Origin of the sequence: Enterococcus sp. 9D6_DIV0238, from assembly GCF_002174455.2 — a bacterium.
Classification (GTDB): Bacteria; Bacillota; Bacilli; order Lactobacillales; family Enterococcaceae; genus Enterococcus_L; species Enterococcus_L dunnyi.
This window is the reverse complement of the sequence record NZ_CP147246.1, coordinates 1,397,229-1,627,914: the sequence shown is the minus strand read 5'-3', so window position 1 is coordinate 1,627,914 and position 230,686 is coordinate 1,397,229. Positions and strand designations below refer to the sequence as shown.

The window sequence follows — 230,686 nt, the reverse complement described above, 5'->3', positions numbered from 1 at the left end:
TATGCAGTTCATTTCCTTGAATTTTGATTCTTTTTTTCGTATCGATTGTTAGTCCATACTTTGTTAATTCTTTTTTTAAGTATAAAAGTTCTCTTCTTAATGAAGAATATGTCAAATAAAACTGATCTGCAACCTCAGACATATCCCCTAAAGTATCCGAGAACATTCCTTCAATCAATTTAAAGCGAATAGACTCCTTCAAATAAAATAGAAGAACAAACTGTAGCGAAAAATCTTCAACGATGTTTAAATAATAGGTTTTATTATTATCATTGTAAGTCAACTGAATTTTATCCTCACATTCAAACACTCTGAAATCCTCTTCGATCAATTTTATAGAGCGTTTCAGAGTTCCTAGCGAGATATCCAATTCTTCCAAAATTTTGTCTTGTGTAGCGTAATAATCCGCGGAATTGTTGAGTAACTCAAGAATACGATATTTTTTTTGTAATGCATTATCAAGGAATTGATTCATAAATACACACGTAAATCCTTTCTTTATTAGTATATTAGTTATAACTGATAAAAGTATAGATTTTTTCTAAAAAATAACATGCGCAATGCAAAAAACGAAAAAAAACGATGATGTAAGCGATAATATTTAATTTCAAAAAAATAATAAACTATTTTTTAAGGTCGTTTTATTAAAAATAATATTTATTTATAGAAAATGGTACTGTTTTAAATACTATATTACCGCTGTTTTTTCAAAAAAACAAATGTTGTTTATATAAAAATGAAAAAATATACCCTTGAAAGTCGCTATACTAGTTTTTGCAGCAAGTTGGAAGTTCTTGCCGCAGATACTTTTCTAAAGTTTAAAGAGAACAGCATCTGACATGTTGTTCTCTGCTTTTCAAAAGTAATTGATAAAACTTTCAAATAAAATCTCAAAGGAGCAACAAAGAAATGAAATTAAACAAACTACACCTAGTTAGCGGTGTCGCTTTAGCTGCGATCGCAGTATCAGCCGTAACACCAGCATTTGCAGCAGAAGAAGTAGGCGGACAAACAAATTCTCAAGGAACGATCACTTTCAGCGAAGATGGCGATGGTGGAGAAGAAGGCGGCGGCGGTGGAATCATCGACCCGGTTGACCCAGAAAATCCAGACATTGAAGAGCCAGGCGGCGGCGGAAATGGTGGCGGAGACATGGAAGGTCCACTAACGATCGATTTCGTATCAGGTATTGACTTTGGTAACCGTAAAATCTCAGGTAGTACTCAAAAGTATTATGCAAAATATAATGGATCAGTAAACTCTGAAGCAGAAACTGTCTACTTACCAACATTTGTTCAAGTAACAGATAACCGCGGTAAAAATGACGGATGGAAATTAGAAGTTTCAAATACACAATTTGTAGATGCAGACACAAACGAAGAATTAGCAGGAGCTGTTTTGACTCTTGGATCAGATAACCAAGTATTTACACAAAACGACAATGGCGCTTCTTCAAAAGTAGCTGCAAAAGGGAACATCAAATTAGATGGACAAGGAAAAGATCAAACGATCGTAACACCAGCAACAGATAAAGGTATGGGTGTGAACAGTATTGCATTCGGTACTGAAGAATATGGTACAGCTACTGACACAAACAGCGCTGTAACATTAGAAGTTCCTGGTAAAGCTAAGAAAAATGAAGATGCAACATACGTATCAGAATTAACTTGGACATTATCTCAAACAGAAGTATAAAAATAAAAAATATATTTTAATAGTAGAAAGAGGCAATCAAATTGAAAATGACTAAACAAAAATTAATCAGCAGCCTTGCACTAAGCGCATTAGTATTAGGTATTGCAACTCCTGCATTAGCAGATGAAGCTACATCAAACGCAACTGTAACATTCGTCGAAGATGAAGGCCCAACAGATCCAGGTAACCCAGGTGAGCCTGATCCAGATCCAGATCCAGGTGAACCAGATCCAGAACCAGGTGGAGGTGGCGGTGAAAACGGCCCGTTGAGAATCGACTATGTTTCTCACATGCAGTTCGGAGAACAAAAAATTTCAGGTAGCACAAAAGCTTACCACCCACTATTAGCAAAATGGAACTACGAAGAAGGATCTGTATACATCCCTCAATTTATCCAAATCACTGATAACCGTGGAACAAATGACGGTTGGGATCTACAAGTAGAACGTACTGAATTCCATACAGCTGATGACGATATCTTAGCAGGAGCAGAACTTAAAATCACAAACGGTGAAGTCGTAAATATGGGCGATGCACCATCATCTGCAACACCAGCAACAGTAAATAAAACAGTAACAATTCCAGTAGGTAGTGCAGCGAAAGTAATGGCTGCAAAGGAAGACCAAGGGATGGCAACATGGTCGTATTCTTTTGGTGAACCTAAAGATAGAAATGAAGCTTCAAAAGATCCAAAAGAAGAAAACCAAGATGTTACTTTATCAGTACCAGGAACATCTAAGAAAATTGCAAATGCAGAGTACTCTTCTGAGTTAACTTGGACTTTAGTAGCCAGCGAAGCTTAATTGTCATATTTGCGAAGATATGGCAGAGTGGGAAACTTTGAACAGTATTTACTTGAAGGTCTCATATTGAAGAAAACGTTAAGTAATCTGATATAACCAAGTAAGCACTTGATACTGTGACAGCTCTTTCAGTGGTAGACAGAATGAATCCTATGAATATAGTATTCATTCTGTGTCTATCACGTATTCAAAATTTTAGAAAAAAGAGACACGACTGTCATAGCCTTATGCAAATACAAGAAAAGAGGAAAGAAACAAAATGAAAAGTATCATGATCAAACAAAAACTGCTTAGATTAATAACAGTAACTTCCATTATAATTGTAGTCAGCTGCCAATTTTTATTTGGCGCAACTAGTGCTTTAGCAGAAAATATGAGTTTTGCTGTCACACCTGAAATTCCCCAAAATCAGAAAGATAGAAGTAAAACATATTTCGACTTAGAGATGAAACCAGATCAAAAACAAACGCTCGATATAACCTTAAAAAACAATACAGATAAAGAACTGACCGTTGAAGTCAATGCGAATACAGCTTTTACAAACGACAACGGTGTAGCAGACTATAGTCAGTCTGACCGGACAGATTATGATAGTACATTGAAAACTCCATTTTCTACTATTGTAAAACCGCAGCAAAAAGAGATCAAATTACCTGCGAATGGACAAGCGGTTTCTAAAATCGATATCACTATGCCTAAAGAAGAATATGATGGATTGATCTTAGGTGGATTACATTTTAGCGAAAAACAGGAAGAAACAGAAGACACCAGCGAAGGCGGTGTCCAAATTAAAAATAAATTTGCGTATGTCGTCGGTGTATCTTTACGAGAAAACAGCAATGAAGTAAAGACACATTTAGAATTGAATGACATTGAACCAACTCAAGTAAACTATCGTAATTTTGTACAGGCTAATTTGCAAAATACAGAAGCAGAAATCGTAAAAGATTTAAACGTGGATGCTCGTGTATATACTGAAAAAGGCAAAGAAGTACTGCATGAAACGAAAAAAGAAGATATGAGAATGGTCCCTAACTCTAATTTTAATTTTCCTATTTCATGGGACAATAAAGAATTCAAAGCAGGAACCTATCGACTTGAAATGGATGCAACAGGTGATGGAGAAGACTATCACTGGGTAAAATATTTTACTATTGATAATAAAGAAGCGAAAAAACTAAACGAAGCTGCAGTTGAATTGGATAAAGAGTCTAAACTTTGGTTGTACATTCTTATAGCTGCGATCGTTATTATTCTTCTTTTGATACTTTTGATTATATTTGTTTTACATAAAAAGAAAAAAGAAGAAAAAGAGCCAAGCAAAAAGGGAAATGGAACAAAAAACAAAAGCAAGAAAACCAATAAAAAAAGCGCAACACCCAACAAGAAAAAAAGCAAATCCCAAAAAGGATCTAACGATACTAAATAATGAGGAAATAAGTAAATAGTCTGATGGACTATTGGAAAAGCGAGGCGGCGGATAAATGAAGAAAAGACTTTTAGTAAAAGTTAGCTGTGCAGTATTAGTTTCAGCGGCTTTAATGCCAATGTCACAGGTGTTAGCAAAAACTGACACGTTCACATCCGATGAAATAACTGAACACTATAAAAGTAAAAATCTTACAACCTCCGAAGAACAAGAAGATGATGTACTTGAATCCTCAGAAACAGAAAATGAAGAAACACAAGCAACGACAGATGCTGAATTAGATGAGGAAATAAATTTAGATGATAATTCTACACGACTGTTAACAGATTTTGGTGAAGAATATACAAGAGATAAATTTAATATAGATAGTTCATTTGAAACATTGACACCAGGAACGACAAAAGATGGGTTTATTACAGCGGAAAGCGGTGTTATGTTTGGGTTCCGTGGAATGATGGACCGTTCAAGAGCCGGTGTACAGACTTCTGGTACGTATTCACATGGTTATTTAGAGCCGATCATCTTAAAAAAAGGGTCCTCAGCAACTGCTGATAGATCCTATGTATATAATAATAGCTATTACTTTACTGCTCAGAGTATCAATCCCTATGTGAATGGTACACGGATCAATAAAGGTTCAAATAATGCGATCATTGGTCTAGGAAATAGTGGGATCACTCGTTATTCTTATCAAAAAGATAAAGAGATCCACTTTTTCAAAAAAGATAGCGAAGACAGTAATGTCGGTGAACTGAGAGCAGTGATGTATACGGAAGATGGTTTTGATATCGAGTTTTCATTGGTATTAGATAAAGCTAAAGGTGTATCTAGTCAAAGATGGAAATTCATCAACAATCGTGATGAAGATATCGATTTTGGTGTAATGGAGTATGTGGATACCTTTGTAGATAGTGACTCTGTACCGATCTATTCGCTAGGTGGGGATAAAGGATTCTATATGCAAGTTAAAGGGAAAGAACAATTCAATGTTATCCTGCAAGATAAGAACAATGAATGGATCAGTGACTATACGCACTACATTCCAGGGATGATCACAGGATCTACTTCTGGCGGCTACACAAGTGTTCGTTACAATAACGCATTTGGAGATGATTTTTCAAAACCTGGATATGAAGGTAGAGATTGGGCTAGAAACCAACAAATGATTCCTGGTCGAGATTCTGGGTATCAGTTGGGAACAGATGTTAAGACCTTGAAACCTGGTGAATCGATGACAACAGGTGCTGACTATTATTATGGTGATGCGAAAACTGAACCAGAGCTTGATGCAGATACGGATGAGCATATCTTCTATGATACAGCTAGTACTGTGGCTGATATCCACTATGAATTAGACGATATTGAAGGCGATCATGACAAGCTTTATATCAAATACAATGATGAGGAAGCTGAATTGGTTGAAGAAGTCGATCTAGATGAGACGCATCATACCTCAGGCAATATTAAATTAGATCAGTCTCGTCTACATTTGGGAGACAATACTGTAGAGTTATATTCTGAAAATAACCTAGAAGTTAAGTCAAATGTAGTCTCCTTAGATGAAGAGATTCGTCACTTAGAAGCAACACCGGAAATTACGAAAGTAAAACAGAATGAAGCACTTGATTTGACGTCGTTTGGTGAAATCATCAAAGAGCATAATACGATCCATGATCCTGTATTAAGTTATGGTGCTGATGGCCCTGCAGATACATCAAATATTGGCTTTAAATGGTCAGATGTCATTCTAGCAGATTCTAAAACACCAGATATCGATAAGATCGATCTAAAAGTTCCAACAAATATTTATAACAAGAATACGGAGTTTTTCGATCTTGAACTGGTTGCGATCGATGCAATCGATGTGGAATTGACTGCAACAGAAGTAAGAGCTTGTGAAAACGAAGCAGCATTATTGAAGCTGATTCAAGAAAAAGCAGAATTAAAAGCTTGGAATATGGATGATGGAACAGATCCCTCAGCAGCTGTAACAAGTACAACGACAAAAGCAGAAGAAGGCACTTATAAGGCTGTCATTACAGCAAAAAGTAAAGAAAATAAAGAAGTGAAACGTGAAATAAATGTTCACGTGACTGAGGATGTAGCACAGGAACTTGCTATCGTAGATGTCCCTGCTAACATCATATTTGAAAAGAGTGCGATCAATTCTTCTACTATGTATGTAAATAAAGAAGATAATGTAGACATTTTATTGAATACCTCTTTAGAAGTTGACTGGCTATTGACTGTAAATGCAGAGAATTTCAAAAATTCTGATGGTGAAGAAGTAAAAGATATCTTGATCAATAAACGAAATGGATTAGAAGAAATTGTTTCTCCAACAAACAGCTCGATCGTTATGGAGGGCTCAGCGGCAGATGCATCCTCAAACTATGAAATAATGATGTCTAAAGATGATGGGTTATTATTGAAAGTCAGACCTGGGCAAGTAAAATCAAAAAATTATACATCTGTTGTAACGTGGACATTGACAAGTGATCCTACAAGATAAGGAGGAAGTTTAAATGTATAAGTACAAAAAAAGAGTTATTTCGTTTTTGTTGTGTTTAGGCATGATTGCTTGTTTCAATAGCTTTAATCAGCCCGTTTATGCTTCCAACTATACAACGAACGGTGTGGTAGAATTCACGAAGACAACGGAAACGACAGATACAACAGACACAACAGATACAAGTGAAAATGAAAACGGCCAAAAGCCTTCTGAAAGCAAAGAATCAGAAGTAGATGGAACTTCTTCCAGTAAAAAGCCAGTAGGTAAACTACCTTCAACAGGTGAAATCATTTCTAAGCTGTCTACCGTAGGAATCGGTCTGCTTATCGTTCTATTTTGTTTATTCCTTCTAGGACAAACAAGGAGGAAAAAACATGAAAAATAAACAACGAATTATTTTAGGAGCAGCATTGATTGCTGTCGGTACATCGATCAGCAGCAATGTTTGGGCTGAAGATGGAGGCCAAACCAATTCGGATGCATTTTTACGCTATGAAAAAAATCTTTCTGTCGTTGAACCAGTAGATCCTATTGATCCCCCCAATGTCATAGATCCAGGTGAAGAAAAACCAGGGACAGAAGGACCTCTAAGCATCGATTATGCATCTGATTGGAATTTTTCTAGTCATGAGTCAAGCGATAAAAGTGAACATTATTACGCAATGAAAGATAACGTCCGTCTGGTAGATGGAGAAGAAAAAGAAGTACCGAACTTTTTCCAAGTAACTGATAACAGTGGTAAAAATGCGGGCTGGACATTATACATTCAGCAAAACGGTCAATTTAAAACAGAAAATAGCTCTTTAAAAGGTGCTCAAATCGTTTTACAAACGCCGGAAATTTTTACGATCGGTGATGGAGAAGAACCTGCAACAAAAGGAACGATTCAATTGGATCCTAGCGGTCAGTTAAGTCCATTACTTGTGGCATCGGAAAATGAGGGGACTGGCACGTGGATTGGCATGTTTGGCAGTGAAGAAACTGCTGATACTGCGATCCAACTAAAAGTCCCTGAAAAAGCAGCCAAAGAAGAAGGGAAATATACGACTTCTTTTACATGGACACTAGCAACTGGTGAAATATAAAAAGTATTAAATTTTATAAAATAGTAATAACAACAGGTTAGCAAAGTCAAAGAAAAATATTGTTCATTCTTTTAGAAAAAGACCCGTTTCAAGCATCCTATTCGTCGTATGAAGTGTTAAGATAGCAAGTATTTTCTTTGATCATAAGCTTCAACCAGAAGGATTTACTATTTGTACTAAAATTGCAGAGGTCAACTTTTGATCTGATCAAGTATCTTGATAAAAAAGGAGATAGTTACCTCTGCCTTCACCACTGATTCGTTTTTAAAGGGACCTGCACCTAACGTATACGTTAGGTGCAGGTCCCTTTAAAAATTACTGAAATAGTTTATTTCTTCCCAAGTTATCGCTTCATTTCAATTCTTTTGACATTCCAAAGCGCTATACTCAAGAAAAAAATACTTGATAAAAGTAAAATACTGATTGGAACCAACACCTCGTGAGAATAGTTCATGATGATTCCTAACTCCTCTTTAACAGCCTGTGTGACTTCAGAAGAATCAGCTGCAAATGCATTTTCAGTCAAAATACGTCGAATCAAAACGATTCCGCTGGTCAAAGGAAAATATTGAATCACCGTTCTTGTTGCTTCCGGCAGACTTCCGATAGGTACATAACAACCCGTTAAAAAGCCGAGCAAGGGACCTATTATTGAGGTCATCGTGGAAAAGGTATCGATTCGTTTGAAAAAGCTGGCAACAAAAAACATAAATGCAGATGAACATAAAACAGTTAAAAAACCAGCTAAGATCAGCAAGATAAATTGTGGTAAAGACAACCAAGTACCGTTTGAAATAAAAACGATATAACACTCAGCCACGATGATCACTGCCAGTGTAATGATCGTAGAGATCAAGAAGGTGCTAAGGAAATAGCCGAGCATGATTTTACTTTTAGCGATTGGCGAGATCATGAAGTCGGTATAAACATTTCGTTCTTTATCTCGAATCAGCTGACTGACAGAGCCTAATGTAGAGCTAGCAGAAGCAATTCCGGTCACACCGGCTAACATCCAGGTGTCGATCACTAATTGCGGGTCGGATAACATCGATAATTGTTTGACGATACTGTCACCAAGCAAAAAGACATATAAACCGATCATGATCAAGGCGCCGATAAATGACCCTACCACTGCTTGTTTATTTTTAAAAAATAAGGCTAATCCTCTATACACTAATGCGTTCATAAATCTTTCGCTCCTTTTTGATGATCGATAGAAAAACATCTTCCAATGTATTGCATCGATAGGTCATTTTCAAATTTTCTGGTGTGTCATAGGCCACGGACTGTCCTTCTGCCAGCATTAAAATCATATTTGAATCTCTGGCTTCTTCCATATAGTGTGTGGTCAATACAACGGTCATTTGGTATTTTTCTTTCAACTGATGGATCAATGTCCACATATCTGCGCGTGAGATGATATCTAATCCAGTTGTCGGTTCATCTAGAAACAATAACTTCGGAGTGTTTAGCAACGCTCTGGCAATATCCACTTTCCGTCGTTCTCCTCCTGATAGTACCCCGTAGCGCTTACTTAACAAATGGGTGCCTTGGACATCCTGAAGTTTTTCTTCTGCTAATTTTTTTGCTTCCTTCCAATTTTGAGTATAAAAATAAGCTCTCATCACCAAATTTTCTTTTACAGATAATTCTGCATCTAAGATGCTATTTTGAAAAACAACAGAAATCAGTGATTTGTGTTCGAATGAGTCTGTCGTTAGCGCTTTTCCATCAAGAGTTATATCTCCAGTATCTGCTTTTATCAGACCTAAAATCAATGAGATCAATGTTGATTTTCCAGCTCCGTTTGGTCCAAGGATTGAAAATAATTCCCCTTTTTTAATAGAAAACGAGAGAGATTTCAATGCTTCATGCTGCTCATATTTTTTTCCGAGGTTTGTTACTTTAACTAAGTCATCCATTGTTTCGCTCCTTTTTACTTTTGTTGATAAATCAACTATAACGATTTATTTTTAGGAGAACAATCGTATTTGACTAAGTGGTCTGAAATCGAAACTAAGTGGTAAAAAAAGAGGCTGAGACAAAAGTGTTTAGCTCCGAGAAATAAGAAGGAATTCACGAAAATTACTCTACAAATTTTTGTGAATTTCGGCTTATTTCCGAAGGGGCTACTTTTTTCTCGCCGTTTATTTCGCTCTCTTCCGTTTTTGGATAAATTCATTGATCTCATCTGCCTGTTTCCGATCATTACTATACATAATAAATCGAATAAAGAAATAGATCAGAAAAACGATCATGAAATTCAATAACAAACCAACTGTTCCAAGTTGCCAATGTAATAGCATATTTGCAAGCGCTATTTGCAGACAGATGATCAGTAAGTAAAGACTTTGATGGAAAAGAATACGACGACTGGAATATTTTTCATTATCTTCAATTAGAAAGTGTAATAAACCTGAAATTGCTGAAATCAGCAGCATATATGCAAGGGAATGAGTTAAAGCCTCTGTCTGAAGAAATAAATTGATGATCACCAAGGTCGTAAAAATCAATGAAGTCAAGCGAAAACTTTCTTTTAAATATTCTTTTATACGCATCTCAACGCTCCATTCCTAAGCCTTTTTTTAATTCTGGGACATATTTTCTTGATATAGCGACTTTTTCACCATTTACCAATAACGCTTCAAAACGTCCGCTGAGTAGTGGGGCGATCGCTTTGATCGATTCAATATTCAAAAGCATCGATTTAGAAACGCGAATAAAATCAAAGTAAGTCAGCTTCTCCTCAAGCTGATATAGCTTATCTGCGTTTTGATAGACTTGTTTTTCAGTATAAAGAAAACTTTTTTTGTCGACGACTTCAATATAAAAAATATCTGCAAAAGGAATTTTATAGATCGTATTTTCAACTTCACCGATCAAAAATTGTTCGTCTTCTTTCAATATACCAATGACTTTTTCTATAGTGGGAGATAATTGATGTATTTTAAATGCAGCCTGTTCCTCGGTGTGTAGATCAATGATTTCGATGGTCGTTTTCACACTAATATCCTTTCCTACATATTATTTAGGACTATTATAGCATAGGAATCAAGAGGTGCTAAAAAGAGGAAGAGATCATTTGATACAGTACAAATGCCGTAGTAAACTATAAGTAGAAAGAAGGGATCAGTGTATGAAGATCACACAATTATCTATCGACACGTTAGAACGAGCGCAGGAAAGGTTTGAAGAAACCTTGGATCAAATGAATGTAAATGAAGCCAATACGATGCCTCAACCATTGATCAAATCAGTCACTTGGCTTATCTGGCATACCGCACGTGAGCTGGATTATCAGATTTCTGAGTTAAATAGAACAGACCCTTTATGGCTGAGCGCTGGCTGGAGTGAACGGTTTGCTCTAGATTTACCTGATGATACAGAAGATTGGTGCCATACCCCTGAGGAGGCAGCGAAAGTAGTCGTAAAAGATAAACAGCTGTTGATCGACTATTTGCATGCAAGTATTGCTTTGACCAATAAATATTTAGAAACGTTGGAAGAAGATAAGCTGAGTGAGATCATTGATGAAAACTGGACTCCGCCAGTAACACGCCAAGTACGAATAGTTTCTGCAATCGACGATGCGGTCATGCACTCAGGTCAAGCTGTCTACACAAGAAGATTAGTGATTGGAAAATAGAGAAAAGCGAAGCATTAAGAAATATGCTCGTTTTTGATCGATAGTCAAATTTACAAGAGGTTGAGACAGAAGTGCTTATTTCCGACCTTCAAAGCTTAGGGCTTTAGCCCTTAGCATTTGATGAGATCGGAGTGCAACGTAGTGGGATTGCTTCTGCTCTCACCGTTTATCCGGAGTACAGGTTTCAGGGATTTGACTCGCAGAGTTTTGTCCCAGTCACCCTCTTTTTTGTGGAGAATAACATAAAGCTTTGTTAGTAGAATCAAGTTTTACATAGATTTTCAGAAAATCAGCTTGACCTTCACTAGGAGTTTATCGTAGAATAGTTAGTCAGCGAACTATTAAGGCGGTGAAGAAATCATGAGCAGGAAAACGGCGCTTAAAGTAAAAATCGTATCAAATGAGCTGAATAGAAAAGTGGCTGAAATTCTGAAAGAAGACGGTGAGCCTTCATCCGGGATCCAAATGCGGATTCTGAATTTTATTCATCGGAAAAATTGTAAATCAGCAGCAGTCTATCAAAAAGATGTTGAGCAGGAATTCGATATTCGCAGATCGACAGTGAGCGGGATCTTACAAAGATTGGAAAAACGAGGAATGATCGAACGTCAATCCTGTAAAGAAGATAATCGTTTGAAGGCGATTTTTCTGACAGCGGCTGGTGAGCAGAAAGTCAGGGAGAATATTGATAAATTGGAAAGTTTTGATGCTCGCTTGATCAACGATATTCCAACAGAAGAATTGGATGTATTTTTTCATGTATTGGAAAAACTGTCAGAAAACAGTAAAAATATCAAAATAGATAAGGGAGGCAATTGACTGTATGATAAAAAAATTACTTGCTAATGTTGGTGAGTACAAAAAAGAAAGTATCATCACGCCGATCTATGTGACTGGAGAAGTTGCATTAGATATTATTATTCCATTGATCATGGCAATGATGATCGATAATGGCATCGAAAAAGGCGATACAAAAGCGATTTTGATGTATGGTGGATTATTATTTATTTGTGCGATCATTGCGTTATTCTTTGGTGCAATGTCCGGTCGCTATGCGGCGGTCGCTTCTGCTGGGTTTGCAAAAAATTTGCGGGATAATTTATTCTCTAAAGTTCAGGCATTTTCATTCTCAAATATTGATCGTTTTTCAACGTCAAGTTTGATCACACGAATGACGACAGATGTGACTAATATTCAAAATGCCTATCAAATGATCATCCGTTTGCTTGTGCGCAGCCCACTGATTTTCTTTTTCTCTTTATTGATGGCATTTAAAATCAATGGTGATTTATCAGTGATTTATTTGGCAGTCGTACCATTTTTAATGATCGGGTTAGGACTGGTGATCTATTTTGCCCATCCGATTTTTGAAAAAGTTTTTCGGATCTATGATCGGTTAAATAATGTTGTACAAGAAAATCTTCAAGGGATCAGAGTGGTCAAGTCCTATGTTAGAGAAGATTTTGAAGATGAAAAGTTTAAAACAGTTTCAAAAGATATTTATAAAAATTTCTCACGTGCACAAAGTATCGTGGCATTCAATAATCCGATATTGCAGTCAGCAGTCTATACGTGTATGCTGCTTATTTCTTGGCTGGGCGCAAAGTTTGTCGTTGGCGGAACATTGACGACGGGTGAATTAGTTAGTATGTTTACCTATACGATGCAGATTTTGATGAGCTTAAACATGCTTTCTATGGTTTTTGTCATGGTCATCATTGCGCGAACATCCGCAGAGCGTGTCACAGAGGTCCTATCTGAGGAAAGCGATCTGAAAAATAACGAGCATCCATTATACGACGTGCCAAACGGAAGTGTGACCTTTAAGGATGTTTGTTTTAGTTATGCCAATGATCCTGAAAAGCTTGCACTGAAGCATGCAGATATGTCGATCAAATCAGGCGAGGTGATTGGTATTGTCGGTGGAACAGGAAGCTCAAAATCAACCTTGGTCCAACTGATCCCAAGACTTTATGATGTGACAGAAGGTCTAGTCGAAGTCGGCGGTCATGACGTTCGCGATTATGATTTGAAGACACTTCGAGATCAGGTTAGTATGGTGCTGCAAAATAATGTGTTGTTTACAGGGACTATCAAGGAAAATCTGCGTTGGGGGAATGAAGACGCAACGGATGAAGATTTGATCCGTGTGTGTAAGATTGCTCAGGCGGATAGTTTCATTCAAGAATTTCCCGATAAATACGATACGATGATTTCTCAAGGCGGAAATAACGTTTCTGGCGGTCAAAAACAACGGCTGTGTATTGCAAGAGCGCTGCTGAAGCAGCCTAAAATTTTGATCATGGACGATTCTACTAGTGCAGTCGATACCAAAACGGATCGTTTGATTCGTGAAGGGATGAGACAGGAGATTCCTGGAACAACGACCTTTATTATCGGTCAAAGAGTTTCTTCCGTTCAAGATTCAGACCGGATCATCGTGATGGATAAAGGTCTTATCGATGCAATCGGTACACATGAAGAGTTGCTAGAATCGAATCCGATCTATCAGGAAGTCTATGAATCGCAACAGAAAGGATTTGGTGAAGACGATGAGTAATGAGCCTAAAAAAGGTGTCCGCGGGCCCCAAAATCCTTTGAAAACCTTGAATCGTTTATTTTCTTATATGCTACAGAAATATAAAGGGTTATTAGTTTTAGTTATCTTCTTTATTTTGTTGAGTACGTATGCGAATGTTCGCGGCTCGCTCTTCCTTCAAGTCGTGATCGATGATCATATTACGCCGTTGTTAGGACAAAGCGATCCTAATTTTTCAGGACTATTGAAAGCAATCACAACGATGGCTTTGATTTATGGCATGGGGATTTTAAGTAATCTGTTTTACAATTTGATCATGGTGCGGATCAGCGAGGGGACACAAAAAGAAATTCGTGACCAAATGTTTACCCATATGGAAACCTTGCCGATCGGTTATTTTGATTCAAATTCTGATGGTGATATCATGAGTCATTATACAAATGATACAGATACACTGCGTCAAATGATCTCTCAAAGTATCCCTAATTTGTTAGCAGCAGCAGTCAGCTTTATCAGTGTATTTATTGCTATGTTTACGATCAGTGTGCCATTGACGTTGATCGTGATTGTTTCTGTAGGCATCATGATTTTTACGATTCGGATGATTGCAGGGAAAAGCGGGAAGTATTTTGGCAAGCAGCAAAAAGATTTAGGATCAGTCAACGGTTACATCGAAGAAATGATGCATGGACAAAAAGTGGTTAAAATTTTTAATCATGAACCAAAAGTGATCGAAGAATTTACAGCACTGAACGAATCACTTCGCCAAAGTGCAACACAAGCGAATAAATACGCCAACAGCTTGATGCCGATCATGATGAACCTGTTGAACATCCAGTATGTGTTGTTAGCGATCATCGGTGGATTATTTTCTGTTTATGGCATTTCAGGGCTAACGATCGGTATGATCGCTTCTTTCTTGCAATTGAGCCGTTCGCTAAATATGCCGATCAGTCAGGTGTCACAGCAAATCAACTTTGTGATCATGGCATTAGCGGGTGCGGATCGGATTTTCCGATTGATCGATGAGAAACCAGAAGTAGACGAAGGGTATGTCACGCTAGTCAATGTGACGAAAGAAAATGGTCAGCTAGTAGAAAATGAGCAACGGACAGGGATCTGGGCTTGGAAACATCCGCACGAAGATGGTTCTGTGACTTATACTGAGCTAACAGGTGATGTTCGTTTTGAAGATGTTTCGTTTGGCTATACCGAAAATAAGAAGGTACTAAAAGATATCCAATTATATGCTGAACCTGGCCAAAAAGTTGCTTTTGTTGGTGCAACAGGAGCTGGTAAAACAACCATCACAAATTTGATCAATCGTTTTTATGATATTCAAGAAGGTAAGATTCGTTATGATGGTATCAATGTGAAGAAAATCAAAAAACATTCGTTAAGAAGATCATTGGGCATTGTATTACAGGATACGCATCTATTTACAGGGACGATCATGGAAAATATTCGTTATGGAAATTTAGGTGCATCGGATGAAGAAGTCATTCAAGCAGCACAGTTAGCGAATGCAGAAGCGTTTATCAATAATTTGCCGGATAAATACAATACAGTGATCACAGGAGACGGAGAAGGGCTATCTCAAGGTCAACGTCAACTGTTAGCGATCGCCAGAGCCGCCATTGCTGATCCGCCGGTCATGATCATGGATGAAGCGACATCTAGTATCGATACGAGAACGGAAAAGCATGTTCAAGCGGGGATGGATCGATTGATGGAAGGCAGAACAGTTTTCGTTATCGCTCACAGATTATCAACGATTCAAAACTCAGATGTGATCATGGTAATGGATCATGGACGAATCATTGAAAGAGGAAATCATGAGGATCTCTTAGCTGAAAAAGGTGTTTATTATCAGTTGTATACAGGCAAAGTTGAATTAGATTAATAGTAAGAAAAGGCTGAGACAAAAGTGTTTAGCTCCGAGAAATAAGAAGGAGCTGCTTTTTTCTCGCCGTTTATTCGGGTTTAGAGAGCGAAACAAAACTGCTTTTTAGTTTTGTCCCGCTCTCGTTCTTTTTTTGAAATATACGACTAGCTGTTGTTTTCTAAAATAGACTATGCTACCGTAATGAAAGGGTATTCATTTTTGAGATTTACTCTAATAAAGAAAAAGGGGGAGTCGTTTGGTACAGTACTGAACGCATAAAAAATGAAAAAGTATTTAAGCATGGGAATAACTATTTTACTTGGGATGGGATTTTTAGCTGGCTGTTCTTCAGAAAATAAGGATACTGCAAGTAGTGGAGAAAAACAGGAGACCAATGAAAAAACAGTAACGATTTTAGGAACGTCTGATATCCATGGGCGCTATATGGCTTGGGATTATGCGACAGACGTTGAAAATAAAATCGGAAGTTTTGCCCAAATTGGAACGATCGTAAAGGAAATCAGAGCGAAAAACGACAATGTATTATTAGTTGATGCTGGTGACTTGATCCAGGATAATTCAGCAGAGCTATATAAAGACGATGAGCCGCATCCAGCAACAGAGGTCTTGAAGGCATTGGATTATGATGTTTGGACAATGGGCAATCATGAGTTTGACTACGGGTTTGGTGTATTGGATAAGATCACTGATCAATTCGAAGGTGGTGTCTTAGCTGGGAATGTCGCATTAGAGGATGGAACGCCGTATTATGATGCATATAAAATCGTGGAACAAGACGGTGTCAAGATCGGATTTATCGGTATGACAACTCCGATGGTCGCAGAATTTAAAAAGGATACGGATATTTTTGACGGGAAAAAATTGACAGATCCAGTAGAAGAAACGAAAAAAGCTGTAAAAGATCTGAAAAAGAAGGTCGATGTTCTTGTCGGTGTTGTTCATATGGGTATCGATAATGAAAATGATGTGCACAACACAGGAGTTGCTGATATGGCAGAAGCGGTACCAGAATTGGACGTTGTTTTTGCAGGACATATGCACACGTTGGTTGAAGAAGAGTTTATCAATGATGTTTTGATCGTTGAACCGGATAAATACGGACGATATGTTTCTCGGGTGGATATCGACTTAGTAAAAAAAGGTGACAGCTATGAAGTGAAGAAAAAAGCTGGTTCAGCGATCGAAGTAGCCAGCTATGAAGAAGATCAGGAGATCAATGATCTTTTAAAAGCTTCTCATGAAAAAGCCAGAAAAGATGCTAATACAGTGCTGGGTGAACTAACCGGAATGGATTTAGTGCCAAAAGATGAGATCAAAGGTATTTCTTCTGCACAAATCCAAGAAACGCCATTGGTCAATTTCTTTGGCGAAGTGATGCTTCATTATAGTCAAAATGCGGATGTTGTTGCATTTCAGATCGATACAGACACGCCTTCTCTAGATATGGGAGAGATCAAGAAAAAAGATATTGCCCGAAATTATCAATTTACAGATGGCGAAGTGACTGTCTATGATATTACAGGGAAAGATTTAAAGGATTATATGGAGTGGGGAGCAGATTATTACAATCAAACAAAACCAGGAGATGTAACGGTCAGCTATAATATTGAACGCCGTTCCAGCAAATATAATACAAATGATCGTTTCTACAATGTAAAATACGATATCGATCTATCCAAAAAAGCGGGCGAACGTATTACTAATTTGCGAAGACTCGATGAAACGCCGATCACAGATGGAGAAAACTTAAAAATTGGCATGAATCAATACCGAATGAACTTTTTAGTTTCAGAGGATGGACCTTTGGCTGGACGTAAATTCAAAGAAGGCTACTCCACGTTTTCGCAAGAGGCATTTGGTGAAAAAGAAGGACGAATTCGTGAACTGGCTGCTCGTTACATCAAAGAAGAAAAAAATGGCGTGTATGAAGGGAAACTTTTAAATAATTGGCGCATTGTTGGTGTGGATACAGAAGCGCCTGAAAGAAAAGCAGTCGTGGAGTTGATCAATGCTGAAATAGTAGAATTGCCTAGCGAAGAGGGTGTGGCGAATATTGCGTCGATCAATATATCTGAGCCGGTGACGGATAAAGAGATCCAAGAGCTGACGAAAAAAGCTGGTCTGGATACCAAAGATACTGAAGGGATCAAAACAACAGGGGAGCTTTATCAAAAAATCAATGAACTACGAAAAAAATAGGTAGCTAAAAAGATGAGACGAACATCGTTTAGGTTCGAGCTGGAAGTTTTTCATATTACTCGGTACTTGCGAAATTTCCGAAGTGTCTATCTGGTTATCGTTTTTTAGTAAAAATTAGTGTCCGAGACAAAGCTTTTTTTCGTTTTGTTTCGGATACTTTTTTGTCTCTTAGTTCAAATTGTTTCAGTATTTGTTCTGTGATAGTATAAGTTGATACTTCTGATGAAGAGTAGATTGAGTAAGGAGAGCGAAATACGATGATGAGGAATATAAAATTAACGATCGAATATGATGGTGCTAGGTATCTTGGCTGGCAGCGTCTCGGGAATTCTGATAAAACGATTCAAGGCAAGATCGAACACGTATTGAAACAGATGACAGGAGAAGAAATAGAGATCATCGGCTCGGGGAGAACCGATGCAGGAACGCATGCACATGGACAAGTGGCCAATTTTAAATCAAACACTGCAATGGATCCAAAGGAGATCATAGAGTTCGTAAATCGTTATCTTCCTAGAGATATCGTTGTGAAAATGGTAGAGGATGTGCCTGAGCGATTTCATGCTCGATATAATGCGGTTGGGAAAAAATACAGCTATTATGTATGGAATGAGTCTATTCCAACAGCATTTGAACGGAACTATAGTTTTCAATTTCCACAACAACTAGACATTGATTTAATGAATGAAGCCTGCCAAAAATTGATTGGAAAACATGATTTTATCGGTTTTTCAGCTCTAAAGAAAACAAAAAAATCTACTGTTCGAACAATCGATGAGCTATCGATCGAACGTGAAGGCCAGTTGCTTCATTTTACATTTGTCGGCGATGGATTTCTGTATAAGATGGTTCGGATCATCATGGGAACACTTTTGGAGATCGGCAGTGGAAAGAGGTCTATCACAACGATCGACGACATATTTGAGCAAAAAGTTCGAAGCGAAGCAGGCGAAACAGTGCCGGCGCAAGGACTTTTTCTTGATGAGGTGTATTATTAAGAAAGTCACGTGTTTAGTTTGAGCAAGTAATATGGACCTAATAACTAAAAGAATTTAAACATAAACTCAGAATGAAATGAACAGCACAGGTTATAAAATAAATTGATGGCTGGAAAATTTGCCAATAAATGACCCCAAAGTTGAAAGATGGACAAGTAACGGTTATTTAGTTTTCTTTATACTTAAGTTTTTACAGGATATGGGCTGGCTAATAATTTTGTGTTATACTAGAAGTTATGTTATTTATTTAAAGTCTATAATGTAAAAAAGGAAGAGTTTATGATTAAAAACAAATCTACAAAGTTCAATTACTTACCGATAATTGTGGCCTGTTTGTTTATGGTGGTTCAACGAGTGTTACGTTCAGCAATAGAAATTCCTGAATATTCGGGGTATGTGACACGGTTCTATTTATATCAAATCGTGAATGCGATTGTGATGGTAGGGATCAATATTTTTCCTATCTATTTAGGATTTTATGCGCAGAAATTTAAAGAAAAGAACATTTTTAGGAAATTGAGCCATTATTTGCTACTGTATATACTAACATCATTAGTGATCAATGTTTTTTTCTTCTTCTTGCAAAATTCACTTAATATACGGGATTATTGGATGATTCTTTTTCCAATCAGTCAAAATAATTTCGGCTACAGTGTATCTTGTGTGCTTATATTGCTATTTTTACCTGTGCTTATCTCCTGGCTGGATCAAACGTCAGAACAAACACTCAAAATAAGTGTGTTGTTTACTTCTTTTTTGTTTGTGGTGTTACCAACCTTATTTAGTAAAGACTTATGGGGATTCCAAGAAGGGAAGAGCATTCTGTGGGTCTTATATCTTGTTTTGATCGGCTATTTTTTAAAACGGATGAAAGTACTTCAAAAAGTTCGTTTTCCTTTGATCCATTTGATAGTCAGTGTGGTATTTTTGGTCAGTACTATTTTTATTATGGCTGTAGTCTCCTTACAAATGAGAAATGATGTGTCGACTGCAACTCGTTTTTGTGTGCCGTTTTCTCTGTTTGCTATGTACTATACAGTCAGTTTATTCCTTAGTCTGGAGAGTCGGAAATATTTGAGGTTGAATGTTTCAACGGACATGATTGCTGCAACATTGATCAGTAACCAACTGGCGATCAATGTTCCTTTAGTTCCTTATATTATTTCTACGTATTATCGAAAATCTTATCCAGATTCTGGAGCACAATGGCTGAAATCACTAGTGATGTATATCATTCTTTGGTTTGGTGCGTCAGTTATGTTGACCTTTGGTAATATTTTGATTCAAAAAACAAAGAGTTTCACTTTCATTGCTCGGAAATTGGCGGTTGAATCACCGAAAGATCTGCAGCGTAAGCTTTTAAGTGTATGTCAATGGCTAAAAAGGAAACAGCGTCTCCTCTTTACTGCGATGTTTTTTTATGTGTTCACGATCATCCAAATGCTTTTGATTTCAGAGACGCAATTGAGCATCAGTGTTTCTGATACTGCAAATGCGTATGGGTTTATTCTGCTGAAAAGACAAGCACCGATTTTTTTAAATGTTTTGATCATCATGATGTTTTTCATGTTCTTATTGATAGTCACGAACAAATTTTGGCATTCATTTATCCTAACTGTGATTATTGATTTAGTGATCACGATTTCGAATTATTTAAAGATTGCGTTGCGGGAAGAACCAGTGCTGCCTTCTGATTTAAAGCTTTTGTCAGGAATAAATGAAATTATCGATATGGTCAACCCAATCATCATTTTTGCTGGGGTAGCTGTGATCATCTTATTGGCAATTTCCAGCTATGTATTAGAACGTAGAGCAAAACGTTTATATAATTTAAAAATCAGCTGGAAAAAAAGAGGCATTGGATTGACAGTTATTGTACTGTTCTTTTCAAGTTTGTTTTTTGTAAATCATAAAAATTCTCCGTCTTATTTATTTTTTAATCTGTTTAGAGTCAATCGTTATTTCTATAATCAAAAATTAGGCGCCCAAATCAATGGACCAATCGTCCAATTTTTGAACAATATCGATGTATTAGTGATGGATGAGCCGGCAGGTTACTCAGAAGAAAAAATCAAGGAAATCATGAAAAAGTATGATAAAGAAGCAGAGACCATCAATAAAGATCGAGTGGACTGGGCTGAAAATGAAACGGTGATCTTCAATCTTAGTGAAAGTTTTAGTGATCCTAAACGAGTCCCTAACCTGACGATCGATAATGATCCTATGCCGTATGTTCGACAGCTGATGAAAGAAACGACGAGCGGGTTGATGTTGTCTAATGGATATGGTGGAGGCACTGCAAATATGGAATGGGGAGCATTGACAAGTCTTGATATAAGTAATCTTTCCCCTACATTACCTACACCTTATACTCAATTAGTAGAAAAACAGATGATTTCACCAAACATCACGAATTTATTTGAAGACAATATAGCAATCCATCCCTATGTTGCTACTCTTTATAATCGTAAAAATGTCTTTGAAAAATTTGGTTTCGATACCTTTTATTATGTAGATGGACCGGATGAATTAAAATACCAAGATAAAATAGACGATAATATCTATATCTCCGATTTTTCAGCCTATAATGAAACGCTGGATAAATTGAAGGCTAACCTTGATACGACACAGTTCATTCAATTATCTACAATGCAAAATCACATGCCCTATAAAGATTATTATCAAGAGAATAATTTTTCATTTAGCGGGAATGCAGTGGTGAGAGACCGACAATCCGAGCTGAATACTTATATGCAGGGAATGTATTATACGGATGAAGCAGTTCGTTACTTTATCGAAGAATTGGACAAAATAGAAAAACCGATCACATTTGTCTTTTATGGCGATCATTTACCTTCTCTTTACAGCGGGAATAATATGGGGAAATATGGTTTAGTTCAGCATGAAACGGATTACTTTATTTATAGTAATCGCTATAGCCGCGAGCGCAGTCAGAAGTTGAATAAGAAAATTGTTGCTCCTTACAATTTTTCAGCATTGGCATTAGAGCAAGCTGATATTAAAATCACCCCATTTTATGCATTGATGACAAAGTTGACTAATGAAGTGTTAGCTTCAACGACAGATCCGTCTGCTAGTATTTCAAATAACTATAATGGTCAAAAGATCTTTGTGACCGATACTAATGAAACATTATCTGAAACTGACTTATCAAGTAAGCAAAAAGAATTGCTGGATGAGTACCGTTTGATACAGTATGATTTGACTGCGGGTGAAGAGTACGCTGCTGAATGGGCAAGTCAATCAGTTATAGACCGATAATGTTTGTACCATTTATTTGTTTTAAACGACTGGATCGTCACTCGTAGAGTTATGGACCAGTCGTTTTTTGTGACTAAGACAGGTGGATATATGCGTGAATAGTTTGTTATTAGGACACATTTTTTTCAGGAAGCCCTGAAATTATCGACCGTTATAAGTAACTCCTCTACGTATAATAAAAGTATCAAGAAAAGCAGGAGGAGTAATTTATGAACTGGTACAAACAAACAACACAGCAGATAATGACACAAACAGAAACGACTCGCAATGGCCTTTCACAACTAGAAAGAAAGAGACGTCTGTCAACGGATGGTTATAATAAAATAGAAGAAACACAAACAGTAAAACCATGGCAAAAATTTTTAAAACATTATACAGATCTATTGATGCTTGTGTTGACAGCCGCCGCTATCTTGAAATTTATGACGGGTGATTTTGTTGAAGGGATGATCATTTTCCTCGTCGTATTGATCAATGGCTTTGTCAGCTACTGGCAAGAGCGTAAAGCAGAAGAATCACTGGATGGACTGAAGCAAATGATGGGACAAGACGCCGTCATCCTTTCAGAAGGAACAAAAACTCAGATTTCAGCAGAAGAACTAGTCCAAGGAGATATTGTTGCTTTAAAAGCAGGAGATGTCGTACCGGCAGATATAAGACTATTTGAAGTGCATGATCTTTTGATCGAAGAATCGATTTTGACAGGTGAATCAGAAGCAGCAGAGAAGAATACAGAAGTTTTAGCAAAAGAAGCACCAGCAGGAGATCAAAAAAATATGGCTTTTTCCGGAACGTTGGTTCAATCCGGTTCAGCCTTAGGAATCGTTGTCGCAACTGGCGATGCAACTGAAATTGGTAAAATCAACCATGCGCTGCAATCAGTCAAGCAGCAAACAACACCCTTAGTGAAAAAAATGCACCAGCTAAACAAGCAGATTTTTAAAGGAATCATGCTCCTGATCGTTTTCCTTCTATTCTTCACGACCTTCCGTCATGGAATGGAGTGGAATCTGATATTTTCAGCAATGATCGCTTTGATCGTTGCGATGATTCCAGAAGGATTGCCAGCAGTTTTGACAATGATCTTATCAATGGGCGTAAAAGAAATGGCTGATGAAAATGCTATTATCAAAAATATGCCCTCTGTTGAAACATTAGGTGCGATGACTGTCATCTGTTCTGATAAAACAGGAACGTTGACAGAAAATAAAATGACCGTTGTAGACTTAGCAACAGATGAGCCGCAAATGATCGAAGAAATCATGAACAACTGTCAGGAATTAAAATTAAAAGATCATCAGTCTGCAAGCGAGCTGCAGGGGAATCCAACTGAATTAGCGCTGCTTCATTACGTGGAAGATGCTGATTTAAAACTAAAACCAGTTATTGGGAAAATTCCATTTAGTTCCAGCTATAAATATATGGCAACTTTACATCCGGAAGCACAAGGAGCGGTTATCTTTGTAAAGGGAGCTCCGGAAGTCCTGATGGAAAAATCAAATTTATCTGAAACACAACAAATCAGCTGGCAAAGACAAGCTTCCGCACTGGGCAAAAAAGGTCAAAGAGTGCTTGGGTTTGCTTATAAGCAAGTAGCGTCACAACAGGAACTGACACATGAGATGCTGTCAGAGTTGACGTTTGCAGGCTTAGCCGGCATCATCGATCCACCGAAAAAGAGCGCGATTCAAGCAGTCAAAGAATCACAAGAAGCAGGGATCGCGGTAAAAATGATCACAGGAGATCATAAAGAAACAGCTAAAGCGATCGGCGAGCAAATTGGCTTGAAGCACACTGCAAAGGTATTAGAAGGTGTGGATATCGACCAGTTGACAGAGGAAGAGCTAGCATTTCAAGTACAACAAGTCGATGTCTTTGCCAGAACAACACCAGAGCACAAATTAAGAATCGTAACAGCTTTACAAAATAATGGAGAAATTGTCGGGATGACAGGAGATGGTGTCAACGATGCTCCTGCATTGAAAAAAGCGGATATCGGTATTGCCATGGGAATCAAAGGCAGTGAAGTGAGTAAGCAAGCGGCAGATATGGTTTTAGCAGATGATAATTTCCATACGATCGCTAAGGCGGTAAAAGAAGGTAGACGGATTTTTGATAATCTAAAGAAAACGATCAATTTCTTTTTACCTACAGCGTTGGCGCAAGGCTTGATCGTTGTATGGGCACTTATGGCGAATCAGCCATTGCCATTGACTCCTGTTCAAATTTTATGGGTCAACATGGTAACGACGATCACTTTGTCTTATGCTCTAGGCTTTGAAAAAGCAAGTGCAGATACAATGAAAAGACCGCCAAGAGAGACGAACGAAGGGATTTTATCCGGCTATAGTATGTTTAGAATCGTCTATGTTTCATTGCTCATCATGATCCCTGCGTACTTGTTAGCAATGAGCTTTGATGGACAAGCGTTACAGCAAACAATGCTTTTACAAAACATTGTTTTAGCACAAGCAGCATATATGATCAATTGTAGAGAGTTGGTAAATCCATCGTTAAACAAAGGGTTGCTACAAAATAGAGCGTTATTTGTATCATTAGGGATTTTACTTTTGCTACAAACAGCAGTCGTCTTTTTACCTATCGCACAACAATTGATCGGAACAGTTGGACTTAGTATGGCGCAACAAATCGTTATTTTAGGAAATGTGTTCTTGTTGTTCTTAGCAGTAGAGGTTGAAAAAAGAATCACTAGACATTTGAGAAGTAAAAAAGAAAAAGCAACCAGCGACATTTGCCGCTAGTCACTACTTTAAAGGTACGGATCTAAAGTGAGCTCCTTCAATTGATGGAGCTCATTTTTTGTTGGGATCGAAGAGATATAGAAAACAGGATGAGCGACCTGTTCCAACGGGAAATTAGAAACAAGAAGATCCGTCTCATTTAATTGGATTTGCGCTAACTCAGTCCATTCAATTGCCTTTAATATTACGCGGTTACCAAGATAATCGGCCAATTCCTGCTGCAAAAAAGCTTTCCAGGCTGGCTCGCCTTGGTAAATAAAATAAATAGTCAGCATATGAGGCTGCAAAGAAAAAATCGCTTGCTGCTCCAGTAAACTTGCTAAATTGAAAAAATAATCTGGATAATGGATCGCCGCCTCTGAACCTAGAATAGCTAACAATTGTTGATTTCTCGTATTAAAATCCAGCCATTGATTCTGTCTACTCATAATCAATTCTTGATATTCCAGTTGAAACATTTCAGATAAAACAGGAGATTCAATATATTTGATCAGTAACAAAACTAAATTAGATGCTAATGGTGTGGCAGTTAATCTTGGCAGCTCGATTTCTTCAGCTAAATGGGCAACAAATGATTGTACAGCTGTTTCGAGTGAACCATACTGTTGATTAAAAACATTCTTTAATTGCGTACCGTAGTGATTATCATAGTTCCAGCTTTCTAAAAAGCAGAAAAAGGCAAAGAATATTTCTTCTCCTTGTAAATAAATCCCTTCTTTAGCATACAAATACTCTAAGTGGGGAGCATACAAAGCGAACAGTGCATCTGATTGCTCAAATGGAAATGTTTCGATACGGCAATTCGCTTTGATACGAATCGTATTGATAAAAAACCAACAGGCACCAAAAATTTGTTCAGTATCGACAGAAATCGACGAGCGGTTGATTTTTTTTAGAAACAGGAAATAATGCTCTTCATGAATCGCATAATCTGTGAAAAAATAATTATTGTGGGTAAAAGGAACGAGCAGCCGATGATAAAAAATCCGTATGGCACTTTCTTCACCCAATAACTGGGCGCTGGAAGCAGTCAATTTGATTTCGATATGATAGGATTTTAGCTGCTTGTTGATTTTTTTTGTATGGCGTTTCAAGGTTTCCAACGAAACACCACTATTTTGCAGAAACACAGGAGTCACCAATTCTTTAGTGAAAAATAGTTCTTTGACTAGTTGGACACTGACAGACTGGTCTAAAAATAGTTCCCATATATCATTCGTCAGTGCATTGCTGGCGTTCACCAAACGAATACCAGAGCTGTCCGTTTCGATCGACCAACCCAATGGAAGCTGCTCACGGATCAATTGTAAATCTGAAAAAATCGTTCGTTCTGTTGTGCCTATAGTAGCTGACAGATTTTTTGCGGTAATGGTTTGCTGATTCAACAACTGCTCCAATAATAGGATCTGCCGTTGAATATCTTTTTCTGTAATGATTTTTTTTAGCATTGAATACATAGTGAGACCCTCCAGAATTCAAGTATCTTTGATCCGAGGTGACATCAAATCAACGACCAATACGTTATTATAATACGGAAGTTAACCAGTTGTCTAAATGTTTAAGTACCTTTTGTACCTGACTGTCCTGTGAAAGCTTAAGAAAATCATGCTCCAGATAGTAAACAGGTTCAAATCTGCTATTAGGAATCGTTTTTCCAAGTAGCTTGCTATAGCGAAACGGGATTTCTTCATCCGAACTACTGGCGCTGCTGAAACAAGGAGGAAATGTCTGCAACGTTTCTTTTGTGATGGCGAACTCATGGATAGTTTCCTCATTTATGCCATAAAATTTACTGATCATTTGCTTTTGAACAGCATAGTGATAAAGAAGATATCTATTCAAAAAAGGATCATCCCAGACATTCTCCTTTTGATCCACTTGTTGGATTTCTTTTTCAGAAATGGTTTGCTCGATTAAATGACGTGGTGTATCAATAAATGATAGGTCTGTATATCCGTAAAAATTGACCAAAAAATCAGGTCTAGGTAATAGTCCCCGCTTAACTAATTGCAACATCAAAAAACTGCCTGCCGAACGTCCGCAAAAACCAAAGGGACGAGACTGGATCACTTCGTCTTTCAATAGTCCAATGGTTTCTTCAAGTGCAGTCAAGATATTTGGTAAGCTTGTATTTGGTGCAAGTAAATAATCAACGGCGATCACTTGAAAGCCGTTTTTTAAAAAGACTTGTTTTAACTCTTCTGTTAGATCAGCTTTCGTACCGTAGATGAGGCCACCGCCGTGAAAGTAAATGATCGCTTTTTTTGGTTCGATGCTTTCTGGCAGATAAATATCTACAGCTGCGCCATTAGCTAATTGGCGTGTTTTTTTCATGGGCTTTTCTCCTCATTTTGATAATATATGTGCCGATCTCATAATTCAATAGCTGCAAGGGATTAGAAAAATCGATCGCCAGCAGTTGCTCGGCTTTATTTAACCGGTAACGGATCGTTTTCGAATGTAAAAACATCGCTTCGGCTGTTTGTTTGTAGTTACGTTCATTTCTTAGAAATTGGTAAAAGGTCTCAAAAAGATCGTAATTGCTATTCGCTAGCTGCTGCAAGGATTCAGGAACAAACGTATCCATTTCATTTAGCTGTTCATTTTGGATAAAGTAACGGAAAATGCCGATATCCGCTAAACTAACGATCGCATCACTGTAAAATTCTTCGTTGAACCGTAAAATATCTAAGCATTCCATCAAGATTTCTTTGATTTCATGTTTGGGTTTTACATTACTGATCGCCAAAGAAAGATCAGGATTTGATTCTAGTGTTTTCGCTAAAAGATGTTCGACCTGTTCCTTAGTGATGCTGCCGTTTGCTCCATCAAAATTAAAAAGAACGACGGAATAACTATGCTGATCGAAAAAAATAGAGCGGACTTTCAGTGAGCGTAATAAGGAAAGGACTTTTTCTTTGATCAGCTGGATCGTTGTTGAGCGAGTTGAAAAAGCAACAGCCTGATAGGAGGGAAATAAACTCATATTGGCTTCCAACAGTAAGCTCTCCAATTCATCTGGGTTAGCAGGTGTATTTTGTAGAATCGCATCCGCTAAATTATTTAAACGAGTATACCGTTCTTTTTTCAATAAACGTTCTGTATTGAATTTTTCCTGCAGCACATCGATCGTATTTTCGATAATTACAAGGTCAGTTTCTTTGATCTCAGGTTCATTTAAATAAACCAATAATAAACAATTGGATGAATAGCTGTTAAAAATACTGACTTCAAGTGCTTGCTGTGTTTTGACACTTGATTGCGAATAAAGCTGTAAAAGAGAGTAATCATTTTTAGTGAACTCACCATTTGTGACAGCTTCACGCGATAAGACGATCCCGTCTTTTGCTTGTTCCCCAAAGTTGATTTCGATATGCTTATCGATCAATTTCAAGCTGCAGGGACTACCGATGATCTGATAAAATTCCTGCATGATCGCTTCAAGTGAGGGAAAGCTTTTTTCCAGCTTCGTGAACCGCTGCCGTACTTCGTAATACGTGCGCAAAATATGCGTCTGATGATTAAGTAAAGGTTCATAAATGGTCAATAAGATTTTTTCATAACTAACTTCCTGAGAAATTTTGATCAATGGGATTTGATATTTGAAACATAAATCAATAAACCAAACAGGGATCATTGTAATGAAACGATCCATTTTGACGACTAAACCACTCACACCTATGACTTGCATCTTTGAAAAAAATTCTTCTAATAATTCATTTGATTGTCCGTTGAATGCGTAAAAAGAAGTTAGGATCAGCTGATTTTTCTTACTCCACTGCTCGATATCGATAGCTTCAAGAACCATCGCTGACTCCACTTCATTTTCCAGACCGATCTCTTTCGTTAAAATTTTACTCGTTTTTAAGTCTCCGATCGACAAAAGTTCCTTCAATTTCATTAAAATCACCTTTTTCCCCTATATGGATAAAAATTATATCATTTTTTTAGAATATTGTCCGATGAAAACACATTCATTTTTGGATTACAATAAAAATGTATTAATGAGATAGGAGGATACATATGTTAAACACAGTGATTTTAAAGAATAATTACCAAGATTCCATTAACTTGATGTTGTTGACCAACCAAATTAATGCGCTTTCTGCTGTCAAAATGAGTCAACTGATGATGGGGACAGATGCCAATAAAGACATTTTACTAAACACAGCACTTCTGACAGATGAAGCAAAGGCTGCTTCACCAAATGATCTGATGATCGTTGTCGATAGTGATGAACCGACGATCATAGATCAAGTATTGCCTGAGGTCGATAAATTTTTAAGTGATCTATCCTCAAAGGGTGCAGATGAAAAAGACCATGCGTCAACCTCATGGAAAGAAGCACTGGAAGAATTACCGGATGCTAATATGGCATTATTCAGTATTCCAGGAGAATATGGTGCCGCTGAGATGGAAACCGCTTTAAAGAATGGACTGCATGTCTTTTCATTTACGGACAACATCCCAGTTGAAGATGAAGTGAAATTAAAAAAATTAGCACATGAAAAAGGCCTGTTGATGATGGGACCAGATTGTGGCACTGGAATCATTTCAAGTATTCCGATCGCGTTCACAAATGTTATCACGCCAGGAAATATTGGTGTAGTTGGCGCTTCCGGAACAGGAATCCAAGAAGTAACAACGATCATCGATCGTTTAGGCGGCGGTGTTGTACATGCTATCGGTACTGGCGGACGTGATCTGAGCGATAAAGTCGGGGCAGTGACAATGAAAGATGCTATTGTTGCATTAGAAAACCACGAACCAACAGATGTGATCTGTGTTATCTCTAAACCACCTGCAAAAGAAGTACGTGACGAAGTTGTTCAACTATTACAAAGCATATCAAAACCAGTTGTAGCGATCTTCTTAGGTGAAAAACCAACAGCTCATGAAGGCAAAGTTTATTTAGCTCATACATTAGAAGAAACAGCCCAAATCGCTGTTGATCTAGCTAATGATACAGCGATCAAAGCCAATTACTTTGAAGAAATCGAAATGCCGAAAGTTCGTGCATTAAGTGAAGAAAAAGTCATCACTGGTTTGTATTCTGGCGGTACCTTAGCGGCTGAAGCTGGTATGTTGATCTCAGAAGCATTAGGTTTAGACGGCTTAGTGAAAAAAGAAGGTTATGTCTTAAAATCACACGGCTACGATGTGATCGACCTAGGCGATGATATTTATACACAAGGCAAACCACATCCAATGATCGACCCAGAAGTCCGCATCAAAAAAATCCGTGAGTATGCAGAAGACCAAAAAACTGGCGTGATCTTACTTGATTTCGTTCTTGGCTATGGCGCTCACGAAGATATGGTCGGCGCTTTACTTCCTGTCATCAAAGAAGAGCAAGCAAAAGCTGCTGCAAATGGACGTGAATTGTATTTTGTTGCAACTGTTGTAGGCACAAACAATGATCCTCAAAACTATGCACAAGCAGTGAATCAACTAAAAGAAAACAACGTGTTAGTTGCACCAAGTAACGCTAAAGCTGTTCGTCTTGCTTTAGGCTTAAAAGGCATCTCATTGTCAGAAGCAGAAAAAGCAGTTGTTTCTTATCAAGGTGAAACGATCACTGTTCCAGCTGTAAGTGAAAAAGTCATGGAACTATTGAATACAAAACCTAGAATCATCAATGTCGGCTTACAAAGTTTCAATGAATCGATTCAAAAATTCGACGGTAAATCTGAACAATTCAACTGGAAACCAAGAGCTAACGGCAATAAGAAAATGATCAAAATTTTAAATGCTTTAGAAGATCATGCAGAAGAAATCGATCGTGAAAACCAAAAAGTGATCGAAAAAATCAAAAATGCTCAACCATTCCTGACAGATGTTGTTTTAGCGAAAACAGTGATTCCAGAACTGAATGAATCACAAAAAACGATCTTACATGCTGGACCTCCGATCGAGTGGCAAGCAATGACGGGTCCTATGAAAGGTGCTGTGGTCGGTGCAGCAATTTTTGAAGGCTGGGCAGCGAATGAAGCCGAAGTTAGTCAAATGATCAAAAACAATGAGATCCGCTTTATCCCTTGTCATCATGTGAACGCCGTAGGACCAATGGGCGGGATCACATCAGCAAATATGCCGGTCTTTGTCGTGGAAAACCGCTTAGATGGCACACGCGGCTACTGTACAATGAATGAAGGTATCGGAAAAGTCTTGCGTTTTGGCGCCTTCTCAGAAGAAGTGATCACACGATTGAACTGGCTGCGTGATGTCTTAGGACCAACACTTTCAAAAGCGTTGAATAAAAGTGAAGATGGCATCAACCTAAGCGTATTGATCGCTCGTTCGATCACGATGGGAGATGAATTCCATCAACGGAACTTTGCAGCATCATTGAATTTCTTACGTGAAATCGCTCCTTATATCATCTTGGTCGATATGGATGTTCAAGACCGCTTTGATGTCATGAAATTCTTGGCAGATACAGATCAGTTCTTCTTGAATATCATGATGGCAGCAGGTAAAACGATCGTTGATACAGCAAGAAAAGAAGCTAAAGGTACGATCGTAACGACACTTGCTAGAAATGGTGTGGATTTTGGAGTTCGTATTGCTGAAACAAATGATGAATGGTTTACTGCACCGGTGAATTTACCAAAAGGTTTATATTTCACTGGATTTACAGAAGAAGACGGCAACCCTGATATGGGTGACAGTGCGATCACAGAAACAGTCGGAGTTGGTGGTATGGCAATGGTTGCAGCGCCTGGTGTTACTCGTTTCGTTGGTGCAGGAGGTTTCCAAGATGCGCTTGAGACATCAAATGAAATGGCAAAAATCAGCGATACACACAATCCAACCTGGACGATTCCAACCTGGGATTTCCAAGGAACTTGCTTAGGGATTGATATTCGTAAAGTCGTTGAAACAGGGATCACACCAGTGATCAATACAGGGATCGCACATAAAGATGCCGGTGTTGGCCAAATCGGTGCAGGAACTGTCCGCGCACCTCTCGCTTGTTTTGAAAAAGCATTAGAAGCGTATGCAAAAGAGTTAGGTATCACAGTCGACTGATAAGGAGGAAGAAAACGTGCTGAACGTGATTGCTTTAGGTGGAAACGCTATTTTAGATAAAATTCCGACAGATGAAGGACAACGTGAGGTTGTTAGAAACGTAGCGACTGAGATCGCTTCATTCATCAAACAAGGAGAACAAGTTGTCTTGTGTCACGGAAATGGACCGCAAGTGGGGAACTTGCTGATCCAGCAAAAAATGGGTGATTCTGAAAAAACACCGATGATGAAACTAGATACAAATGTTGCGATGACCGAAGGCAGTATTGGCTATTGGATCCAACAAGAGCTTCAAAATGAATTAAAGAAACAAGGGGTAGAAAAAAGTGTTGTCAGTGTTGTGACGCAAGTAGAAGTGGATAAAAACGACCCGTCATTTACGACACCAACAAAACCGATCGGGCCTTTTTATACAAAAGAGGAAGCAGATGAAAAAGTGAAGAAAGGAGAAGGCATTTACGCAGAAGATTCTGGGCGCGGCTACCGTAAGGTGATCGCGTCTCCAGAACCAAAACGAATCATCGAAAAAGAAGCAATCCAGTCATTGATCGCAGCAGATGTTATTACCGTTTGTGTCGGCGGCGGCGGTGTTCCCGTTGTTTCTGATGAAAAAGGAATGTTGGCTGGAGCAGAGGCCGTGATCGACAAAGATTTGTCTGCTCAAAAATTAGCTGAGGAAATTGGAGCAGAGCGTTTGATTGTTTTGACAGGTGTTGATAACATCTATGTGAACTTCAATCAACCAAATCAAAAGAAATTGGAAACACTGACGGTTTCAGAAGCACAGCAGTACATTTCAGAAGGCCAGTTTCCAGCTGGAAGCATGTTGCCGAAAGTAGAGTCAGCGATTGGCTTTGTCAAAGATCGAAAAGACAGAGAAGTCGTCATCACCTCTATCGAAAACCTTGGGAACATTCCAAAAGGCTACGGAACAAAAATCGTTTGTTAACTAAAAAGAACAAGAAGGAGTAGAACGATGAACATACGAAAGAAAATGATGTTTCTTTTATTCTCGATTTTTATTGGGGGATTATCGGGAATCAGTGCGTACGCGGCAGAAATGGATAAAGTCGTAGCACCAACAGGATTTAAAGCTATTTTAGTATTGATACCATTGATTTTAGTGCTAGTATTATTGTTCAAAAAAGTGGATATGATCATTGCCGGTTTAGTTGCCGGGATTTTAGCTATGATCATTGGCGGGATCAGTCTGGCAGACGCCAATACTCAATTGCTGGAGACGATTCCATCTATGTTGAGTATTACTGTACCGATCATCAACTCAGCTGTTGCGATGGCTGTATTTAAAGCCGGTAGTTATTCAGCAGCCTTGACCTTAGCAAAACGCGGAACAAAAGGAAAAGTAGAATATGTTTCAGCGTTTATCGTTATTCTATTAGCAGCAGCAACCTATATGTCAGGGATCGGCGGCGGAAGTGCAATGGTCATTGCGCCGTTAGCCTTTGCAGCAGTGGGTGTTGTACCTGAGCTGATTGCAGCGATGTCATTAGCTGCGGCAGTATCGTTTACAACTTCGCCAGCTTCTCTAGAATCAAGTATTGTGTCAAAATTAGGGGATGTCAGCGTGGCTTCTTATGTGTCACAAATGCGTCCATTCTGGTTATTATTTGTTGTTTTAGCGATCGTTTTAGCCTTTTGGGGTACGAAACATCGTAATATCGGCTTTAAAGAGTCAGAAGATGATGAGTATGAACAAAAAAGTAATGGTGAGTTGTTCAAAATCACCTTACCAGCTATTTTCTTATTATTCGCTGTAATTTTTGGTCCTGTTGTGAATGACTTGATCGGCTTTGCTTTCTTTACACCGCTTGTTTATATGGTGTTGACATTGGCCTTGGTTTACTTATGTACAAACTTTACGATGAATCAGTCTGTCGAAGCCATGGTCGATGGTTCAACGTATATTTTGACTCGTTTATTCCAAGTTGGGATTTTCTTAGCCTTCATCAATGTGATCGCTCAAACAGGAACCTTTGCTGTCATTGCAGGAGTTGCTCAAAATGCACCTGAGTTTATCGTAGTGCCAGTAGCGATCTTAACAGGTATCTTGATCGGAATTCCGGCAGGAGCTTATGTTGGTTCGGTATTGACATTAGTCTTACCAGTTGCTGTGTCATTAGGCTTCCCGCCATTAGCGCTAGGTTTTGTGACGGTAGGTGTCGGTTTAGGCAGTCAAATGAGTTTCGTAAACATTACGATGCAGGCATTGTCTTCTGGTTTCCAAATCCCGATTTTAGATGTGGTAAAAGGAAATGTGAAATGGTTGAGTCTTGCATCAGTTATTCTATTAGTTATTGGTTTTATTTTTGGATAAACAAAATAAGGAGTGGAAAAAATGGATTTATTGATCAAACAAGCACGTATTAAAGATGGCGAAGCGTTACAAGATGTAGCGATCGACAATGGAAAAATCGTTGAAATTGCCCCTGAAATTACTGGAGATGCCAAAGAAGTGATCGAAGCAGATGGTCGAGTGTTGATTCCTGGTTTAGTGGAAAGTCATATACATTTGGACAAAGCCTTGATCGCAGATAGAGAACCAAACAAATCTGGTACCTTACAGGAAGCCATTCAAGTAACGGCTAAATTGAAACCGACCTTTACCGAAGAAGACATTTACAGTCGTGCCAAACAAGCATTAGAAATGATCATCAGCCATGGGGCAACAGCAGTTAGAACCCATGCAGAATTTGATCCGGCACAAGGCTTTACAGGTTTTAATACGATCATGAAATTGAAAGAAGAATACAAAGACTTGATCGATATGCAAGTAGTCGCATTCCCGCAAGAAGGGATTTTCAAAGCACCAGGAACTGAAAAAATGATGTATGAAGCAATGGAAATGGGTGCAGACGTTGTTGGAGGAATCCCTTATAATGATGCACCAGCGAATGAACATATCGACTTGATTTTTGAGATCGCTAAGAAGTATGATAAAGATATCGATCTACACCAAGATTTTGCAGATGAAGCAGATAATACGTCAATCGAATATCTATGCGAAAAAACTATCAAAGAGGGCTACGAAGGTCGTGTATCAGTTGGACATTTGACTGCTCTTCATGCGATGGAGCCAGAACAATTAGCTAAAGTGATCGATCTAATGGTCAAAGCGCAAATCAACGTGATGCCATTACCTGCTACAGATCTGCACTTAGGTGCACGAAATGATCAATACAATGTTCGTCGTGCAGTCACACCGATTCGTAAATTACGTGATGCAGGTGTGAATGTAGCTTTAGCAACCAACAATATCCGCAACGGCTTTACACCATACGGCAATGGCGACTTGATCCAAATCGCTATGTTGGCTGTTCCAGTGGGACACCTTGGCGGAGCAGATGACTTGCCAACCGTTTTACCGATGATCACTGAAAACCCTGCAAAAGCATTAGGCTTGAAAGATTATGGTTTAGCAGTCGGCAAAAAAGCAGATTTAGTATTATTAGATACAAAAGCAGTAGCAACTGCCTTGATCGATTTCCCAGAACGTTCTTACGTGATCAAAAACGGTAAGGTGACAGTGAAAGTCGATAAGAAAGTCAATATTTTAAGATAATAGTTGAAAGAAAGAGGCTAGGAGTAAGACAAAACTAAAAATCAGTTTTGTTTCGCTCTCTAAACCCGAATCAACGGCGAGAAAAAAGTAGCTCCCTCGGAAATAAGCTGGAATTCACAAAAATTTGTAGAACAATTTTCGTGAATTCCTTCTTATTGCTGTAAAACACAACGAAGAATAAGTTGATGTTGCACAGTACCTACTCGGTTCTCGGAGCTAAACACTTTTGTCTCAGCTTCTAGGCTCACTCTTTCTTTTTTTTTAAAGAAGGTGAAGTAAATGCAAGAACAAACAAGTATCAGTACATATTTAGCTACATTGAATGTATTTGGAAAAATGGGCAAGATCCATAGTGTTTTTGACCGTTCATTCAATATAGCTGTAAATGATCGTTTGATCAATGTCACAGCGACGGAAAATTTTTTATCCAGCTTTGGCTTGAAATTATCGACGACTAATTTTGACCAGCTTCAACCGTATTGTCAACAAGGAAATCTAGTCAAATTGACGCGTGATTCGTTGACTGTATACAGCAAGTATGGGATTCAAACGATTCAGTTGGCACCATATAATCAAGTAGAGTTGAAAATTCAGCCGATTTCTTACCAGATCGAGGAACTTCAAAAGTTGCAGGAACTACTTGAAATAAGAAATCTAGAGGCAACTATTGGCTTGTCGATAGGCGTCAAAGAAGTAGGCTATTTTTCACGACTAGCGTCCAATCAAGTAGCAGATTGGGTGCAGATCGTCACCTATTTGATTGGACGAGGCAAAGGCTTGACGCCTAGTGGAGATGATATTTTATTAGGGTATTTATTTATGCTGAAAACTTATAAACACCCTGATGCTTCGATAGTTGCAGAGCAGATAAAGAGGCATATAAAAGCTACAACGAGCATTAGTGAAAACTATTTTTACGCATTGCTTGATAACTATGTGAGCTCAGTCGTGATGGATGTCTGGAGAGCATTAGATAGAAACGAATCAATGGAGCAATTGGCAGCAAAAATCGACCGACTGTTAGAAGTTGGTCATACTTCAGGGCATGATATGTGCTACGGTATTTTGTTGGGGGCAAAAGCAGTAATAAAAGAGCAAGTTCAGTAAGAGAAGGAATGTCTTCTCGTTTACTGGCTTGTTTTATTATTTGGCGAGACATAGTAGAAGATAGTCTAGCTATATTCTAAGTAAGCTGGTTGTATGGTAAACTAATATATAGAGTTGCTATTTTATCCTTTATGAAAGGAAAATAAAACGTGGGAAAAATATATTTGTTTATAGGAGGCCTCATTATTATGAGTGGATTAACTGGATGTGAGACCAAAGATAAAGCAGAAATCGAACGAAGTTTTGATAAAGTACTGGCAATGTATCCAACGCCTAATTTAGAAGATTTTTATGATATGGAAGGTTACCGAGATGGTGAGTTTGATGAGAATGATAAAGGAGTTTGGGTATTAAACTCAGATATGTCGCAAAGTGAATCAAAAGATGGGAATCTTAATACGGAAGGAATGCGAATTAGGATTAATAGAAATACACAAGAAATAAATGGATATTATTATGTTTCTATTACGCCGAATATTCTTGGGGAAAAGAGTAAAACCATAAAATATCCGATAGTCTATAGTGAAAAAGGTTTTCAATTAAAAGAAGAAACGGAAGATAAAAAGCTTAAAGAAAAAATAGAACAATTCCAATTTTTTGTTCAGTATGGAAACTTTAATAAGTTGACCACATATAAGAATATCAGAAAAATGTACAATCCAGAAGTTCCAATGTACGAGTTAGAGTATCAGTTAACAAATGAGGATAAGAATGTTAAAACATTAAGAGAAAGATATGATATACCAACGGATAAAGCTCCTATACTGTTCCTAAAGGGACTAGGAAATTTAAATGGAAGTGTAGTGGGATACAAGCAATTAGAGTTTAGATTTGATAAAGAGTTGAGTATCTATTTTTCTGATTTTATTGATTTCCAACCTTCATCAATGGAGGAGATAAGCGATGAGTAATTATGAAATTAAAGATAAAGGGATCAATAAGGACAGTGAGGCTACCAGTGCAGTGTCTACAATCTCTTATGAAATTGAAAATGCCTTGATAAATAAGACATCCGCCAGAGATATAAATAAACAATTAGAAACTTTACAAGGCAACAATAAATTCCCTTCCAATCTTCAATTCATTGACGCATTCTACGGTCCTAAAACCAGTTCAAGTGGCGCCGCCTTCTTAGATAACAACACTGGCAAAGTCATCGTTGGTTTTGCTGGAACAAAATGGTAGGGTTGAATGATGTCGAACAGTGAGGCAGTATTGCTCTCGTTTAAAGAAGCAAAAGTTGTATTCCAAGTGTTCTATTTGTATGTTAAACTAATAAATGAAATGTTTATTTTATCCTTTACGGAAGGAAATTCAATCATGAAAAAATTATATTTGTTTATAGGAGGACTCATTATTATGAGTGGAATAACTGGGTGCCAAACAAAAAATAAAGCAGAAATCGAACAAAGTTTTGATAAAGTACTGGCAATGTATCCAACACCTAATTTAGAAGATTTTTATGATATGGAAGGTTACCGAGATGGTGAGTTTGATGAGAATGATAAAGGAGTTTGGCTTTTACATTCTAGTATGTCTATCAGTACATCAGAAGATTCAGGGTTAGCCACTGAAGGTATGTTGTTGCGTATGAATAGAAATAACAGAAAAGCCAAAGGATACTATTATACAACAACATATTGGAATGATTTAAGCAAACCTAAAGGTGAAAAGAGATACCCTGTCATTTATGATAATGAAGGGTTTCGATTATTAGAAGATATAAGTGATACTAAGCTAAAAGAAAAGATTATGAATTTTCAATTTTTTGTTCAATACGGGAATTTCAAGAAGTTAGATTCATATGAAAATATCAGAAAAATGTATAATCCAGAAGTTCCAATGTATGAACTAGAATATCAGTTAACGAATGAGGATCAGAACGTTAAAGCATTAAGAGAACGATATGATATTCCAACAGAGGAAGCACCTATCTTGTTATTAAAAGGAAGAGGGGACTTGCAGGGTAGTTCTGTAGGCTATAAGGAATTAGAATTCACATTTGATAAAAAAATAGATGTTTTTTTTGATGATTCTATCGATTTTCAGCCTTTATCACAGGAGGATGTTATAAATGAGTAATTATGAAATTCAAGATAAAGGACTTGGTAAAAATAGTGAAGCAACAAGTGCTGTATCAACTATTTCTTATGAAGTGGAGAACGCATTAGTTCATGATGTTTCATCAAAAAAGATTAGTAAGCAAATTGAAAATTTACAAAAAAAGGATAAATTTCCGTCTAATTTAACCTATGTGGATTCATTCTACGATCCTAAAACCAGCTCAAGCGGAGCCGCTTTTTTAGATAACAACACTGGCAAAGTCATCGTTGGTTTTGCTGGAACAAACTGGGATAATGGCAAACTAGAAGGGTTAAAAGATGTCGGACAGTGGGGCAATATTGCGACTACAGCCAATAGTCCAACCTCGTCTTATTTTAATGCAAGCAATGATTTTATGAATGGTCTAAAGAGTAAAGGCTATGAAGTAGATACGGTGACAGGACATTCATTAGGAGGGCGAAATGGTGCAATCATAGGGATGTCACATGGTGTGCCGAATATTGTTCTATATAACGCTGCACCCCTAATGAATAGTCTACTGCGTATACCAACGCCCAATAATATAGCTAATGTCAATGAACTGAAAAACATGATAAAGCTCTACGACGGAAATTTAATTTATTTTGTCTCAGAAAAGGACCCCTTGAATTTGGCAGCAGGTATTGGGAATACTAGCCTTTACCCAGGAAAAATCTATGTCATGAAAAATGGCAAAGCACATGATGTGACTGGCTTTTTAACTAAAAAAGAACAAGAATTTATTCGTGAGCATACGCCAGATATCAATAAAGTTGCTCTTGCTGTAAAAAAAGTACACGATAATACCAGTAAAAAATTAAATGATCTCGTAAATTTACGCCTAAAATTACTGAAAAGCGGAGGTGGACTATCTGCTTCAGAGGAGATTTATTTGGATGCTTCAGAAGCCTTGATTCTAACGCAAGGGATGAATGAGACACTTCAAATTGAAATTAGTGATATCAAAAAAATGTACAAAGAAGCAGGAAATGATGCAGACGAGCTATGGACAGATACCCTAAAAACAGGTGATTCTGTGGGGACGACATTATCTCAAGGAGAAGTACTAGGTGCGCTAAATGCTGGTGGGTCGACAGAAACCTTTATACGAACTGAACCAAAACAGGAGTATGAACAAAAAGTATCAGAATTATCTTCCTTACAACAAGAGTACCAAGAATTTATCGGACAAATAAAGACAGCGATCAGTCAACAGCTAGAAACAGACCAAAAACTAGCCCAGCAAATAGGAGGTCGCTAATTCGTGGAAAAAACATACATACAGAAGTTAGAAACGTTGGAATCAGAGTACGAAACGACCCAACGAATGATAGAAGATGAAATAGAAGAAGCTTTTTATGAAAAGCAACAATTTGCTCGATCATTAGAAAGCGTATTAGAAAATTATCGTTATCATTATCAACAAGCAAATTTCAGTGAATCCATAAATATGAGTGCTGTCTACAATTTATTGGAGCAATGTAAAGAAGATGGGGACATGATCGTAAATCAAACCATAAAAGAACTGGAATATGAGCAGGAAGAAAATAAGTTGAATCATCGAAAAGAAAGCCGAAAAATTGAAGATGAACTCACCCTTTTAAAAGAAAAAGAGAGAGGAAATGACTATGAGCAATGAAAAATTGAAACTGGAGTTGGAAAGATTAAAAAAGCAAATGGAGAAAACGATGATCAGTGTATTTGTTGCACCACCCAGTGTTCAAACAGCAAACACAAGAAAAGAAATTGTTAAAAGTATGGGACAATCACGAATGGAACGCTTAAAAAGTAGTAGCACCAGCTATATGTCAAACTTCCAATCCTCTGCTAAAGGAGCTTGGGTGACGAAAGCCAAATCTACATTTGAAAATACTTCCCAAAAATTGAATAATATAACAATAGATTAAAGTAAAAAAATGACTACAGATAGATCAATGCACATATAAGAGATACAACAAGTAGTAGTGAGAACTATTTTTATGCATCTGTTGATGATATCTGGAAAGATCTGGAAAGATTTGGAATGAAATGAACGACCGAATCGATTGGAAGAAAAAATCGATCGGCTGTTAGAAATTGGTCATACTTCAGGGCATGATATGTGCTACGGTATTTTGTTGGGGCAAAAGCGGTAATAAAAGAGCAAGTTCAGTAAGAGAAGGAATGTCTTTTCGTTTACTGGCTTGTTTTTTATTTTCGATTAAGTAAGCGACAAATTGATCATAAATGTAGAACGATCGATAGTATATATATTATATTTATATAAAAATAATTTAAAGATATATTTTAAGACGATTTCTTTATGATATAATTAGATTATATTATGTTGGGAGTTGGTATGTTTATGAAAAAAATGAGTAAGTATTTTTGTCTTGTAGGTTTGTTGTTTGTTGCATGTACATTATTCATTCCAGGTAGTGCTTCTGCTAAAAATGAAAACGTTTCATATTTGCAAGTACCTGCTGAACTGAGTATGCAGGAGTCATCATTAGTGAAGCCAGATTCGTTTAGACTAGGGCTGGATGACTATGTGACGGGGATCATAGATAGTTCTATCAAGAAAGTGGTTCTATATGTCAATGATCAAATGATCAGAAATGGCGCGGTTTATTCAGATGGCACCTTTGATATTGAAGCTGGTGATGCGATCACTAAAATGAGTGACAAAGTAGAGGTTGTTGGATTAGATAGAAAAAACGTTGAACTTGACCGACAAATTGTTTCGATCGAGCAGTCGAAGATCAATTTTTACGTTGATTATTTTACGCTCTTTGATAAGGAAATAAAGGGTAGTGCAGATAGTCAGGTTGGGGTTGTCAGTCTTCTTGTGAACGATGAACTGATTCGCTCGGTTGCAGTAAATGCAGACGATACTTTTGAAATCCCTGTGGAAGTAGGCGAAATCATTGAAACAGAGGACATCGTTGAAGTTGTTGGTTCAAATAGTGGGAAAGAGTTGGTTCGAGTAACTGTACCCGTGAACCCATTATATCTGGAGGCTGAGATTACTGATTTTATTTTAGGTCAAGACAATAACATAGTTGGGTATGTGTCTGAAGATAGTTCTTATCCAAAAGCTAAACAAGTTCAATTGTATGTCAACAGAAAGCGTTATGGTAAGGCAGCGCTCACCAACGACGGGCAATTTTCTGTTAATACTGAAAGAAATATTACAAATCCAAATGATACAGTGGTGATTGCAGTATTGGATGAAGACGGTCAGGAACTTGGCCGATTCCCTGTTAAGATCTTAGGTTATTTTGGGGATGTTAAATGGTCGTGGGATGAGGAAGAGCAATCTGTTACTTTTGAGGGAGGTACATTCCCAGCGACGAATCAAGAATTTAATATTTCCAGAGAAATTGGTTCAAGTAATCGTATCACTGAAATCAAGAAACTTATCTTTACAGATGCTGTTGAAGCAGATAGAGAATCCTCTTATCTATTTTATGGGCTAGATCGTTTAGAGACGTTTGAAGGTCTAGATTATCTTGATGTGTCTAGTGTTGAAAATATGGCTTATATGTTTAGCTTTGTCAGTGTTCCAGAGTTAGATCTTAGCAATTGGGACACGCGAAATGTTCAATCGATGGAAAGAATGTTTAATTCTTCTCGTTCAATCACACATCTAGAACTGGGTGATTTTAATACTAGTAATGTGACAAACATGAGCGGAATGTTTTCAACACTTAACAAGATCACTGATTTAGATCTTTCATTCTTTGATACAAGTCAGGTGACAGATATGAATCATATGTTTCAGGATATGACCTCTTTGACAAATTTGAATTTGGCTGGATTTGATACAAGTCAGGTGACAAATATGAATGGAATGTTTGGAGGAATGATTCGTATTTCCAAACTGGAGGTCAATCATTTTGATACTAGTAAGGTCACAGATATGGCTTACATGTTTCATCGGACAGCTCCTTTAAAAGAGTTAAACTTAAGTAACTTTGATACAAGTCAAGTAACGCGAATGGATTATATGTTCGCTTGTAAAAATAGCAACCATCAGAATTTGGAAAGTCAGATGACGTCTCTTGATATCAGTAATTTTGATACGAGTAATGTTAAATCGATGAACTCGATGTTTGCCAAACTTCTGAAGTTGGAGCAATTGGACATCAGTCATTTTAATACCAGTAATGTCACAGACATGGCTTATATGTTCTACGAATTGGATAACTTGAAAGAACTGGATGTTAGTAAATTTGATACAAGTAATGTTACTGATATGACGGGGATGTTTTTGAGTCCTTTCCAAAATAGTATTACAAAAAAGAATGCGATAGAAACATTAAACATCTCAGGATTCAATACGAGTAATGTGACAAAAATGGGTGGAATCTTCTCTGGTTTGACCTCTTTGAAAGAACTGGATGTTCGTCATTTTGATACAAGCAAGGTGACTCTGATGAACAGCATGTTTTATAACTTGAAAGACTTGAAAACGATTGATTTAAGTAATTTTGATACTAGAAATGCTACCAATATGACTGGTATGTTCGAATACACCACTAATTTGGATACAATGGTTTTAGGCCCGAATACTATTTTTCAAAACACTGTAAAATTACCTGAGAAAACAACTTCTCCATATACTGGGAAATGGACGGGGCCAAGTATCAGCGGAACACATCCGGTTGAATACGATTCTTCCTTGTCTCTTGTAAACGAGTATGATGGGGCGCTGCCTGGCACATATATTAGAGAAGTACAGTAATTAAACCACTCCTTTGAACCTATTTGGATTCAAGGGAGTGTTTTGTTTGTATAGGCTACTAACAGACTTGAATAGAGCGATGCTGACCGTCATAATGAAGCGCTATAATAACAAAATATTCAAGAACAGGTTGCAACCTATAGAATCAAATCATTCAGCGAGGCTATATTCAAAATTTTAACTTAAAATAGATACTACTTCTTTAGATTGAAATTGAACAAAACTAACAAAGGAAAAGGAGTTTCAATAGATTGAGAAAACAGAAAGTTATTAGTAAAAACCTTCGATAGATAACACAAAAAAGAATAAAAAAATCACGGCGTAAAGTTATAAGGATTCGTCTTCGTCGTACTGATATTATCTCTGATTTTTTTGATCGATTCAATATTCTGATCATAATTATGATGCATAACATTGGTATATAAAATGTCCATCACTGTCAAATAGCTGATCCGCGAGGCGAGTGATTCTGTTCTAAATAAGGTTTCCTCTGTTAAAACAATGATTGCTTGATTTGCTAAAGTAACTAGCTCGGAACCGCTATTACCTGTTAAAACAATGATCTTTGCTGAGGTTTTTTTGATTTGTCGAGCGAGATTGACGGATTCTTTGGTTTGGCCGGAATGAGAAAAAATAAACACACAATCTTCACTGGTTAGCTTAGTAACGAAACTGAGCTGCATGTGGTAGTCAAAAATATAATTACAGCGGTATTTTGTTCGGATAAATTTGTGGAAGCTGTCAAAAGCGACGATCGATGAGCCTCCCAGACCAAAAAAATGTAAGGTTTTAGCGGAATAAATAATCGTCAATACACGGTCTAACAGTTCCTCTGTCAAAAAGTGAGTGGAATTGCTTAATGAGTAGATATTGGACTGAATAACTTTTTTTGCGATATCGATGCTGGAATCTTCAGGCAGGATATCATCTGCACCGGTATTGATATTTAAATTTTGAAAAGCAGGCTGATAATTCGAATTGCGTGCAATATCAATTTTAAAATCTTGAAAGCCATTGTAGCCGATTTTTTTTACGAATTGATAAATAGATGACTGTGAAACTTCAATATCATTTGCCATATCTTCTAATGTTTTCCTTGAAAGCATTTCGTCAGAATGGACAAAATAGTGAGCAATTTTCTGTTCCGTTTCACTTAGATTACCTTTTTTTAACCGTATTCTCTGATCTAGATAATGATTTTTCATAATAACCTCCATCTATAGTTCGATCTAATGATATATAATAATCAAGTTTGAGCAAAAGAAATGACCAATTAAGCGCTTTCTGTTTATTTTAGCTCATTTCGACGAAAAAAGTGTGACTAATTCTTAGACATCATTATAGAGAATAAAAATGTAAAAAACAATTTTTATTTTTTTAGAAAATTATTATAGAAAAACACGATGTTATCTGGATTCTTCGGTGCTTCTTTTCTGATAATGAAGAAGAGAAATTTCCAATATTTATTTTAGTTCAGAGAGTCAAATGTGATATCTAATGTGCTTTGAATGGAGAGAAAAATCATTCATTAACTAGAATGAAGATTCATTTTCATAAGGTTTACACAAATGAATGAATACGCTTTCAAACCCGTTTAGATGAAAGGTTTTATCATTAAAATAAAAAATATTTTTTATTTGTTGCAAACCTTTACATAATTTTTTTTAAGAAGTACTATTTAGGTGTTCAGTACGGAAAATAAAAACGTTTAACTGAATACGCTTTGTTTCAAAAACTATCGATAGTAAAAAGCGTGCTTATTTATCCAAAAGAAAGCAGTTGATACAGTACAGTGAATACTGTAGAAGCTGTAAAAGGAGTGAGAGCATGTCAAAGTTTACGGTTGCAATTGTTAATTCCAGTAGTTTTGGAAAAGTTTTTCCAGATCATATCAAGCGTTTAGAAGCAATTGGCAAGGTTGAATATGTAACAGTCGATTCTGAAATTTCTGGTCGTGAATTAGCAAAGGTTCTTCAAGGATTCAATGTTATTATTGCTAGTGTTACCCCATTTTTTACAGAGGAATTTTTTGAACATAAAGATGAGCTATTATTGATTTCCAGACATGGCATCGGCTATAACAACATAGATATTGCTGCGGCAGAAAAGCATCATACGATTGTTTCGATCATTCCTGCATTAGTCGAACGTGATGCAGTAGCCGAAAATAATGTGACGAATTTGATGACGATTTTACGACGAACGGTGGAAGCGGATCTAAGCGTTAGGGAAGATCTATGGGAGAATCGGGCACGATTTGTCGGACGGACATTGTTTAACAAAACGGTCGGTGTGATCGGAGTGGGGAATACGGGCAGTGCAGTGGTTGAAATCGTCAGGAATGGTTTTCGTTGTGAAGTGCTAGCATATGATCCATACAAATCAGAGCGACATGTTCAAAGCTATGGCGCTAAAAAAGTTGAACTTGAAGAGCTTTTGACATCTGCAGATATCATTTGTTTATGCGCGAACCTCACGGAGGATAATTATCATATGATTTCATATAAAGAAATCGAAAAAATGAAAGACAATGTATATATATCAAATAGCGCAAGAGGAGCTTTAGTTGATGAAGACGCGATTGTAAACGGTTTAAAAAGTGGGAAGATCGCCGGCTTTGCCACCGATGTTTTAGAAGAAGAACCAGGGCGTAAAGATCATCCCTATTTAATGTTGGAAAATGTTGTCATGACGCCGCATACCTCTGCGTATACGATGGAATGTCTTGAAGCGATGGGCGAAAAATGTGTACGGGATGTTGAAGATGTTGCAGCAGGCAGATTACCGGAACGAACTGTTCAAGCACACAGCCATGTGACTGTTTAATGAATAGGAGTGAATAAGATGTTAAATGATCTAAAGGTAAAAGTTGGTCCGCAGTTTTACGAATATCATGAAGATGCAATTGAAAAAGTATCAGATGTGTTGGAAGAATATGAGGCTAAAAAGATTTTGATCGTTCACGGAACGGTTTCATGGGAAAAAGCGAAAACCTATCTGAGCTTTGTTGAGCGTGCGAAGTATGCGTTTACCTATCATCGATATTCAGGAGAATGCAGTTATTATAGTGCTAATAGGATCGTAGAGTTGTCGAAAGCTGCTGATATTGATTTTATCATTGGAGTAGGCGGGGGAAAGTTGGCAGATTTAGTAGGGTATGCAGCACATCTACTCGATCTTGATTTTGGCTTGATCCCTACGTTGGCAAGTAATTGCGCGCCGTGGACACCGCTATCTGTTATGTATAAAGAATCTGGAGAAGCAGAGGGAAAAACAGAACACTATTTAAGACAAGCGGCATTTTTGATTACTGATCCAAGATTAGTGATTGATGCTCCTGTCGATTATTTTATCGCTGGATTAGCAGATACGTTAGCCAAGTGGTATGAATCAGACGCGATTTTACAGCAGGAGCATTTGAGAAATGAGCCTTTTTTACAGCTTGCAGCTTTCACAGCAAAATTGTGTAAAGAGGCTATCATGCAGGATTCGGTCAAGGCGATCGAAGACATGAAGCAAGGCGTTCTTTCAGAAGAATTTGTTCACTTATCAGAAATCATTTTTGCAGTAGCTGGAATGGTTGGCGGGTTAGGTGATAAATATGCTAGAAATGCAGCGGCGCATGCAATGCATGACGGTATGAGCAAATATATTCCTGAAAGTCATCCGTTTTTACATGGTGAAAAAGTCGCCTATGGGATCTTTTATCAATTGGCATTAGAAGAGAAATGGCACCTGATCGATCAACTGCTGCCGTTTTATCAAGCATTGGAACTACCAGTATCTTTACAGCAAATGGGCATTTATCCTGAGGAAAGTGTGATCGATGAGATTATTGAATTTATTGATTCTAAGGAAAAGGTTCATCTGATTCCTGTAACGACCACTCGATCTTCATTGAAAAATGCATTGCTGTCGCTGGAAGAATATATAAAAGAAAAAAGGGAATAGAAGGAGGACATATGGAAACATTAAGTGTGATGCAAAGTTTCTTGATCGCATTGTGGACAGCGGCGGTCATGTCAAGATGGTTAGGGGGAGGAGCGACTCTTACCTTACGATTCTCGCCTTTGATGACAGGGCTGATCGTTGGGTTAGTGATGGGAGATGTTGCGCAGGCAATGATCGTAACAGCAGCTTTGCAAATGATTTATATGGGTGTTTTCTCACCAGGAGGGTCAATGCCGGCAGAGCCGTCTATTGCAGCGGCAATCGCTGTTCCAGTCGCATTGTTAGGAAATTTGACACCTGAAGCAGCGATCGCTGTGGCAGTTCCTGTTGGTTTGTTGGGCAGTTATTTGTATCAATTTAGATTCTTTATTAATACATTTTTAGGGAAATATACGGATAAAGCAGTAGAAGACTTAAATCCTAAAGCCATTTCCCGCTCAGTGATCATGTATCCGACGATTGCGTCATTTATTCTATTCGTACCATTAGTTTTTGTTGCACTTTACTTTGGCGCTCCTGTGATCGCTGATGTGATCACTGCGCTTGAAGGTACTGTCGTGATCCACGTATTAGAAGTTGTCGGCGGCGGTTTAGCGGCTATTGGTATTGCGACGACGATTTATGTCATTGGACGCAAAGATTATATGGTCTTTTTCTTTCTGGCTTATTTCATCAGCATCGTATTCAAATCCTTGGAAGTTACAATGGTGACTTATGCGATTTTCGGCGTATTGATCGCACTGATTTTTGTTCAATCTCAAAAAGGTAAGAATGCACCAGTTGCTCAAAGCAGTAATGGAGAAGCAGCAACTTTTTCAGATTACGATGATGACGATTACGATGATGGATTCTAATGGAAATAGGAGGGAATAAAATGACAGAGATCAACAAAAGTACAAATCTTGCGCCTGAGGAAATCACGAAAAAGGATGTAACGAAAGCGTATCTTAGATGGCACTTTGCCAACGAAATTCCCCATTCTTTTGAACGCTATCTAGCACCTTCGCTGCTTTATGCGATGATGCCGATTTTACGGAAGCTTTATAAAGATGAGGATAAATTAAAAGCAGCCTATAAAAGACAACTGCTCTTTTTCAATACACAATTAAGCTGGGGCGGCGGTGTCATTACTGGACTGATGTCTTCCATGGAGCAACAGCGTGCACAAGAAGAACATGAGGGCACGGAAATTTTGATGCAGGATGATTTGATGTATAACACGAAAGCAGGGCTGATGGGGGCACTTGCTGGGATCGGGGATGCCATTGATTCAGGAACAGTGCAATACATTTTTATTGCTATAGCGGTGCCGTGGGCTGAACAAGGGAGTGCGCTTGGCGCATTGTTCCCATTTGTAGCATTTGCTTTGTATCAAGCGATCCTAGGTGTTTTCTTTGCACGTCAGGCCTTCAGTATGGGACGTAATGCAACAGGTTTGATGCAAAGTTCAGGCGTTCAAAATGCGATCGAAACCTTATCAGTACTGGGACTATTTATGATGGGAATCCTAGCTGGAAATTATGTCAAAGTATCCTCTGCACTGCAATTTAAGATTTCAGGACGAGAATTTGTCATACAGGATATCTTAGATCAGATCGTTCCGGGAATTTTGCCGCTTGCAGTGGTGATGGGCGTTTACTGGTTCTACACGAAAAAAGGATTAAAAGTGACACAAGCCCTACTGTGGCTGACAGGAATCCTGATCGTGTTGGCTGCTATTGGGATCTTATAAAACAAGAAGAGGATGTGAATAGAGATGGGTGTTATCAATTTAGCTCGTGTAGATGAGCGCTTGATTCATGGACAAGTCATGATGACGTTATCACAAAAGAGCGGTGTAAATTCGATTTTTGTGGTGGATGATGTGGTTGCGAAAGATAAATTTATGCGTGAATTATATAAAAGTGCTGGGGGACGAACTGGACAAAAAACGATCGTCATTACACCAGATAAAGCCAAATTTTATTGGGATGAGTATAATTTTAAAGAATATAACTGCATTTTGATCACGAAAACGATCAGTGTGATTTATGATCTAGTCACACATGGCGTACCAATGAAGGAATTGAATATTGGTGGGATTGCTCAAAAAGATCCAGAAAAAGATTTATTAGTCACAAAATCCGTGTATCTGAATCGATCGGATGCAGAAAAATTAAAAGACTTGAATGAAAATTACGGTGTGGAAGATATCTATTTTCAAGCTACACCCTCAGCACCTAAATCAATGCTGAAGGAAGTTCTGGCAAAATTTAATTTATAAAAAAAGATCAACGAGTCAAGATAGGATGGGAAGTGAATCATAAGATGGAACGAAACGATCAGCTGGAAGACTGGATTTTTCACTATCAGCACCTTAATAAAGTTAGACGGACAAAAAAGCAAAAGCAACGTTTTTTAGCTACATTAGTCACAGATATCGCTAAGCTGCGTGAAGATATTCAGGTGATCGAATATCAGCAAAAAAAACAGTATATTTCCAGCAATGTCTACGTTGGAAATATTGAAACAGCCAATCGGATCATTTGTACCTATTATGATACACCACTCAGAAGTTTTGGCTCTTATCAGCTATTTGATCGGACCAAACAAAGACAGGCAACCGTTCGTTTCATTCTAGTCAGCTTGTCTTTGTTTTTACTTCTTGGGCTGGTCGCTACAGTCGTTTATATGAATAGCATGACAGAAGCATTTCATTTAGGAAAACTTTCTACATGGGCGGCGATCCTGTGTTATGGCCTTTACTTTTTTCTGTTTAGTAAACTTGCCAAAGGACTCTCTAGTCGAAAAAACGCGGTTCGAAATACATCTTCTATTTTGGCATTAGTAAGTCTGATTGCTGCACACACGAATTCTAAAACGGCATTTGCCTTTTTAGATGAAGGTTGTTTTGGTGATCAAGGATTAACTTTGCTGAAAGAAACGTGTCGATCTTCAGCGCAGATTTATTATTTAGATTGTGTCGGCAGTCAGGAAGAGCTTCATTTTATTGGTCAGCGAGTCACTGAAAAAGCAGAGCAGTCATTTATCACTCACCAAGGCAGTGATCCTAAAATCAGTTACATTTTCGGAGCCAAAGTAAGTGAAACGGAGCAAGGGAAAAGGTATTTTCTTGAGAAAGCTACATTGAATCAAAAGGGAATCGATCGAAATAAACTAAAACAACTCAAGGATTTTTTTACGAACTAAAGCAAAAAATCCTTTTTGAAAGGAGCCAAAAGAATGCTTGGAATCGTTATTGCGTCACATGGTGCGCTAAGCACTGGTTTAAAAGATGCGGCTGAAGTAATCATGGGAGCTACTGAAAATATTGCTACAGTCAGCTTGAATCAAGGAGAAGACATTCAAAAACTTGGAGAAAAAATCAAACAGGCGATACAGCTTGTTGATCAAGGAAATGGCGTTGTTGTCTTCGTTGATTTAGTGAGTGCGAGCCCGTACAATCAGGCACTGCTTACGATCAGAGAATTAGAAAAGGAAATGCAGGAAAAAGTCTATATCGTCAGCGGGGCTAATTTGCCGATGCTGCTTGAAACCATCAATCATCAGTTACTAGAGACGCCGATCGAACAGGTTCCGGAAACAGTCATTACACAAGGTGAAAATGGGTTAGGGATTTGGCATGTTTCGATGATTGAAACAAAAGCCGATGATGATGACGATGAGTTTTAATCAAATAAAAAGTCAAAAGAGTGGGAGATGAGGCACCATGAAGTGGGGATTTAGATGGTATGGTGAAAAAAAAGACACGATACCACTGCAGCATGTGACGCAAATTCCAGGAATCAACGGAATTGTAGGGACACTGTTAAATAAACTGCCGGGAGATGTGTGGGCGGTCGATGAGATTCAGGAGTTGAAAAATTCTGTAGAAACAGGCGGATTAGAGTTACTAGGCATCGAAAGTGTTGCGATCCATGATTCGATCAAGGCTGGCACGGCTGATCGAGATCAGTATATCGAAAATTATATCGAGACGATTCGTAATCTTTCTAAATGCGGCATAAAAATGGTTTGCTACAGTTTTAAACCGATTTTTGGCTGGGCAAAAACCTCTTTAGCCTATGAAAATAGCGATGGTAGTTTTTCTCTTGTTTATGATCAGGCTGTGGTCGATGGAATGGAGCCAAGTGAGATGTATAAGCTCATCCATAGCCAGTCAAAGGGCTTTAGTTTACCTGGCTGGGAAGAAGAACGGCTAAAGAAATTTGATGGACTGGTCAAAATTTATGAGGGTGTGACAGAAGAAGATTTATTTGAAAATCTAAAATACTTCCTGTTGAAAGTGATCCCTGTTTGTGAAGAGGCAGATGTCAGGTTAGCGATTCATCCGGACGATCCACCTTGGGAGATTTTCGGGTTTCCGCGTATTACCAAGAATTTATCAGATCTAAAAAGAATTATGGATATCATAGATTCTCCGTACAATGGAGTCACGTTTTGCACGGGTTCTTTAGGCGCGGATCCAAACAATGATTTGGTTGAGATGATCCATCAAGTTGGGCATCGAATCAATTTTGTTCATTTTCGTAATGTTGGCTTTATGGGTGAAAAGAAATTCAAAGAAACCGCACATTTAAGTACAGAAGGCTCGCTGGATATGTATGCAATCATGAAGGCACTAGTAGAGGTTGGTTTTGATGGTGTCATTCGGCCGGATCATGGACGAACCATATGGGGTGAAATTGCAATGCCGGGATATGGCTTATATGATCGGGCATTAGGAATCAGCTATTTACAAGGATTGCATGAGGCAATCATCAAAAATGAGCGTAATTAAGACAATGAAAGGGGCGGGCAAGTGGATAAAAGCATAACACAAGAGGTGTATCAACAATTAGCGAAAACGAAACTGCTGCCGCTGTATACGGCAACAGACAGTCGTTATTTGACAAAACTGGAAGAGATTTTACTTCAAAATGATATTCGTCTGATTGAAGTTACGTTTCGAAGTCAGCTGGCATCAGAAGCAATCCAAACTTTAGCAGCATCTGGAAAGTTGATTGTGGGAGCGGGAACCGTTCGAACGCTCGAGCAAGCCAAAATAGCAGTTGCAAGTGGAGCAAAGTTCATTGTTTCACCCGCTATCGTTCCAGAGGTGATCGAGTATTGTTTACAAGAAGACATTCCCGTATTTCCGGGAACGGCTACTCCAGGAGATATTCAAAAAGCCTCAGAGTATGGTCTTAAGACCGTTAAATTTTTCCCAGCGGATGTTTATGGCGGTCTTCATGCGATCAAGGCGTTGAGTGGTCCGTTTTATGATATGACCTTTTTACCAACCGGCGGTATCGACAAGCACAATGTTCTTGAATACATTGCAAATGAGCATATCGTGGCTGTGGGTGGTTCATTTATTATCTCTGAACAATGCATAAAACAAGATGATGGTGTGACAGCGAATAATGAACTAAAGGCTCTAGTACAGAAAATAGCTGCAACTAAAAAATAAAAACCTGATTAAAATAAGACATAGAAAAGAGTTTGGGAGCAAAGTGTTTATCTCCTTTTGAAATAAGCTAGTCGTTAATTCTTAGAGTGCGAAACAAAACTGATTTTTAGGTTTGTCCGCACTCTTTTTTTGTCTGTGATTAAGCGTTACTTTCATTGGAAGTTTGGGTATAATTGTCAGTAAGATCAGACAGAAATATGGGATAAAGGAAAAGGAGTAGAGCAAATGAAAAAGATTGCTTTGGGCGTTGTACTGCTGTTATTGGTTACGGGCTGTTCCGGCGGTAATGAGTCAAGTAAAGGAAAAACAAACGAAACAATGAGCAGTATGAAAGCGTCGGCCTACGATTCAGCACTTGCGAAAGGAAAAGAAGCCTTGATCGAAAAGGATATGTCCAAGGCACAAGCATCATTTCAATTAGCGCTGGAGTATAAAAAGGAGAAAGAAGCACAAGCCTTACTGAAACAGGTGATTCTCTATAAAGAAGCAACTGAATCAAAAGAGAAAAAAGAATACGCAGCATCCTTAGAAAAATTAGCAGAGTTAAGTGAGATAAAAGGCGGATCAACGCTGTTCAAATCTTATATTCAGGAAATGATCAAAGAACTAGCTAAAGAAAATACTTACCCGATCGAATACAAGAAAAAAGAAGAAACAAAAGAAACAACTGAAAAAGTACAGGAGTCATCAAGTATAGAAGAAACACCGAAAGTAGAGGCAAATTCTGAACCCAATATACCTTGGAATCAAGAGAAGCGGACAGAACTAGTGCAGTTCATGGCTGGTTGGGGTCAAAGTATGGATCAGTCTTATATAGAATATTCACCTAATATGCAGGTAAATTGGTATGGAATCAATTTTCCAAGTACATTTGCCAACAACAATATTGCTGTCAACGGCAGTCGAGCAGCTGTTCAATGGTCGGATAGCGGTCTCACAGATAATGTATACAATGTTGTAGCGATATACTCAGATATGGGAACGACAGGAGCGACGATGAATAACCATCTGTATCTCTTTACGATTTTCAACGGTCAGCCAATAGTCTTGATTACACAACAAAATCAAGGGAATGCTGAGAATCTAGTTTATTTTACCACGACCCAAAACGCAGACTTGAATAGTGGGTTTGCTCAGATCGTCGGTGGATGAGCGTTTTTTAACAGGTGAGTGACAAAAGGAAGATGGGTGGGATAATAATGAGTCTTTTAAAAAAATATGGCTGGTATTTTCTGCTATTGGGCGTGATCAGTGATTTCTTAACACCCTATATTTTAGGTTTATTTTATCCAAAAATGAATCAGCTAACGATGGTGATCAGTGTTTTTGGCGATGTGAACAGTCCAGTTCGCCAAGCGTTTTTAGTTTGGTCAGTGATTTCCGGGATGTTTTTTGTTTTGGCATTGCCGGCAATCTATCAGAGATTTTCTGAGATCTCTCAGCCATTAGCACTTATAGTGACTGGTGCAGTAGGATTTTATGGAGTAGGCGATTGTATTTTTACTGGGTTGTTTAGTATAGATACGGAAAAAAGCGCTTGGACGTTTTCAACGTGGGTTCATAATATAGGTTCTGGGTTGGGGTATGCTGGGTTCTTATTGTTTCCTCTTTTTTTGATTCTTGCTTATAGAAAGCAAGGCAACAAAAAGCTTGTTCATTATTATTCATTTTTACTTGGACTCAGTTTACTCAGTGCAGGGATTTATGGCCTTGCACGAATACCTGCTATCAATGAATTACCATTGTTGAATAAAATTGGTCTGTGCCAGCGAATTAGTTTCATTTTCAATTATCTACCATTAGCTATTTTGTCTATTCAGCAAATAAGAGACACTAAAGAAAAAGGAGAGTAAGAAAAGATGTCAGAGCGTCAATTAAAGAACACATGGAACAAGCGTTGGGGAATTATTAGCGTACTCAGTATCGCTATACTTGGGATAGCTGCTGGGTGTCAGAATCAAAAAGTGGATCAAGTAACGAAAGAAACAGCAAGTAGTGAAAATAGTACAGTTAACTCTCAAAGCACTACTCAAACATCCAGCAGTTCATCTAGTACCTCTGCGGAATCTACCTCTACATTGGAAAGCTCAGAGCAGACAAGTGAAACAACGATGGCAGCTTCTGAAACGTCTGCACCAGTAGAGGAGCAGGCAAGTCAACCAGAGATCATAGAGAATCCTGTTACAGAAGAAGAGGTGACTGCATTTTATTCGAAATACAATCGATCAGATTATGCCCGCGCATTAGAGTTGGTTACAAGACTTTATGGATTCGATCCGGAAAGTGTGGAGGACCAACAATATATCCATGGAAATCTAATGACAATAGGACAACCAGTGCCAAACGGAGAATTTCCAGAAACTTCGACGGGAAGCGTGATGGGCGGAATGGCAGGAAGCTTAGTCTATAAAGGAAGTCCAGAATATGACGACCAGATGGGGACTAATTTTAGCGGTCAATATCCAGAAAATATTTTTGCAAAGGCGTATTAAAAGTACAAGTAGCTATTTTTAAATCTATTAATTATCTTTTTTTTATAATTATGTTTTATTTTAAGATACGGTTTGATATAATGAAGTCTGGAATTAAAATTTAAGGAGGAACAAATGAAAAAAATTCTAGGGGTTATATCAGTATTTGTAATGTTGTTGGTTTTAGTAGCATGTGGAGGAAAAGCGGAAACGACGACGTTCACGCAATCACCTGTAGCTGGAACAGAAGTATCGATCATTGTTGAACACAAAGGCGACAAGATCACTGGAGCATCAGCAAAAGCTGTCTTTGACAATGAAAAGCTGATGATCACAGATGAAGCCGCTTCTGAACAAGTGGTAGAAGCGTTTAAATCTTCTTCAAACTTAGAAGATGTGAAAGTGAAATACTCTAAAAAAGAGACAGTGATCACCTACGATGCACCTGCTGGCAGCGTAAAATCAGGAACTAGCTTCAAAGCTGGTGAAAAAGAATTAACTGACATGGGCTTTGAGAAAAAATAGTCCTAAAATTGGTCAAAATATCGAAGAACCAGAGAGCCGTTTAGGCTCTCTGGTTCTTTTTTTGAGGATGATATAGGAAAAAAATAAATCTCATACTATCGTTCTAATGTTCGTCTTTCTTTTATTTTATACTTTTATATTTACTTATTCTTTCGTTTATTATATGATTAAACACGTTGTGTAATTCATAAAATGCATTTTTTACGAACATTTTATTGTTCAGATTTTTTAGGAGGATACGAATGAAAGAGAAAATTGTTTCCTATTTTGAGATTGAAAAATTAAATACAAGTGTTAAGCGTGAAGTATTGGCTGGATTTACGACATTTATTTCAATGGCTTATATCTTGTTTGTCAATCCGACCGTTTTAGGCGCTTCTGGTATGGATGAAGGAGCAGTATTTACTGCAACAGCTTTAGCTAGTGCTTTGGGGTGTATCTTGATGGGGATAGTAGCACGTTATCCAATAGCAACAGCTCCAGCACTTGGGATCAATGCGTTCTTTTCTTATTCTGTTTGTGTAGGAATGGGGATTCCTTGGGAAACAGCTTTAGCTGGTGTTTTTGTGGCATCACTGATTTTTATTTTGATTACAGTATTTAAATTACGTGAGCTGATCATTGATGCGATACCAGCAGATTTAAAACATGCCATTTCTGGTGGTATCGGCTTATTCATTGCGTTTCTTGGACTAAGTGAAGGCGGGATCATCGTGTCGAACGAATCGACGCTTGTTGCGTTAGGACCATTGAATATAGGAACGACTTGGCTGACGATTTTTGGTTTGGTTGTAACGGCGGTATTATTAGTTCGCCGTGTACCTGGCGGTATTTTTATCGGAATGGCAGCAACAACGATTTTAGGACTAATAACAGGTTTGATCCAAATGCCTGATAAACTGGTTTCAGGCGCACCTAGCTTAAAACCAACATTTTTAGTAGCTTTAAAGCATGTAGGTGATATTAATTCGATTCAATTGTGGGTCGTTGTTTTGACGTTTTTACTGGTTACTTTTTTTGATACAGCAGGTACACTTGTTGGATTGGCTAATCAGGCTGGTTTTATGAAAGACAACAAAATGCCTAGAGTAGGGAAAGCCTTAGCTGCAGATTCTACTGCGATGCTGGCAGGTTCGCTTTTGGGGACTTCTCCAGTAGGTGCTTATGTTGAGTCCTCTGCTGGTATTGCTGTAGGCGGACGTTCAGGACTGACAGCCGTAACAACAGGGTTATTATTTATCGTGGGGTTATTTTTCTCACCATTGCTTTCAGTCGTGACCTCACAAGTAACTGCTCCAGCGCTGATCGTAGTGGGGGTTTTGATGGCTCAATCACTAAGTCAAATCAAATGGAAAGAAATGGAAATAGCGATTCCTTCCTTCTTGATCTTGTTGGGAATGCCCCTGACTTATAGCATTTCAGACGGGATCGCATTAGGGTTCATTTTTTACCCGATCACAATGATCGCTGCAAAACGCGGGAAAGAAGTTTCTCCGATCATGTATGCGTTGTTCTTTGTTTTTATTGGGTTTATGTGGATTTTGAATGTGAAATAATAGTAAAAAGTCTGAGGCGAGACTGGGACCTAACTCTACGAGTTACTTCCAGTCTCTTTCAACCTTACTCTGACTTTTAATCTTTGACTTTTTAGACAAAAACAAGCAGAATAGGTTGTATTGAAAACTTTGAGTAAGGAGGGATTACATGGAAACATCATTGATTTCTCAATGGCTGGATGAACGTGAGAAACAGTCTATAGCTGAAAAGCAGTTAGAGGAATTGTTAAAAAGGACCAACCATCTAACGCTTAGTGAATATTACGCGTTATATCAGCTAAATCGACATGGTAGTCGTATGCGCCAAAATGATTTAGGGAATTATTTATGTTTAAGTCAAAGTGCCTTGTCTCGTCTGATCGATCGGCTGGAGCAAAAAGAACCACAATTGATTGGAAAAAAGACCTGTACAGATGATAAACGTGGGGTATACATAGGAATAACAACTGCTGGGAAAAAACTTCTAACGTCGATCGAAAAGGATGTAGATGTTATTTTGAAGGAGTATTTCAGTTAGGAGACAAAACACTTGCATTTTAGTCTCCGTTCTTTTATTATAAATACATGCATGTGCATACAACTTTTTTAAGAGGAGAGAGAACAATGAATCATTTAGACGAAAAATTAACATTTAAACGAGGATTAACTTTAAAAAATAGAATCGTTATCGCCCCTATGACAACGAAAATGTCTTTTTTCGATGGAGTCGTTACAAATGATGAAATCGACTATTATGCATTACGTTCGGGTGAAGCCGGTGCGTTTATAACAGCGGCAGCTAATGTTCATGAAGGTGGTAAAGGCTGGGATGGTGAATTAGGTGTATATGATGATCGCTTTATTCCTGGTTTATCAAAATTAGCGGCAGCAATCAAAAAGAATGGAACCAAAGCTATTTTACAAATTTTTCACGGCGGTCGCATGACCGATTCTAAAGTACTACAAGGTGTTCAACCGGTGGCGCCAAGTGCAATCCCAGCAGAAAGACCAAATGCTGAAACACCAAGAGCTTTGGAAGAAGCGGAAATCTATGACATTTTAGAAGGATTTAAAAAAGCAACTGAGCGGGCTATCAAAGCAGGCTTTGATGGCGTGGAGATCCATGGAGCGAATACCTATTTGATTCAACAATTCTTTTCTCCTCATTCTAATCGACGGACAGATGATTGGGGCGGTTCATTAGAAAAACGGTTCAAATTTATCAATGAATTAGTAGATGGTGTGACTTCTGTTGTGGATCGATCAGGTGTCAAGGACTTTATTGTCGGCTATCGTTTTTCACCGGAAGAATATGAAGAGCCTGGCATTCGTTTAAGTGATACACTTTATTTAGTCGATCGATTAGCTGATAAACCGCTAGATTATTTACATATGTCAAGCAATGATTATAAAAAAGTTTCTGTTAGTGAAGAGTTCAAGGAAAAGACGATTCTGACTTATATCAAAGAAAGAGTCGGAGACCGAGTACCATTGATCGTAGCAGGTGATATTCGGACAAGAAAAGATGTTGAAACGGTATTAGAAACAACAGACTTAGTTGCTGTTGGTCGTGCTATTTTGATCGATCCGCATTGGACGCAAAAAATATTGGACGACAAAGAATCATTGATTCGAACAGAATTATTTCACTATGATCGAGAAGAATTAAGAATCAGCAATGGTGTCTGGGGCTTTTTACAAATGATGATGCCAGAACGATTGAAATAACAAGAAGATAAGACAAAGACGTTTAGGCTTGAGCGATCAGAATAAAAAAATTGCCGAAGAACCTGATTTTGTGCCGACATTTATTAAGAACCAGTGTCCGAACAAAACTGTTTTCTAGTTTTGTTCGGACACTTTTTTATAGAAAAAATAGATGAATCCATCAAGTTGAAGCAAAAATCAGTTGAGTATTTAAGCGTTTTCTAGTACAATTTATATATAAAGAAAAATATTTTTGTTGGCTAAAAAAATATTAGGAGGTACAGTGAGATGAGCAAAAACTATTTAAATTATGTCGGTGAAATCATTACAGATGTTGAATATCATGGCTTAGGAGAGCCAAAAGACTTTTTAGAAGTTCATATGGATGTTGAATTACCCTTTAGATTGTATTGTAGAACAGACGAGAAAGATTGGGAAGAAGTGACAGAAGCGCAGCGGCTTGAGTTGATCAGCCAATTAGAGGATACGAAATCCAAGTATTCTAAAAGTGATTATCGTTACTATACAATGGATTTTTATTTAGCAAGTTTAGGCGGATTATGATAGGATTTGGATGAAAGCGTTTTATAATTTGTCTATAATAAGAAAAACTGTGTCGTTGATTCATGGAATCAGCTGCGCAGTTTTTTTTACTTCGTAAGGGATTTTTTTATCCGTAATTTTTTTAGTACTTGATTTAGCGTGAAAAAATCGTCAACAGAAAGGGTCGAATCAATATAGAGCACTTCTTTTTCCGCTAAGTCGATATTTTGAATCCTTGGCATCGAGCTGGTAATAATAACTAAATCACTTGGTTGATCACTTTGTGTATTAAATGAAATATTATACCAATTCGTAAACATGTTACTGATCGTATCCTTTATGATCTTTTCTGAAAAATCAGGTAGATCACTTTCGAAGTAAATACGAATCACAGGCTCAAAAACAGTCAAAGATCCAAAGGTTGAAAAGAGTAGTATATACCGCATATGCAATGTATCTTTTTCCTGAAACAAGGACAGGTCAGTTGTTTTAGCCAGCTCATCAATGAATGCATAAAGCTTTTTGGAAAGTGTTGGGAAGCTTTCTTTGGCCTCCTGATTGATATCGACACCGCTGATCCCTAGTTTGAAACTCTTGAATATGTCTGCAAATAGATGACTGGATAAAAGAAAGCCATATGTTTTTTGTTTTGTACGTTCATCTAGTGTGAAACCAAAGTATTCTTGCACTCTAGAGAAAAAAAGCTCTGTAGCTAGAAATGCTTGAGTCTGATTGTTTTGGTGTGCGGCAATGATTTGTGAACTGACCTCATTGAAATCGTAGGTTTTCACGAAAGTTTGAAGAATCAAATAAAAGAAATTGAGCTCATCCTTCGGCAAAAAATAATCTTGTAGAACTTTTCCTGAATCAAAAGGAGCATTCGTTGGAATATAAGGATCCCAACTTTTTTGCCAAGTTATCGAGTTTCCCAAGTGATAACGGATGATTGTGATCGTAAAAATATAGGTCAGCAGTCGTTTATCTGTTTCATTGATCGAAGCTCCGCTTATTCCGTGATGCGTCAAAAATGCATCGATCGTTTTTACGATCTTCTTTTCATCAATAGTTGGAAATGGCCAAGTATTTCCTTTGTACGTGATCCAAAAAGCCATCAGTGAATACATCCGTATTTGAGCTTCATCACCTGTTAGTACATAGTTATTATTCTTATAGGCAATCGAAATATCATGCTCAGCGACAATAGATTTAAAGGTTCGAATTTTTCTGCGGATCGTTGATTCGCTAATAAAAAGCTCTTGTTCTAATTGGGCCAAACTACAAGGCTGATTAAAAAATAGGCGTTTCATCAATTTGACCGCCAAAGTGTTTTCTATAATAAATAATTTGAATTTCACTAAAGAAAGTTCATCTTTCTTTTCCAAAAAAATGCCTTTGCTTTTATTGATATGGATAGTGATGCCGTCATTAAAGCTGATTGCATCTGAATCAAGTTCTTTACAATATTTTAAAATGGTCTTTTTTTCGATCGAAATCATCATAGAGAGATTTTCCGAACTAAACCAGGTCGAGGCGTTACCGATAATTGTTAAAAGTTCCAGTTTGATTCGTGTTCCGTTATCAAAAATAGGTGAATGATTCAAAGGTATTTCCTCTTTTCAGTTAATTATGTTTGGTAATGCTACAGTATAATGAAATTTTTCATTTTAGCAAGTAAAACAGGTTAAGATCAAAATGTTCGTTTAATCAACTGTCATTTTTGACCTCCATTGTACGATGCTATCTCCTATAATGAGTTTGTGAAAATGAGAGAAGTGGAGGAGCAGAAATGAGTAAAAAAAGACGTTTCTATACAAAAGTATTTACCAAACAAACATGCTTAATGATTGCAGTTATAGGTTCTTTATTTTATAGTACGCATCATTTAGCAAAAGAAATGGAAAATTCACAAACAAACGAAAAAAAATTAAATGAGACAGCAAAAGAGCAAAACGATTTTCAACCAACAGCTAAATCCATTCTAGAAAAACAAGATGATTCGATTCCTTATGCAAATTTGAATACAGGTTTCAGAGATTCATTTCAAGAATTGAGTGCTAATGAAGATGTATTACATATTCAAACAAAAGGAAAATCTTCATTCAGTGCAGGTGTCAGTGCGCAATACAAGCAAGAGATCTTTTTGGACAAAGAAATCACCGCTGAGTTTTTTAGCACGCCCGGATTTGAAAAATATATTCGTGGAACAGTCACGCGTCCCAGTGGTTTAGGAAGTGCAAAAAAATCCATCGAAAAGGATGTCTGGGGGAAAAAAGTATCATTATTTAATTCTGAGACGATGAATTACGAAGAAGACGGAAAGAAAATCGTGTATAAAACACCGAATTATACAACTAGCTTAAGCTCTGTAACGATCGAAACAGATCTATTCATCGATTTAGGAAAATGGCGTAAAGAGACAGGCCGTCTAGTAGAAAGAGAAAATGATTATGTCATTCGCTCACGCACCAGCTCTGCAGACTGGTTGACGATTGGCGGCAAAGGCTCGATCGTTTCTGTCGTCAGCGGAGAAAGCATTCTAGATTCGTGGATCGAAAATCCTGTCGAAGAGACAACTTTATATCGATTGGAAGAAGAGCCAGCTTATTTTTATGGGAATGGACTACAAGATGAGCGCAATGAGCATCCTACAACCTATTCTGTCGAATTGCTAGTAAATGGCGAAGTATATAAAGAGCTAGCGATGAAAGAAGATGGCAGCTGGGAATTCGATTTTGGTGACTATCTAGCAGATAACGATGTGGTTTCTGCTAAAGTCAAAGGAGTAGAAAAAAATACGAATGGCAATGGCATCATCAATGTAAAATACTCAGATGAGCGATTTGCTGTGAATGAAACAGACATCATTTCATGGGAAGATTGGGAAGTGGCTGCACCAGTAATCAATCAAGCGCATGAAGATGAGTTTATTATTCAAGGCTCAACACCAAGCCAAAATCATCAATTGAATCGGTCGTACAAATTGCTTGTAACCCTTAATGGAAAAACAATTTACGAAAAAGAAAACCTCAAAGATGACACAGATATTTTGATTCCTTATATAAAAGGATTATCGAAAGGAGACAAGGTCGAAGCAACGATCATCGGCTTTGAAGAAGGGAAAGCAGAGAAGACAAGTGCTGTAACAGAAATGATCGTAGGGTCAGAAAATGAGGACGACTATGATGAGTGGGAAGTTTTTGCGCCAGTGCTAGCAAACGCAACACTCCATGAAAATGCAACGAAGATCAAAGGGCAGGTGCCGGTACAAAATCGTACAGCTCAGCGTTATTATGATTTATTGATCTATGTGAATGATGAACTAGTTTCTGAACAGTCCGCAATCGATGTTTATTTAAAACCATATGTATTTGAGACAAGTGTACGATCATTGAATGTAGATGATAAAGTAATCGCTAAAGTGGTTGGACATCAAGATGATAAAGACGATAAATCAGCCGAAACAGAGGCAGTTATAGTTGATAGTACGGATTACCAAAAATGGCAGGTCAATGCACCGATTTTAAATGAAGTAACGGATACTGACCGCGTGCTGACAGGCGAAATTGGTGAACAAGATAGAAGCTATGAACGTACCTATAAACTTGAAACCAAGATCAATGGTGAAAGGTTATCCGAAATCGACGTCGAGCCTGGACAAAAGTTTGAAGTAGAATTACCAGCAGATGTAAAGCTTGCAGCCGGGGATGAAATTACAGCTACCGTGATAGGTAAACAGCCGCAAAGAGCAGATAAGTCTAGCGATACAACTACTCAGATCGTTGAGGATGCAACACATTATGAGGAATGGATCGTAAATGAAGCTACGCTTGAAACGATATATGAACATGAGCATCAATTAAAAGGCCATATTTCTCTACAAGACACAGAATTTGGTCGGACCTATGATTTACTAGCAAGAGTCAATGGAATAGAAGTAGCATCAAGTACTGTCTTTTCTAATACGGATTATTCATTGACACTGGCAGACGAGGTCGATCTAAAAGAAAATGATGTTGTGACGGTTCAAATCATCGGGCATCAAAAAGATATGGCAGATAAGACAAGTGAGCAGACAGAGTTGACTGTAGCAAAAAAAGAGTATCCGACAACATCAAAATTTGAACGAGGATATTGGGAAGATTATGGACTAGTCTACGAAGGCCTTGTTGAAAATGACGGATGGGATCTATCGGATTCTACACGTATCACTAAGACTGTCAGCTTAGTCGAAGCTGATTCAGGAAATAGAATCGAAGGCATTACTGCCCAAAATACAGATTGGTATCAATCTGGTAGATACAATGGGTATCAATTCATTATCGATAACGATATTCTTGGCCAAATGTCACAAGGTAGATATACCCTTTATATGACAGTAATGCTGGACGGTATAACACTTGATGAAACAGAATTAACGTTAGACCAAAAGATTTCCCGGATGGGTGCGATTCATGATGATTATGCTGAGTTGGAACAAGTTGTGATCAAAGGAAATATCGTAAAACCGGAAGTTTGGAATCAGCGACCAAGTATTTCGATCATCAAAAATGAGAACACAGATATCGAACTACTCAATAAGTATTGGAATAAACAAAATCAGCTGGTATTTGAAGGGTATTTCAAAACGGAGCTGGATTTCAGTAAGACTGAAAAACAGCTAGAAATCATGGATAAATCAGGAACAGTCGTGTATAAAAAAGAAGCACTTTCCGCAGCTCCGACTTCTTGGGGCTTACCAACAGGCGTTACCGATGATGTGTCATTTCAAGCGATCATCCCTCAGGAATTCACTGATCAAGCAAGTTATTCTTATCGAGTGATCGTTGAGGATCAAGAAGGCAACCGATTACTTCATTCAGCGATCGATTAAAAGAACAAAGCTCATGTTGTTAGTACTGGTTTATTCAATTGAACGTGAATCAGGTCAGCTTTTTCAAAGACAGTGCACTGATGCAGTGAAAAAAGCTGTCCTAATTCACGTTCATAGTGATCAGTAAACAATCGAACCATCGATTGTTAGTAAGCTGTCAAATGAGTTTAAAAAAGAAAGGAGCAACCATGTTTACTTTACCCAATTACTTATTTTTACCATTAAAATGGGTATGCCTCGTTCTAGTGTTCATTGTTTTTATGAACTTGATTTACTTTACCTGTTTGTCCTTTTTTGGTCTAAAAAAACCTAAAAGAGATTATCCGATCGTACCAGATCAGAAAAAATTTGTTTTTGTTGTTCCGGCCCATAATGAAGAAGCTGTGATCGCTCAAACGATCGAAAGTATGCTGCAGCAAAATTACGCCAAAGAACTATTTGATATTGTGATCATCGCTGACAATTGTACAGATCAAACGGCGGATATCGTCAAAGCTTACGGCAATGTAGGACTTCTCGAAAATCAATCCGCAGTAGATGAGCCGAGAGGGAAGCCGCATGCAATTGCAAAATACATTGAGACAGGTCATTGGAGAAAGTATGATCATATGGCTTTCATCGATGCAGACAATATTGTCAGTAGAAATTTTTTAAGAGAAATGAACAGCCAATTAACAGCACATCCAGAGTTTTCCGTGATCCAAGGATATCTTGGCATCAAAAATGTAGCCACTTCATTGACCGCATCGGGCTATGCTGCTGTTTACTTTATAACCAATCGAGCAGTGCAGTATGCGAATTATCGTTTAGGCTGGAATGCAGCGATCGGTGGGACTGGTTTTGTTTTGGACACAGGCTATCTAGCAGAAAGAGGCTGGAATCCTCGAAGTTATACAGAAGATTTTGAATTACAGGTAGAATTGTCGATGGCTGGCAGACGCAGCGGTTGGAATCATTTTGCCGTTGTTTATGATGAAAAACCTAATTCGTTTAAGGCGAGCCACACTCAGCGTACACGTTGGGCGCAAGGTCATTGGTTTGTTGCTTTTTCGACAACACTGAAGCAACTTGGAACGATCGTAAAACCGGCTTCTCTGACAGAGTTATTGAGCAAAATAGAAACACTGTTTTATTCATATTCCATGGTTCGACCAGTTGCCTTCTTATTTATAGGATTAGCAGTGTGTATCGATCACCGTTTGATCGGCTATCTTCCCCATTTATTATCGCTGCTTTATTTTTGGTTGACGATCGAATGTTTTAATTTTTTGATCATTCCATGTACCTATTTTTTTCAAGAAGCTAAACCTTATTTCAAACAGAAAAAGACGTTACTGGCTAAATGTCAGCTTCTTTTCAGATTAGTTGTCGGTTTCATTTGGAATTCTGTAACCTATATGCTTGCACAAGTTGTCGGCTTTTGTACATGGTTCAGACCACAGAATAATTGGAAAAAAACAGTGCACACAATGAATGTAGATGAGTCATTAGAAAAGGAGTGGTAAATATGAAAGCTATTTCTTCCCCAAAGAATAAGTTGAATGTACTATTTATCGGTACGATCACAGTCGTTTTAGTTTTTTTCTTTTTGACGGTTTAAAGGTAAAGTAACTAGTATTTTTGAATGATGTACAAAGTGTTTTGAATAGAGAGAGGAAAAATGAGTGCTCTTACTACTATGTATGGTCGTTGGATCAAGTGTATTATTTTTTAAGAATCAATCAATTTTTTATAGAATCCTCAAAGATATCATATTTGCAGCAATTTTGAGTTTACTGTTCATTTGTTTACTTGACTATCAAGCAGATTTACTTCATTTTTCAAAGAATGGCAACTCTTTATCTGCTCTCATTGATTCTTTACAAGAACAGCATGTGATTGATGAAAGAATGAGCGTTGATCGTTTATTAAAGTCGATCAATATATGAGAGTGATAGAGAAAAAATAATTTCTAGTGATTATAAAAAATAAATCTAATTCTATCACAAAAAGACAGCCGTTTTCTGAGCGGTTGTCTTTTTGTGTTTAAAATCCAGTATAAAAGTAAAAAACTATTCAAGTCATGGGGAGACAACGAATATAATGCGCTAATTTTTACCATTTTTGATGAATATTACTAGATTGAATTTGATAGAATTTAAGTGGAGATCACTGTACTGATGTAGTGTTTCTCTTTTTTAGACGGTATCAAACCTGATTGTTCTGCGCTAAACGGAATGTGCTGTAAGAAAGTCAAGAATAAAGCAGCTAAAAAGGGGAATGATAAAAGATGATTTTAGTGAAACGGATTGTGCGTTCTATCGTCGTTTTTTTTAAAAAAAACAAACTTGTCGGTCAGGTGGTAAAAAGTCTGATATTTACTGTGTTACTTCTATTTTTATTGGGTGGACTAATATATTTTCAAGTGAGTCTGTTGAGTCATCCAAGTGAGCTTGACCAGACTCCTAAAGAGGAGGATGTGTTATTCCAATCGACTGATTTTACTGAAGTTGATCGGCAGTTATTGCTCGAGACGAAGAGAGTTCAGGGGGAAGGAACGAACCTAAGTAGTTTTTTGAAGCAGATAGAAAACTGTATCGACAACTTAGAAATTTTTTTCAATGGTTATTTTCTGCCTATTAAATAGAAAGTTGAGAGGAGAGAGTAGGATGGTAAAATTAAAAGTAATGGTTGCTTTCAGTTCAAAAGCAGAAGCACTCAAACTGCTGCCTGTAGTCAGCGAGATGAAAAAATACCCAGAGGACTTTTTATCTGTTGTTATTACAGCTAGTTCGCCAAAAGAAGAGTTGAAACAGATAATGGACTATTTTTCTGTAGTTCCTGAGTATGAGCTATTGATCGAAGATGATGAAACACGTATGCAAAATGTTTCAACTGTTTTGTCCAAGTTCGCGCCGATTTTGATAAAAGAGCAACCGGATGTCCTGTTGATCAACGGTGAAACGACAACAACGATGGGCATGAGTTTAGCAGCTTTCTATCATAAGATCAGAGTAGGACATGTTGGCGCCGGTCTTAGAACTTGGCAGAAGTATATGCCGTTTCCAGAGGAGATCAATCGCCAGTTGACAGATGTTTTGACCGATTTTTATTTTGTGTCAACGGACATGAATCGCTACAATTTACTTTTAGAAAATCATGAAGACTCAGCGATTTTTATTACGGGCAATACTGCCGCTGCTTTAGCAGAGCAACAGAGTCCAACTGACTTTCATCATCCGATCGTAGAAAATATAAAAATCAAGGGGAAAAAAATTCTTCTATTCACAATGGATGAAAAAGAAAATTTAGGAAAGCCTATGGAACGGACGTTTAAAGGAATCAGACAAATTGCAGAACAATATAGTGAACTGCTGGAAGTCATTTTTCCACTGCCTCTTGATTCCTTTGCACAAGAAAGAGCCAAGCATTTTTTTGCAAATATAGACAATGTTCATTTATTTACTCCGCTGGAAGTTAAGTTTCATTATTATTTGATGGCCAATGCGTACATCATTATCACAGATTCTGGTACTATTCAGGAGGTTGCTCCAACACTTAGCGTACCAGTTCTTGTTTTACGAGATATAACAGAACGGCCGGAAGGTATTAAATTGGGTGCTTCAAAACTGATTGGAACAAGTACTGCAGATGTCAGAAGGGAATTACAATTTTTGCTTGATCATCCGTTTGAATATCAAAAAATGGCGGAAGTGCTCAATCCTTATGGGGATAAACGGGGAGCAGAGAGGATCATCAATATTTTAAAGCGTAAAATTTAGCTCAGATAAAAAATGGAATGAGAGCAGTATAAAACTTTCCCAGTCTAGCATTCATTTTGATTGCTTTTATCCTTGAGGACACTATAATAATGATGAAACCTATTATAGTGTGATTGATGGAGGAAACAGCATGGAAGAAGAACGATTTAGTATTACTTTACCTGAAAAAGTAGTCAAAGAATTTCAATTACAAGAAGAGTCAGATGTAACATTGAGAATCGACGAACAAAAAATTTTGATTGAGCCGACGGTAAAAGCGGCAGGGAATCAAATGATTTCGCTTCGCTGGTTTTTGATCCCAACGCTAATTACAAGTCTGCTCTTTTTTATTTATTTCTTTATTTCGAATACGACTCAAATTGCATTAGTTGGTCCTTATTCTATTGCAAACTTTATTCTTTCCCTAGGTGTAGCGAGTGGTGTGATCAGCTTTTTAGTATTTTTTATAAAAGGCAAACGGAATCAGGTTGCAACAAAATCTAAGAATATCTATTGGCGTAATTTTCCAGCAATTTTATTATCTTTTATTGTTATTCTAGTATTTTCATTATTGTTTTTTTTCAAAGTGATCGGACTGGTTTTTATTGGTGCTACTTTTGATAAATATACGGCAACGATGATTTTTCTTGTTTTTGTCGGGATGGTCAACTACTTTATGATCTATTCCGCTTTGTCTATTACTCTTTCTAAACTAACCAATCTGCTGATTTTTGTAATTGTTGGCGGGGTGCTGCTTGCGATGATCACGAATCGTGATCATCAATGGTGGCAGTATAATTTTAGTTTTTTAGGAACGATGGAAGCGACAAAGCGTTGGCAGTTTAATGTTACATTGATGTTTTCAGCGCTATTGATGGTCGCTTTGATCGATACATTATTTGTTGAATTACAAAAAGCGATTCCCCACAGCAAGCGTCTAACTATTTTACGAATTCTTTTGACATTGACTGCGTTAGATCTTGGCGCCGTAGGATTATTTCCGTATACTGAAACAGGTCCTTTCCAAGGGGTTCATAATCAAGTAGCTGGCTATCTTGTGTATTTGATCATCATTTTGATTATCGGTATCAAGTGGCTGCTGCCAAGTGTCTCAAAAGAATTTCTTACATTTTCTTATTTGATCGTAGCTGTCTTAGTAGTTGTCTGTGTATTGTTTCAAGGGATGCATTATCTATCACTTACGGCTTTTGAGTTATTAGCATTTATGATCGCATTCAGTTGGATCGTATTGCTCCTTCAAAATCTACAGAAAATGGTCAGAAATAGCAACAATATCTTTACTATCAAAATCAAGCGGCAAACAGAAAAGTTATCTGAGGATTCTAATTCTTAATAAGCGGTGCCCAAAAGTCAGAGCCTTCAACAATTTAGCAAAAAAGAACCATACACTTTTTCGTATGGTTCTTTTTTGCTAATCGCTCGAATTTAAGTAGCTTTTATCTCATCCTCTTTCCAAGTAGCGGGACATCAGCTCCATATGATGCATCACCGCTGCTTTTCGCATAACGCCCATTCCAGGAAATTTTTCTGCAGAAAAAGCGTCGAGAAGCAGTGTGAATCCTAACGTTGTCTCTCCGCCGCATAATTGTTCTTTCCAACGAAGCAGTTGCTCCATGAGGTCAAAAAATTGTTCTTTTTGAGAAAACTCTTCATTAGTCGATAGAAAGTGGTGAATCCTCAGCACTTCTTTTTCAAAATAAACCAAATGCAAACTTAAATACTTTGACGGATAACTTTGTTCATAGTAAATTCGACTGTCGATTGAAAAGTCACTAAAACCGTCAAATCCTCTTTTACGGAAGGTCAAGTGAGTGGTCGAAAATAATTCATCTGGACATTCTTGGTAAAATTCTGATCGAGGTAGACGGGTATAAACATCTTGAGAAAGAATCTTGGGTCCCTGAATTTTTTGCAGCAGCCGGAATTCTTCTGGAATCAAGACAGGAATCTGATTGTTTTGCCAGTCACTATCAAGGATAGGCGCTGCTCGCTCGGCGATGAACAACTCAGCACTATGTTGAAATGTCTCGATTGGCTGGTCGATAATTGAAGCTTTAGGTGCAGAAAGGGTATCCAAATACTCCGCACCTGTTAGTGTTAAAAAATCACCAGCTTGAGGATTCTGAACGATAAAAAACGGATGCTTCTTTTTTTGGATTTCTACCAAAAATTTTTTTAAAGTTGCCGAATTTTTGACTGGATCGATGATCGGCACAATTTTTTTTGAGAGTCGTTGATCGATCAAAAGAGTTGTGAGAGCGAGTAGATCAAATTGTTTGCCACGAAAATAAGGATAATACATCATTGTTCCTCCAATAGACGCTGCTCTAATTGAAAATAAGCTGCTCGAGTTGCCTCTAATTCTTCTTTTAATGCTTCAATTGCCTGATTAGAAATATCCTCTGAAAAACGATCATAAAAATTTATTCTCCCGCCAAAAAGATCATAGTCGGGTTGCCTTTTTTTCAACTCTTTGTATAATTGATCAGTTGAGAAAACGCGAAGCCCTCTAGCGGTCTGTTTCGCTTTGCCGACTTCTCTCGCCTGTGCTGTGATCAGACGGAAGAGTAGTTCTTGTTCGGTCACAAGAAGTTCTTGTCTTTGCGGCTTTTTTTCAATTGTAAAATATCCTGGAAGTACCTGTTCTTCAGCGGAACTATATGGATGATAAATCATTGCTCCGATCGATTTTGGAATCTCTGTTTTGACTTTTTCAAAAAGTGCTTCTGGCAAGACGAAATAGTTGTAGTGACCGATAAAGGACAGCTTTGCTTTTGAACGAAAGTCTGCCTTGCTCGCTTTTAACTCGTAGCAACGCCATTCGAATTGTTTATCTGATGAAAGGCGGCAGCTAAGGGTATCGACGATTCCTTGATCATCAGGCATAGTCACCTCTTCTACGACGACGTCGCCGTTTTCCCGGCAATAATAATATAAGGTTTCTTCCATTTGAATGGTTAAAGATGTTTTCATGGGTGCTCCTTTAGTACTTTTCTACTACTATAAAACATATGTTCGTTTATTTAAAGTGTTTTATTCACTTTTTTGAAAATCAAGATTGATTTTTATTTTTGATATTTTAAATAAAATAACGATTTTTTTTATATAAAAATAAGAGGGGTACAATTTGCAGCTATGTTTTATCGCTTGTACACTAGTTTTTTTGCTATAAATGTGATTTTATGTGTTTTTTATTTTCGTTAAAATATAAAAAAATAATCATAAAAAAAGATAGGAGAGGATATGATAAGTATATATCCATTTAAGAGAAGGAGTATTTATCAATGAAAAAACGTACACTGCACCTATTTATGCTTGTTCTATTATTCACACAAAGTGTTGGACCTGCACTGCCGGTTTTAGCCGTAACAAAAGAGCAAACAGAAATATCTGTTCAAAACGATCAGTCAGATGATACAACTGAGTCTAGTGATCTCGATGGACTTACTGAGAAAAATACGGAACAGTCTTTAGCAGAGACTGTGGATGGTACAAATCCTGTTGAACCGAAACCGATCTTACCAGAAGAGAATCCTTCGGCAACAACTTTAGAAACAGAACAGCCAGAAGATATCATAAATAAAAGTAGAGCTGCTGAAACTTATGAAGAAAAACAAATTGAAGATGAGATTTTGACTGGAATGACTGTGACAGATATGGACGGGAATGAATATAGCCAAACTCATCCAAATCGAGTATTGAATACAACTCCTGTCACTGCCAAATTGAATTTTGTCGTTGAAGATAAAGATTACGCACCAGGATCTATTTATAAAGTCGGCTTGCCAGAAGGACTAGGATATTCGGATGTTAGTGGTGAAGTCGCAAATGTAGGGGCTAAATGGTCAGTAGACGCGCAAAATAAAACGTTATCGATCACATTTGAACAAAGAGTTACGAATACACAATTTAATTTAGATTTAAAAAGCTATGTTTTCTCAGCACAAAATCCGTTAGTCACAGTAGAAACACCAGGACAGATAAAGAATCATTATGCTTTTGACTTATATGAAAACGTTTCGCCGATTAGTTATGAACAAAGTCATAACAACTATGGATTAGCCGGGACTGTCTATTATAACTTAGACCGAACGCTATCCGGCAGTCAAACACTAGAATTATCAATGACAGATACACCGGGCGCTGTTTTTACAAATTCTTCACAAGAACCGCTGCAGGTTTATTCTTATGATGTAGCAGTCGATGGAACGGTCCTTCCGGAAACAAAACAACTACTGCAAAAAGATGTAGAGTATACAGTTGGGGCAGATGATCTATACCAAACGAGTGTTACGATCTCGAATATGGATCAGCAAAAAGCGTATGCTTTAGTCATTGTACGTGACCTAGCATTGGAAAGTGTGTCGAATTACAGTTATAGTTTTTACAATCAGTATCCAACCACCAAAATAGGCTCCGTTCGCTTACAGCAAACGAATGCGGTCAGAGGAGGCTTTGAATTTACTGCAAAATCAAGTACAAGCCAAAAGATGGTCAAAGAAGGCACTTTAGGTCACCTACAGGGAGCTAATTTTTATGCGAAAGAAGATTACTATGTTTATATCTACAACTTACCTACGAAAACAAAGGTAGGTCAACAAATCGTCTTAGAAAGTAAAAATGGGCAAAATATTGGGGAGTACAAGTTTTCAACCAGAACAGCCGATTATCAGCCAGTATCGATCAATGATTTTTTTGATGTACGCAAAGAAAATAATCGATTAGTTTTGACCGCAACCAAGGAAAGTGTTTTGACGATTGAGGCAAGCACACTAAAAATTCCTTTTGAACAAAAGGATATCGACTTAGCGATCAGTACGCCTGTTGTAGCAGCGAATAAAGAAATCATGCTGATGTCAGATCAGTTTGTTCAACCCTTATCGATTATCAATCCTAATAATGCTGAAACTGCTTGGGGAAATTTTGATGGAAATGGCGCCTATATGAGTGGTACGACTGTGGGCATTCAAGGCAGTCAAAGTGAACCGATCGAAAATTTAGTTATCGATGTTGAACATCCGGAGTATTTGCAATTAAGAGCACCTAAAGAAATCTTTCCTTATTATCATTTAAATATCGATTATACAGTGGAGAAAACAGCAACTGGTTCAGTAGTCAAATTTACAACACCGATCACGCGTGTCCTCAATTTTGATTTGGGTTTTAATTATGTTCCAGACAGCTTAGCCAAAAATGTTGCGATCCCGATAGATACGATTCCAGTAAGTTTAGGTGCAACTGGGCTTGAAACAGTACACACGACAGTTAAGACCAATCGGAAAATCTATTCAGAGCGAACGCTTCAAGCAAGTAAAAATCAATTTTTGGTCAATGCTAGAAATGATTCCTTTGACTCTTTGGTCGTCACAACTAAAGTTCCTGTTGGAGCAGATGTTGTCTATTCCATTTATGATGTATCGAATGATCAAGTAGAGTCGATCTATCCACAGTACTGGGATCGCGGGCAATATTCAGATCGACCTTTATCTACGAAGGATGAGGCTTATCCAGAAATCGAATTTGATGAAAGCAATAACACGTATACATTTGATTTCGGTAAGACCTCCAAACGCTATATCATCGACTATCAATATGCGAATGGCTGGATCGACACAAACACGATCAATGTGACAGGCAGCACAATTGAGCCTTTATACAATAATCAACTTATGTCTGCGACAGTGTCTGTAAAAAATGAAGGAACAGAAATTTTATCCGCAACGCAAACGAGTCATGATACACTGAAAAATGTTACAAAAAATGAAGTGAAAACAAAAAATATTGATGATCAAACAAGGAAAGTCAAAAACCCAACCTTTGATATTACCACCAAAGGAACAACAAATGCAGCGATCGATCTACATTCGATTTCGGTAGAGGGTGTACCGAGCGATGCATACGAGGTTGAATCAACAAATACTGGTGTCCAACTTATTTTTACTGATTATACTTTGACGAAAGATATTACGATCACATTCAATACGATCTCGAAAAACGCTGGACAAATCTCCATTCAAACAATCATAAAATCGGATAACTTACAGCAAATGGCTGAAACACGCAGAACCGTTGAGACTGCTCCTATAGTGTTGAAATTTTCTGATGGTGATGCAGAAGGCGTTGTCTTTTTAACGAAAGCAAGTTTCCATACATTCAAAGAAATGCAGCCGGATGAAAATGTTCCTGATGTTCAATTTGAATTAACAGACAATGTTACTGGCAATCAATCAGAGTTTCGTACTGATGAAAATGCTATGTACACTTTTGATGGTATTATGTCAGGCGACTATACACTAAAAGCGACAAAGGTTCCAGAAGGTTATACGATCGCTGAAGAGTACCTTAACGGGAAAACGATCAAATTATTAAAAGAGTCGAACCGATTTGATATTCCGCTAAAAGAGAAAATCGATCAAACAGACATAGAAGTCAAAGACTCAACGATTTCAGTAGGAGCTTCGTGGGAGCCGATCGATAATTTTGTTAGTGCGGTAGATAGTAATGGCTCACCCGTCGACTTTGAACAAATTGTCGTTACAGGAGCAGTCGATACTAGTACAGTTGGAAAGTATGAAGTAACGTATAAAAATCAAGGAAAAGAAGCAGTCGCTATTATTTCAGTGATTGCAGAACAAGCAACATTAAAGGTGAAAGATTCAACGATCTATATGGGCGATTCATGGCAGGCAGCTGATAACTTTATCTCAGCAACAGATGAAGCAGGGAAAGAAATACCGTTTCAAGAAATAGAGGTATCCGGAATGGTGGATACGAATAAAGCAGGTGTCTATGATGTTACTTACAGCACACCAAGCTTAACCCAAACGGCTAAAATCACTGTTCTAGCAGATCAAACAAGTATTGATGCTAAAAACTCAACGATTTATGTCGGTACGTCTTGGCAAGCAGCTGATAACTTTTTAAGTGCCACTGATCGGACAGGAAAAGCACTAAGCATCGATCAAATAACGACTAAAGGAACGGTTGATACGACAACACCAGGTGCCTATGATGTAACGTATCAAAATGGTGCAAAGGAAACAACTATTACCGTTTTTGTGGTAACAGATCAGGCGACATTAGCAGTGAAAGATTCGACGATTTATGTGGGGGATTCATGGCAGGCAGCCGATAACTTTATCTCAGCGACAAATGGAAAAGGCGTGACGATTCAGTTGCAGGAGATTGATGTTCTTGGAGCCGTTGATACAACAAAAGCGGGTATTTACGAAGTGACATATAGCTTTGAAACACAAAAAGCAATCGCAAAAATCACTGTGAAAGAAGATCTGTCTACTTTAGTTGTGAAAGATTCAACGATTTATGTTGGTGATTCGTGGCAGGCAAGTGATAATTTTGTATCAGCAACAGATAGAGAAGGTAGAGCGATTTCCTTTGATAAAGTCAACGTTATTGGAACAGTCGATACCAAAAAGAAAGGTGAAACAACTGTAACGTACACAACAAAGGCCGATTCAAAAACAGAAACGCAAACAAGTGAAAGGTCAGTTTCAAATGCTGATAACGCAACTGATAAACAGTTGATAGCAAAAGCAAAAATCACCGTACGAGAAAAAACGACGGTCAAACAAGAAAAATCAAAACAGAATCAAACGCAAAATCGTCAAAACACCTATCCTAAAACAGGTGAAACACTTAATCGATCATTCTATCCATTAGGACTCAGTATCATTCTTTTTGCTGGTATATGGAGAACGATCGTCTTCAAAAGAAAAAGACCAGATTGACTGTAAAACGTGAACTAAAAGAAGAATCAAGATTTTTTCACGCAATTGATAATTAGCGTATAGTAAGCTTTAAGGAGGCTGTGCCGTAAGTGAAAAATAGAACACTCATACTTGGAACAGCCTTACTTGTTTCGGCAGCACTATTAGCGAAGGTTGAGACTTTTTACGGTGCTGAAGCCTCCACTTCAGGCAAATATAAAATGAGCTATGAAGTGGATGGACAAATCAAAACAGTAACGATCGAAGTCAAACCAAATCAAACAGAACTAAACGTAAAAGATATTGTTGTGAAACTAGGCGGTAAATGGTCGCCAGAAGATAATATCGTTTTTCTGAAAGATAAAGCGGGTGAGCCTTTAGCGCTTGAAAAAGTTACGATCAAAAATAACGTGGATATGCAGCGTGCTGGTGTTTATTTTGTAAAATTCTCATACGGCACGTATCATTCGATAGCAAAGGTAGTTGTCCAAGAGCTGCCTGACTTTTTACACCAAGAGAAAATGATGATCGATCATTCCCCAAATGATGATAAAGTAAAAATAGTGCTCAACGATGAGCTGTTAGAAAAAGAATCGTCCCCGAAAAAGGTCAGTATTTCAGGTGGAGCAGACTTGTCAGTCTTTACAAGTTTTGGAAGCATGCTAAGCTTTTTATCGGGTACACTTTTGTATGGAACAAGGAGAGAGTAAATGGATTTCTTGTTATTAGATGATCGCGCAAATTTAAAGCTGGCAATTCTTCGCCTGTTAGAACAACAATATTCCTTTTCAGAACGAAAGGATCGTTTATGTGAACGACTGGGTATTTCTCAGTATCTTCTAGAACGCAGTATGCTGGAGATCAATGAAGATCTGAAAAGATTTGGATTAATAGAAGCGATGGAAGTCATCGAGCAAAACAATGAAATCATACTTTTCCAAAGTGTCAAAATATCGTCAAGTATTGTTGAAGAATACTATTTGAAACATTCGCTAGAGTTTACACTTTTAAAAACGATCTTTTTTCACCAGTTCACTTCTATCAAAAAATACGGTGAAGAGCACGGGATGAGCCGAACGCTCGTCTATAAGATCGTGGATCGTATTAGAAAAGAACTTGAGCAATATGATATAAAGCTATCAAAAAATTTTCAGCTAGTTGGAAATGAACTGCACATACGTCAGTATTTTACGATGCTTTATTATAGAATTTATAAGGATTCAGACGAGTTATATAGTCAGTTGGATATCTTAGCTGTCAATGATCTTTTTGCAAAGCTTAAAACGACCTACGAGGAAATCAATTCATTTTATTTGTTTCGACATTATTTATTGATCATGTTAGAACGGATCAAGAGAAAGCAGCGTTATTTTTTATCAGCGAATGATTTGGAACCGCTAGCTAGTCAAAAAAATCAGAGTTGCCAAATCATCGATCATTGGACAAAGCAAACGATCAGTGGAACGAAAAAAGAACTTGAGATCGAAGTGACGGGCATCTTGAGCAATCTGTCTATTTATCGAAAAGAATTTTGTGACTTAGATCAGCCCGCGGTAAAAACATATCTCCTCCAGTTGAAAAAAGTATTTCAAGGGTTTCCGATGTTGAAGGGTTTAGAGCCAAACTTCTGTGCAGAAGTGAACCGTATTCTTTATCGACACCTGCTGATCACTCCTTTGATCGATATTACTTTACGTGTAATGGATCTAGATTTTTTTCATGAGCGTTACCCAGTGATTTTTGAACGATGTCGCCAGTTTATTTGCCAGCTACCTGAAAAGGAATTTCGATTCAGCAAAAAATCTTTGTTCTTCAATTTGCTGCTTGTGGTTTCTCAGCAATACGATAAAGAAAATGAAAAACATCCAATCAATGTACATGTGAATTTTACGCAAGGAGAAAAATACAACCAGTTTATCAAAGAGCAAATCAAAATATTCGATTCATTCAACATTCAATTCCATTCAACAGTCCGTCCTGATACAGATTTGATCGTTTCCGATTATTTGCTTAATACAGCTTTTTCGGCAAGAAAACTGATTTGGCTGGCTCCACCAAGAGCTAGTGATTGGCGGAATTTTGGCAATGAAATCGTAGCGATCAATAAGAACTTGCAAGTAATGAAACGAAGGAATGAGTAAGCGGAAATAAGAGACTGGGACATAACTCTACGAGTTACGTCCCAGTCCTTTTTAAAATGAATAAACGGTGGAAGCGGAAGCAACTACTACACTACACTTCGTTTCGATCTCATTAACTTCTACGCATGAAACATGCTAAAGTTAAAGGCCTTCGCTTCGATCACATCAGCTAACGCATACAGTTTCACTATTGTTGCAAGAACAAAGTGAAGCTAGCAAAATTCTAAGTGTTAAAGCACTAAGATTTGAAGGCTTCGGAAATAAGCTGAAATTGCTGTAAAACACAACGAAGAATGAGTTGATGTTACACAGTACCTACTTGGTTCTCGGAGTTGAACACTTCTGTCCCTTTTAGCTCTGCATTTTATATGTGCTTGAATATGTGTTAATTGATCTTACCACTGAAATATCTGTAAAAGGTATCTATATTTTTTGCGAAGAACTGTTCATTATGAGTAGGCTTTTAATGATAGTACAAGCATCGATACCTAGACGGTTCCTGATGTGTTGGGAAGTAGGCACTACTTTTCAACAGATGGCTTCGTTGTATATGATTATCTTTGAAAAAAATTATCTGATAAAGTAGGCAGTGGTTTGAGTGATAAGCGCATTTTTTTGATTACCGCTAAAGAGAACCATTACAGCAAAATAAATTTTTTGGTTGTTTTTTGTCGAAAGCACACCATGAGCAGCACCTTCTTTTCCGTGAGTTACGATAGATTGGATTTCAAGTGTGCGAATGGGTTCATGTCTTTTTTGAGTGTAGTCAATAAAGGACTCAATGCCAATCAACGTTATACTCCCAGGTAAAACAAAGCAAAACTGTTGATCGAGGAGTAAAGAGAGAGCTTTTGGCTTTTCAGCAACAGCAGCGATCAAGAAATCTCGGATCATCCGCCTTTTTGGTGAATTATCACAATTTAGCTGGCACAGTACGGTAATATCTTTCGGCTGAGCTGTATCGACTGTTATTGGCGCAAATGCCAATCCATGTTCAGCTAAGGCTTCTTCTAAAAGTGTGATGGCTTTAGGTCCAACACCATGCATGCTTAAAAGCGACTTTTTATCGAATTGACTAAGTTGTTCTAAACGGGTGATGCCGGCAGAAGAAAGTGCATTCGTGGCTGGTTTTCCGATTTTTGGCAGTATTGTCAAAGTTACGACCTCCCTTTTTCTTTAGTTTAGATTGATTGCTTGTGAAATGCAATCGTATCAAATCAAACAGCGCCCAACGCCAGTTGACTATTTTTTTTCAAAATGGTAGAGTATCTTCTGAGGAAGGTGTTACACATGTACGTTTTATATATATCAACTCTTTGCTCCCTACAACTTATTTTGATGAAGTGTTGTATGGAGCTTAATCGAAAAGCAAGCAGTGCTTTTCATATTCATCAGTAAATTTTGTATAACTACAAGTTGATTGGCGCTGCCGTTTTTTGAAAAAATGGTTCAGTTGTCATTCTATTTTTAGTGTACACATTTACTGAAGAATATATAGATTAAAAGACCCAGGACATTTCTGTCTTTGGGTCTTTTTTGTATGTTCTTTAGTAAAAATGACAAGAAAGAGGAAAAAATAATGGAATTATTACAAGTAACAGATTTAACCTATGCTGTACCAGATAAACAATTATATGAAAATAGCTCATTTACCTTGCAAAGCGGTGAACATATGGGAATCGTTGGAAAAAATGGTGCTGGGAAAAGTACCTTATTGAAGATTCTTTTGGGTAGTGTTTTACCTGACGAAGGGTCCATTGTATGGAATCCCAATGCGACTCTAGGCTATCTCGATCAATATGCGAATATGGACGAAGCCTTGACGATCCACGAATTTTTAAGTTCTGCCTATCAGGAGCTTTATACAACGGAAAAAGAAATGCTTAAATTATATGAGACATACGGAGAAACTGGAGAGGATCAATTATTGGAACGCGCGGCAGCTTATCAGGAAAGACTGGAAATCAGCGGTTTTTACGAAGTTGAAAATGAGATCAATAAAGCGATCACAGGACTTGGAATCAGTAATGGAGAAGCTGTAAAACAGTTAGCTGCATTAAGTCGCGGAGATAAAATCAAAGTAATACTTGCTAAACTTCTTTTGGAAAAACCGTCTGTTTTGATTTTAGATGAACCGACTAACTATTTGGATCAGGAGCACATCGATTGGCTGACAGACTATATGAAAGCTTTTGAAAATGCGTTTATCATCGTTTCTCATGATACAGAATTTCTTAGCAAAATAGCTACATGCATTTGTGATATCGATTTTGGAGAAATCAAAAAATATCATAGTGATTATGCTGATTTCTTAAAACAAAAAGCTCATTTTACAGAAGCTTATCAAAGTCAATTTGATGCCCAACAAAGAAAAATCAAGGAGACGGAAGCCTTTATCCAAAAAAATATTGCTGGAATCAAAACTAAAATGGCTCAGGGCAGAAGAAAGCATTTAGAGCGGATGGATCGATTGAAAGAGCCCGAAAAAACAATACCAGCTAATTTCACCTTTAAAAGTGCACCGCAAAGCTCTCCGAATGCTTTAACTATTGAAGGACTAGCTATCGGATACGATAAACAATTGCTTTCAGCGTTTGACCTACAGGTGAAAAAAGGAGAAAAACTTGTTATCACAGGGGCTGATGGATCAGGGAAAACAGCGTTGCTTAAAACTCTATTAGGTCAACTCCCTGCACTAGCTGGTCAAAGTCATTTTTCTCCTCAAGTAAAGGTTGGGTATCATTCACAGGAAATCGAATGGGAAAATACGGAATGGACACCGATCGAAACGTTGGCGAATAAATATACTAGACTCACTTATGAGGATGTCCGCAGAGAACTTGCAAAGTGCGGGATCAAACGCGAGCTTGCAGATAAAAATCTTTACATGTTGAGCGGTGGTGAACAGTCTAAAGTAAAACTGTGTGATCTAACAATGCAGCCAAGCAATTTTCTGATACTGGATGAGCCGACAAATCATTTAGATGTGGATTCAAGAAAAGCACTTCAAATAGCACTGAAGAATTTTAAAGGCAGCGTTCTATTCGTTTCAAATGATGAACAATTCTATACACCGATCGTTGATAAGATTTTTGTATTGGAGGATCAAAAACTGCTGCAGCAATAACTCATATACAAGAATCAAGACTAAACGAAGTAAAACCAGCATGAAACCCGTGTGCAATGTTCCGTTGCACACGGGTTTATTATATACTGGAAACAAGCAACGAAAGGGTGCATCAGATTTTATAGACAAAAGAAAGGAGGACGCTTATAGTGAGCTTAGCCGTAGGCAAACAAATCAAAAAATTTCGTCAAGAACGTCATTTATCTCAACAAGATTTAGCCGATCATTTAATGATTTCACGTCAGACGATTTCAAAATGGGAGTTAGGGAAAAGTTTACCTGACTTAGAAAATGTGATTCGATTAGCTGAATATTTTGATGTGAGCGTAGATGTTTTGATCGGCTATAAAAAATCGGGATTCTTAACGTCATTGTTTCAAGGACGAAAAGGAAAGGAACTGACCAAAATGGCAAAAGATATCGAACAAAACAAAACTGCTTTTTACAGTGCATATGCTAAGGAAATCGATTCTTTATTCACAGAAGGAAAACGAGTCAACACCTTCCTAAAATTGGATGAAGCGATGTATCCTGAGGTGACCTTTTCAAGATGGGCGGGGAATGCTAATTGTCTTTGCAGTGTGAGCAAAGGCGAAGTTACGATCGATCAAATCGGACGCTTTATAGGACTAGTCAATCTGCCTATTGAAAAACGAATCGCTGAGTTTCCTATAACGGACATTAAAGAAATCACTATCCACTTTGCGAAATATTATCGTCATCTCGGCGGTGACTTCATGACATTGATCGATTTAGTAACAGAGGAAAACGTTTATTTTTTCTGGGTAAATTCATTGAAAGCAGCGCATGCTATCTATCATTACCCACCATTTTCTTCAACAAAGATTCAAGTGATGGAGGACTTTGAAGCGGCTCTAGCACTTGCAGATGAACAAGCAGCGTTTGAAGCATTACGTGAACAAGAAGCACTCATTCCACTATTTTACGGACAACAGCAGTGAAAGGCTATTATCAGATGAAAAAAAAATACACCTACCATACAAACAGAGCGTTTGATTTTAAGAAAATTTACGGAAGCAGATGTAGCTGATCTGTTTGCAATTTATAGCGATCAAGCAGTCAATACGTACTTGCCGTGGTTTCCATTAGCTACGTTGGAAGAAGCAAACACCTTTTATGATACGAATTATCGTCAGGCGTACCAAAAGCAGCAAGGCTATCGCTATGCAATTTGTTTAAAGGCGTATGATCAGCCGATCGGTTATGTAAATGTGAGCCTGGATGACAGTTATGATTTTGGCTATGGGTTGCGAAAAGAGTTTTGGCATAAAGGGATTGTGACAGAAGCAGGCCAAGCAGTGATCGAACAACTTAGAAAAGATGGAATTCCTTATATAACCGCAACTCATGACGTTGCTAATCCCCGCAGTGGTGAAGTGATGAAACGGTTAGGAATGACCTATCAGTATTCCTATGAAGAACAATGGCAGCCAAAGAATCGACTAGTAACATTCAAAATGTATCAGCTTAATCTTGATGAATATCAGGAACGCGTATACCAAAAGTACTGGACTTGTTCCTCTGTGCATTTTGTTGAAGAAAGTCTGTAAAACGGAAAAAATCAAAAAAAAAACGTAGAAATGCTTTATACGCATCTCTACGTTTTTTTCTAATATAGGACTTTTTATACAGAGAAAATTCAGACTTTGTACTGATAAAATGTAAATAATGCTTTGCTATACTTGAGGAAAGAAGTGAAAAAAAGGATGTGGGGGTGAAAAAGATCGAACAGACAATCAAAAAAACACGGGAAATGACTGCTGGAATCGATGTGATCAAATATGCTGCGGCGGTCTTAGTGATTTGTTTTCATTGTGAACGTGTATTTCAAGAGCCAGAACTGAATTTTTTATTCAAGAATGTGTTATGTCGAATTGCTGTTCCTTTCTTTTTGATCTCTACCAGCTACTTTGTGCGTAGAGGACAAACAAGCTCAAAGGGATATACGAAGCATTATGTGAGGTCCCTGATAAAATCTTATTTATTTTGGAGCTTGATTTATTTGCCGATCGGCTTTATATGGATTCAGCAAAGCTATTCTCTGAGCCCTAGTTTATATCCAGTCGCTTTGATCGTTGGACTTTTTTATACAGGAACATACTACCATCTCTGGTATATTCCAGCAGCTATTTTTGCCATTATTATGGTTCAATGGTTAGTGAAACGAGTAGGTTATCCATTTTTGTTGGGTTTAGCAGGGTTATTATATAGTTTTGGTTCATTGGAAACGTATTATGGCTATATTGGAAACGGGCAGCTTAAAGCCTTTTTTGATCGGTATTTACAACTATTTATCACAACAAGAAATGGCTTGTTCTTCGCATTGATTTTTGTTACGATCGGCTTTTTTATCTGGGATTATAAAGAGAAGCTTGTGAAGTATGAGAAGTTTAGTGATCGCTTACTTTTGATTGCCGCTTGTCTTTTACTGACAGAAGGAGTAGTCGTTTATCAAAATATTGGGATCGATAAGAACTTTTTGTTTAGCCTGATACCATTTACTGGACTGCTTTTTTGGAAGAGTTTATCCATTGAAGTGAGCAAGCAGTTAAATGTCAGACGCTTGCGGGAGTTGGGAAAATTTTATTTCTTTATCCATCCTCTATGTATTTTATGGGCGGGAAGTCTTGTAAAGAATCATGAATTTTTTAACAATAATTGGGCGCAGTTGATCACTGTGCTTGTGATGACGCATATTTTAAGTTCTTTGATCATTTCGATGATCGAATATCCGCCGATGGCTTATGTTGAATTATGGCGCAGAATAAAATTAACACACTTTACTCTAGTAGCATAAAAGAAAGAGAGCAGAGAAATCACTTGTTGAGTGGTATTCTGTGCTCTTTTTCCATGTAAGAGCGAATAAACGGTGAAAAAATTAAGTTAGGTGAACGCCTTTATCGACGTAAATAATATCGCCTACGATACCAGCGGCAAGTTCACTGACTAGAAAAGCACACGTATTTCCTACTTCTTCGATCGTTACGCCGGCTTTATCAGGTGTGCGGTCTTCTGATAGCTTGATCAACTGATCGTAATCTTTGACACCTGTTACAGCTAGCGTCTTGATTGCTCCAGCGGAAATCCCATTGACACGAATTTTATCTGCGGCAAATTCATAAGCTAAATATTTTACAGCAGTCTCTAAAGAAGCTTTAGCGATACCCATCATATTATAGTTTGGAATCGCTCTTTCAGAGCCTAAATAAGTCATTGTTACGATGCCAGAGCCTGGATTTAGCATGGGTTTTGCATAGTGAGCCACCGCTAATAATGAATAGCTGCTGATATCTTGTGCCAATAAATACCCGGAACGACTGATGTCACTGACGTTTCCGTCTAGTTCTTCTTTGTTGGCAAAAGCGATAGCATGAACTAAACCGTCGATTTTATCGTATTTTTCTTGGATCGTTTTGAATGCTTGCGCAATCGATTCGTCAGAAGCAACATCACATTCTACAAGTAAATCAGTTGGCTCTGCTAATTTTAGTAGTTGTTTTTTCATGCGCTCGTTTTGATAAGTATAGATAACGTCGGCGCCTTGCTCTTTTAATGCTTTCGCACAGCCCCAGGCAATACTTTTTTTGTTTGCGACACCCATTACGACGACTTTCTTATCTTTTAGAAACATATTGTTTTTTCCCCTTTAATAATTATTTTAGTGTGTGAAAAATAGTTTAACAACTTAATAAAATCTCAACATCTGATTTTATTTAGGTTGACGGATAAAAATGCAACTGGTATTATCTGTGTGAGAATGATAATATAATTCTCTAATTGATAATCACAACCAAACAGACATTTTATCGATGTCTGAATTATTAACTAAAATACTTTGAAAGTCAAACTATTTTACTTAATTTTAAACAAAAAAGTATTGGTTAAGCAAGTTTTTTTTAATTTGAACATCAAAATATCGATGGAGGTGCAAGATGAAGCGCGTAGTTATAACAGGGATGGGAGCAGTGACTCCTTTAGGAAATACGGTCAAAGAATATTGGCAAAATCTAGTCAACGGCAAGTTAGGGATCGGAAAAATCACTAAATTTGATTCAGAGGATACCGGTGTTGCTTTAGCTGGAGAAGTGAAAGAGTTTGATCCAAGTAACGTGCTCGATCGCAAGGAGCAAAAACGAATGGACCTATTCTCTCAATATGGATTGGTTGCAGCTTTGGAAGCATGGGAAATGAGTGGCTTGACTTACGATTCAATCGATCCTAAGCGGTTTGGCGTAATCGTCGGCAGCGGGATAGGCGGGATGACGACCTTGCAGGATCAGGTTCGGGTAATGGACAAAAAAGGAGCAAAGAGAGTAACACCGTTTTTCGTTCCAATGGTCATCGCTAATATGGCTTCAGGAAATATTTCGATCAAATTAGGGGCAAAAGGCCCCTCACAAACGATCGTAACGGCTTGTGCATCTGCAACAAATGCAATCGGTGAAGCATTCCGTACGATCAAATATGGCTTAGCTGATGTTATGATCACAGGTGGAACTGAAGCGACGATTTGTGAAATCGGTATTGCTGGTTTTGCGGCGTTGAGTGCGTTGAATACAACAGATGATCCAGCGCGGGCTTCGATCCCGTTTGATAAAGAAAGACATGGTTTTGTCATGGGTGAAGGTGCAGGTATGTTGATGCTGGAAGAGCTGGAGCATGCAAAAAAACGAGGAGCAGTGATTTTAGGTGAAGTTGTCGGCTATGGCAGTAATTGTGATGCCAGCCATATGACAGCACCATTGAAAGATGGTAGTGGCGCTGCTGATGCTATTGAACTAGCACTGGCAGAAGCTCAAATCGATGCGTCATCTGTAGGTTATATCAACGCACATGGAACATCGACACCGGCAAATGATGCAGCAGAAACAGCTGCTATCAAACGTGTCTTTGGCGATAAAGCGTATCATATTCCAATTTCCAGCACAAAAAGTATGACAGGACACTTATTAGGAGCTGCTGGCGGAATCGAAGCAATCGCTTGTGTGAAAACTTTGCAGGAAGGCATCGCTCATCCGACAACAGGATACAAAACAGCTGATCCGGAATGTGATTTAGATTACCTAACAGATGGTTCACGCGCTGTTCAAGCAGAATATGCTATCAGTAATTCATTTGGCTTTGGTGGACATAATGGTGTTATTTGTATGAAGAAATGGGAGGAAGACGAACAATGACAAGAATCATGAATGCAACTGAAATTATGGAAATGATCCCAAATCGCTACCCAATTTGTTTTATCGATTATGTGGATGAAATTATTCCAGAGAAAAAAATCATCGCAACGAAAAATGTGACGATCAATGAAGAATTTTTCCAAGGACATTTCCCTGGTAACCCAACAATGCCAGGTGTTTTGATCATCGAAGCATTAGCACAAGTAGGATCGATCTTGATTCTAAAAATGGAACAATTCCAAGGTGAAACAGCGTACATCGGTGGAATCAATAAAGCAAAATTCCGTCAAAAAGTTGTGCCGGGCGATGTGTTGAAGCTGCACTTTGAAATCGTGAAAATCAGAGATTATGTAGGAATCGGAAAAGCGACCGCATATGTAGAGGACAAAAAAGTTTGTGAATGTGAATTGACATTCATCGTAGGTAGATAATTAGCGAAGTAGTAGAAAAAGATACTCGTTTTTAAAAGGACTGAGTCGTAGCTCGTAGAGTTATGTCTCAGTCCTTTTTTCAGCGATGAAGCTCGTATAATTTTAAAGCTAGCTGTAAAGCAAAGGTATTTTTTTCTTGCTCCAAATCGACAGGTAAAAGACTTTTGATCTTATCGATTCGATATAAGAGTGTATTTCGATGGATAAACAATGCTCTAGAAGTCGTTGCGATATTTAAATGATGAGCCAAATAAGCTTTTAGAGTTGGTGTGAAGCTTGTATTATTTTTTTGATCATAAGCTAATAAAGGCTGCAGATAATGGGTATAGAATTTTTTTCCCTGTTCTTTTGAAATAGAATCCACTAAAAAAGAATCAAAATAGAAATCGTTGAAAAAATAGATTTTCTCTTCTTTTTCGTCATCCTCAAGTAAGTGGATGACTTTTTTTGCTTCCTCAAAACTTTGAGAAAGTTCTAAAATCGGCAAAGTTGAACCGATAGTACAAAAAATGGTTTGCTCTGTTTTGCCCAGTTGCTCCAAATATATTCGAATTCTTTCTGCTGTATCAGAGACTTCATTATACGTTTTGACAGTGCTAAGGATCGGTTCTGTTCCTAAAAGCATGACAAGCTGATTTTTTCGGCTGAAAACATGCAGGTTTGGAAAACGATTGGCTATATAAGTGGTCAGAGAAGAAAGCACGCTTTTCATTAGTCGATCTTCTGTCTGCTTTTTCTGGATCAATGAGGTTCCTTGATTCTCGATCGTTTGGATCGAAAAGATCAAAACAGTGTAGTTTAAAGCTGGATCAAGCGTTGAATCGTAGGCTGCTAATGTATCCAAATCTTTGATTTGACCAGATAATAGCTGATCGAAAAAGTCTCGTCGAATTCTATTTTCTGTCCGTTCGATTTCAAATAGCCGCATTTGCTCTAATGCAAAAGCCATCGACCCATTTTCTAAAGCAACATAATCAAGATCGGTCAGTGCTTCATCAATTTGACAAACAAGAATAAATCCATAGTGGATCGTATCAAAATAGACAGGCATGATGACCCAAGCGTATTCTGTCCCGTTAAACAGTGTTGATCTTGTAAAGGGTTTTTGAATTCGTTCAAAATTAGTTGGTAAATCGGAGAAGATCGTGATAGGAAAGCTAAAGCTGTCACCTGTTTTTCTAAGTGTTTCTTTGATAATGGGTACTTTTTGATCGCTGACAGCTATAACAGTCCAATCTATATCGACCAAAACGGTTGGGTTATGAACCATTTGAGCCAGACCAGCGGCAATTTTTTTCATTCCTCCGCCATGCAAAGAAATTTCAAAAAACTGTGAGTGAATATCCAGAGAAGCTTGATTTAATTCGTTCACGCGTCCGGAAATTTCTGCCATGACGATGTTCATGATTTTTGAAAACGCGATCCCATAAGGAATTTCAATAAGAGGCAAAGATAATTCATCAGCAAGCGCTCGCATTGATTCAGGGATTCCTTTTAAATAAATATGAGGTTTAATGCAAATTGCCGAACAGTTGATTTCCTTGAAGCGCTGAATAAATCTACGCTGTGTCTCTATATTTTCACTAAAAAAGTAACCAGAGGTAATCAAGAGTTCGCCAGCAGATAACCAGTCAGAAGCATCTGGATTGTCTAAAATGTTGACACCGGTGATTTTATTTTCAAGTCCTTTTTCTCCAGCAACTAAATTGAATGTCTTGAATTGAGGTAATGCTAAGAAATTTTTGACGGTTAACACGAAGACACCTACTTTCATTATCTAAGAATGACTAGTTTAACTATACGGTACTTAGTTAAAGTATACAACTTTAAGCGATGATATTCAGATGATTTGCCTGTTTTTGAAAAGGCTTACTTCGTGTAAATTTAATCATGTAAAGAAGAGTTATTCAAGGAGGTGGAAAAGATGCGAACGTATAAAAGTCTTTCTATTGCTCAATACTTTCTATCAGAGCTTCAAGAAAAGCAATGGACCGGAACGATCCATAGTACATTTGCACGGACAATAAATATTATTGATGGTTCTGGTACATTATATACGATTGCCACAGCTGAATTGGATGATGCACCAAATACGATACGTGTCGCTGATTTTTTTTACGACCAGCTACAAATACCTTTGAATACACCTGTTTTTGTACAGCATGACCAGTTGATCATTGAGGATGTTGCTGCGATAGAGATAGACGAGGTAGAGAAGTGGAAATACCCGGAAATTTTCTTTCCTTCAAAAAAGGCTTACCAAGAGCTAGAGCGCCGCATTCAAAAGGTCGATCAGTGGTTAGGGCAAATCGATAGTAAGGGTGGCTATTTATTGAATCATACTCAGACTACAGCTTATGAAAAAATGATGCATACGATGCTTCGGAAGGAAACGGGTCATCTGCTTAACTATTTAAAAGAGAAACAGCTGTTTCAAGCAATGACGCAATTAAACCGAGTAATTGGGTTAGGACCGGGATTGACCCCTTCAGGCGATGACTTTTTAGTTGGATTGGCACTTATTTTTACCACAACCGATTATCCGTATCATTCATTGAAACAATGGCTGATCAATTGTCGTCAAGAGTTGAAAAAGCGAACGAATGTCATTAGTTTTTCTACACTTGATTGGGCAATCAAAGGTGAGGCGCGCGAGCGCTTGGGTGTTTTCTTAAATGAATTATTTTATGGTGAGGATGAAACGTTACTCAAAGAAAAAATGCTGCAAGTTTTAGCTATCGGCTCGACTTCTGGTGGAGATATCCTTTCAGGAATGTTGGCAGGAGTGGAGTTTACGTTGGAAAAACAGAGATAGACGGGGGGATTGCTGAGAAACACAGTGAATAAAATGAACTGATGTTGAACAGTACAAGACTTTCAAAGAAAGTGTTGATCATTTGTATTATCTAGTTGCACAAATCAATCCTTAGGAAAATAGATAAATCGTCAATGAGACAAAAAACGTCTCAAAGTCAATTTCCTAATTTTCTACAGGATTAAACGATTTGTTCCGCATTTATCGTTATCCAGCTGCACAGGCTAGCCTTTCGGGAAAAAGATAAAAATAGAGTGAGGCAGAAAGCGCCTCAATCGATTTTTCCTATTTTCCAGTCAAGGCTAAACGACCTGTTCCGCTTTTGCTGAGAAACACAGTGAATAAAATGAACCGATGTTGAACAGTACAAGACTTTCGTAAGAAAGTGTTGATCATTTGTATTATCCAGCTGCACAGGTCAGCCTTTCGGGAAAAAGATAAAAATAGAGTGAGGCAGAAAGCGCCTCAATCGATTTTTCCTATTTTCCAGTCAAGGTTGAACGAGCCTGTTCCGCTTTTAATGTTATCCAGCTGCACAGGTCAGCCTTTCGGGAAAAAGATAAAAATGAATTGCGGCAAAAAGCACCACATTTCATTTTTCCTATTTTCCAGTCAAGGCTAGACGAGCCTGTTCCGCTTTTAAATTAAGGAGGAATTTTTATGTCAATCAGTATCAAGATTCAACCGAATACCTATATTGATTCTGTTTCGTTGATGGCTTTGTCTACTAGAGCGAATCAATTGACGGGTGTAGATCAGGCAATCATTGCAATGGCTACAGAGATGAATAAAGAAGTGATGAAAAATGTTGGTTTGTTTACAACGGAGATTGAACAGGCACAGACGAGCGATTTGGTGATTGCTGTTGAAGCAGATAATTCAATGGATTCAGAAGAGCTGTTCAAAGAAATCGAACAGTTGATGACAGAGAAAAAGGAAAAAGGTACTAGTCGATCTGCTGAGCAGTATACAACGATTGAGACAGCAAAAAAGGCGATACCTGAAGCTAATTTAGCCGTGATTTCAGTCAATGGTCAGTATGCAGCTAGAGAAGCTAGAAAAGCATTGGCGAATGATCTACACGTTATGATGTTTAGTGATAACGTAAGTGTGCAAGAAGAAATTCAATTGAAAGATTTAGCTCATGAAAAAGGCTTGCTGATGATGGGACCTGATTGTGGGACAGCGATCATCAATAATGTAGGACTCTGCTTTGCGAATAAAGTGCGTAAGGGCAGTATTGGTATCGTTGGGGCTTCCGGCACTGGAAGTCAGGAAATCAGCGTCCGCATCCACGAGTTTGGCGAAGGTGTTTCACAATTGATCGGAACCGGTGGACGAGATTTAAGTGAGGCAGTCGGTGGGCGAATGATGCTGGATGCGATCGATGCGTTAGAGGCAGATCCGGATACAAAGGTGATCGTATTGATTTCTAAGCCGCCTGCAAAAATAGTCGAAGAAAAAATTTTGGCACGAGTTAGACAATCAACAAAGCCAGTGGTCATTTGGTTTATTGGCAGTGAGCCACGTCCGAATGAAGAAGGGATTTATTTTGAGAAAATGTCTAAAGCTGCAGCATTAAGAGCGGTCACTCTTGCTGGGATCGATAAAAATAGTCTAGATGTTCATCCATTGAATCTCCCATTGATCGATGAGGTTCGGGCAAAATTAAATCCAGAGCAACGCTACATTCGCGGTTTATTTACTGGCGGAACCCTTTGTGATGAAGCCATGTTTACCGCAAAAGAACGTTTTTCAGATGTTTACAGCAATATCGCAACGGATGCTGAGCACCTACTTCATTTTGGTGAACCTAGTCAGGCCCATACATTTATCGATTTTGGCGCAGATGAGTTTACAAACGGCAAGCCGCATCCAATGATCGATCCATCAAACCGAATCGCTCGTTTTGTTGAAGAAGCGGTCGATCCAGCAGTTGGGGTTATCTTGATGGACTTTGTTCTAGGATATGGCTCACATGCTGATCCAGTCGGTGTAATGGTACCTTATATGAAAGAAGCAAAAGAAAAAGCAGCAGCAGAAGGCCGTCATTTAGAAATCATTGGTTATGTGCTGGGAACAGATTTAGATAAACAGGATATCAATGAACAAGTCGAAAAATTGACAGCAATTGGTGCAACATATGCCAGCAGCAGTCAAAATGCCGGATTGTTGGCAAGAGAATTTGTCGTGAAAGGGGCAGAATGACCATGAGTAAAATTACTGAGCTATTTCAAGAAGAGCCTGTGATCATTGATTTAGGGATCGAAGCATTTCAAGAGGAGTTGACTGAGCAGCACGTAGAGGCTAACTATCTAAATTGGGCACCTCCTGGTCAAGGAAAAGCCACTATCTTGGCGGCGCTAGAAAAAATCGAAACACCCGAAAATCTCGAAAAAATCAAAAGGGCCAATGAAGAAGCTGTGAATCGAATCATTTCTTCACAAATTTCATTGATAGGGTATGATCAAGCAATCAATGTTGTACCAGGAATGACGAAGAATATGATTTTACATGCTGGACCGCCCATTACTTGGGAAAAAATGAATGGTCCGATGAAAGGTGCGGTCAAAGGTGCGCTAGTCTTTGAAGGTTTAGCAAAAGATTTAGACGATGCCGAACGTGTGGCAGCTTCTGGTGAAATCATTTTTTCTCCTTGTCATGAGCACCAATGTGTAGGCTCGATGGCTGGCGTGACTTCTGCTTCTATGTACATGCATATTGTTGAAAATAAAACGTACGGAAATTTAGCGTTCACTAATTTAAGTGAACAAATGTCTAAAATTTTACGGATGGGTGCCAATGACGAAAGTGTGATCGAACGTCTGATTTGGATGAGAGATACATTTGGTCCGATCTTAAGAGATGCGATGAAGTTGTGTAAGGAAGGAATCGATTTGAAATTGATGCTGGCACAAGCATTGCATATGGGCGATGAATGCCATAATCGTAATAATGCTGGAACAACATTGTTGATTCAAGCATTGACGCCGTATATTATTCAAACAGATCATACGATCGAAGAAATGAAGGAAGTGTTCGATTTTGTTGCCAGCAGTGATTATTTCTCAGGTCCAACGTGGATGGCAATGTGTAAAGCTGCCTTGGATTCTGCTGTCGGTATTCCTTACAGCACAGTAGTAACGACGATGGCTCGAAATGGAACAGAATTTGGGATTCATATTAGTGGAATCGAAGGGAATCCATGGTTTGTAGGCCCTTCTCAAAAAGTGATCGGTCCGATGTTTGCCGGCTATAAACCAGAAGATGCTGGGTTGGATATTGGCGATAGTGCTATCACAGAAACTTATGGTATCGGCGGCTTTGCGATGGCGGCAGCTCCAGCGATCGTAGCCTTAGTTGGTGGAACGATCGAAGATGCATTACGTTTTTCTGTTGAGATGCAGGGAATCACAACCGCTGAAAATCCTAACATTACAATTCCAACACTTGATTTTATGGGCGTTCCTTCCGGCATCGACAGCCTAAAAGTGATCCAAACCAACACTTTGCCGATCATCAATACAGCAATTGCTCATAAAGAAGCAGGAATCGGAATGATCGGTGCGGGTATCACACATCCGCCAATGGAAGCATTTGAAAAAGCGATCATCGCGTTTAGTGAACAATTATAAAACCGAAAGGAGTGAGCAAAATGGATGTGGTAAAAACAGACCGTTCTTTACTTGAAGCGATCTCCGCTGCTGAAATTGAACGTGTGCATGAATTGCTTAAAGAAGGAGCAGAAGTCTCTATGACGGATGAAGCAGGACGATCCCCTTTGATGATGGCTGTTCAGCAAAATAATCTAGCGCTAGTAAAGGAATTACTTCGTTTCCATGCGGATGTGAATCAAAAAGATAATACCAGCCTTTCGCCGTTCATTTGTGCAGCAGCGAATGGATTTGATGACATTGTTTATGAATTGCTTCAAGCAGGAGCAGATTTACCATCAGTGAATCGTTTTGGCGGGACAGCCTTGCTTCCTTCTAGTGAAAAAGGTTATCTGAAAACCGTTCAGCTCTGTCTAGCAGCAGGAGTACCAGTCGATCATGTCAATCGATTGAGTTGGTCAGCGTTATTAGAAGCGACGATTTTAGGAGATGGTGGACGCTTATATCGCGATGTTATTCGAGAACTAGTTCAGCATCAGGCGGATGTGAGCCAAACAGATGATTCAGGAAAAAATGCCCTTGACTACGCAAGGGAGTCAGGAAACGAGCAACTAATTGCGATTCTCGAAAAAAAAGAAGTCGAAGCACCGTTTTTCCAAAGAGTTCGCAGTCTTTTAAGAGAAGATGCCGTTATACAAGTTTTAGATTTACTTGAAAAACAAAATCAGACGAATATAGATGTGCTCTATTATTTAGGGTACACTCATCAACGGTCAAAAGATTACCAGAAAGCAATCGGATATTATAAAAAAGGCTGGCAGCAGGAGGCGGAGTTTGCTTTTTATCTAGCCAATACATTTCGTATGATGGGAGAAACAGAACAAGCATTAAAAGTATACGATCAAGCAATCAAAACGGATCAAGGATTCTTTTATCGCTACCACAAATCAAATTTTTTAAGAGAATTAGGACGTCATGAAGCAGCGGTCGAATTGATGGATGATTTATTAAAAGACTATCCAGATCGAGTGGATTTTTATTTTCACAAAGCAAACAGCTTGCGCAGTCTAAATCGCCATCAAGAAGCGATCGAAGCGATGGACAAAGCCATTCAGTTAAACCCAGACAACCCATTATTTTCAGAGCACAAAACACAGTCACTTCAATTTCTAAAAAACTAAAGAAACGTATTGGAGGAAAAGACAATGGAATCAGTAGAGAAACAAACGATCGACACTGCACCTACCTATTCTGCAGAATTACTGCCAAAAACAGGAGCCGACAAAAACTGGGGCATTTTTAATTATGTCACATTATGGATGGGTGCCGTTCACAATATACTTTCTTATATGACAGTCGCGGGATTTTTCCTACTTGGATTAAATACGAAGCAAGTCTTAGCTGCCGTAATGTTATCTGCTGTGATCGTTTCTGTATTTTATGTGTTGAATGGTGTTGCCTCTGCTAAATATGGATTGCCGTTTCCTATACTGCTGCGTTCTGTATTTGGCGTAAAAGGTGCGATCATCCCATCCTTATGTAGAGGCTTGATTGCGGGTGTTGTTTTCTTTGGCACGCAAAGTGTGGTAAGTGCCCAATCGCTGGATGTTTTGTTCAGTCGAATCATTCCTAATTATATGAATATTGGTGGCGGGATGACGATTTTAGGGATGCCGGCGCCAACGATGCTGAGCTATCTGATCATTTGGTGTGTAACTGTTGCTTTATTTTTAGGAGGAACAAAAGTTTTGGATAAATTTGGCAATTGGTCTTCACCGATCGTCTATGTCTTTATCGTTGGAGCAGCGATTTGGACGATTCAAATTGCCGGTGGTTTTGGTCCAATCTTAGCTTACACACCAGCTAACGCGACGAATAGTCCGATCGTATTTATTGCCTGTGTGAGTGCTTTAGTGTCAAATTGGGCTGGTCCGATCGTAAATATCGGTGACTTTACTCAAAAAGCAAAAACACCAAAAGCGATGATCATCGGTTTACCATTAGGCTTTATCTTGTCTTATATATTATTTGCTATCACATGTGTGGGTCTGATCGCAGGAACGCAAATCGCATTTGGTGAACCGATTTTCAATATCGTAAATGCCTTTGATAAAATCAATAATACGTTTGCTGTTTTCGTTTTGATTCTAGCACTAAATATGGGCGCGTTAGCATTCGTTGTATTTGGGAATTTATTTCCAGCGGGGCTGCAGATGTCATCATTGTTTCCAAAAGTCTTGGATGTCAAAAAGGCTGGTGTATTGACTGCGATTATTGGTACAATGATCTTACCTTGGAAGTTGGTAGAAAATGCATCGACGTTATTCTATTTCTACAGTTTCATCGGCTCTATGTTTGGCCCAATTGCAGGAATCATGCTCGCCAGCTTTTATATTGAGCATAAACAAGTGATCGATTTAGAGAATATCTATGTAGAAGACGGCGATATGGGTGAGTTCAAATCAGGATATAATAAGAAAGCGATGATGACTTTAGGGATCAGTTTTGTCATAACGATGTCCGGCGCTTTTTTGCAATCGGTTCCATTTTTAAAGACGATCAATGACTTTGCTTTCTTCTCAGGATTGATCTTTTCATTTGTCGTCTATAGCGTGTTAAGTAAAGTCATGAAACAAACGAATTAGTATTGGAGGAGAAAATGATGAATTTTATGAAGCTGGCAGCAGAAGCTACTGTTTCAGGGATGGAAAAGAAATATGGTGGGCCGTTTGGTGCTACATTAGTTCGAAATGGAGAAGTGATCGTATCAGTCAGTAATACGATGATGAAAGATAAAGATCCATCTGCACACGCGGAAATGATTGCTGTGCGGGAAGCTTGTAAAAAGCTGGATACGATGGATTTATCTGATTGTGAAATCTACGCAACTTGTGAACCTTGCCCTATGTGTGTCGGTGCGATCATGTGGGCGGGGATCAAAACAGTCTATTATTCAAATACAAGAGAAGATGCTGCAAAACATGGTTTTTCAGATATGCATTTACGACATTATTTAGATGGATCAGATCAAACACCGCTTTCAATGATCCATACAGGCAGCTGTCCTGAATGTGATGAATTGTGGCAAACTTTTGATCAAATTTCTAAAAAATCAGAATAAATATGGTCATTTGAAAGAGCTGGTTGCTAAGAGACGATCGGCTCTTTTGTGTTGAATGAGAAAATAGGCAGATTTTTTCTATATTTAAAATGTAATCCTATTATTAATGAAAAAAATACCCCTCTTTTTGTGTTAAACTAGTGGTAACTAATAAAAAGGAGAAAATTATGGGGATCAATAGTAGTTTATCGATCCCTGGTGGTGTATCTGCACAAATCAGTAAAGCAGCAAGCGGATTGTCTTCAGTCAATGCGGTAATGTCTATGGCAGAGCGCACGTCTGTCAGTGGCAACACGAACGCAAAGAATAGCTTAACAAGCGTACATAGTAGAGGGCAACGATTATCGAATGCAATCGCTCGTGATGGAAATAATATTCATTCCGTGGCTAAAGAATTTGCGGCAATCGATCAAAAGATAAATGCCAGTATGACAAACCTCTTTAACTGAGTAACGTTCAAATGAAACAGGTAAATAGAGAAGCGATGATCCAACTGGAACTCGCACAACTGGATTTAGAACAAGAAAGCAATCAAAGAGAACTGAGAAAGCTGGCTGAAGCTGAATATGACTATGGTGAGATCCAAAACTTGGAACAGCGATTTTACCAGAAATTGATGGAAGCGAATCAAGGGGCAGAAAAGCAACATTACTTTGTCGAGTTAGAAGCTGAAGCACGCTCACTACAACAAAAGCAACGCCTGCAAGTCGAGGGACGATCAGAAGAACTTTTAACAGAACATAAGAATCTCGCTGATAAAGAAAATCAACTGTATTTGGAAAGAAAGCAGTTGCTTGATCAGGAAGTGGGGGCGGACGAATGGGAGTAGATTTTTTTGTTGGCGAAGTCAACAGTCAAAGTGCTGCTGCGAAACAGATGGCCGCTCAGTATGTCCAGTTTAGTGGTGTTCTAAAAGATAGTGTCAGCCATTTTATGAGTGCGCCTTTATCCGGTAAAACGTATGATTCTGCGAAGAAATATTTTTCTGCAGTTTATCCAACCTTAGCCAGTGGATTTATCCTGGTGTGTGAAGCATTGATTGAAGCACACAGTAAGTTTCCGGAAGAGTTTCAATCACAAGTCGATACCTGCGATGTGATCGAGGAGCAACTGAAGGCAGTGATCGCACAAGGCAATTTGACCTTACAAAGTATGGCTCAACGAATGGATAAAGAGAAAGAACCCAATCAAGGATTGGAACAACGCTACATGCATGTACAGGCAGCTATCAGAGAAAGTGAAGAAAAGCTTCAGAAGCTCTATGCTTTTCATGCCAGTTCCCCAGGTCTTTTCGCTGATTTTGAAGCACAGTTGGCCAACTTTGATGCTGGATTAACTGAAGTCGAAAAAGGTGCTGCATGGAATGCTGCTTCCGGAACATTTGATCTAGGAAGAATGAATATGTCTTGGGCAAAGCCAATCAGCCGTGCTTGGGAGAAGAGACAGAAAAAGATCGAAGCAAAAACTAAGGACATTGAACTTGAAAATGAGAAAATCGGGTACCAGTTTGATGAATCAGGCAACTTGATCGGTGTCTTCGTTAACGGCGAGTTTGATCCAAAGCGCACACGGGAAATACAAGGTATGATCCAGTTACAAGATATACAAGGGTTAAAAGGTCTTGGATCAGGCTTTCTTGATCAATGGGCAAATAACAATGGCAAATCGATTTTAAATGAATTGTTCGGTGAGCGACAGGTTAATCCTCATTTATCTAATACAAGCGGTTATGCCAACGGCCAGATGTTGGCAGACTTATTCTCACTTGCTCAAGGTGGTGCGGAGTTTGTAGGTGGATTTCTTTGGATGTTTGGCGGAACGGCAGGCAGCATAGCCACTTCACCCGTTACTGGAGGAGCAAGTGCAGCAGCTATACCAGCAATTAATACAAGCGGTTTGGCTATATCTGGGCATGGCGCTGGAGTATTGACAAGTGCATTTGGAAATCTGCATAATGGAAAGTATCAAGGAAACTCTAACGCAATCACAAACATGAAGGAATTTTTTGAAACAGAATTTGGATCTTCAATTAAAAATAAGGTTTCTAAAACTAAAAAGAATTATGATGGACAACAAGTTTATAAAGCTGATAAAAAGATATCGGAAAACCTTAGGAAGAACGATCAATTTTATTTAGATGGCCAGCATAAAGATCATTTAGAAGTATTTGATAAGCAAGGCAACTTCAGGTTTGTCTTAAATCTTGATGGATCTATAAATGGAGCAAAAACGGCGAAAGCTGCGAAGCAAGGGAGGAGAATTCCATGACACTTTCCAAAGATCTAGCGAAGGTCATTAGTGAGCTAAAAAGAATAAATGAGGTTTATGATAATACATTGTTTACAACCTCTAGTTTAGAGGAAGTAGATGAAAATTCAGCTAATTTGGAGTCTGAACTGAATAGACTTCCTGAAACATTGAATAAGCTTGAAAAGCACACAACCAAAGATGCCGAAGAATTAGTTGCCCTTTTTATGGAAGTATATGCTGACTTAACATATATTCTCGATAATGTCAGCGAAACAAAAGAATTTTTAGTTAGTAGCTTTTCGAATATGGAAGATGTATACAAAGAGGAAACAGGAAAAAGCTTTTGAGAGAAACACAAACTTTAAATCCTCACTGATTCTGTATTAGACTTTTGAGCCAATATTTTAGCAAATCGCCCCTCCTGCTTGTAGAATCATGATAAGTTATTCTGCAGACAGGAAGGTTTTTGTTTGGTCCAACAGACTCTAAAGAGATCGAGGAGATTATCAGGAAAATAGAAGCAAAGAACCAGGAGATCAAGATTGGAGAAATATTTCCAACAAACATAGTCCCTTTACTAGTCCGCACATCTGATCACGATATCGATGTTGAAGCAATGGCTTAGGGCTTTCATGGGTTCAAAAAGTCTCAATTATTTTAGAAAAAATACAAGCGATAGCGAAAGTTGATTCTATAACAAAAAATTTACTTATACTAAATACCCAAAGTATTTTCTCATAGCAGAACTGCCTATTCTAGTAGAATAACTGCGTTGAATCTGCTACAATAGTCTAGGAGTATAGTCGAGTCTCTAGTTTAATAGAGATAATCAATCTTAACAAAAGAAGGAGAACTATAAAATGATATCAGTAAGTGATCTTAAAGCAGGTATGACATTCGAACAAGACGGAAAATTGATCCGTGTAATGGAAGCTAGCCACCACAAACCAGGTAAAGGAAATACCGTTATGCGTATGAAGCTAAAAGACGTTCGTACAGGAGCAACGACAGATACAACGATGCGTCCAGATGATAAAGTCAAAAAAGCCTTTATCGAAAGTAAACCCGTACAATACCTATACAGCCAAGATGACACAGCGAACTTTATGGATTTAGAAACATATGAACAATATGAAATCCCAACAACTGTGATCGAAGATGAATTAAAATATCTTCTAGAAAACATGGAAGTAAAAATCCAATTCTACGGTACAGAAGTTATCGGTGTGACATTGCCAACAACCGTTGTTCTGCGTGTACAAGAAACACAACCATCGATCAAAGGTGCAACTGTTTCAGGTTCTGGTAAACCAGCCGTAATGGAAACAGGTTTAGTAGTCAACGTTCCTGATTTTATCGAAGCTGATGAATTATTAGAAATCAACACACAAGAAGGTACGTATTTGAAACGTGCGTCTAAATAAATTTGATTTTAGTGGATCAAAAATGATCATTCTCTAATTTGATTTTTTAAGCCTGGAAATAACGTAATGTTATGTTTCAGGTTTTTTTGTTGATGTTTGTAATCTTGACGATAAGGTGAAATGATGTAAACATGCTATAATAAAAAAGGAAGTTTATTTTTAGAAAGGGAGAAACTTATGTTCTTTTTATTAACCTTGTGTTTGGTGTTATTATTTACCAAACTAGCTGGTCATTTTTGTAATCGAATCGGCATACCTTCTGTTATCGGTGAATTGTTGGTCGGTATTTTGATTGGACCAGCTATTTTAGGATGGGTCAAACCAGATGAATTTATGCATTATTTTTCTGAGATAGGTGTTATTATTTTGATGTTTATTGCAGGCTTGGAAAGTGATTTGGAGCTTTTAAAAAAATATTGGCGGCCTGCTTTGGCTGTAGCGTTGATGGGTATTATTTTCCCAGCAGCTATGGGGTTTGGTGTAGGAGAGTTGTTTCAGTTTTCCGTTCAAAATGCGATTTTTCTAGGTGTACTTTTTAGTGCGACGTCTGTTAGTATTTCAGTTCAAGTGCTGAAGGATCTGAAAAAGATCGATACAGAAGAAGGTGCGACGATCCTTGGTGCAGCGGTGGTTGATGATATTGTCGTTGTTTTGATTTTAGGTATCATGTTGAGCTTGATGAATCGTTCAACACCTGATAGTAGCTTGCCGTTATGGGAAGTCTTACTGTTGAAAGTATTCTTTTTCATCGTTATTTTCGCGGCAAGTAAATGGCTAGTTCCTTGGTTGTTGAATTTAAGTGAAAAATTAGTTGCGATCGAAGCCGTATCAGCAATTTCATTAGTTGTTTGTCTAGGGTTTGCCTATTTTGCTGAAATGCTTGATATGGGTGCGATCATCGGTGCATTTTTTGCGGGAGTTGCGATTGCCCAAACAGATTATCGTAAACGGGTAGACGAAAAGCTGGAAACGATTGGGTATGCGGTATTCATTCCGATGTTTTTTGTGTCGATCGGGTTGAATATGACGTTTGCCGGAATGTCTAAACATTTCTTATTTATCGTTATTTTGACCATTGCAGCTGTACTGTCAAAATTATTAGGTGGCGCTTTGGGTGCAAGAGTAACTGGCTTTAAAGGAATTTCGACATTGATCATTGGTTCGGGGATGGTTTCTAGAGGAGAGATGGCATTGATAATAGCCCAAGTTGGTTTAACATCGAGCTTTCTTTCGGAAGAGTATTATTCATCCGTGATCATTGTGGTGATTGCCACTACGATCATCGCTCCGTTGCTGTTAAAAGCAACGATCATGAAACAAAATAAACAAATGATCGTTTAAAAAAATGAGATGAAGGCTGTTTAGATTTGAGCAATTGGAATAAAAATCGGCTAGTGCGCTGTTCATGTCGTGTGATTTTTGCGATATTGACGGATCTGACTTTGACAGTATCTATCAATAATTAGAGTCCGAACCAAAACTGTTTTAGTTTTGGTTCGGACTCTTTTCGTTTTAATGGACAGAGCCCATCAACTTTTTGATCGGATTTTTGCAAAGAATCAGGATGACTCCTGCAATCACAGCGACAATTCCGACGATCCCAAAATAAGCAGACTCGGTTTGTGGTGTGTAAAAACGTGCAATTTGTGCATTGATTGCCTGTGAGGCTGCATCAGCTAAAAGCCAAATGGCAACCGTTTGTGACTCGAAGGCTTTCGGCGCTAATTTTGTCGTGATCGATAGCCCTACAGGTGAAATACACATTTCTCCTACGATCATAATAAAGAAGCTGAAGAATAACCATAAGGGACTGACACGCCCTTCTGTTCCGTATAATAGCCCGGGAAGCATCAATAGTACAAATGAAAGACCCGCGAAGACTAAGCCTAATGAGAATTTTACTACGGTCGAAGGCTGTCTTTTTCCTAAACGTGTCCACAAAGCGACGAAAATAGGAGTCAAAACAACAACGAAAATTGGATTCAATGATTGGAACCAGCTTGGAGCGATCGAAAAACCAAATAATGTATCATGTGTTCGTTCGTTAGCGAATAAAGCTAAGATAGAAGAGCCTTGTTCTTCTAGTGACCAGAAAACGATCCCCGCTAAAAATAGTGGAATGTAGCCTAAAACACGTGGTTTTTCCTCATCAGTCACATCTTTTGATGTCAGCATTTTGATAAAGTAATATGCTGGAAGCAAAATACCGATGATACTAACGATATTGATGAAAAAAGCGATCGTTAAACGACCTAAGATAAAAGCGCCGCCGAAGATCAAAACAGCTACAACTACAGCAATCAGGAAAGAACGCATGAATTTTTTACGTTCATCAGCATCCATCGGATTTGTTGGTGCTAAGCCGATGTTCGATAAAGATTTTTTTCCTTGGAAGTGATATTGCAGCAAACCGAAGAACATCCCGAAAGCTGCTACAGAGAAACCAATATGATAATTATACGTTTGACCTAATGTTCCAACGACAAATGGTGCAATCAACGCACCGATATTGATGCCCATATAAAAAATAGAAAAACCAGCATCTCGTCTTGTGTCTGTTGTTGAGTAAAGATGACCGACCATACCGGAAACATTTGGTTTTAACATCCCTGTACCGATCACGATCAAAAGGATAGATAGAAATAATGCGGCAACCCCAAAAGGTGTCGCTAATACAATGTGACCGACCATAATAAATAATCCGCCGAAGAAAACTGTTTTTCTAGCTCCTAATACACGGTCAGAAATCCATCCGCCAACGATACTTGACATAAACACAAGTGAGCCATAAATCGACATGATCGCTAAGGCCATTTCTTTTGGTAAGCCGAGCCCGCCGTTTGCGACTGTATCATAAATATAGTAGAGTAAAATTGCCCGCATGCCATAATAACTAAATCTTTCCCACATCTCTGTAAAGAAAAGTGTCGATAGTCCTTTAGGTTGTCCTAGAAAAGATTTGTCTAGCTGCTGTTCATTCATAGAAAATAACCTCAATTCTTTTTAATATTCAGAAAATTTATGTAAGTTAGATTTTCTGAAAACTATCCATTCTACATTGTAAACCGTTACTCTTTTAATTTTCATAGATTTTCATGATTAACCTATAAAAAAAAAGTGTTTTTATATCATTTTATTTTCATAATATAGATTAAAAGATAGCGAATAAGTTAAATTAATGCAAAAGAAAGAACGTGATCAGTTGAAAGAAATGACAAAAAAACAACAAGAGTGGGCATCTTTAAAATATTTGATTCTATCAAAGTCACAAAATGATTATAATGCGATTCGAAAATTAGTGTCTGAAAAAGAGTGGAATGAAGAAAAAGAAGCCTTGTTTCAATCGTACCTTCAGCATGCACTGACGCTGCCTGATGATAAAGGAAGTAAATTGAATGCTTATCAGCACGTTTGGGGCTATTTTAAAAAACTGGCGACAGCTGAGGAACGAAAGACATACAGTAAGTTGCTGGATGATTTTTCTTTAGAGAATGATCAGCTTTGGCTATTTTTGAAAGAGTTGATTCTAACCTATGATGAACCTTATTTACGGAACTCAAAACTATTTTTCCCATAGAAAAAAGTGAGGATGAAATGCAATGTTACATATCCATCCTCACTTTTTTACTATTCTTTTGAAATATAAGTACTGATCGGTTTTTGATAATCCAACCAATCCTGTGCATCATTATTAAAATACTGAGCTAAGAGAAACCCTATATAAGGTCCTGTCGTCAAACCGGAGGAACCTAAACCGCTGGCAACGACGGCAGTCGGATCATCTGGCAGACAATTGAAAAACGGCGCGAAATCTGAGGTGTAAGCTCTAGTACCAACACGATAAGAGGAAGCATGCTCTTCAAAAAAAGTTGGAGAAGATAAAAAGGGTACTGATTTTTGTTTTAGCTGAATGAAAGCTTCTTTTGTTGGTGTCAAATCAAAGCCAGCGGTATTTTCATGTGTTGCACCGATCAAGATTTTTCCATTTTCAAAAGGAATCAAGTCACTCTCACCATCCAGCATAGCAACAGGCCAGTTTCCGCTATCTTTATACGGCGTTTCAAAGGACAGTAATTGTCCTTTCTGTGCTCGAATATCTGCTTTATAACCTAGTGGGGCTAATAAAGCAGATAAGCCGGGACCTGCGCAAATCGCAATTGCATCAAAAGCTTCTGGCTGATCTGCTTTGTCAATCAGCCAGTGATCTTTCTTACGATCTATTTTGACTGAGCCGGTGTGTAAGGTGATGTTTTTGCGTGCTGCGTGTTGCCGCATGATAGCTAAATAATTTGCTCCGTCCAATTTGCCGCCGCCTGAAATTGAAAGAGCGGGAAGCGCCTTTAACAAAGGCAATTTGGCAGTGACTTCTGCAGCGTCCAGTAATTGAATCTCACCGATTTCGGGAGCCTCTTGTTTGCGTTCTTCTGCTAATATCCTTAAGGGCTCCAATTCTCCGTCTTTACGTAGGATCAATGTTCCAGATTGTTGATAAACCGAGAGAGGTAAAGAAAAGTCTTGAATCAATTTAGGATAAAAGGCAGCCCCGTTTTTAGCTAAATGATACCATTTTTTGTTGCGCCGTTTTGATAACCAGGGAGAAATGATCCCTGCACTGGCTCTCGTTGCTTGGCCTGTTGGATCATCAAAAAGTGTTACATCATACTTTGTTAAATCAAGGTAATTGACAAGGGTCAAACCGATGATCCCGCCGCCGACAATAGCTAATTTTTTCATAATAGAACTCCTTCATAACATCAATAGACTATCTACTATTTTTATCTAAATACAGCTAAAATGCAAGACAAGTGAAAGAGATTATTTCTTTTTAAACGATGCTAACAAGTTTGCCGTATGAAGCAAAAGGCTTGTATAATCCGATTTTACCGCCTCACGTCCGCCGTACAGCTCTTTTTCATAGAGTTCTGTTAATCGATAGAAGCTTCCATGGCATTGAGGATAATTATTTTCTAATCGTTCAGCGAAACGAATCAAGGCTTCATTTTCTGATCGAGGTACAAGCTGTTCTGCTTTTTTTAATAACTTCAGATAGGCGCCGGTAAATTGTTTTGGATAAATAGCAAGATAGATTCTGAAAGAAAGGACAAAAAAATGTTTCTTCAAAAAATAACCTGTAATAAAAAGAATGATCAAGACGAGACCGACCAAGCCCTTCTTTAGTAGAGAGGGCGAGATGCCAGCATTTTTTTTATTTTTTTCTACTGCTGTAGCAGTTATTGTGCTGTTTTCAGTAGTCCGATTTTCTTCACTACTACTTAAAGGTGTGGCATCCGTTTCAACACTGCTAGATTCAACAGGAAGGGTTGAATTTTCTGTGAGTGTCGTTGAACGAACATTATTGGTAAATCCGGGAGTAGGTTCAAATGGGACCCAACCGTAGCCTTCAAAATAAACCTCCGGCCATGAATGCGCATCGCTGTTTCTGATCGTATAAACAGCCTTTTTTCCTGCAGTGTTTGTTGTCAATTCACCAGCACTAAACCCTTTTGCCCAGCGACTGGGGATATCGATCGAGCGAAGTAAAATAGTCATCGCACTGGAAAAATTATCGCAATAGCCGACTTTTGATTCAAAAAGAAAGGTATCCACATAATCCTTATCTTCTGGTGTATAGGAAGCATCCACTTTAGAGTAGCGATAACCGCCATTTGTTTTTAAGTAATCTTCGATTGCTTTCACTTTTCCATATAATGTTTCTTGATCTTCTGTTAAGGAAAGAGCCAATGTTTTTATTCGTTCCGGTAGCTTAACAGGCAGTTGTGTTGTTTGTAAATCCAGAGTATCGGAGAAAGCTACCTGCTGTAAATGCTCGACTGTAAAATCTATTTCTTCCCAAGTTAAATGAACACTTGTCGGCTGTTCTAAGAGTACAAAACGATTTTTTTGTTCGATTTGCTCTGTTTGCCCGATTTCCTCGAAAGCGATTGAACTCTTGCCGTATGGGTAAGGCAGATAGCCTTTGGCTGTATCGAACGATAAGGTGATCATCTCAGGCTTCTTGAAAGTACCTTGATACTCAGGATTTGAAGAAATGATCAATGGTTGTCCCGAGGGAGAAGGTGTTGTTTGGGCAAGATTGTTCCAGCCTTTACCCGTGTAATTATTTTTCGTCTCTACTCGCCAATAGTGCTTTTTCGATTGTTCTGCTGTAAAAAGTATTGTTCGATCATCAGACATTGGACCACCAAGCTGAGTATCATCATCGCTAAATCCCGTTGTTGAAGCAGCGTTTAATCCATATTGTTCGATCTTCTGATAAACTCCTTGCCGATTCAAAAAAGTTCGAATACCTGTTGTTTGCGTGAAAAGAATCGTTTTAGATTTTGGAAAAATGATCGGAAATGTATAAGCGCTGATAGCGGTCAAACCCAATAACAGACTACTCAGAAGGATAAAGGTCGTTCTTTTTTTTGATCGATCTTTAAAGGACTGCTTTGTGCTATAGAATAAAACGGCAGCGCTTGTTGTGATGATGACATGAATGCCTAAGTTTAATCGATTGAAAGCAGCCAGCATCAATAAATAGCCAGTCAATAGCAAATAACTTAGTGCCCAGCGCTCATAATGAATGAGTAAAATCGCTAAAAGAACCAGCAAAAATAGGATCAATACCAATGCTACGACATCAGGTAAGTAATTGAATTCTCCTGACAACATTTTCAGATAGGTTTGATCAAAGCGTTCAAAAAAATGGAGTAACCATTTGAAACCGAACAGCTCGTCCAAAGGGAAATAACGATACAAGGTAAAGAAATAGCAAATAAAATACAAGGGTATTTTTATTAATAGCCTTTTGATGATCAAAGTAATCATACAAATCACTGCAATCATGCTGATCAGAAAAGGTGTCTGTGTTTGGTTTAGATGATAGACTTTCAAAAAAGGGAGCGCAGTTGTTGTAAGCATTAAAAAGCTTAAGAGCGCAAAAAGCCACTTTTCTTTGATTCTACTTTGCAATAAAATCGCCCCCTTTATTAATTGGAATGATCTGATCTTGCCAAATCAAATGTAAGTTGTCACCCTCAAAAGTAACTAAAAAAGTTTCGTTAGTCCGATCCCAGTTTTTTAACTGCTGGTCTAAGCGAGTAGTTGATGTAGGACTAAAAACTACCAATTTTTTATTTTTAAAAGCAGGTAAATCAGGTTCTTCTGATAACGGCTCAATGGAGCTCATGAGATAAGCTTGTGGTGCTTCAGCAGGAATATTTGCTAGAATTACTTGCTCAAAAGCTTGTTTATTGTTGAGTAGCTGGATCAACGAATAATAGAGTGAAAGGATTTCTTCGAATTGCTGATGAGCGATGCCGTAAAATAAAAAGTAAGTGTCTACATCTAATTCGTGTTCATATTCTTTGATGATCAGTTCGTTGCGCTTCCCCGTTTGCTTCCAGTCGATCGAATGCAGTGGATCACCTGTCTGATAAGGACGGAAATTTCGGATCATAAACGTTTGTGTACCAAAAGTCACAGCAAAATTAGGCTGGATCATGAGCAATTGCTCAGATAACTGTTCGGCGGCCTCTTTTTGAAACAACGGCTGAACGATCAAAGGACCCGCTACATCGATGGTGATTTGTTTTGTGAAAAGCCCAAGCCAGTCAGAGCTGACCAAAATAAAAGACAATTGCTGATCAAAGCCTCTTTGCATAGGTGTCCAGCGAAAAGATAACTCCTTTTTTTGTCCAGAATAGAGATAGAATCGTTGTCGCTCAATGCGGCCTTTTAGAACCGGAAATAATTCTAGAAAGAAGAGTGGAACTAAGACTGGACGATAGCGAAAAAGTTCGCCTGTGATCGTGTTTTGTTCAGACATTGTAAAAACAGTCGTTCCTGTAAGACGAAGTTCGATTTTCTTTAAAGATGGAAGCAATGTTAGCAAATCAAACAAGAGTAAAAAGATCAAAAAGAAAAAAAGCCACCAACCCGTCGAATTATTGAAGGTCACTACATATAAAAAAATCGCAAATGAGAAAAGCAAAATGCTGATGATCTTTGTGAATTTCGTGAATCTGTTATGCTTCATTAGGATTTCCTAACTGGCACAGGAACACGACGGACAACTTGCATCAGTAATTCCTCCAAATAATCCGCAGAAGGTGTCTGACCGCCTTTCAACAGTATACGATGCCCAAATGTTGCTGGTAAAATTTGTTGTAGATCGTTAGGTGTAACATAGCTCCGTCCTTCTGTTAAAGCAAATGCTTTCGCCGCACGAATAAATGCCAATGCACCTCGCGGACTAACGCCAAGTGCGATCCCATCGTGGTTTCTGGTACTATGGACAAGCTGTAATGCGTATCGTGCGATTTGAGGATCGACATAAACGTCGTCGACTATTTTTTTTAATTGAGTGATATCAGCAGCATCCATGACTTGCTGAATCTGATCTAAATCATTTCCGGTTGGGTGCATCAATAACTTTAATTCGTCTGGAAATTCAGGATACCCCACGTGGAGTTTAAATAAAAAACGATCTAATTGAGCTTCTGGTAATGGATAAGTTCCTTCGTATTCCAAAGGATTTTGTGTGGCCAACACAAAAAAATGCTCATCTAGAGTATGCGTATGATTATCGATCGTTACATGATTTTCAGACATCGCTTCTAATAGAGCGGCCTGTGTTTTCGGTGTGGTTCGATTGATTTCATCAGCCAATAAGACCGTAGTAAAAATAGGACCTTTATGAAACTCAAAGGTTTGAGACACTGTATTGTAAATAGATACGCCTAAGATATCATTAGGCAATAGATCGGGTGTGAACTGGACTCTTTTAAAGTGTCCGTGAGTAGCTTTAGCCAACGTTTTGACCATCATTGTTTTGCCAACACCAGGAACGTCTTCTAGTAAAACATGACCGCCAGCTAAAAATGCTGTAACAGTCAATTGAAGAACATCTCGTTTGCCTAAGATGACTTTTTCCATTTCGTTGATCAGTAAGGTTATTTTTTTATGAGCGGATTCAAGCATGCCGTTTTTTTCCTCCTTTATTAAAAATCTATGAGGTATTATTTGTAGTTATAATAGATTTCTTTTATTGTATAGTTAACGTTATGTCAGTTCAAGCCACCCTAAGAATTTCTTAAGAAAGCGTTTGTATCTTTTTTTGTAAGGTAAATGAGCAGATGTGTATAAATTCGGTGTGAATAGGTTCATACTGAAAGAGGACAGAATGGACTAAAGGGAGGAAACACAAGATGAAAGAGAATGATCTGATGAAGGCTGTGGGCTTTTTTGAGGGGCTTCCGATCGAAGCTGCGGATAGCTTTGTCGATAGTGAGATACCGATCCAGCCTCTTGAACCACATGATCTTTTAGTACAGGTTAAAGCAGTTTCTGTAAACCCAGTGGATACGAAATTACGGCAAAAGAGTAAAAAGACAGAGCAGCTAACTATATTAGGCTTCGATGCTATTGGAGAGGTCGTGGATATTGGTAGTGAAGTGACAGCATTTAAAGTTGGTGATCGAGTGTTTTATGCAGGCACGACGAAACGAGCAGGCAGCAATCAGGAATACCAACGTGTAGATGAGCGAATCGCAGCATCAGCACCAGCTTCATTGAGTGATGCCGAGGTCGCGGCTTTACCTTTGACTTCATTAACAGCCTATGAATTACTCTTTGAAAAATTTGGGCTGCTCCCTAAAGAAAATGGCAATCAAGGGAAAACCATTCTAGTGATCAATGGGGCAGGTGGTGTAGGATCGATTTTGACTCAGTTGGCAAAATGGTCTGGTATGACAGTCTATGCAACAGCAAGTCAGGCGAAATTTGATTGGTTAAAAGACCACGGAGTGGATCATCCTTTAAATTATCATGAGGATCTTAAAGTAGAGTTAAACAAGCTTGGAATCGAAACGATCGATTATGCAGCTGTCCTTTTTGATGTTAAGCCCTATTTTGAACTGTTGACAGAACTAATTACTCCATTTGGACATCTCGGAACGATTGTTGAATTCGAAGGATCGGTAGATATCAAACAATTAAAAAATAAATCGATCAGCTTCGACTGGGAATACATGTTTGCAAAAACAGATAACGATTACCAGATTGAAAGTCAGGGAAAGATTCTAGCTAAGATCGCAGAGTTGATCGATCAAGGGAAGCTGACAACGACACTTTGGCAAAACTATGATACTGGGATCAACGCAGACAATCTAAGAAAAGCAACAGCTGAAGTGGAATCGGGGCATACTCAAGGGAAAATAGTGATCAGCGGAGCGTTTAATGGGAATTAAAAGAAAATAAATGTAAGAGCACATAAAAAAGGAGAGCGTTTAATGAAGAAGCTCTATATTAAACAAAAAGTATTTAGTCTAGGTGGGCATTTTTCGGTAAAAGATGAGCATCAGGAAGATCGATATATGGTCGAAGGAAGTTTCCTGTCGATCCCTAAAGTGTTTACGATCAAGGATCTGAATAATCAGGTGATTGGCACGATTACCAAAAAGGTCTTTAGTTTCTTACCTAAATTTTTTATAGCAGTCGATGGAAAGGAAGAAATGGTGATTGAAAAGCAGCTGACGCTTTTCAAAGCAAAATATCGAATAGAGTCTGAAAGTCTGGCGATTCAAGGTGATTGGTGGGGGAAGCATTTTGAAATTTCACAAAATGGAGAGGTGGTCGCAGCGGTCAATGAAAAGTGGTTTACGTGGGGCGATACCTACGAAGTTGAAATTTATGAGCAGTCTCTTGAACATACGATTATTTTAGTTGTCATCGCAATCGATTTTGTTAAACAGGAAGAAGCAGCAAGTTCCAGCTCCTCCTGAAAAAAAGAAAAAGGGACTGGGACATAACTCTACGAGTTACAACCCAGTCCCTTTTTGAAAACGAATAAACGGTGGAAGCAGAAGTAACTCCTTCGGAAATAAGCTGAAATTCACAAAAATTTGAAGAGCAATTTTCGTGAACTTCAGCTTATTTCTCGGAGCTAAACACTTCTGTCCCATCCTCTTTTTGACTAAACAAACATTATTTTTCTTGTCGTACCTTTGTTAACATAGCTAGCGTATTAACAATAACCAGCAGCGTTAAACCTAACCATAACCAGCCAGAGTTGCTTTGTTCTCCTGTTGCCGGGAATTTTTTGCCAGTTATAGTATTATTTAGTACTTTAGTTGTTTTTTGAAGTGTTGCTGGATTATTTCCCTCTTTAGTTGGCGATTTAGTTGGTGCTTTTTCAGTTGGACTGACGGGTTCCTTTGGCTCAGAAGGAGTCGTAGGAACAACGGGCTCAAGTTTGCCATCTTTTATTGCGTAAACATAAGTAACGACCTGATCTTCTTTAGTAAATAGCCCCGTTTCATTTCCTTTGACCTCTTTAAACACGTAGCCGTCAATTGCTATTTTTTCTGTAGAAAAGCTGTCGCCTACAGTTCCCGATAAGATAAAATCATCTTTTAGTGTCTGATTATCATTATCGACATAATGAACGATGACACGCCCAGTTTTTTCAATGATCGGATCAGGTATTTTTTTATAAATGAAAGTGACGACTTGTTCTTGATCAGAAAAAACACCTGATTTCTTCCCAATCGTATCGATCAACTCATATCCAGAAATTTCTTTGCTAGGAATATCAAAGGATTCACTGACCAAACCGTTCAAAGTTTCACTCGGCAACAATTCTTTTCCAGTGTCGTCTTGATAGTTGATAGTGACAGGCTTACCGTCTTCAACTACATTGAATTGGTGAAGATATGTTCCAGAGGAGATCGCATAAAAACTGTATCCATCTGGTTTTGCATAAGAGCCTGCGGGATTATTCAAACGAGCATTATATTCAAAACTATGGATTCCAGTAAACTCTTCTGTGCTTACCCCTGAAATCGTAATGCCCAGATCCGTAATTTGCAACCGAGATGCTGGTAGTTGCTCGCCGTTAAAATCAAAGTAAGTATTACTTGCAGAGTTTGATGTAGTAAATGGCGGAGCAATACCATCGAAATTCGTCATTCGATTTGGCATCATTGAAAAAGGAATAAATAGTATTTCATTTTCTGCATCATAATCTAGTGTTGACCGACCAATCGTTGTCGGCGGATCATTTCTTCCTGTATTTTGACCGAAAGCAGCTAGGTCAGAAAGTACAGGGAAATCATTGATGACTGTAAAATCAGTGATACCACAAAACTGAACGGAAAGGGACGTTAAATTTGGTAGAGCTTTTAATGGTTCAATTGTTGTGATGGCCATATTTGAATCAAGATAGATTCGTTTTAAATTCGTCATTTGGGCGATCTTCGGTAAGACATCATTATCGATACTTGTACTTCCTAAAGAAAGATTTGTAATACCTGGGCTATTACGCAAATCCGGAAAATTTGTACTGTTTAAGCTAGTTGTTTGAAGTGTCACATAAGTTAATGCTGTCAATTGTTCTAGCGGACTAAAATCTGTGATCGCGTTATTAGTATTGATATAGATCGTTGCTAGATTAACAGCAGTTTCTAACCCAGAAAGACTGCTGATTTGAGCAGAGCTTAAGGAAAGATAAGTCAATTTTTCCATATCTGTTTGTGTCAGCTCACTGTCAGCTGGCAATCCCAGAGATTTTAGGATATCTTGTTTCAAAAATGGATCAGCAATCGTTATCGTGTCGGCACTAAATGCTGCCGCTTTAGGCATAAGTTCATCTGAAGAAATAGTTGACTCTACTGTGGAAGAGCTAGTTGTTTCCTCCGTAGCAGGTGTTGGCTCAACGGGTTCTTCAGTACTTGAAGTTTCTGTAGAATCAATCGTGGTTTCACTAGTAGATTCGATCGTCTCTTCACTTTCCTGTGTTTGCATAGTTGTCTCTTGATCAGATTCAACGGTAAAATCTTCCGCAAAAACAACAGTCGGCGTTAGGAGAATCGGGGCTAGAAGTGAAAGTAGCAAAAAGCTGTGTATTACTTTTTGCTTATGTTTTGCTGATAAATTTGTTCTTTTCATATGTATTTCCTCCATGATTCATGATAAAGTGTGTGTGAACGGCAAAAATGCCATTAAATCATTTTATCATATTTATATATAAAAATTCATTTTTTATTTATAAAATATATTATTTTTTTGTTTTAATGTAATTAGAAGTCGTTCTGATCCTTGTTTTATAAGTTTTTTAGAACATTAAAAAAAGATAAAATTATTGATTTAAAAAAATAAAATGGTGAGGATTTTTATTTAGAGTTTGTTATTTCTTTCAATAAGTATGTTAGGGAAGAGGAGAACTATGTCACTAAAACAGAAGATTATTGCGGAAAGTCAGCGCTTAGGTATCGATAAAATCGGTTTTGCTTCTGCTGAGCCATTTTATGAGTTGGAAGATTCGCTAAACGAACAGCGAGCTCTTGGGTTTAATTCTGGCTTTGAGCATCAAGTAATAGAAGAACGAATCTACCCTGAGAAAACGTTCGAGAATCCTAAAACGATTATTTCAATTGCCTTAGCCTATCCCACAAAAATCAGCGGAAAGGTTCCTCGTGATGAGAAACGAGGGATGTTTGCCAGAGCTTCGTGGGGCATCGATTATCATGAGGTATTGAAGGATCGTTTAGCTAAATTGATTGATTTTATTCAGTCTCAAGCTGAAGATCTGGAAGAAGCAGAAAATTGGCGTTTTGCTCCTCAGGTCGATACAGGGGAATTAGTTGATGTAGCTGTTGCACAAAGAGCCGGACTTGGTTTTATTGGGCGAAATGGATTATTGATCACAGAAGAATTTGGTTCTTTTGTTTATTTAGGCGAAATCGTGACGAATATTGATTTTGAAGTCGATGAGCCGGTCCCGTTTGGTTGTGGTGATTGTACGCGCTGTGTCACAGCTTGTCCGACACAAGCTCTTTTAGGAAATGGCAGCATGAACGCTAAAAAATGTTTATCCTATCAGACCCAAACGAAGGATATGATGCCTGAAGAATATCGTAAGAAGATGCACAATGTCATTTACGGCTGTGATATTTGTCAGTTGGTTTGTCCTTATAATAGAGGGAAAAACTTCCATTTTCATGAAGAGATGGAGCCAGAAGTTGACATTGTTTATCCTAAGTTAAAACCTATGCTGAGTCTATCAAACAAAGAATTCAAAGAAACCTTTGGACATCTTTCTGGATCGTGGCGTGGGAAAAAACCGCTACAGCGTAATGCATTGATCGCCTTAGCTAATTTGGGAGATCGTAGTGCTTTACCTGAAATTTTATTATGTGCAAAAGAAGATGTTCGGCCGGTTATTCGAGGGACTGCTGCTTGGGCTATCGGAAAATTAGGGATTAAAGAAGCCGAAAAATGGTTGACCGTTCTACAGGAGTTGCTTGAAAAAGAGACAGATGATAGCGTCATCAGTGAAATAAACAAGGCGATCGGATACTTGAAGCGATAAACTGAACATAAGGAAGGAGAGTAAGATGAACTACCAAGAAACATATCAAGAGACACGAGCAAAATCCATTAGCAAAAAATTAACTCGTAGAAATTTCAATGTGTTGATTTGTCGTACTTTAACTGAGGCTAAAGAACAAGCGTTAAGCTTGATCGAAGGGGATAAAACAGTCGCTTTCGGAGGATCTCAAACCTTAGGAGAAGTTGGAATCATCGATGCCCTTTACGAAAGAGAACAGCTGATCATCGATCGTGGTTTAGCTGAGAATCTCGAAGAACGTCATCGATTGATGAAGCAGTCTCTTTTAGCGGACTATTATCTCACAAGCGTTAATGGAATCAGTGAAGATGGTGTATTAGTAAATATCGATAATATTGGTAATCGGGTGGCAGCATTGACTTATGGGCCTGATAAGGTGATTGCTTTTGTAGGGGTCAATAAGGTCTACGGCAGTTTAGAAACGACCATTGAAATGGTGAGAAAAAGAACAGCACCACTAAATTCATTTCGCTTAGAATTACAGACGACGCCTTGTGTCAAAACAGGAAATTGTGGAGATTGCTTAAAAGAAGAATGTATTTGTAATATCATTTCGTTGACTCGTCGTTCAGCACTCACTGATCGTATTCATATTTTTTTGATTCTGGAAGAAGCAGGATTTTAAGAAAATAAAAGACTGGAATAAAAAGTCTAGCTCCAATGCATAAGAGCTAGACTTTTATTCCAGTTTTTTTGAGTACTAAGTTTCTTGAAATTGGCTATTATATAAAGAAGCGTAAAGTGAAGGTTGTGCAAGTAATTCCAAATGTGTTCCTTTCTCCACGATGTCGCCGTCTTTCATTACTAAGATCAAATCTGCATTTTCGATTGTGGACAAGCGATGTGCGATCACAAAACTAGTTCTATTGTTCGTTACTTCGTCCATCGCTTTTTGGATATGAGCTTCAGTTCGTGTATCTACACTGGAGGTTGCCTCATCTAAAATAACTACTGGCGGATTCGCTAAAATGATTCTGGCAATCGTCAATAGTTGTTGCTGTCCTTGTGACAAAGAGCCATTTTCACTAGAAATAATTGAGTCGTATCCATTAGGCATAGTACGGATAAAATGATCACATTGAGCAATTTTAGCAGCTTCGATGATTTCTTCTCGAGTTGCATCCATTTTTCCATAGGCAATATTATCAGCGATCGTTCCTTCAAATAGCCAAGTATTTTGCAGGACCATCCCGAACATCCCACGTAAATTACTTCTTGAAAGGTCTGTGATATCCACACCATCAAATGTAATGCGGCCGCTATTCAACTCATAAAAACGCATCAGTAAATTCACTAAAGTTGTTTTGCCTGCCCCAGTCGGACCGACGATCGCGACCATTTGTTTTGGCTTGACAGCAAAATCAACTTGGTTCATCAAGATTTTTTCTTTCGTATAACCAAATTTTACCTGTTCAAAAGTGATCTTACCAAGAGGCTGCTCGATCCTTTTTGGCACTGGATTTTCGGGAACCTCTTCTTTTTCATCTAGAATCTCAAAGATTCGATCGACTGCGGCTAAGGCTGCCTGGATCGAATTGATCACATAAGAAGCGGTTGAAATTGGTTCGGATATTTGATTGATATACTGTAAGTAAGCTTGAAGCAAACCGATAGTGATCGTTCCTTGTAAGACTAAAAATGCTCCAAAAATCCCGCTGATGATGAAGGCCAGCTGATTGATCAAGCGAATCGCAGGATAAATCGCAAAATTCATAAATTGAGCATTTAAAAACGCCTGATAGTGCTTTTGATTTGTCTCAAAAATGACCTGTTTAGCCTGATTTTGCTGGTTGAATGTTTTGGTCACTAAATTCCCTGATAAAAATTCCTCGGTTTTATTATTTAGGTTCCCTAGTTCCGCTTGACTTTTTTCCGCTAAAACTTTGTTTTTATTGGCAATTTTTCCGGTCAAGTAAGAACTGCCCGCAATCAGTGCAACGACGATCAACGTCAATTTTACATCAATATAAAACAGCATGACTCCAGCAAAAACAATGGTTGAAATTGAGGTGAAAAACTGGTTGATCCCAGTCAGCAATACTTGTGAAAGCTGATTTAAGCTGGTCGTCGTTCTGCTTAAAATATCACCGACCTGATGCTGATCAAAAAATGACATCGGTAAAGCTTTGAATTTCTTAGCGACTTCTTTTCTCACACGCAAGGTGATCTTTTCGCTTAAAGAAGCCATCACACGTTCTTGGATAAAGGATGTGAGACTGCTGAAGAGCGAAAAGACGATCAAGATCAAAACGGGTATCAGCAATGCTTCCTTTACTTGAGCAAAGGTGATTTGACCGATTCCGTATGTGCCGATCAATTTGAGTAAATCATCGATTGCGATCCCCATGATGAAAGGCATTGCGATCACTAAAGCATTTCCGATCAAGCTGCAGATGATCAATCCAAAAAATATCGGGCGCTCTTTACTGATCAACTGAAAGAATCGTTTAAATGTTTGTTTATTTACTTTTTCCATAGTTTCCATAAAAAGGACTCCTTTCCTTTATAGTCCCTGTGAGTGGGCGAACTCTTGATAGGTTTGATTGTTTTTCAATAATTCTGTATGTGTTCCTTGACCAACGATTTTTCCTTCATCTAAAACGATGATCGTATCTGCCTGTTGGATCGTACTTAAGCGTTGCGCTACGATCAGTAATGTTTTATCTGACATTTCTTCTTTTAAGGCTTTTCTTAAGGCAGCATCCGTTTTGTAGTCCAATGCTGAAAAGCTGTCGTCAAAAATATAAATATCAGCAGGTTTGATCAATGCCCGAGCAATGCACAAACGCTGCCGTTGTCCGCCAGAAAAGTTCGTCCCACCTTGAGCAACAAATGAATCATAGCCATCTTTTAGGCCTGAAACGTAATCGTAAAGTTGAGCTATTTTTGACGCATGATCCATTTCCTGAACGGTTGCATCAGGGTGTCCCATCGCTAAATTACTCTTGATCGTTCCGCTGAATAAGAAAGCCTTTTGAGGAACATAGCTGATTCTAGAGCGCAGTTCTTCTTGAGTTAATGAGCGAATATCGATCCCATCGAATAAAATTTTCCCCTGCGTCACATCACTTAGCCTCAATAATAATTTAGCTACAGTACTTTTCCCAGAGCCGGTACCACCAACGATCGCCGTTGTTTTTCCTCTAGGGATAGTGAAATGGATATCTTCTAAAACAGGTTCATCTGCTTGCTCGTAGTTGAATGTCACATGTTCCACTTTGATTAGATCTGTACCTGTGTGTTCTTTCTCTTCGATGGTTTGTGGTTGCTTTGAATCACGAATCTCTTCTTTGGTGTTCAAGATTTCTTCAATTCTTTTGACAGATGCAAAAGAACGAGGCATCATGACTAAAACCATGGCAGCGATCATCAAGTAAGCAAGTGTTAATAAAGCATATTCGACGACAGCTGAGACCGTTCCGATTTGAAGTGTTCCAACTGCGACTAAATGTCCGCCGAACCAAAGGATCGAAGAAAAAACGACGCCCATTAATAAAAAGGCGATCGGCGTGATAAAAGAAAAAATCCGGTTGACTCGAATCATGCCCTCTGCATATTCTGAAAAACGTTTATTTGTCCGTTCTTCTTCATGGTCTTGATTATTGAACGCTCGAATCATGTTGATACCTGTAAAAAATTCCCGTAAAGTAACGATCACCTGGTCCATCTTTGGCTGAATAGCTAAAGAAAGCGGCGTTCCTTTTTTCATCAATAAGTAGACGATCAAAGCAAATACCAAAATCGCGACTAACGGCACAAGCGCTAAAGTTTCTGAATAAGTGAATGTCATGTACAAAGAAAAGACAGCAATGATCGGTGCAGGTAAGATCAATTGTAAAAACAATACGATCATTTGCTGGATATTATCTATATCGTTTGTCATTCTTGTCAGTAAAGAGCCAGTTCCCACTTTGTCTGCATCTTTTATTGAAAAAGCCTGAACCTTATCAAAAAATAACGTCCGAATTTCAAAGCCGAACTTTGCTGCAACTTTAGCGGAAAGGTAACTCCCTAAAATAGCAGCCAATGCACCAAAAATAGCCGTGACCAGCATTTGGATACCGATCGATTTGATGGTTTGTTCACTTCCGCTGGCGATACCGACATCGATCAAACGAGCGACTAATAACGGTACACCTAATGTCCCGATGATTTGCAGACACAAGAAAAATACGGTCGCAGCAATCAATTTGACATTTTTCTTCATAAAAAATTGAATGATGTTCATTGTAATTTCCTCCTTTTCATCAATCCTAAACGATTCTACACCTTCAAGTTACTTGAATGTCAATGCTTTTTAGTTATAATTAAAAGAAAGAAGGTGAAGCAATGGATAAGGAAAAATTACTGACAGTTGGACAAGTCGCTGAAATCATGAAAATACCTAAATCAAAGATCCGTTATTGGGACGATATGAACCTTTTGACCTCCTCCAGAAATACAGAAAATGGGTATCGGATGTTTGATATGGAAGACTTATTGACGATCAGTGATATTGATTTTTATCGCAGATTGGATATCCCTATTAGCAAAATGACCAACCTTTATCGTAAATCGCCTGAGGAGTTATGGTCTATTTTGGATGAGACGCAACATCGAATAGCCTCTGAATTAGCTGAATTGGAGAAAAGGTATCAAGGAATCAAACGTAGAAAAAATCAGTTAGTTCAATTGTTTGAATTAAAGGAAGAATTATTAAGTGATGGCGAACTTGATGTAAAGCGGATCATTGCATTTGATTTAAAAGATCCAAATGAATTACAAACATATATCGAAAACCCTTCAAGCTTAGTTGTTTATATCGATCCTCAACATGAAGCAGACATTATTTATGGTTTTGCTGCTGATGACGGTGAATTTATGGATGAACCGAAAATTTGGCAGAGCGAATCCAAACAAACGGAGACTTATAAACAGTTTTTATTGACCATCCGTTCTGAAGAGCCGACAGTCAATAATTTTTACCCGATCAAAGAAAAATTGATCGAACAAGGGTTTCAAACGGGCAGAGTGATCGGACGGTATATCATGACTGCAGAAGATGAAGAAGGTTTTTACACGGATTATTACAAAGCTTGGGTCGAAGTGATGTAAGTAGGCTAAGGCAGAAAAGTCGATAAAGAGAAGCCAAGGTGTTAAGATGTAGCCAAATAAAAAAAGGATGAAACAAAAATGGAAAAACTACAAACGATTCAAGAAGTAACCGCATTTATCAATGAAAACCATCTCACATTTTTATACGTTTCACAAAAAAATTGTTCGGTATGTCACGCACTTAGACCTAAACTGAGTGAGCTGTTAAAGAACTATCCTGCAATTAAATTACATGAAGTAGAAGCGGATAAAGTAAAGGAAATATCAGCTGAATATTTAGTTTTTTCAGCACCGGCGTTGCTCTTTTTTGTAGATGGCAAAGAATACTTGCGTGATGGCAGGTTTGTTCAGTTTAAAAAACTGGAAGCTGCATTAGAAAAAGTTTATTCATTTGAAGAGAGTTTACTTTAAGCGGAACCAACAGATAGAGTATTAGCGCTCAATTGATTTCAACAAACTGAGATCAAGAGGCGCTTTTTTTTATAAAAAAGGATAAAATGGAACAGAACATAGTTGAAAGAATGGAGAAGCAGTGAATGAAAAAGACAATGGTTGCTCTAATCGCATGCATTTTAGTAATAGTAGGAGCAGTCATCTATTCAAATGCAGGACAAAAAGAGCAAGAAGAGACATTATACAACAAATCTGAAGTCGAATTTTGGGTGTTGAGTGACCCACACTATTTAGATAAGAGCCTAACAGATTCAGGTTCAGCTTTTGAAAAAATCAAACAAACAGCTGCCGGTAAAGAGCTGGATTATCAAAAGGAAAGTTGGCAGGCATTTGTAGCAACTGCCATCCAGAAAAAGCCAGATATGATCATTATTACAGGGGATCTTACCTTAAATGGTGAAAAAATCAGCGCAGAAAAATTAGCCGATTTTCTAACACAATTAAAAGCTGCAGGAATCGATGTGTATGTGATTCCGGGAAATCATGATATCAATGATGGCTGGGCTAGAAAATTTGTTGGAGAAAAGCAAGAAAGAACAAAATCGATCACAACGGCTGATTTTAAAGAAATCTTTGCCGATTTTGGCTATCAAAATGCGACAGATCATGATAAACAGTCACTTAGTTATTCTGTTGCGGTCAATCAAAATTATGATTTTCTTTTTCTAGATTCAAATATTTATCCAGAAGACACTGAACCGCAAACAAGACCAGCAACGGGTGGTACGATCAAAGGAACAACAATGGCATGGACTAAAGAACAATTGGAAAAATCAAAAAAAGCACAGAAAAAGACGTTCGTTTTCATGCATCATAATATCTATGCTCATAATGAATTGCTGTCCAACGGCTTTGTGATCAACAATGCAGACGAATTTAAGCAAGTATTAGCTGACTATCAAGTTCCTGTTGTGTTCTCAGGTCATATTCACGCACAAGATATCATGACAAAGACAATCAATGATCATGAATTAACAGAAATTGCCTCAAGTTCATTTTCGATCACCCCTCAAGGATATGGTATTGTGAAGCTAAAGGGAGATCATATAGACTATCAAAAAGCCAGCAATGATGTAGATGCTTGGGCAAAAGAAACGAAAAATAAGATCCCGGAAGTTCAGAATTACTCAGCGTATCTTGAAACGCTTTTTATGAAAGATGGTAAAAAATTGGGTTATAGTCAATTATTGAATGCCGGATTGACCGATGATCAAGAACTTGATACGGCCGCAGAATTTATTGGGCGTATGAATGTCCGCTTTTTCTCGGGTAATGATTTTTGTACAGATGAAGAAGCAGCAAAAATCAAAGAGGAACCAGGCTACCAAATCATCGAAAAGCACAGTAAATTTCTAAAAGAATATATTGATTCGATCATACAAGATAAAAATCAAGACGATAACCATTACACGAATACTAAATGAATCTATTATGAGAAGCTGAGATAAAAGTGTTTATTTCCTAATGGACAGCTTTTTTGTCCTCGTTTATTCGGGTTTAAAGTGTAAAAAAGCTGATTTTTAGCTTTATTTGCACTCTTTTAAGTATAGAAAATTAAAAAAGTCATGATAGCCTTTCCTTATCATACCTCGAGATTAACTATTATCAGTTTCTCCATTTTTGTACTATCATAGTAAGATAAAGCGTAAAAAGTAAGTGAACAAGAAAGGGAGCGGGAAAAAATGCAATTAGTATCAGGAGAAAAAGGGTTTGAGCTAGTACATGAAAGTGGTAACTGGTTGATGAAAAAAGATCTTGGTTTTTCACCAGTTGAAATGTTGGTTGCATCGATCGGTGGATGCGGTGCGTATGTCTACGAAAAAATTTTAACAAACTCTACCATAGATTTTACGATCAAGTCAGTAGATATTTCCTATGAACGTACGGAAGATAAACCTGCTAAGCCATTGAGCCAAGTAACGATCCTCTTCATGATCCAAGTACCAGAAGAAGCACAAGGAAAAGCTGAACGTGCGTTAAAATTAATTGGGAAAAACTGTCCTGTGATGCAGTCTCTAGATCCAGCAATCGAAGTTATAGAGAAAGTTCAATTCATTTAATCAAATAAACTTTTTTGAGAAAGAGAAAGTAGGAAGCAAATGAAAAAGTTTTTTATTATCAGTTCGATCATCACAGGAATTTTTTTGACAGGCTGCTCAACGACCGATCAATCAGCAAACAATGAAAAAGAGAAAGCAATCGTTCGTTTTACTGAACCAGCTGAGCTTTTGACTCTTGATACGACACAAGAAGAAGATTTCACTAGCTTCAATGCACAGAATCAGATATTGGAAGGGCTGTATCAATTAAATGATAAAGATGAAGTGATTCCAGCAGTTGCTGAAAAGCTTCCAGAAATCAGTGAAGACAAACAAACCTATACGATCAAATTAAGAAAAGATGCGAAATGGTCAAATGGCGAGACAGTAACATCACAAGATTTTTTATATGCATGGAGACGTGCAGTGACACCCGAAACGGCACCATCCTATGCCAGTTTGTTTGTTTCAACGATCAAAAATGCTGATGACATTTATCAAGGGAAAGTAAAACCCGAAGAATTAGGCGTAGAAGCGCCAGATGCCTATACATTAGTTATTCATCTGATCAAGCCGATACCATACTTTACTTCGTTATTGACCTTTGAAACATTTTTCCCGATCAATCAAGCCTTTGCTGAAAAACAAGGGAGTAATTATGGAACATCTAGTCAAACGACATTATATAATGGACCATTTACTTTAGAAGGCTGGGAGCAAAATTCTGATACATGGCAGTACGTCAAAAATCCGAAATACTGGGATAAAAAGAATGTTCAAGTCGATGAAATCCAGACAACAGTAGTAAAGTCAACCAGTACAGCAGTCAATTTATATCAAACAGATGAACTGGATCGTGTGGTTTTAGATGGGGAGTTTTCAAAGCAATATAAGAATGATCCTGACTTCCAAAATCAAAATGATACAAAAATGGGCTACCTTCGTTTTAATCAAGGAAAAGACAAGCCGCTTAACAATGCTCAGCTGAGAAAAGCCATCTCATTAGCGATCGATCGTAAAACATTTGTTGAGAATGTTTTAGGAGACGGCTCGATCGCAGCAACTGGATTTGTTCCGCAAAATTTTGTCCAAAACCCTACAACAGGTGAAGATTTCCGTGAAGAAAGCGGCATACAGCAGACATTTGATAAAGTAGCGGCACGGGAGGCGCTTGATCTTGCTAAAAAAGAGTTGAACCAATCAGAATTTACGCTAGTTTATTTAGCCAAAGATACTGACATTGAGAAAAAAACAGCAGAATATTTAGCAGGTCAGGTCGCTGAAGTTTTACCTGAAGTCAAATTTGAAATTGCGACTTTACCAAGCAATAATTTGCAGGAGCGCTATTTATCTGGTGATTATGATATCGCATTTGGCCAGTGGATGCCAGATTTTAAAGATGCGATCACTTTTTTAGATATGTTTACATCAACGTCCGGTCTAAATCATGTGAATTATAAGAGTTCAGAATATGATCGATTGATTGAAGCCGCGGTAGCGACCGATGCTGCAGATGAGGAAAAGAGATGGTCTGATTTATTAGAAGCGGAGCATGTATTATTAGGAAAAGATTACGTCGTTGCACCAATTTATCAGCAGCAAACAGCTTTGTTACAAAAGAAAACGATCAGTGGTGTTGTAAAACATAGCTTTGGATCACCCTATAGTTTTAAATATATCCGCGTCAATAAAGCAGAATAATATACTAGAAAAAATATAGAAGAAAGCATGAAACATGTTTTCTTCTATATTTTTTATTTTTCTCTTGACATATGATCAATCGTTCATGTATTATATGTATATGATATATGAACGATTATTCATATGAAAACTAAAGTGAATTTTTTCAGAAAATAATCAATTAAGGAGGCTGGTTACAATGGAAACAACTCATACACAAAAATGCTCAGGAGAACAAGGACACACACATGATCATGGACATAATCATAGCCATGGAAAATCACCCGTTATTTTATTCTTTACAGGTTTGGCATTATTCATCGTTGCTCTTTTTATAAATGAAGGTTCTTTGATCCAAAATATTCTTTTTATCAGTGCTACATTCCTATCTGGATACCACATTATTTTGGAAGGAATCGTTGAGACGATAGAACAGTCTAAAGCAAAAAGAAAATTTGCACCAAATGTCCACATCTTGATGACTTTAGCAGCTTTTGGTGCGATCATCATCGGAAGTTATGAAGAAGCAGCACTGTTGATTTTGATTTTTGCGGCTGCCCATTTTCTTGAAGAATATGCTGAAGGACGTAGTAAAAGAGAGATCACTAATCTATTAAAAATGAATCCAACAGAAGCCCGATTGATCCAAGCTGATGGCAGTGTCAAAACAGTGGACGTTTCTCAATTAAAAATCGGTGACAATCTTCAAGTTTTAAATGGCGATCAAATCCCAACAGATGGCCGTATTTTAACTGGAGCTACCTCTATCGATGAATCATCGATCAATGGTGAAAGTATCCCTAGAGAAAAATCAGTTGGAGATGAAGTGTTCGGCAGCACGATCAATGGTAATGGAACTTTTACGATGGAAGTCACAAAAGACAGCAGTGACACAGTCTTTGCTAAAATCGTTCAATTAGTGAATCAATCTCAATCAAACCTATCTAAAACAGCAACAAAGATCCAGCAGTTGGAACCGTATTATGTGACGATCGTATTGATTTTAGTGCCACTTTTTATTGCAGCTGGACCATTTATTTTCAATTGGTCATGGAATGACAGCTTTTATCGCGGCATGGTTTTTCTAATTTCTGCTTCTCCATGTGCTTTGGCAGCAAGTGCAGTACCTGCAACTTTGTCAGGAATCTCAAACTTAGCTAAAAGAGGCGTTTTATTTAAAGGCGGTTCATACCTAGCTAACCTTGCAACGATCAAATCTGTCGCATTCGATAAAACTGGAACATTGACACAAGGAAAACCTGTTGTGACTGATTTTTACTTTTTAACTGAAACAAATGAACAAGACTATATCGATATCATCATTGCCATGGAAAAAACAGCCAATCATCCTTTAGCCAATGCAATACTAGCTAAATTTACTCCTGCTGAAAAATTAGAGTTACAAGTTGAAAATGAACTTGGAAAAGGCTTAATTACTGTCTTTGACGGAGCAACTTATCAGCTTGGAAAGCCCGAGATCTTTGTAAATACGAACAAACAAATCACGAAACACAATGAACAATACGCAAAAGAAGGAAAAACAGTTGTCTATTTTGCGAAAAATCAAGAAGTCATCGGTTTGATTGCGATGATGGATGTCCCAAATGAACATGCTAAACCAGTCATCAGCTATTTGAAATCACAAGGAATCCATACCACAATGATTACAGGTGATGCAGAACTGACAGGACAAGCAGTTGGGCGCCAAATCGGGATCGACGAAGTTGTGGGAAATGTCTTACCTGAAAATAAAGCAGCGATCGTTCAAGAGCAACAAGCACGCTACGGTAGTGTTGCGATGCTTGGAGATGGTGTAAATGATGCTCCTGCTTTAGTGACAGCAGATATTGGTGTTGCAATGGGAGATGGAACGGATATTGCAATCGATGTTGCTGATGCTGTATTGATGCAAAATGACTTAACAAAATTTAGTTATGCTCATGCCACAGCTAAACGCTTAGATCGTGTCGTTTGGCAGAATATCATCTTTTCTATGTTCATTGTCATTTTGTTGATCACGTTGAATATACTTGGAAAAATGGATATCACGATCGGAGTGATCGCCCATGAAGGGAGCACATTACTAGTAATACTGAATGGGTTACGTTTATTGATCCCGACAAAATCTTAAAAAATAATCGATCTATACGATCAAAGAAGTGATTGGATATGACTCATGAAGTTATATTCAATCACTTTTTGTATTCAACCATTTAAAAAGCAATAATAGAAGAATAAAATGAAATCTGTCTATATAATAAAAGAAAAAAATAGTAAAAAGAGGCGGAGTGAATGGAACAGAATTTGATAATCTCGTTGGAAGAAAATACAGAGTTGAAATTGACCTTACTAGCAATCATGAGAGAGAATGATACTTGGTTGATTGGCGACGAGTTAGGAGAAAAGTTAAATGTCCCTACTAAGAGAGTTCACACACTTATAAGTAGTTTATTGCAAGATTTGATGGATTTTGGATCAGATCAAATTCAATTAACGATCTTAAAAGGAAGAGGGAGCTACTTACAAATAGATGATCCAAAAGAATATGTAAGATTTCGGCAACATCTCATAGAAAGTTCCGTTACATTCCAAATCATTCTTGCAATTGCGACAAATGATGGTCCCACATTAGGGCAACTATCTGTGAATCATTTTGTTAGTGAATCATTAATTAGAAAAAGGATTCACAATGTGAACCAAATGATAAAGAAAAATGAAGTGAAAATTGTAAGTCGTAAAAATCACTATCAGTTTCAAGGCGAAGAAGCACAAATCAGATTCATATTGAATACTATTTTATGGCATCTTTATAGAGGATCAGAATGGACTTTTGATACTATCGATCAAAAAAAACTATTTCAAATACTTCAGGAAATTTGTAAGACGGTGAATCTTCCTATTAAATCTTTGACATTGTATGAAATTGGCTATTCATTTGCTATCAATTTTACTCGGGCGCGTCAAGGATATGCAATCGGCATCAAACCAAAGTGGAAAGCATATCTCTTCTTGTGTGAAGAGATCAATCGCAAAACGAATATTTATCAGGTCTTTTCAGACAGGTACGGATTATCTAGAGAAGAAACAATCTTTTTTTTATTAGAAATACTTTCTAGAAGTAAACTTTATAGAAGTTTAGAAGAACGAACGATAGTCAATCAAAGGAACTTGAATCAGACACCTGCTTATATGGCCTCTGAGCGGTTATTAGAAAAATATGAAGAGGTATTTGGAAAGTTATCCGAACAAAAGCGACAATTGTTTTTTGACTATACCTACCCTTGCCATATTTATGCAGATTTATTCACAAATATTGTCTATACTAGTGCGGGGTATCTTATGTACAGTCAAACAAATAACTATTTTCCTAATTTAAAAAGCAAAGTGAAGAAGCTATTAAGAAATTTGTATCAAGAAACAATGCTAGACTTATTTTTGAACAAGCAATACCTTGCAGATAAATATATTTTGATCTTCTCATTTTTTCAACCAGTGATTCAATATGAAAAGGAACATGTTATTTATGTCGAAACAGATTTGTCAGAAATGCTTGAACAAAAATTAGTCAGTCAAATAAAAAAGAACTTTGACCAATTTTTTAACATAAAAATTTATACAAAGTTAAAGACACTGAAAAAACACCGAGGGAAATTTGATGTTATCATCTCCACAAGCGCTTCTCCAACATTTAAAAAATATACAGATCAAGCACAATACTTTTTAGTGCATCCTGTACTAACTAGAAGAGACATCCAGATGATATCAGATTACTTACATCTATCTTTAGAGAATGCTAAAAAGGGTGAAAGCCTCTGAAAAACTATTTGATTATTGGATAACGGGTGTGATAAATTCAATATATATGTTGTTTTTGTTTTTTATTTATCTAAATTTACTTTTTTAAGGAGATGATATCTCCTTTTTTTTATCGCAAAATATGTTGAGAATCATATAAGATGGTTGAGTTGAGGAAAATGAAAAACACTTCTCGTTCTATATAGGAACGGGAAATGTTATTGGCTAAAATCAAAATAATATTTTTTTTAGAAGAATTTCTTTTATTAAAAAAAACAATCTAGAGTTTTTAATGCGAAATATATCAAAAAAGATAAAAACTTGGTAGCAAAATCATTATAACTCATTTATAAAAGGAAAACTTATCAATTTTTTTGATTATATTTAAAAAAATTGAGAAAAAATTGTTTATTTTTAGCCGTCACAGTAGCCGTCAATTTTTAAAGAGAGGAAGATCACCTATGGCTAAAAAGGGAGAAAATATTTATAAACGAAAAGATGGACGTTGGGAGGGGAGGTATATAAAAGGAAGACGTGCAAATGGCTCTATTTATTATGGGTACGTCTATTCGACCAGCTATAAAGAAGTGAGAAAGAAGTTAGTTATAAAAAAAGCAACAACTTTCTCAGATTTTAATACAACTGAACGTTTTTACGGGACAGTAAATAATTGGCTGGATTATTGGTTAGAATCAGTAGCAGCTGTACAAGTCAAACCAAGTACTTTAGACAGCTACAAAAGCAAAATAGACTGTCATATCAGACCTGCTATAGGTGAAATATTTTTGTCCGAATTGACATCAACAAAAATCGAGAATTTTATTGATCAAACAAAAGAGAAAATATCAACTAGCTCACTTCATGCTGTATTCAGAGTGCTAAAAACAGCTTTGAAATATGCGGAAAAATTGAATTTTGTTCGTAGATCATTATATGAAAACATTCAGTTACCTAAAATAAAAAAAACGAAGATCATTACGATCAATCGTTCAGAACACAAGCGATTAGTAAAAGCGGCAAAAAAATCTCCAGACGGGTTACCAGTATTACTTTCTTTAGAAACTGGAATGAGGATTGGTGAAATTTCCGGATTAAAATGGAGCGATGTAGATTTTGAAAATCAAACGATTTCCGTACAAAGAACATTACAAAGAGTAAGCACTCTTTCCAATGGTGAGTTTAGAACCCATATTATAGAAGAAAAACCAAAATCAGATACATCAGAACGGATAATACCTTTATCGACAGCCCTAGTAAAACGATTGATGAGAGCAAAAAAAACAAGTAAGAGTATCTATGTTGTCTCTAGAGGTGCAAAATTCATAGAACCTCGAACGATTCGTTATCAGTTTAATCGGTTACTAAAGGCTTTAAATCTCCCAAGATGTTCGTTCCATGCACTTCGTCATTCCTTCGCAACACGCTGTTTAGAAAAAGGAGTCAATATTGCAGTTATCAGTTCACTAATGGGACATGCTTCTACAAAAATGACATTAGATATCTACACGAATTCCAATCTAAATGAAGAGCGTTTAGCAGTGGAATCGATCACCTGTATCTAATCTCTAAATTACAAATTCGCCGTCAAGTAAGCCGTCAAAGATTGGGTAACATCCTATTTTATGAGGGTTTATTTGGAAGTTTCCCGTTCCTATATAGAACGAGAATGAAAAAATCAACTTAAATAATAAAAAAATAAAAAAATGCTCTGATACAAATTTTACAATAAAAAATAAAGAATCACTATTTTAGTGCTTACTTATTTTAAGCAGAGAATCAGTAACATCAAGCAGTTGAACTCAGGCAAATTCTAATTGAATTAGTTGAATGTAACTATAAGAAAATAAGGAGGAAGAAAATGTTTAACATAGCAGTAATCAATCATGAAAAGATTGAGAATTCGCGATACATAGGAGTATTAAAAGATAAGCAATATGAGCTACATCATTTTGAACCTAGTGAGTTAGATCAAACGATCAGTACAATGGATGCAATTATTATCAAGGAATCTTCTTTAGAAGAAATTGGTGAAACGTGTGAGTTGATCATTAAGATTAGAAGCATGACTGACAGATTTATTTGGGTGCTTTCTGAAGCATCAACAAAGATCAATCGGATTGTCTATCTACAATTAGGGTCGGATGGTATTTTCGATGATCAGATTGATCCAGATGAATTTGGAATCTATGTTGGGACGACTTTGGAGCGAAGAGTTAAGAAGAGTGAGCCGGCTAAAACTGACGTGATACAGACAGATCAAGAAGAATTGGCTCCGATTGAACTGATCCCTAATAACTTTGCTGTCAATGTTGAAGCCAAAGGGGAAGTTAGTCTGACAAAATTGGAATTTCAAGCGATGGAGATTTTGGTTCGGCGTAAAGGAGATGCCGTTTCTTATGAAGAGATGTATCAGGCAATTTGGGGAGACGAAAAAGGAGATCGCAAATATCGCATTTCTAATTTGGTCTTTCACCTTAGAAAAAAACTTGGGGACGATCCATTTAAGCCAAAGTATATTCGAACAGTTCGCTCAAGAGGATACATGTTATCTATGTGAGTAAGTTTCCCAATTAAATCAGTTTTCTCTTTTTTGACTAGACGCTTAATGTAGCTTTTGGTCAGAAAATTGAAATATATTCGTGCGTTTTTTAGCACAATGATTTTTGAGGAAAGGAGGAAAATAATGAAAATACGGAAACAGTTTTACTTGATTGCTTCAATGTTGGTAGTTTTTAGTTTTTTAGGTTTCTTTGTCTCAAACAAGCAAACAAAAATAAAGGCGTCAGAAGAACTTTCAGGTTCTTATGTTTTGGAAAAGAAAACAGAAACAGAAAACCAAGTAACATTTGACCTAAAAGTAACGGATCCTCAACAGGGTACAGTAACTCTTAAGTTGAGTGATACAAAAGAACCAGTCTTGTATGCAGAAGATATTCTTGAAAATCTTAATTCCGGGGAACTGGAAAAAAGAGTGGAAATCAAAGACAGTGGTCTAAATCAAGTGTCTATCACATTTAAAGACAAAGAAGGAACACTCGTGATCCCAATTGCTTTAAAAGTGACAGAAAACAACAAAAAGATTTCCGATATGCTTAAAGTGCTAAATGGTGAGCAGATTCTTTCAGAGTCTAGTGTTGAATTGACTTATCAAGAAGTAGAAAAAGAACCAGTTCCTATTGCTAGAGCAAGTGAGATGATCAGCCCTATGGCAGCAACGGTTGTCACAACTTGGGATCAGTTCAAGGCAGCTTTAGAAAATCCTGATGTTGATGTCATTGATGTAGGTGCAGATTTTGCTCGGACAGCTACAACCACTGCTTCTGGACTAGGTACACTGGCTAGAGATGTAACAATTAATGGGAACGGGCATACGATCGATTTTGGGAACAATGCTGGGTACCTAACTTTAGGTGCAACTTCTACTAATAAACTTGTCGTCAACGACTTAACAGTGAAAAAAGCTGGTGCGACCGCAATTTTCTACTCATCATCAAATAGTGCCATATGGGATATCACATTCAATAATGTGAATACTCCTGAAAATAACGAATCAGGTGTGATTGATGCAACCAATAGTACATTGACACTGGCTGGCAATAATACTATGTATGCAAAAAATAATACAGTTACGATCCTGCATGTTTTTTCAAGTAATGGTGCTGTAAGTGACATCAATACAAATCAGTCAGCTAATACATTGACGGTTTGGGCGATTGCAGTTAATGACGGTAACCGTGGTGGCGGGTCTATTAATTTGGATAATGCCACATTAAAAGCTCATTCTACAGGAAGTTCTGCTGTTCGTTTACGATACGGTGGGAACAAGTTTATCGTTACAAATAATTCTAAATTAGTGGCTATAACTGATAGAACGACTGGAGATGCTGCTACTGTACGTTTTTCAACAACAAATCCGGATAATGAATTCCAAATCTCTAATAACTCAGTGATCGATATTCAACATTTAGATGGTGATGCACCTGCATTACGCTTAAATGGTGATGGCTTCATTACAAATGTGTCAGGCAAATCTAAATTGAATCTTTACAATAAAGGTTCAGGATCTGCTTCGAATACAGCAAATGAAGCATTGAATTTACCTGGTGCAAATAATACATTTACGATCCGTGATGCGGATAGTCAGGTGAACATGATCGCTGATTTTGGACCAGCTGTGTATGGTGGTGCAAATACATCGAAAATCGATGCTGGGCCAGGAACGGAATTTATCGCTCGAGGAAATACGAGCGGTGCTGCTTACGGTGTTTTTAACATGGGATCCAACGCAAGTGTTGTGATTGATAATCCAATCTATTATGACTTTGCAAATACTCGTTCAGGGGGAGCAAACATTTTCAGTCTGAGCGGTTCAGGAGGAACCTTTATAGCAAACAACACTGATGTCAGTGTGTGGGAAAAAGGGAAAAGTGTATATGTCGATGATCCGATCTATGACTGGACATTGATTGATTTCACTTTGACTGGATCCAACTTGGCAACTATATCAACAGCAAGTGATCCTGACTTTAAATCTTTATTTGGTGCCCCAAACAACTATTCGCGGATGAGTGGTAATAATGCCAGACCAATCGTAGATGAGTTAAGACAACCGACCAATGCTGACAAGAAGATTTACGGACATGTTTCAGTTCCAGAAGGGGTTGAAGGCATCCGTGATGCTTGGACAGACGAAGTAGATGTAGATGTTAAGGTGAAAAATGCTGATGGTACTGTCGCTTATGAAACATTGACAGGTGATACTGTGGGAGCTCCTGGATTAAAAATCTGGGGAGAAACAGAAAGAAATGGGATGTTTGAAATTGAGTTGCCGGATGGGAAGTTCTTGAAAACAGGACAAACAATCGAAGTAACGGCAGCTAGAAGACAAGGTGCCAATAGTGCATCTGGGAAAATGCACGAAAGTTTACCAGAAGATATTCAAACAACTGTTTTAACAGTTATTGATGTTACACCGCCAACTCAAGCAGTTGTTTCATCTGCTGTCAACAATGCAGCGAAACAAATCAAAGGAACCAGCGATGAAGATGGAGCGAAGGTTTTTGTAAAAGTCAATGGTGAATGGTTGAAAGATTCAGCTGGAAATGCAGTGACAACTACTGTAGCCGGCGGTAACTGGACAATTGATTTACCAAGCTATATCGATAAAACGGCCCAAGTGGAAGTTTATCTAAAAGACACAACAGAAATTACACCATTGCCATCTTTTGTACTTCCGCGTACCTATACAGTGGAGCCGGATGGCGTTGCTGGCAACTTGAATGAAGTTGCGACAACTTATGATAGTTATACAGGATATCATGATGCTGTCAAAGGAACGACAGATGAGCGTTTTGATCCAGCAACCTTGGATACAGTAGCTGATGTTATCCCTGATGCACCTAAATTGGTCAAAGGGGTGGAATCTAGTGGTGGAAGTACAACTTCTGTTGGTGATACTTTGACGTATTCATTGCTTGTTTCAAATACTAAAGTGGATTCTTATGATTGGACTAACGTCGAAATATCTGATGTCTTGGCTGAAGGCTTAGAATTTGATCCTGCTAAACACAAAGTAACGATCGATAATGTTGAAGTTGGTACCGATAAGTACAACTACAATGAAACGACACGTACATTGACAATAAAAGTAGGAGACTTGAGTAAACCAGGTCCAAAATCAGAATCTGACCCGACGATCGTTCCGAAAGAAGTTAGAGTGACATTCCAAGTGAATGTTGGACAAAATGCTGTAGATGAAGATATTCAAAATACAGCAACTGCAGTAGGGTATTCTCCACAAGAAGATCCATTTGAAGTAGGACCTATTAAGCCGGATGCAAGTCATGTGCCAATCAATGTCACTTCAAATACTGTTGGTACACCAGGAGGGCCACCTTTTGGTATCTTATCTTTTGTCTCAGCACCAACAGCATTAGACTTTGGGATTAAAACTGAAAGTCTTAATGGAAATACAGTTGCCGTTAATCCAGATGTCGTAGGAGATCAATTAGTGGTTTCTGATAATCGCGGAAATTTACAAAAATGGACAATGACAGCAACGCTGCTTTCACCCTTGTCAAATGGTGACGCTATTTTCCCTGACGCGCTTCATTATGTGAACGGTGAATCAGATGAAGTCATCACTGGCTTGGCAAAACCAATTTTCGTTCATACAAACGCAAATGTTGGTGAATACAATATCAGTGAAGAAGAATGGGTGAAAAAAGACAATGGGTTTAAGATTGAATTAGCACCTGGTGCAGTCAACAAACTTGGTAAATATCAAGCGACGATTCAATTCTCATTGGAAGATACACCATAAAAATGGAGGAATAACAATTGATGAAAAATTTAAAATCTTTGGTCTTGTTCTCCATTGCATGTGTATCACTTTTTACAATTCATCCAATCAGTGCACAAGCTGAAGGGGAAGGCAATGGCGGTGGGATTCAGACGAACGGAGAAATCGGGTTCTATGAAGAAACTAAACCAACAACAGAGCCGACGACCGAACCGAAAACTTCTGATTCAACACCTAAGATCACAAAACCAGTCGGCAAGTATCCTTCAACTGGCGAGTTAGTAAAGAAAAGTTTATCGATCAGTGGTGCAGCTTTAGTCATTATTGCAGCAATTGTCTTTTTCTGGAAGCGGAAAAAAGACAACGATGAACAGAAAGAAGGGAGTTAAGGAATGAAAAAGAACAGAATCTATTCAACCTTGCTACTTCTTTCGATCGGACTCACAGCTGGATTACTACCAGATTGCTCATATGCGGTAGAAGATAATACAGAAGGAAACGCAGCGATTGAATTAACTGAAATTCCAGATGAAGAAGGGATTCATGATCCGGAAAATCCCGGAACGATCGTCGATCCTGGGCCTAGCCCAAGTACAGAAGGTCGTCTACGAATCGACTTTGTTCCACAATTGAATTTTGGAAAGTATGCAATCACAAACAAAGATATGACATACCCGGTGAATGCACAGTTGTTTAAAGACGGCACGAAACCTAGAGGAAACTTTGTTCAAGTTTCTGATTATAGAGGCGGTCAACAAGGCTGGACATTGCAGGTACGTCAAGAATCACAATTTAGAAATGAAACAGCAAAAAATCCGGAACTTAACGGTGCGGTGATTTCTTTCGATAAATCATGGGTCAACTCGACGCGTGATCAAAGCGAAGCACCGATCGTCTCTAAAGAGATCATTCGACTAAGCAATATCGGAGAAACCTATAATTTAGCAGAGGCTAAACAAGGCACCGGTTTTGGAACTTGGAGCATTTCATTCGGCGCATCCGCTGATAATAAAAACAGCATTGCGTCAACGTTAAGTCCACGTTTATTAAAGGACGAACCTGTACTGGATGCAGCATTTGGTAATCAGCAAGTGTATGAAAACAGTGCAGTCACATTAAGCATACCGGGAGCGACTAAACGTGATCCGGTACCCTATTCAACGGTGTTAACTTGGATTATAGCCGAGTTACCATAGATGTAACACAAACAAAACCTAGGAGGAAACACACATGAAATTAACACACAAATTATGCGGAGCTGCTTTATTAGCAGTAGTAGGCGTAGCAGTAGCTGCTCCAAGTGCAACACAAGCCTTAGAAGGAACTAGAAACGGAACTGCTGACATCGAGTTCACAAAAAATACTTCTGAAGATACAACAATGACTGACCCAACTGGTACTCGTCCAGTCGATACTGGTACTGACATCGATCCAACTCACGTTGACGAATTTGGGATCATTGCTGTAACTCCATTGGACTTCAAAGCTCACGCTGCAGTAGTAGGCGCGCAACAATATGAAGCTGCACCTCACGTAGCGAACAAAGGAAATGCTGATGAGTATAACGTAGAAAACTATGTAGCGATCAAAGATGTTCGTTCTACTGTTGATCACACATACAAATTATCAGCAGCATTAACTAAACAATTTACTGCAACTGTTGATGGAACAGATGTAACTTTAGCTGGAGCAACATTAACATACAAAAATATCGATGTAGCAGCTACTCTTAACCCAGACTTACAACCAGCTAACGATAAAAAAGTATTTGGTGATGGAACTGGCGTACAAACAATCTCTGAAACAAGCGGTTCATTACCAGTTTACACAAACACTGATCCTAATGGCGGTAAAGGTCGTTATGAAGTAACATTTGGTGACGATGAAAAAGGTACAGACGGAAACTCTGTAGTAATCGACATCCCAGCATCTGTTGACGTTCGTACTGCAGCATATAATGCTACAGTAACTTGGACATTATCAGACACATTATAAAAAGCAGTTTGAACAACTGTGATTAAATATGTAGAAACAGGCTCACCGGCGTAAAGCCGGTGACTTGTTTTAACATCAAGAGGAAGGGATTTACAACATTCATGAAAAAGAAACTAATCACTTACTTAGCACTACTCACATACATAGTTTTCGGTCTTGGATTCTCTGTTAATGTTTTTGCCGATGAAAACAATAAGACCGCTGATCAACAAGCAGCAGATCTTGGCTTAGGTTTTACCTATAAAGTTGTGAAACCTGAGAATCAGCGCACTAGTGTCGGTTACTTCGACTTACGAATGAGTGCTGGACAAAAGCAGACTGTGGAAATTGAATTGGCAAACGGCTCTGATGAGGAAATCACGATCGGTGTCTCACTAAATGGTGCAAAGACCAACGGAAATGGTGTTATCGAATACGGTCCATCAGCGATCGAAAAAGATAAGTCTTTGAAATATGATTTTGTCGATATCGTTAAAGGACCTAAAGAAGTTGTTATTCCACCAAAAACAATGGTTCCATTAAAGTTGGATATAACGATGCCGGCATCTGATTTTAATGGTTTCATTTCAGGTGGTATTCAATTGAAACAACAGGTAAAAGAAGATAAGGAAGCAAAGAAAAAAACAGGGATCACAAATGAATATGCTTACTTAGTAGGAATGCTTTTAAGCGAAAATGATAACGTTGTTGAACCAAATCTTGAATTGAATAAAGTATATGCTGGTCTAGCAAATTATCGAAATGCTGTATTTGTTAATTTTTCTAATGTTCAACCTGCCTACCTTGAAAACATGACTGTTGATGTGCAAGTCATGAAAAAAGGGTCAGAAGAAGTTTTGTACGACACTAAAAAAGCAGGTATGCGCATGGGGCCTAATAACTTGATCGATTTTCCCGTTGAAATGAATGGAGATCGTATGGAAGCAGGCGATTATAAAGCACACATTTTAGTAACAGCGGATGACAAAAAATGGGAATGGACAGAAGACTTTACTATTACCGATGAAGAAGCAGATAAATTTAATGGACAGGATGTTTCATTAACACAAGAACGCGGGATCGATTGGAAATTGATTGCGATGATCGTGGGTGGAATCATTGCTGTTGTTGTAATTATCTTTATTATTGTTCGTTCTATTCAAACAAAGAAAATGAAAAATAAGAAGAAAAAAGGAAATAGAAAGAAAACAACTGCAAGATAAAGTAACGAAAGGGGATAGAAACCTATGAGCATATTGGATATGTCATTTATCGGCCTATTATCCAGCGCTATCCTCTTTTTCATTTTTGGTGTGGCGTTGTTTTTCTTTAGAATTTCTACCAATAAACAGTGGAAAAGAATAAAAGTACGCCGAGTTAAAAATAAAAAGAAGCGGAAAAAACTTCAGCGCATACGTAAACAATTAGAACAAAAAAAGAAGCGTCAGTTGGTTTGGGCGATCACTTGTTTTGTTCTGTTTCTTATGACAGCTGGTGGTGCAGGATATTCCAGATATTATCAATTAACAAATTTAACAGCTGAAGATGCTGAAGCTGTAGCGAAAACCTACTATTTAGTAGATGAAATGAAAAAACAAATTATTGCTGTTGGGAATGGAGCAAGCCCGGAAAAAACAGTTAAAAACTTGCGTGATCTAAGTGCTCAATTGGCGAGTGCCAGTGTCAAACCGGCTTCTCAAGGAATGTCAGTTGAAGGACAAAAGTTACTCAATCGCCATTTATCATTAACACGTCAGTTGGCAGTGAACATCAGTAATCAAAATCAGGATGCATTGGCAAACGCTACGATCAGAGAAACTTATTTAAAAGACATAGCAAAAGTGACCGAGAGTGAACAAAAGGTTTTCAAACACTTCAAAGTAAATGAATCAGCTTTACAGCAGAAAAAATAATTGTTGAGGGGTGAGAGTATGACTAGTCCAAAAAAGGCTACGAAACAGCCGAGAAAAAAGCTCTCTTCCTCTCAATCTAAAGTGAAGAAAAAAGAAGAATACATAAAAAGAAACAGAGAAGAGAAGAACGCAACAAAGCGTAATAAACGAAAAAAAAGCAATAATACTATTGCAACGAAAAAGAAGCAGCAACATAGAGGAAAAGCAAAAAAAGTAGTAAAATCTTTGCCAAAAAAACAGCAACAGAGAAAAAAGAAAAATAATCAAAAACAAGGTAAAAAAAAGCAACTAAAGCTATTGTTAAAACAACTTGCTCTGACTATTGCTATCAGTGCTGCATTATTTTCTACGATTATTTACTTCACTATTCGCACGCCTAAAATGGAAGGCTATGCAATGACTACGACACTGACTAATAATGACCGTGTCTTAGTCAGCAAAATGAGCGAATTAAAACGTTTCAAGATGGTCTATTTCAAACATCCACAAACGAAAGAAAAAACGATTAGAAGAATTATCGGAATGCCCGGAGAAGAACTATATTATAAGAATGATCAACTATTTATCAATAATAAACTAACGCCAGAACGTTTTCTCGAAAAATCTGCAGCTGAAGCAAAGCAGTCTGGTTTTTTACTGACTCAAGATTTTAGCTTAAAGCAAGTGACAAATGAAGAGCGCATTCCAGAAGGAAAGTATTTCGTGATGGGAGATAACCGTCAATTTTCTTCTGACAGCCGTGATTATGGACTGATCGATGAGAAAAATATTATTGGAGTTGTTGAGCTAAGAGTTTTCCCATTAAATGCAGCCGCCCATTTTTGATCGATGTAGATAGCAGTTTCAAGAAATAATAAAGGAAAGAGCCAAAAGATGACCAAAAAAAATATAGATAACCTACCCATGCTCAAAAAAAAATCGAATGAAACACAACAAATAGTTGAAAAATATCAAAAGCTAATGCGTACATTCACAATCGTGAAGAGGATACTTATGGTTTGTGTAGTCCTTGGCTGTGTTCTCTTTTTTGTTTTTGTAAGGACACACAGAGTAGACGGAGTATCTATGGCTCCTACTTTTGCGAATAACGACCGAATCTTTGTGAGGAAAACCGAAAAACCTTCTCGATTAGATATCGTAACTTTTTCACCAAAAGAAAAGCCGAAGGACTCTTATGTAAAAAGGGTTGTCGGTATGCCGGGAGATGCAATCTGGCTGGAAGAAAACAAACTGTTTATTAACCATCAAATGAAAGAGGGAGTAAAATCGCCAGACAGTAACACTGACAAAAGAGCGATAGATTTACCAGATGGTACGATCAAAATCAACGTCTCAGTTGAAGTAATGAAGCAATTATCTGGTTTAACAAAAATCCCTAAAAATAAGTATTTTTTACTTGGAGATAATCGTAATCATTCGACAGACAGCCGAATGATGGGGCTGATAGAGAGTGATCAGATCGAAGGTGTCGTTTCATTTAGATATTATCCATTGAATAAATTTGGGTATGTTCGATAAAATAAACAATTTAAGTGAGGTAAATATGAAGAACAAAGTAACGAGATGGATACGGGAAAACGGCATATACCTTTTGCTAAGTATTATAATTCCAATCGCCTTGATGACTTTAAGCTATTTTCTGATTGGTATTTATCCTGGCAGTGAACGTACAGTCATGGCGAGTGATAGTTTTAGTCAGTATTCGAACTTCCATGCGAGTTTTAATAATGTTTTACATGGAAAACAAAATATATTTTATACATGGTATGGCTCTCTAGGGTTAAACTATTGGGCTTTTTCGGCCTATTATCTAAATGGGATTTTTACGCCGCTTGTTTTCTTTTTTGATAATCAGGCAATGCCGGAAGCATTGTATTTTATTACTTTGATCAAGTTTGGCGCAATGGGTGCTGCTTTTTGGTTTTTTTCGACTCAAACCTTCAAATTTTCTAAATGGCTACACGTATCGTTTAGTACGGCTTACGCATTGATGGCTTACGCAACAGCATATTCAGAAGTGATCATGTGGCTGGATGCATTTGTCTACTTACCACTGATCATCTTAGGCATCAATAGAATCATGGATAAAGGAAAACCGGTTCTGTTATTCATTAGTTACTTGTTACTGTTTCTTTCTAATTTTTATATGGCCTTTATGATCGGTGTTTTTAGCTTCATGTATTATTGTGTTCGTTTAATGACCGATTTTAAACGATATAGAAAAAGTATCATCAATTATTTGGTCCCTTCGTTTTTAGCCGGAGGAGCTTCGATGGTCACGATCTTACCAACAGTATTGGATTTGAAAAATAATGGAGAGAGCTTGAGTGATTTTAGTCGCTTTTGGCAACCAGATACTGGAGCTTGGGATTTAGTGACTAAATCAATGGCGGGTATTTATGATACGAGCAAGTTTGGCAGTGCTCCTTTCGTTTATATTGGTTTATTGCCTCTGATTTTTTGTTTGTACTATTTTGTTGATAAGAAAATTCCATTACGCAATAAGCTTTTATACGGAAGCTTGTTTGTTCTCTTGATTGCTAGTGTTTACATTTCAAATTTAAACCTATTTTGGCATGGATTTCACGCGCCTAACATGTTTTTATACAGATTTAGTTTCCTTTTTTCTTTTTTAGTTATTCTGCTTGCTGGATACAGTATTGAACAGATCGAGAAGTCTGATGTAGAAAAAATCATCAATATCATTCTTTTACTATTAGCAGTGTTTCTAGCGACTTATTTTTTTGCGAATAGGCAACGATATGATTATATTCAGCCAATCTCGTTTATTATTACGATTCTCTTGCTCGTTTCCTACTTGATTTTATTACTTATCTACAAGGGAAATAAACTAAAAAAAGTATTGCCTATTATTCTTGCAGTAGTCATGGTGGCAGAAGCAGGTTTCAATACCAAAGTTATGCTTGAGGGCATCAAAGAAGATTGGGGATATGCTGGACGAAGCGTTTATGATGGTCATTATGAAGACATCGAAACATTAGTGGAAAAGACGAAGCGTGAAAATGATGATTTTTACCGAATGGAAAATATGGATTCTATTTCGCGAAATGACAGCTTTAATTATGGATATAGCGGTGTCACGATGTTTTCTTCAATTAGAAATCGCCATTCATCCAGTTATCTTAATAATCTTGGGTTTCGTTCCACAGGAAGTAACTTGAACATTGCCTATGTAAATAATACTTTGATCATGGATTCGCTCTTAGGGATCAAATACAATCTTTCTAAACAAGAAGATATTAATAAATATGGGTTTGAAAAAATTGCTACTAAAGGAAAATACAATTTATATGAGAATAAAAATACGCTTCCATTAGGAGTACTTACAGACAAAGAGATTTATGAACCAAATGCTGTAAACAATCAGACTGAACTGATCAAACATCTTTCAGGTATGGAAGAGGATTTATTTAGTTTTGGGAATGTTAAAGAGGACAAGCTAGAAAATCTTACTTTGGAATCAAATGATGATAGTTTGACTTATGGCAAAGAAAATATTGCTCAGCTTTCATCCATCACTTGGACGGTTGAAATACCTGCTAAAACACAAGCTTATTTAAGCTTAGTAGCGGCAGACCAAAGCATGATGGCTAAAACAGATATTACTCTTGAAGTGAATGGTACTTCAAGGAAAAACAGTATTATTGAATCTGGACAATACTATAATCTTGGATACTATCAAGAGGCAGAGACTATAAAAGTTAAAGCTAGCTTCGATTCCTCCCAAGCCCAAATCAGTCTCTATCAACCTGATGTTGCGCTGCTAAATGTTGACCGTTTTGAAACCTCGCTAGATAAAATCAAAAAGAATGGGGTAGATTTTGATGTTAGTGGACGTAAAGCAAGTGCGAGTGTCGATTTAAAAGAAGACCAAGTGATTTGGACAACTATTCCATATGATAAAGGTTGGAGAGCATATATTGATGGAAAAAAAGTTGAGATCCCAACATTCAAAGAAGCGTTTTTGACATTACCGGTTTCAAAAGGGAAACACACCGTGGAATTTGTCTTTTTACCTCAAGGCTTTACTGTCGGTATTAGCTTGTTTGCGTTTAGTATAGTTGCATTTTTACTATATTTATTCTGGTTGAAAAGACAAGCAGCGAAAGGAGAATAAAAATATGAAACGAAAAATCATGATGCTTCTTGGGTTACTGCTTGTCTTCACAGGCTGTACAACTAAATTATCAGAGGAAAAACAAACATTTTCTGATCGGGGAATTACTTATTCACTTCAATTACCATCATCATGGGAAAAAGAATCAGAACCTCAAGATAAATATGGTCAAAATGCAGTGTTTGCCGCCAAGGATAAAAAGAGCAATTCTGTGATGTTTATCAGTACAACAAGAAAAGATGTATTAGATTTGAAGGACTTTGGAGCTAAGACTCGTAAACAGGTGGCTAAGACCTATGGCTATGATGATCCTGAAGATGTCTATATGAAAGAATTTAAGCTAAATGATCATCCAGCGTACAAATACACTGTATTCACAAGATTCAAGGAAAAAGATGTCTGGGCGCACATCTATTATGTTGAAACTAAAAATGGTTTTGTTCAGTTAGTATATTATTCAGCAGATGACAGTAATTATGAAGCGCGTTCAAAAATTATCGATCAGTCAACACGATCATTGAAAGAAATAAAAATAGATGAAACGCTTGAAGAGCAAGAGAAGGAAGAAAGTTCCGAGCCAATCTCAGAGAGTGACAGTGTAACGGTTAAAAATGATAAAGTAGCATTTGAAATCAAAGGCTTTAGAAAAGTAGCGGATCAAAATGAAGAAACACTATTAGTTATTCGCTATGAAATGACAAACTTAGCTGAAGAAAAGATCTCTGCCGATTCATTAAAAGAGGTTGTTGCAGTAAAACAAAAAAAACAACTGCTAACAGAGACCATATTGCCTGAAAACGAAAGAAATTCAGCGTTGGGGTTATTAGAACAGCATCAAAAAGATCAGTTAGAGAAAGAAGAATCTGTAGAAACTGTACTAGTCTATAAGTTAAAACAAACAACTGGAGACGTGATTCTGACGTTCAATGCAGAGGATTTCCCTAACCAAGACCCAGTTATTTTAGATCTCGATTTATTAAAATAACTGAATATTTAAAATAGGAGGAAAAAAGGAAAGTGAATAAGAAAATAACATTCCTGATTTTAGCCTGTGTCTTCTTGATCGTTGGATGTAGTAAAAAAGAAACAACTACGTTGAATAAAGCAGATCGAGCAGTTGTTTGGCAAAAAACACAGGAAAAAGGTTTTGGAAAATTCGAGTATCTTGATATAAGCGAAAAAGAAGCACAAGAACGAATGGAAGAAAAGTTTGCAGTAACACTTCCAGAATTATACACATCAGCACTGCCGATCCTAGAAGAAACCTTACAAACGACAGAAAATAGTAAAGAAAAACCAGTTTATTCTGTAGTAGCTAAAGGGAATACGTTGACAATGCATGGTACGTACTCATACAAGAATAAGCAAGATGGAAAATACTATTCATATGCAACTGTTGAAATAATTTATGAGTTTGATCCTGAAAAAAAATTGGTATGGTTGAGTTCGCAAGATATCATGATTTTCAATTATCCTGGCGAAGGCAAGGTTTATCTTAATGAACCTAAAGAAGCTCTTGAAAAATTGGCAGCATTGACCAAGTTAGAGGATCTTAAAGAAAAAATCGATACCTTCAATAAGAATATAGACAAACCGGCAGAAGAAATAGCTGGTAAAAAATTGAAAGTCGAAAATTCATTGAAACAAGCAAAAGAAGATAACACTGTGGCTAGAAATATCGGAATGGATTTTGACAGCAATGGAACCTTAAGTGCGATTCGAGTTTTTGTGAAGGATTATACTGAAAAGTAGTCTGTAAATATGATTTTTTTGTGAAAAAACAAAGTAGAAATATTGTTTTACGATTCCTCATATTTCTGTCGGATTTCAAATTAATAACAAATAAAAATGTTCCTTTTTTATATGCATGAGATGTGTTAAAAAAAGTAGCGCTCAAAAGGAATGGTTTCTTTATTATCTGAGAGACCATTCCTTTTTTTGATCATCCTTTTGTTTAAGAGTGAAAACGTTGATAAATAAAACATTTTTGATGTGCTGAGAGTTGTTCAGACAATTGCAAATAGACAAAATGATTGTCTTTTTTGATAATCCCTGATAATTTGATTTATTTTTTTTGTGAGTATTTAATTGAATGTGAAAATGATAAAAAAACAACAATTTAGCCTGTTATTATATTTCGTTTTTTTCAATGGTATTATTTGTGAAAAATAGTAATGGAAAAATAAGAATAAAGCCTCAATTCGGTTTGTTTGTTTGGGAGTTATCTGATAAAATAGAGAAAGGTAGGTAGAATTTTTATGGGTAAAATAGCGAATAGCCTAATTATTTATAAGAGGAGAATAGAAATGAAATATTCAATTATTATGTTTAGTTAGTAGAGCTATGAGGAGAATAAGTGAAGAGCGCACATATGATTTGAATCAAAAGTGAATTTGGTTATTTTTATAAAATTGAAAACTACCGTACTGTCGTTATATTACATATATAGACAACCACATAATTTACTTAGACGTTTGACTTTAGAAAATAAAAATAATCAAAAGAATAGTCCCAATTTTTAGGAGGAAGTGAGCATATGCTAAAGATTTTTGGTAAAGGTAAAAAAAGAAAAAAATATGAAGATTACGATGAATATGACGACGAAGATTACGATGACGAAGATTATGATGATGATGACTACGATGATGACGAAGATTACGATGATGATGACTACGATGACGACGAAGATTATGACGATGATGATGACGACGACTACGATGATGATGAAGATTATGATGATGAAGATTATGATGATGAAGATTATGATGATGAAGATTATGATGATGACGACTACGATGACGACTACGATGACGACGAAGATTATGACGACTACGATGACGATGAAGATTATGATGATGACGAAGATGAACCACGTTCATTATTCTCTTTAAAAAAGAAAAAAGCAGCACCAGTGGCATCAGCGCCTAGAAAAGCTAAGCCAACGAAAAAAAGACCACCTGTTAATGAAGTGATCGACGATGAAGAGTTGGAAGAGCTTCAAGAAGAAAATCTGCAGCTTCAAAATGAACTTCGTGAATTGAAAGCTGAGTTGCGTAAGAGTAAGAGAGAAAATACGCAATTACAAAGTGAAGTTGAATCTGCTCAGCAAGTAAATGAGTCATTAGAAAATGAATTATCAATGGTTCAAGCTGTGCCGAAAGATTACGATGCGCGTATGGCTGAATTGGAGCAAGTAAAAAGTAAATACAACAGCTTGTTACGTGAAAGCAACCGCCAAATTGATGAGAATGACCTAAATCGTAAAAAGGCAGAGCGTTTTGCAAATAAAGTTCGTCAGTATGAGCAAGAATTATTAGCGAAACAAGAAGAAATCGATAAGCTTTCAGAAGATCGGATCGTGATCATGGCTTCTGATACACCAACTGATTCAGCTACCTATGAAGAGCTAGCGAAAGTTCGTCAGGAACTGGAAGCGACGAAACGTCAATTAGCTCAAAAAACGATCGATGTTGATAACCAACTATCGAAAGAAGACATTGGCGAAGTGTTACTTGAAGCGAAAAAACAAGCCAAAGAAATTATTAATCAGGCAAATCAAAGAGCACAAATGATCAATGAAGAAACTAAGCGAAAAGCTGGAGTTTTAAAACGTTTGGAACGTGCAGAGCAAGAATACCAAAACTACTACAAACGTATTAAAGATGTGAAGGAAGAATCTGAGCAAGCCTTCAATCAAATCATCAATTTAGTAAAAGAAGATCCATACCAATAAGAAAAGAGAGGACACAAAATGAAAAAAAGAAATCTAAACAGTAAAAAAATGCGCGTATTAAGTGTTGGGTTGCTTACTTCAACTGCTGTCCTTTCTGTTAATGATGTTCAACCAATTGTTGCTAAAGAATCAGAAGATCATGTAACTGCAGGATCGGAAGAACAAGAAGACGTAGCAATTTTATCTTCAACGAGTGAATATGAACCAACAGAAAGTACAGTAGAAGGAATCGCAACAAGTTCTTCTACGCAAGAAAGCAGCAGTGAGTCAACGGACGAAACTGTAGAAGAAAGTACAACAGACTCGTCTACAACAGATGAGTCGAGTTCAACACAAGAGACAACAGACTCTACAAGTACAACAGACTCTACAAGTACAACAGATTCATCGACAAGTGATTCAACTTCGAGTAGCGATAGCTCAACATCAAGTACAGGTTCGACTTCAAGTACTAGTTCAAGCACAGGTACAACAAGCTCAACTACAACTCCGTCGAAACCAAAGCCAAAACCAAAACCGCAGCCAAGTAAACCAAAACCGGCTCCGAAACCAAGTACACCAGCACCAACACCTGTGCAGCCGCAGCAGCCGATCCAAGGACCGCAGCAGCCAATTACTACGCCGCCAACGAATAATGTTTCAATAGGCAGTACAACGTCAGGTGCAAGTCCAGCTGGATCAGATCAGGTATTCCATATTAGTCCTAATTTGACAACTAAGAGTTTTGTCGAAGTGATCGGTGAGGATGCTCGTCAGATTGCTGGTGAAAACAATGTGTATGCCTCAGTCATGATCGCACAGGCCATTTTGGAAAGTGCATCTGGGAACAGTGCATTGGCTTCAGCTCCGAATTATAACTTATTTGGGATCAAAGGTAGTTATAAAGGGCAAAGTGCAAACTTTCTGACAAGTGAAGATGACGGTTCTGGTAGTATGTTTACGATTCGTTCAGACTTCAGAAAGTACCCATCGTACAAAGAATCATTAGAAGACTACGTGAAGCTGATCAGAGGCGGCACTGATTTTAATAACTCTTTTTATAGTGGTACTTGGAAAACGAATACGAAATCGTATAAAGACGCAACGAAATTTCTGACAGGTCGTTATGCAACAGATACAAGCTATAATGCAAAACTAAATGGTTTGATCGATGCGTATAATCTGACCCAATACGACACATTAAAAGAGAACAAGAAAACGAAAAAAGCGAAGAAGATTTCATTAAATACTTCTTTTGATAAATTGGAAAAACAAAATGATAAAGCTGATCAAAATATCGAGTACATAACGCATATCGTAGAAAAAGGAGAGTCTCTGAAGTCAATCAGTGAACTTTACAATATTTCTACCTTAGCGATCCTTGATAAAAATCAATTGGATCGACGTATGTTGTTTATCGGCCAAAAGTTAAGCATTCCAAAACAAGAAGAAAAAACAACTGTTGTAGTCAAAGAGGATGCTGTAGACCGTTCATTAGATATGGTACAAAAGTTATCTACTGCTTTTGCAGGTAAAGAGACGACACAATCATCAGAGAAACAAGTAGCCAAATCAACGAAAACAACGACTACTAAAGAGACAACAACAAAAGAAACTGCTAAAAAAGAAAAAAATGCAACAAAAGAAACAACAGATACTTCAGCGAAAAAAGATGCGAAAGATTATCAAGTAAGTGCAACACGTAAGAAGACGAAAGAAACCTATGAAGTGAAAAAAGGAGACACATTAGCAAGCATCTCTAAAAAAACAGGTGTTTCTGTCTGGTCATTAAAAGAGTGGAATGACCTAGATCAATACTTCTTGACGGAAGGACAACAACTTATTTTGACCCCTATCTATGATCTTCAATCGTAAAAATTAAGAAAGGAGAATGGCTCAATGAATGATTTTTTTGATGTTTTTTTCCATCAACAGGCAATCCCATTCACTACTGGGACCGTTCTCTATCAAAAAGATAGTACGGAAGAAATAGTTGATGCATGTGAAGCGTTTTATGAAGACCGCACAGGAGAATTATTTACTTTTCGAGAAAACGACGAAATTTCTCGAAAAGTTCTTTCTCTGCCACTTAAAAAGCATGTGGAGATCCAATTTTTTCAAGCAGAATTGAATTGGGATGTTTTATTAGAAGAGCTGGAAGAACTATTCCCACAGTTTGTTTGGACAAAACTCGTAGAAGAAGTTGAGGGTGCATTTAGTACATATTATTGTGAATTTATTCCGGTATCTTTAGAAACGCAAGAGGAAGATCCTGTATCATTCAGTGTATCAGCTAGTTTAGAGCAGATGGGCTTTACCAAAAGTCAGTCTGTCAGCAGTATTTTAGAGGCAAAGTTTCTTTCTATTTTTCAAGAAGAAGAAGGCGAACCTACTTCGGGAGAGCCCTTGAGTTTTCCAGTAGAGGTGACGATAACTGAGTCAACAAAGGAAAAAGAGGAGCGTTCATCATCTGAGGAAGAACCAATACTTGAAAGTATTGAAGACAGCGAAACATTTTTTGATATAGCTTCTGTGGAAGAAACGGATTCGTCGGTTCCTGTTCGTTCAGATGAAAGTGAAGTTTTATATCTAAAAGAAAGTCTGAAACGAGAAAAAGCGTCAAAGGAACGCGTGCGGGTAGCAAAAGAAAAATTGGAGTACGAGCTGCTCGCCATAGAAAACAGTTTACTCGTTAGTGGATTAAAACGATTTAAAAAGCATCAAAAGTCATCGATCGATGAAGAAGACTGGTATAAACCGGTTCGTATCGATTTGATTCAATACGACGACCTTTATAAAAAGGCGAAATTTATTGAGCAGTCTTGGCGTTTGAATCGTCAATTAGTAACGATCACCGAAAAAATGACAGTGACGAAAGACCAATGGATCTATGAGCGTGCTCGAATCGAGAAGATCAAAAATAGTGTCTCTGAAATGGATTTACAATCTATGATGGAGCAATGCCACTTGATCAACGAACGAGTAAAAATCAGACCTGGATTTTTATTTTTTAAACCAAGAGTAAAATTATATCAAATTGATTATGAACAACTAGAAAAAATCAGTGCTTTTTTTGATATTATCCAAACTGAGAACCGTTTATTAGAATCTGTCATTGAACAAAAAGAATTCGAAGCATAAATAACCAAACTTTTAAATAACGATTATTAAGAATTAGAGACCTCGACAAAACTATTTTTAGTTTTGTCGAGGTCTTTTTGAGTGATAAATAAACACGTCTCCCGATTAAAAAATGAAAAAAGCATCAAAAAAGAGCTGGAATTCAAGAGGAAATTTTGTAATATTTCCAAATTTTTGTAATATAAGCCAATAATTTGAAAAGAAAAACGATAAAATTTCAGAAAAAATCATGATCATTTTCATTATAAAACTGAATCAAAAACCCAGTACGAACAGGTGTTTTTCTCCGTTTTTTTTACAAACTGTTACGCAAAGCCAATACTCGTAACGAATTGTCATTGCTTTTTCACCTATGAAATATTTTTAGATGTTAAAGTATGCAAAGTCGATAAACAAACGACAAAATATTTTTCACAAAGGAGAAACAACATGAAATCACTTAAAACGATTTTATTAGCAACAACTTTGACTGCAGGATTTGGCTTTTTTATGGGAACGACTGACGCACACGCTGATAGCTTATATAAAGTAAAAACAGGAGATACATTATCTACGATCTCTCAACAATTCAGTGGTGACAATAGCTTAATTGATTTGATTGCAAAAGATAATAAAATTACAAACATAAATATGATTTTTGAAGGAGAAGAATTGGTGATCCGTACAGCTGAAGAAGCTGGCAAAGATGCAATACCAGTTCAAGCAGAAGCAGCACCAGTACAAGAAGCAGCTGTGCAAGCTGAGCCAGCAGCACCAGCTCAAGAAGCAGCGACAGCACCAGCAACGACTTCATCTGCGAAAGAATGGATCGCACAAAAAGAATCAAGTGGTTCGTATGCTGCGACAAACGGTAGATATATCGGTAGATATCAATTAGATGCTTCATATTTAAATGGTGATTATTCCGAAGCAAACCAAGAACGAGTTGCTGACAGCTATGTTGCTGGACGTTATGGTTCATGGGAAGCAGCACAGGCTTTCTGGATGGCTAACGGCTGGTATTAAGCGGATCAAAGGTAAAGTATAGAGAAAGGGAACAGAATTAGTTCATTCATCGAGAATAACAAAGCTTACTTCTATTCCAACTATATATCAAGATTTAAGGTGTAAAACGAAGGTATAAAGATACTTTTGTTTTACCCTTTTTTTGTACAGAGAAGTTCATAAGCGACTTTTTTTATAGTTATCAGTATAATTTAATTAGATTGAGTTCCTCCTTTTCCGATAAAAGCCATTTGATTATGAATGAGAGGATGTAGTAAAATGCCAAAATTTTATAAAAATGTAAAGACAGGTGCTGTGATCACAGCGGAAGAATATCAAGAAAAGATCATGACCAATATGACTGAAACCAGCTCAGATCTAGGTACAATGGGGATGGGTTCTTACAGTAATTTTGTGAATGACATATTTGAAGGAGAATTGGATAATTATAGTGAGTATGTTCCTTATGATCCAGAAGAAGAAAAGGAATAAAAAGTTGAAATCGGGAAAGGAGAGGACTTATGAAAAAACAAACTCTTTTCAATAGTGCATTTAGATTGATTCGTTTCATTTTTATTGTGATTAGCGGTAGTTTGATCTATCAAGTATTGTTTTCTGAAATTTTAACAAAAAAGATCCATATTTTTGCGTATATTCTTTTATGGTTATTCAGTTCCTATTTGATTTTGCCTTTTATCAATAAGTTGATGACAGGACGTTACTTACCAGATTACTTTATCGGTCGTTCGCAGACGAGTGATGGGTTATTAGGGGATCCGATCAATCTTGCTTTTATTGGAAGTAAAGCGGAATTAGAGCAATTATTTATGAACAGCGGCTGGACTATTGCCGAAAAATTATCATTACGATCGAGCATAAAAATGATTATTGCAAGTGTGTTAGCAAAGTCTTACCCAAGCGCACCTGTTAGTTCTTTATTTTTATTTGGTAAACGGCAGGATATTGCATTTGAAAAGCAAATCGAAAATAATCCGCGTAGAAGGCATCATGTACGTTTTTGGCAAACACCAGAAAACTGGTATTTACCTGGAGGTAGACAAGCGGATTGGTTAGGTGCTGCAACGTATGATAAAAAAGTGGGCTTTTCTTTTTTTACTGGACAGGTCACTCATAAAATAAACTCAGATGTCGATAAGGAACGTGATTTTGTCTTGGAGACGTTTGAAGAATCGAAACAACCTGTTTCGATTGAACTTGTTGAACATTTCACCACAAGCTATCATGGAAGAAATGGCGGTGGTGATGAAATATTCACAGATGGTGCATTACCTTTTATCAAAATGAAATAGTGGTGATAGAGGCGGACTTTTTTCTAAGTTCCACTTCTATCACCACTGTTTTTTAGGCTTCCTGTTTAGTAAAGTTCATTTCATAAGCTTTTTTGGTGAATGAGATGACCCCAGATAATAAGAACAGGCTAATGATCGTTCCTTCTCTAACAAAAATCGGTAAATGATAAAATAGAGAGATCGCTAGAGAGATGGAGACGGATATAATATCGACGCCATATCTAAATCTAGAGAATGGGGCACCTGACATCTCAGATAGACGAATACAGACACTTTCGATCGGAAATGGCAGAATATTTAAAGAAATGACCATTCCTGTAGCGGAACCAGCAATCACAGTTCCAAGGACAAAGACTAATAGCTTCAAGAAATAATTGTCAAGCTGCAGTCCTCCGAAAACAGTGTAAGAAAAGAAATTGATGATATTTCCCAAACATAAAATGGAAACAAACATTAAAGCATATTTCAAGGGTTCCTTCTTTTTAGCTAATAAAATATACGCTAGTAAAAATAGACTGTTGAATAAAAATGTGACCGTTCCAACTTTGATATCGCTGATAGAAGATACAGCTACATTAAGTGAATTGAAACTGCTGACTCCAATATCTGCTTTTAAAGTCAAGCTGATCCCAACACCGCTAAGTGCATAAAATAAAATAGATGCTATAATTTTTTTCATGACACGCCTCCAATAATTATTGAACTTTATAATAGTAATTTAATCGATAATGCTTCATAATAATAGGAGATATCTCACATTTTTAGGAGGACTTATGAAAATATATCCGTTACATGACTTAAAAAAATTGACCAAAGAAACTTCTCAAACCATCTTCGAAAAATTTCCAGAGCAAAGCTTAAAAGCAGCGAGTCTTTTTGTCTATGAGAAGAATGACTATATCGTTCGTTTTGATAAACCTGTTGAGCATCTTTTTTTTATGATCGAAGGGCGAGCAAAAATCTACAAGATCCACGAAAATGGGAAACGTTCATTACTTCAATTTTTGACAACAGGTGATTTTATTGGAGAGTTGTCTTTGTTAGAAGTGGAGGATCAAGTCAAAGATGTTCAAACGATCGATCGCTGTATTTGTTTAGCGTTACCGTATCGTAGAGTCAAACAAGAGCTGTTGGCTGATAATCACTTTCTGAAAACGATCGCTAAATACTTGGGGAAAAAGGTTTTATTACGGGTGGAACATTTTTCGAATAATCAAAACTATGAATTGAAGCATCGTTTGGCAGCGTACATGCTGCAAACAGAAATGGCAGGGATTTATCAGGAAAAACATACAGAGACGGCTGAATTTTTAGGGGTCAGCTATCGTCATTTAATCTATACCTTCAATGAGTTTCAACAATTAGGTTTGATAAAAAAACAAGGAAAAAGATATGAGTTAAACATTGCTGGATTAAAAGATTTAGCACTGAATTTACATATTTGATCCACTGGATAATATATAGATTATAAAAATATATGATTTGAAAGTATATTATTCGCATTTATTTGCAAATTGATTTATTCTTTTAGTGACTGAATAGTAAAGGAGATGGATAGCTGGCTACGGGATGGACGCAGGGATGAGAACTTCATAAAGAGTATTACCAGGTATGAAAAACATTAAAAGAGGTGGAAAGTTTGAAAAAGGTGTTTAGAAAAAATGTAAACGTTTTATCATTGCTTGTTCTTATTGCTTCTAGTTTGGTATTATCTTTATCAGGAATTGCTTCAACAAAGGTCGTACAGGCGGCAGAATCTCCAAAATATCGTAATGTCATGTATTATGGTGATTGGTCGATTTGGGGAGGCGAAGAGAATTTTTATCCTAAAGACATTCCAGCAGATCAATTGACTCATTTGAACTTTGCGTTTTTAGATTTTGATGGAAATGGGAATTTGAAATTTACCGATAAAGATGCTGCTGTTGGAGCGCCAGTTGGACAAGATGGCGTGCAGTGGAATAGTGCAAGCTCGGGAATTTTGAATGCTATACAAGATGTTCGTGCAAAAAATCCGAATTTAAAAATCGGTGTATCGATTGGCGGTTGGTCTAAATCAGGAGACTTTTCTGATGTAGCAGCAAATCCAACGATTCGTGCAAATTTTGTAAATAATATTGCCAAATTTATCAAATATACGAATATGGACTTTGTTGATTTGGACTGGGAATATCCTGCTTCAGTTCGTGAACCAGATAAAGTAGATAACACAAACGATGAGGGAACACCTCATGCGAAACCGGCAGACAAGCAAAACTTCATCACATTACTACAAGAAATTCGTACAGCGATCGATAAACAAGGAAAAGACTTAGGAAAAACCTATGAATTATCCGTTGCTTTACCAGCTGCTCAAAGTACGCTAAAAAATGGGGTTGATGTAGCGCAATTATTCAATGTAGTCGATTTTGCAAATGTAATGACGTATGATATGAATGGTGCTTGGACGCCAAATAGTGCCCATCATACTGCTTTATACGGCAATCCGGCTGATCCTAATTATGCTAGTGGTTTTTCTGTAGACCAAACAGTAAAATATCTTCAGGCAAATGGTGCTCCTTCAAGCAAAATCGTCATCGGAGCAGCCTTTTATACACGCGGCTGGAATAAAGTGGCAGCAGGAACTGATACACAGCATCCTGGATTGTTCCAAGCAGCAGAAAAAAATAATAAAGATGCCGATTTATCACCGACTTATGGGGCAAATAACAAAAATCCATTAAAATCTGGTGACGGTGGACGTGCTGGTGGTGTTTGGCCATATCGAAATATTGCTGATTTGAAAGTCAAATCTCCAGACCTGAAAGAATACTGGGATGATGTCGCTAAAGCGCCTTATATGTATAGCCAAACAACAGGAGAGTTTTATACTTACGATAATACTCGTTCTATTGGCTATAAAGCTGAATATGTTAAAAATAACCAGCTGGGCGGTGTGATTTCATGGATGCAATCACAAGATAAAACAACTGATACAACAAAACGTGATGAGCTGACAAAAGCAATCAAGGCAGGATTATTTGGCGCAACAGCGTTACCTGCAAACAAAACAGTCTATGCTGATTTGAATGTGAAAGCAACGATTGCTCCATATAGTGAAAATGGTGTTGGTTACGAAATAACGATCAAAAACAATGAAAGCGCAGGAGAAACAGGAGATGTGTTAACTGCTGTGGAAGCGGCATTTGAAACAGTAAAATTACCTAAACTGTATATTCCAGTCAATGCAGCAGAAACGTTGACTGCTGGCGACTATAAAGCTGGTACAGTGACAACTACTAATGGTTTTGTAGTCGTTGATCTATCTTCTGTTTATGATGCGCAGCAAATACCGCAAGGTGCCAGCTACACATTCCGATTAAAATCAAGTGCAGCAGCAACTGATGTAAATCGCATCAGCAGTATTGAATTATCTCAACGAATTGCTAAAAATGGTGCTGAATTAAGTCGTCAAACAATCTATGGCGGCGGTACAGTGATCCCAGATCCATCAGATACGACACCGCCAACTGTTCCGGGAAATCTTACAGCTGGAACGATCACAGAGACAGCCGCAACATTGACATGGACAGCGTCAACAGATAATGTGAAATTGGCAGGATATAAAATTTATCGTGATGGTGTATTAGTCGGAACAGTTTCTGGTACAACGTATACTGATACAACATTAAAAGCAAATACAACTTATTCATATACAGTGAAGGCTTACGATGCTGCTGGAAACCTTTCAGCAGATAGTAATGCAGTTAGTGTGAAAACCAAAGAAAGTACGACTCCTCCAGTATCAAATGCCTGGGATGCATCAAAAGCCTACAATGGTGGAGAAATCGTGACGTATCAAGGAAAGACCTACAAAGCAAAATGGTGGACACAAGGAAACGTTCCAGGAACAGAAGAATGGGGACCTTGGGAATTGATTGGATAAAATAAAAAGCATGCTAAAACCGATTGCTAGTTTTAGCATGCTTTTTTATGGTTGTTTACTTAGGTGGGGTATCTAGATACTCATGGATAAAATCGGCGTATTTTTCTACAATTTTTTGTCCTTTTTCCATCAGTACATAGATTCCCGGATCGATCATATTTGTAATATAATCTTTAGAAAACTCTTTTTTTATTTTGATGATAGCTTGCTTTTTGTCTGAACAGCTTGTTAAGCTATTTTCCTCCAGCACATCATTTAGTTGAGTTAGTGACCAAAATTCAAGCACAGAAGGCTCATTCAAAATATCTAGATAGTCCGAAAATAGTAATTGATTGGTTGCCTCTACAGGATCGATCCCAAATTCCATTTCAAAAAAATCTGGAAAATCGGTAAACGTAGAATCCTTCTCATTGACCCAATCCAGTAATAAGACCTCGCCAGGCAACAACCCATCTTCATTACGGGTCATATGTTCTTTAGGAACGATCGTTACGGAACCATTTGCAATTGCCTGTAACCAAATATCCACATCCCGATCTGCAGACATTACTGGAAATTCTGGATATGTTTCATAAATTGCAGCGATTCTTGTCGCTTCTTTGTCTAAATCAATTGTTTCTTTCGGTGTTTCACGTTTAAAAAAATCAAATAAAGCCATAGATCCTCCTTAATTTAAAAGCGGAACAAATCGTTCAATCCTGTAGAAAATTAGGAAATTGCCATTGAGACGCGTTCTGTCTCACTGGTAATTTGTCTATTTTCCTAAGGATTGATTTGTGCAGCTAGATAACATAAATGATCAACACTTTCTTACGAAAGTCTTGTACTGTTCAACATCAGTTCATTTCATTCACTGTGTTTCTCAGCAAAAGCGGAACAGGCTCGTCAAGCTCTGACAGAAAAATAGGAAAAATCGATTGAGACGCTTTTTGTCTCACTCTATTTTTATCTTTTTCCGAAGAGCTAGCCTGTGTAGCTTGATAACATAAATGATCAACACTTTCTTACGAAAGTCTTGTGCTGTTCAAGATCAGTTCACTTTATTCACTGTCTTTCACTGATATAAGCTAGCATACCGCCGAACCAGATAATCCAAATAAAACATCAAAGGGTAGTTTCCGATCCGAACATAGTTTGTTGTGGTCACATTGACAGATAAATCAAATAAATAGGTCAATGTATTTTGTGTATGTTGTGTTAAGAGAATCGATTTTGCTGGACTGTCACTGATTCTTCTCATAAGATCACTGCTTTTATTTAGCAAAGAGCCGTAAGAAGAAATCACGATCACTACAGAAGTTTCTTTTAAGTCCGCGACAAGTGACTGTTGTGTTTCTTCTGTTTCGCCTACAAAGACCAGCTTCTGACTAAGTAAAAACGAAGTTTGTAATTCTTTGGCTAACTCTAGCGTTGAGCTATAGCCGATCAGCACAACTTCTTCGGCCTGTTGAATATCATCTAAAATGTGATCGACTTCCTCGATATCTATTGTTTGAAGAACGTCATTTATTGCTGTATTGATTTCTTTTCCATAAGAAATCAGATACTCTTTAGGATCATTTTTTAGATCGATCAACTCTTGTTCTTTCATTCTTAGTCCGTTATGCTTTTTCATCATGCTCAATGAGGCTAATGAGTCACGTAATACAGCAAAATTGGTAATACCAAAATGGCGGCAAAACCGTGTCAGTGTTGCCGGTGAAACGAAGCAACGTTCAGCGATTTCAGTGATCGTCAATGTTTGGATTTCTTTTGAATGGTTCAGTAGATAGATGATGATTCGGGCATAGGTTGTATCACGTTTATTTGTATTTAAAAAATGCAGGAAATCAAGTAGATCGAGCATCAACGAAAACTCCTTTTCTATAACTCATTTTCACGATCATGAAAATGAATCGAAATAATGAAAATAGCCAGTGCAACAAAAAAATAATAATGTCTGTTCTCATGCTAAGATAAGTTTGTTACAACTATTATACACTAAATCAATGACCGAGAGGATGGGAATGAATGAGCGGATTTCCACAGAATTTTTTATGGGGCGGTGCGACAGCAGCCAATCAATTTGAAGGTGCATTTTTAGAAGATGGTAAAGGATGGTCAACGGCAGACACTGCCCGTTATGTAAAAGAAAATGGCATTAGTATGTCGGAGTTGCTGAAACCAACAACTAAAGCGGATGTTGAGTTTGCGATGAATGACAAAGAAGGAATTTATCCTAAAAGACATGGGATCGACTTTTATCATAAATACAAAGAAGATATCGCATTATTTGCTGAAATGGGATTTAAGACCTTTCGTTTATCGATTTCATGGCCGCGGATTTTTCCGAATGGCGATGAGGCAGAACCGAATGAAGCGGGCTTAGCATTTTATGACGCGGTTTTTGATGAATGCTTGCGTTATGGGATCGAGCCGCTTGTTACGATTTCTCACTATGAATTTCCTTTAGGTTTAGCCTTCAAGCAAAATGGCTGGGAGAGTCGTGAAACGATTGCTGATTTTGAACGCTATGCCCGTGTTTTATTTAATCGTTATAAAGACAAAGTAAAATACTGGTTGACATTTAATGAAATCAACATTATCGGAATGACGGGTTATCTAAGTGGCGGAATCTTAGCTGACGGACATGAAAACTTATTACAGGCTCAATATCAAGCAGCACATCATCAATTTATTGCGAGTGCTCTAGCAGTCAAAGCCTGTCATGAAACCATACCAGATGCAAAAATCGGGTGTATGTTAGCAAGAATGGAAGCTTATCCTGAAACATGTAATCCTTTGGATGTCATGGAAAGTATCGATAGCGACCACAATAATCTATTTTATTCTGATGTTCAAATTCGCGGTTATTATCCAAGTTATATGAATAAATTTTTCCGTGATCATAATATCACGATCGAAAAAGAAGCAAAAGATGATGAAATCCTTAGAGAAGGAACCGTTGATTTTATGTCCTTTAGCTATTATATGAGCAGCATTGCTTCTCACGAAAAGGATGGAGATACAACGGGTGGAAACTTACTAGGCTCTAAGAAAAATCCTTATTTAAAAGCTAGCGATTGGGGGTGGCAGATCGATCCAGTTGGTCTGCGTGTGACATTGCATAAGCTTTATGATCGCTATCAAGTACCATTATTCATTGTAGAAAATGGGTTGGGTGCTAAAGATGTCGTTGAAGCAGATGGCAGTATCCATGATAGCTATCGTATCGATTATTTAAGAAGTCATATCGAACAGATGGAACAAGCGATCGATGAAGGCGTTGATTTGATGGGCTACACACCATGGGGCTGTATCGATTTAGTCAGTGCCAGCACGAGTGAAATGTCTAAACGATATGGTTTTATCTATGTTGATTTAGATGATGAAGGAAACGGGTCACTTGCACGTTCAAGAAAAGATTCATTTTATTGGTATAAAAAAGTCATCGAAACAAATGGTGCAGATTTAGCTTAGTTAAACTAGACTCGAATTGATTCCATGAAAGCGTTGCAAATTCTATGAAGATGCATTATACTAGAAGCAAGAAAAAAAACTGATAATGACGAGGCAGTCATTTTATAGAGTATGTTACTGAATAATGCAGGCAGAACTCAAATTACCTAGGAATGTCCTTTCCCGGGTAATTTGAGTTTTTTTTCTGGAAAGGAGTAAGAAAGTGAAAGTAAGTCAAATTCTAAACAACAATGTTGCGATCGTAAGCAGAGGAGATAATGAGGTCATTGTTTATGCTAAAGGATTAGCGTTTCGAAAAAAAGTCGGACAAGTCATTCATGAAAACGAAATTGAAAAAACCTACGTATTGGATTCTAATGATATGCTTGAGCATTTCAGCTATTTATTAGCTCATTCGGACGCTAGTCATATTACCTTAGTGAATCAAATCATTGCTTATGGCGAAGAAAAATTAAATGAAAAATCAAATGACTATCTAAGTTTGACCTTACTGGATCACATTGAATTTGCATTGAAGCGTGCAGCAAAAGGACAATTTATTCGCAGCCCATTGACTTGGGAAGTAAAGAAATTTTATCCGCAGCATTTTGAGATCGGAATGTATGCTCTTGATTTGATCAATGAACAATTTCAAGTGGCATTTCCAGAAGATGAAGCCGTATCGATCGCTCTTCATTTCGTTAATCTGCAGGAGGATAAGAATAATTTGGACGAAACGATTCGTTCGATGGAAAGTTTAAGAGATATTCTATCGATCATTCAATATCATTTTCAGATCAAATTAGATGAAGGCTCGCTGAACTATATGAGACTAATGACTCATTTGCAATACTTTATTCAACGGCTTCTTACGAAAAGCAATCATGAAGAAAGTGACACGATTTTAAATGAACAAATCAAATCATTATATAAAGAATCGTTTGAATGTGTGCAAAAAATCAGAGTCTATGTTCAACAAAAATATGCCTGTGATCTGACGATCGATGAAGAAACCTATCTCATGCTGCATATCCATCGCGTAACGCATCGGAGTCAAAGAGAGAGGAAAGAATAAAATGAACTATCAAACATTTAATGAAGACATTATCAGACTTGTAGGTGGCAAAGACAATATTCAAGCAGTCGTACATTGTATGACTCGGCTAAGATTTACATTGAAAGACCGTTCAAAAGCACAAACAGAGGAGCTAAAAGCCTTAGATGGTGTCATCGATGTTGTATCGAACAATGTCGCTTATCAAATAATCATCGGGACTCATGTCAACGAAGTACACGCTGAACTGATCAGTATGCTGGGCTTATCTCCTGTTACAGATGACGAAAAAGGTAGCGATGCTAAGAAAAATCCTTTAAAAGCTATCATGGATCTTTTATCAGAAACGATGACTCCTGTGATCGAGCCGATCATTGCATCGGGCCTATTAGCCGGTTTTCTATCATTGTTTTCAATCACGGGATTGATTTCAGCAGATAGCCCGACCTATCAATTGTTAGATTCGATCCGTTCTTCAGTATTTTTCTTTTTACCGATTTTTATCGCTATGTCTTGTGCAAAACGTTTAAAAGCAAGTCCGTACTTAGCTGTGGCACTAGCTGCAGTACTTGTTTCAAGTTCGATCAATGATGTGGCAGGGTTGAGTATTTTTGGAATCAAGTTACCGCAAATGGTCTATGCGAACTCGTTCATCCCGATTATTTTAGCGGTTTGGTTTATGGGACAATTGACGGTTCTTTTAAATAAATATGTACCTAAATTTTTACAATATTTTTTAAATCCGTTATTGATCATGGTGATCTGTTTACCTGTAACGCTGTTGATTTTTGGGCCGATCGGGATTTGGATCGGTGATGGTATCGGCTGGTTCTTTGAAGTATTGCACAATACTTTCGGCAGTTGGATCGTTGTGATGTTGTACGCTGCGTTACAACCATTTTTGATCATGCTGGGCGCAGGCAATTTCATGATGCCGCTTGCATTGAATTTTGTAAATAAAATGGGCTATGATCCAATTTTCTTAGCAGCAGCTACGATTTCTGATATTGCTGTTTCTGGTGCTATGTTAGGCTATTTCTTAAGAGCCAAAGATGCCAAACAAAAACAATTATTCGGTACAGTTAGTTTTAGTGCTCTTATGGGTGTTACAGAACCGGCAATTTACGGGGCCTTCATCAAGTTCAGAAGACCTTTCATCGCTGTGATGATCGGTGGTGGTTTAGGTGGTCTGTTTGCTGGATTGATGAAAGTAAAAACATATTCGATCGTTTGGGGCTTGATGGGTCTGCCTTCATATGCGGATAATCAAGATATATCAAACCTAGTTTTTATGATCATTAGTGTCGTGATCGGTTTTGTGGGTGCTGCGATCGCTGCGTTTGTTTTAGGAATTCCGCAAGAAGACAAAGAAGCAGAGAAAGTTTCAGAGATGACCGATGTTGTAGAGAATGGAACCAGCTTAAAGAAAGTGCCATTGGGTAGTGTAGTTGAGGGGAAAATCGTTCCTTTAGCTGAGGTCAATGACCAAGCATTTTCTACGGGAGCTTTAGGTAAAGGATTAGGGATCATTCCCGCGAATGATCAAATCGTAGCACCAAGTGATGGCGAAATTTCAGTTGTTTTCCCAACAAAGCATGCGATCGGATTGAAAACAGAGCAAGGGATCGAAGTATTGATCCATATTGGGATCGATACGGTGGAACTTGACGGACAATTTTTTGATACGATCGTGAAGCAAGGTGATAAAGTAAAGGCAGGCCAACAAATAGCGACAGTTGATTTTGCTGGTATCAAAGAAGCAGGTTATGATCCAACTGTGATTGTAGTCATCACAAATACAGTAGACTATTTAGATGTGATTCCGGCAGCAGAGGACAATGAATTAGAAGATGCTGCTTGTTTGACAGTAGTTCTATAGAAGCCAGATAAAAGTGATGAAATGAAGATAAGGAGTTTATGAAATGAGAAGAGCTGAGTTTTTATGGGGCGGCAGTATTGCCGCTCATCAATGCGAAGGTGCGTGGGATCAAGATGGCAAAGGAATCGGCATCATGGACCTAGTGACTCAAGGAACGTATGAGGAGCCGCGTGAAATCTGTCAAACAATAGAACCAGGTAAACGATACCCATCGCATGAAGGAATCGATTTTTATCATCGATATAAAGAAGACATTGCGCTATTTGCGGAAATGGGCTTCAAGGCATTACGTATTTCGATCGATTGGTCAAGGATTTATCCAAAAGGGAATGAACAAGAACCAAATCTATTAGGGATTCAGTTTTATCAAAATGTTGTCGATGAATTATTAAAGCATGGTATTGAGCCGATTGTGACGTTGTATCATTTTGAGATGCCTGTTCATTTAGTGAGAGAATATGGCTCATGGGTCAATCCTAAAGTAGTCGATTTCTATTTGAACTATTGCCAAACGATGTTTGAAGCATTGAAAGGCAAAGTGCGTTACTGGGTGACCTTCAACGAGATGAATCATATCGATCCGCAGACGGAGGCTTCTGACATTTTTACCTATATCATTGCTGGCTTGAAGTATACAGAGATGGACAATAAAAAACAAACACTGGCAAGGATCAGTTATAATATGACCTTAGCAAGTGTTAAAGCGGTTAAACTTGCTCGTATAGTTGATCCTGAAAATCAGATAGGGTGTGTTTTTGGTTTGACGCCTGCGTATCCATTGAACTGTGATCCGCAAAATGTGATGAATTCATTTAAGGAAACAGATCGAGAATTTTATCAGATCGATGCAATGTGCATGGGGAGATTTCCGGAATATAAATTAAAGGAATACCAAACACAAGGAATCGAATTGGTTATTTCAGAAGAAGATGCAGTAGCCTTTGCGGAAGGAAAGCTTGATTTTATCGGACTGAATTATTATTCTTCAAGTGTTGCGCATTACGAAGGTGATGATGAAAATGAAGAGACTCTGTTCGGTGGTACTCAAAATCCTTATTTAGAGCAAAGCAAATGGGGCTGGGCGATTGATCCTACTGGATTGCGTTACTTATTGAATTACATTTATCGCCGTTACAGTTTACCGATCATCATTACTGAAAATGGCTTGGGAGCAGTTGATCAGCTTGAAGCAGATGGAACGATCCAAGATGATTATCGAATCGAATATGTCCAAAAGCATTTAGAGCAAATGGAAAAAGCAATCGTAGAAGACTATGTTGACTGTTTTGGCTATTTGATGTGGGGACCGATCGATTTGGTTAGTGCGACTACTGGAGAAATGAAAAAACGTTATGGATTTATCTATGTGGATAAAAATGATGACCAAACAGGTAGTTTGGCAAGAATGAAGAAAAAATCATTTACATGGTATCAAGAAATGATTGCAGCTAAACCGAAATTTTAAGATAGAGGATGAAGAAAGACACTTTTACTGAGTAGATCAGTGGAAGTGTTTTTTTGTGAAAAATAAAATAGAAAAGTGGTTTAGAATGCGATACCATAAAAATGATACACAAAAAATAGGAAAGTAATAAAATTGCGTATTTATAAAATAGGGAGAGTGATAGTAAAACATCAATTGAATAAACAAGGTATATTGTGAGTATGGTATGGAAAGATGGAATAAATTTAATTAGGGGGAGTAATTTACTAATCTGCTAAGAAATGAAAAATGCATAAAAGAAGAAATGGTTTAACGTAGGTAGAATTTTAATATAAAAAATTTCTTGTTCTTTGTAGGAACAAGAAATGAGAATTAAATTTTGATGAATAAAAAATGTTGGTTTTATAAACATATTTATTCATTCAACACCTAGTATTGTACTATTTAAGTATGGATACTGTCAATAGGTATTGCTGCAATTGGTTTTATAAAAATAGTCTTGATCTTTTATGTTATTAAAGAACGTTCATAATGTTATTCTGCAACTCGTATAGAATAATGAAAAAATGCATCTATTTTGTATTTTGACGATTTATGAATGAAAAATTCTCCCCTGAAAAATTGGGAATGGGTATAGATAGCTTTATGAATACTGCTAAATCAAGGTTTAGCTAATGTTTTTTTCAAAGCCGTCAAATACGCCGTCACAAATTGGAAAATGAAAGAGGGATTTTATAATGGCTAAAAGAGGGGAAAATATATATAAACGAAAAGACGGACGCTGGGAAGGAAGATATATTAAAGAAAGAAAGGTCGACGGGAAAATCCGCTATGGATATATTTATTCTAGAAAATACGTAGATGTTAAAAAAAAGTTAATGCTTGTAAAAGCTCAAACGTTGAAATCCGATGACTTACAGATCGCGTACGATGGTACATTAGGTGATTGGTTAAAACTTTGGCTAGAAACTATTGTAAAACCTAGGGTTAAGCTGAGTACTTACAATGGCTATAAAAGCAAAGTACAATTACACATATTGCCTCATATAGGAACGATTCTCTTAAAAGAATTATTACCCACTGATATTGATCAATGGTTATTACAATTAAATAAACAGCTTTCTTCGAGTTCTGTGCATGCAGTTCACAGAGTATTAAAAAATGCTCTATCTCAAGCATTGAAACAGGAATTAATAAGTAAAAATCCAACACTCATGATTGAGTTACCCAAATTAGAAAAGCAGAGAGTCAAAGCTTTTTCAAAGCAACAACAGAAAATGATTAAAGCAGCAACTATCAAAGAAGAAAAATATTTACCTATTCTTATTGCTCTAGAAACAGGGATGCGTATTGGCGAAATTAGTGCATTGAGATGGACTGATATTGATTTCTCTGAAAAGACCATTCATATTCAACGAACGTTGCAACGATTGCAAGTTGGCTTAGGAAAAACGGCTCTAATTGAAGGAACACCCAAAACCTTTCAATCAGAAAGAGTCTTACCGTTATCAAATCAACTAAAAGAATATTTGACAGAAGTAAAAAAGACATCACATAGTCCATATGTTGTTGGCATAAAAGATTCATGTACTGAACCAAGGACGATTACTTATCGCTTCAAAAAGTTACAAGAAGAGCTTAAAATCACTCCATTGCCTTTCCACTCTCTGCGTCATACTTTTGCTACCCGTTGTTTAGAGTTGGGTGTAAATATCGCTACGATAAGTTCAATACTTGGGCATACCTCTACAAAAATGACCTTAGATGTTTATACGAGTTCATTTATGCAAGATGAGCGTAAAGCAATGGAAAAAATAGCAGCAATTTAATAGATAATAAATGTTGAGAACATCTTTAATTTAGATGTGTGCTCAGCATTTTTTTATGTTATACGTTATTTAATACCCGTCAGCTTAGCCGTCATAAAGTTTTTAGAACTTGAAGGACAAGCTAAAAAAACTTCTTTCTTGTTCCTACAAAAAAGAAGAAATGAAAAACGAACTGGATACGTCCTGATCTATTTATGTTCTGTACTTTATTATATGGATTTTTTTGGTCGTGTCCATTATTTTACTTTGAATGGATACTAATTGATTTTGGTATTTAAAAAAATATTTTGGAGGTATTGGTTAATGAAGAGCAACAAAAATTTCAGAAAAGACGATTTAAGTCCTGAAAGCAACACAAAAAAAATCTACAAGATGTACAAGAGAAAAAAACAATGGGTAGTAGCACCAGTCGTATTAGGATTGTTACTTAATGCATTGAGTCCAGTTGCAGTTTTGGCTGTGTCTGATGCAGAACAAACAGATGCTATAGCAGCGCAAGCAAGAGCTGTAGATAATGAGCTTTTAGAGCTGATTGAACAAGCAACGACAAATATCAATGCATTAGTTTCATTGACACCAGAAGCAAAAGCAACATATGTGGCAGATGTGCAGAAATCAGATACAAAAGAAAAAGTTGAAGAAGAGTTATTAAAGGCATATAGAGAAGATATTGCAGAAGCTGTAAAAGTCGTAGATGCTCTGTATGTTAGTAAAATCGATGGTTTAACCTCGTTATCAACAGTTCAAAAAGAAGCTGCTAAAAATGCTATTAGTACAGCATTAGCACTTGACTCATTAAAAAGTACTTTCAATGCAATTGCTGATTCGACAACATATAGTACCTTTAAAGAAGCATTTGATAAACAGCTAGCTAAAAATAAAGAAGCAGCTGATATTTTAGTAAAAGAAAATGTCGAGCTGAATGCTGCACTTGCAGATCTTCCAAAATATAAAGCAGAGCAAAAGAATGTGATCAGCAGCTTGAGCCAATTACAAGAAATTGAAAAACAAAATTTTTATACAGAGATTGATAAGGCTGAAGATAAGGGTGCGATCGATGGGATCGTAACTGGCGCAAAAGCTGAAAATGAAGCAAGATTAGCAACTGCAGTGACAACTAAGGTTACAGAATTAAAAGTAGAAACAGCGAAATTAGCCTTGTTGAATCCGTCAAAACAAACAGAACTTGATGCGAAAATCGATGCTGCAGCAGCAGAATCGGGTGATGCAGCATTAGCAAAATTAAATGCTCTAACTAGCGAGATCGAAAAAGCAATAGCAGATGCTACAGCGAATGATCAATCAGCAAAATTAAATGCAGCAAAATCTGAACTTAAAGCTGAAATTGCCAATGAGAAAAAAACAAATCAGCAAATTACTGATGCAGATGTAAGTGCATTTAATAGCAGAATCGATTCTGCCAAAACACTTGAGGCTGTTGCAGTAGTAAAAGCAGACTGGCTATCATTTGTTGCTGCAGCTTCAATCAAAGGAAAAGAGCTTGCAGAAGCTAAAAGTGCAGCGACTTCATTGATTGGAGGACTAATGACGATCGATGCAACTTTAAAAGCGAACTATCTAAAAGATGTAGAATTAGCTCAAACATCGGAAGAAGTTGCTGCTATCGTTACCTCAGCACAAGCCGAAGAACGTAAAGCTGTAGAAAAGAATGCAGCTGAATTAAAAGCCATCAAAGATCAAGCTATCAAAGAAATCAATGCACTTACTAACTTAACAAAAGTTGAGAAGAAGGCGAAGACAGATGCTGTAGAAGCAACAGATGACAAAGCAGAAATTGCTGAGTTAGTGAAAACAGCTAAAGAAGCAGACGCGGCTAAAGCATTGACTGCAGAAAAAGAGGCTGCAAAAGTAAAAGTAAATACGTTAGGTTATCTGTCTGACGCAGCTAAAGCTAGCGCCAAAACAGCTATTGATGCAGCGACAGATTCAGCAGCGATCACAGCATTATTGAATAAAGCCATTTACGACGATTATAAAGCAGGCGTTGCTAATGCAGAGGTTGAATTAGAAGAAGCTAAAACGATAGCTAAAGAGGCAATCAATAAATTGGAAAACTTAACAGTAGCACAAAGAGATGCTGCACTTAAAGATATTGCTAAAGCAACAAATAAAGATGCAGTGACAAATGTATTAGATTTAGCGAAAACAATGGACCAAGAGAACGCAGATGCTAACGAAGAGGCTAAAATTCTTGAAAAAACAAAATCAGATGCAAAAGCAGAAATTGATGCGTTGACTTATTTAACACAAGAAATGAAAAATGGCTACAAAGCAGAAGTAACAAATGCTAAAGATGCAGCTGCTGTTGCTGAGGTATTGAATAGAGCAAATACTGAAAATACTAATCTGGAAACAGAAAAAACAGAATTTGAAAATGCAAAAAAAGAGCTAGTGGATCAAATCAATAACTCAGCAGAACTAACAGCTGAAGATAAAAAATCCTTGATCTCCGAAGCAATTGACTGTAAAACAAAAGCTGAAGTAGCTGATCTTACAATAAAAGTGAAGCAATTGATTGCTGATCGTGCAGTAGAAAATGCTAACGAGGCATCAGCTAAAGCAACTATTAAAGCTCAGATCGATTTATTAGATGAATTGTCTGCTGCTCAGAAGTTAGCATATAAAAACCGTGTAGATGCGCTTGAGAAAAAAGCAGATATGGTTGCTGTTTACAACGAAGCTAAAGCTGAAAATAATAGAGTAGCTGATAAAGCAACAGTTAATAATATCACCAAATTGATTGCGTCTGGTTCTTTTGTGGAAGCACAAAAAGAGATCAACAAATTAAGAACAGACAGCATTCGTAAAGAATATCAAGCAAAATTAGACGAAAGTATTGCCTTAGCAACAGCGAAAGCTGAAGCAAACAAGCAAATCGATGCTTTAGAAAACTTAAGTGCAGAAGAGAAGATTGCAGCTAAAGAAAAGGTTTCTAAACTGACAACAAAATCAGCAGTAGAAAAAGCTGTAGCTGAACTAGTCAAAGCAGACAATCTTGCACATGACAAAGATTTGATCGATATTGTTACACTTCAAATCAAAGCAAAGGAATTTGAAGCAGCGGCAAAAACGATTGAAAGAATCCGTGATGCGGAAACAAAAGCTAAGCTACAAAAGCAATTAGAAGATGCACAAAAAGTAGCACCAACTATCAAAGGGACTGGTCATGTAAGCAAGATTGGTTGGCAAAAGACAGTTGATATGAATGAAATCATTGGGACAACTGGTAGAAAGCTTGCGCTTGAGGCAGTAAAAATCAACTTGGCAGACGTTGATATGCCTGAGGGTGCGAAGAAGCTTGAAGGTGGCATCGAATACCGTGCTCATGTTCGTAATATCGGCTGGCAAAAATATGTTTCAAACGGAGCAATAGCTGGAACAACAGGAAAGTCATTACAAATGGAAGCTATCCAAATCAAATTAACAGGCGAATTAGCTGAGAAATATAATGTTGAGTATCGTGCTCATGTGAAAGATATCGGCTGGCAAAAATATGTTTCAAATGGAACAATAGCTGGAACAACAGGAAAATCACTACGAATGGAAGCTGTCCAAATCCGTTTAGTAGAGAAAAAATAGACCTTAATAATCCAAAATCTACCTTTTAAAGCCCTTGCTTAAATACAATAGTTAAGACAATAAATGACACAGCAATTAGATTCATTTCTGGTTGTTGTGTCATTTTATAGTTTAATAGGTATAAAATATGTTTTTTTGTGTGTTATAAACTGTTTCAAACTCATTTTTCTGTTATATAAAATATGGTTTCTCACTATAAAATATGGGTTTCATAAGCAAAAATATGTAATTTTATGATTGAGAGTGATAGACTATTTTTGAAAGCACTTAAATAGAAAAGGGGAAGAAAATGTATTATGTAGTTATGTCTTCACATGATATTCGTCGAAATCTAGCGACAGAGCAATACATATTGAACCAAGAAGACTTTGACGAAGCAGTGATTTTATTTTATATTCAAAAACCATGTGTGATTGTCGGCCGTAATCAAAATGTTCGAGCAGAAGTTGATTTATCATACGCTGAAGCAAATAATATTACGATCACACGTAGACTATCTGGTGGTGGTGCTGTGTATGACGATTTAGGTAATCTTAGTTTTAGCTTTGTTGTAAATGCAGATCATGAAGCATTTGGTGAATTTAAACGGTTTACAGAGCCCTTGATTGCTGCTTTACACGAAATGGGAGCTGTTGGAGCTGAAATCAGTGGACGCAATGACTTGTTGATCGATGGTAAGAAGTTTTCTGGGAACGCGATGTACACAAAAAATAAAAAGATGTATTCTCATGGAACGCTGATGTTTGATGTAAATCTTGATGAAGTTAGTCGTGTATTGACTGTATCTGAAAAGAAGCTTGCATCAAAAGGGACAAAATCTGTAAGAAGCCGTGTGACGAATCTCAAACCATTTTTATCTAAGGAATATCAAACACTTACTACAGAAGAGTTTCGTGATCAATTACTGGTGCGTCTATTCAAAGTAGATACCTTGGATGCAATCAAAGAGCATGAGTATTTATTGACACAAGAAGATGAAGCTGCAATTGATCAGCTTGTTGCAGAGATTTATGCAAATGACGAATGGATTTTTGGAGAGGAACCTAAATTTACGATCAAGCGAGAAGAAAAATTCAAGGGCGGCCTTATAGAAGCTAATATCTCTGTAGAAAAAGGACGTATAGCAGCTATCACAATTTATGGTGATTATTTTAGCCAAAAGGATACTAAGGATATAGAAGTGCTGTTGGTTGGTTGCGAATATAAGAGTGGCGCAATCGAGCAAAGACTAAAGCCGATTTCAATCAATGAGTATTTTAATAATATAACGAAAGCGGAATTTATCCAGCTCTTGGTAGATTAAACCGGAGGAAGTAAAATGATAACATTTGAACGTGTATCAAAAAATTATCATCATAAAAATATGGTGATACCTGCTTTAAAAGATATTACTCTAAAGATCAATGATCATGAAATATTCGGTGTAATTGGCGAAAGCGGTTCGGGGAAATCAACGTTACTGCGGATGATCAACACATTAGAACTACCTGATCAAGGGGAAATAAAGATCGCTGGTCAAGATATCGTGATACTGAGTGAAGCGGGAAAACGAAAAAGCCGTAAGAAAGTTGGAATGATTTTTCAGCAGTTCAATTTACTCTACAATCAAACGGTCAAGGAAAATGTGAGCTTGCCTTTACGATTAAATAAGACGTATGACGCACATAAAATTCAGAAAGTTCTTGAATTTGTTGGTTTGGAAGATAAAATAAACCATTATCCGAAACAACTAAGTGGTGGTGAAAAGCAACGTGTTGGTATCGCGCGTGCGCTGATCACTGATCCGGAGATTCTGCTTTGTGATGAACCGACTTCTGCTTTAGATGGTCAAAATGCTTCTGACATTATGGAACTGCTAAGAGAAATCAATCAAACATTCGGGACAACGATGGTCGTTGTCAGTCATGAATTAAATTTGATCAAGTATCTATGTGACCGAGTGGCTATATTGGATAAAGGGCAAATGCAGGAGATAATCACTCTGCCAAAAAAAGAGCAGCAGCTAACCTTTGAAAACTATTATGAACGTATTCGGGAGAGTTTGATATGATGACAGAATATTTAGAGAAAATCAGCTACTATCTTCCTGAATTGTCAAAAGCATTATCAGAGAGCGGAGTCATGCTTGTGATTTCCATTGCCGCAGCAATTATTGTAGGTTTGCCATTAGGGACGTCTGTTTATTTAGTGAAACAACAGCCAACGAGCTCGAATCGAGTTGTTGGGACATTCTTAAATGGTTATATCAATATTGTTCGTTCATTTCCATTTTTATTATTTGTTGTAGCGTTGATTCCTGTGACGCGCTTCGTGTTAGGAACAGCTTTTGGAACTTATGCGGCAGCTTTTCCTTTAAGTTTTGTAGCGGTAGCGATTTATGCAAGATTAGTGGAACAAGTGCTGCTGGACGTGCCTAGGGATATTTTAGAGCTAGCTCAGGCATTAGGTAGTACCAGATTTCAGTTGATTTTCCGTTTTTTATACGTAGAAGCGCGCTCAGGTTTAGTTTTGGCTTTGACCTCAGTTGTGATCAGCATGGTTTCCTATTCTACAGTGATGGGTGTGATCGGCGGCGGCGGAATTGGTGATTTCGCTTTGAGATATGGGTATCAGCGTTATGAATACGCTGTGATGTATACAGCGATCGTTATAATGATCGTATTTGTTAGCTTGATTCAAATTAGCGGCAGTTGGGTCGCGAAAAGAATAAATAAAAAATAAGTGTTAGGAGAAAATCATGAAGAAAAAGTTATGGTTCAGTTTGTTAGTTGTTGCAGGAATAGCAATGGTTGGATGTAGTGGACAGAAGGAAAAAGCGGATACAGAAAAAGAAGATAAAATCATCAAAGTAGCATCACACATCCCTTCTACTGTTGAAGTGGTTGAATTAGCAGGGAAAAATATTGAAGATGGTTATAAGGTAGAATTGGTGCAAGTAAATGACAATATTCAATATAATGAGCTATTGAATGCCAAAGAAATCGATGCCAATTTTGCCCAGCATGAACCATTTATGCAGAAATTTAATGAAGAAAAAGACGGAAATCTAGTAGTTGTTCAAAAAATCTATAATGCGAAAGTTGGTTTTTACTCTAAAGAATATCAAGATGTTGCTGATTTGCCGGAAGGAGCTAAAGTTGCTTTACCAAGTGATGTGTCCAACGAAGGTCGCGCATTAGCAATTTTGGATGATGCCGGTTTGATCAAATTGAAGGATGGTGTTGGGTTCAATGGAACGATCAAAGATGTCGTAGAAAATCCTAAAAAGTTTGAATGGGTTTCAGTTGATTTATTGAATTTAGCAGAAGCCTATAATGAAAAAGATATCGCCATGGTTTATAATTACCCAACATATATTGCTAAGGTCGGTTTAACACCAAAAGATGCGATTTTGTTAGAGGAAAAAGTCGACGAGCGTTTTGCGATCAGTTTAGTTGCACGTACAGATAATCAAGAATCAGATAAAATCAAAGCGTTGAAAAAGGCAATGACAAGTGACGAAGTCAAAGAGTTGTTAGAAACTAAATATAGTGAGACATTGACACCGGCATTTTAGAAGAAAATAGGTTGTAATATCACTCTTTGAGCGATGCTACAACCTATTTTTTATCCCATGATGTTATTGTTTTCTGCCGCTAATTCGATTTCTTTTGCATAATAGCTCATGTTCGTTTGATAATTGTCCATAGATGTTAAATCGTGTTCAATGTGACTCAATCGAGTGTTTAACTCATTGATTTTTATTAGTGTTTGTTCTAAAACCTCAAGCATGCGTTCATCAGTACTCATGATCATTCCTCCAAAATATTATTGTTCTTCTAGTTTTTCAATCGGGTTCATCGTGTAGTCAACTGCCTTTGAGCGATAAAAAAGTGCGTAAAGGATCGTACAGGCAACTGGAATCATCGCTGCTGCAAAATACATTTCCTGAAATGTTAAAAAGCTTCGTAATTCTCCCAAAATATAAGGACCAACACCCAACCCTAGATCCAAGCCAATAAAATAAGTTGATAAAGCAATGCCGATTCGATGGCTATTTGGGCTGGCTTTTAAACAAATCGCTTGACCATTAGACATGAATGTCCCGTAACCTAGACCGATCAATCCTCCAGCAACAAAAAGCATCCAGCTGCTGGTAGTAATACTCAAAAAGAGTAGACCTGCTGTTAAGAAAATAAAGCTAGGATACATTACAGCATTTTCTCCACGAGCATCAAAGATTCGTCCGGATAAGGGGCGGGTGGCAGTAATCACTAAGGCATAGACAACGAAAAAGAAAGAACTGGCACTCACAAGATCGATCGCTTTTGCATAAGAGGAAAGAAAAGAAAGGACACTGGAGTAGGATAAGCCCATCAGAAAAGCAATAGATGAAATAAACAGTACCTTTTTTTCAATAAAACTATCTAAGTTCCAACGTGATAAACTTGCCCGATGCTCTGGCGTCAACTGAATATTTTTTACTGGGAAAATAAAACAGGCGATCGTAGTCAGTAAAATCAGAATGATTGAAAATAGAATGATGGAATAGAAGTTCATCGTATTTAGCAAAACCATCCCGATAAATGGCCCGATAGCAGCGGCTAAACTTGTGCTTAAACCGTAATAATTGATGCCTTCTCCATGTCTGGATTTAGGAATATAAGCCGTAACGATCGCGTTCGTCGCTGTAGAAACAGCGCCATAGCCAAAACCATTGAGTAGGCGAACCAGATAAAGGATCCCTATATTTGGAATATATAAGTAAGCGATGGTCGTTAGAAGATAAAATAAAGCGCCATAGCGTAATACTGCTTTTCTACCGATCAATTCTAAAGTTTTCCCCATAAATAGTCGAGCGATCAACGTTCCAATAATATAAATCCCGGATGCGAGACCTGCTTGTCCCAATGTAGCATGCAAAGTATCTTGTGCGATAACTGCAATGATCACCATCAATAAATAGTAAACTAAATAAACGATGAAATTGATCAAGGTGATACTGATAAATCCTTTGTTAAATAATTTTTCCTTTACCTGTTCCGACATTTTTCGTTATTCCTTCTTTCTTCAATAAATAAAAATGAAATTACAATTGATTTTCTGAAATTCCTTTGTAGGTGATACTATACAAAAAAAATAAAAGAAAAAAATGCGGGTTTGTAGTTTAAAAAGGTTAAATACAAAAAAATACAACAAAAATCATTAACATTTGTTATTGTTTTTTGATGTGATATCCTTTTAAATAAGTATGACAATAAAATGGATAGGGAGCGCAACACTCATGGACAGTCATGTGTTACAAGAATATTTAGATGATCACGCATTTCGAATCGTTGTGAAAAAACGGAAAAATTACCTCACATACGAAGGATTGCAAGATCGCTATGCTTACGTGCTGAAAAGCGGTATTATCAAAACCAGTGTCATCTCACCGGACGGCCGTGAGTTTAATTTAAGATACATTAATAGCTTGGAAATCGTTTCGCTGTTACGAGATGAATATTCACAGTTTATCGATGCGCCGTTCAATATACGTGTAGAATCAGAGCAGGCGGAGTTGTACCAAATCGATCGGGTACAGTTTTGGAAGGATATCAATAAAAGTAAAGACCTGCAGATGTACGTGAAAGATTATTATCGTGTGCGTTTGATGTATTCGATGAAAAAAATGCAGCAGATGCTGATGAATGGAAAATTTGGTGCAGTCTGTACACAGATTTATGAGTTGTATGATACGTTTGGTGTGGAAACAGCTGAAGGCTTGTTGATCGATTTTGTGGTTACAAATGAAGAAATCGCTCATTTTTGTGGAATTACATCCGCTAGCAGTGTGAATCGCATGATGCAGCAGTTAAGAGAATTAGGAGCGATCAAGATACAGGATCGGAAGATTTTGATCACGGATTTGGAGATTTTGAAGGATCATATTATTTTGTGAGTGTGAGAAGAGATAATTTTCAGAAGGTATTGCAGTTGTGAGGATTGCAATATTTTTTTATAAGCAAATGTATTTAGATTTTGAATGAACAATTTCTTAGGATATGTTTTATCGGATGAATGTTTTTATAAATGCTGACAAACTGCTGTCATTCTTTTAAGGTAGGATAAACTTAGCTTGTAAAGGAGGAATAGAACATGAAAGAGATTTTATTCGTACTACTAGAGGAATATGCAGATTGGGAAGCAGCATCTTTAGCAGCGGTACTCAACCAATTGGAAAACTTTACGGTCAAAACGGTTTCTACTGCAAAACGGCCAGTCCGTTCGATGGGTGGTTTTACCACTACGCCAGATTACACGCTTGCTGAAGCGGAGAAAATCAATTTTGAAGCACTCATTTTAATTGGCGGCAAATCTTGGCGAACGAGTGCAGCGGAGGAAGTAGCTAATCTAGTGAAAAAGGCAGAGCAAAAAGAAACAATCATCGCTGCTATTTGTGATGCTACAGTTTATGCTGGAACATTAGGAATATTAAATAAAGTGAAGCATACAAGTAATCAATTACCGGATTTAAAAGCATATACTGGACGAAAATATACAGGTGAAAATCATTATCTTGAAGTTCAAGCGGTAAGAGATAAAAATATCATCACAGCAAATGGAACAGGTCATTTAGAATTTGCTCAAGAGGTCTTGCTCGCACTTCAAGCAATGCCAGAAGCAGAAATTGAGCAATGGTATGATTTTTATAAACTAGGCTACTATGAAGCGGTGAAACAAGTTTGAAAGGATAAGGTAGGTTGTCATAGAAGACATATAGTTTTATAATTAGGAGAGAGGAAGATGCATCGAAAAGGAGAGGAAAAATTGAAAAAGGGTAAAATAGTGCTAATTGTTTTAGTGTTGATCGGCTGTGTTGGTGCGACTATATATCTAAAATCAGCTGGTAAAAAAGAAGTTCCGAAAGAGGATGTCAAACAGCAAGCAGAATCTACAGAACAGGAAAAAACTAAACCCCGAGCAGAATATAAAAAGGCGCCAGGACTTCTAACCATTTCAATGTATGAAATGAGTGATGAGGAATTATATCAGCGCTTTGGGTATCCCAGTGAAGCAGGAATCGAAGAATTATTTTTTGACAATAAAGATACTGATAAAATCGTTGCATTAAAAGATGGATCAATACTTTCAGGAGAAATGGTCGACAACGATATTTTGGTTGAGGTAAGTTCTGAAACAGATCCAAATGCTCTTACAGTGAGAGAAGCAAAAGAGCTATTGAAAAGTCGACAAGAAGCACTTTATCAACTATATGAAGCAGAAATCACGAATACATCTGAATAAGAAAACAACTTCTCATTAAAGCAGAAAGGATTGATTTAATGGAAAGTTGTTTTTTATATAAGTCAGTGACTTTTGTGGAAGTTCAATGTTTAAGAAGAAAATTATTTTGTACCATAAATCTAAAAAGGGAAAATAGAGGGTAAAGTCATCGACGGAGGACTTTACCCTCTAATCTTAGTATGTTGTATTGAACATTTCTAATCAAATTCATAGAAAAAATAGGAATAACTTGTTGTGGATAAGAACAATGGTATACTGCTAATGAGGTGAAATTCATGATCATCAGAGAAATTCTAGAAAAAGACGACAAAGCAATCGAACAAATCATAAAAGAAACACTTGAATCTTTTGACCTAGCTATTGAGGGAACGGCATACTTTGATCGTGAACTAAGCCATTTAAGTCACTATTATGCGCGTCAGCCGCATGCTGCTTATTGGGTAGCCGAAAAAGATGGAAAAATATTGGGCGGCTGTGGTATCGCTCCTTTTAACATTGATGCGAGGATCTGTGAGCTTCAAAAGCTTTATTTGATACCAGAAGCTCAAGGGCAGGGGATCGCGAAAGCATTGATGAAAACAGCATTGAGTTATGCAAAAGAATATTATGATCACTGTTATCTAGAAACCATGATAAAAATGGATAAGGCGAATGGATTATATCGTTCATTTGGGTTCCAGAAACTAGACAAACCATTAGGTGGTTCTGTTCATAGTATTATGGATGTTTGGTATATGAAAAAACTGCAGGAGGAATCTAATGAAGAGAATATCTAATAAAGAATTAAAGGAATTGATCCAACTTACAACAAATCAGCCGATATCAATTATCGATGTCCGTGAGGAAGAAGAATTTACAGAAGATCATATCGGGATCGCCAAAAATTTTCCGCTGTCAACATTACCAGAAACAATGGCTGAAATCAATCGAGAACAACCACATTATGTTATTTGTCAGCATGGTGTCCGTTCAGAGCATGCTTGTTCATTTCTTGAAAATTATGGATATAATGTTATTTCAGTGTCAGAAGGTATGTCTGTTTGGAATGGAGAAACAAGCGTATAAAAACCAATGAAGTGTGAAACAAGAACAGATCAAAAAGCGTTTGTATGTTCTTGTGTAAGGAATTCTTGAAAAGAAGAGTCCAGATAAACGGCGAGACAAAAGCTGCTCTGAGAAATAAGAAGGGCTGCTTTTGTCTCGCTCTTTTATTTGGTGACGTCTTCTCCAAACCATTTTGTAGAAATTTTTGCAAGTTCGCCTGATTTTTTTAGCTCTTCAAAGGCGGTATTGATTTTTTTAGCAAGTATCTGATCTGATTTTCTCAAACCAACTGCAAAAGCCTCACTTTCATAATCACCACTGATAATTGAATAATCAGCTAAGTTATCCTCGTGAGAAAGATAATAGTTAGCGTATACTCGGTCGATCAGAAGTCCATCGATCCGTCCAGATTTCAAATCCATAAACGCTTCATTGAAGCCATCATATAAAATTGCCGTTTGATCTTTGACCTTATCTTTTAAGATTTTTGGCTGTTCTTCAAAGCTATGATAACCAGAAGAGCCATTTTGAGCACCTAAGATTTTTCCTTCCATGTCAGCAAAGCTATTGATTTGATTCTTCTTCAATGAAACAACGACTTGTTCATTTTTCATATATTCATCACTGAACAGGACTTTTTCTTCCCGTTCGGCACTTTTAGAATAGCCATTCCAAATCAGATCGATTGTTTGATTCTGTAGTTCGTTTTCCTTCATGGACCAGTCGATCGGTTGGAAATCAACTTCAATACCGTATTGATCAAATACAGCTCTAGCTAAATCAACATCAAAACCAATGATTTTTCCAGCTTTATTTTGAAATCCCATTGGAACAAAAGAATCATCCAATCCGACGATCACTCTTTTTTCATGATTGATACGAGACCACTGATCAACATCAGTTTTTTTTCTGCCACAGCCAGAAATCATCAGAATAAAAAGTATAGCAATGGTCATTATAGTAAACAGTCTTTTTTTCTTCATAGTAGTTCTCCTTTCTACTGAACAGGTGTGACTTTCAGTAGATTATCTGCAATATTTTCAGCAAATGTCATATCGTGGGTAACAACGATTTGTGTCATTCCTTGCTCTTTTAGCGTTAAGATGACCTCTTCTACTTGTTGTCGTAACTCAGGATCAAGTGCACTTGTTGGTTCATCGTAGCCCAATATTTTTGGCTTCATTGCTAACGCTCGGGCAAGCGCAACGCGCTGTTTTTGACCGCCCGATAATTGATAAGGGTACAAGTCTTCTTTGCCGCTTAAGCCAAATTTTGTCAATAGTTCCATAGCTTCTGCGCTACTTGCTTCTTTCGTTTGTTTTAATGAAAGTATTGGTGCCAAAGTGATATTCTCTAAGACAGAAAGATGAGGAAATAATTGGAAATCCTGAAAAACGATGCCGACAACTTGATCTGCATTATCCATCGCAACAGGATCAAAAGCTGTACCATCCATGACCAATTCACCAGAATCAATTGATTCCAAGCCGGCTAAACAGCGTAACAACGTTGTTTTCCCGCCGCCGGAAGGACCGACGATCGTTAAAATCTCACCATCTTTGATTTCTAAATTCAATTGATCGATGATCTTACGACCATCAAAACTTTTCGTTAAATTTTTAATAAGTAGCATAGAAATTCCTCCTTGATTTAAAAGCGGAATGAGTCCGCTTAGTCTCGACTAGAAAAAAGGAAAACATGACTGAGGCGCTCTTTGCCTCATTCAGGTTTTATCTTTTTCTCGAGAGACTGACTCATGTAGCTGGATAGCATTAAAAGCGGAACAAATCGCATAATCCTGTAGAAAATTAGGAAATTGACTTTGAGACGCTTTTTGTCTCACTGGCAATTTATCTATTTTCCCAAGGATTGATTTGTGCAGCTGGATATGACAAATGATCAACACTTTCTTTGAAAGTCTTGTACTGTTCAACATCAGTTCATTTTATTCACTGTGTTTCTCAGTAAAAGCGGAACAGGCTTGTCCAGCTCTGACAGAAAAATAGGAAATACTGTTTGTGGTGCTTTTTGCCTCACACATTATTTATCTTTTTTCCGAAGAGCTTGCCTGTGCAGCTGGATAATACAAATGATCAACACTTTCTTTGAGAGTCTTGTACTGTTCGTCATCAGCTCAACTATTTTCGCTGTGATTCTCAGCAAAAGCAGAACAAACCACTAAGCCTTGATAAATAATAAGAACAGCCTACTCTATTTATAATACTGATAATGTTTTTCCAATTTTTTCGAAGCTAATGTTAAAACAGCTGTCAACAAAAGATAGATGATTCCAACTAGAACCAAAGGCAGTAAGCTGACATCGCGGCTCATCGCGATTTTTCCGGCCCGCAGTAGATCACCTAAACCAAGAACGTAGATCAATGAAGTATCCTTGACTAAATTGATGACTTCATTACCAATAGAAGGTAAGACGACTTTAACTACCTGAGGCAAAATGATTTTGGTAACGGTCTGAAATTTAGTTAAACGAAGGACCTTGGCTGCTTCATATTGTCCTTCTGGAATCGACTGGATTCCTCCACGAAATATTTCAGCAAAGTAAGCAGCATAATTCAAAATAAAGGCAAATAAGGCTGCGTCATATCGTTCAAAAACGATTCCGATCAAAGGAAGCCCATAAAAAACGAAAATCAATTGCAACAGCAAAGGAGTTCCCCGCATCAACCAAATATAAATATTGATCAACCATTGCAGTGGCTTAAAGTTCGTTTGTAAGGCAAAAGCAACTAGGATACCTAAAGGGATCGACCCTAGTAAAGTGAAAATGAAAACCTTCAATGTCATTACTGCGCCATCCAATAAAGCTGGCATGATTTCTAAAATATACTCCATAATAACTCCTCCATTTTTTGACTATATAATAAGTAAAACAAAAAAATCCTCTTGGTAAAAAGTACCAAGAGGACGAAAATACGTGGTTCCACCTCAATTTATCAATATCTCACAATATTGACCTCATAGAGTTTTATGCTGTTTAAAAACTCTTTTCTGATAACGGAGAATACCGCAGCTTCTTACTGACTTCAGAAACTGACAAATCAGATGTGTTCGTCAACGGTTTCCAGTTTCTTCTTTCAGCAAATGAAGAAATCTCTGTCAGGAAATGATCGAGGAGTACTTGTTCTGATCCTATGTTTTGGTTTTATTCATTGTGTTCTTGTTTATTGGCCGTTTACTTAAAAAAATAAATAGAGTTTTATGCTGTTTAAAAACTCTTTTCTGATAACGGAGAATACCGCAGCTTCTTACTGACTTCAGAAACTGACAAATCAGATGTGTTCGTCAACGGTTTCCAGTTTCTTCTTTCAGCAAATGAAGAAATCTCTGTCAGGAAATGATCGAGGAGTACTTGTTCTGATCCTATGTTTTGGTTTTATTCATTGTGTTCTTGTTTATTGGCCGTTTACTTAAAAAAATAAAAAGTCCTTTGGCATCAATGCCAAAGGACGTAAAATCGTGGTTCCACCTTTTTTTATTATCGTCTCACAACGATAACCTCAAGAAGTCATTGACTTCAATGCTGTAACGAGCATACCCGAACTTTCCTACTTGTTGTTCAAAAAGTTAACTCCCAGATGTGGTTCGCTTTATCTTCCTGTCTTTTTCCACCAGCCAAAGACTCTCTTGAATGAACTAATAAAGGTACTCTTCTGTTCTTTGTTTTTTATAACTTTACCACCAGCCGACAAGATTGTCAATAACATATTGTTTAGAAAATTCTGAAAATGAATGAACTAGGCATAAAAATTAACGAAAAGCGTAAAGTGAGGTACACTATAGTAGACACTTTCTATCAAAAAGTAAGTGAATCGTGATAGTTAAAAACTATCGCCCCTGTGCAATTCCTACTATCCTTTCCTATATGTATCTGATACACTTATGTACAATTATTAATGGAAATGATAGAGAGGTGAGGCAGGGTGAAACGAGCGATCATAGGAATTGCGGCAAATGAAATGACTGATGCAGGAGCGACATTGTATCACTTGCCGATCAGCTATACACCTCAGGGATATGTGAAAGCGGTACAAAATGCTGGTGGACTGCCGCTTTTGTTACCAGTTGGTGCTCCTGATTTAGCGAAAGAGTATATTAGCCAAATAGATAAACTGATCCTAGCTGGTGGACAAAATGTATCACCTAAGCTTTATGGAGAGAGCGTTCAGGTAAAAGAGGCAGGACTTTCTGATGAAAGAGATCAATTTGAACTAGCCTTGATCGAAGAAGCACTTAGACAAAAAAAGCCGATTTTTGCAGTTTGCCGCGGCCTGCAGCTGATGAATGTCGCGTTAGGTGGAAGTTTGTATCAGGATATCAGTCACGTATCAGATAAGAAGATCGCTCACATGCAGGTACCGGTGGCAAGGCAAATACCGACCCATCGCATCCAAACGAAAGAACGCAGTATTTTACGTAAAATCTATGGTGAAGAAACAACAGTCAATTCCTTTCATTTTCAAGCGGTAAAAAAAATAGCTGATCCGTTGAAAGTTACAGCACTTAGTGAAGACGGTATTGTTGAAGGTATTGAAAGTAAAGATCCGAGCTTTGCTTTTTTGGGTGTACAGTGGCATCCAGATTTTGCTTATGATCATTTAGAACAAGAAATGGCTGTTTTTCGATATGTAGTAAAAAAATTATAAAATAGAGGAGGATTTGAATAATGAAGAAAAAGTTAGGCGTCGTTGTGTTGTTGGCTGCCTTGATGCTGACAGCCTGTGGTGGGAATAATGGAGCAACAGACTCATCTGGAAAAAAAGAAGCAGGTAATACAGAACAAGTGATCCAAGTAGCATCCGGTGGCGAACTATCTACTTTGGATAGTGCGCACTATACAGATGTGTATAGTTCTGATATGATCGGACAAGTAGTTGAAGGGCTTTATAGAATGGATAAAAATGATGATCCAGAACTTGCTGTAGCTGCAAGTGAGCCTAAAGTGAGCGATGATGGGTTGGTTTATACATTTAAACTCAAAGAAACAAAATGGAGTAATGGAGATCCAGTTGTTGCTGGAGATTTTGTCTCTGCTTTTAAAAACGTTGTAGATCCAAGCTTTGGTTCAAGCAGCAGTAATCAGATGGATATCTTCAAAAATGGTCGAAAAATCCGTGAAGGTCAGGCATCTGTTGATGAGCTTGGTGTAAAAGCAGTCGATGATCAGACCTTGGAGATGACATTAGAGTACCCGATCCCTTATTTGTCTCAAGTATTGGTTGGAACACCTTTTATGCCTAAAAATGAAAAATTTGTCAAAGAAAAAGGCGATGCTTATGGTACATCAGCAGATAACTTTGTCGGAAATGGTCCGTTCGTAATTTCAGGCTGGGATGGCAACACAGAAACCTGGAAATTAACCAAAAACAAAGATTACTGGGATCAAGAAAATGTCAAACTTGATACGATCAACGTTCAAGTCGTCAAAGAAATCGGTACAGGGACAAATCTGTTTGACGCAGGTGATTTAGACTATACTGTTTTAGCAGACACTTATGCTTTACAATACAAAGACTCACCGCAAGCCAACTTTGTTCCAAAGGCGATGGTCGGCTATTTAAGTCCAAACCATAAACGAGAAGTAACGGGCAATGTCAATGCCCGAAAAGCAATTTTGCAAGCGATCGATAAGGAAACATTTGCTAAGGATATTTTAGGCGATGGATCGACTGCTATCAATGGTTTTGTACCAAAAGATTTTGCGAAAGATCCTGAAACGGGAGAAGATTTCCGTAAAGAAAATGGGGACTTTTTAGCTTATGATGTCAAAGCTGCACAAAAAAGCTGGGAAACTGCTAAAAAAGAACTAGGCAAAGATCAAATCGAATTGGAATTACTTTCCGCAGATTCCGCACTTGCAAAGAAAACGATCGAGTATGTTCAAGGACAACTGCAGCAAAATCTACCAGGACTAAAAATCACATTGAAATCAGTTCCTTTGCAAAATCGTTTAGACTTACAAACAGCGAGCAATTTCGATTTAGTTTTTGGTACATGGACACCAGATTATGCAGATCCAATCAACTTTTTAGAATTTTATGATTCGAAGAGTGGACTAAATACAGCTGGTTATGATAATCCAGAGTATGATAAAGGCTTAAATGATGCTAGAATCACTTTAGCGAATGAACCAGAAAAACGTTGGGATAAATTAAAAGAGTTAGAAGAAACCTTGATTGAAAAAGATGCAGCTGTGTTACCGCTATATCAAGGTGCGATTGGTTATCTGAAAGCAGATAAATTGAAAGATCTTCAAGTATTTCCTTTTGGAAGAACCGTTTCCTATCGTTTAGCGTACGTTGAATAAATGAAAAGTTGGGATGAGTCCATGACAAAGCTAGAGAATAGTTTTGTCATGGACTCATTTTCGCTTTTTTATAGCCTGTGAAAAGAGTGCTGAAAAAGGATTTGTGCGTATCTTTTGTAATTGTTGAAAGATGCGTTTACCATAAAACATAAGGAATTAGGAAAAAACTTTTGCAAAAGTAAACACAACGACGGAGGGAAAAGCGATGCGGCTACTGAAAGGAATCATCTCACTATTATTGATAGCAGGTATATTTGGAATCGTTGGTCTATATTCCCAGATTGTCGATCTAGGCGTTGTGAGCACCTTCTTCCAAAATTTATTGCTCCAGTCTGATTGGCTTGTGTATTTTTATCAGGGACTATTATTTGTTCTATTGGTTTTAACAGGACTGATTTTTTTACTGATCGTATTCAAACCAGTAACTAAAAAGGTCATACACATTCCTAAAACGATGGGGCAAATCGATTTACCAGTGCAAACGTTGGAAGCGATCGCCCGTTCTTCAGTAAAAGAGATCGTTAAAACTGATACGGTCCAAGTGAAAGTTAAGTTGTCCAAAGCGGAAATGGCAAATATTGATGTGATTCTATCTGATCTTGAACAGGAAGCATTTTTGAGCAAGAGTAAACAAATTCGAGAAAAACTGATACTGTCTTTTAAGCAAATGGCAAACATCGAAGTCAACAAAACAAAGATCGTCTTTAAAAAACAAAAGAATGATTCTACAGTTGTCGACAATAAAAAAGGTACACGTGTAATCTAAAGGAGAGAAGATCATGAAAAAATTGCTTGCACTAGCACCCTATCGTAATCAATTGTTTTTTACAGGTCTTTTCTTGGTGATCGCTGTTTTATTCATGACGATCGGTTTTTGGAAAACGCTCGTGCTATTCTTTTTTACAGGAATCGGCTTATTGATTGGAACGATGCAAGATGAAAAACGCTCTATCTCCTCAATTTTAGCAACGATCCAAGCTTTTTTTGAGAGGTAAAAATAGATGATAAAGAAAGGTTGAGTACAAAATGGATAACAAAGCAAATGAAAGCACCACAGAAGTAATCAATGAGAATGGCATCAAAACAAAATTGACATTCGACGATCAGGTTGTGAAAAAAATCGCTGGTATTGCTGTTTCAGAAATTCCTGGAATTTTGGGCTTGAGCGGAAATGCCATTTCAAACTTAACTGACAGATTTACAAACGGCAACAACCCGACGAAAGGAATCAATGCTGAGGTTGGAACAAAACAAGTAGCGATCGATTTAGATGTTATTGGTGAATATGGTAAAAATATCGCCGAAGTCTTTGATACTGCAACTAAAAAAGTAGCAGATGAAGTAAAAAACATGACTGGTTTAGATGTGATCGAATTCAATATGAATGTTGATGATGTCATGACGAAAGAACAGTACAAGGAAAAATTTGAAGGCAAGAAAAAAGAACCAGCAGAAGAAAATAATCAAAGTGAAACGAATTCACGTACGTTAGCATAAAGTGAACGAAGGAGGAGAAGCTAAATGTTAAGCTTTATTTGGTCATTGATCGTCGGTGGTGTACTAGGTGCGATCGCCGGAGCGATTTTAGGTAGAGATGTCCCAGGCGGTGTCATTGGAAACATCATCGTCGGTTTTATCGGAAGCTGGGTAGGAACGAAATTATTAGGTAGCTTCGGCCCCGTTATTGGCGGATTCCCAATCATCTCAGCATTGATTGGTGCCGTCATCTGTATTGCGATTTATTCATTTATTGTAAAACGAATGGCGTAAAAAAAGAGACGACCAGGTGAGCAGTAGTTGCTTATCTGGTCGCCTTTTTTTAGGTGTTTATTCAAGCATTTCCGCAGGCAGTAGGATCGTTTCTTTATTCCCATCATCAAAAGCGAAGACTTGTGAGGGATATTCATCGGAGTAAGGAAAAGGTAAGTCAATGGCCATTTGGACATCACTGATTTCCTGTGAAAAATGAATCGTCACTTTCCCATCATTATCGATCAAATCAAAGTACAACATGTTGGTTAGCGGCACGAGACCTTTCAAATCGATATCGATGATCAACCAAATACTATCGATCAAAGCACCAGGTAAACGCTCGACCACCCCTAAAGAAGCATAACGTCTGCGTTGTTTATCAAAAGTTTCAACCATCTATTTGACCTCCTTTAACGATCTAATACAAACAGTATACCTTATTTCAGAAAAACAAGCTTCCGGAAAGTTTGCTAAAAAAAGCAACTATCATGCTCGAAATTGACGAAAACAGTTTTGTTCCATCATTTAATTCTTAATAAACGGTACCCGAAAGCCAGATACTTCAGAAAAATCGCAAAAAAGGGCGGAACAAAAACCAAAACTCAGTTTTGTCCCGCTCTCTAAACTCAAATAGATGATAGAATCAGATGTTACTCATCAGAGTTCAGCAACTCTGTTCTATTGATTATTCTTCTTTTTCACCGATCACAGTAGGTTCTGCTGCTTCTTCTGGAGCTTCTTCTTCAGCTGCTTGAGCTTCTACCACAGCTGCTATTTGTTCTTCTGCTTCCGTGATGATGTCGTAATCATTATTCTTAGGTAGATCAGCAACGGTAATTGCGTCACCGATCGCTAAGTCTGTGATGTCGACTTCAACACGTTCTGGTAATTTATCTGGAGTTGCTGAAACAAGAACGTTATACAGGTTTTGTGCTAAAACACCGCCTGATTTAACGCCGGCAGATTCGCCGACTAAAACTATTTCAGCTTCAACTTCTGTAGCTTCTTTCATATTTACAGCCAAAAATTCAACGTGTTTCATTTGGCCTGTAAAGGTATCTAATTGGGCTTTATACATCAATGTATTGATTTTTTTGCCCCCGACAGTCATTGTGATCACGGCATTGACACCATTATCACGCAAAATTTTGGTCAATTCCTTTTCTTCAACGGAAATAGGAGTACTTTCGATCTCATATCCATAAACGACGGCAGGAACTTGACCAGAGTGACGTAGTTGATTTCTTAGTGAACGTGGACGGACAGCTCTTTCTTTAACTTCTAATGATACTGACATAACCTAAATTCCTCCTTAAATTTAAAAGCTGAACGAGATGGACTCGCAAAGCTAGATAAACCAAGTGAATTCATAGTTGGTTATCTGCAAAACGCAACATGATGGAATATAAATGTCTTGCTGACACAGGTGTAAACATGTAAAGCTTAAAACGTAGCTAAGGTTTTCTGTTCATCTATGAAACGAACAAGCAGCTTCTACAAAACGTACCGCAAAAACAAAAAATCCCGAATAATTGTGCACAATCATCCAGGGAAAATTCCATATGATACCTTATTCTCTCCCAGGTCATTACGCTGTTTTTGAGAAACCTTATTCACTTTCTATATCAACCATAACCCTAATCTAAAGTTAAGTCAAGGGAAGCGAAAAAACATTATCCTTTTCAAACGAGCTTGTGTATACTAAACTATTAAGGGAAATGAGGAAAATAAATGCGTTTAGATAAGCTATTAGAGCAGGAAAAAATAGGCTCCAAAAGAAAAGTCAAAGCCTTGATCAAAAGTAAGCAGGTTTGTGTAGATGGACGAACGATCCTAGATGAGAGTCTGAATGTAGATGCTTCATTGCAGGAAGTCGTTGTGGGCGGTCGTAAGATAGAAAATCAGACCCACGTTTATTATATGCTGAATAAACCTCAGGGAATCGTCACAGCCGTAAAGGATGCTAAGCATCAAACCGTGATCGATTTGATCAAGCCAAATGATCAAAGAAACGGATTATATCCAGTAGGTAGACTAGATCGTGATACAGAAGGGCTGTTGCTTATTACAGATAATGGTCAATTAGGGTATCAGTTGCTGCTGCCTCATAAAAAAGTATTGAAACGCTATGAAGTCATCGTAAATGAGCCATTGACGAAAGCTGATCAGATTGCCTTTGAAAAAGGAATCGTATTTTCTGACGGAGAAATATGTAAAGCTGCTGAGTTAATAATATTGACTTCTACAATAAATGAAAGTCGAGCCTATCTGGATATCACAGAGGGAAAATTTCATCAGGTCAAGAAGATGTTTTTGTCTGTCGGGAAAAAAGTGACGTATTTAAAACGTATTACAATGGGACCGTTAGTCCTTGATGATACATTAGCATTAGGACAATATCGCCCGTTGAACCAACAGGAGCTTACGCGCCTACTTCCTTATTTCACTATTCATAAAAAAAGAAAAGAGTCTAGAAAATGAAATTTAAAACACTACTATTTGATGTTGATGATACGCTATTAGATTTTAAGTTGACAGAGAAAAAAGCACTACATGCTCTATTTCAAGAAGAAGAAATTCCTTTGACAGAAGAAATCGAAACAACCTATAAAAAAATCAATCATCGACTTTGGCGAGAATTTGAACAAGGTAAAACGGATAAAAAAACAGTGATAGATACTCGTTTTAGTCTACTGTTTGAGCAATATGGGAAAAAAGTCGATGGGAAACAGATGGGTGAAAAATATCGCTATCATTTGAGTCAAGGGCATGATTTATTAGGAAATAGTAAAGAGATCATTTCTCGCTTAAGACCAGATTATGAATTATATATCGTAACAAATGGTGTTGCTAAAACCCAATATCAACGACTAAAAGATTCACAGATGACTCCTTTTTTCGATGATATTTTTGTGTCAGAAGAAGTAGGGTATCAAAAGCCGATGAAAGAATATTTTGATTATGTATTTGATCGAATTCCAAACTTTGATCGAGAAAAGACAATGATCATTGGAGATTCTCTGGCCTCTGATATTCAAGGAGGAAACAAAGCAGATATCCAAACGCTTTGGCTCAATCCAGAGAACCAAGCAACAGATGGCGTGATCCAACCAACATATGAGATCAGTAAGCTGGATGATATCTTCACGATTTTAGCGGATTAAAATGAATGTACAGTAAACAAAAGTGTAGAACAAGACCTAAATTTAGGTCTTGTTCTACACTTTTCGTATTGTTCCGATCTAAACAACTGCTATCGCATTTCTTTATTTAAACATCGATGCTCAAACGTACCATGTCTTTTAAAACTAGTTTATTTTCTAAAATTTCCTCATCATAATGCCGTATAAAAAAATCTCGGTCGATACCAGTCATGCGAAAGCCGCATTTTTGATAAAGATACAATTGACCAAAACTTGTACTGCCAGTACCGATCTCAACTGTTTTATACGAATGCTCTTTTGCTTGAGTAAGGGCAAAGGAAATCAACTGTTCACCGATCCCTTGCCCTTGAAATTGTTCTAAAACAGCAATGTTTACGATCTCCAATGTTTCTGGTCTTGTGGGAAGCAAAACGACAATGCCGGTAACGTGACCATCGTCTAATGATTCAAAACAAAAGCTGCGTTTGATGTATTCTTCGACTAATTCTTTATTTGGATCAGCAGATAGAAGTAATTCTAAGTGAGTAGGGGTAAATGTTTCCACTTTTCTTATAAGCATGGTTTCCTCCTTTTTAGAAGCTGATTTGTTTTCAATTAAAATGATTTTATCAAAAAATGTACATAAAATTGTGGTAATCTCTCTTGTTTCTATTATAATAGATAAAGGTTATTATGACTATTACGTTAAGAGAGAGGTTTCGCTGAATGAAAAATAATCAACCAATCGTGATTGGTGTAACTGGTGGATCTGGTAGTGGAAAAACCAGCGTGAGTCGAGCAATTTTTAATCATTTCCCGAATCATTCGATTATGATGTTGGAGCAGGATTCTTATTATAAAGATCAGAGCCATTTAAGTTTTGAAGAAAGACTGACGACTAATTATGATCATCCTTTTGCGTTTGATACAGATTTACTGATTGAACATTTAAAACAATTGATCGCTTATCAAACCATTGAAAAACCTGTGTATGATTATGTTGCGCATACAAGAAGCTCGGATGTTTTGATTCAGGAACCAAAAGAAGTGATTATTTTAGAAGGGATTCTGATTTTGGAAGACCAACGTTTGAGAGAGCTGATGGATATCAAATTGTACGTGGATACAGACGATGATATTCGAATCATTCGCAGGATCAAGCGTGATATGGAAGAACGGGGCAGAACACTGGACTCCGTTATTGAACAATACTTGACCGTCGTCAAACCAATGTATCATCAATTTATTGAACCGACGAAACGCTATGCAGATGTCATTGTGCCGGAAGGCGGAGAAAATCATGTAGCGATCGATTTGATCACTACGAAAGTTGCAAGTATTTTAAACGAAATCTAGAATAGAGTTGATAAAAAACACAAGTAAAAACGCTTGAGAAAATCGAGTGCTTCTACTTGTGTTTTTGTTATTTTACAAAAACTTCAAAAAAGGAACATAGACAAAGCGTTCCGGATTATAGTATCGTATGAGGTATCTATCAGCATGTAAAAGAAAAGTTGGAAAGGGTGATTGAATGCGTGTCTTGGTCATTGAGGATAATCGTGAGTTAGCTTTCTCTGTACAAAAAGGATTAGAGCGAGAAAAATTTTTAGTAGATCTGGCTTTTACTGGTCTAGAAGGAGAAGAAAAAGCTTATGTAAATACATATGATGCTATTTTGTTAGATTTAAATTTACCAGATAAAGATGGATTGGCAATCTTACATTTTTTGAGAGAAAAGGCCATCGATAGTCCAATCATTATTATTACTGCAAGGGATGAAATAGAGGAACGAGCGAAAGGTCTTGATTTTGGTGCAGATGACTATTTAGTAAAACCCTTTGAGTTGCTTGAATTGACTGCGCGGATTCGGGCAGTTGTCCGAAGATTCCATGGACGGGCAACACCGCAAATCAAGATCAATGAATTGATGATAGATCCTGTTAAACGGTGTGCAAGTTATGGGATGCACGAAATTGCTTTAAAACCGAAAGAATTCGATATTCTTTTATGCATTGCACAAAAGCATCCGGCTGTTGTTTCAACAGAGGAGATTGCTGAACACGTTTATGATGAAAATTTTAACCCTTTTTCTTCTGTCTTGAGGGTCCATATGGCTAGACTAAAAAAGCAGCTTGCCCAAGCTTCAGGAAAAGACTTGCTTAAAACAATTCGTGCGAAAGGATATCAATTATGCGAGTAACATTCAAAATCGGTTTAACGATCATTACCTTTGCTTTTTTTATTATTTTAATTATCAGCGGCGGCTTTTTTGCGCTTAAAACCAACTGGCAGTCACTTAACATTGGGGAGTCGATCGGTTCGGCAGTTTATGTTGTAAAAACAAATCAACTGACAGATTTTCAACCAGCTGAGAGCATCGAATTTGCAGCCGAAGAGATGGTGAGTACAGAAACATTGGATGAAATATACATGAATTCGTTTTTGAAGTATTTACCTTTGATTATTTTACTCGTTTCATGTGCATTACTGCTTTTAACGATAAGCTTATGGGTGGTTTTACGGCGGATCTATACAAAACAAATGGTCCGGATCATTCATGATCTACAGTTTTTAGAAAAATTTAATGAAAAAAATGTTGAAGATAAAGCTGTTGCTCACGCTTTTAAACAATTGAAAGACAAACTTGATGGGAATTTGGATGATTACAAACGGCTGAGCAGCTATTTAACGCATGAACAAAAAAATGCGATCGCGATTTTAAGAGCGAATTTGGAGTTGGAGGCAAATGAATCTGGAAATCTGTCTATTTTAGATCGTCTGACGGACAGTATCGACGATGTGTTGACCTTGTCCAACAATGTGGAAGAGTCTTCCAGTGAACAGGTAGATGTATCGCTGATTTGCGCAGAGGTCTGTGATGCTTATCAAAAAAGTTATCCTACACTATCATTTACGTTTGAAGAAGCTGAATCAACATTTATCTTAGGGAAAAACCGCTGGATCTACAGAGCTGTTTCAAATTTAGTAGATAATGCTATCAAATATGGAGAAGGCAAACCAATTGATGTTGTTGTTAGTTGTAAAAAAGGGAGCGTCATAGTCAAAATCAAAGATCGAGGCAAAGGAATCGAACTCGAGCGACAACATACGATTTTTACTCATCGTTTTCGAATCAATGCTTTAAAACAGGATGGCTATGGAATCGGCTTATCAGTTGTTTCGCATGTATGTAAGTTATGTCAGGGATTTGTTTATGTGGATAGTAAAAAAGATGAGGGCTCAACTTTTTATCTGTCATTTCCGCAAATTTCTCAAAGTTAACATTCAGTTAACAATCGATTTGTTATAGTAGGTTCAAGAAAGGAGTGGAGCAGGAAGATGCTCGTCTTAAAACATGCGCTTTTAAATGTAAAAAGACATTGCTGGCAGCACATGTTGATTGGAAGTTTATTGCTGTTTTTAATTTTTATAGCTTTATCAGCGGGACTCATTTTTACTTCAACCAAGAAATTTGCAGAAGGATACGCACAGCATTTTACACCAATCGTAACGATTTTGCCGACAGATTTAAATGCAGCGCATGAAGAAAAACTAACAAAAGAGGAATATCTTAAATTAGGTCAATCAGATTCTATCGATCAAACAAAGGTAGTAGGGAATATACAAGTCTCATTCGAACACTTAAAACCTCTTGATGAAAAAGGGCAACTCCAGATGGAAACTTTTGATAGTGCTGCAAATCAAATGACACAGGAAATCATGGGTATCATGCAGGGCTTGGATAAAGAAGGACTTGTACAGGAACTTTTTCAGCGTAATCAGGAAGTCATCACTGGAACAGCGAATCTTGGCTTGAATGAATGCTTGATCAGTCATGACTTGGCTGAATTAAATGATCTACAGGTTGGCGATACGATTCAGATATCGACGACAGTTGATGGTCAGAAAGAAAAGAAGCGGTTGACTATCGCGGGAACCTACCGATCAAAAAAGAGAGCTGGGACAACAACGACTTCTGGATGGGGGATATTTCAAGAAAATGATATTTTTACCAACTGGGATACCGTTGAAGGGATGAAAAACTTCGAACAATTAGGCTATATCACAGCTTCTTATAAGTTTAAAGATGTAAAAAGCAGTCAAACATTCTTGAAAAAAATGAAAAGTATGGATAGTCTGAAAAATTACTATGTCATGACCAACGATACGAATAAAAAGTTGTTGCTAAGTCCAGTAAACAGCATGAAGATTTTGTCGGGGAGTCTATTTTTAGGTAGTTTGATTTTTGGAGTAGTGGGACTTACATTATTTTCAGCTAGTCGGTTCAAACAGTCACAAATAGAAATCTATTTATTAAAAAATGCTGGTATTGCAAATAGAGAATTGATAATGAGTAGGTTTGTTGAATTGCTTTTCGTGGCAGCGGTGAGTATTGTGGTAAGTTTTGGATCAGTTGTCTTTGCAGTTCAAACGATTGCAGATTGGCAGCTGAATAGTCAAAAAAATATGATTGGAGATTTTGAACAGATTTCAAATGCGATGATCAATGAATCTTTGACATCTATCAACTCAGTTCCAATTGAGATCAATGGGAGCGCTCTCCTACTGCTTTTAGTGATCACCAGTCTATTCATCGTAAGTATTAGTTTGATCGACAGCTATAAGATCGTTAAATTTGACCCAATAGAGTTTTTGTTAGAAAGGAATTTAGACGAGTGACGATTCTCTCTCTTAAAAATATAGTTTATACACATAAAAAAAGTAAAGTGACAATGTTAAAAGGGATCACAGTGGATTTTTCAGCAGGAAAAGTTTATGGGATTTTAGGGGAAAATAATGCTGAAAAGACAGCTCTACTAGCTCTTTTAGCAGGATTCGGCAAAATTTCTAGCGGTGATATTCTGTTTAAAAATCAGAATTTTCAAAAAATAGACCGAGATCGTTACCGTAGAAAAGAAGTCGGCACAGTTTTTCAGCAATATAATCTACTTTCTGATGCGAGTGCACTAACGATGTTCAAGCTGCTGTCCTGGAGGCAAGTAAATGATACAGAACAGTTTCTTAAACGGCTAAAAGAAGTAGGAATAAATGAAAAACAAGCAAGTAAAAAAATCAAAAAACTGTCTGCCGCAGATCAGCAAAGAGTATCTTTAGCAAAAGCTACGTTGAATGATCCCGAAATCATTCTATTAGATGCTCCGGAAAAGACGCTAAGTGAGCTTTCTCTAGAGGCGATCATGGCTTATTTATGTGTATATGCAAAAAATGAAAACAAGTGCATCATCATTGGTTCGCAATCGCAAAAAATTGCAGCTTATGTAGATGAATTATGGGGGCTGAATGGTGGGAAGCTATCATTTATCAAGGACAATACGGAAATTGACGGGATGTAAAAGGACCCCTTTCTTCCCAGATCAATAGAGAGATTGTACGATGGGAAGGAAAAATGTATGAATTATTGGAATCGGGCATTATGTAGTGTAACAAGAAGAAAAGGAAAATCGATTATTCTATTTGCTGTTATTTTCATTTTAGGAAATGTCATTGCGGGATCTATTGCGATCCAGCAATCTTCGGCAAATGTAGAAAAGAAAATCAAAAATGATCTAGGTGCGATGGTCACAGTTGAATTGGACTTTGACAAAATGATGGAAGAAGGACAGTCGTTTTCTCCAGGTACATTAAAAGAAGAAACCATTAAACAATTAGGAAAATCAACATACGTCAAGGATTTTGATTACAATGTGAAAACGACGTTGTTCGTAAAAAAAATCAAAACCTATGAACAGGAAAATTCTGGTGTAGTCAGTAATATGTCGAATATGCTGAATCTTAAAGGGACGAATTTATTAGAGCCATTGGATTTTAAAGATAAGAATGTGAAATTGATTGAAGGTAGAACCTTTAAGCAAGATGAAATCAACAATGGAAAAGACGTTGCAATTATTTCAAAGAAAGTCGCAGAAGAAAATGGGTTCAATGTTGGTGATAAAGTAGTTTTAGATAGCTCAATAGTCGATTATAAAGCTGACGGCTCAACAGAAGAAGTTGGGAGTCAAGACCATCCCGTTGAGATCATTGGTATTTTTGAACCTGCCAGTGTGGAAAAGAAAAAGTCAGATGACAAAGAAAAGCAAGGAGTCAATGAACAATTTTTAGAAACAGAACAATTCAATACAGTATATATGCCAAATGATGCTGTAAAAGCAATCAGTAAAGTTGAATTTGATAAAGGGAAAGAGTTATTGCCGGATCGTTATAAAAATACAGATGGCTCAGAGGCGACATTTGAAGATACTGTTCAAATCACACCTACGTATAACTTAAAATCTCCGGAAGATGTGGAAGCCTTTAAAGAAGAAGCTAAAGCGAGTATTCCTGAGGGCTACAAATTGAATGCCTCAACAGATCAATATGATCAAGTTGGCGGTACGGTCAAAAAGATGTCGAAAATTTCCGGTTACGTGGTTGTTTTAGCGATCGGTGCGACGTTATTGATCATTTCTTTAGTGGTCATTCTATTTTTACGTGATCGTAAACATGAGCTTGGTATTTATCTTTCTTTAGGAGAAAGCAGAATGAAGGTGATGCAGCAGATTTTGATCGAATTATTGCTGATCAGTCTAGTTGCAATGTGTTTGTCCTTAGTAACAGGGAATTTTCTTGGAAAAATGGTTTCAGAATCCTTAGTTGCCAGTGATGCTTTTTCACAAACTGAAAGCGCAAGTACGAATGGTATGATGATGATGGGCGGAACGACTAATATGCCGAATTTAACAAGTGAAGAAGTGACAGGAGCTTATGAAGTGAGATTTTCTTTTAGCTACATCATAACATTTTTGATTGCCGGATTAAGTACAGTTTTATTCTCTGCTGTTTTGCCTTTGACGTATGTTTTAAGGCTGAATCCAAAGAAAATCATGATGTAGGAGGAAATCAGAATGACAATTTTACAAGCAAAAAACGTGAGCTATTTTTATCAGGACGGGGACAAACGCCGGATGATTTTACAGGATACATCGATCAATTTTGATCAGGGACAATTTTACACCATCTTAGGGCAATCAGGGTCGGGAAAGACGACCTTTCTTTCTTTGATCAGTGCATTAGATGAACCTAAATCGGGTGAAGTACTGTATAAAGGGCAAAATATCAAGGAAATCGGTTTGGAAAAATACCGCAGAGATGACATTAGTATCATCTTTCAAAGCTACAATTTAGTGCCGTATCTGACTGCTTTAGAAAATGTCTTAGTTGCTATGTCGATCACAGATAATGATATGCCGAAGGATGATCGTGAGGTCGCGTATAATTTATTGGATTATATTGGGATCAATAAAAGTAAAGCGGATCGTTTAGTGGGACAGCTGTCAGGTGGAGAGCAGCAACGTGTGGCGATTGCCAGAGCTTTAGCGACAAATGTCGATATTATTCTTGCAGATGAACCTACCGGGAATTTGGATGAGGGAATGGAGCAGGAAATTGTCGATATTTTCAAAGATCTAGCTGAAACACATAATAAATGTGTGATCGTTGTTACCCACTCGAATGAAATTGCGAATCAATCAGATAAAACTTATTTTCTAAAGCAAGGTGAGTTGATGTTGAATGAGTGATTTTTTATCAAATTTCAATAAAGACAGCTATAAGGAAACTAAAGAGAAGAAGCAACAGACAAAACAAGAAGAACGAATACAAAAGCAAGAATCGCTGCCGCGTAACGTGGTAGATAAGCCCACAGAAACATTTGTGGAGCCAGCCAATGATTTTCAAGCGGCCGATGAGATCATTCCAACCATGAGCAGAAGCCAAGTGGATTCTGAAACGCAGATCGATCCAACGTATCATCAAAAACGCAAAAAAAAGTTTATACTGATTGGAATCGGTGCAATCATTTTGTTAGGCGTTGTCTATTTCACTTATTATCAAATGACGCATGTTAAAGTACCAGATTTTTCTGGGAAAGACTTAGCTGAAGCACGAACATGGGCAACTGAAAATAAGGTAAAGATCGATGTTGAACAGAAATACGATAAGAATGTCGAGACGAATAAAGTGATTACACAAAAATCAAAAAAAGGCAGCAAGATCAAAAAAGGCTCTGAGCTAAAAGTCACAGCTAGTTTAGGTGCAGATCCGGAAGAAAAATTGACATTACCTGATTTTATGACGATGAAAAAATCAGAAGCAGAACAATGGATCAAAAAGAACCATGCAGATAATATTTCTCTGATCGACGAATACAATGAGACGTTGGAAAAAGGCAAATCGATTCGTTTTGAAATCGTCAATAAAGAAGTCAAGAAGGAAAACTATAAACGTAAAGATAAAGCAAATATGTATTATTCAAAAGGCAAAGAAACGTTTGAAAAGAATATTTCTGTTCCTGATTTCACCAAAAAGCCGAAAGCAGAAGTTGAGAGCTGGGCGAAGACCAATGAAATCAAGGTGACATACGAGGAGGCTAGTTCAGCAGAAATACCAGCGGAAAGTATTATCTCACAAAGTATTGCCAAAGATCAGAAGATAGCTAAAAAAGACAGCATGACTGTCACAGTTTCTTTAGGTAAAGGATATGTGGTACCGAATTTTTCTGAATATACACAGGAAGAAGCTGGTTCTGCTGTAGAAGGCTTGACTGTCAAGGCGAAAACGATTTTTACCGCGAATGTTCCTTATGGTCAACTGATTTCCCAAAGTGTTGAAGCTGGAACAACGTTGACTAGTAAAGATGATTTAAAGGTGGATGTGTATTACTCAGCAGGGCAGCCTTACTTGAAAGATTTGAGGAACAATACGGTCGAAGGAGATCTACAAAAATATTTCTATGAAGAATTTCAATCTAAAGGAGCGAATATTCGATATACTGTGAGATATGTAGATTCTGCTGAACCTAAAGGAACAGTTGTAGGGGTGAGCGCATATAATCAGTATGTTCCTTTGGAATATACTGTTGGACTTGATATTAGTTTAGGTAATTTGGCTGGAGCAGCTACTCCCAAAGCGAATAACTCTTCTGGAGCAGATTCTGAATCTGATGAAGAAAAGGAAGAACGCTGAATGGTGAATACAAGCGATTGGAAAAAATTAGGATAGAAGATCGAATGATCAAGTTTTTAGGAGGTTGGAACAGAAGTTTTCAATTTCGGGAATCAAGAAATAAGAAAGCCTTCCATCTGTTTCCATCGTTTATCTGTTTTTGAAGTGACTGGATTATAACTCTACGAGTTATAACCCAGTCACTCTTTTTTTATTAGAATTTAATGAGGAGGAAATATCATCTTTTTTTATGATTAATAAAAACAAATTATTTTGTATTATTTGCATATGAAAATCATTTATATGAAATCAAAATGAAAACGTAACAGTTGATATCTATAATATTTAAACGTTATTTTTTATTTATGTAAATCCATATATATAAAGGAAGTTTCTCTTTTTTAGAGAAAATCATTTTTTTATGAACGGAATGTCTTTTTTATATTCGATTTTATTTATAGTTCGTTAAGTATATTTGAATAAAATATCTTTTTGGAAGAACAACTATCTGAAAGGTTTTTCTCATCAAATTTTCCTTTTATAGAGATTATCAAAGTTTTTAGTAAATAGCATAAAATATTGAAAAATTCCAATGTAAAAGCATGATATAATTTACAAAAATAGTGTTTTGTGAATAAGGGGTGATAAATTACGATGATACGAAGAGGAGAAATATTTTATGCGAATCTCTCACCTGTGATTGGTTCAGAGCAAGGCGGGATAAGACCTGTATTGATTATCCAAAATAATAAGGGAAATCTATTTAGTCCGACATTGATTGTTGCTCCGATCACGAGGAATGTGAATAAGAAAATGCAGCCGACACAGGTGAAAGTAGATATTCCGCATGAAGATCGGATGACGCCGTCTTTGGTATTACTAGAGCAAATCCGAACGCTGGATAAAGAACGAATTTTGCATAAAATTTGTCAGTTACAGGATGATGATATGCTGAAGGTCGATCAGGCGTTGAAAATCAGTATTGGTATTCGTTAAGTAAAAGTGATACATAAGTAAGTTGTACATAGGCATTTTTTATTTGCAGATAAGCGATATTGGGAAACTGTTGGGGAAATCTGTATCGATGCTTTAAAATGTTAATAATCGATCGGCTGGGAGACATTCATTATCTGTACTTCCAGTTTTTTTTTGTAAGTGATAAAATAGAGGTTTTTTGAAATTATAGTGAATAATAGCTATAGTAGAGAAAAGGAGTTGAGATGAATGAGACCGATTCGTTATGGGATTTTAAGTACAGCTCAAATTGTGCCTCGTTTTGTTCAGGGAATCAGAAAAAGCCATCAAGGTGAAGCAACTGCGATTGCTTCAAGATCTTTGACAAAAGCAAAAAAAATGGCAACAGACTTAGCTATTCCAAAAGCTTATGGAAGTTATGAAGAATTGTATCAGGATCAAGAGATCGATATTATTTATGTAGCAACCTATAATAAAGGTCATTATGAAAGTGCAAAACAAGTATTGCTGCATGGTAAGCACGTGCTGGTGGAGAAACCTTTTACGCTCGATAGTAAGCAGGCAGTAGAACTTTTTGAGTTAGCAGAAAAGAATGGTTGTTTTTTGATGGAAGCTCAAAAAGCAGTATTTCTACCTGTCACTATGCAAGTCAAAGAGGCAATCGAGCAGCAGAAAATTGGACGTATTCAGCTATTACAGTCTGTAACGACCTATCCGAGTGTCGATCATATTTCATGGTTCCATTCTTTGACAGCAGGTGGCGGAGCGCTACATGGCTCAGGCAGTTACCCGATCCAGTATATGCAGTTTTTGTTGGGACAAAAGATTACGGAGTATTATGGAAACGCAACTGCTGAAAAAGGCCAAACAGATGATCAAGCAAATTTGAGCTTAAAATTTCAAAATCAAGTATTAGGGAATATTTTTATTTCTGTTAAAGTAGATATTCCGAGCAAAATGACGATTTATGGTGAAAAAGGCAGAATCGAAATTCCAGAGTTTTGGAAAGCACGTGAGGCGATGATTTATTACAATAATGGCAAACAGGAAAAGTTAACTGCTGATTTTGAAAGCGAATTTGAATTTGAGATCGATCATGTGAATAGCTGTTTGAACCAAGGGATGATTGAAAGTCCGATAATGACGAAAGAGATGACCCTTCAGACAGTTACTTTAGTAGATGATCTGTATACGCAATGGCTAAAAGAAGGTCAGATTGGCTGAAGAATCTCTGTTGCGTTTAAAGAGTATTTATGTTAAAGTAGCTTCATGCGACGAGTTGACTCAATCAGACAGCTTTGCTGTTCCGTTTTGACGGCTAGTGATTGACCAATCCACAGAGGCACATATGTTTAATCATACCTACCGGATGTAGGCGTGTCGGATAAATATTTTTGTGGAGAAGATTTTATCTATTTATGTTTATAAATACTGTGTAAAAAGAAGACTTCGGTCTTCTTTTTTTATGATCTAATTTGTGCAAAAAAAGAGTATTGCACTTGTTGGTGCAAGAGGGATTTAATAAAAGTTATTATCTGTTGCACTAAATGAAAAAGCCTATGAAACTTGAATTTCTGAGTAGAATACTTTTGTTTACTGAGGTAAAATAACAAATAGAATAAGTTGATTTTTTTTAATAAATAAGAATATTAAGAAAGTTGCACTTGTGTAAGTGCAACTTTTTTGTGTTGTTTGGCAATAAAAATCAAGCTATAGTTCAATTGTAAGGGAAAGAAAGTTGGTGAGCGGTGTGTCTCTGCACTTATCAAAACGCGAAATAAAAATTTTACTGATGCTTTTAGATTTAGAAGAGAGTGTGACGACAAAAGAATTAGCAGATACCTTTCAAGTCAGTGTACGGTCGATCAAATATGATTTAGACAATGTTCGTGAGTGGTTTAAAGAGCAAAAGGTTGAACTACATACGCGTCGTAACAAAGGGATTTGGTTAGATATTCCAGATTCAGAACGTTTAACGTTGAAAAACGAAATCATTGAGGTCGAACGTTTTGAGACTTATCCAGACCAAGAATTAAGAATCAATCAATTGATTTTTCGCTTATTATTAGCCCCCGCACATCTGACATCTCAACAATTGTCAGAGGAGATTCAGGTGAGTCGAAATACGATCATTAGCGATTTAGATCGTGTAGAAGAATTGGTTCTTTCATACGGGCTTGTACTGAATAGGCAAAGCCGTCAAGGGTTTTCGATTGTCGGAGATGAAAGTAAGATTCGTTTGTTGATGGAATACATCACACAAAAAGAGATAACAGAATATGACATTTATCAAATCATGAGCTATTTTGTTCAATCTGGTCAGCAAAAAAAGATGCAGGAAGTTCATGTAGGTGTTCATACGATTTTTCAAAGTATCTACCAAGTCGCTTTGAAAGAAATGACGAATCTGATCGATCCTTCTTTATTCGATCAATTCAATTATGCTGAAATTCTTTCAATTACATTGCGAGTCGCAATCGCAGCATCACGTATGCAGCTGCATCATACAGTGGGCGGCTACAAATTGCTCACGAATCAAAAGGTGTTACAGCAAAAACAAGAGTTGCCGTTTTTACTGATGAAAAAAGTGTTTGATCATTATGAATTACCGTTGTTGGCAGATGAATATTTTTATGTTTACAGTGACGTTTTTGTAGCAAATAATCGGCAAGATATTGTTGGTTTGACTGAGGAATTGATCAAAGATGTGTCAGAAGAAGTCAATTTTCCTTTTTATCGAGATCAGCAGTTGTTCACAAACCTTTTTGCACATTTGTCCTTACGCTTAACGAAAAAACACCTCTACATCAATGAGTACAATCCTTTTGTTGATGACATCAAGGCTAAGTATCCGCAGCTGTTTTCAGCGATCCAACTTGCAAGTCAAAGTGACATTGTCGGTTCGGCATTACTGATCAATGACTCGTTTATCGCTTACATTGCGCTGCATTTTTTAGTAGCATATGAAAAAAATCAGCATGAAATCAATGTTGTCCGAATTGTTTATGTCTGTTCAACAGGTCTTGGTGTGACAAGCTTGATCGAACAAAAAATATTAGAAGAAGTGGCGAATGTCGAAATCGCTGGGTTTGCTTCTGTTTTGAATGCTGTAGACGTGATCGAGGAAAAAAATCCGGATCTCGTTTTAAGTATTTTCCCAATCGAGATCATGAATCGTCCTTTTATCAAAGTCAATCCATTACCGACAGAGGCGGATATCCATAGCATTCAAGAGGAAGTCAATAAAATATTGACACAGACAAAATCTGGAAAAGTTCCTCGTTTGATCCCACGTCATCAAGTGAAAGAAAAACAGGGAATAGAGGCGGAAAGCAGAGATATTTTAGTGCGGATATATGTCATTTATGAAGAATTGCTCAAAGCTTTTGCTGAAAAGCTGACTTGTGAGTATAGAGAAGCATTTTTACTTCATGTGATGTTGATGGTCCATCGTATTACCTTTGATAGTCAGTACGAGAATGAAGGGAATATAGTGAAAGAAACATTGTTGGCACAGCAGGAATTAGTCGGAAAAATCGAACAAATTTTTGCTAAAAACGATTTAATGGTTAATCAAGCAGAAATCACTGCTTTATTGAATTATATACGAGAGGAGTAGCATGCATGAAGGGAACGGATGATGCAAAAAAAATAATTGAGGAAAGTCCATATAGGGTCGAATTGGACGCTTCACTTGAAAAAATTAGTGAGTTGTTGGAAAAACAAGCGATTGAACCAACTGATTTACAATGGACGATCTTGATCAATCATGTGAATGAAATGATCAAACGCTCTAAAGCAAATGAAAAAATGACGGGTGTCGATCCTGCGATGTTTGAAGAGGTATCAAACGAAGCGTTGGAGATTGCTGATCAAGTAGTTCAGCATATTGGTAATTTACCGCAGGACGAAATGTATGTATTATCCATCCATTTTGAATCTGCTAAGCAAAATGAAGCATAAGAAACCAAGGAAGTAAGCAAGATAAAGACGTTCTTATTTTACAAGGACGATGTTTATCTGTTATTAACATAAAAATTGGAGGAATCAATTATGGTAACAGTAGTAATCGCAGATCGTTTAGGAAAAGGCCAAAATGTTGCAAAAGGAGTGGAAGCAGCTGGCGGCAAAGCAGTTGTTGTACCTGGAATGGGTGCAGACATGCGCTTAGGTGATGTGATGCAGCAGGAAAATGCGGATCTTGGCATTTCATTTTGCGGAAGCGGCGGCGCTGGAGCATTGACTGCAGCGACAAAATATGGATATCCGGAACGCCATGGGATGCGTTCGATCGATGAAGGTGTTACAGCGATCAATGATGGAAAAACAGTTTTAGGCTTTGGTTTCATGGATCAAGAAGAATTGGGCAAACGTATCGTTGAAGCCTATATGAAGAAAAACGCTTAATACAACCTGCTGTTTACAGCAAAAAGTTAGGGGAGGAAGTACCGATGGAACAAGTAACAATAAAAAAGAAGCAGGTCATTCAAGTTGAAGGAACAGGTAAGGAAAAAAATCTAGCTTTTGCCAATGCGCTCAATCAAATCCATAATCGAGTCTTAAAAGAGAAAAATGATGTGATCGTACGGATCGAACCTCTGGATATCACTATCCTAAAAGCAGAGCAAGAAACTTTTACGGAATGCTTTCTATTTTTCTTCTTGCCGAGAACACGTGCAGATTATCGCGTATTGCTTGATGTTACAGTTGAAATTACGTTGATCGAAATGGAGACTGTTCCATTCATCGAAAAAAAAGTTTCAGACCCAAATGGTCTTCCTCTTCCCTTTAGAAAAAATAAGAGAATGCATAAGGAGGCAAATTAAATGGATGTGGTAGTTGTTTTACTCAAATCATTATTGATTGGAGGAATTGTTGGTTTTGCAGCAGGTGCTGGCGCAGCAAGAATGTTTCATGCACCAAGTACACAAGGTTTAGGCGCATTTAGAACCCTAGGTGAAATGAATGCCTGTGAAGGAGATGCGGCCAGTCATTTTTCTTTTGGATTAGGCTTCTTCTTCAACGCTTGGGCATCAACTGTGGGTGCGGGAGCTTTTACCCAAGATGTGGATCACCGTGTTATTCCCAACTGGGCAGCAGCGGCATTATTGGTCAAAAATAAAAATGTCGCTGAAACAATGCATAACCCTAAGAAAATGGGGATTTCCGGTGCGCTTGTCGGAATGGTTGTTGTTGCATTTTTAAACACGACAGCTTCAGCAATCCCGGAATCATTACAAGTGACAGCGGTGGCTGTCTTGGTGCCTGCCGCAAATCTATTGATCAATACAGTGATGCCAGTGCTATTCTGGCTGGCTGCAATCGATGCCGGCAAACGTTCCGGACTTTGGGCAACGATTTTTGGAGGGCTAGCAACAATGATCATGGGCAATGCAGTTCCTGGTGTTGTTTTAGGGATCTTGATCGGTAAAGGTGTTGATGAAATCGGCTGGAACAAAGTAACGAAAAGCATGATGGCAGCAGTTATTTTATTATTTGTCTTAAGTGGCTTCTTCCGTGGCTTTGATTTACAGATGATCGAAAGCTTCCGTTTACAAATTCCGAGCTGGCTGCAAAACATGCATGATGTATTTAGTGTTGGCAATTAGTAAAAGACAAAGGAGAGGAGATATATAATGGAAGAAACAGTAGGCGTAGGATTAGAAGAGAAAAAGAATTTTTGGTTTGCTGACTGGTCATTTCCGATTTTAGTTGGGTTATTATCAGCGGGTGTTTTTGCTGGAACGCATATGTATTTTGAACATGGCGTAGGAGCGTTTAATGAAGTAGCGATCGTTGCGATGTTAAAAGCTGGTATGGATGGTGGTTCTTATGGAGCTGCCGCGGCATTTGGTGCTAGCTTCTTATTTGCACGAATTTTAGAAGGTTCACTTGTTGGGATCTTGGATATTGGCGGAGCGATTTTAACAGGAGTTGGGATTGGTGTTCCTGCGATTTTACTAAGTATGAATATTACCGCACCTGTTGAGAATTTTGCTTTGTCATTACTTACCGGGATGGTTCTTGGATTGATTATCGGTGGTATTATCATCATGATCCGTAAGTTTACGATCAATCAGTCTAATTCAACCTTTGGTGCAGACGTTATGATGGGGGCTGGAAATGCTTCAGGACGTTTCTTAGGGCCTTTGATCATTATCAGTGCATGTGGCGCATCAGCACCAATCGGCATTGGTTCGATTATCGGAGCGGTGATTTTCTACGTATGGAAAAAACCGATTGCCGGTGGAGCAATTTTAGGTGCTATGATCTTTGGTGCAATATTCCCAGTAGATTTACCTAGCTAAAAAGAAATAAAGTTGCACTTTTCTTTTGAAAACCGTTTACATTATAATGTTACTATGTTAGTATGAATTTGAAATAATTTTGATTTATTTTATACTAATTTTTTGAACGGAGGACAAAAGAAATGAATGGTTTTGTGTTATGGATGGAGCAGCATCTGATGCCTGTTGCCAATAAGTTTGGTTCACAGCGGCATATGGTGGCGATCAGAAAAGGGTTGATCGCAACGATGCCATTAACGATTGTGGGGTCTTTCTTTACTGTATTTCAAAATATTCCGATCGAGGCATATACGAAGTTTATTACGCCTTATTTACCAGTATTGGATATTCCGTCAAGATATACGATGGGGATTTTAGCGTTGTATGCAACATTTGGGATCGCTTCAGCATTAGCGAAAAGCTATAAGCTGGATTCATTAAGCTGCGGGCTGCTTGCATTGATGGCGTTTTTGGTCACAGCCGCTCCTCCAACACGTGTGATGGAAGATGTGACAGATGTGATCAGTGCAGGGCGCTACATTAATTTGGCTAACTTAGGCTCCGCTTCATTATTTGGCGCAATCGTCACAGCATTGATCTCTGTCGAAATTTATCGTTTCTTTATCGTAAAAAATATTACGATCAAAATGCCTGAAGGCGTTCCGCCAGAAGTATCAAATTCATTTATTGCATTGATTCCGGGTGCAGTGATTTTAATGTTATTCTGGGTGATCCGTCACATTTTAGGTTTTGATTTAAATGGATTCTTAAGTACAATCTTGATGCCGCTGAAAGGAATCTTAGCTGGTAATAGCTTATTCGGCGGACTTCTAACTGTTTTCTTGATTTGCTTTTTCTGGGTATTGGGTATTCACGGACCGGCAATCATGGGTCCTGTCATTCGTCCATTTTGGGATATGTCTATCGCAGAAAATGTGGATGCTTTTACTAATGGTGTCAGCGCAAATAATTTACCGAATATTTTCACTGAACAATTCTTACAATGGTTTATCTGGATCGGCGGCGCTGGGACTACACTTGCATTAGTTGTTTTGATGATGTTTTCAAAATCAAAATATTTGAAGAGTTTAGGTCGTTTATCTTTCCTTCCGGGAATTTTCAATATCAATGAACCGATCATTTTCGGAACACCTATCGTGATGAATCCAATTCTAGGGATTCCGTTTATCGTAGCACCATTAGTGACTACGACACTTTCTTATTTCTTGACGATCAGTAATGTAGTGCCGATGATGATGGCACGTCTAGGATTTGCTTTTCCAGCCCCGATCGCGGCTTGGATGAGTACCAACTGGAGCATTACTGCAGCACTGCTTGTTTGTGTCAATTTCGTGATTACTTTGGCGATCTACTACCCGTTCTTCAAAGTATATGAAAAACAACAATTAGATAAAGAAGCAGAAGAACTAGCAGCAGAGCAAAAAGCAAAAGAAGCTGTTTAATCTAAAAGAGAGGGAGGGTAGTAAAGGAACTACCCTCTTCGGTGTTTAATTATGATGATTTGGTTTATTGTATTTTTCATTGCAAGTCAAATAATGATCGAAAAAAACTGGTTGCCTAAAAAGATTCTTAAGCTGAGATTACTGCCTTTGTGTGCGGTATCGATCGCAATGATTATACTGGCGATCATAGTAGGGATCATGAGTCACTCCCCGATCTTTGTGGTAGGATCGATGACGATCTTATGCGGCTCGCTTATTTCTTGGCGTTACAGAACTTTTGGCGCTGGGGTATTAGAGAAAAATGAAAAATCGGAAGTAAGAAACTAAACAAGAGCAAGTACTTAGAGCGGAGGAAACAGTAATGAAACGAGCGTTAGGTGTATCAGTTTATCCAGACCATAGCGATATAGAAAAGGACAAAGCTTATTTGAAGAAGGCAAGCGAATGCGGATTTTCCCGCATTTTTATGAGTATGCTGGAGGTAACCGAAGGAAAAGAAGTCGTGAAAGAAAAATTCAAATCATTGATTGGTTATGCGAAAGGATTGGGTTATGAAACGATTCTGGATGTAGCGCCGAATATTTTTGATGAATTAGAGATTTCTTACGATGACCTGACCTTCTTTGCTGAAACAGGTGCCGATGGGATTCGTTTAGATGCAGGTTTCGATGGAAATAAAGAAGCAAAATTGACGTACAATCCTTTCGATTTAGCGATCGAGTTGAATATGAGTAACGATGTCGCTTACTTAGACAATATTTTGACTTATGAAGCAAACGTGCCGTTTTTATACGGGTGTCATAATTTTTATCCGCAGGAAGGAACGGCATTGCCTTATGATTTCTTTGAGCGTTGTAGTGTCCGTTTCAAAAAACAGGGAATTCGGACGGCTGCTTTCATCAATTCTCAAGCTGGAGTCATTGGTCCCTGGGATGTAAATGATGGGTTACCAACACTGGAAATGCACCGCCATTTACCTGTAGAAGTACAAGCGAAACACTTATTTGCTACTGGATTGATCGATGATGTGATCATCGGCAATGCGTATGCATCTGATGAAGAATTAGAAGCATTAGGTCAGTTGAATCGCTACCAGCTTGCATTGGCAATTGAATTTACCAAAGAAGCTAGTACGGTTGAAAAAGAGATTACATTGACTGAGCAGCACTTTAGACGTGGCGATATCACAGATCAGGTGGTTCGTTCAACGGAGGTACGTAAAAAATACAAAAATGAAGCGAATCCAGCACATGATAATACACAAGCCTTTCAAATCGGTGATGTTGTCATCGGAAATGATGCGTTTGGGAAATACAAAAATGAACTGCAGATTGTTTTACAGCCGCATACCGATGACCGTAAAAATAAAGTAGGGAAAATAACAGAAGATGAATTGTTGTTATTGGATTTTGTAAAACCCTGGACAAAATTTAGATTTATAGAAAAGTAGGGGATAAAATGAGTTACGACTTAATCATAAAAAACGGCTTGACGATCAATGGTGATCCGATAGAAATAGCTATAAGTGACGGGAAAATAGTAAAAGTGTCGGAAAAGATCGAAGCAGACAGTAAAGAACAGATTGCACTGGATGGACAAACATATGTATCCGCAGGCTGGATCGATGATCATGTTCATTGCTTTGAAAAAATGACCTTGTACTATGATTTCCCGGATGAAATCGGTGTGAAAAAAGGCGTAACGACAGTTATTGATGCCGGAACGACGGGCGCTGAAAATATTCATGAGTTTTATGATCTTGCCAAACAAGCGAAAACCAATGTCTATGCCTTGGTCAACATCTCAAAATGGGGCATTGTTGAGCAAGATGAATTAGCTGATTTAAGCAAAGTGAAAGAAGAACTGGTTCATAAGGCACTGACAGAATTACCAGATTTTGTGGTAGGGATCAAAGCAAGAATGAGTAAAACTGTGATTGGTGAAAATGGGATCACACCTTTGGAGATGGCTAAAAAAATTCAAAAAGAGAATAATGATCTGCCGTTGATGGTGCATATTGGCTCTGCTCCGCCTGAATTAGATGAAATTTTAGCACATATGACTAAAGGGGATGTTTTGACTCACTGCTTTAATGGCAAACCAAACGGCATTTTGGACAAAGAAAGTGATAAGATCAAAAATTTTGCATGGGCTGCTTATGATAAAGGGGTCGTTTTTGATATTGGTCACGGTACAGACAGCTTTAATTTCCATGTAGCAGAAACTGCGCTAAAAGAGGGGATGAAGGCATCTTCGATCAGTACCGATATTTATATTCGTAACCGTGAAAATGGGCCTGTCTATGATTTAGCCACAACGATGGAAAAATTACGTGTCGTAGGCTATGAGTGGCCGGAGATTATTGAAAAAGTCACAGATGTACCAGCTAAAAATTTTCATTTTGATACAAAAGGTCATCTAAAAGAAGGCTACGATGGTGATATCACGATTTTCACGATTGAAGAAGGACAAAAAATATTGACTGATTCAAATGGTTTCACACGAGAAGCAAAAGAATTGATCACACCAGTAAAAACAATCATTGGAGGCACAGTTTATGACAATTAGCTATGAAAAATTCAATCTAAAAGAAGTCATCAATGCATCCGGAAAAATGACTATTCTGGGTGTGTCAAAAGTTTCCGAAAATGTCTTAGCTGCTCAACGCTTCGGTGGAGAACACTTTTTTGAAATGAGTGAGCTGAGTATCCAAACAGGGGCTTATCTAGCTAAGCTATTGAAGGTGGAAGATGCACAGGTCGTTTCTTCTGCTTCTGCAGGAATCGCTCAAAGTGTGGCGGCGCTGATCGGTGAAGGCTCTGTGTATCATGCGTATCATCCTTATACCGATAAAGTGACCAAACGGGAAATCATTTTACCCAAAGGACATAATGTCGATTATGGTACGCCTGTCGAAGTGATGGTGGAACAAGGCGGCGGTCATGTGGTCGAAGCTGGCTATGCCAATATGTGTACACCAGAGCATATTGAAATGATGATCACGGAGCAGACAGCGGCGATTTTATACATTAAAAGTCATCACACTGTTCAAAAAAGTATGCTAAGCGTAAAAGAAGCGGCAACAGTCGCACAAAAACACAAACTGCCGTTGATCGTTGATGCAGCGGCGGAGGAAGACTTGTTCAAGTATATCGAAGCTGGCGCTGATCTAGTGATCTACAGCGGCGCTAAAGCCATTGAAGGACCAAGTGCTGGTCTGGTGATCGGTAAAAAAGACTACATCGACTGGCTACGTCTGCAAGGCAAAGGCATTGGTCGTGCTATGAAGATCGGTAAGGACAATATCTTAGGTTTCACTCAAGCTGTAGAAGATTACGTGAAAAACGGCAGTGAATCCGGTGAGTCGATGCAAGCCCGACTAACGCCTTTCATTGAAGCCTTGAATCAAATAGATCATATCAAAGCAAGTATCGTTCAAGACGGTGCAGGACGTGATATTTACAGAGCAAGCATCAAAGTGACAGGTGCTAAATCAGCAAAAGAAGTCATCCAAGCGTTAAAAGCGGAAAGTCCCGCTATTTATACCCGAGAATATCAAGCTAACAACGGGATCATCGAATTCGATATTCGTTCGGTCAACGAAACAGAAATGAACAAAATCGTGACTCGTTTAACAGAGATCATGAACTAAATCACTTATATAGAGGAGAGAATTAAACATGTCATTAACCCCAAATTATTTAGAAGACCGTATTTGTTTGAATGTATTAGCCAACTCAGTAGAAAACGCCAAAGCATGCTATGAAGCTGCAGACGGCCACGTGATCTTAGGTGTATTATCTAAAAACTATCCGACAGATGAAGCTGCGATCGAAGATATGAAAAAATATGCAGCTGAAACAAACAACGCTTTATCCGTTGGTCTAGGTGCAGGAGATCCAAATCAAAGCCAAATGGTCAGCCGAATCTCAGCAGAATTACAACCACAGCATGTCAACCAAGTTTTTACAGGAGTAGGCACTTCTCGTGCTTTACTAGCTCAAAATGACACGATCGTCAATGGTTTAGTATCTCCAACAGGGAAAGTTGGGATCGTGAATATCGCAACAGGCCCGCTAAGCTCACAAGCACCAGCAGGAGAAGTACCGATCGAAACAGCGATCAAATTACTTCAAGATATGGGCGGCAGCTCGATCAAATATTTCCCAATGAAAGGTTTAGCACACATCGAAGAATACAAAGCCGTAGCAGAAGCCTGTGCAAAATATGATTTTTACTTAGAGCCTACAGGCGGGATCGATTTAGAAAACTTTGAAGAAATCGTTCAGATCGCAGTTGATGCAGGTGTTAAGAAAATTATTCCACACGTTTACAGCTCGATCATCGATAAAGAAACGGGCGACACTAAACCAGAAGATGTGAAGACCTTACTAGGCATGATGAAAAATACGTTGAAAAAATAAACGCGCAATGAACTTGTTCGACACTGATCGAAAAATGGAAAGAGAGCGGGTCAAAACTAAAAATCAGTTTTGATTCGCTCTTTAAACCCAAATAAACGGTGAATAAAAACAGCTCCTTCTTATTTCTCGGAGTGAAGCACTTTTATCTTATCTTCGTATGTTGAACATTTAGTTTGGCATACGATGGGATTCAAATTGAGTGCTGTCTTAGTTCATAACGCTGGAAAGTAGGCAAAAACAGAATGAAAATAGCGGCTTTTGGTGAAGTGATGATGCGTTTAACACCGCCCGAATATTTAATGTTGGAACAAACAAAAGAGTTACGTCTGGATTTTACTGGTACAGGTGTCAATATTCTAAGTAATTTAGCTCATTTTGGCTGTCAAACAAGTTTGATCACAAATCTGCCGGATAATCGCTTAGGTGATGCGGCTAAAGCAAGTATTCGTCAACTAGGGATTCAAGATCACTGGATCGGCAGTTTTGGCGATCATATTGGTTCTTATTTTGCAGAGATGGGCTTCGGTATAAGACCGACACAAGTAACCTATCAGAATCGGCGGAGCAGCTCATTTGGAAAAAGTGATGCGGAGGCTTATGATTTTGCTTCGTTTCTAGAAGAAATTGATCTAGTGCATATTTGTGGGATTGCCTTGAGTTTGACGGATGAAACCCGTAACGCAGCTTTTGATTTAGCTAAAAAGGCTCATGAAAAAGGAGTAAAAGTCTGTTTTGATTTTAACTTCCGTCCTAGCTTGAATGAAGAGCATGGAGTTTTATTTATGCGGGAACAATATGAGAAAATTTTACCTTATTGTGATCTAGTTTTCGGCAGTCAACGTGATTTGACCGATTTGTTAGGAATGGAATTGACGGAGTCTCTAGCACCTTCACAGCAGTTTGAAGTGATCGTTCATGAATTTATGGCTAAATACGGCATTGCTCATTTTGCTGGAACTTTCCGCCAAAGTGAAGGAGACAAACATTATCTGTCAGGATTTTTAGCTGACTCTGAAACCGTTGTTCAAGCAAAACCAAGAGAAATCATCAATTTAGATCGAATTGGTGCTGGAGACGGTTATGCAGCTGGTATTTTACTTGGTGTTGTTGAAAATTGGTCTTTAGAGAAAAGTGTGGCGTTTGCGACAGCGAATGGTGTTTTAGCTCATACGATTCAAGGAGATGTGCCATTAACCACACGAAAACAAGTAAAACATATCATGGAGCATCCGACGATCGATCTGATTCGTTAGTGAAGTATTTGAGGATAAGAGGAAGCCTTTCTTGTATAGGACTGCATTCCTACTTATTAAATTTTTAGAGCACCATTCAAAACGGATATTTCGTTCTGAACGGTGCTCTTTTAATCTAGTCTTTTTTTCATTATAATAAGATAGAAATGATAAGTCTCTAAAGTAATATAGCGAAACCATTTACGGATAACAGATAAATTGTTATGCTTAGGAGGCGAGTGCTGTTGAGACGTGACATGTTCGTATGAAAATAAAACTGGCTACAGGAGGAGATCGATATGACCGATGAAAATATTTGGAAAGCTCTGAACGATGATGTTTTAAAAGATAGTATTCGCAAACGACCAGGTATGTACATTGGCGGAATTGGTCCAACTGGTTTGGAAAGTATGGTATTGCAAGTCTTAGATCATCTATTGCAGTTAGCTGTAGATATACAGCAGGCTGAACTATCTATTGAATTATCAGAAAAACAATTTATCTTTTCTTTTTTCAGCAAGAAAGGCTTACTTTTAAATAAACAGCCGGAAGAACAATATACACCGCCTTATCTATTTTTATCCGTAGTAAATGCCTTATCTGAGCAGTTGGGGTTTGGTGTGGAAAAATTAGGGAAGCGTACGATCCAGATCTATCAAAATGGTGAACTGAGCAAAAAAGCATTGATTCCTTCTGAGGATGAGGGACAGCGGATCGAGCTGGCGTTTACCCCCGCGGAAACTTTTTTCGGCGATAAGCAATTATCTTATTTTATTTTATTTAATCGTTGTCAAGAGTTAGCGATGCTAAACAGCGGCTTGACGATTTCTCTGACAGATGGGAAGAAACAGAAAAATTATTTCCACTATAAAAAAGGTCTTGAAGAATATATTTTTCAAAAGGATGACAGTATCACACGAGGCAGTACACCTCTTTCGATCAATACAGTCAGTGAGGGGGTAACGATTCAGGCAGTTATTTCAAAAAATGGGTCAACAAGTATCAAAGATAGCTTTGTCAATGGCCATTTTCCTGCGGACGGCGGGACTCATTTAGATGGATTTATCGATGGAACAGTAGATGCAGTTAATCAGTTTTTGAAGGAAACAAATCGTCTGCAGTATTTGACTGCAGAAAATTTTCCTGAACGTTTTGATATAGTATTATCGATTCGCTTGAAGCGTCCAAGATATACAGGGGCAGTCAAGAAAAAAATCAGAAACCCTGAACTATATAAAATCGTTAAAGAAGCTGTTTTTGCTGAAGTTGCTACTTTCTTAAAACGTCATCCAAGCTGGTATTTGAATTAATGAAAAGAAGGAAAGTCCATGAAAATTTTTATTGATGGTGATGGCTCACCAGTGAAAGATACAGCCATTTCAGTTGCGCAGATGTATGAGATCGAGGTTGTGATCGTGACAAGTATCGATCATTATTCATTAAAAGAATATCCAAAAAATGTTTCTTTTACATACGTTGATAAAGGAGCAGATGCAGCAGATTACAAAATCGTGCAATTGATCAAATCTGGAGATATATTAGTGACACAAGATTATGGTTTGGCTTCATTGGTTTTACCTAAAGGCGTGCGTGTGTTACATCAAAGAGGCACTGAATATACAGCAGAGACGATCGATGGGCTGTTGGAGCAGCGTTACTTTAGTGCAAAGGTTCGTAAAAGCGGCGGGCGTACGAAAGGGCCAAAACCATTTACTCAAATAGATCGAGACGCATTTAGACAAAAATTGATCACATTGCTTGAAGAAGTTGTTTAAGGAATGAATAAGGCATTGGGAAAAAATGTCTTATTTTTATTTATTTCGCTATTTGTTTCTATTCGGGTTGCGGGTTTTATGCTAAAATATGAAAGAGCAGTTTTGCCTGTTTTTTTAAATCTATGAATATATGAAGAATTTTAGGAGGAAGAGCATTTGAAGATTACTTTGCTATATGGTGGGAGAAGTGAAGAGCACGATGTTTCGATATTATCTGCCTATTCTGTTTTAAATGCGATTTATTATAATTACTATCAAGTTCAACTGGTTTATATTAGTAAAGCGGGTGAGTGGGTCAAAGGACCATTACTTTCAGAAAAGCCAGAGAGTGAAGAGGTCTTGAAATTAACTTGGTCGGACAGTGGCGAAGTAGACAAATGGGGAGAGTTCACAGGGAAAGTTATCCTGCCTTGCGAAATCAAAGAAGAAGATACGATCGTTTTCCCGGTACTTCATGGCCCGAATGGCGAAGACGGAACTATCCAAGGCTTTTTAGAGACGATAGGAATGCCGTATGTCGGCGCTGGTGTTTTGGCTAGTGCCAATGCAATGGATAAGATCATGACCAAATATCTACTGCAAACAGCTGGAATTCCGCAAGTTCCTTTTGTACCAGTATTGAAAAGTAATTGGAAAGAAAATCCTAAGAAAGTTTTTGAGCAATGTGAAGGCTCATTGATTTATCCTGTTTTTGTGAAGCCGGCAAATATGGGATCAAGTGTAGGGATCAGTAAAGCTGAAAATCGTGAAGAACTGCAAAATGCTTTGGAAGAGGCATACCGCTATGACTCTAGAGCGATCGTTGAGCAAGGGATCGAAGCGCGTGAAATCGAAGTAGCGATTTTAGGAAATGAAGATGTGCGGACGACCTTGCCGGGAGAAATCGTGAAAGATGTTGATTTTTATGACTATAATTCAAAATATATCGACAATCAAATCACTATGCAGATTCCAGCTGAAGTCCCAGAAGAAGTTCATCAAAAAGCACAGGAATTTGCTAAAAAGGCCTATACGATCTTAGACGGCAGTGGCTTAAGCCGATGTGATTTCTTTTTGACTAGTAAAAATGAACTCTTTTTGAATGAGTTGAATACAATGCCGGGATTCACAGAATTTAGCATGTACCCGCTATTGTGGGAGAATATGGGTTTGAAATATAGCGATCTGATCGAAGAATTGATCCAGTTAGCTTTGAACCGCTTTAAGCAAAGACAAAGCTTTTACGAAAGATAATAACTTTAAAGGGAGGGGGTAAAACGTTGGACGTCTTATCTCAGCCCTTTTATAGTGAAGAAAGCAATTGCAGGAAGGAAAAAAATCAATGAAACTAACTTTTTGGGAGGCAGCAGAAGCTGTCAAGGCAGAAAATGATTGGAAGCAATGGGCAGATTTTGAATTGACAGGACTTGAATTTGATAGTCGTTTGATTACAGCGGGGAATTTATTTGTTCCTTTAAAAGGAGCGAATGATGGACACTCATTCATCTCAAGTGCCATAGAAAAAGGAGCAGGGGCTGCTTTTTGGAGTAGAGTAGATGATGTACCTGTTGAATTACCTTTTCTTAAGGTTTCTGATACGCTAAAGGCAATGCAGGATCTGGCTGTTTACTACTTAAAGAAGATGACACCAACAGTAATTGCAGTGACTGGAAGTAATGGAAAGACAACAACAAAAGATATGACAGAAGCTGTTTTATCTCAACAATTCAAGACGTATAAAACACAGGGGAATTATAATAATGACATCGGTCTGCCTTATACTATTTTACATATGCCCGATGAAACAGAAAAACTGATTTTAGAAATGGGTATGGATCATGCACATGAAATTGATTTTCTCTCAACATTAGCTCAGCCGGAAGTTGCTGCGATCACAATGATCGGTGAAGCTCATATCGAGAATCTAGGTTCAAGAGCTGGAATTGCCCAAGCAAAAATGGAAATCACTGCAGGCTTAGATAAATCAGGTTTATTGCTGATACCAGCTGAAGAGCCGTTATTGTTACCTTTGATCAATGGATTGCCTCAGACGATCAAGACCTTTGGTTGGCATGATGCCGACTGTCAGGCTGAAATCGTCACGGAACAAAAAGAACAAAGTACGTTTAAAATAAAAGGCTCCGATACATTGTTTACGATACCTGTTCCAGGTAAATATAATATTGGGAACGCTCTGATCGCGATTAGTATTGGCCAGTGGTTCGGTCTTGCAGAAGAAAAAATCCAAGCAGGTTTAGCAAACTTCAAGCTAACAAAAAATCGAACAGAATGGTTGAAAAATCAACGATCTGTTGAAATATTGAGTGACGTTTATAACGCGAATCCAACTGCGATGAATTTAGTTTTAGATAGCTTCAGCCAAATGGCGACTTCTGGAAAACGTGTAGCAGTTCTGGGAGATATGCTGGAATTAGGTCCTGATTCCGCTGCGATGCATGCTTCTGTCAGTGAACATTTAAATCCAAAGGAAATTGCTGAAGTTTTACTTTATGGGACTGAAATGAAGGCATTGTACAATACGTTGAAGAAAAACTATCCTGAAAATAAAGTCCATTACTTTACTAAGGAAGAAAAAGACAGCTTGATCGATACACTGCAATCAATCCTAAAAGCTGAAGATATGGTTGTCTTAAAAGGAAGTAATGGTATGGGCTTAAATGAAGTTGTGGAACAATTGATGAAAAGTTAGCAAGCTTTCATAAAACTTGCTGAAAACGCAAAACTATGCTAAAATAACCTATTGCCGAAAGATCGAAGTAAAGTAATGGAATACGCTTCTATAATAAGAAGGAATTCTATTTATAATAAAGATTAAAAAAGCTGAACGACGTCGTTTGGCTTTTCTAGTGCCATTGGCTTCATAAGGTGGATTTTTCGGTAACGCTGATCAGAAAATAAAATAGACCTATGTTGAAGGTCTACAAAGCGGAGGAACATTTTCCCATCAGTGAAAGTCAAATCACCTGTAACAAAGGAAGAAGTATTTCTTCTGAAACAAACATTTATTAGGAGGATCTCATTTGAAATTTAGAGAACTAGGCTTATCACCAGAATTATTGTCAGCAATCGAGCGTTCAGGATTTGAAGAAGCAACACCCATCCAGGAAGAAACGATCCCATTAGCAATCGAAGGAAAAGACGTTATTGGACAAGCGCAAACAGGAACAGGTAAGACAGCTGCTTTTGGTTTACCGATGCTGCAAAAAATAGATACATCAAACCGTGTATTACAAGGAATCGTAATCGCTCCTACACGTGAGTTAGCAATTCAAACACAGGAAGAACTTTTCCGTTTAGGTCGCGATAAAAAAATTCGTGTTCAGGCAGTTTACGGCGGAGCAGATATCGGTCGTCAAATCCGTGGACTGAAAGATAATCCACATATCGTTGTCGGAACACCAGGACGTTTATTGGATCATATCAATCGTCGTACCTTAAAATTAGAAACAATTGAAACACTTGTTTTAGATGAAGCAGATGAAATGTTAAACATGGGCTTTTTAGAAGACATCGAAAAAATCATTTCTAAAATTCCATCTGAGCGTCAAACACTGCTATTTTCAGCAACAATGCCGCCTGCAATCAAAAATATCGGCGTTAAATTCATGAAACAACCTGAGCACGTAAAAATCAAAGCAAAAGAAATGACTGCTGATTTGATCGATCAATACTATGTACGCTCAAAAGATTTTGAAAAATTTGATATTATGACTCGTTTACTAGATGTACAAACACCAGAATTGACAATTGTTTTTGGTCGTACAAAACGTCGTGTAGATGAATTGGCACGTGGGCTTGAGGCGCGTGGTTATAAAGCAGAAGGTATTCATGGCGATTTGTCTCAACAAAAACGTATGAGCGTATTGCGTTCATTTAAAAATGGTAGTTTAGATATCCTAGTTGCGACAGATGTGGCTGCTCGAGGCCTAGATATTTCTGGTGTGACTCATGTTTACAACTACGATATTCCGCAAGATCCTGAAAGCTATGTTCACCGTATCGGCCGTACAGGCCGTGCTGGTAAAGGCGGTATGTCTGTTACTTTCGTTACACCAAACGAAATGGGCTACTTACATGTCATTGAGGATTTAACGAAAAAACGTATGACACCATTACGTCCGCCAAGTGAAAAAGAAGCTTTCAAAGGGCAACTAGGTGCTGCAATCGAGACTGTTGAAGAAAAACTAGAAGAAAACGGCTTGGAAAATTATTTACCATCAGCTGCAAATCTTTTAGAAAAATATTCTGCTGAAGACTTGGCTGCATTATTACTAAAAACAATTTCTAAAGACCCATCTGATGCTGTACCAGTAAAAATCACCCCAGAACGCCCATTACCTTCAACTAAAAAAGGCTTCAACAAAAATAGCCGTGGTGGCGGTAATAATCGCAACCGTAACAAAAATGGCGGATATCGCGGCGGCAACAAAAACAATAAAGGTACTGGCGGCGGTAACAGTAATCACGGTGGTTACAACAAAAATAAAGATAACCGTTCAGCCAAAAGACATAATGATAAAAAACGCAGCTTTGTTATTAGAGACAATTCAAAATAATAAAACTACGAAAGCTGAAAAATAGAAATAAACCATTTCTATTTAATCATTTAATAAATTTCGTTCAGGTGCAGCAAGGCGTTTAAGCTTTGTTGCATCTTTTTATTAATTTTTCAATTATTGTGTGGAAAAATTGCTAAAATTTGATAGAATAAGAGTGATTTATAAATTATAAAAAGAGGGCTTGAAAGAATGATCAAAGGAATTGGTATAGATATGGTGGAACTTTCAAGAATCGAAAAAATTATTACACGCAAGTCTTCTTTTGTGAACAGAGTTTTAACTGAAAATGAACAAGCTCTTTTTGAAGAACTGCCTCATAAGCGTCAAGTTGAATTTTTAGCGGGTCGTTTTGCTTGTAAAGAAGCATTCTCCAAAGCTTGGGGGACTGGCATTGGAGCAGTCGGATTACAAGATATCGAAATCTTGAAAGAAAAAAATGGCGCCCCTAAAGTGACGAAGTCGCCACATGATGGGCAGGTATTTGTATCTATTTCACATACGGAAACTAGCGCAGTGGCACAGATAATATTAGAATCCAGCTAAATATTTTTAGCATCCACTGAATAAATAGCCTTAACAAAGAAGGAAATAAAAACGTTATTGTTTTATTTTTTGTTCGACTATAAAAGAAAGAAGGATACATATGGTTGTAGGATGGCATCGTCCAACCAAGTTAGTGATTGACACACAAGCAATAAAGCAAAACGTTCGTAATGAAATCAAGCGAATGCCCAGCAGAACAGAATTATTCGCTGTTGTAAAAGCAAATGGATACGGTCATGGTGCGATCCAGACAGCAAAAGCTGCTATTGAAGGTGGCGCGACAGGATTTTGTGTAGCTGTTTTAGACGAAGCAATCGAATTACGTGAAGCTGGTATTACAGAACCGATCCTTATTTTAGGAGTTGTAGATACTTTTTACATAGACTTGCTGCTAAAGTATGACCTCTCAGTTACCGCGGCAACCCAAGAATGGTTAGAGCAGGCGAAAGAGCAGTTGATTCATCTGCAAGCAAAAACACCATTGAAAATACATATAAAAGTAGATACGGGAATGGGACGTATAGGGTTTACTTCACCAGAAACGGTTCAAAAAGCAGTAACAGTGGTGAAGTCTGAAAAAAGAATGCTGTGGGAAGGGCTATTTACCCATTTTTCAACAGCTGATGAGAAAGATACTGGCTACTTTCAAAAGCAGGAGCAACGATTTAAAGAAGTTCTAGCTGTTTTAGATGAATTACCAAGATATGTTCATACTAGCAATAGCGCTACAGCATTTTGGCATCCTGAGCATGCAGGGAACATGATTCGTTTTGGGATTGGACTATATGGATTAAATCCTTCTGGTCATGAGCTGACAGAGGTTTATCCACTAAAACCAGCATTATCCTTAGTATCAGAGCTGATACAGGTCAAGGAACTTCCAGCAGGAGAAGGCATTGGATATGGCAATACGTATACAACGACTGAAAATGAATGGATCGGAACGGTCCCCATCGGTTATGCAGATGGCTGGTTGAGACATTTAACTGGCTTTTCAGTACTGGTAGAAGGAGAAGCGTGTGAAATCGTTGGTAGAATTTGTATGGATCAATGTATGATCAGATTGCCAAATCAAGTTGCAGTTGGAACAACAGTGACATTGATCGGGCACGATCATGGGAAAGAGATCACTATGCAGATGGTGGCTGATAAATTAGAAACGATCCATTATGAAGTTGCATGTACTTTTTCTGAGCGCTTGCCAAGAGAGTACAAATAGAATAGGAGGTTTCAAATGGTCAAAAGGGGTGACATATATTTTGCAGACTTATCCCCTGTCGTAGGATCAGAACAAGGGGGAGTACGTCCAGTACTAGTCATACAAAATAATTTAGGTAATCATTTTAGTCCGACCATCATTGTCGCAGCAATCACGGCAAAAATGGCGAAGCCAAAATTACCAACACATATAGGGATCAATTCTGAGGAAACCGGGATTGAAAGAGATTCTGTCATTTTATTGGAACAAATACGTACGATCGATAAAATACGATTAAAAGAAAAAGTTTGCCATTTAGGCATTGAAGTCATGAACTCTGTCGACCGTGCATTGGGCGTTAGTGTAGGAATTCATGAAGAAGAACTAGAAGAAAATCTTGGTACATATCGTTGAGCATGTCATACATTCTCAAAGGAAAACATAAAACAAAAGTCACATTTGTTGAAAGTAGATACTTAGATGAGCCATCGGAGAAAGCGTAGGTCAAACTCATTAGAACAAGCTGTTATTTTAAGCTCATCCACAATAGTAAACAAAAATATAAATAAAATAAAAGAAGAAAGAGCATTTGAAGCCAATCAAGTGCTTTTCTTTTGTTAAATTAATAAAGAAATACTAAAATTTTCTAGATAGGTTCTTGTTTTATTGACAAATGTCAGAGTTTATAAAAAAAAGTTGGCAATAACGCGACGTAATGTTACAATAAACTATGTATAATTGGGTAGAAAGTGGGTAACTTTCAAAAAAATAGATAAATATAGTGTTTTTTTATTAAGGAATAGAAGGAGTTTATATTTGATGACGATTTTTATGTTTGTATTAACAGTACTATTGTTTCTTTTTTTCAGTTATCAGTTGTATGTTCGTTTCCAGTTGGAAAGCTTAGATTCTGATAGTCCAAAAATGAAACGCAAGATAAATTTTTATAAGCATCAGGAAAATAATCGTTCACTATTATTTTTAATGATCGCAGCAATTATTTTTTGTTTAATCTTGTTAGGTATCTTGTATAATCAAAATACTTTGAGAAAAGATAATAAGGACTTAGAATTTAAGATAGAAGAAATTTCAGATGCCAGAGGTGTAACTTCTGGCACTGGGATCGAAAACTATAAAGAAAATACGCTGAAATTAGGTGAGTTTTCTTGGAAAAAAGTTATAGAAAGTCGTGATGCAAAAACATTAGACAACTATGAACTTCAATTTATGAGAGAATGGCAACCCTTTTTCGGAGAATCAAATGTAGCGATCATGATCAGTCAAAAAACAGAAACAATGACTATTGCAGTTTTTTCAACAGTACTAACTTATAGTGATTTCCAAACGGCAGAGAAAAATGTTGAAACCTTTATCAAAGAATTACAGCCGGTAAAAGAAATCACAATGATTGATTTCACCTTTACATATCGAGATAAATCAAGCAAGCTATCCAAACAATCTATTGTTTATTCAAGAAATACGAAAGAAGACAATTTAGAAAAAGTTGCATTAGACAAGTAAGAGTAAGAGAAATAAAAGACGGGGTGTACACGCATGGCAAAAAGACGTTTAATAAAAAAAATCAATGAGGTTTCTGAAGAAGAATTATCGCAGGATGTAGACTTCAATTCAGAACCAGAGCAACAACCAACAACCGTTAGAACGACAGCAAACAGCAGTCTGATAACAGAGCAGGAACAAGAGATCACACGCTTGAGAGAGCTGATCGAAGAATACAGAATGCAGGAAGAAGAATTTGAACAAAGTAAAGAAGAAAACTTCCGCTTGTCTCAACAAAACAAACAATTAGTCCATAAAGTTGAAACCAATCAAAGTGAGCTGGATGCTTTAAAAGAGCAAAATGATGAGTTGGCAACACAGCTGAATCAAAAAGAAACAGAACTGTTGGAATTAGAAGATGTGAATGAAGCATCTGACGGAGCAGAAGAAATCGCTCGTTTAAATGCACAAATCAGTGAACTGAAAGATGAGAATGCTAAAGGTCAGGAACGTATCGTTCAACTAGAATCAGCATTACTTGAAAAAGAAACAGAATTAGAAACACAAATCACTAAAAAAGAACAAGAAATCAACCAATTACAAACAGAATTAGCTGCCCGAGGAACAATCGGAGAAAAACAAGAAGCATTGGAGACGGTGAAGATGGAATTAGAATCATTGAATGAAAAACTTCAAACTACTGATAAAGAAAATCAAGAATTGACACAAAAACTTGCTGATCTTCAAGAAGAAATGCGTCGTTTACAACAAGAAAATCAAGAATTGAAAGACAAAGAAATTTCTTTAGCAGTAACGAATGATTCTTCTGTTGATAACAGCCGTGTTGAAGAACTGAAAAAAGAATTAGAAGCAGTCTTAAAAGACAAAAGTGAATTAGAAACTAATCTAGGTCAAATTCAAGGATTGAATGATAAATATTCTATCCAGAAGAATGTGTTTGAATCTGAATTAGCTGTTTTAAGAAGCAACTACAAAGAAAAAGAAGAAGAGCTTGAAACCTTAAATGCAGAATTAGAAGCAATGCGCAGCATGTCAGCAACTGGCGAAGTAAAAGGTGACCAGCTTGCAGAACTGCTACAAGCGAAACAGCAAATCAACGATCTACTATTGAAAAACCAATCTCTTCAAGAAGAAGCTTTGAAATCACAACAAGAAATCGGTGAAGTAATGGTTTCTGCGAAGAAAGAAGCAAATAGAATCATCAATGAAGCGCAAGTTGAAGCAAAACACATGATCAACTCTGCTGAATTAGAAATGCTGAACATCGGTAACCGCGCGAAGAATATTTCAAATGAAGTTGAAGAGTCTAAGAACGAAGTGATGACGATTTATCGTGAATTAGAAGAACGTCTAAGTAAGTTATCACGTTTAGATAAAGCGAATAACTAATCTATATAGATGAAGTGAGAGGAGGAACAATATGAAAAAACATAGCACTAAAAATTATCGTTTGTTATTGGTTTTTTCAGCATTATTGTTTAGTACAGCAATTTACTTCTTATCTAGTTCATTGATTTTAGGCGCCTCACCAGGAGGAAGTACGCCAGTTACTGCGGATAGTCAGCCTGTAGCGCCTGCTTCTGTTCCAGAAACAGCTTCATCAGAAACAAAAGTAGAAGCGCCGACGCCTACTGCCGTATCGACGGAACCTCCAGCAGAATCTACTGCTGAAAGTAACGTGCAGGATTCGGAAGTATATGTCGTCAAAAGTGGACAGACACTGTGGGAAATTGCTCAGGATTCAGGTTTATCAATCCAAACATTAATGAATGAAAATCAACTTAGCAGCAGCGTCCTGATTGAAGGACAGGAATTAGTATTCGGTAGATAATATGTTATGGATGGGGCAAAGCTTTTTAGCATCTTGTTCCATCCATTTTTTTACCACTTTTGATCATCGAAAATGAATGAAAGAATGTTAGTTGGGTTTATATGGAAAAATAGACAACAGTCTGTTATTCTTAGTAAAGAGTATAATCGGTATCAATTGAGGTGAATCATGAATAAATTGAAAAGGCGCATTCGTCGATTGAAAAAACAATTAAAACAAAAAATGAATAAAGAGAAAAGACCGGCTAATAATCGCCGTAAATACAATGACGATAAATCAAGAGAACGATCTAAGCAAAAAAAGAAGCGTCCACAGCCACAGACAAAGTCAAGAATGGAACCAAAAAAAGAAGCTGTAAATACTAAAATAAGACAAAGTGATCCAGCTGAAATAGTAACACCGCCAATCAAAAAAAGAAAAAAACGTAAAATAACAAAAGAAGAAATCGAAAAAAGAAGAAAGAAAAAAAGAAAAGAGAATATAATCGAAATCATTAAATTTATGCTGCCTGTCGTACTTGTGGCAGTACTTGTATTCTTTTTTATATTGAATACATCCCCGCATATGGTGGATGGTGATTCAATGAAACCAACCTTGATGGATAAAGATCGAGTGATCGTTCGTCGGACCAAAATCCCAGAAAGATATGAGATCATTACCTTCAAACCACCTGTAAAAAGTGAATTTCAATATGTCAAACGAGTAATTGGAATGCCAGGAGATTTAGTTTGGACAGAAGGCAATGACTTATTTATCAATCATCAGGCAGAGACCTTACCAAAAGAATCTGAAATGTCTGCTGCCAGCGAATTGCCAGATGGAACGATCAAAGTCAATATTTCAGATGAAAGTTTGGAACAAATGTCTCAATTAAACAAAATTCCAACAGGTCACTATTTTGTTTTAGGAGATAATCGAAACAATTCTAGCGATAGTCGAGCTTTTGGTCTAGTTGACGGAAAAGCTATCGAAGGAGTCGTTTCTTTCAGATTTGCGCCATTTAGTACTATTGGCTGGATAAAATAAAAAAAGAACGATAGACTTGAGCATGCCTGCTCCTATCGTTCTTTTTTATTTTTTTACTTTTGTAAATTTGAAAAAATGTTATTTAAAATGAAAAGTAATTGGATTTTTTCTTTAAATGATATCAAATATTCTCATTTAATTTAGTACCCGACAAGAAAACAGAGAACATAAAGACTTCGTTCTCTGTTATAATCTCTATTGAGTAGCATATAAAAGTAATCGGTTAGCGTGTATCGATCAGTTGAAGAATTAAATGTTCAATTTCTGTCATATCATAACTATTGCCGATATCTGAAAAAATATAAACAAGTTCCTGTTTTTCAGCGATTACTTCGGTATATATATTAGAAAGCAGTATATCATAGTGACTTTCCTCTTTAAATGCCTCTGCTTTGATTGGATATTTGTGACCTAAGACGTTAGTCAGGTGCTGGATCACCAATTCGCCAATAGAAGGATTCAATGAGTGGTATACGCCAATTGCTATTTTTTCTTCATTCAATTCAGCGATATGATTCAAAATAATCGTGTAATGAATTTCAGTAAATTTATTTTTATAACTGCCTTTTTCACCATCTTGATCGAACTTCTTTGTAGCGATATCCATCAATTCAAAGACTTCATTGCCAGAAAATGGATGCCGATGAGCATTGACGATCGATTTGATCGTCCAACTGTCGAACGGTAAAATGAAACCATCAAAATAATAAAGTTGTGAGTGAAGTTGAAACAGCAAGTTTTCAATATATAACAAACGTGCAGATGACGCATAGCTGGATAGATACCCTTGTTGCTTTAAATATTTTAAAATCACCTTATTCATGTAATTCAAGTAAGAACTTTCTCTACGTTGTTTTTCTGCCAATCGAAAAGCAAAAGACGAGTTTGGAGAAAAGTTATTCATAGAACAAAAGAAGTCATAAAACATGTATGCTTCATAGATAGTATATGGACGATCGATTTTTTTCATATATGTATGTAAGGAAAGGTTGATTTCTTCAAATAGGGGTCGATCTGGATAATCATAGTTCGGACTAATCACCGGATTGTATTCTGTCGTTAATCTGCGGAAAGAAATTTTCATCCACAGCTTGATCTGCAGTACTTCAGTTGGATCAAACGTCAAATTAAGGGCTTCTTTTAAAATATCCACAAAGCCCAGATACTGATTTGCTGTTTCTTTTTCTAAACTGGATTTATCCTCGAAAAGGAACCAAAAGAAGTTGAAGAAGAAATAGCGAATTTGTTTTTCTTCCCCAATCAGTTTTCCCCGCTTGATCTGTAGTCGGAATTCTTTTAAAAGCTCATTGAGCTCAGTGATTTTCCGATAATACGTGGCGGAACTAATCGCATAATTCAGCTGAAAATAGTCACAAGTCAGCTCGCCTTTATTGAATAATCGATTGATCATTTGAAATTTAATAGATTTTTCTAAAAAAAGAACAACAACTTTCTTTAATGGAAAAGTAGCTTGTTTTTTTAAAGAAATATTTTCCCCTTGTAAGGTAATTTCCACTTGATCATCTATTTTATTCTCTTCGAGAAAACTTTGCAGGAAAGAAAGATATTCATTTAATGTTGGTAAGCTAATTTGAAATTCACTTACTAGCTCATTTTTTGTTGCAATACCTTGATTGTTATATAAAAATAATAATATATCATTCATATAATCAAAAGGCTTTTCTAAAAAATCTCGTTTTAGCATAATAGACACCTCACTTTAAGGATACTTGATTCACATGGAAATGGCAATACGCAACTTATAAAAAGAAATTTATCACTTATTATTATTTAAAAAAACTAAAATTTTGTATATAATGAAGCGTGATCTTCTTTTTTTTTGATATTTATGCAATTATTATAGTTACAAGTGGTTGGAAGGAGAAGAACTTTAGTGAAAGTAGTAATTATTGGAGCTTCCCATGGGGGACTTCAGGCAGCATTGACGTTAAAAAGACTAGATTCCAGTACTGAAGTTCTTTTAATAGAAAAAAGAACTGAGATTAGTTTTATTTCAAGTGGCATTATTTTAAAAATGAATGACATGGTCGATGAACTGGATCAAGTCAGATATCTTACTTTGGAAGAATTAGAAGAAAAAGGGATCGATGTTTTACTTAATACAGCTGTGACAGCGCTCGATCCTGAAAGAAAGGCAGTCATTTTCGAAAGTCAGGATGGACAAAAAAGTGAATTGAGCTACGATAAATTGATTCTAGCGACAGGCTCAAATCAGTTTTCGACAAACCTAACATTGCCTAGTGAGGATAAAGTCACTATGTATAAAAGTTATCCAAGTTCAGTGAATGCATTAGCAAACTTAGAAAAGGCACAATCTATCTCGATCGTAGGTGGAGGATACATTGGTGTAGAGCTATGTGATGCGTTAAAAGATCAAGGCAAAGAGATTCATTTAATCGAGAGTGCAGATTCTATCCTTTTTCGTTATCTTGGAAAAGAAATTGCTTCTATAATCGAAAAAAAGATCATCGATTCAGGTATAAATTTACATTTAAATGAAAGTGTTCTTGGTTTTTCTGATACAGATAAAGAGTTGTTCGTGACACATACAACAAATAAAGAGATTCGCAATAACTATGTGATCGTTGCAGTAAATGCCCGTCCAGATACAACATTGGTCAAAGAATTTTTGGATTTAAATACAAACGGTACAGTACGAGTAAACGAGCAGATGCAGACCAGTGATCCGGATATTTATGCGATTGGGGATGTTACTTCTTATCCAGTTCGGAATAGTTACCGCAAATCATTTATTCCATTGGTGAATAATGTTGTGAGAAGTGCGATCGTCGCTGCAATGAATGTGTTAGGTCAAACGATCAACTACAATATGACACAAAGAACAACTGCTACGAAAATCTTCGGGTGCTACATTGCTACTACTGGCTTGACAGCAGATGAAGCGATTTTTGAAGGGATCGAAGCGGAAAGCATTTTTGTGACATTGCCTTGTCAGATGCCTTATCTTAAAGTACAAGAAGAGGTTCACGTGAATTTAGTCATTGAGAAAAGTACGCATAAGTTGATTGGAGGGCAATTAATGTCTGAAAAAGACATTACACAGTCGATCAATACACTATCTTTGGCAATCGATAAAGAAACGACATTGGAAGAATTAGTCACTATGGATTTTTATTTCAATCCCGCGATCAATCAACCGCTAGGATTTATTAGTCAGGCGGCGTATGAATTTTTAATCAAAAAATATGGCGTTTAATCTTCATGTATCGTATAAAACAGCAGGAAATCTTTTTTTCCTGCTGTTTTTATTGTTTAAAGGCAAATTACTTCTACTTAAAGGGATTTAAGCTTATAATAGAATAAAAATCTAGGAGGCATCGCAGATGAAAGCAGAGGAACAGAAGTTTTATGACTTCATAATGGATCGTACCAAAGAGGATCACAAAGAAGACATGAAACATTTGCTAGCGGAATTGATGGAAAGAAGAGCGACAGATAAGCTTGATAAAATGTATCTGATGAGTGTGGTTCCTAGAGCATTGTCTTATTTAGATCCGGATTCAGTAAATGAAGTAAAAAAAGTAGTATCAGAATTTTCAGCAAAATTATAAGCTCGGCAAAAAGAGACAAGCTGATTCAACAGGATGAGTTTGTCTCTTTTTAGCTGTTAAGAGATAAATCATCGTTATTTAAAACCGAGAACTAAAAAATTCTACGACAGTTTTAATTACTTGTCGTAGAAATAGACAAAATCATCATTTTTCATTTGTTATGGATAAAAAAATTATGCTAAAGTATATCAGTCATTAAAAAGAGTGGGTGAGCAGGATGAAACATATAAAAAACACATTGAAGTTATTCAAATTAGATTGGCAGCGCATTTTTAAAAATCCGATCGCAACATTATTGATTATTGCACTGATGATTATTCCATCTCTTTATGCATGGTTTAATATTAAAGCTTTATGGGATCCATATGCAAATACTGGAGAATTACCGATTGCTGTCTACAGTGATGATCAAGCTGCATCATTCAAGGATAAAAAAGTTAATATTGGTGAGGAAGTTTTAAAAAATCTTCATGAAAATAAGCAGCTTGGTTGGAAATTCGTTGATTCGAAAAAGGAACTGGATAAAGGGGTAAAATCTGGGAAATACTACGCAGGTATTTATTTGCCTAAAGACTTCTCAAAAGATTTGCTGAGTTTTACCACGGGAGAAATCACGAAGCCGAAAATAGAATATTCCATCAATGAAAAGATCAATGCGATCGCGCCGAAGATCGCAGAAAAAGGAGCTACCTCGCTACAGGCACAAATCACAGATCAGTTCACTGAAACAGCCAGTAACACCTTGGTTCGTGTTTTTAACGAAATCGGCTATGATTTAGATTCAAATTTAGTCAGTATTACGAAAGTGAAAGACATGATCCTTTCGACAGATGCGAATATCGCTGAAATCGATAAATATACACAAGAAGTTGTTGCTTTACACGGAAAGATGCCTGAACTAAAAACAAAATTGGCGAAAGCCAATGAATTTGTCGAATATTTACCGGAAGTGGATGCCTTAGGCGCGAAGCTAGTTGATTTGAATGCTAAGATGCCAGCGATCAAAGAGCAGGCGAAAGTGATCTTGACTTTACAAGAAAAAATCCCGGAAATCCAAAATGCAGGGAAGCAGTTAGCAATGATCGATGAAGATTTTGCTTCTGTAGAACAAACGATGAATGAAGGGATCGAAGAAGCGAAGCAAGGATTGACCATCATTCAAGGTGTGCAACAGGCATTACCAGATATTCAAAAATTAGGTGATCAGGCAGATCAGCTGGCTAGTGCTACAAGTGAGGGTGCTTCAAAATTGCAAGAAGCGTTACCAAGCATCACCAGCAGCATCAAGGTAACGTTAGATTCTGTCCAAACGATCAGCTCAAATGTTTCAGCGATCGCTGGACAAATCGAACAATTGTTATCAGATAATGAATTGACGCCGGAAGAACGTGCAGCCTTGAAACAGCTACTTGCTCAGTTTTCGGATAGCTTAGGAAAACAACAAGCCGCGATCGATCAATTGATCGTGATGTTGACGAATATTCAACAGGCAGCTGGAAACCAAGATCTACAACCGATCATCGATAATTTGACGAGTGTAAGTACATTGATCGGAGGGCTAAAAGCTCGTGTTGATAGCATTGATGCAGATGCTATTTCCGCTGAGGAATTAGAAGCTGTTTTAAATGAAATTAGAACAACTGCAGATAATATTAGTAGCTTGGCTGGCAGTATCGATGTTGATGGTGTGAGTGCTAGCGTCAACGATATTTTAACGAAATTGATCGATACGATCCATACAGCACAAGGACTTTTATCTCAAGCAAAACAAGTTGATTTTGCAGCATTACTGCGTTCAACAGAAGCAACGGTCACTAATGCTATAGGGATTTTAGAAAAATATCAGGCAGAATTACCGGCTATCAAGCAGGAAGTTCATGATGCGAATGTTTTATTGAACGGGCATATGGATACGATCGTCAATGGAATCAATAAAGGTGCAGATCTTTATAATAATGAGTTACCGGTCATTGAAGATAAGCTAGGATTGGCAGCGGCGTTTATCCAAAATGATTATCCAGGAATCAGAGATGATATTACTGGAACACTGAAAACAGTGAACGATAAAATGCCGGATTTAGAAGCTGCTTTGAATAAAGCGAATGATTTAGTTGAAAATGACTGGCCAAGCATCAAAAAAGGCCTTCATAAAGCTGCTGAAGCGATCAGAGAAGGTGAAAAGGATGTTGATCTTGGAGAAGTGATCAAGCTGCTTAAACTGGATGCAAACGCCGAAAGTGACTTTTTCGCAAAACCAGTAGAAATCTCTGAAAAACAAATTTATCCAATTGCCAATAATGGTTCTGCCAGTACCCCATTTTATACGGCGCTATGTTTATGGGTTGGAGCGGTACTGTTTTCAAGTATAGCTACAACAGATTTTTATTTAGATGAAAAAGATCGTGGTAAATACTCTAAGCGAGAACAATTTTCTGCAAGAATGCTGACATTTATCGTGATGGGCTTAGCGCAAGCATTGATCGTAACGTTAGGAAATTACTTCTTACTTGGTGTGGATGTGAGACAGCCATTTTACAGTGTGCTATTTGCATTACTGATCGCTTTTACATTCATGGTGATGGTTTACGCATTAGTCGCCCTGTTTGGGAATGTAGGGAAAGGGATCGCGATCATTATTCTTGTGCTCTCTATATCCGGCGGCGGCGGGAATTATCCGATCCAAGTTTCCGGGAAGTTCTTCCAATTTATCAATCCGTTATTACCATTTACGCATGCGGTCAATCTATTGAGAGAGTCCGCCGGTGGAATCTATTGGCCAAATGCTTGGAAAGCGATCATTATTTTAGTGTGTATCACGATCGTGTTCTGCTTAGCGGGAGTCATTTTATATCCATATATAGAAGAAAAAACCAAGAAATTGGCTAGTATTTCCCATAAGAGTCATATTTTCCATTAAAAAATCAGAAAAAAGATTAAGAAAACTTCTAGGACAGTTTTCTTGATCTTTTTCTATTGAGTTGAGCATTGTATTTTCAAGGGTTGCCTAATAAAAAAGGCATGTTGCCCAAGCAATCAACTTGGGACGTTCTAAACAATAAAAACTCACTAAAAAAAACCGCATTTTACTATACAAATAGAAGAAATCATTTTATAGTGTCAAGATACGCTAAAAAAAAGGTAGGAATCGTGATGATAAATTTTTTGATTGAACGCTTTGAAAAGAAACAACAGAAAAAATCGGATATCAGAACTGCTTTTGGTATTTTTGCCGGCATCATGGGCCTATTATCGAATCTACTGCTTTTTGTGAGTAAATTATTAATCGGCTTAGTTTCAGGCAGTGTATCGATCATGGCAGACGCTATGAACAACTTATCTGATACAGTTTCCTCTGTACTGACACTCGTTGGTTTCTATATTTCAGGAAAACCCGCAGATAAAGAACATCCTTATGGACATGAGCGCTTTGAATATATCAGTGGCATGCTGGTTTCACTGCTGATCACTTTTGTTGGGTTTCAATTTTTCATGACGTCGATCGACCGAATCAGAGATCCCCAGAGCATCAAAGTCACTCCAGTGATTTTAGTAGTTCTCTTGCTATCG

Annotated in this window: 200 protein-coding genes, 2 pseudogenes and 2 other annotated features (2 of these 204 only partly in view); of the genes and pseudogenes, 167 read left to right on the top strand and 35 right to left on the bottom strand. The window is 37.5% G+C overall.

Annotation, left to right across the window (positions count from 1 at the left end):
- Nucleotides 1–310, bottom strand: the start of a protein-coding gene (locus A5889_RS07640) for a helix-turn-helix domain-containing protein (RefSeq protein ID WP_176372818.1). It extends 1,061 nt beyond the left edge of the window; 310 of the gene's 1,371 nt are visible here — the first part of the coding sequence; the start codon lies at nt 308–310; its stop codon lies beyond the left edge, outside the window.
- A gap of 599 nt (nt 311–909) precedes the next feature.
- Between A5889_RS07640 and A5889_RS07635 the strand changes: the two genes are divergently transcribed.
- The 6 genes from A5889_RS07635 to A5889_RS07610 all read left to right on the top strand — a co-directional run bounded on the left by A5889_RS07635 (nt 910) and on the right by A5889_RS07610 (nt 7,524).
- Nucleotides 910–1,695 carry a WxL domain-containing protein gene (locus A5889_RS07635; RefSeq protein WP_087640688.1) on the top strand — a complete coding sequence of 262 codons (786 nt, stop codon included), beginning with the start codon at nt 910–912 and terminating at the stop codon, nt 1,693–1,695.
- A 47-nt stretch (nt 1,696–1,742) separates the two neighbouring features.
- Complete coding sequence (locus tag A5889_RS07630) at nt 1,743–2,498, top strand: WxL domain-containing protein (RefSeq protein WP_242585395.1); 756 nt, start codon at nt 1,743–1,745, stop codon at nt 2,496–2,498.
- 259 nt (nt 2,499–2,757) lie between these two features.
- Complete coding sequence (locus A5889_RS07625; RefSeq protein ID WP_087640690.1) at nt 2,758–3,927, top strand: DUF916 and DUF3324 domain-containing protein; 1,170 nt, start codon at nt 2,758–2,760, stop codon at nt 3,925–3,927.
- A 55-nt stretch (nt 3,928–3,982) separates the two neighbouring features.
- The gene (locus A5889_RS07620; protein WP_087640691.1) at nt 3,983–6,439 is read left to right on the top strand and encodes a hypothetical protein; all 2,457 of its coding nucleotides are present in this window, start codon (nt 3,983–3,985) and stop codon (nt 6,437–6,439) included.
- 13 nt (nt 6,440–6,452) lie between these two features.
- Nucleotides 6,453–6,824 (top strand): LPXTG cell wall anchor domain-containing protein, encoded by a 372-nt coding sequence (locus tag A5889_RS07615; RefSeq protein ID WP_087640692.1) that lies wholly within the window; start codon nt 6,453–6,455, stop codon nt 6,822–6,824.
- Nucleotides 6,814–7,524, top strand: a complete 711-nt coding sequence (locus tag A5889_RS07610) for a WxL domain-containing protein (protein WP_087640693.1) — start codon at nt 6,814–6,816, stop codon at nt 7,522–7,524. Before A5889_RS07615 ends, A5889_RS07610 begins: the two co-directional genes overlap by 11 nt.
- Nucleotides 7,525–7,867: 343 nt before the next feature.
- Here the strand turns inward: A5889_RS07610 and A5889_RS07605 are convergent, their stop codons facing one another.
- Nucleotides 7,868–8,710 (bottom strand): ABC transporter permease, encoded by an 843-nt coding sequence (locus A5889_RS07605; protein ID WP_087640694.1) that lies wholly within the window; start codon nt 8,708–8,710, stop codon nt 7,868–7,870.
- The gene (locus tag A5889_RS07600) at nt 8,691–9,446 is read right to left on the bottom strand and encodes an ABC transporter ATP-binding protein (RefSeq protein WP_087640695.1); all 756 of its coding nucleotides are present in this window, start codon (nt 9,444–9,446) and stop codon (nt 8,691–8,693) included. Before A5889_RS07600 ends, A5889_RS07605 begins: the two co-directional genes overlap by 20 nt.
- 114 nt (nt 9,447–9,560) lie before the next feature.
- Between A5889_RS07600 and A5889_RS07595 the strand changes: the two are divergent.
- Nucleotides 9,561–9,659 (top strand): annotated as a pseudogene (locus A5889_RS07595) (DUF3788 domain-containing protein); the annotation flags it as partial.
- 12 nt (nt 9,660–9,671) lie between these two features.
- On the opposite strand, the gene A5889_RS07590 reads toward A5889_RS07595, so the two are convergent.
- Together A5889_RS07590 and A5889_RS07585 are read right to left on the bottom strand one after the other, a co-directional pair.
- Nucleotides 9,672–10,082, bottom strand: coding sequence for a DUF3021 family protein (locus tag A5889_RS07590; RefSeq protein ID WP_087640696.1), 411 nt, complete (start codon nt 10,080–10,082; stop codon nt 9,672–9,674).
- A 1-nt stretch (nt 10,083) separates the two neighbouring features.
- Complete coding sequence (locus tag A5889_RS07585; protein ID WP_087640697.1) at nt 10,084–10,527, bottom strand: LytTR family DNA-binding domain-containing protein; 444 nt, start codon at nt 10,525–10,527, stop codon at nt 10,084–10,086.
- A gap of 133 nt (nt 10,528–10,660) precedes the next feature.
- Between A5889_RS07585 and A5889_RS07580 the strand changes: the two genes are divergently transcribed.
- The 8 genes from A5889_RS07580 to A5889_RS07545 all read left to right on the top strand — a co-directional run bounded on the left by A5889_RS07580 (nt 10,661) and on the right by A5889_RS07545 (nt 24,856).
- A complete protein-coding gene (locus A5889_RS07580; RefSeq protein WP_087640698.1) occupies nt 10,661–11,170 on the top strand; it encodes a DinB family protein in 510 nt (169 codons plus the stop codon).
- A gap of 360 nt (nt 11,171–11,530) precedes the next feature.
- On the top strand, nt 11,531–11,989 hold the full coding sequence (locus A5889_RS07575; protein WP_087640699.1) for a MarR family winged helix-turn-helix transcriptional regulator: 459 nt from the start codon (nt 11,531–11,533) through the stop codon (nt 11,987–11,989).
- A gap of 4 nt (nt 11,990–11,993) precedes the next feature.
- A complete protein-coding gene (locus A5889_RS07570) occupies nt 11,994–13,730 on the top strand; it encodes an ABC transporter ATP-binding protein (protein ID WP_087640700.1) in 1,737 nt (578 codons plus the stop codon).
- Nucleotides 13,723–15,612: an ABC transporter ATP-binding protein gene (locus tag A5889_RS07565; RefSeq protein ID WP_176372856.1), complete on the top strand. Its 1,890-nt coding sequence runs from the start codon at nt 13,723–13,725 to the stop codon at nt 15,610–15,612. Before A5889_RS07570 ends, A5889_RS07565 begins: the two co-directional genes overlap by 8 nt.
- A gap of 264 nt (nt 15,613–15,876) precedes the next feature.
- Nucleotides 15,877–17,814, top strand: coding sequence for a bifunctional metallophosphatase/5'-nucleotidase (locus A5889_RS07560; RefSeq protein WP_087640702.1), 1,938 nt, complete (start codon nt 15,877–15,879; stop codon nt 17,812–17,814).
- A 260-nt stretch (nt 17,815–18,074) separates the two neighbouring features.
- Complete coding sequence (gene truA, locus A5889_RS07555) at nt 18,075–18,812, top strand: tRNA pseudouridine(38-40) synthase TruA (RefSeq protein WP_087641528.1); 738 nt, start codon at nt 18,075–18,077, stop codon at nt 18,810–18,812.
- A gap of 279 nt (nt 18,813–19,091) precedes the next feature.
- Entirely contained in the window at nt 19,092–22,094 is a 3,003-nt protein-coding gene (locus tag A5889_RS07550) for an LTA synthase family protein (RefSeq protein ID WP_176372819.1), read from the top strand.
- Between the two features lie 209 nt (nt 22,095–22,303).
- Nucleotides 22,304–24,856: an HAD-IC family P-type ATPase gene (locus A5889_RS07545; protein ID WP_087640703.1), complete on the top strand. Its 2,553-nt coding sequence runs from the start codon at nt 22,304–22,306 to the stop codon at nt 24,854–24,856.
- 8 nt (nt 24,857–24,864) lie between these two features.
- On the opposite strand, the gene A5889_RS07540 is transcribed toward A5889_RS07545, so the two are convergent.
- From A5889_RS07540 to A5889_RS07530, 3 genes are all read right to left on the bottom strand, one after another.
- A complete protein-coding gene (locus A5889_RS07540) occupies nt 24,865–26,304 on the bottom strand; it encodes a helix-turn-helix domain-containing protein (protein ID WP_176372857.1) in 1,440 nt (479 codons plus the stop codon).
- A 76-nt stretch (nt 26,305–26,380) separates the two neighbouring features.
- Nucleotides 26,381–27,190 (bottom strand): alpha/beta hydrolase, encoded by an 810-nt coding sequence (locus A5889_RS07535; protein ID WP_087640705.1) that lies wholly within the window; start codon nt 27,188–27,190, stop codon nt 26,381–26,383.
- Complete coding sequence (locus A5889_RS07530) at nt 27,165–28,757, bottom strand: PucR family transcriptional regulator (protein WP_087640706.1); 1,593 nt, start codon at nt 28,755–28,757, stop codon at nt 27,165–27,167. The genes A5889_RS07535 and A5889_RS07530 overlap by 26 nt, the downstream gene beginning before the upstream one ends.
- Before the next feature lie 122 nt (nt 28,758–28,879).
- Here A5889_RS07530 and fdrA (A5889_RS07525) point away from each other — a divergent pair, with 122 nt between their 5' ends.
- From fdrA (A5889_RS07525) to A5889_RS07465, 13 genes and pseudogenes are all read left to right on the top strand, one after another.
- Nucleotides 28,880–31,888 (top strand): DUF1116 domain-containing protein, encoded by a 3,009-nt coding sequence (gene fdrA / locus A5889_RS07525; RefSeq protein WP_087640707.1) that lies wholly within the window; start codon nt 28,880–28,882, stop codon nt 31,886–31,888.
- A 16-nt stretch (nt 31,889–31,904) separates the two neighbouring features.
- Nucleotides 31,905–32,837: a carbamate kinase gene (gene arcC, locus A5889_RS07520; protein WP_087640708.1), complete on the top strand. Its 933-nt coding sequence runs from the start codon at nt 31,905–31,907 to the stop codon at nt 32,835–32,837.
- A gap of 48 nt (nt 32,838–32,885) precedes the next feature.
- Entirely contained in the window at nt 32,886–34,223 is a 1,338-nt protein-coding gene (locus A5889_RS07515) for a citrate transporter (RefSeq protein ID WP_422389715.1), read from the top strand.
- 21 nt (nt 34,224–34,244) lie between these two features.
- Nucleotides 34,245–35,468, top strand: a complete 1,224-nt coding sequence (locus A5889_RS07510; protein ID WP_176372821.1) for an amidohydrolase family protein — start codon at nt 34,245–34,247, stop codon at nt 35,466–35,468.
- A gap of 279 nt (nt 35,469–35,747) precedes the next feature.
- Nucleotides 35,748–36,575 carry a DUF2877 domain-containing protein gene (locus A5889_RS07505; RefSeq protein ID WP_087640710.1) on the top strand — a complete coding sequence of 276 codons (828 nt, stop codon included), beginning with the start codon at nt 35,748–35,750 and terminating at the stop codon, nt 36,573–36,575.
- A 149-nt stretch (nt 36,576–36,724) separates the two neighbouring features.
- Nucleotides 36,725–37,486 carry a tandem-type lipoprotein gene (locus tag A5889_RS07500; RefSeq protein WP_087640711.1) on the top strand — a complete coding sequence of 254 codons (762 nt, stop codon included), beginning with the start codon at nt 36,725–36,727 and terminating at the stop codon, nt 37,484–37,486.
- A complete protein-coding gene (locus A5889_RS07495) occupies nt 37,479–37,760 on the top strand; it encodes a hypothetical protein (RefSeq protein WP_087640712.1) in 282 nt (93 codons plus the stop codon). The genes A5889_RS07500 and A5889_RS07495 overlap by 8 nt, the downstream gene beginning before the upstream one ends.
- Nucleotides 37,761–37,895: 135 nt before the next feature.
- Entirely contained in the window at nt 37,896–38,657 is a 762-nt protein-coding gene (locus A5889_RS07490) for a tandem-type lipoprotein (protein ID WP_087640713.1), read from the top strand.
- Complete coding sequence (locus tag A5889_RS07485) at nt 38,650–39,918, top strand: hypothetical protein (protein WP_087640714.1); 1,269 nt, start codon at nt 38,650–38,652, stop codon at nt 39,916–39,918. The genes A5889_RS07490 and A5889_RS07485 overlap by 8 nt, the downstream gene beginning before the upstream one ends.
- Before the next feature lie 3 nt (nt 39,919–39,921).
- A complete protein-coding gene (locus A5889_RS07480; protein ID WP_087640715.1) occupies nt 39,922–40,296 on the top strand; it encodes a hypothetical protein in 375 nt (124 codons plus the stop codon).
- On the top strand, nt 40,286–40,564 hold the full coding sequence (locus A5889_RS07475) for a hypothetical protein (RefSeq protein WP_087640716.1): 279 nt from the start codon (nt 40,286–40,288) through the stop codon (nt 40,562–40,564). Before A5889_RS07480 ends, A5889_RS07475 begins: the two co-directional genes overlap by 11 nt.
- Before the next feature lie 135 nt (nt 40,565–40,699).
- Nucleotides 40,700–40,792: pseudogene (locus A5889_RS07470) on the top strand (DUF2877 domain-containing protein); the annotation flags it as partial.
- Nucleotides 40,793–41,001: 209 nt separating this feature from the next.
- Nucleotides 41,002–43,383 (top strand): BspA family leucine-rich repeat surface protein, encoded by a 2,382-nt coding sequence (locus A5889_RS07465; protein WP_176372822.1) that lies wholly within the window; start codon nt 41,002–41,004, stop codon nt 43,381–43,383.
- Nucleotides 43,384–43,697: 314 nt separating this feature from the next.
- Here A5889_RS07465 and A5889_RS07460 read toward each other — a convergent pair whose 3' ends face one another.
- Nucleotides 43,698–44,588 (bottom strand): MurR/RpiR family transcriptional regulator, encoded by an 891-nt coding sequence (locus tag A5889_RS07460; RefSeq protein WP_087640718.1) that lies wholly within the window; start codon nt 44,586–44,588, stop codon nt 43,698–43,700.
- Nucleotides 44,589–45,210: 622 nt separating this feature from the next.
- Between A5889_RS07460 and A5889_RS07455 the strand changes: the two genes are divergently transcribed.
- The 17 genes from A5889_RS07455 (at nt 45,211) to A5889_RS07375 (ending at nt 59,588) form a co-directional block, all read left to right on the top strand.
- Nucleotides 45,211–46,209, top strand: a complete 999-nt coding sequence (locus A5889_RS07455; RefSeq protein WP_087640719.1) for a D-isomer specific 2-hydroxyacid dehydrogenase family protein — start codon at nt 45,211–45,213, stop codon at nt 46,207–46,209.
- Nucleotides 46,210–46,227: 18 nt separating this feature from the next.
- Nucleotides 46,228–47,334, top strand: coding sequence for an iron-containing alcohol dehydrogenase family protein (locus A5889_RS07450; RefSeq protein ID WP_087640720.1), 1,107 nt, complete (start codon nt 46,228–46,230; stop codon nt 47,332–47,334).
- Nucleotides 47,335–47,345: 11 nt separating this feature from the next.
- Nucleotides 47,346–48,188: a PTS mannose/fructose/sorbose/N-acetylgalactosamine transporter subunit IIC gene (locus A5889_RS07445; RefSeq protein ID WP_087640721.1), complete on the top strand. Its 843-nt coding sequence runs from the start codon at nt 47,346–47,348 to the stop codon at nt 48,186–48,188.
- 20 nt (nt 48,189–48,208) lie between these two features.
- Nucleotides 48,209–49,066, top strand: a complete 858-nt coding sequence (locus A5889_RS07440) for a PTS system mannose/fructose/sorbose family transporter subunit IID (RefSeq protein ID WP_087640722.1) — start codon at nt 48,209–48,211, stop codon at nt 49,064–49,066.
- Between the two features lie 24 nt (nt 49,067–49,090).
- Nucleotides 49,091–49,597 (top strand): PTS system mannose/fructose/N-acetylgalactosamine-transporter subunit IIB, encoded by a 507-nt coding sequence (locus tag A5889_RS07435; RefSeq protein WP_087640723.1) that lies wholly within the window; start codon nt 49,091–49,093, stop codon nt 49,595–49,597.
- A 32-nt stretch (nt 49,598–49,629) separates the two neighbouring features.
- Nucleotides 49,630–50,523: a hypothetical protein gene (locus A5889_RS07430; protein WP_254909555.1), complete on the top strand. Its 894-nt coding sequence runs from the start codon at nt 49,630–49,632 to the stop codon at nt 50,521–50,523.
- Between the two features lie 33 nt (nt 50,524–50,556).
- Nucleotides 50,557–51,006, top strand: a complete 450-nt coding sequence (locus A5889_RS07425; RefSeq protein ID WP_087640725.1) for a PTS sugar transporter subunit IIA — start codon at nt 50,557–50,559, stop codon at nt 51,004–51,006.
- 37 nt (nt 51,007–51,043) lie between these two features.
- On the top strand, nt 51,044–52,114 hold the full coding sequence (gene uxuA / locus A5889_RS07420) for a mannonate dehydratase (protein WP_087640726.1): 1,071 nt from the start codon (nt 51,044–51,046) through the stop codon (nt 52,112–52,114).
- A gap of 21 nt (nt 52,115–52,135) precedes the next feature.
- A complete protein-coding gene (locus A5889_RS07415) occupies nt 52,136–52,786 on the top strand; it encodes a bifunctional 4-hydroxy-2-oxoglutarate aldolase/2-dehydro-3-deoxy-phosphogluconate aldolase (RefSeq protein ID WP_087640727.1) in 651 nt (216 codons plus the stop codon).
- Nucleotides 52,787–53,011: 225 nt separating this feature from the next.
- Nucleotides 53,012–53,938, top strand: coding sequence for a DUF4767 domain-containing protein (locus A5889_RS07410; RefSeq protein WP_087640728.1), 927 nt, complete (start codon nt 53,012–53,014; stop codon nt 53,936–53,938).
- 47 nt (nt 53,939–53,985) lie between these two features.
- On the top strand, nt 53,986–54,639 hold the full coding sequence (locus A5889_RS07405; RefSeq protein WP_087640729.1) for a DUF998 domain-containing protein: 654 nt from the start codon (nt 53,986–53,988) through the stop codon (nt 54,637–54,639).
- 6 nt (nt 54,640–54,645) lie between these two features.
- Complete coding sequence (locus tag A5889_RS07400) at nt 54,646–55,278, top strand: hypothetical protein (protein WP_087640730.1); 633 nt, start codon at nt 54,646–54,648, stop codon at nt 55,276–55,278.
- Between the two features lie 114 nt (nt 55,279–55,392).
- Complete coding sequence (locus A5889_RS07395; protein WP_087640731.1) at nt 55,393–55,782, top strand: hypothetical protein; 390 nt, start codon at nt 55,393–55,395, stop codon at nt 55,780–55,782.
- Between the two features lie 242 nt (nt 55,783–56,024).
- On the top strand, nt 56,025–57,338 hold the full coding sequence (locus A5889_RS07390) for an NCS2 family permease (protein ID WP_087640732.1): 1,314 nt from the start codon (nt 56,025–56,027) through the stop codon (nt 57,336–57,338).
- A gap of 148 nt (nt 57,339–57,486) precedes the next feature.
- A complete protein-coding gene (locus A5889_RS07385) occupies nt 57,487–57,855 on the top strand; it encodes a MarR family winged helix-turn-helix transcriptional regulator (protein ID WP_087640733.1) in 369 nt (122 codons plus the stop codon).
- Nucleotides 57,856–57,941: 86 nt separating this feature from the next.
- The gene (locus tag A5889_RS07380; RefSeq protein ID WP_087640734.1) at nt 57,942–59,045 is read left to right on the top strand and encodes an NADH-dependent flavin oxidoreductase; all 1,104 of its coding nucleotides are present in this window, start codon (nt 57,942–57,944) and stop codon (nt 59,043–59,045) included.
- 267 nt (nt 59,046–59,312) lie between these two features.
- Nucleotides 59,313–59,588, top strand: a complete 276-nt coding sequence (locus tag A5889_RS07375; RefSeq protein ID WP_087640735.1) for a hypothetical protein — start codon at nt 59,313–59,315, stop codon at nt 59,586–59,588.
- An 86-nt stretch (nt 59,589–59,674) separates the two neighbouring features.
- Here A5889_RS07375 and A5889_RS07370 read toward each other — a convergent pair whose 3' ends face one another.
- A complete protein-coding gene (locus A5889_RS07370) occupies nt 59,675–61,168 on the bottom strand; it encodes a helix-turn-helix domain-containing protein (RefSeq protein WP_087640736.1) in 1,494 nt (497 codons plus the stop codon).
- A gap of 185 nt (nt 61,169–61,353) precedes the next feature.
- Between A5889_RS07370 and A5889_RS07365 the strand changes: the two genes are divergently transcribed.
- From A5889_RS07365 to A5889_RS07340, 6 genes are all read left to right on the top strand, one after another.
- Nucleotides 61,354–64,437 carry a hypothetical protein gene (locus A5889_RS07365; protein ID WP_087640737.1) on the top strand — a complete coding sequence of 1,028 codons (3,084 nt, stop codon included), beginning with the start codon at nt 61,354–61,356 and terminating at the stop codon, nt 64,435–64,437.
- Between the two features lie 161 nt (nt 64,438–64,598).
- Nucleotides 64,599–65,942 (top strand): glycosyltransferase family 2 protein, encoded by a 1,344-nt coding sequence (locus A5889_RS07360; RefSeq protein WP_242585381.1) that lies wholly within the window; start codon nt 64,599–64,601, stop codon nt 65,940–65,942.
- Between the two features lie 159 nt (nt 65,943–66,101).
- The gene (locus A5889_RS07355; protein ID WP_207114589.1) at nt 66,102–66,365 is read left to right on the top strand and encodes a hypothetical protein; all 264 of its coding nucleotides are present in this window, start codon (nt 66,102–66,104) and stop codon (nt 66,363–66,365) included.
- A gap of 341 nt (nt 66,366–66,706) precedes the next feature.
- The gene (locus tag A5889_RS07350) at nt 66,707–67,063 is read left to right on the top strand and encodes a hypothetical protein (protein WP_087640740.1); all 357 of its coding nucleotides are present in this window, start codon (nt 66,707–66,709) and stop codon (nt 67,061–67,063) included.
- Nucleotides 67,064–67,085: 22 nt separating this feature from the next.
- On the top strand, nt 67,086–68,198 hold the full coding sequence (gene wecB / locus A5889_RS07345) for a non-hydrolyzing UDP-N-acetylglucosamine 2-epimerase (protein WP_176372823.1): 1,113 nt from the start codon (nt 67,086–67,088) through the stop codon (nt 68,196–68,198).
- Between the two features lie 130 nt (nt 68,199–68,328).
- Entirely contained in the window at nt 68,329–69,531 is a 1,203-nt protein-coding gene (locus A5889_RS07340) for a DUF998 domain-containing protein (protein ID WP_087640742.1), read from the top strand.
- Nucleotides 69,532–69,639: 108 nt separating this feature from the next.
- Here A5889_RS07340 and A5889_RS07335 read toward each other — a convergent pair whose 3' ends face one another.
- Together A5889_RS07335 and A5889_RS07330 are read right to left on the bottom strand one after the other, a co-directional pair.
- Nucleotides 69,640–70,500, bottom strand: coding sequence for a sce7725 family protein (locus A5889_RS07335; protein WP_087640743.1), 861 nt, complete (start codon nt 70,498–70,500; stop codon nt 69,640–69,642).
- Entirely contained in the window at nt 70,500–71,171 is a 672-nt protein-coding gene (locus A5889_RS07330; protein WP_087640744.1) for a hypothetical protein, read from the bottom strand. The genes A5889_RS07335 and A5889_RS07330 overlap by 1 nt, the downstream gene beginning before the upstream one ends.
- A 311-nt stretch (nt 71,172–71,482) precedes the next feature.
- Between A5889_RS07330 and A5889_RS07325 the strand changes: the two genes are divergently transcribed.
- The 3 genes from A5889_RS07325 to A5889_RS07315 all read left to right on the top strand — a co-directional run bounded on the left by A5889_RS07325 (nt 71,483) and on the right by A5889_RS07315 (nt 78,066).
- A complete protein-coding gene (locus A5889_RS07325; protein WP_087640745.1) occupies nt 71,483–75,946 on the top strand; it encodes a bacterial Ig-like domain-containing protein in 4,464 nt (1,487 codons plus the stop codon).
- An 89-nt stretch (nt 75,947–76,035) separates the two neighbouring features.
- Nucleotides 76,036–76,635, top strand: coding sequence for a bacterial Ig-like domain-containing protein (locus tag A5889_RS07320; protein ID WP_087640746.1), 600 nt, complete (start codon nt 76,036–76,038; stop codon nt 76,633–76,635).
- Nucleotides 76,636–78,066, top strand: coding sequence for a helix-turn-helix domain-containing protein (locus A5889_RS07315; RefSeq protein ID WP_087640747.1), 1,431 nt, complete (start codon nt 76,636–76,638; stop codon nt 78,064–78,066). It begins immediately after the preceding gene.
- Nucleotides 78,067–78,636: 570 nt separating this feature from the next.
- On the opposite strand, the gene A5889_RS07310 is transcribed toward A5889_RS07315, so the two are convergent.
- The gene (locus tag A5889_RS07310; RefSeq protein ID WP_087640748.1) at nt 78,637–79,221 is read right to left on the bottom strand and encodes a hypothetical protein; all 585 of its coding nucleotides are present in this window, start codon (nt 79,219–79,221) and stop codon (nt 78,637–78,639) included.
- 424 nt (nt 79,222–79,645) lie between these two features.
- Here A5889_RS07310 and A5889_RS07305 point away from each other — a divergent pair, with 424 nt between their 5' ends.
- From A5889_RS07305 to A5889_RS07290, 4 genes are all read left to right on the top strand, one after another.
- Nucleotides 79,646–81,193: an ABC-F family ATP-binding cassette domain-containing protein gene (locus tag A5889_RS07305; RefSeq protein ID WP_087640749.1), complete on the top strand. Its 1,548-nt coding sequence runs from the start codon at nt 79,646–79,648 to the stop codon at nt 81,191–81,193.
- Between the two features lie 149 nt (nt 81,194–81,342).
- Complete coding sequence (locus tag A5889_RS07300; RefSeq protein WP_087640750.1) at nt 81,343–82,155, top strand: helix-turn-helix transcriptional regulator; 813 nt, start codon at nt 81,343–81,345, stop codon at nt 82,153–82,155.
- 51 nt (nt 82,156–82,206) lie between these two features.
- Nucleotides 82,207–82,764 (top strand): GNAT family N-acetyltransferase, encoded by a 558-nt coding sequence (locus A5889_RS07295; protein WP_242585384.1) that lies wholly within the window; start codon nt 82,207–82,209, stop codon nt 82,762–82,764.
- Between the two features lie 164 nt (nt 82,765–82,928).
- Nucleotides 82,929–84,011 carry an acyltransferase family protein gene (locus tag A5889_RS07290; protein ID WP_254909556.1) on the top strand — a complete coding sequence of 361 codons (1,083 nt, stop codon included), beginning with the start codon at nt 82,929–82,931 and terminating at the stop codon, nt 84,009–84,011.
- 81 nt (nt 84,012–84,092) lie between these two features.
- On the opposite strand, the gene fabI is transcribed toward A5889_RS07290, so the two are convergent.
- Nucleotides 84,093–84,845: an enoyl-ACP reductase FabI gene (gene fabI, locus A5889_RS07285; protein ID WP_087640752.1), complete on the bottom strand. Its 753-nt coding sequence runs from the start codon at nt 84,843–84,845 to the stop codon at nt 84,093–84,095.
- A gap of 301 nt (nt 84,846–85,146) precedes the next feature.
- On the opposite strand from fabI, the gene fabF reads away from it, so the two are divergent.
- Together fabF and fabZ are read left to right on the top strand one after the other, a co-directional pair.
- Nucleotides 85,147–86,391 (top strand): beta-ketoacyl-ACP synthase II, encoded by a 1,245-nt coding sequence (fabF, locus tag A5889_RS07280; RefSeq protein ID WP_087640753.1) that lies wholly within the window; start codon nt 85,147–85,149, stop codon nt 86,389–86,391.
- On the top strand, nt 86,388–86,822 hold the full coding sequence (gene fabZ / locus A5889_RS07275) for a 3-hydroxyacyl-ACP dehydratase FabZ (protein WP_087640754.1): 435 nt from the start codon (nt 86,388–86,390) through the stop codon (nt 86,820–86,822). The genes fabF and fabZ overlap by 4 nt, the downstream gene beginning before the upstream one ends.
- Before the next feature lie 79 nt (nt 86,823–86,901).
- On the opposite strand, the gene A5889_RS07270 is transcribed toward fabZ, so the two are convergent.
- Nucleotides 86,902–88,578, bottom strand: a complete 1,677-nt coding sequence (locus A5889_RS07270) for a PucR family transcriptional regulator (protein ID WP_087640755.1) — start codon at nt 88,576–88,578, stop codon at nt 86,902–86,904.
- Nucleotides 88,579–88,746: 168 nt separating this feature from the next.
- Here A5889_RS07270 and A5889_RS07265 point away from each other — a divergent pair, with 168 nt between their 5' ends.
- From A5889_RS07265 to A5889_RS07210, 12 genes are all read left to right on the top strand, one after another.
- The gene (locus A5889_RS07265) at nt 88,747–89,637 is read left to right on the top strand and encodes a DUF2877 domain-containing protein (protein WP_087640756.1); all 891 of its coding nucleotides are present in this window, start codon (nt 88,747–88,749) and stop codon (nt 89,635–89,637) included.
- 660 nt (nt 89,638–90,297) lie between these two features.
- The gene (gene fdrA / locus A5889_RS07260) at nt 90,298–91,845 is read left to right on the top strand and encodes an acyl-CoA synthetase FdrA (protein WP_087640757.1); all 1,548 of its coding nucleotides are present in this window, start codon (nt 90,298–90,300) and stop codon (nt 91,843–91,845) included.
- Nucleotides 91,846–91,847: 2 nt separating this feature from the next.
- A complete protein-coding gene (locus A5889_RS07255; RefSeq protein WP_087640758.1) occupies nt 91,848–93,272 on the top strand; it encodes a DUF1116 domain-containing protein in 1,425 nt (474 codons plus the stop codon).
- Nucleotides 93,273–93,292: 20 nt separating this feature from the next.
- Nucleotides 93,293–94,432 carry an ankyrin repeat domain-containing protein gene (locus tag A5889_RS07250; protein WP_087640759.1) on the top strand — a complete coding sequence of 380 codons (1,140 nt, stop codon included), beginning with the start codon at nt 93,293–93,295 and terminating at the stop codon, nt 94,430–94,432.
- Between the two features lie 24 nt (nt 94,433–94,456).
- On the top strand, nt 94,457–95,896 hold the full coding sequence (locus A5889_RS07245; protein WP_087640760.1) for a cytosine permease: 1,440 nt from the start codon (nt 94,457–94,459) through the stop codon (nt 95,894–95,896).
- Nucleotides 95,897–95,913: 17 nt separating this feature from the next.
- On the top strand, nt 95,914–96,372 hold the full coding sequence (locus A5889_RS07240; protein WP_087640761.1) for a nucleoside deaminase: 459 nt from the start codon (nt 95,914–95,916) through the stop codon (nt 96,370–96,372).
- Between the two features lie 167 nt (nt 96,373–96,539).
- Complete coding sequence (locus A5889_RS07235) at nt 96,540–96,821, top strand: TIGR04197 family type VII secretion effector (protein WP_087640762.1); 282 nt, start codon at nt 96,540–96,542, stop codon at nt 96,819–96,821.
- An 11-nt stretch (nt 96,822–96,832) separates the two neighbouring features.
- Nucleotides 96,833–97,201: a DUF3958 family protein gene (locus A5889_RS07230; protein ID WP_087640763.1), complete on the top strand. Its 369-nt coding sequence runs from the start codon at nt 96,833–96,835 to the stop codon at nt 97,199–97,201.
- Nucleotides 97,192–98,640 (top strand): LXG domain-containing protein, encoded by a 1,449-nt coding sequence (locus A5889_RS07225; protein ID WP_242585388.1) that lies wholly within the window; start codon nt 97,192–97,194, stop codon nt 98,638–98,640. The genes A5889_RS07230 and A5889_RS07225 overlap by 10 nt, the downstream gene beginning before the upstream one ends.
- Nucleotides 98,637–98,969, top strand: a complete 333-nt coding sequence (locus tag A5889_RS07220) for a hypothetical protein (RefSeq protein WP_087640764.1) — start codon at nt 98,637–98,639, stop codon at nt 98,967–98,969. The genes A5889_RS07225 and A5889_RS07220 overlap by 4 nt, the downstream gene beginning before the upstream one ends.
- Nucleotides 98,970–99,482: 513 nt before the next feature.
- Nucleotides 99,483–100,046 carry an elongation factor P gene (gene efp, locus A5889_RS07215; RefSeq protein WP_087640765.1) on the top strand — a complete coding sequence of 188 codons (564 nt, stop codon included), beginning with the start codon at nt 99,483–99,485 and terminating at the stop codon, nt 100,044–100,046.
- A gap of 177 nt (nt 100,047–100,223) precedes the next feature.
- Entirely contained in the window at nt 100,224–101,387 is a 1,164-nt protein-coding gene (locus A5889_RS07210) for a cation:proton antiporter (RefSeq protein WP_087640766.1), read from the top strand.
- Between the two features lie 171 nt (nt 101,388–101,558).
- Here the strand turns inward: A5889_RS07210 and A5889_RS07205 are convergent, their stop codons facing one another.
- The gene (locus A5889_RS07205; protein WP_087640767.1) at nt 101,559–103,028 is read right to left on the bottom strand and encodes a peptide MFS transporter; all 1,470 of its coding nucleotides are present in this window, start codon (nt 103,026–103,028) and stop codon (nt 101,559–101,561) included.
- 196 nt (nt 103,029–103,224) lie between these two features.
- Here A5889_RS07205 and A5889_RS07200 point away from each other — a divergent pair, with 196 nt between their 5' ends.
- The gene (locus A5889_RS07200) at nt 103,225–103,623 is read left to right on the top strand and encodes a YbgA family protein (RefSeq protein ID WP_242585389.1); all 399 of its coding nucleotides are present in this window, start codon (nt 103,225–103,227) and stop codon (nt 103,621–103,623) included.
- Nucleotides 103,624–103,673: 50 nt separating this feature from the next.
- Here the strand turns inward: A5889_RS07200 and A5889_RS07195 are convergent, their stop codons facing one another.
- The 4 genes from A5889_RS07195 to A5889_RS07180 form a co-directional block, all read right to left on the bottom strand.
- Nucleotides 103,674–104,780, bottom strand: coding sequence for an NAD(P)/FAD-dependent oxidoreductase (locus tag A5889_RS07195; protein ID WP_087640768.1), 1,107 nt, complete (start codon nt 104,778–104,780; stop codon nt 103,674–103,676).
- Nucleotides 104,781–104,861: 81 nt separating this feature from the next.
- Nucleotides 104,862–107,021, bottom strand: coding sequence for a DUF4129 domain-containing transglutaminase family protein (locus A5889_RS07190; protein WP_087640769.1), 2,160 nt, complete (start codon nt 107,019–107,021; stop codon nt 104,862–104,864).
- Nucleotides 107,011–108,087: a DUF58 domain-containing protein gene (locus A5889_RS07185; protein WP_087640770.1), complete on the bottom strand. Its 1,077-nt coding sequence runs from the start codon at nt 108,085–108,087 to the stop codon at nt 107,011–107,013. The genes A5889_RS07190 and A5889_RS07185 overlap by 11 nt, the downstream gene beginning before the upstream one ends.
- Nucleotides 108,087–109,031 carry an AAA family ATPase gene (locus A5889_RS07180; protein WP_087640771.1) on the bottom strand — a complete coding sequence of 315 codons (945 nt, stop codon included), beginning with the start codon at nt 109,029–109,031 and terminating at the stop codon, nt 108,087–108,089. Before A5889_RS07180 ends, A5889_RS07185 begins: the two co-directional genes overlap by 1 nt.
- A gap of 227 nt (nt 109,032–109,258) precedes the next feature.
- Between A5889_RS07180 and A5889_RS07175 the strand changes: the two genes are divergently transcribed.
- Nucleotides 109,259–110,299: a zinc-binding alcohol dehydrogenase family protein gene (locus tag A5889_RS07175; RefSeq protein WP_087640772.1), complete on the top strand. Its 1,041-nt coding sequence runs from the start codon at nt 109,259–109,261 to the stop codon at nt 110,297–110,299.
- A gap of 42 nt (nt 110,300–110,341) precedes the next feature.
- Nucleotides 110,342–110,833, top strand: a complete 492-nt coding sequence (locus tag A5889_RS07170) for an LURP-one-related/scramblase family protein (RefSeq protein ID WP_087640773.1) — start codon at nt 110,342–110,344, stop codon at nt 110,831–110,833.
- A 202-nt stretch (nt 110,834–111,035) separates the two neighbouring features.
- Here A5889_RS07170 and A5889_RS07165 read toward each other — a convergent pair whose 3' ends face one another.
- Nucleotides 111,036–112,997 carry a MucBP domain-containing protein gene (locus tag A5889_RS07165; protein ID WP_087640774.1) on the bottom strand — a complete coding sequence of 654 codons (1,962 nt, stop codon included), beginning with the start codon at nt 112,995–112,997 and terminating at the stop codon, nt 111,036–111,038.
- A gap of 277 nt (nt 112,998–113,274) precedes the next feature.
- Here A5889_RS07165 and queG point away from each other — a divergent pair, with 277 nt between their 5' ends.
- Entirely contained in the window at nt 113,275–114,420 is a 1,146-nt protein-coding gene (gene queG, locus A5889_RS07160; protein ID WP_087640775.1) for a tRNA epoxyqueuosine(34) reductase QueG, read from the top strand.
- Between the two features lie 25 nt (nt 114,421–114,445).
- The gene (locus tag A5889_RS07155; RefSeq protein WP_087640776.1) at nt 114,446–115,084 is read left to right on the top strand and encodes a lactate utilization protein; all 639 of its coding nucleotides are present in this window, start codon (nt 114,446–114,448) and stop codon (nt 115,082–115,084) included.
- A gap of 75 nt (nt 115,085–115,159) precedes the next feature.
- Here the strand turns inward: A5889_RS07155 and A5889_RS07150 are convergent, their stop codons facing one another.
- Nucleotides 115,160–116,935: an ABC transporter ATP-binding protein gene (locus A5889_RS07150; RefSeq protein WP_087641533.1), complete on the bottom strand. Its 1,776-nt coding sequence runs from the start codon at nt 116,933–116,935 to the stop codon at nt 115,160–115,162.
- Between the two features lie 27 nt (nt 116,936–116,962).
- Nucleotides 116,963–118,687, bottom strand: coding sequence for an ABC transporter ATP-binding protein (locus A5889_RS07145; RefSeq protein ID WP_087640777.1), 1,725 nt, complete (start codon nt 118,685–118,687; stop codon nt 116,963–116,965).
- A 101-nt stretch (nt 118,688–118,788) separates the two neighbouring features.
- Between A5889_RS07145 and A5889_RS07140 the strand changes: the two genes are divergently transcribed.
- The 26 genes from A5889_RS07140 (at nt 118,789) to A5889_RS07015 (ending at nt 150,993) form a co-directional block, all read left to right on the top strand.
- Nucleotides 118,789–119,553 (top strand): MerR family transcriptional regulator, encoded by a 765-nt coding sequence (locus A5889_RS07140; protein WP_087640778.1) that lies wholly within the window; start codon nt 118,789–118,791, stop codon nt 119,551–119,553.
- 78 nt (nt 119,554–119,631) lie between these two features.
- Nucleotides 119,632–119,964, top strand: coding sequence for a thioredoxin family protein (locus A5889_RS07135; protein WP_087640779.1), 333 nt, complete (start codon nt 119,632–119,634; stop codon nt 119,962–119,964).
- A gap of 125 nt (nt 119,965–120,089) precedes the next feature.
- A complete protein-coding gene (locus tag A5889_RS07130; RefSeq protein ID WP_087640780.1) occupies nt 120,090–121,430 on the top strand; it encodes a metallophosphoesterase in 1,341 nt (446 codons plus the stop codon).
- 258 nt (nt 121,431–121,688) lie between these two features.
- Entirely contained in the window at nt 121,689–122,066 is a 378-nt protein-coding gene (locus tag A5889_RS07125) for an OsmC family protein (protein ID WP_087640781.1), read from the top strand.
- Nucleotides 122,067–122,105: 39 nt separating this feature from the next.
- Nucleotides 122,106–123,746 (top strand): peptide ABC transporter substrate-binding protein, encoded by a 1,641-nt coding sequence (locus tag A5889_RS07120; RefSeq protein ID WP_087640782.1) that lies wholly within the window; start codon nt 122,106–122,108, stop codon nt 123,744–123,746.
- A gap of 178 nt (nt 123,747–123,924) precedes the next feature.
- Nucleotides 123,925–125,856, top strand: coding sequence for a heavy metal translocating P-type ATPase (locus A5889_RS07115; RefSeq protein WP_087640783.1), 1,932 nt, complete (start codon nt 123,925–123,927; stop codon nt 125,854–125,856).
- Between the two features lie 161 nt (nt 125,857–126,017).
- Entirely contained in the window at nt 126,018–127,541 is a 1,524-nt protein-coding gene (locus A5889_RS07110) for a helix-turn-helix domain-containing protein (RefSeq protein ID WP_087640784.1), read from the top strand.
- 440 nt (nt 127,542–127,981) lie between these two features.
- Nucleotides 127,982–129,082, top strand: coding sequence for a tyrosine-type recombinase/integrase (locus tag A5889_RS07105; protein WP_087640785.1), 1,101 nt, complete (start codon nt 127,982–127,984; stop codon nt 129,080–129,082).
- 296 nt (nt 129,083–129,378) lie between these two features.
- Complete coding sequence (locus tag A5889_RS07100) at nt 129,379–130,077, top strand: winged helix-turn-helix domain-containing protein (protein ID WP_087640786.1); 699 nt, start codon at nt 129,379–129,381, stop codon at nt 130,075–130,077.
- Nucleotides 130,078–130,203: 126 nt separating this feature from the next.
- On the top strand, nt 130,204–133,842 hold the full coding sequence (locus tag A5889_RS07095; protein WP_176372824.1) for an isopeptide-forming domain-containing fimbrial protein: 3,639 nt from the start codon (nt 130,204–130,206) through the stop codon (nt 133,840–133,842).
- A 20-nt stretch (nt 133,843–133,862) separates the two neighbouring features.
- Nucleotides 133,863–134,210, top strand: coding sequence for an LPXTG cell wall anchor domain-containing protein (locus tag A5889_RS07090; RefSeq protein WP_087640788.1), 348 nt, complete (start codon nt 133,863–133,865; stop codon nt 134,208–134,210).
- A 3-nt stretch (nt 134,211–134,213) separates the two neighbouring features.
- The gene (locus tag A5889_RS07085; RefSeq protein WP_087640789.1) at nt 134,214–135,017 is read left to right on the top strand and encodes a WxL domain-containing protein; all 804 of its coding nucleotides are present in this window, start codon (nt 134,214–134,216) and stop codon (nt 135,015–135,017) included.
- A gap of 34 nt (nt 135,018–135,051) precedes the next feature.
- Nucleotides 135,052–135,816 (top strand): WxL domain-containing protein, encoded by a 765-nt coding sequence (locus A5889_RS07080; protein ID WP_087640790.1) that lies wholly within the window; start codon nt 135,052–135,054, stop codon nt 135,814–135,816.
- A 101-nt stretch (nt 135,817–135,917) separates the two neighbouring features.
- Nucleotides 135,918–137,018: a DUF916 and DUF3324 domain-containing protein gene (locus A5889_RS07075; protein WP_087640791.1), complete on the top strand. Its 1,101-nt coding sequence runs from the start codon at nt 135,918–135,920 to the stop codon at nt 137,016–137,018.
- Between the two features lie 24 nt (nt 137,019–137,042).
- Complete coding sequence (locus tag A5889_RS07070) at nt 137,043–137,708, top strand: hypothetical protein (RefSeq protein ID WP_087640792.1); 666 nt, start codon at nt 137,043–137,045, stop codon at nt 137,706–137,708.
- An 18-nt stretch (nt 137,709–137,726) separates the two neighbouring features.
- Nucleotides 137,727–138,533: a signal peptidase I gene (gene lepB, locus A5889_RS07065; RefSeq protein WP_087640793.1), complete on the top strand. Its 807-nt coding sequence runs from the start codon at nt 137,727–137,729 to the stop codon at nt 138,531–138,533.
- A gap of 168 nt (nt 138,534–138,701) precedes the next feature.
- Nucleotides 138,702–139,226: a signal peptidase I gene (gene lepB / locus A5889_RS07060; protein WP_087641534.1), complete on the top strand. Its 525-nt coding sequence runs from the start codon at nt 138,702–138,704 to the stop codon at nt 139,224–139,226.
- A 25-nt stretch (nt 139,227–139,251) separates the two neighbouring features.
- The gene (locus tag A5889_RS07055; protein WP_087640794.1) at nt 139,252–141,846 is read left to right on the top strand and encodes a YfhO family protein; all 2,595 of its coding nucleotides are present in this window, start codon (nt 139,252–139,254) and stop codon (nt 141,844–141,846) included.
- 4 nt (nt 141,847–141,850) lie between these two features.
- On the top strand, nt 141,851–142,831 hold the full coding sequence (locus A5889_RS07050; protein WP_087640795.1) for a DUF5067 domain-containing protein: 981 nt from the start codon (nt 141,851–141,853) through the stop codon (nt 142,829–142,831).
- A 32-nt stretch (nt 142,832–142,863) separates the two neighbouring features.
- Nucleotides 142,864–143,598, top strand: coding sequence for a hypothetical protein (locus A5889_RS07045; protein ID WP_087640796.1), 735 nt, complete (start codon nt 142,864–142,866; stop codon nt 143,596–143,598).
- Between the two features lie 784 nt (nt 143,599–144,382).
- Nucleotides 144,383–145,579 carry a hypothetical protein gene (locus A5889_RS07040; protein WP_087640797.1) on the top strand — a complete coding sequence of 399 codons (1,197 nt, stop codon included), beginning with the start codon at nt 144,383–144,385 and terminating at the stop codon, nt 145,577–145,579.
- A gap of 18 nt (nt 145,580–145,597) precedes the next feature.
- Nucleotides 145,598–147,433 (top strand): glucosaminidase domain-containing protein, encoded by a 1,836-nt coding sequence (locus A5889_RS07035; RefSeq protein WP_087640798.1) that lies wholly within the window; start codon nt 145,598–145,600, stop codon nt 147,431–147,433.
- A 24-nt stretch (nt 147,434–147,457) separates the two neighbouring features.
- Nucleotides 147,458–148,699: a hypothetical protein gene (locus A5889_RS07030; protein ID WP_087640799.1), complete on the top strand. Its 1,242-nt coding sequence runs from the start codon at nt 147,458–147,460 to the stop codon at nt 148,697–148,699.
- A 429-nt stretch (nt 148,700–149,128) separates the two neighbouring features.
- Nucleotides 149,129–149,704, top strand: a complete 576-nt coding sequence (locus tag A5889_RS07025; protein ID WP_087640800.1) for a LysM peptidoglycan-binding domain-containing protein — start codon at nt 149,129–149,131, stop codon at nt 149,702–149,704.
- A gap of 258 nt (nt 149,705–149,962) precedes the next feature.
- Nucleotides 149,963–150,175 carry a hypothetical protein gene (locus A5889_RS07020; RefSeq protein ID WP_087640801.1) on the top strand — a complete coding sequence of 71 codons (213 nt, stop codon included), beginning with the start codon at nt 149,963–149,965 and terminating at the stop codon, nt 150,173–150,175.
- A 29-nt stretch (nt 150,176–150,204) separates the two neighbouring features.
- Nucleotides 150,205–150,993 (top strand): LssY C-terminal domain-containing protein, encoded by a 789-nt coding sequence (locus tag A5889_RS07015; RefSeq protein ID WP_087640802.1) that lies wholly within the window; start codon nt 150,205–150,207, stop codon nt 150,991–150,993.
- Between the two features lie 52 nt (nt 150,994–151,045).
- Here the strand turns inward: A5889_RS07015 and A5889_RS07010 are convergent, their stop codons facing one another.
- Nucleotides 151,046–151,672 (bottom strand): YczE/YyaS/YitT family protein, encoded by a 627-nt coding sequence (locus A5889_RS07010; RefSeq protein WP_087640803.1) that lies wholly within the window; start codon nt 151,670–151,672, stop codon nt 151,046–151,048.
- Nucleotides 151,673–151,766: 94 nt separating this feature from the next.
- Here A5889_RS07010 and yeiL point away from each other — a divergent pair, with 94 nt between their 5' ends.
- The gene (yeiL, locus tag A5889_RS07005) at nt 151,767–152,438 is read left to right on the top strand and encodes a transcriptional regulator YeiL (protein WP_207114666.1); all 672 of its coding nucleotides are present in this window, start codon (nt 151,767–151,769) and stop codon (nt 152,436–152,438) included.
- 194 nt (nt 152,439–152,632) lie between these two features.
- Nucleotides 152,633–154,918, top strand: coding sequence for a glycosyl hydrolase family 18 protein (locus tag A5889_RS07000; protein WP_087640805.1), 2,286 nt, complete (start codon nt 152,633–152,635; stop codon nt 154,916–154,918).
- Nucleotides 154,919–154,973: 55 nt separating this feature from the next.
- On the opposite strand, the gene A5889_RS06995 is transcribed toward A5889_RS07000, so the two are convergent.
- The gene (locus tag A5889_RS06995) at nt 154,974–155,576 is read right to left on the bottom strand and encodes a hypothetical protein (RefSeq protein ID WP_087640806.1); all 603 of its coding nucleotides are present in this window, start codon (nt 155,574–155,576) and stop codon (nt 154,974–154,976) included.
- Between the two features lie 396 nt (nt 155,577–155,972).
- Nucleotides 155,973–156,764, bottom strand: coding sequence for a MurR/RpiR family transcriptional regulator (locus A5889_RS06990; RefSeq protein ID WP_087640807.1), 792 nt, complete (start codon nt 156,762–156,764; stop codon nt 155,973–155,975).
- A 164-nt stretch (nt 156,765–156,928) separates the two neighbouring features.
- Between A5889_RS06990 and A5889_RS06985 the strand changes: the two genes are divergently transcribed.
- The 10 genes from A5889_RS06985 (at nt 156,929) to A5889_RS06940 (ending at nt 171,718) form a co-directional block, all read left to right on the top strand.
- On the top strand, nt 156,929–158,377 hold the full coding sequence (locus A5889_RS06985; protein ID WP_087640808.1) for a glycoside hydrolase family 1 protein: 1,449 nt from the start codon (nt 156,929–156,931) through the stop codon (nt 158,375–158,377).
- 202 nt (nt 158,378–158,579) lie between these two features.
- Complete coding sequence (locus A5889_RS06980) at nt 158,580–159,431, top strand: PRD domain-containing protein (RefSeq protein ID WP_087640809.1); 852 nt, start codon at nt 158,580–158,582, stop codon at nt 159,429–159,431.
- A gap of 1 nt (nt 159,432) precedes the next feature.
- Nucleotides 159,433–161,289: a beta-glucoside-specific PTS transporter subunit IIABC gene (locus A5889_RS06975; RefSeq protein WP_087640810.1), complete on the top strand. Its 1,857-nt coding sequence runs from the start codon at nt 159,433–159,435 to the stop codon at nt 161,287–161,289.
- Between the two features lie 43 nt (nt 161,290–161,332).
- Nucleotides 161,333–162,754, top strand: a complete 1,422-nt coding sequence (locus A5889_RS06970; RefSeq protein WP_087640811.1) for a family 1 glycosylhydrolase — start codon at nt 161,333–161,335, stop codon at nt 162,752–162,754.
- A 716-nt stretch (nt 162,755–163,470) separates the two neighbouring features.
- Nucleotides 163,471–164,562 (top strand): tyrosine-type recombinase/integrase, encoded by a 1,092-nt coding sequence (locus A5889_RS06965; RefSeq protein ID WP_087640812.1) that lies wholly within the window; start codon nt 163,471–163,473, stop codon nt 164,560–164,562.
- Between the two features lie 303 nt (nt 164,563–164,865).
- Nucleotides 164,866–168,162 carry a KxYKxGKxW signal peptide domain-containing protein gene (locus A5889_RS06960; RefSeq protein ID WP_087640813.1) on the top strand — a complete coding sequence of 1,099 codons (3,297 nt, stop codon included), beginning with the start codon at nt 164,866–164,868 and terminating at the stop codon, nt 168,160–168,162.
- A gap of 289 nt (nt 168,163–168,451) precedes the next feature.
- On the top strand, nt 168,452–169,465 hold the full coding sequence (locus tag A5889_RS06955) for a lipoate--protein ligase (RefSeq protein ID WP_087640814.1): 1,014 nt from the start codon (nt 168,452–168,454) through the stop codon (nt 169,463–169,465).
- A 15-nt stretch (nt 169,466–169,480) separates the two neighbouring features.
- Entirely contained in the window at nt 169,481–170,212 is a 732-nt protein-coding gene (locus tag A5889_RS06950) for a methionine ABC transporter ATP-binding protein (protein WP_087640815.1), read from the top strand.
- A complete protein-coding gene (locus A5889_RS06945; protein ID WP_087640816.1) occupies nt 170,209–170,883 on the top strand; it encodes a methionine ABC transporter permease in 675 nt (224 codons plus the stop codon). Before A5889_RS06950 ends, A5889_RS06945 begins: the two co-directional genes overlap by 4 nt.
- A 16-nt stretch (nt 170,884–170,899) precedes the next feature.
- Entirely contained in the window at nt 170,900–171,718 is an 819-nt protein-coding gene (locus A5889_RS06940; protein ID WP_087640817.1) for a MetQ/NlpA family ABC transporter substrate-binding protein, read from the top strand.
- Nucleotides 171,719–171,768: 50 nt separating this feature from the next.
- On the opposite strand, the gene A5889_RS06935 is transcribed toward A5889_RS06940, so the two are convergent.
- Both A5889_RS06935 and A5889_RS06930 read right to left on the bottom strand, forming a co-directional pair.
- The gene (locus A5889_RS06935; RefSeq protein WP_087640818.1) at nt 171,769–171,951 is read right to left on the bottom strand and encodes a hypothetical protein; all 183 of its coding nucleotides are present in this window, start codon (nt 171,949–171,951) and stop codon (nt 171,769–171,771) included.
- Nucleotides 171,952–171,969: 18 nt separating this feature from the next.
- The gene (locus tag A5889_RS06930; RefSeq protein WP_087640819.1) at nt 171,970–173,190 is read right to left on the bottom strand and encodes an MFS transporter; all 1,221 of its coding nucleotides are present in this window, start codon (nt 173,188–173,190) and stop codon (nt 171,970–171,972) included.
- A 235-nt stretch (nt 173,191–173,425) separates the two neighbouring features.
- Between A5889_RS06930 and A5889_RS06925 the strand changes: the two genes are divergently transcribed.
- The 5 genes from A5889_RS06925 (at nt 173,426) to A5889_RS06905 (ending at nt 176,493) form a co-directional block, all read left to right on the top strand.
- Nucleotides 173,426–174,082 (top strand): Crp/Fnr family transcriptional regulator, encoded by a 657-nt coding sequence (locus A5889_RS06925; protein WP_087640820.1) that lies wholly within the window; start codon nt 173,426–173,428, stop codon nt 174,080–174,082.
- Nucleotides 174,083–174,279: 197 nt separating this feature from the next.
- The gene (locus A5889_RS06920; protein ID WP_087640821.1) at nt 174,280–174,870 is read left to right on the top strand and encodes a DJ-1/PfpI family protein; all 591 of its coding nucleotides are present in this window, start codon (nt 174,280–174,282) and stop codon (nt 174,868–174,870) included.
- A gap of 57 nt (nt 174,871–174,927) precedes the next feature.
- Nucleotides 174,928–175,428, top strand: a complete 501-nt coding sequence (locus tag A5889_RS06915) for a hypothetical protein (RefSeq protein ID WP_087640822.1) — start codon at nt 174,928–174,930, stop codon at nt 175,426–175,428.
- A gap of 275 nt (nt 175,429–175,703) precedes the next feature.
- Nucleotides 175,704–176,204: a GNAT family N-acetyltransferase gene (locus A5889_RS06910; protein WP_087640823.1), complete on the top strand. Its 501-nt coding sequence runs from the start codon at nt 175,704–175,706 to the stop codon at nt 176,202–176,204.
- Entirely contained in the window at nt 176,188–176,493 is a 306-nt protein-coding gene (locus A5889_RS06905) for a rhodanese-like domain-containing protein (protein ID WP_087640824.1), read from the top strand. The genes A5889_RS06910 and A5889_RS06905 overlap by 17 nt, the downstream gene beginning before the upstream one ends.
- A 143-nt stretch (nt 176,494–176,636) precedes the next feature.
- On the opposite strand, the gene A5889_RS06900 is transcribed toward A5889_RS06905, so the two are convergent.
- From A5889_RS06900 to A5889_RS06890, 3 genes are all read right to left on the bottom strand, one after another.
- A complete protein-coding gene (locus A5889_RS06900; protein ID WP_087640825.1) occupies nt 176,637–177,455 on the bottom strand; it encodes an amino acid ABC transporter substrate-binding protein in 819 nt (272 codons plus the stop codon).
- A gap of 14 nt (nt 177,456–177,469) precedes the next feature.
- Nucleotides 177,470–178,105 (bottom strand): amino acid ABC transporter ATP-binding protein, encoded by a 636-nt coding sequence (locus tag A5889_RS06895; RefSeq protein ID WP_087640826.1) that lies wholly within the window; start codon nt 178,103–178,105, stop codon nt 177,470–177,472.
- A gap of 578 nt (nt 178,106–178,683) precedes the next feature.
- Nucleotides 178,684–179,325, bottom strand: a complete 642-nt coding sequence (locus A5889_RS06890) for an amino acid ABC transporter permease (RefSeq protein WP_087640827.1) — start codon at nt 179,323–179,325, stop codon at nt 178,684–178,686.
- Between the two features lie 65 nt (nt 179,326–179,390).
- Nucleotides 179,391–179,633 (bottom strand) — a binding site (T-box leader).
- Between the two features lie 299 nt (nt 179,634–179,932).
- Nucleotides 179,933–180,160 (bottom strand) — a binding site (T-box leader).
- Between the two features lie 253 nt (nt 180,161–180,413).
- Here A5889_RS06890 and A5889_RS06885 point away from each other — a divergent pair.
- The 6 genes from A5889_RS06885 (at nt 180,414) to A5889_RS06860 (ending at nt 184,567) form a co-directional block, all read left to right on the top strand.
- Nucleotides 180,414–181,136, top strand: a complete 723-nt coding sequence (locus tag A5889_RS06885) for a gamma-glutamyl-gamma-aminobutyrate hydrolase family protein (protein WP_087640828.1) — start codon at nt 180,414–180,416, stop codon at nt 181,134–181,136.
- A 20-nt stretch (nt 181,137–181,156) separates the two neighbouring features.
- On the top strand, nt 181,157–182,797 hold the full coding sequence (locus A5889_RS06880) for a peptide ABC transporter substrate-binding protein (RefSeq protein WP_087640829.1): 1,641 nt from the start codon (nt 181,157–181,159) through the stop codon (nt 182,795–182,797).
- 205 nt (nt 182,798–183,002) lie between these two features.
- Complete coding sequence (gene amaP / locus A5889_RS06875) at nt 183,003–183,563, top strand: alkaline shock response membrane anchor protein AmaP (protein WP_087640830.1); 561 nt, start codon at nt 183,003–183,005, stop codon at nt 183,561–183,563.
- A gap of 13 nt (nt 183,564–183,576) precedes the next feature.
- On the top strand, nt 183,577–183,792 hold the full coding sequence (locus tag A5889_RS06870) for a DUF2273 domain-containing protein (protein WP_087640831.1): 216 nt from the start codon (nt 183,577–183,579) through the stop codon (nt 183,790–183,792).
- Nucleotides 183,793–183,823: 31 nt separating this feature from the next.
- Entirely contained in the window at nt 183,824–184,294 is a 471-nt protein-coding gene (locus A5889_RS06865) for an Asp23/Gls24 family envelope stress response protein (protein ID WP_087640832.1), read from the top strand.
- Nucleotides 184,295–184,318: 24 nt separating this feature from the next.
- A complete protein-coding gene (locus A5889_RS06860) occupies nt 184,319–184,567 on the top strand; it encodes a GlsB/YeaQ/YmgE family stress response membrane protein (protein ID WP_087640833.1) in 249 nt (82 codons plus the stop codon).
- Between the two features lie 57 nt (nt 184,568–184,624).
- Here the strand turns inward: A5889_RS06860 and A5889_RS06855 are convergent, their stop codons facing one another.
- Both A5889_RS06855 and A5889_RS06850 read right to left on the bottom strand, forming a co-directional pair.
- Nucleotides 184,625–184,945 carry a DUF960 domain-containing protein gene (locus tag A5889_RS06855; RefSeq protein WP_087640834.1) on the bottom strand — a complete coding sequence of 107 codons (321 nt, stop codon included), beginning with the start codon at nt 184,943–184,945 and terminating at the stop codon, nt 184,625–184,627.
- Nucleotides 184,946–185,234: 289 nt separating this feature from the next.
- Nucleotides 185,235–185,846 (bottom strand): 50S ribosomal protein L25/general stress protein Ctc, encoded by a 612-nt coding sequence (locus A5889_RS06850; protein WP_087640835.1) that lies wholly within the window; start codon nt 185,844–185,846, stop codon nt 185,235–185,237.
- A gap of 434 nt (nt 185,847–186,280) precedes the next feature.
- On the opposite strand from A5889_RS06850, the gene A5889_RS06845 reads away from it, so the two are divergent.
- The gene (locus tag A5889_RS06845; protein WP_087640836.1) at nt 186,281–187,030 is read left to right on the top strand and encodes a 16S rRNA pseudouridine(516) synthase; all 750 of its coding nucleotides are present in this window, start codon (nt 186,281–186,283) and stop codon (nt 187,028–187,030) included.
- Entirely contained in the window at nt 187,027–187,713 is a 687-nt protein-coding gene (locus A5889_RS06840) for a YjjG family noncanonical pyrimidine nucleotidase (RefSeq protein WP_087640837.1), read from the top strand. The genes A5889_RS06845 and A5889_RS06840 overlap by 4 nt, the downstream gene beginning before the upstream one ends.
- Nucleotides 187,714–187,819: 106 nt before the next feature.
- On the opposite strand, the gene A5889_RS06835 is transcribed toward A5889_RS06840, so the two are convergent.
- Nucleotides 187,820–188,272, bottom strand: a complete 453-nt coding sequence (locus A5889_RS06835) for a GNAT family N-acetyltransferase (RefSeq protein WP_087640838.1) — start codon at nt 188,270–188,272, stop codon at nt 187,820–187,822.
- A 146-nt stretch (nt 188,273–188,418) separates the two neighbouring features.
- Between A5889_RS06835 and udk the strand changes: the two genes are divergently transcribed.
- The 35 genes from udk (at nt 188,419) to lepB (A5889_RS06660) (ending at nt 223,526) form a co-directional block, all read left to right on the top strand.
- Nucleotides 188,419–189,048: a uridine kinase gene (gene udk, locus A5889_RS06830; RefSeq protein ID WP_087640839.1), complete on the top strand. Its 630-nt coding sequence runs from the start codon at nt 188,419–188,421 to the stop codon at nt 189,046–189,048.
- Between the two features lie 175 nt (nt 189,049–189,223).
- Entirely contained in the window at nt 189,224–189,892 is a 669-nt protein-coding gene (locus A5889_RS06825) for a response regulator transcription factor (RefSeq protein ID WP_087640840.1), read from the top strand.
- Nucleotides 189,883–190,974 (top strand): sensor histidine kinase, encoded by a 1,092-nt coding sequence (locus A5889_RS06820; protein WP_087640841.1) that lies wholly within the window; start codon nt 189,883–189,885, stop codon nt 190,972–190,974. The genes A5889_RS06825 and A5889_RS06820 overlap by 10 nt, the downstream gene beginning before the upstream one ends.
- A gap of 57 nt (nt 190,975–191,031) precedes the next feature.
- The gene (locus A5889_RS06815; RefSeq protein ID WP_087640842.1) at nt 191,032–192,372 is read left to right on the top strand and encodes an ABC transporter permease; all 1,341 of its coding nucleotides are present in this window, start codon (nt 191,032–191,034) and stop codon (nt 192,370–192,372) included.
- 53 nt (nt 192,373–192,425) lie between these two features.
- Entirely contained in the window at nt 192,426–193,046 is a 621-nt protein-coding gene (locus A5889_RS06810) for an ATP-binding cassette domain-containing protein (protein WP_087641535.1), read from the top strand.
- 57 nt (nt 193,047–193,103) lie between these two features.
- Nucleotides 193,104–194,582, top strand: coding sequence for an ABC transporter permease (locus A5889_RS06805; RefSeq protein ID WP_087640843.1), 1,479 nt, complete (start codon nt 193,104–193,106; stop codon nt 194,580–194,582).
- A 12-nt stretch (nt 194,583–194,594) separates the two neighbouring features.
- Complete coding sequence (locus A5889_RS06800; RefSeq protein WP_087640844.1) at nt 194,595–195,269, top strand: ABC transporter ATP-binding protein; 675 nt, start codon at nt 194,595–194,597, stop codon at nt 195,267–195,269.
- Nucleotides 195,262–196,713, top strand: coding sequence for a PASTA domain-containing protein (locus A5889_RS06795; protein ID WP_087640845.1), 1,452 nt, complete (start codon nt 195,262–195,264; stop codon nt 196,711–196,713). The genes A5889_RS06800 and A5889_RS06795 overlap by 8 nt, the downstream gene beginning before the upstream one ends.
- A 633-nt stretch (nt 196,714–197,346) precedes the next feature.
- Nucleotides 197,347–197,688, top strand: a complete 342-nt coding sequence (locus A5889_RS06790) for a type II toxin-antitoxin system PemK/MazF family toxin (protein WP_087640846.1) — start codon at nt 197,347–197,349, stop codon at nt 197,686–197,688.
- 228 nt (nt 197,689–197,916) lie between these two features.
- The gene (locus tag A5889_RS06785; protein ID WP_087640847.1) at nt 197,917–198,891 is read left to right on the top strand and encodes a Gfo/Idh/MocA family protein; all 975 of its coding nucleotides are present in this window, start codon (nt 197,917–197,919) and stop codon (nt 198,889–198,891) included.
- A gap of 526 nt (nt 198,892–199,417) precedes the next feature.
- The gene (locus A5889_RS06780) at nt 199,418–201,286 is read left to right on the top strand and encodes a BglG family transcription antiterminator (protein WP_087641536.1); all 1,869 of its coding nucleotides are present in this window, start codon (nt 199,418–199,420) and stop codon (nt 201,284–201,286) included.
- A 5-nt stretch (nt 201,287–201,291) separates the two neighbouring features.
- A complete protein-coding gene (locus A5889_RS06775; protein ID WP_087640848.1) occupies nt 201,292–201,630 on the top strand; it encodes a PRD domain-containing protein in 339 nt (112 codons plus the stop codon).
- 90 nt (nt 201,631–201,720) lie between these two features.
- On the top strand, nt 201,721–202,074 hold the full coding sequence (locus tag A5889_RS06770; RefSeq protein ID WP_069664660.1) for a glycine-rich SFCGS family protein: 354 nt from the start codon (nt 201,721–201,723) through the stop codon (nt 202,072–202,074).
- Nucleotides 202,075–202,118: 44 nt separating this feature from the next.
- Nucleotides 202,119–202,493 (top strand): DUF4312 family protein, encoded by a 375-nt coding sequence (locus A5889_RS06765; RefSeq protein WP_087640849.1) that lies wholly within the window; start codon nt 202,119–202,121, stop codon nt 202,491–202,493.
- Nucleotides 202,494–203,276 (top strand): DUF4311 domain-containing protein, encoded by a 783-nt coding sequence (locus tag A5889_RS06760; RefSeq protein WP_087640850.1) that lies wholly within the window; start codon nt 202,494–202,496, stop codon nt 203,274–203,276. It abuts the gene before it with no gap.
- Nucleotides 203,277–203,303: 27 nt separating this feature from the next.
- On the top strand, nt 203,304–203,975 hold the full coding sequence (locus A5889_RS06755; protein WP_087640851.1) for a DUF4310 family protein: 672 nt from the start codon (nt 203,304–203,306) through the stop codon (nt 203,973–203,975).
- A gap of 122 nt (nt 203,976–204,097) precedes the next feature.
- Nucleotides 204,098–205,417, top strand: a complete 1,320-nt coding sequence (locus A5889_RS06750) for a PTS sugar transporter subunit IIC (RefSeq protein WP_087640852.1) — start codon at nt 204,098–204,100, stop codon at nt 205,415–205,417.
- A gap of 54 nt (nt 205,418–205,471) precedes the next feature.
- On the top strand, nt 205,472–205,744 hold the full coding sequence (locus A5889_RS06745; RefSeq protein WP_225533537.1) for a hypothetical protein: 273 nt from the start codon (nt 205,472–205,474) through the stop codon (nt 205,742–205,744).
- Nucleotides 205,745–205,778: 34 nt separating this feature from the next.
- Entirely contained in the window at nt 205,779–206,867 is a 1,089-nt protein-coding gene (locus A5889_RS06740; RefSeq protein WP_087640854.1) for a DUF871 domain-containing protein, read from the top strand.
- 8 nt (nt 206,868–206,875) lie between these two features.
- The gene (locus tag A5889_RS06735) at nt 206,876–207,985 is read left to right on the top strand and encodes an amidohydrolase/deacetylase family metallohydrolase (protein ID WP_087640855.1); all 1,110 of its coding nucleotides are present in this window, start codon (nt 206,876–206,878) and stop codon (nt 207,983–207,985) included.
- Nucleotides 207,975–209,069 carry a DgaE family pyridoxal phosphate-dependent ammonia lyase gene (locus A5889_RS06730; RefSeq protein WP_087640856.1) on the top strand — a complete coding sequence of 365 codons (1,095 nt, stop codon included), beginning with the start codon at nt 207,975–207,977 and terminating at the stop codon, nt 209,067–209,069. Before A5889_RS06735 ends, A5889_RS06730 begins: the two co-directional genes overlap by 11 nt.
- Nucleotides 209,070–209,097: 28 nt before the next feature.
- Nucleotides 209,098–209,841 carry a 2-dehydro-3-deoxy-phosphogluconate aldolase gene (dagF, locus tag A5889_RS06725; protein WP_087640857.1) on the top strand — a complete coding sequence of 248 codons (744 nt, stop codon included), beginning with the start codon at nt 209,098–209,100 and terminating at the stop codon, nt 209,839–209,841.
- Between the two features lie 242 nt (nt 209,842–210,083).
- Complete coding sequence (locus tag A5889_RS06720) at nt 210,084–211,094, top strand: sugar kinase (protein ID WP_087640858.1); 1,011 nt, start codon at nt 210,084–210,086, stop codon at nt 211,092–211,094.
- A 278-nt stretch (nt 211,095–211,372) separates the two neighbouring features.
- Nucleotides 211,373–212,383 carry a hypothetical protein gene (locus A5889_RS06715; RefSeq protein WP_087640859.1) on the top strand — a complete coding sequence of 337 codons (1,011 nt, stop codon included), beginning with the start codon at nt 211,373–211,375 and terminating at the stop codon, nt 212,381–212,383.
- Between the two features lie 18 nt (nt 212,384–212,401).
- Nucleotides 212,402–212,848: a YaiI/YqxD family protein gene (locus A5889_RS06710; RefSeq protein ID WP_087640860.1), complete on the top strand. Its 447-nt coding sequence runs from the start codon at nt 212,402–212,404 to the stop codon at nt 212,846–212,848.
- A gap of 156 nt (nt 212,849–213,004) precedes the next feature.
- Nucleotides 213,005–214,081, top strand: a complete 1,077-nt coding sequence (locus A5889_RS06705; protein WP_087640861.1) for a D-alanine--D-alanine ligase — start codon at nt 213,005–213,007, stop codon at nt 214,079–214,081.
- Nucleotides 214,082–214,169: 88 nt separating this feature from the next.
- Nucleotides 214,170–215,537: a UDP-N-acetylmuramoyl-tripeptide--D-alanyl-D-alanine ligase gene (locus tag A5889_RS06700; protein ID WP_087640862.1), complete on the top strand. Its 1,368-nt coding sequence runs from the start codon at nt 214,170–214,172 to the stop codon at nt 215,535–215,537.
- Between the two features lie 331 nt (nt 215,538–215,868).
- Nucleotides 215,869–217,404, top strand: coding sequence for a degradosome RNA helicase CshA (cshA, locus tag A5889_RS06695; RefSeq protein WP_087640863.1), 1,536 nt, complete (start codon nt 215,869–215,871; stop codon nt 217,402–217,404).
- A 192-nt stretch (nt 217,405–217,596) separates the two neighbouring features.
- The gene (acpS, locus tag A5889_RS06690) at nt 217,597–217,950 is read left to right on the top strand and encodes a holo-ACP synthase (protein ID WP_087640864.1); all 354 of its coding nucleotides are present in this window, start codon (nt 217,597–217,599) and stop codon (nt 217,948–217,950) included.
- A 100-nt stretch (nt 217,951–218,050) separates the two neighbouring features.
- On the top strand, nt 218,051–219,169 hold the full coding sequence (gene alr / locus A5889_RS06685; RefSeq protein WP_087640865.1) for an alanine racemase: 1,119 nt from the start codon (nt 218,051–218,053) through the stop codon (nt 219,167–219,169).
- Between the two features lie 15 nt (nt 219,170–219,184).
- Nucleotides 219,185–219,562, top strand: a complete 378-nt coding sequence (locus tag A5889_RS06680; RefSeq protein WP_087640866.1) for a type II toxin-antitoxin system PemK/MazF family toxin — start codon at nt 219,185–219,187, stop codon at nt 219,560–219,562.
- Nucleotides 219,563–219,967: 405 nt separating this feature from the next.
- Nucleotides 219,968–220,669 carry a hypothetical protein gene (locus tag A5889_RS06675; RefSeq protein ID WP_087640867.1) on the top strand — a complete coding sequence of 234 codons (702 nt, stop codon included), beginning with the start codon at nt 219,968–219,970 and terminating at the stop codon, nt 220,667–220,669.
- Nucleotides 220,670–220,702: 33 nt separating this feature from the next.
- Nucleotides 220,703–222,058, top strand: coding sequence for a hypothetical protein (locus A5889_RS06670; RefSeq protein WP_087640868.1), 1,356 nt, complete (start codon nt 220,703–220,705; stop codon nt 222,056–222,058).
- Between the two features lie 31 nt (nt 222,059–222,089).
- On the top strand, nt 222,090–222,500 hold the full coding sequence (locus A5889_RS06665; protein ID WP_087640869.1) for a LysM peptidoglycan-binding domain-containing protein: 411 nt from the start codon (nt 222,090–222,092) through the stop codon (nt 222,498–222,500).
- A 168-nt stretch (nt 222,501–222,668) separates the two neighbouring features.
- The gene (gene lepB / locus A5889_RS06660) at nt 222,669–223,526 is read left to right on the top strand and encodes a signal peptidase I (RefSeq protein ID WP_087640870.1); all 858 of its coding nucleotides are present in this window, start codon (nt 222,669–222,671) and stop codon (nt 223,524–223,526) included.
- Between the two features lie 223 nt (nt 223,527–223,749).
- On the opposite strand, the gene A5889_RS06655 is transcribed toward lepB (A5889_RS06660), so the two are convergent.
- Nucleotides 223,750–225,231, bottom strand: a complete 1,482-nt coding sequence (locus A5889_RS06655) for a helix-turn-helix domain-containing protein (protein WP_087641537.1) — start codon at nt 225,229–225,231, stop codon at nt 223,750–223,752.
- 189 nt (nt 225,232–225,420) lie between these two features.
- Between A5889_RS06655 and A5889_RS06650 the strand changes: the two genes are divergently transcribed.
- The 4 genes from A5889_RS06650 to A5889_RS06635 form a co-directional block, all read left to right on the top strand.
- On the top strand, nt 225,421–226,764 hold the full coding sequence (locus A5889_RS06650; protein WP_087640871.1) for an FAD-dependent oxidoreductase: 1,344 nt from the start codon (nt 225,421–225,423) through the stop codon (nt 226,762–226,764).
- 127 nt (nt 226,765–226,891) lie between these two features.
- Nucleotides 226,892–227,119 carry a hypothetical protein gene (locus A5889_RS06645; protein ID WP_087640872.1) on the top strand — a complete coding sequence of 76 codons (228 nt, stop codon included), beginning with the start codon at nt 226,892–226,894 and terminating at the stop codon, nt 227,117–227,119.
- Nucleotides 227,120–227,336: 217 nt separating this feature from the next.
- Nucleotides 227,337–230,036, top strand: coding sequence for a YhgE/Pip domain-containing protein (locus A5889_RS06640; RefSeq protein ID WP_087640873.1), 2,700 nt, complete (start codon nt 227,337–227,339; stop codon nt 230,034–230,036).
- A 233-nt stretch (nt 230,037–230,269) separates the two neighbouring features.
- A protein-coding gene (locus A5889_RS06635) for a cation diffusion facilitator family transporter (protein ID WP_176372825.1) crosses the window boundary here: on the top strand, nt 230,270–230,686 show its 5' end (the start). Its footprint extends 747 nt past the window's final position; only the first 417 of its 1,164 coding nucleotides appear in the window; the start codon lies at nt 230,270–230,272; its stop codon lies beyond the right edge, outside the window.

What these genes read in the sequence shown, in the direction of transcription:
- A5889_RS07110 (WP_087640784.1), top strand. Translation starts at nt 126,018, where the DNA reads ATGGAACAGAATTTGATAATCTCGTTGGAAGAAAATACAGAGTTGAAA.
- A5889_RS06745 (WP_225533537.1), top strand. Translation starts at nt 205,472, where the DNA reads ATGATTTGGTTTATTGTATTTTTCATTGCAAGTCAAATAATGATCGAA.
- A5889_RS06850 (WP_087640835.1), bottom strand. Translation starts at nt 185,846, where the DNA reads ATGTCAGTATCATTAGAAGTTAAAGAAAGAGCTGTCCGTCCACGTTCA.
- alr (WP_087640865.1), top strand. Translation starts at nt 218,051, where the DNA reads ATGGTTGTAGGATGGCATCGTCCAACCAAGTTAGTGATTGACACACAA.
- A5889_RS07325 (WP_087640745.1), top strand. Translation starts at nt 71,483, where the DNA reads ATGAAAAAACGTACACTGCACCTATTTATGCTTGTTCTATTATTCACA.
- udk (WP_087640839.1), top strand. Translation starts at nt 188,419, where the DNA reads ATGAAAAATAATCAACCAATCGTGATTGGTGTAACTGGTGGATCTGGT.
- A5889_RS07185 (WP_087640770.1), bottom strand. Translation starts at nt 108,087, where the DNA reads ATGAAGCATAACAGATTCACGAAATTCACAAAGATCATCAGCATTTTG.
- A5889_RS06925 (WP_087640820.1), top strand. Translation starts at nt 173,426, where the DNA reads ATGGACAGTCATGTGTTACAAGAATATTTAGATGATCACGCATTTCGA.
- A5889_RS06935 (WP_087640818.1), bottom strand. Translation starts at nt 171,951, where the DNA reads ATGAGTACTGATGAACGCATGCTTGAGGTTTTAGAACAAACACTAATA.
- A5889_RS06995 (WP_087640806.1), bottom strand. Translation starts at nt 155,576, where the DNA reads ATGGCTTTATTTGATTTTTTTAAACGTGAAACACCGAAAGAAACAATT.
- A5889_RS07145 (WP_087640777.1), bottom strand. Translation starts at nt 118,687, where the DNA reads ATGAACATCATTCAATTTTTTATGAAGAAAAATGTCAAATTGATTGCT.
- A5889_RS07530 (WP_087640706.1), bottom strand. Translation starts at nt 28,757, where the DNA reads ATGAAATTGAAGGAACTTTTGTCGATCGGAGACTTAAAAACGAGTAAA.
- A5889_RS07130 (WP_087640780.1), top strand. Translation starts at nt 120,090, where the DNA reads ATGAAAAAGACAATGGTTGCTCTAATCGCATGCATTTTAGTAATAGTA.
- wecB (WP_176372823.1), top strand. Translation starts at nt 67,086, where the DNA reads ATGGTAAAATTAAAAGTAATGGTTGCTTTCAGTTCAAAAGCAGAAGCA.
- A5889_RS07055 (WP_087640794.1), top strand. Translation starts at nt 139,252, where the DNA reads ATGAAGAACAAAGTAACGAGATGGATACGGGAAAACGGCATATACCTT.
- acpS (WP_087640864.1), top strand. Translation starts at nt 217,597, where the DNA reads ATGATCAAAGGAATTGGTATAGATATGGTGGAACTTTCAAGAATCGAA.
- A5889_RS06740 (WP_087640854.1), top strand. Translation starts at nt 205,779, where the DNA reads ATGAAACGAGCGTTAGGTGTATCAGTTTATCCAGACCATAGCGATATA.
- uxuA (WP_087640726.1), top strand. Translation starts at nt 51,044, where the DNA reads ATGAAGTGGGGATTTAGATGGTATGGTGAAAAAAAAGACACGATACCA.
- A5889_RS07085 (WP_087640789.1), top strand. Translation starts at nt 134,214, where the DNA reads ATGAAAAAGAACAGAATCTATTCAACCTTGCTACTTCTTTCGATCGGA.
- A5889_RS07090 (WP_087640788.1), top strand. Translation starts at nt 133,863, where the DNA reads ATGAAAAATTTAAAATCTTTGGTCTTGTTCTCCATTGCATGTGTATCA.
- A5889_RS07545 (WP_087640703.1), top strand. Translation starts at nt 22,304, where the DNA reads ATGAACTGGTACAAACAAACAACACAGCAGATAATGACACAAACAGAA.
- A5889_RS06945 (WP_087640816.1), top strand. Translation starts at nt 170,209, where the DNA reads ATGATGACAGAATATTTAGAGAAAATCAGCTACTATCTTCCTGAATTG.
- A5889_RS07240 (WP_087640761.1), top strand. Translation starts at nt 95,914, where the DNA reads ATGAATTTTATGAAGCTGGCAGCAGAAGCTACTGTTTCAGGGATGGAA.
- A5889_RS07035 (WP_087640798.1), top strand. Translation starts at nt 145,598, where the DNA reads ATGAAAAAAAGAAATCTAAACAGTAAAAAAATGCGCGTATTAAGTGTT.
- A5889_RS06750 (WP_087640852.1), top strand. Translation starts at nt 204,098, where the DNA reads ATGAATGGTTTTGTGTTATGGATGGAGCAGCATCTGATGCCTGTTGCC.
- A5889_RS07425 (WP_087640725.1), top strand. Translation starts at nt 50,557, where the DNA reads ATGCTTGGAATCGTTATTGCGTCACATGGTGCGCTAAGCACTGGTTTA.
- A5889_RS07490 (WP_087640713.1), top strand. Translation starts at nt 37,896, where the DNA reads ATGAAAAAATTATATTTGTTTATAGGAGGACTCATTATTATGAGTGGA.
- A5889_RS07235 (WP_087640762.1), top strand. Translation starts at nt 96,540, where the DNA reads ATGGGGATCAATAGTAGTTTATCGATCCCTGGTGGTGTATCTGCACAA.
- A5889_RS07335 (WP_087640743.1), bottom strand. Translation starts at nt 70,500, where the DNA reads ATGTATTATCCTTATTTTCGTGGCAAACAATTTGATCTACTCGCTCTC.
- A5889_RS06950 (WP_087640815.1), top strand. Translation starts at nt 169,481, where the DNA reads ATGATAACATTTGAACGTGTATCAAAAAATTATCATCATAAAAATATG.
- dagF (WP_087640857.1), top strand. Translation starts at nt 209,098, where the DNA reads ATGTCATTAACCCCAAATTATTTAGAAGACCGTATTTGTTTGAATGTA.
- A5889_RS07230 (WP_087640763.1), top strand. Translation starts at nt 96,833, where the DNA reads ATGAAACAGGTAAATAGAGAAGCGATGATCCAACTGGAACTCGCACAA.
- A5889_RS06900 (WP_087640825.1), bottom strand. Translation starts at nt 177,455, where the DNA reads ATGAAGAAAAAAAGACTGTTTACTATAATGACCATTGCTATACTTTTT.
- A5889_RS07460 (WP_087640718.1), bottom strand. Translation starts at nt 44,588, where the DNA reads ATGAAAAATCATTATCTAGATCAGAGAATACGGTTAAAAAAAGGTAAT.
- lepB (WP_087641534.1), top strand. Translation starts at nt 138,702, where the DNA reads ATGGTTTGTGTAGTCCTTGGCTGTGTTCTCTTTTTTGTTTTTGTAAGG.
- A5889_RS07365 (WP_087640737.1), top strand. Translation starts at nt 61,354, where the DNA reads ATGAGTAAAAAAAGACGTTTCTATACAAAAGTATTTACCAAACAAACA.
- A5889_RS07540 (WP_176372857.1), bottom strand. Translation starts at nt 26,304, where the DNA reads ATGCTAAAAAAAATCATTACAGAAAAAGATATTCAACGGCAGATCCTA.
- A5889_RS07380 (WP_087640734.1), top strand. Translation starts at nt 57,942, where the DNA reads ATGAATCATTTAGACGAAAAATTAACATTTAAACGAGGATTAACTTTA.
- A5889_RS07030 (WP_087640799.1), top strand. Translation starts at nt 147,458, where the DNA reads ATGAATGATTTTTTTGATGTTTTTTTCCATCAACAGGCAATCCCATTC.
- A5889_RS06890 (WP_087640827.1), bottom strand. Translation starts at nt 179,325, where the DNA reads ATGGAGTATATTTTAGAAATCATGCCAGCTTTATTGGATGGCGCAGTA.
- A5889_RS07475 (WP_087640716.1), top strand. Translation starts at nt 40,286, where the DNA reads ATGAGCAATGAAAAATTGAAACTGGAGTTGGAAAGATTAAAAAAGCAA.
- fdrA (WP_087640757.1), top strand. Translation starts at nt 90,298, where the DNA reads ATGTCAATCAGTATCAAGATTCAACCGAATACCTATATTGATTCTGTT.
- A5889_RS07405 (WP_087640729.1), top strand. Translation starts at nt 53,986, where the DNA reads ATGAGTCTTTTAAAAAAATATGGCTGGTATTTTCTGCTATTGGGCGTG.
- queG (WP_087640775.1), top strand. Translation starts at nt 113,275, where the DNA reads ATGTCACTAAAACAGAAGATTATTGCGGAAAGTCAGCGCTTAGGTATC.
- A5889_RS07360 (WP_242585381.1), top strand. Translation starts at nt 64,599, where the DNA reads ATGAGTTTAAAAAAGAAAGGAGCAACCATGTTTACTTTACCCAATTAC.
- A5889_RS07575 (WP_087640699.1), top strand. Translation starts at nt 11,531, where the DNA reads ATGAGCAGGAAAACGGCGCTTAAAGTAAAAATCGTATCAAATGAGCTG.
- A5889_RS07510 (WP_176372821.1), top strand. Translation starts at nt 34,245, where the DNA reads ATGGATTTATTGATCAAACAAGCACGTATTAAAGATGGCGAAGCGTTA.
- A5889_RS06755 (WP_087640851.1), top strand. Translation starts at nt 203,304, where the DNA reads ATGGAAGAAACAGTAGGCGTAGGATTAGAAGAGAAAAAGAATTTTTGG.
- A5889_RS06785 (WP_087640847.1), top strand. Translation starts at nt 197,917, where the DNA reads ATGAGACCGATTCGTTATGGGATTTTAAGTACAGCTCAAATTGTGCCT.
- A5889_RS06845 (WP_087640836.1), top strand. Translation starts at nt 186,281, where the DNA reads ATGCGTTTAGATAAGCTATTAGAGCAGGAAAAAATAGGCTCCAAAAGA.
- A5889_RS07025 (WP_087640800.1), top strand. Translation starts at nt 149,129, where the DNA reads ATGAAATCACTTAAAACGATTTTATTAGCAACAACTTTGACTGCAGGA.
- A5889_RS07220 (WP_087640764.1), top strand. Translation starts at nt 98,637, where the DNA reads ATGACACTTTCCAAAGATCTAGCGAAGGTCATTAGTGAGCTAAAAAGA.
- A5889_RS07495 (WP_087640712.1), top strand. Translation starts at nt 37,479, where the DNA reads ATGAGTAATTATGAAATTAAAGATAAAGGGATCAATAAGGACAGTGAG.
- A5889_RS06675 (WP_087640867.1), top strand. Translation starts at nt 219,968, where the DNA reads ATGACGATTTTTATGTTTGTATTAACAGTACTATTGTTTCTTTTTTTC.
- A5889_RS06665 (WP_087640869.1), top strand. Translation starts at nt 222,090, where the DNA reads ATGAAAAAACATAGCACTAAAAATTATCGTTTGTTATTGGTTTTTTCA.
- fabI (WP_087640752.1), bottom strand. Translation starts at nt 84,845, where the DNA reads ATGTTTCTAAAAGATAAGAAAGTCGTCGTAATGGGTGTCGCAAACAAA.
- A5889_RS06905 (WP_087640824.1), top strand. Translation starts at nt 176,188, where the DNA reads ATGAAGAGAATATCTAATAAAGAATTAAAGGAATTGATCCAACTTACA.
- A5889_RS07175 (WP_087640772.1), top strand. Translation starts at nt 109,259, where the DNA reads ATGAAAGAGAATGATCTGATGAAGGCTGTGGGCTTTTTTGAGGGGCTT.
- A5889_RS07015 (WP_087640802.1), top strand. Translation starts at nt 150,205, where the DNA reads ATGAAAAAACAAACTCTTTTCAATAGTGCATTTAGATTGATTCGTTTC.
- A5889_RS07070 (WP_087640792.1), top strand. Translation starts at nt 137,043, where the DNA reads ATGAGCATATTGGATATGTCATTTATCGGCCTATTATCCAGCGCTATC.
- A5889_RS07210 (WP_087640766.1), top strand. Translation starts at nt 100,224, where the DNA reads ATGTTCTTTTTATTAACCTTGTGTTTGGTGTTATTATTTACCAAACTA.
- A5889_RS06910 (WP_087640823.1), top strand. Translation starts at nt 175,704, where the DNA reads ATGATCATCAGAGAAATTCTAGAAAAAGACGACAAAGCAATCGAACAA.
- A5889_RS07075 (WP_087640791.1), top strand. Translation starts at nt 135,918, where the DNA reads ATGAAAAAGAAACTAATCACTTACTTAGCACTACTCACATACATAGTT.
- A5889_RS07150 (WP_087641533.1), bottom strand. Translation starts at nt 116,935, where the DNA reads ATGGAAAAAGTAAATAAACAAACATTTAAACGATTCTTTCAGTTGATC.
- A5889_RS06735 (WP_087640855.1), top strand. Translation starts at nt 206,876, where the DNA reads ATGAGTTACGACTTAATCATAAAAAACGGCTTGACGATCAATGGTGAT.
- A5889_RS07625 (WP_087640690.1), top strand. Translation starts at nt 2,758, where the DNA reads ATGAAAAGTATCATGATCAAACAAAAACTGCTTAGATTAATAACAGTA.
- A5889_RS07635 (WP_087640688.1), top strand. Translation starts at nt 910, where the DNA reads ATGAAATTAAACAAACTACACCTAGTTAGCGGTGTCGCTTTAGCTGCG.
- A5889_RS06930 (WP_087640819.1), bottom strand. Translation starts at nt 173,190, where the DNA reads ATGTCGGAACAGGTAAAGGAAAAATTATTTAACAAAGGATTTATCAGT.
- A5889_RS07330 (WP_087640744.1), bottom strand. Translation starts at nt 71,171, where the DNA reads ATGAAAACATCTTTAACCATTCAAATGGAAGAAACCTTATATTATTAT.
- A5889_RS06710 (WP_087640860.1), top strand. Translation starts at nt 212,402, where the DNA reads ATGAAAATTTTTATTGATGGTGATGGCTCACCAGTGAAAGATACAGCC.
- A5889_RS07125 (WP_087640781.1), top strand. Translation starts at nt 121,689, where the DNA reads ATGCAATTAGTATCAGGAGAAAAAGGGTTTGAGCTAGTACATGAAAGT.
- A5889_RS07465 (WP_176372822.1), top strand. Translation starts at nt 41,002, where the DNA reads ATGAAAAAAATGAGTAAGTATTTTTGTCTTGTAGGTTTGTTGTTTGTT.
- amaP (WP_087640830.1), top strand. Translation starts at nt 183,003, where the DNA reads ATGCGGCTACTGAAAGGAATCATCTCACTATTATTGATAGCAGGTATA.
- A5889_RS06680 (WP_087640866.1), top strand. Translation starts at nt 219,185, where the DNA reads ATGGTCAAAAGGGGTGACATATATTTTGCAGACTTATCCCCTGTCGTA.
- fabF (WP_087640753.1), top strand. Translation starts at nt 85,147, where the DNA reads ATGAAGCGCGTAGTTATAACAGGGATGGGAGCAGTGACTCCTTTAGGA.
- A5889_RS07200 (WP_242585389.1), top strand. Translation starts at nt 103,225, where the DNA reads ATGCAAAAGAAAGAACGTGATCAGTTGAAAGAAATGACAAAAAAACAA.
- A5889_RS07515 (WP_422389715.1), top strand. Translation starts at nt 32,886, where the DNA reads ATGTTTCTTTTATTCTCGATTTTTATTGGGGGATTATCGGGAATCAGT.
- A5889_RS07565 (WP_176372856.1), top strand. Translation starts at nt 13,723, where the DNA reads ATGAGTAATGAGCCTAAAAAAGGTGTCCGCGGGCCCCAAAATCCTTTG.
- A5889_RS06880 (WP_087640829.1), top strand. Translation starts at nt 181,157, where the DNA reads ATGAAGAAAAAGTTAGGCGTCGTTGTGTTGTTGGCTGCCTTGATGCTG.
- A5889_RS07375 (WP_087640735.1), top strand. Translation starts at nt 59,313, where the DNA reads ATGAGCAAAAACTATTTAAATTATGTCGGTGAAATCATTACAGATGTT.
- A5889_RS07610 (WP_087640693.1), top strand. Translation starts at nt 6,814, where the DNA reads ATGAAAAATAAACAACGAATTATTTTAGGAGCAGCATTGATTGCTGTC.
- A5889_RS06990 (WP_087640807.1), bottom strand. Translation starts at nt 156,764, where the DNA reads ATGCTCGATCTACTTGATTTCCTGCATTTTTTAAATACAAATAAACGT.
- A5889_RS06805 (WP_087640843.1), top strand. Translation starts at nt 193,104, where the DNA reads ATGAATTATTGGAATCGGGCATTATGTAGTGTAACAAGAAGAAAAGGA.
- A5889_RS07165 (WP_087640774.1), bottom strand. Translation starts at nt 112,997, where the DNA reads ATGAAAAGAACAAATTTATCAGCAAAACATAAGCAAAAAGTAATACAC.
- A5889_RS07140 (WP_087640778.1), top strand. Translation starts at nt 118,789, where the DNA reads ATGGATAAGGAAAAATTACTGACAGTTGGACAAGTCGCTGAAATCATG.
- A5889_RS07485 (WP_087640714.1), top strand. Translation starts at nt 38,650, where the DNA reads ATGAGTAATTATGAAATTCAAGATAAAGGACTTGGTAAAAATAGTGAA.
- A5889_RS07340 (WP_087640742.1), top strand. Translation starts at nt 68,329, where the DNA reads ATGGAAGAAGAACGATTTAGTATTACTTTACCTGAAAAAGTAGTCAAA.
- A5889_RS06955 (WP_087640814.1), top strand. Translation starts at nt 168,452, where the DNA reads ATGTATTATGTAGTTATGTCTTCACATGATATTCGTCGAAATCTAGCG.
- A5889_RS07570 (WP_087640700.1), top strand. Translation starts at nt 11,994, where the DNA reads ATGATAAAAAAATTACTTGCTAATGTTGGTGAGTACAAAAAAGAAAGT.
- A5889_RS07410 (WP_087640728.1), top strand. Translation starts at nt 53,012, where the DNA reads ATGAAAAAGATTGCTTTGGGCGTTGTACTGCTGTTATTGGTTACGGGC.
- A5889_RS06700 (WP_087640862.1), top strand. Translation starts at nt 214,170, where the DNA reads ATGAAACTAACTTTTTGGGAGGCAGCAGAAGCTGTCAAGGCAGAAAAT.
- A5889_RS06790 (WP_087640846.1), top strand. Translation starts at nt 197,347, where the DNA reads ATGATACGAAGAGGAGAAATATTTTATGCGAATCTCTCACCTGTGATT.
- A5889_RS06860 (WP_087640833.1), top strand. Translation starts at nt 184,319, where the DNA reads ATGTTAAGCTTTATTTGGTCATTGATCGTCGGTGGTGTACTAGGTGCG.
- A5889_RS07630 (WP_242585395.1), top strand. Translation starts at nt 1,743, where the DNA reads ATGACTAAACAAAAATTAATCAGCAGCCTTGCACTAAGCGCATTAGTA.
- efp (WP_087640765.1), top strand. Translation starts at nt 99,483, where the DNA reads ATGATATCAGTAAGTGATCTTAAAGCAGGTATGACATTCGAACAAGAC.
- A5889_RS06730 (WP_087640856.1), top strand. Translation starts at nt 207,975, where the DNA reads ATGACAATTAGCTATGAAAAATTCAATCTAAAAGAAGTCATCAATGCA.
- A5889_RS06645 (WP_087640872.1), top strand. Translation starts at nt 226,892, where the DNA reads ATGAAAGCAGAGGAACAGAAGTTTTATGACTTCATAATGGATCGTACC.
- A5889_RS07265 (WP_087640756.1), top strand. Translation starts at nt 88,747, where the DNA reads ATGCGAACGTATAAAAGTCTTTCTATTGCTCAATACTTTCTATCAGAG.
- A5889_RS07400 (WP_087640730.1), top strand. Translation starts at nt 54,646, where the DNA reads ATGTCAGAGCGTCAATTAAAGAACACATGGAACAAGCGTTGGGGAATT.
- lepB (WP_087640870.1), top strand. Translation starts at nt 222,669, where the DNA reads ATGAATAAATTGAAAAGGCGCATTCGTCGATTGAAAAAACAATTAAAA.
- A5889_RS07250 (WP_087640759.1), top strand. Translation starts at nt 93,293, where the DNA reads ATGGATGTGGTAAAAACAGACCGTTCTTTACTTGAAGCGATCTCCGCT.
- A5889_RS07100 (WP_087640786.1), top strand. Translation starts at nt 129,379, where the DNA reads ATGTTTAACATAGCAGTAATCAATCATGAAAAGATTGAGAATTCGCGA.
- A5889_RS06765 (WP_087640849.1), top strand. Translation starts at nt 202,119, where the DNA reads ATGGAACAAGTAACAATAAAAAAGAAGCAGGTCATTCAAGTTGAAGGA.
- A5889_RS07040 (WP_087640797.1), top strand. Translation starts at nt 144,383, where the DNA reads ATGCTAAAGATTTTTGGTAAAGGTAAAAAAAGAAAAAAATATGAAGAT.
- A5889_RS07560 (WP_087640702.1), top strand. Translation starts at nt 15,877, where the DNA reads ATGAAAAAGTATTTAAGCATGGGAATAACTATTTTACTTGGGATGGGA.
- A5889_RS06800 (WP_087640844.1), top strand. Translation starts at nt 194,595, where the DNA reads ATGACAATTTTACAAGCAAAAAACGTGAGCTATTTTTATCAGGACGGG.
- A5889_RS07170 (WP_087640773.1), top strand. Translation starts at nt 110,342, where the DNA reads ATGAAGAAGCTCTATATTAAACAAAAAGTATTTAGTCTAGGTGGGCAT.
- A5889_RS07385 (WP_087640733.1), top strand. Translation starts at nt 57,487, where the DNA reads ATGGAAACATCATTGATTTCTCAATGGCTGGATGAACGTGAGAAACAG.
- A5889_RS07080 (WP_087640790.1), top strand. Translation starts at nt 135,052, where the DNA reads ATGAAATTAACACACAAATTATGCGGAGCTGCTTTATTAGCAGTAGTA.
- A5889_RS07305 (WP_087640749.1), top strand. Translation starts at nt 79,646, where the DNA reads ATGGAATTATTACAAGTAACAGATTTAACCTATGCTGTACCAGATAAA.
- A5889_RS06975 (WP_087640810.1), top strand. Translation starts at nt 159,433, where the DNA reads ATGAACTATCAAACATTTAATGAAGACATTATCAGACTTGTAGGTGGC.
- A5889_RS07615 (WP_087640692.1), top strand. Translation starts at nt 6,453, where the DNA reads ATGTATAAGTACAAAAAAAGAGTTATTTCGTTTTTGTTGTGTTTAGGC.
- A5889_RS06760 (WP_087640850.1), top strand. Translation starts at nt 202,494, where the DNA reads ATGGATGTGGTAGTTGTTTTACTCAAATCATTATTGATTGGAGGAATT.
- A5889_RS07440 (WP_087640722.1), top strand. Translation starts at nt 48,209, where the DNA reads ATGACAGAGATCAACAAAAGTACAAATCTTGCGCCTGAGGAAATCACG.
- A5889_RS07600 (WP_087640695.1), bottom strand. Translation starts at nt 9,446, where the DNA reads ATGGATGACTTAGTTAAAGTAACAAACCTCGGAAAAAAATATGAGCAG.
- A5889_RS06855 (WP_087640834.1), bottom strand. Translation starts at nt 184,945, where the DNA reads ATGGTTGAAACTTTTGATAAACAACGCAGACGTTATGCTTCTTTAGGG.
- A5889_RS06655 (WP_087641537.1), bottom strand. Translation starts at nt 225,231, where the DNA reads ATGCTAAAACGAGATTTTTTAGAAAAGCCTTTTGATTATATGAATGAT.
- A5889_RS06915 (WP_087640822.1), top strand. Translation starts at nt 174,928, where the DNA reads ATGCATCGAAAAGGAGAGGAAAAATTGAAAAAGGGTAAAATAGTGCTA.
- A5889_RS06940 (WP_087640817.1), top strand. Translation starts at nt 170,900, where the DNA reads ATGAAGAAAAAGTTATGGTTCAGTTTGTTAGTTGTTGCAGGAATAGCA.
- lepB (WP_087640793.1), top strand. Translation starts at nt 137,727, where the DNA reads ATGACTAGTCCAAAAAAGGCTACGAAACAGCCGAGAAAAAAGCTCTCT.
- A5889_RS06825 (WP_087640840.1), top strand. Translation starts at nt 189,224, where the DNA reads ATGCGTGTCTTGGTCATTGAGGATAATCGTGAGTTAGCTTTCTCTGTA.
- fdrA (WP_087640707.1), top strand. Translation starts at nt 28,880, where the DNA reads ATGTTAAACACAGTGATTTTAAAGAATAATTACCAAGATTCCATTAAC.
- A5889_RS07155 (WP_087640776.1), top strand. Translation starts at nt 114,446, where the DNA reads ATGAACTACCAAGAAACATATCAAGAGACACGAGCAAAATCCATTAGC.
- A5889_RS07195 (WP_087640768.1), bottom strand. Translation starts at nt 104,780, where the DNA reads ATGAAAAAATTAGCTATTGTCGGCGGCGGGATCATCGGTTTGACCCTT.
- A5889_RS06670 (WP_087640868.1), top strand. Translation starts at nt 220,703, where the DNA reads ATGGCAAAAAGACGTTTAATAAAAAAAATCAATGAGGTTTCTGAAGAA.
- A5889_RS07590 (WP_087640696.1), bottom strand. Translation starts at nt 10,082, where the DNA reads ATGCGTATAAAAGAATATTTAAAAGAAAGTTTTCGCTTGACTTCATTG.
- A5889_RS06770 (WP_069664660.1), top strand. Translation starts at nt 201,721, where the DNA reads ATGGTAACAGTAGTAATCGCAGATCGTTTAGGAAAAGGCCAAAATGTT.
- A5889_RS06795 (WP_087640845.1), top strand. Translation starts at nt 195,262, where the DNA reads ATGAGTGATTTTTTATCAAATTTCAATAAAGACAGCTATAAGGAAACT.
- A5889_RS06775 (WP_087640848.1), top strand. Translation starts at nt 201,292, where the DNA reads ATGAAGGGAACGGATGATGCAAAAAAAATAATTGAGGAAAGTCCATAT.
- A5889_RS07455 (WP_087640719.1), top strand. Translation starts at nt 45,211, where the DNA reads ATGTCAAAGTTTACGGTTGCAATTGTTAATTCCAGTAGTTTTGGAAAA.
- A5889_RS07245 (WP_087640760.1), top strand. Translation starts at nt 94,457, where the DNA reads ATGGAATCAGTAGAGAAACAAACGATCGACACTGCACCTACCTATTCT.
- A5889_RS07050 (WP_087640795.1), top strand. Translation starts at nt 141,851, where the DNA reads ATGAAACGAAAAATCATGATGCTTCTTGGGTTACTGCTTGTCTTCACA.
- A5889_RS06815 (WP_087640842.1), top strand. Translation starts at nt 191,032, where the DNA reads ATGCTCGTCTTAAAACATGCGCTTTTAAATGTAAAAAGACATTGCTGG.
- A5889_RS06840 (WP_087640837.1), top strand. Translation starts at nt 187,027, where the DNA reads ATGAAATTTAAAACACTACTATTTGATGTTGATGATACGCTATTAGAT.
- A5889_RS07020 (WP_087640801.1), top strand. Translation starts at nt 149,963, where the DNA reads ATGCCAAAATTTTATAAAAATGTAAAGACAGGTGCTGTGATCACAGCG.
- A5889_RS07225 (WP_242585388.1), top strand. Translation starts at nt 97,192, where the DNA reads ATGGGAGTAGATTTTTTTGTTGGCGAAGTCAACAGTCAAAGTGCTGCT.
- fabZ (WP_087640754.1), top strand. Translation starts at nt 86,388, where the DNA reads ATGACAAGAATCATGAATGCAACTGAAATTATGGAAATGATCCCAAAT.
- A5889_RS06970 (WP_087640811.1), top strand. Translation starts at nt 161,333, where the DNA reads ATGAGAAGAGCTGAGTTTTTATGGGGCGGCAGTATTGCCGCTCATCAA.
- A5889_RS06715 (WP_087640859.1), top strand. Translation starts at nt 211,373, where the DNA reads ATGACCGATGAAAATATTTGGAAAGCTCTGAACGATGATGTTTTAAAA.
- A5889_RS06810 (WP_087641535.1), top strand. Translation starts at nt 192,426, where the DNA reads ATGTTAAAAGGGATCACAGTGGATTTTTCAGCAGGAAAAGTTTATGGG.
- A5889_RS06870 (WP_087640831.1), top strand. Translation starts at nt 183,577, where the DNA reads ATGAAAAAATTGCTTGCACTAGCACCCTATCGTAATCAATTGTTTTTT.
- yeiL (WP_207114666.1), top strand. Translation starts at nt 151,767, where the DNA reads ATGAAAATATATCCGTTACATGACTTAAAAAAATTGACCAAAGAAACT.
- A5889_RS06920 (WP_087640821.1), top strand. Translation starts at nt 174,280, where the DNA reads ATGAAAGAGATTTTATTCGTACTACTAGAGGAATATGCAGATTGGGAA.
- A5889_RS06720 (WP_087640858.1), top strand. Translation starts at nt 210,084, where the DNA reads ATGAAAATAGCGGCTTTTGGTGAAGTGATGATGCGTTTAACACCGCCC.
- A5889_RS07435 (WP_087640723.1), top strand. Translation starts at nt 49,091, where the DNA reads ATGGGTGTTATCAATTTAGCTCGTGTAGATGAGCGCTTGATTCATGGA.
- A5889_RS06865 (WP_087640832.1), top strand. Translation starts at nt 183,824, where the DNA reads ATGGATAACAAAGCAAATGAAAGCACCACAGAAGTAATCAATGAGAAT.
- A5889_RS07395 (WP_087640731.1), top strand. Translation starts at nt 55,393, where the DNA reads ATGAAAAAAATTCTAGGGGTTATATCAGTATTTGTAATGTTGTTGGTT.
- A5889_RS06820 (WP_087640841.1), top strand. Translation starts at nt 189,883, where the DNA reads ATGCGAGTAACATTCAAAATCGGTTTAACGATCATTACCTTTGCTTTT.
- A5889_RS07095 (WP_176372824.1), top strand. Translation starts at nt 130,204, where the DNA reads ATGAAAATACGGAAACAGTTTTACTTGATTGCTTCAATGTTGGTAGTT.
- A5889_RS07580 (WP_087640698.1), top strand. Translation starts at nt 10,661, where the DNA reads ATGAAGATCACACAATTATCTATCGACACGTTAGAACGAGCGCAGGAA.
- A5889_RS07120 (WP_087640782.1), top strand. Translation starts at nt 122,106, where the DNA reads ATGAAAAAGTTTTTTATTATCAGTTCGATCATCACAGGAATTTTTTTG.
- A5889_RS06960 (WP_087640813.1), top strand. Translation starts at nt 164,866, where the DNA reads ATGAAGAGCAACAAAAATTTCAGAAAAGACGATTTAAGTCCTGAAAGC.
- A5889_RS07350 (WP_087640740.1), top strand. Translation starts at nt 66,707, where the DNA reads ATGATTTTAGTGAAACGGATTGTGCGTTCTATCGTCGTTTTTTTTAAA.
- A5889_RS06965 (WP_087640812.1), top strand. Translation starts at nt 163,471, where the DNA reads ATGGCTAAAAGAGGGGAAAATATATATAAACGAAAAGACGGACGCTGG.
- A5889_RS07135 (WP_087640779.1), top strand. Translation starts at nt 119,632, where the DNA reads ATGGAAAAACTACAAACGATTCAAGAAGTAACCGCATTTATCAATGAA.
- A5889_RS07505 (WP_087640710.1), top strand. Translation starts at nt 35,748, where the DNA reads ATGCAAGAACAAACAAGTATCAGTACATATTTAGCTACATTGAATGTA.
- A5889_RS06835 (WP_087640838.1), bottom strand. Translation starts at nt 188,272, where the DNA reads ATGCTTATAAGAAAAGTGGAAACATTTACCCCTACTCACTTAGAATTA.
- A5889_RS07255 (WP_087640758.1), top strand. Translation starts at nt 91,848, where the DNA reads ATGAGTAAAATTACTGAGCTATTTCAAGAAGAGCCTGTGATCATTGAT.
- A5889_RS07115 (WP_087640783.1), top strand. Translation starts at nt 123,925, where the DNA reads ATGGAAACAACTCATACACAAAAATGCTCAGGAGAACAAGGACACACA.
- A5889_RS06985 (WP_087640808.1), top strand. Translation starts at nt 156,929, where the DNA reads ATGAGCGGATTTCCACAGAATTTTTTATGGGGCGGTGCGACAGCAGCC.
- A5889_RS07550 (WP_176372819.1), top strand. Translation starts at nt 19,092, where the DNA reads ATGATTAAAAACAAATCTACAAAGTTCAATTACTTACCGATAATTGTG.
- A5889_RS07390 (WP_087640732.1), top strand. Translation starts at nt 56,025, where the DNA reads ATGAAAGAGAAAATTGTTTCCTATTTTGAGATTGAAAAATTAAATACA.
- A5889_RS07105 (WP_087640785.1), top strand. Translation starts at nt 127,982, where the DNA reads ATGGCTAAAAAGGGAGAAAATATTTATAAACGAAAAGATGGACGTTGG.
- A5889_RS07605 (WP_087640694.1), bottom strand. Translation starts at nt 8,710, where the DNA reads ATGAACGCATTAGTGTATAGAGGATTAGCCTTATTTTTTAAAAATAAA.
- A5889_RS07620 (WP_087640691.1), top strand. Translation starts at nt 3,983, where the DNA reads ATGAAGAAAAGACTTTTAGTAAAAGTTAGCTGTGCAGTATTAGTTTCA.
- A5889_RS07180 (WP_087640771.1), bottom strand. Translation starts at nt 109,031, where the DNA reads ATGCTTGAATCCGCTCATAAAAAAATAACCTTACTGATCAACGAAATG.
- A5889_RS06640 (WP_087640873.1), top strand. Translation starts at nt 227,337, where the DNA reads ATGAAACATATAAAAAACACATTGAAGTTATTCAAATTAGATTGGCAG.
- A5889_RS07315 (WP_087640747.1), top strand. Translation starts at nt 76,636, where the DNA reads ATGGATTTCTTGTTATTAGATGATCGCGCAAATTTAAAGCTGGCAATT.
- A5889_RS07205 (WP_087640767.1), bottom strand. Translation starts at nt 103,028, where the DNA reads ATGAATGAACAGCAGCTAGACAAATCTTTTCTAGGACAACCTAAAGGA.
- A5889_RS07535 (WP_087640705.1), bottom strand. Translation starts at nt 27,190, where the DNA reads ATGAAAAAAACACGCCAATTAGCTAATGGCGCAGCTGTAGATATTTAT.
- A5889_RS07450 (WP_087640720.1), top strand. Translation starts at nt 46,228, where the DNA reads ATGTTAAATGATCTAAAGGTAAAAGTTGGTCCGCAGTTTTACGAATAT.
- truA (WP_087641528.1), top strand. Translation starts at nt 18,075, where the DNA reads ATGAGGAATATAAAATTAACGATCGAATATGATGGTGCTAGGTATCTT.
- A5889_RS06895 (WP_087640826.1), bottom strand. Translation starts at nt 178,105, where the DNA reads ATGCTACTTATTAAAAATTTAACGAAAAGTTTTGATGGTCGTAAGATC.
- A5889_RS07445 (WP_087640721.1), top strand. Translation starts at nt 47,346, where the DNA reads ATGGAAACATTAAGTGTGATGCAAAGTTTCTTGATCGCATTGTGGACA.
- A5889_RS07010 (WP_087640803.1), bottom strand. Translation starts at nt 151,672, where the DNA reads ATGAAAAAAATTATAGCATCTATTTTATTTTATGCACTTAGCGGTGTT.